General features: G+C 69.8%; 206 protein-coding genes, 1 tRNA gene and 7 pseudogenes (1 of these 214 running past the window's edge). 101 read left to right on the forward strand and 113 right to left on the reverse strand.

Translation table 11 applies throughout. From position 1 onward, the window contains the following. Positions 1–144, reverse strand: a pseudogene (locus CIW48_RS33860) (sugar transporter); the annotation flags it as partial. Positions 145–658: 514 nt separating this feature from the next. On the opposite strand from CIW48_RS33860, the gene CIW48_RS08940 reads away from it, so the two are divergent. Together CIW48_RS08940 and CIW48_RS08945 are read left to right on the forward strand one after the other, a co-directional pair. Then, entirely contained in the window at positions 659–1,297 is a 639-nt protein-coding gene (locus tag CIW48_RS08940) for a hypothetical protein (protein WP_149310490.1), read from the forward strand. Between the two features lie 302 nt (positions 1,298–1,599). Further along, positions 1,600–2,606, forward strand: a pseudogene (locus CIW48_RS08945) (IS110 family transposase). Between the two features lie 308 nt (positions 2,607–2,914). On the opposite strand, the pseudogene CIW48_RS08950 reads toward CIW48_RS08945, so the two are convergent. Beyond that, a pseudogene (locus CIW48_RS08950) lies at positions 2,915–3,406 on the reverse strand (helix-turn-helix domain-containing protein); the annotation flags it as partial. 208 nt (positions 3,407–3,614) lie between these two features. Between CIW48_RS08950 and CIW48_RS08955 the strand changes: the two are divergent. Continuing rightward, positions 3,615–4,614, forward strand: a pseudogene (locus CIW48_RS08955) (IS630 family transposase). Positions 4,615–4,649: 35 nt separating this feature from the next. Here the strand turns inward: CIW48_RS08955 and CIW48_RS08960 are convergent. Further along, positions 4,650–5,765 carry a putative nucleotide-diphospho-sugar transferase gene (locus tag CIW48_RS08960; protein WP_173009227.1) on the reverse strand — a complete coding sequence of 372 codons (1,116 nt, stop codon included), beginning with the start codon at positions 5,763–5,765 and terminating at the stop codon, positions 4,650–4,652. Between the two features lie 613 nt (positions 5,766–6,378). Here CIW48_RS08960 and CIW48_RS08970 point away from each other — a divergent pair. Continuing rightward, positions 6,379–8,478 (forward strand): hypothetical protein, encoded by a 2,100-nt coding sequence (locus CIW48_RS08970; protein WP_149310492.1) that lies wholly within the window; start codon positions 6,379–6,381, stop codon positions 8,476–8,478. A 97-nt stretch (positions 8,479–8,575) separates the two neighbouring features. Here the strand turns inward: CIW48_RS08970 and CIW48_RS34480 are convergent, their stop codons facing one another. The 9 genes from CIW48_RS34480 to CIW48_RS09005 all read right to left on the reverse strand — a co-directional run bounded on the left by CIW48_RS34480 (position 8,576) and on the right by CIW48_RS09005 (position 14,372). After that, positions 8,576–8,710, reverse strand: a complete 135-nt coding sequence (locus tag CIW48_RS34480; protein ID WP_281407337.1) for a hypothetical protein — start codon at positions 8,708–8,710, stop codon at positions 8,576–8,578. Positions 8,711–9,057: 347 nt separating this feature from the next. After that, positions 9,058–9,645 (reverse strand): hypothetical protein, encoded by a 588-nt coding sequence (locus CIW48_RS08975; protein ID WP_149310493.1) that lies wholly within the window; start codon positions 9,643–9,645, stop codon positions 9,058–9,060. Then, the gene (locus tag CIW48_RS08980; protein WP_149310494.1) at positions 9,645–9,992 is read right to left on the reverse strand and encodes a hypothetical protein; all 348 of its coding nucleotides are present in this window, start codon (positions 9,990–9,992) and stop codon (positions 9,645–9,647) included. The genes CIW48_RS08975 and CIW48_RS08980 overlap by 1 nt, the downstream gene beginning before the upstream one ends. A gap of 109 nt (positions 9,993–10,101) precedes the next feature. Further along, entirely contained in the window at positions 10,102–10,608 is a 507-nt protein-coding gene (locus tag CIW48_RS34485) for a 3TM-type holin (RefSeq protein ID WP_149310495.1), read from the reverse strand. Next, a complete protein-coding gene (locus CIW48_RS08990) occupies positions 10,554–11,225 on the reverse strand; it encodes a hypothetical protein (protein WP_246695178.1) in 672 nt (223 codons plus the stop codon). The genes CIW48_RS34485 and CIW48_RS08990 overlap by 55 nt, the downstream gene beginning before the upstream one ends. Positions 11,226–11,439: 214 nt before the next feature. Continuing rightward, positions 11,440–11,598 carry a hypothetical protein gene (locus tag CIW48_RS33190; RefSeq protein WP_173009228.1) on the reverse strand — a complete coding sequence of 53 codons (159 nt, stop codon included), beginning with the start codon at positions 11,596–11,598 and terminating at the stop codon, positions 11,440–11,442. A 65-nt stretch (positions 11,599–11,663) separates the two neighbouring features. After that, positions 11,664–11,891, reverse strand: a complete 228-nt coding sequence (locus CIW48_RS08995) for a hypothetical protein (protein ID WP_149310496.1) — start codon at positions 11,889–11,891, stop codon at positions 11,664–11,666. After that, the gene (locus tag CIW48_RS09000) at positions 11,888–13,837 is read right to left on the reverse strand and encodes a hypothetical protein (RefSeq protein WP_149310497.1); all 1,950 of its coding nucleotides are present in this window, start codon (positions 13,835–13,837) and stop codon (positions 11,888–11,890) included. Before CIW48_RS09000 ends, CIW48_RS08995 begins: the two co-directional genes overlap by 4 nt. 238 nt (positions 13,838–14,075) lie before the next feature. Then, positions 14,076–14,372, reverse strand: a complete 297-nt coding sequence (locus tag CIW48_RS09005; protein WP_149310498.1) for a hypothetical protein — start codon at positions 14,370–14,372, stop codon at positions 14,076–14,078. A 63-nt stretch (positions 14,373–14,435) separates the two neighbouring features. Between CIW48_RS09005 and CIW48_RS09010 the strand changes: the two are divergent. Next, positions 14,436–15,674 (forward strand): annotated as a pseudogene (locus tag CIW48_RS09010) (IS3 family transposase). Positions 15,675–16,682: 1,008 nt separating this feature from the next. Here CIW48_RS09010 and CIW48_RS09015 read toward each other — a convergent pair. The 8 genes from CIW48_RS09015 to pdxY all read right to left on the reverse strand — a co-directional run bounded on the left by CIW48_RS09015 (position 16,683) and on the right by pdxY (position 23,833). Beyond that, complete coding sequence (locus CIW48_RS09015; protein WP_149310499.1) at positions 16,683–16,874, reverse strand: hypothetical protein; 192 nt, start codon at positions 16,872–16,874, stop codon at positions 16,683–16,685. A 203-nt stretch (positions 16,875–17,077) separates the two neighbouring features. Next, on the reverse strand, positions 17,078–17,320 hold the full coding sequence (locus CIW48_RS09020) for a DUF2313 domain-containing protein (RefSeq protein WP_149310500.1): 243 nt from the start codon (positions 17,318–17,320) through the stop codon (positions 17,078–17,080). Between the two features lie 258 nt (positions 17,321–17,578). Beyond that, positions 17,579–17,668 (reverse strand) — tRNA-Ser (locus CIW48_RS09025). A gap of 139 nt (positions 17,669–17,807) precedes the next feature. Further along, a complete protein-coding gene (glgX, locus tag CIW48_RS09030) occupies positions 17,808–20,078 on the reverse strand; it encodes a glycogen debranching protein GlgX (protein WP_149310501.1) in 2,271 nt (756 codons plus the stop codon). A 121-nt stretch (positions 20,079–20,199) separates the two neighbouring features. Next, complete coding sequence (locus CIW48_RS09035) at positions 20,200–21,168, reverse strand: ABC transporter substrate-binding protein (protein ID WP_149310502.1); 969 nt, start codon at positions 21,166–21,168, stop codon at positions 20,200–20,202. A gap of 180 nt (positions 21,169–21,348) precedes the next feature. Continuing rightward, a complete protein-coding gene (locus CIW48_RS09040) occupies positions 21,349–22,059 on the reverse strand; it encodes an NUDIX hydrolase (protein WP_149310503.1) in 711 nt (236 codons plus the stop codon). Then, entirely contained in the window at positions 22,052–22,936 is an 885-nt protein-coding gene (locus CIW48_RS09045; RefSeq protein WP_149310504.1) for a PhzF family phenazine biosynthesis protein, read from the reverse strand. Before CIW48_RS09045 ends, CIW48_RS09040 begins: the two co-directional genes overlap by 8 nt. A gap of 48 nt (positions 22,937–22,984) precedes the next feature. Beyond that, positions 22,985–23,833 carry a pyridoxal kinase PdxY gene (gene pdxY, locus CIW48_RS09050; RefSeq protein ID WP_149310505.1) on the reverse strand — a complete coding sequence of 283 codons (849 nt, stop codon included), beginning with the start codon at positions 23,831–23,833 and terminating at the stop codon, positions 22,985–22,987. Positions 23,834–23,965: 132 nt separating this feature from the next. Here pdxY and CIW48_RS09055 point away from each other — a divergent pair, with 132 nt between their 5' ends. The 4 genes from CIW48_RS09055 (at position 23,966) to CIW48_RS09070 (ending at position 27,614) form a co-directional block, all read left to right on the forward strand. Next, positions 23,966–24,487 carry a DedA family protein gene (locus CIW48_RS09055; protein WP_149310506.1) on the forward strand — a complete coding sequence of 174 codons (522 nt, stop codon included), beginning with the start codon at positions 23,966–23,968 and terminating at the stop codon, positions 24,485–24,487. Positions 24,488–24,521: 34 nt separating this feature from the next. After that, a complete protein-coding gene (locus CIW48_RS09060; protein WP_149310507.1) occupies positions 24,522–25,298 on the forward strand; it encodes a cobalamin-binding protein in 777 nt (258 codons plus the stop codon). A gap of 91 nt (positions 25,299–25,389) precedes the next feature. Then, positions 25,390–25,902 carry an MmcB family DNA repair protein gene (locus CIW48_RS09065; protein ID WP_149310508.1) on the forward strand — a complete coding sequence of 171 codons (513 nt, stop codon included), beginning with the start codon at positions 25,390–25,392 and terminating at the stop codon, positions 25,900–25,902. Positions 25,903–26,009: 107 nt separating this feature from the next. After that, positions 26,010–27,614: a Na+/H+ antiporter gene (locus CIW48_RS09070; RefSeq protein WP_149310509.1), complete on the forward strand. Its 1,605-nt coding sequence runs from the start codon at positions 26,010–26,012 to the stop codon at positions 27,612–27,614. Positions 27,615–27,640: 26 nt separating this feature from the next. On the opposite strand, the gene CIW48_RS09075 is transcribed toward CIW48_RS09070, so the two are convergent. Together CIW48_RS09075 and CIW48_RS09080 are read right to left on the reverse strand one after the other, a co-directional pair. After that, positions 27,641–27,916: a hypothetical protein gene (locus tag CIW48_RS09075; RefSeq protein ID WP_149310510.1), complete on the reverse strand. Its 276-nt coding sequence runs from the start codon at positions 27,914–27,916 to the stop codon at positions 27,641–27,643. 149 nt (positions 27,917–28,065) lie between these two features. Further along, positions 28,066–28,524, reverse strand: a complete 459-nt coding sequence (locus tag CIW48_RS09080; protein ID WP_149310511.1) for a GNAT family N-acetyltransferase — start codon at positions 28,522–28,524, stop codon at positions 28,066–28,068. Positions 28,525–28,670: 146 nt separating this feature from the next. On the opposite strand from CIW48_RS09080, the gene CIW48_RS09085 reads away from it, so the two are divergent. The 3 genes from CIW48_RS09085 to glyS all read left to right on the forward strand — a co-directional run bounded on the left by CIW48_RS09085 (position 28,671) and on the right by glyS (position 32,368). Further along, positions 28,671–29,579 (forward strand): glycine--tRNA ligase subunit alpha, encoded by a 909-nt coding sequence (locus tag CIW48_RS09085; protein ID WP_149310512.1) that lies wholly within the window; start codon positions 28,671–28,673, stop codon positions 29,577–29,579. Between the two features lie 193 nt (positions 29,580–29,772). After that, complete coding sequence (locus CIW48_RS09090; protein WP_149310513.1) at positions 29,773–30,216, forward strand: DUF3828 domain-containing protein; 444 nt, start codon at positions 29,773–29,775, stop codon at positions 30,214–30,216. Between the two features lie 52 nt (positions 30,217–30,268). Continuing rightward, positions 30,269–32,368 (forward strand): glycine--tRNA ligase subunit beta, encoded by a 2,100-nt coding sequence (gene glyS, locus CIW48_RS09095; protein WP_149310514.1) that lies wholly within the window; start codon positions 30,269–30,271, stop codon positions 32,366–32,368. A 180-nt stretch (positions 32,369–32,548) separates the two neighbouring features. On the opposite strand, the gene CIW48_RS09100 is transcribed toward glyS, so the two are convergent. Then, complete coding sequence (locus tag CIW48_RS09100; protein ID WP_149310515.1) at positions 32,549–33,229, reverse strand: aldolase; 681 nt, start codon at positions 33,227–33,229, stop codon at positions 32,549–32,551. After that, complete coding sequence (locus tag CIW48_RS09105; protein ID WP_149310516.1) at positions 33,226–34,233, reverse strand: LacI family DNA-binding transcriptional regulator; 1,008 nt, start codon at positions 34,231–34,233, stop codon at positions 33,226–33,228. Before CIW48_RS09105 ends, CIW48_RS09100 begins: the two co-directional genes overlap by 4 nt. Before the next feature lie 306 nt (positions 34,234–34,539). On the opposite strand from CIW48_RS09105, the gene CIW48_RS09110 reads away from it, so the two are divergent. From CIW48_RS09110 to denD, 5 genes are all read left to right on the forward strand, one after another. Beyond that, positions 34,540–35,862: an MFS transporter gene (locus tag CIW48_RS09110; protein WP_149310517.1), complete on the forward strand. Its 1,323-nt coding sequence runs from the start codon at positions 34,540–34,542 to the stop codon at positions 35,860–35,862. A gap of 154 nt (positions 35,863–36,016) precedes the next feature. Then, entirely contained in the window at positions 36,017–36,931 is a 915-nt protein-coding gene (gene ltnD, locus CIW48_RS09115) for an L-threonate dehydrogenase (RefSeq protein WP_149310518.1), read from the forward strand. A gap of 112 nt (positions 36,932–37,043) precedes the next feature. Next, positions 37,044–37,826 (forward strand): 2-oxo-tetronate isomerase, encoded by a 783-nt coding sequence (otnI, locus tag CIW48_RS09120; RefSeq protein WP_149310519.1) that lies wholly within the window; start codon positions 37,044–37,046, stop codon positions 37,824–37,826. Further along, positions 37,823–39,097 (forward strand): 3-oxo-tetronate kinase, encoded by a 1,275-nt coding sequence (gene otnK, locus CIW48_RS09125; RefSeq protein ID WP_149310520.1) that lies wholly within the window; start codon positions 37,823–37,825, stop codon positions 39,095–39,097. The genes otnI and otnK overlap by 4 nt, the downstream gene beginning before the upstream one ends. A 26-nt stretch (positions 39,098–39,123) precedes the next feature. Beyond that, positions 39,124–40,101 (forward strand): D-erythronate dehydrogenase, encoded by a 978-nt coding sequence (gene denD / locus CIW48_RS09130; protein WP_149310521.1) that lies wholly within the window; start codon positions 39,124–39,126, stop codon positions 40,099–40,101. A gap of 3 nt (positions 40,102–40,104) precedes the next feature. Here denD and CIW48_RS09135 read toward each other — a convergent pair whose 3' ends face one another. Together CIW48_RS09135 and CIW48_RS09140 are read right to left on the reverse strand one after the other, a co-directional pair. Continuing rightward, entirely contained in the window at positions 40,105–40,506 is a 402-nt protein-coding gene (locus CIW48_RS09135) for a type II toxin-antitoxin system VapC family toxin (RefSeq protein WP_149310522.1), read from the reverse strand. Then, positions 40,506–40,742, reverse strand: coding sequence for a type II toxin-antitoxin system VapB family antitoxin (locus CIW48_RS09140; RefSeq protein ID WP_149310523.1), 237 nt, complete (start codon positions 40,740–40,742; stop codon positions 40,506–40,508). Before CIW48_RS09140 ends, CIW48_RS09135 begins: the two co-directional genes overlap by 1 nt. Positions 40,743–40,825: 83 nt before the next feature. Between CIW48_RS09140 and recQ the strand changes: the two genes are divergently transcribed. The 6 genes from recQ (at position 40,826) to grxD (ending at position 47,649) form a co-directional block, all read left to right on the forward strand. Beyond that, positions 40,826–42,667: a DNA helicase RecQ gene (gene recQ / locus CIW48_RS09145; RefSeq protein ID WP_149310524.1), complete on the forward strand. Its 1,842-nt coding sequence runs from the start codon at positions 40,826–40,828 to the stop codon at positions 42,665–42,667. A 295-nt stretch (positions 42,668–42,962) separates the two neighbouring features. After that, complete coding sequence (locus tag CIW48_RS09150) at positions 42,963–44,033, forward strand: hydrolase (RefSeq protein WP_246695179.1); 1,071 nt, start codon at positions 42,963–42,965, stop codon at positions 44,031–44,033. Positions 44,034–44,262: 229 nt separating this feature from the next. Next, positions 44,263–46,488 (forward strand): phosphoribosylformylglycinamidine synthase subunit PurL, encoded by a 2,226-nt coding sequence (purL, locus tag CIW48_RS09155; protein ID WP_149310525.1) that lies wholly within the window; start codon positions 44,263–44,265, stop codon positions 46,486–46,488. Positions 46,489–46,514: 26 nt separating this feature from the next. Then, positions 46,515–46,751 carry a BolA family transcriptional regulator gene (locus CIW48_RS09160; protein WP_149310526.1) on the forward strand — a complete coding sequence of 79 codons (237 nt, stop codon included), beginning with the start codon at positions 46,515–46,517 and terminating at the stop codon, positions 46,749–46,751. Between the two features lie 23 nt (positions 46,752–46,774). Beyond that, on the forward strand, positions 46,775–47,281 hold the full coding sequence (locus tag CIW48_RS09165) for a DUF29 family protein (protein WP_149310527.1): 507 nt from the start codon (positions 46,775–46,777) through the stop codon (positions 47,279–47,281). Positions 47,282–47,310: 29 nt separating this feature from the next. Continuing rightward, a complete protein-coding gene (gene grxD / locus CIW48_RS09170) occupies positions 47,311–47,649 on the forward strand; it encodes a Grx4 family monothiol glutaredoxin (protein WP_010685583.1) in 339 nt (112 codons plus the stop codon). A gap of 71 nt (positions 47,650–47,720) precedes the next feature. Here grxD and CIW48_RS09175 read toward each other — a convergent pair whose 3' ends face one another. Continuing rightward, positions 47,721–48,377 (reverse strand): class I SAM-dependent methyltransferase, encoded by a 657-nt coding sequence (locus CIW48_RS09175; protein WP_149310528.1) that lies wholly within the window; start codon positions 48,375–48,377, stop codon positions 47,721–47,723. Between the two features lie 98 nt (positions 48,378–48,475). Here CIW48_RS09175 and rlmN point away from each other — a divergent pair, with 98 nt between their 5' ends. Further along, a complete protein-coding gene (gene rlmN, locus CIW48_RS09180; protein ID WP_149310529.1) occupies positions 48,476–49,750 on the forward strand; it encodes a 23S rRNA (adenine(2503)-C(2))-methyltransferase RlmN in 1,275 nt (424 codons plus the stop codon). Positions 49,751–49,851: 101 nt separating this feature from the next. Here rlmN and CIW48_RS09185 read toward each other — a convergent pair whose 3' ends face one another. The 4 genes from CIW48_RS09185 to CIW48_RS09200 form a co-directional block, all read right to left on the reverse strand. Continuing rightward, positions 49,852–50,976 (reverse strand): mechanosensitive ion channel domain-containing protein, encoded by a 1,125-nt coding sequence (locus tag CIW48_RS09185; RefSeq protein WP_149310530.1) that lies wholly within the window; start codon positions 50,974–50,976, stop codon positions 49,852–49,854. Positions 50,977–51,103: 127 nt separating this feature from the next. Next, entirely contained in the window at positions 51,104–56,410 is a 5,307-nt protein-coding gene (locus tag CIW48_RS09190; RefSeq protein ID WP_149310531.1) for an alpha-2-macroglobulin, read from the reverse strand. Positions 56,411–56,624: 214 nt separating this feature from the next. Next, entirely contained in the window at positions 56,625–56,924 is a 300-nt protein-coding gene (locus CIW48_RS09195; RefSeq protein ID WP_042673072.1) for an antibiotic biosynthesis monooxygenase family protein, read from the reverse strand. Positions 56,925–56,940: 16 nt separating this feature from the next. Continuing rightward, positions 56,941–57,801 carry a Kdo hydroxylase family protein gene (locus tag CIW48_RS09200; RefSeq protein WP_149310657.1) on the reverse strand — a complete coding sequence of 287 codons (861 nt, stop codon included), beginning with the start codon at positions 57,799–57,801 and terminating at the stop codon, positions 56,941–56,943. Between the two features lie 206 nt (positions 57,802–58,007). Here CIW48_RS09200 and CIW48_RS09205 point away from each other — a divergent pair, with 206 nt between their 5' ends. Then, on the forward strand, positions 58,008–58,457 hold the full coding sequence (locus CIW48_RS09205; protein WP_091783059.1) for an RNA polymerase subunit sigma-70: 450 nt from the start codon (positions 58,008–58,010) through the stop codon (positions 58,455–58,457). 191 nt (positions 58,458–58,648) lie between these two features. Here CIW48_RS09205 and CIW48_RS09210 read toward each other — a convergent pair whose 3' ends face one another. After that, positions 58,649–59,647, reverse strand: coding sequence for a GNAT family N-acyltransferase (locus tag CIW48_RS09210; RefSeq protein WP_149310658.1), 999 nt, complete (start codon positions 59,645–59,647; stop codon positions 58,649–58,651). A 160-nt stretch (positions 59,648–59,807) separates the two neighbouring features. Next, positions 59,808–60,290, reverse strand: a complete 483-nt coding sequence (locus CIW48_RS09215) for an Hsp20 family protein (protein ID WP_149310532.1) — start codon at positions 60,288–60,290, stop codon at positions 59,808–59,810. 205 nt (positions 60,291–60,495) lie between these two features. Here CIW48_RS09215 and CIW48_RS09220 point away from each other — a divergent pair, with 205 nt between their 5' ends. After that, on the forward strand, positions 60,496–61,530 hold the full coding sequence (locus CIW48_RS09220) for an alpha/beta hydrolase (protein WP_149310533.1): 1,035 nt from the start codon (positions 60,496–60,498) through the stop codon (positions 61,528–61,530). Between the two features lie 4 nt (positions 61,531–61,534). On the opposite strand, the gene CIW48_RS09225 is transcribed toward CIW48_RS09220, so the two are convergent. Beyond that, entirely contained in the window at positions 61,535–62,059 is a 525-nt protein-coding gene (locus CIW48_RS09225; protein WP_149310534.1) for a histidine phosphatase family protein, read from the reverse strand. A 211-nt stretch (positions 62,060–62,270) separates the two neighbouring features. Here CIW48_RS09225 and CIW48_RS09230 point away from each other — a divergent pair, with 211 nt between their 5' ends. After that, the gene (locus CIW48_RS09230; protein ID WP_149310535.1) at positions 62,271–63,194 is read left to right on the forward strand and encodes a class I fructose-bisphosphate aldolase; all 924 of its coding nucleotides are present in this window, start codon (positions 62,271–62,273) and stop codon (positions 63,192–63,194) included. A 9-nt stretch (positions 63,195–63,203) separates the two neighbouring features. Here CIW48_RS09230 and CIW48_RS09235 read toward each other — a convergent pair whose 3' ends face one another. From CIW48_RS09235 to CIW48_RS09250, 4 genes are all read right to left on the reverse strand, one after another. After that, the gene (locus tag CIW48_RS09235; RefSeq protein WP_149310536.1) at positions 63,204–64,124 is read right to left on the reverse strand and encodes an NAD-dependent epimerase/dehydratase family protein; all 921 of its coding nucleotides are present in this window, start codon (positions 64,122–64,124) and stop codon (positions 63,204–63,206) included. Further along, on the reverse strand, positions 64,121–65,182 hold the full coding sequence (locus CIW48_RS09240) for a glycosyl transferase (protein ID WP_149310537.1): 1,062 nt from the start codon (positions 65,180–65,182) through the stop codon (positions 64,121–64,123). The genes CIW48_RS09235 and CIW48_RS09240 overlap by 4 nt, the downstream gene beginning before the upstream one ends. Positions 65,183–65,226: 44 nt before the next feature. Then, positions 65,227–66,912, reverse strand: coding sequence for a methyl-accepting chemotaxis protein (locus tag CIW48_RS09245; protein ID WP_149310538.1), 1,686 nt, complete (start codon positions 66,910–66,912; stop codon positions 65,227–65,229). 112 nt (positions 66,913–67,024) lie between these two features. Then, positions 67,025–69,067, reverse strand: a complete 2,043-nt coding sequence (locus tag CIW48_RS09250; RefSeq protein ID WP_149310539.1) for a protein meaA — start codon at positions 69,065–69,067, stop codon at positions 67,025–67,027. A gap of 612 nt (positions 69,068–69,679) precedes the next feature. Here CIW48_RS09250 and ccrA point away from each other — a divergent pair. Together ccrA and CIW48_RS09260 are read left to right on the forward strand one after the other, a co-directional pair. Beyond that, the gene (gene ccrA / locus CIW48_RS09255) at positions 69,680–70,966 is read left to right on the forward strand and encodes a crotonyl-CoA carboxylase/reductase (RefSeq protein WP_043347875.1); all 1,287 of its coding nucleotides are present in this window, start codon (positions 69,680–69,682) and stop codon (positions 70,964–70,966) included. A 173-nt stretch (positions 70,967–71,139) separates the two neighbouring features. Then, positions 71,140–71,439 (forward strand): alkylphosphonate utilization protein, encoded by a 300-nt coding sequence (locus tag CIW48_RS09260; RefSeq protein WP_149310540.1) that lies wholly within the window; start codon positions 71,140–71,142, stop codon positions 71,437–71,439. Between the two features lie 190 nt (positions 71,440–71,629). Here CIW48_RS09260 and CIW48_RS33195 read toward each other — a convergent pair whose 3' ends face one another. Continuing rightward, on the reverse strand, positions 71,630–71,806 hold the full coding sequence (locus tag CIW48_RS33195; RefSeq protein WP_173009229.1) for a hypothetical protein: 177 nt from the start codon (positions 71,804–71,806) through the stop codon (positions 71,630–71,632). 192 nt (positions 71,807–71,998) lie between these two features. Here CIW48_RS33195 and CIW48_RS09265 point away from each other — a divergent pair, with 192 nt between their 5' ends. After that, positions 71,999–73,474 (forward strand): serine protease, encoded by a 1,476-nt coding sequence (locus tag CIW48_RS09265; RefSeq protein ID WP_149310541.1) that lies wholly within the window; start codon positions 71,999–72,001, stop codon positions 73,472–73,474. A gap of 100 nt (positions 73,475–73,574) precedes the next feature. Here the strand turns inward: CIW48_RS09265 and CIW48_RS09270 are convergent, their stop codons facing one another. The 7 genes from CIW48_RS09270 to CIW48_RS09300 all read right to left on the reverse strand — a co-directional run bounded on the left by CIW48_RS09270 (position 73,575) and on the right by CIW48_RS09300 (position 79,484). Beyond that, positions 73,575–73,730 carry a hypothetical protein gene (locus CIW48_RS09270; RefSeq protein ID WP_007563230.1) on the reverse strand — a complete coding sequence of 52 codons (156 nt, stop codon included), beginning with the start codon at positions 73,728–73,730 and terminating at the stop codon, positions 73,575–73,577. A 122-nt stretch (positions 73,731–73,852) separates the two neighbouring features. Then, the gene (locus tag CIW48_RS09275) at positions 73,853–74,902 is read right to left on the reverse strand and encodes a cysteine synthase A (protein ID WP_149310542.1); all 1,050 of its coding nucleotides are present in this window, start codon (positions 74,900–74,902) and stop codon (positions 73,853–73,855) included. A gap of 39 nt (positions 74,903–74,941) precedes the next feature. After that, a complete protein-coding gene (locus CIW48_RS09280; RefSeq protein ID WP_149310659.1) occupies positions 74,942–75,967 on the reverse strand; it encodes a sulfate/molybdate ABC transporter ATP-binding protein in 1,026 nt (341 codons plus the stop codon). Between the two features lie 28 nt (positions 75,968–75,995). After that, a complete protein-coding gene (gene cysW / locus CIW48_RS09285; protein WP_149310543.1) occupies positions 75,996–76,877 on the reverse strand; it encodes a sulfate ABC transporter permease subunit CysW in 882 nt (293 codons plus the stop codon). After that, complete coding sequence (gene cysT / locus CIW48_RS09290) at positions 76,870–77,724, reverse strand: sulfate ABC transporter permease subunit CysT (protein ID WP_149310544.1); 855 nt, start codon at positions 77,722–77,724, stop codon at positions 76,870–76,872. Before cysT ends, cysW begins: the two co-directional genes overlap by 8 nt. A 10-nt stretch (positions 77,725–77,734) precedes the next feature. Beyond that, positions 77,735–78,772, reverse strand: a complete 1,038-nt coding sequence (locus CIW48_RS09295; protein WP_149310545.1) for a sulfate ABC transporter substrate-binding protein — start codon at positions 78,770–78,772, stop codon at positions 77,735–77,737. 526 nt (positions 78,773–79,298) lie between these two features. Then, positions 79,299–79,484: a hypothetical protein gene (locus CIW48_RS09300; RefSeq protein WP_149310546.1), complete on the reverse strand. Its 186-nt coding sequence runs from the start codon at positions 79,482–79,484 to the stop codon at positions 79,299–79,301. Between the two features lie 163 nt (positions 79,485–79,647). On the opposite strand from CIW48_RS09300, the gene CIW48_RS09305 reads away from it, so the two are divergent. The 5 genes from CIW48_RS09305 to fdhE all read left to right on the forward strand — a co-directional run bounded on the left by CIW48_RS09305 (position 79,648) and on the right by fdhE (position 86,044). Continuing rightward, a complete protein-coding gene (locus CIW48_RS09305) occupies positions 79,648–79,989 on the forward strand; it encodes a hypothetical protein (protein WP_149310547.1) in 342 nt (113 codons plus the stop codon). 153 nt (positions 79,990–80,142) lie between these two features. Then, positions 80,143–83,223: a formate dehydrogenase-N subunit alpha gene (fdnG, locus tag CIW48_RS09310; RefSeq protein WP_149310548.1), complete on the forward strand. Its 3,081-nt coding sequence runs from the start codon at positions 80,143–80,145 to the stop codon at positions 83,221–83,223. A 15-nt stretch (positions 83,224–83,238) separates the two neighbouring features. Beyond that, entirely contained in the window at positions 83,239–84,174 is a 936-nt protein-coding gene (gene fdxH, locus CIW48_RS09315; protein WP_149310549.1) for a formate dehydrogenase subunit beta, read from the forward strand. Positions 84,175–84,322: 148 nt separating this feature from the next. Next, positions 84,323–85,045 carry a formate dehydrogenase subunit gamma gene (locus CIW48_RS09320; RefSeq protein ID WP_149310550.1) on the forward strand — a complete coding sequence of 241 codons (723 nt, stop codon included), beginning with the start codon at positions 84,323–84,325 and terminating at the stop codon, positions 85,043–85,045. A gap of 3 nt (positions 85,046–85,048) precedes the next feature. After that, positions 85,049–86,044 carry a formate dehydrogenase accessory protein FdhE gene (gene fdhE / locus CIW48_RS09325; RefSeq protein WP_149310551.1) on the forward strand — a complete coding sequence of 332 codons (996 nt, stop codon included), beginning with the start codon at positions 85,049–85,051 and terminating at the stop codon, positions 86,042–86,044. A gap of 151 nt (positions 86,045–86,195) precedes the next feature. Here the strand turns inward: fdhE and CIW48_RS09330 are convergent, their stop codons facing one another. The 4 genes from CIW48_RS09330 to CIW48_RS09345 form a co-directional block, all read right to left on the reverse strand. Continuing rightward, positions 86,196–86,540 (reverse strand): hypothetical protein, encoded by a 345-nt coding sequence (locus tag CIW48_RS09330; protein ID WP_149310552.1) that lies wholly within the window; start codon positions 86,538–86,540, stop codon positions 86,196–86,198. A 199-nt stretch (positions 86,541–86,739) separates the two neighbouring features. Continuing rightward, complete coding sequence (locus CIW48_RS09335; protein WP_149310553.1) at positions 86,740–87,225, reverse strand: SRPBCC family protein; 486 nt, start codon at positions 87,223–87,225, stop codon at positions 86,740–86,742. A gap of 150 nt (positions 87,226–87,375) precedes the next feature. Beyond that, on the reverse strand, positions 87,376–88,014 hold the full coding sequence (locus CIW48_RS09340; protein WP_149310554.1) for a L,D-transpeptidase: 639 nt from the start codon (positions 88,012–88,014) through the stop codon (positions 87,376–87,378). A gap of 111 nt (positions 88,015–88,125) precedes the next feature. Continuing rightward, positions 88,126–89,112, reverse strand: coding sequence for a nitronate monooxygenase (locus tag CIW48_RS09345; protein WP_149310555.1), 987 nt, complete (start codon positions 89,110–89,112; stop codon positions 88,126–88,128). Between the two features lie 124 nt (positions 89,113–89,236). On the opposite strand from CIW48_RS09345, the gene CIW48_RS09350 reads away from it, so the two are divergent. Further along, on the forward strand, positions 89,237–90,127 hold the full coding sequence (locus tag CIW48_RS09350; protein WP_149310556.1) for a LysR substrate-binding domain-containing protein: 891 nt from the start codon (positions 89,237–89,239) through the stop codon (positions 90,125–90,127). Between the two features lie 100 nt (positions 90,128–90,227). Further along, positions 90,228–91,520: an ArgE/DapE family deacylase gene (locus tag CIW48_RS09355; RefSeq protein WP_149310557.1), complete on the forward strand. Its 1,293-nt coding sequence runs from the start codon at positions 90,228–90,230 to the stop codon at positions 91,518–91,520. Between the two features lie 175 nt (positions 91,521–91,695). On the opposite strand, the gene CIW48_RS09360 is transcribed toward CIW48_RS09355, so the two are convergent. Together CIW48_RS09360 and CIW48_RS09365 are read right to left on the reverse strand one after the other, a co-directional pair. Beyond that, positions 91,696–92,757: an SDR family oxidoreductase gene (locus CIW48_RS09360; RefSeq protein ID WP_149310558.1), complete on the reverse strand. Its 1,062-nt coding sequence runs from the start codon at positions 92,755–92,757 to the stop codon at positions 91,696–91,698. A gap of 100 nt (positions 92,758–92,857) precedes the next feature. Next, complete coding sequence (locus CIW48_RS09365) at positions 92,858–94,192, reverse strand: aspartate aminotransferase family protein (RefSeq protein WP_149310559.1); 1,335 nt, start codon at positions 94,190–94,192, stop codon at positions 92,858–92,860. Between the two features lie 167 nt (positions 94,193–94,359). Between CIW48_RS09365 and CIW48_RS09370 the strand changes: the two genes are divergently transcribed. From CIW48_RS09370 to CIW48_RS09385, 4 genes are all read left to right on the forward strand, one after another. Next, positions 94,360–94,920: a cupin domain-containing protein gene (locus CIW48_RS09370; RefSeq protein ID WP_020092415.1), complete on the forward strand. Its 561-nt coding sequence runs from the start codon at positions 94,360–94,362 to the stop codon at positions 94,918–94,920. A 13-nt stretch (positions 94,921–94,933) separates the two neighbouring features. Next, the gene (locus tag CIW48_RS09375) at positions 94,934–95,569 is read left to right on the forward strand and encodes an alpha/beta fold hydrolase (protein WP_149310560.1); all 636 of its coding nucleotides are present in this window, start codon (positions 94,934–94,936) and stop codon (positions 95,567–95,569) included. 35 nt (positions 95,570–95,604) lie between these two features. Beyond that, the gene (locus CIW48_RS09380) at positions 95,605–96,924 is read left to right on the forward strand and encodes an MFS transporter (protein ID WP_149310561.1); all 1,320 of its coding nucleotides are present in this window, start codon (positions 95,605–95,607) and stop codon (positions 96,922–96,924) included. 68 nt (positions 96,925–96,992) lie between these two features. Continuing rightward, the gene (locus CIW48_RS09385; protein WP_091783137.1) at positions 96,993–97,190 is read left to right on the forward strand and encodes a hypothetical protein; all 198 of its coding nucleotides are present in this window, start codon (positions 96,993–96,995) and stop codon (positions 97,188–97,190) included. Between the two features lie 127 nt (positions 97,191–97,317). Here CIW48_RS09385 and CIW48_RS09390 read toward each other — a convergent pair whose 3' ends face one another. The 3 genes from CIW48_RS09390 to CIW48_RS09400 form a co-directional block, all read right to left on the reverse strand. Next, positions 97,318–98,187, reverse strand: coding sequence for an amidohydrolase family protein (locus tag CIW48_RS09390; protein ID WP_149310562.1), 870 nt, complete (start codon positions 98,185–98,187; stop codon positions 97,318–97,320). Positions 98,188–98,189: 2 nt separating this feature from the next. Next, the gene (locus tag CIW48_RS09395) at positions 98,190–99,494 is read right to left on the reverse strand and encodes an MFS transporter (protein ID WP_149310563.1); all 1,305 of its coding nucleotides are present in this window, start codon (positions 99,492–99,494) and stop codon (positions 98,190–98,192) included. Positions 99,495–99,623: 129 nt separating this feature from the next. Continuing rightward, positions 99,624–100,136 carry a hypothetical protein gene (locus CIW48_RS09400; protein ID WP_091783146.1) on the reverse strand — a complete coding sequence of 171 codons (513 nt, stop codon included), beginning with the start codon at positions 100,134–100,136 and terminating at the stop codon, positions 99,624–99,626. A gap of 213 nt (positions 100,137–100,349) precedes the next feature. On the opposite strand from CIW48_RS09400, the gene CIW48_RS09405 reads away from it, so the two are divergent. Continuing rightward, positions 100,350–101,096 carry a phosphodiester glycosidase family protein gene (locus CIW48_RS09405; RefSeq protein ID WP_149310564.1) on the forward strand — a complete coding sequence of 249 codons (747 nt, stop codon included), beginning with the start codon at positions 100,350–100,352 and terminating at the stop codon, positions 101,094–101,096. 196 nt (positions 101,097–101,292) lie between these two features. Here CIW48_RS09405 and CIW48_RS09410 read toward each other — a convergent pair whose 3' ends face one another. Beyond that, a complete protein-coding gene (locus CIW48_RS09410) occupies positions 101,293–102,411 on the reverse strand; it encodes an NADH:flavin oxidoreductase/NADH oxidase (RefSeq protein WP_149310565.1) in 1,119 nt (372 codons plus the stop codon). Between the two features lie 200 nt (positions 102,412–102,611). Here CIW48_RS09410 and CIW48_RS09415 point away from each other — a divergent pair, with 200 nt between their 5' ends. Then, entirely contained in the window at positions 102,612–103,085 is a 474-nt protein-coding gene (locus CIW48_RS09415) for a hypothetical protein (protein WP_149310566.1), read from the forward strand. A 50-nt stretch (positions 103,086–103,135) separates the two neighbouring features. Here CIW48_RS09415 and CIW48_RS09420 read toward each other — a convergent pair whose 3' ends face one another. Further along, entirely contained in the window at positions 103,136–105,061 is a 1,926-nt protein-coding gene (locus CIW48_RS09420) for a propionyl-CoA synthetase (protein WP_149310567.1), read from the reverse strand. Between the two features lie 203 nt (positions 105,062–105,264). Further along, positions 105,265–105,447 (reverse strand): DUF465 domain-containing protein, encoded by a 183-nt coding sequence (locus tag CIW48_RS09425; RefSeq protein WP_091783161.1) that lies wholly within the window; start codon positions 105,445–105,447, stop codon positions 105,265–105,267. A gap of 131 nt (positions 105,448–105,578) precedes the next feature. Here CIW48_RS09425 and CIW48_RS09430 point away from each other — a divergent pair, with 131 nt between their 5' ends. The 4 genes from CIW48_RS09430 to CIW48_RS09445 all read left to right on the forward strand — a co-directional run bounded on the left by CIW48_RS09430 (position 105,579) and on the right by CIW48_RS09445 (position 108,729). Then, entirely contained in the window at positions 105,579–105,839 is a 261-nt protein-coding gene (locus CIW48_RS09430; RefSeq protein ID WP_173009230.1) for a DUF465 domain-containing protein, read from the forward strand. A gap of 78 nt (positions 105,840–105,917) precedes the next feature. Continuing rightward, positions 105,918–106,415: a 5-(carboxyamino)imidazole ribonucleotide mutase gene (purE, locus tag CIW48_RS09435; RefSeq protein ID WP_091783164.1), complete on the forward strand. Its 498-nt coding sequence runs from the start codon at positions 105,918–105,920 to the stop codon at positions 106,413–106,415. Then, positions 106,412–107,524 carry a 5-(carboxyamino)imidazole ribonucleotide synthase gene (locus CIW48_RS09440; protein ID WP_149310568.1) on the forward strand — a complete coding sequence of 371 codons (1,113 nt, stop codon included), beginning with the start codon at positions 106,412–106,414 and terminating at the stop codon, positions 107,522–107,524. The genes purE and CIW48_RS09440 overlap by 4 nt, the downstream gene beginning before the upstream one ends. A 332-nt stretch (positions 107,525–107,856) precedes the next feature. Next, a complete protein-coding gene (locus CIW48_RS09445; protein ID WP_149310569.1) occupies positions 107,857–108,729 on the forward strand; it encodes a tetratricopeptide repeat protein in 873 nt (290 codons plus the stop codon). A gap of 150 nt (positions 108,730–108,879) precedes the next feature. On the opposite strand, the gene CIW48_RS09455 is transcribed toward CIW48_RS09445, so the two are convergent. The 4 genes from CIW48_RS09455 to CIW48_RS09470 all read right to left on the reverse strand — a co-directional run bounded on the left by CIW48_RS09455 (position 108,880) and on the right by CIW48_RS09470 (position 114,646). Then, positions 108,880–110,034 carry an acyl-CoA dehydrogenase family protein gene (locus CIW48_RS09455; RefSeq protein WP_149310571.1) on the reverse strand — a complete coding sequence of 385 codons (1,155 nt, stop codon included), beginning with the start codon at positions 110,032–110,034 and terminating at the stop codon, positions 108,880–108,882. 139 nt (positions 110,035–110,173) lie between these two features. Continuing rightward, positions 110,174–111,370 carry an acyl-CoA dehydrogenase family protein gene (locus tag CIW48_RS09460; protein WP_149310572.1) on the reverse strand — a complete coding sequence of 399 codons (1,197 nt, stop codon included), beginning with the start codon at positions 111,368–111,370 and terminating at the stop codon, positions 110,174–110,176. A 4-nt stretch (positions 111,371–111,374) separates the two neighbouring features. After that, a complete protein-coding gene (locus CIW48_RS09465; RefSeq protein WP_149310573.1) occupies positions 111,375–112,562 on the reverse strand; it encodes an acetyl-CoA C-acyltransferase in 1,188 nt (395 codons plus the stop codon). Positions 112,563–112,576: 14 nt separating this feature from the next. Continuing rightward, positions 112,577–114,646, reverse strand: a complete 2,070-nt coding sequence (locus CIW48_RS09470; RefSeq protein ID WP_149310574.1) for a 3-hydroxyacyl-CoA dehydrogenase NAD-binding domain-containing protein — start codon at positions 114,644–114,646, stop codon at positions 112,577–112,579. 335 nt (positions 114,647–114,981) lie between these two features. Here CIW48_RS09470 and CIW48_RS09475 point away from each other — a divergent pair, with 335 nt between their 5' ends. The 4 genes from CIW48_RS09475 to CIW48_RS09490 are packed head-to-tail and all read left to right on the forward strand — an operon-like array spanning position 114,982 to position 118,765. After that, positions 114,982–115,998 carry a nitronate monooxygenase family protein gene (locus tag CIW48_RS09475; protein ID WP_149310575.1) on the forward strand — a complete coding sequence of 339 codons (1,017 nt, stop codon included), beginning with the start codon at positions 114,982–114,984 and terminating at the stop codon, positions 115,996–115,998. Next, positions 115,995–116,732, forward strand: coding sequence for an enoyl-CoA hydratase-related protein (locus tag CIW48_RS09480; protein WP_149310576.1), 738 nt, complete (start codon positions 115,995–115,997; stop codon positions 116,730–116,732). Before CIW48_RS09475 ends, CIW48_RS09480 begins: the two co-directional genes overlap by 4 nt. Before the next feature lie 8 nt (positions 116,733–116,740). After that, complete coding sequence (locus CIW48_RS09485) at positions 116,741–117,556, forward strand: IclR family transcriptional regulator (RefSeq protein WP_149310577.1); 816 nt, start codon at positions 116,741–116,743, stop codon at positions 117,554–117,556. Between the two features lie 12 nt (positions 117,557–117,568). Next, positions 117,569–118,765: a CaiB/BaiF CoA-transferase family protein gene (locus tag CIW48_RS09490; protein ID WP_149310578.1), complete on the forward strand. Its 1,197-nt coding sequence runs from the start codon at positions 117,569–117,571 to the stop codon at positions 118,763–118,765. Positions 118,766–118,840: 75 nt separating this feature from the next. Here CIW48_RS09490 and CIW48_RS09495 read toward each other — a convergent pair whose 3' ends face one another. Beyond that, on the reverse strand, positions 118,841–119,218 hold the full coding sequence (locus CIW48_RS09495) for a PH domain-containing protein (RefSeq protein ID WP_149310579.1): 378 nt from the start codon (positions 119,216–119,218) through the stop codon (positions 118,841–118,843). A 141-nt stretch (positions 119,219–119,359) separates the two neighbouring features. Next, positions 119,360–119,814 (reverse strand): annotated as a pseudogene (locus tag CIW48_RS09500) (Rrf2 family transcriptional regulator). A gap of 193 nt (positions 119,815–120,007) precedes the next feature. Between CIW48_RS09500 and CIW48_RS33865 the strand changes: the two are divergent. Together CIW48_RS33865 and CIW48_RS33870 are read left to right on the forward strand one after the other, a co-directional pair. After that, positions 120,008–120,244: pseudogene (locus CIW48_RS33865) on the forward strand (class I SAM-dependent methyltransferase); the annotation flags it as partial. A 244-nt stretch (positions 120,245–120,488) separates the two neighbouring features. After that, on the forward strand, positions 120,489–120,680 hold the full coding sequence (locus CIW48_RS33870) for a hypothetical protein (RefSeq protein WP_246695184.1): 192 nt from the start codon (positions 120,489–120,491) through the stop codon (positions 120,678–120,680). A gap of 28 nt (positions 120,681–120,708) precedes the next feature. Here CIW48_RS33870 and CIW48_RS09510 read toward each other — a convergent pair whose 3' ends face one another. Next, the gene (locus CIW48_RS09510; protein WP_149310580.1) at positions 120,709–121,725 is read right to left on the reverse strand and encodes a GDP-mannose 4,6-dehydratase; all 1,017 of its coding nucleotides are present in this window, start codon (positions 121,723–121,725) and stop codon (positions 120,709–120,711) included. A gap of 26 nt (positions 121,726–121,751) precedes the next feature. Beyond that, on the reverse strand, positions 121,752–122,996 hold the full coding sequence (locus CIW48_RS09515; RefSeq protein WP_149310581.1) for a complex I NDUFA9 subunit family protein: 1,245 nt from the start codon (positions 122,994–122,996) through the stop codon (positions 121,752–121,754). 244 nt (positions 122,997–123,240) lie between these two features. Here CIW48_RS09515 and CIW48_RS09520 point away from each other — a divergent pair, with 244 nt between their 5' ends. Next, complete coding sequence (locus tag CIW48_RS09520; RefSeq protein ID WP_244514041.1) at positions 123,241–123,423, forward strand: hypothetical protein; 183 nt, start codon at positions 123,241–123,243, stop codon at positions 123,421–123,423. 8 nt (positions 123,424–123,431) lie between these two features. Here the strand turns inward: CIW48_RS09520 and CIW48_RS09525 are convergent, their stop codons facing one another. The 3 genes from CIW48_RS09525 to CIW48_RS09535 form a co-directional block, all read right to left on the reverse strand. Beyond that, complete coding sequence (locus CIW48_RS09525; RefSeq protein ID WP_149310582.1) at positions 123,432–124,373, reverse strand: MBL fold metallo-hydrolase; 942 nt, start codon at positions 124,371–124,373, stop codon at positions 123,432–123,434. 205 nt (positions 124,374–124,578) lie between these two features. Next, complete coding sequence (locus CIW48_RS09530) at positions 124,579–125,772, reverse strand: murein L,D-transpeptidase family protein (RefSeq protein WP_149310583.1); 1,194 nt, start codon at positions 125,770–125,772, stop codon at positions 124,579–124,581. Between the two features lie 173 nt (positions 125,773–125,945). Next, entirely contained in the window at positions 125,946–128,531 is a 2,586-nt protein-coding gene (locus tag CIW48_RS09535; RefSeq protein ID WP_149310584.1) for an ABC transporter ATP-binding protein, read from the reverse strand. Between the two features lie 359 nt (positions 128,532–128,890). Between CIW48_RS09535 and CIW48_RS09540 the strand changes: the two genes are divergently transcribed. From CIW48_RS09540 to CIW48_RS09605, 14 genes are all read left to right on the forward strand, one after another. Then, complete coding sequence (locus CIW48_RS09540) at positions 128,891–129,550, forward strand: cytochrome c3 family protein (RefSeq protein WP_091783215.1); 660 nt, start codon at positions 128,891–128,893, stop codon at positions 129,548–129,550. Next, entirely contained in the window at positions 129,547–132,528 is a 2,982-nt protein-coding gene (locus CIW48_RS09545; protein WP_149310585.1) for a TAT-variant-translocated molybdopterin oxidoreductase, read from the forward strand. Before CIW48_RS09540 ends, CIW48_RS09545 begins: the two co-directional genes overlap by 4 nt. Positions 132,529–132,530: 2 nt before the next feature. Beyond that, on the forward strand, positions 132,531–134,528 hold the full coding sequence (locus CIW48_RS09550; protein ID WP_149310586.1) for a quinol:electron acceptor oxidoreductase subunit ActD: 1,998 nt from the start codon (positions 132,531–132,533) through the stop codon (positions 134,526–134,528). After that, positions 134,525–135,079, forward strand: a complete 555-nt coding sequence (locus CIW48_RS09555) for a cytochrome c (protein WP_149310587.1) — start codon at positions 134,525–134,527, stop codon at positions 135,077–135,079. Before CIW48_RS09550 ends, CIW48_RS09555 begins: the two co-directional genes overlap by 4 nt. Continuing rightward, positions 135,076–136,137 (forward strand): hypothetical protein, encoded by a 1,062-nt coding sequence (locus tag CIW48_RS09560; RefSeq protein WP_149310588.1) that lies wholly within the window; start codon positions 135,076–135,078, stop codon positions 136,135–136,137. Before CIW48_RS09555 ends, CIW48_RS09560 begins: the two co-directional genes overlap by 4 nt. Beyond that, a complete protein-coding gene (locus CIW48_RS09565) occupies positions 136,134–136,622 on the forward strand; it encodes a hypothetical protein (protein ID WP_149310589.1) in 489 nt (162 codons plus the stop codon). Before CIW48_RS09560 ends, CIW48_RS09565 begins: the two co-directional genes overlap by 4 nt. Continuing rightward, a complete protein-coding gene (gene coxB, locus CIW48_RS09570) occupies positions 136,619–137,608 on the forward strand; it encodes a cytochrome c oxidase subunit II (protein ID WP_149310590.1) in 990 nt (329 codons plus the stop codon). The genes CIW48_RS09565 and coxB overlap by 4 nt, the downstream gene beginning before the upstream one ends. Next, positions 137,605–139,281: a cbb3-type cytochrome c oxidase subunit I gene (locus tag CIW48_RS09575; RefSeq protein ID WP_149310591.1), complete on the forward strand. Its 1,677-nt coding sequence runs from the start codon at positions 137,605–137,607 to the stop codon at positions 139,279–139,281. The genes coxB and CIW48_RS09575 overlap by 4 nt, the downstream gene beginning before the upstream one ends. Continuing rightward, entirely contained in the window at positions 139,278–139,937 is a 660-nt protein-coding gene (locus CIW48_RS09580) for a cytochrome c oxidase subunit 3 (RefSeq protein ID WP_149310592.1), read from the forward strand. The genes CIW48_RS09575 and CIW48_RS09580 overlap by 4 nt, the downstream gene beginning before the upstream one ends. A gap of 1 nt (position 139,938) precedes the next feature. Beyond that, positions 139,939–140,250 carry an oxidase gene (locus tag CIW48_RS09585; protein ID WP_149310593.1) on the forward strand — a complete coding sequence of 104 codons (312 nt, stop codon included), beginning with the start codon at positions 139,939–139,941 and terminating at the stop codon, positions 140,248–140,250. Positions 140,251–140,328: 78 nt separating this feature from the next. Next, a complete protein-coding gene (locus CIW48_RS09590; RefSeq protein ID WP_091783244.1) occupies positions 140,329–141,114 on the forward strand; it encodes a class II glutamine amidotransferase in 786 nt (261 codons plus the stop codon). Between the two features lie 163 nt (positions 141,115–141,277). Further along, positions 141,278–142,018, forward strand: coding sequence for a NepR family anti-sigma factor (locus CIW48_RS09595; protein WP_091783247.1), 741 nt, complete (start codon positions 141,278–141,280; stop codon positions 142,016–142,018). A gap of 126 nt (positions 142,019–142,144) precedes the next feature. After that, entirely contained in the window at positions 142,145–142,558 is a 414-nt protein-coding gene (locus tag CIW48_RS09600; protein ID WP_149310594.1) for a DUF1236 domain-containing protein, read from the forward strand. Positions 142,559–142,704: 146 nt separating this feature from the next. Continuing rightward, positions 142,705–142,980 carry a hypothetical protein gene (locus CIW48_RS09605; RefSeq protein WP_149310595.1) on the forward strand — a complete coding sequence of 92 codons (276 nt, stop codon included), beginning with the start codon at positions 142,705–142,707 and terminating at the stop codon, positions 142,978–142,980. 4 nt (positions 142,981–142,984) lie between these two features. Here the strand turns inward: CIW48_RS09605 and mscL are convergent, their stop codons facing one another. The 4 genes from mscL to CIW48_RS09625 form a co-directional block, all read right to left on the reverse strand. Continuing rightward, positions 142,985–143,404: a large conductance mechanosensitive channel protein MscL gene (gene mscL / locus CIW48_RS09610; RefSeq protein ID WP_149310596.1), complete on the reverse strand. Its 420-nt coding sequence runs from the start codon at positions 143,402–143,404 to the stop codon at positions 142,985–142,987. Positions 143,405–143,461: 57 nt separating this feature from the next. Then, a complete protein-coding gene (locus CIW48_RS09615; protein WP_149310597.1) occupies positions 143,462–144,346 on the reverse strand; it encodes a phosphatidylcholine/phosphatidylserine synthase in 885 nt (294 codons plus the stop codon). A 7-nt stretch (positions 144,347–144,353) separates the two neighbouring features. Next, positions 144,354–145,064 carry a phosphatidylserine decarboxylase gene (locus tag CIW48_RS09620; RefSeq protein WP_149310598.1) on the reverse strand — a complete coding sequence of 237 codons (711 nt, stop codon included), beginning with the start codon at positions 145,062–145,064 and terminating at the stop codon, positions 144,354–144,356. 956 nt (positions 145,065–146,020) lie between these two features. Then, positions 146,021–147,400 (reverse strand): RsmB/NOP family class I SAM-dependent RNA methyltransferase, encoded by a 1,380-nt coding sequence (locus CIW48_RS09625; RefSeq protein ID WP_173009231.1) that lies wholly within the window; start codon positions 147,398–147,400, stop codon positions 146,021–146,023. A gap of 56 nt (positions 147,401–147,456) precedes the next feature. Between CIW48_RS09625 and CIW48_RS09630 the strand changes: the two genes are divergently transcribed. Beyond that, positions 147,457–147,723 carry a DUF1674 domain-containing protein gene (locus CIW48_RS09630; protein ID WP_149310599.1) on the forward strand — a complete coding sequence of 89 codons (267 nt, stop codon included), beginning with the start codon at positions 147,457–147,459 and terminating at the stop codon, positions 147,721–147,723. Positions 147,724–147,919: 196 nt separating this feature from the next. Here CIW48_RS09630 and CIW48_RS09640 read toward each other — a convergent pair whose 3' ends face one another. After that, positions 147,920–148,930, reverse strand: coding sequence for a 2-keto-3-deoxygluconate permease (locus CIW48_RS09640; RefSeq protein ID WP_149310600.1), 1,011 nt, complete (start codon positions 148,928–148,930; stop codon positions 147,920–147,922). Between the two features lie 239 nt (positions 148,931–149,169). Here CIW48_RS09640 and CIW48_RS09645 point away from each other — a divergent pair, with 239 nt between their 5' ends. Beyond that, positions 149,170–149,478 carry a cupin domain-containing protein gene (locus CIW48_RS09645; RefSeq protein WP_149310601.1) on the forward strand — a complete coding sequence of 103 codons (309 nt, stop codon included), beginning with the start codon at positions 149,170–149,172 and terminating at the stop codon, positions 149,476–149,478. 12 nt (positions 149,479–149,490) lie between these two features. On the opposite strand, the gene CIW48_RS09650 is transcribed toward CIW48_RS09645, so the two are convergent. Both CIW48_RS09650 and bluB read right to left on the reverse strand, forming a co-directional pair. Continuing rightward, positions 149,491–150,000: a L,D-transpeptidase gene (locus CIW48_RS09650; protein WP_091786363.1), complete on the reverse strand. Its 510-nt coding sequence runs from the start codon at positions 149,998–150,000 to the stop codon at positions 149,491–149,493. A gap of 176 nt (positions 150,001–150,176) precedes the next feature. Next, positions 150,177–150,815, reverse strand: a complete 639-nt coding sequence (gene bluB / locus CIW48_RS09655) for a 5,6-dimethylbenzimidazole synthase (protein WP_173009232.1) — start codon at positions 150,813–150,815, stop codon at positions 150,177–150,179. Between the two features lie 346 nt (positions 150,816–151,161). Here bluB and CIW48_RS09660 point away from each other — a divergent pair, with 346 nt between their 5' ends. Then, a complete protein-coding gene (locus tag CIW48_RS09660; protein WP_149310602.1) occupies positions 151,162–151,536 on the forward strand; it encodes a DUF2794 domain-containing protein in 375 nt (124 codons plus the stop codon). Positions 151,537–151,704: 168 nt separating this feature from the next. Here CIW48_RS09660 and CIW48_RS09665 read toward each other — a convergent pair whose 3' ends face one another. The 5 genes from CIW48_RS09665 to CIW48_RS09685 all read right to left on the reverse strand — a co-directional run bounded on the left by CIW48_RS09665 (position 151,705) and on the right by CIW48_RS09685 (position 158,029). Continuing rightward, on the reverse strand, positions 151,705–152,598 hold the full coding sequence (locus tag CIW48_RS09665; RefSeq protein WP_149310603.1) for a dihydrodipicolinate synthase family protein: 894 nt from the start codon (positions 152,596–152,598) through the stop codon (positions 151,705–151,707). Positions 152,599–152,692: 94 nt separating this feature from the next. Further along, positions 152,693–153,463: a Bax inhibitor-1/YccA family protein gene (locus CIW48_RS09670; RefSeq protein WP_091786357.1), complete on the reverse strand. Its 771-nt coding sequence runs from the start codon at positions 153,461–153,463 to the stop codon at positions 152,693–152,695. A 451-nt stretch (positions 153,464–153,914) separates the two neighbouring features. Continuing rightward, a complete protein-coding gene (locus tag CIW48_RS09675) occupies positions 153,915–154,514 on the reverse strand; it encodes a PAS domain-containing protein (protein WP_149310604.1) in 600 nt (199 codons plus the stop codon). Positions 154,515–154,769: 255 nt separating this feature from the next. Then, positions 154,770–157,346 (reverse strand): FtsX-like permease family protein, encoded by a 2,577-nt coding sequence (locus CIW48_RS09680; RefSeq protein ID WP_149310605.1) that lies wholly within the window; start codon positions 157,344–157,346, stop codon positions 154,770–154,772. After that, positions 157,346–158,029 carry an ABC transporter ATP-binding protein gene (locus CIW48_RS09685; protein ID WP_149310662.1) on the reverse strand — a complete coding sequence of 228 codons (684 nt, stop codon included), beginning with the start codon at positions 158,027–158,029 and terminating at the stop codon, positions 157,346–157,348. The genes CIW48_RS09680 and CIW48_RS09685 overlap by 1 nt, the downstream gene beginning before the upstream one ends. Positions 158,030–158,236: 207 nt before the next feature. Between CIW48_RS09685 and CIW48_RS09690 the strand changes: the two genes are divergently transcribed. Beyond that, on the forward strand, positions 158,237–158,836 hold the full coding sequence (locus CIW48_RS09690) for an arylesterase (protein ID WP_149310606.1): 600 nt from the start codon (positions 158,237–158,239) through the stop codon (positions 158,834–158,836). Next, positions 158,836–159,375, forward strand: coding sequence for an RNA 2',3'-cyclic phosphodiesterase (gene thpR / locus CIW48_RS09695; RefSeq protein ID WP_149310607.1), 540 nt, complete (start codon positions 158,836–158,838; stop codon positions 159,373–159,375). Before CIW48_RS09690 ends, thpR begins: the two co-directional genes overlap by 1 nt. Positions 159,376–159,531: 156 nt before the next feature. On the opposite strand, the gene coaA is transcribed toward thpR, so the two are convergent. From coaA to CIW48_RS09710, 3 genes are all read right to left on the reverse strand, one after another. After that, positions 159,532–160,521 (reverse strand): type I pantothenate kinase, encoded by a 990-nt coding sequence (coaA, locus tag CIW48_RS09700; RefSeq protein WP_149310608.1) that lies wholly within the window; start codon positions 160,519–160,521, stop codon positions 159,532–159,534. After that, positions 160,518–160,841 carry a phosphoribosyl-ATP diphosphatase gene (locus CIW48_RS09705; RefSeq protein WP_091786343.1) on the reverse strand — a complete coding sequence of 108 codons (324 nt, stop codon included), beginning with the start codon at positions 160,839–160,841 and terminating at the stop codon, positions 160,518–160,520. The genes coaA and CIW48_RS09705 overlap by 4 nt, the downstream gene beginning before the upstream one ends. A 124-nt stretch (positions 160,842–160,965) precedes the next feature. Further along, entirely contained in the window at positions 160,966–161,913 is a 948-nt protein-coding gene (locus tag CIW48_RS09710; protein WP_149310609.1) for an aspartate carbamoyltransferase catalytic subunit, read from the reverse strand. Between the two features lie 168 nt (positions 161,914–162,081). Between CIW48_RS09710 and CIW48_RS09715 the strand changes: the two genes are divergently transcribed. From CIW48_RS09715 to topA, 3 genes are all read left to right on the forward strand, one after another. Next, complete coding sequence (locus CIW48_RS09715) at positions 162,082–162,945, forward strand: cytochrome b/b6 domain-containing protein (protein ID WP_149310610.1); 864 nt, start codon at positions 162,082–162,084, stop codon at positions 162,943–162,945. Further along, a complete protein-coding gene (locus CIW48_RS09720) occupies positions 162,942–163,874 on the forward strand; it encodes a molybdopterin-dependent oxidoreductase (protein WP_149310611.1) in 933 nt (310 codons plus the stop codon). The genes CIW48_RS09715 and CIW48_RS09720 overlap by 4 nt, the downstream gene beginning before the upstream one ends. A gap of 162 nt (positions 163,875–164,036) precedes the next feature. Further along, positions 164,037–166,721: a type I DNA topoisomerase gene (gene topA, locus CIW48_RS09725; protein ID WP_149310612.1), complete on the forward strand. Its 2,685-nt coding sequence runs from the start codon at positions 164,037–164,039 to the stop codon at positions 166,719–166,721. A gap of 187 nt (positions 166,722–166,908) precedes the next feature. On the opposite strand, the gene CIW48_RS09730 is transcribed toward topA, so the two are convergent. Continuing rightward, entirely contained in the window at positions 166,909–167,097 is a 189-nt protein-coding gene (locus CIW48_RS09730; RefSeq protein ID WP_149310613.1) for a hypothetical protein, read from the reverse strand. A gap of 359 nt (positions 167,098–167,456) precedes the next feature. Here CIW48_RS09730 and parE point away from each other — a divergent pair, with 359 nt between their 5' ends. Next, a complete protein-coding gene (parE, locus tag CIW48_RS09735; protein ID WP_149310614.1) occupies positions 167,457–169,517 on the forward strand; it encodes a DNA topoisomerase IV subunit B in 2,061 nt (686 codons plus the stop codon). A 161-nt stretch (positions 169,518–169,678) separates the two neighbouring features. On the opposite strand, the gene CIW48_RS09740 is transcribed toward parE, so the two are convergent. Beyond that, complete coding sequence (locus CIW48_RS09740; RefSeq protein WP_091786325.1) at positions 169,679–170,173, reverse strand: PRC-barrel domain-containing protein; 495 nt, start codon at positions 170,171–170,173, stop codon at positions 169,679–169,681. 202 nt (positions 170,174–170,375) lie between these two features. Next, positions 170,376–171,242 carry a porin family protein gene (locus tag CIW48_RS09745; RefSeq protein ID WP_091786323.1) on the reverse strand — a complete coding sequence of 289 codons (867 nt, stop codon included), beginning with the start codon at positions 171,240–171,242 and terminating at the stop codon, positions 170,376–170,378. A 438-nt stretch (positions 171,243–171,680) separates the two neighbouring features. Here CIW48_RS09745 and CIW48_RS09750 point away from each other — a divergent pair, with 438 nt between their 5' ends. The 3 genes from CIW48_RS09750 to CIW48_RS09760 all read left to right on the forward strand — a co-directional run bounded on the left by CIW48_RS09750 (position 171,681) and on the right by CIW48_RS09760 (position 174,983). After that, complete coding sequence (locus CIW48_RS09750; protein WP_149310615.1) at positions 171,681–172,058, forward strand: hypothetical protein; 378 nt, start codon at positions 171,681–171,683, stop codon at positions 172,056–172,058. A gap of 220 nt (positions 172,059–172,278) precedes the next feature. Beyond that, complete coding sequence (locus tag CIW48_RS09755) at positions 172,279–173,823, forward strand: DEAD/DEAH box helicase (protein WP_149310616.1); 1,545 nt, start codon at positions 172,279–172,281, stop codon at positions 173,821–173,823. A 101-nt stretch (positions 173,824–173,924) separates the two neighbouring features. Continuing rightward, entirely contained in the window at positions 173,925–174,983 is a 1,059-nt protein-coding gene (locus CIW48_RS09760; RefSeq protein WP_149310617.1) for a GGDEF domain-containing protein, read from the forward strand. Positions 174,984–175,362: 379 nt separating this feature from the next. Here CIW48_RS09760 and CIW48_RS09765 read toward each other — a convergent pair whose 3' ends face one another. Both CIW48_RS09765 and CIW48_RS09770 read right to left on the reverse strand, forming a co-directional pair. Further along, complete coding sequence (locus CIW48_RS09765) at positions 175,363–175,740, reverse strand: iron-sulfur cluster assembly accessory protein (RefSeq protein WP_149310618.1); 378 nt, start codon at positions 175,738–175,740, stop codon at positions 175,363–175,365. Between the two features lie 122 nt (positions 175,741–175,862). Next, positions 175,863–176,846 (reverse strand): threo-3-hydroxy-L-aspartate ammonia-lyase, encoded by a 984-nt coding sequence (locus tag CIW48_RS09770; RefSeq protein ID WP_149310619.1) that lies wholly within the window; start codon positions 176,844–176,846, stop codon positions 175,863–175,865. A 225-nt stretch (positions 176,847–177,071) separates the two neighbouring features. On the opposite strand from CIW48_RS09770, the gene CIW48_RS09775 reads away from it, so the two are divergent. After that, positions 177,072–177,296 carry a hypothetical protein gene (locus CIW48_RS09775; protein WP_149310620.1) on the forward strand — a complete coding sequence of 75 codons (225 nt, stop codon included), beginning with the start codon at positions 177,072–177,074 and terminating at the stop codon, positions 177,294–177,296. A 46-nt stretch (positions 177,297–177,342) separates the two neighbouring features. On the opposite strand, the gene lpdA is transcribed toward CIW48_RS09775, so the two are convergent. The 8 genes from lpdA to CIW48_RS09815 form a co-directional block, all read right to left on the reverse strand. After that, entirely contained in the window at positions 177,343–178,782 is a 1,440-nt protein-coding gene (lpdA, locus tag CIW48_RS09780; RefSeq protein WP_149310621.1) for a dihydrolipoyl dehydrogenase, read from the reverse strand. Beyond that, a complete protein-coding gene (locus CIW48_RS09785) occupies positions 178,783–179,253 on the reverse strand; it encodes a DUF559 domain-containing protein (RefSeq protein ID WP_149310622.1) in 471 nt (156 codons plus the stop codon). Between the two features lie 257 nt (positions 179,254–179,510). Continuing rightward, complete coding sequence (locus tag CIW48_RS09790) at positions 179,511–180,938, reverse strand: pyruvate dehydrogenase complex dihydrolipoamide acetyltransferase (RefSeq protein WP_149310623.1); 1,428 nt, start codon at positions 180,936–180,938, stop codon at positions 179,511–179,513. 4 nt (positions 180,939–180,942) lie between these two features. Beyond that, positions 180,943–181,536 carry a Uma2 family endonuclease gene (locus CIW48_RS09795; RefSeq protein WP_149310624.1) on the reverse strand — a complete coding sequence of 198 codons (594 nt, stop codon included), beginning with the start codon at positions 181,534–181,536 and terminating at the stop codon, positions 180,943–180,945. 15 nt (positions 181,537–181,551) lie between these two features. Continuing rightward, complete coding sequence (locus CIW48_RS09800; RefSeq protein ID WP_149310625.1) at positions 181,552–181,839, reverse strand: DUF5076 domain-containing protein; 288 nt, start codon at positions 181,837–181,839, stop codon at positions 181,552–181,554. Positions 181,840–181,899: 60 nt separating this feature from the next. Next, entirely contained in the window at positions 181,900–183,342 is a 1,443-nt protein-coding gene (locus CIW48_RS09805) for a pyruvate dehydrogenase complex E1 component subunit beta (RefSeq protein WP_149310626.1), read from the reverse strand. Between the two features lie 55 nt (positions 183,343–183,397). After that, positions 183,398–184,375, reverse strand: coding sequence for a pyruvate dehydrogenase (acetyl-transferring) E1 component subunit alpha (gene pdhA / locus CIW48_RS09810; RefSeq protein ID WP_244514122.1), 978 nt, complete (start codon positions 184,373–184,375; stop codon positions 183,398–183,400). 233 nt (positions 184,376–184,608) lie between these two features. Next, positions 184,609–184,920 carry a septum formation initiator family protein gene (locus CIW48_RS09815; protein WP_091786282.1) on the reverse strand — a complete coding sequence of 104 codons (312 nt, stop codon included), beginning with the start codon at positions 184,918–184,920 and terminating at the stop codon, positions 184,609–184,611. 78 nt (positions 184,921–184,998) lie between these two features. Between CIW48_RS09815 and CIW48_RS09820 the strand changes: the two genes are divergently transcribed. After that, positions 184,999–186,234: an adenylate/guanylate cyclase domain-containing protein gene (locus CIW48_RS09820; RefSeq protein WP_149310627.1), complete on the forward strand. Its 1,236-nt coding sequence runs from the start codon at positions 184,999–185,001 to the stop codon at positions 186,232–186,234. Positions 186,235–186,316: 82 nt separating this feature from the next. Here CIW48_RS09820 and CIW48_RS33875 read toward each other — a convergent pair whose 3' ends face one another. Next, on the reverse strand, positions 186,317–186,721 hold the full coding sequence (locus CIW48_RS33875; RefSeq protein WP_246695183.1) for a DUF3574 domain-containing protein: 405 nt from the start codon (positions 186,719–186,721) through the stop codon (positions 186,317–186,319). Further along, positions 186,718–188,007, reverse strand: a complete 1,290-nt coding sequence (eno, locus tag CIW48_RS09830; protein WP_149310629.1) for a phosphopyruvate hydratase — start codon at positions 188,005–188,007, stop codon at positions 186,718–186,720. Before eno ends, CIW48_RS33875 begins: the two co-directional genes overlap by 4 nt. Before the next feature lie 192 nt (positions 188,008–188,199). Between eno and queF the strand changes: the two genes are divergently transcribed. Beyond that, complete coding sequence (gene queF / locus CIW48_RS09835; RefSeq protein WP_091786382.1) at positions 188,200–188,652, forward strand: preQ(1) synthase; 453 nt, start codon at positions 188,200–188,202, stop codon at positions 188,650–188,652. Between the two features lie 85 nt (positions 188,653–188,737). Here the strand turns inward: queF and CIW48_RS09840 are convergent, their stop codons facing one another. Then, entirely contained in the window at positions 188,738–189,076 is a 339-nt protein-coding gene (locus CIW48_RS09840; RefSeq protein ID WP_091786272.1) for a hypothetical protein, read from the reverse strand. 333 nt (positions 189,077–189,409) lie between these two features. Here CIW48_RS09840 and CIW48_RS09845 point away from each other — a divergent pair, with 333 nt between their 5' ends. Next, positions 189,410–190,084: a methyltransferase domain-containing protein gene (locus CIW48_RS09845; protein ID WP_149310630.1), complete on the forward strand. Its 675-nt coding sequence runs from the start codon at positions 189,410–189,412 to the stop codon at positions 190,082–190,084. A gap of 5 nt (positions 190,085–190,089) precedes the next feature. Here CIW48_RS09845 and kdsA read toward each other — a convergent pair whose 3' ends face one another. Continuing rightward, on the reverse strand, positions 190,090–190,944 hold the full coding sequence (gene kdsA, locus CIW48_RS09850) for a 3-deoxy-8-phosphooctulonate synthase (protein ID WP_149310631.1): 855 nt from the start codon (positions 190,942–190,944) through the stop codon (positions 190,090–190,092). 10 nt (positions 190,945–190,954) lie between these two features. Beyond that, a complete protein-coding gene (locus tag CIW48_RS09855; protein WP_246695181.1) occupies positions 190,955–191,446 on the reverse strand; it encodes a hypothetical protein in 492 nt (163 codons plus the stop codon). A 419-nt stretch (positions 191,447–191,865) separates the two neighbouring features. Between CIW48_RS09855 and CIW48_RS09860 the strand changes: the two genes are divergently transcribed. Then, entirely contained in the window at positions 191,866–192,630 is a 765-nt protein-coding gene (locus tag CIW48_RS09860) for an FkbM family methyltransferase (RefSeq protein WP_149310632.1), read from the forward strand. A gap of 154 nt (positions 192,631–192,784) precedes the next feature. After that, positions 192,785–193,789 (forward strand): alpha/beta hydrolase, encoded by a 1,005-nt coding sequence (locus CIW48_RS09865; protein WP_149310633.1) that lies wholly within the window; start codon positions 192,785–192,787, stop codon positions 193,787–193,789. Positions 193,790–193,877: 88 nt separating this feature from the next. Here the strand turns inward: CIW48_RS09865 and CIW48_RS09870 are convergent, their stop codons facing one another. Further along, on the reverse strand, positions 193,878–195,053 hold the full coding sequence (locus CIW48_RS09870; RefSeq protein ID WP_149310634.1) for an amidinotransferase: 1,176 nt from the start codon (positions 195,051–195,053) through the stop codon (positions 193,878–193,880). Between the two features lie 210 nt (positions 195,054–195,263). Here CIW48_RS09870 and CIW48_RS09875 point away from each other — a divergent pair, with 210 nt between their 5' ends. From CIW48_RS09875 to CIW48_RS09900, 6 genes are all read left to right on the forward strand, one after another. Continuing rightward, positions 195,264–196,376 carry a flippase-like domain-containing protein gene (locus tag CIW48_RS09875; RefSeq protein ID WP_149310635.1) on the forward strand — a complete coding sequence of 371 codons (1,113 nt, stop codon included), beginning with the start codon at positions 195,264–195,266 and terminating at the stop codon, positions 196,374–196,376. Further along, positions 196,367–196,990, forward strand: a complete 624-nt coding sequence (locus CIW48_RS09880) for an ABC transporter substrate-binding protein (RefSeq protein ID WP_149310636.1) — start codon at positions 196,367–196,369, stop codon at positions 196,988–196,990. The genes CIW48_RS09875 and CIW48_RS09880 overlap by 10 nt, the downstream gene beginning before the upstream one ends. Before the next feature lie 84 nt (positions 196,991–197,074). Further along, the gene (gene hpnI, locus CIW48_RS09885) at positions 197,075–198,283 is read left to right on the forward strand and encodes a bacteriohopanetetrol glucosamine biosynthesis glycosyltransferase HpnI (protein WP_149310637.1); all 1,209 of its coding nucleotides are present in this window, start codon (positions 197,075–197,077) and stop codon (positions 198,281–198,283) included. Positions 198,284–198,340: 57 nt separating this feature from the next. After that, complete coding sequence (gene hpnJ / locus CIW48_RS09890; RefSeq protein WP_149310638.1) at positions 198,341–199,774, forward strand: hopanoid biosynthesis associated radical SAM protein HpnJ; 1,434 nt, start codon at positions 198,341–198,343, stop codon at positions 199,772–199,774. Between the two features lie 106 nt (positions 199,775–199,880). Next, on the forward strand, positions 199,881–200,723 hold the full coding sequence (hpnK, locus tag CIW48_RS09895; RefSeq protein WP_149310639.1) for a hopanoid biosynthesis-associated protein HpnK: 843 nt from the start codon (positions 199,881–199,883) through the stop codon (positions 200,721–200,723). Positions 200,724–200,755: 32 nt separating this feature from the next. Then, the gene (locus CIW48_RS09900) at positions 200,756–201,631 is read left to right on the forward strand and encodes a helix-turn-helix domain-containing GNAT family N-acetyltransferase (RefSeq protein WP_149310640.1); all 876 of its coding nucleotides are present in this window, start codon (positions 200,756–200,758) and stop codon (positions 201,629–201,631) included. 20 nt (positions 201,632–201,651) lie between these two features. On the opposite strand, the gene CIW48_RS09905 is transcribed toward CIW48_RS09900, so the two are convergent. Beyond that, positions 201,652–204,318, reverse strand: a complete 2,667-nt coding sequence (locus CIW48_RS09905; protein ID WP_149310663.1) for an MMPL family transporter — start codon at positions 204,316–204,318, stop codon at positions 201,652–201,654. Between the two features lie 611 nt (positions 204,319–204,929). Here CIW48_RS09905 and hpnH point away from each other — a divergent pair. Continuing rightward, positions 204,930–206,093, forward strand: a complete 1,164-nt coding sequence (gene hpnH, locus CIW48_RS09910; protein WP_091786234.1) for an adenosyl-hopene transferase HpnH — start codon at positions 204,930–204,932, stop codon at positions 206,091–206,093. A gap of 75 nt (positions 206,094–206,168) precedes the next feature. Here the strand turns inward: hpnH and CIW48_RS09915 are convergent, their stop codons facing one another. Genes CIW48_RS09915 through CIW48_RS09930 form a run of 4 tightly spaced genes read right to left on the reverse strand, consistent with a single transcriptional unit; the run spans position 206,169 to position 208,876 of the window. Beyond that, positions 206,169–206,789, reverse strand: a complete 621-nt coding sequence (locus CIW48_RS09915) for a GNAT family N-acetyltransferase (protein ID WP_149310641.1) — start codon at positions 206,787–206,789, stop codon at positions 206,169–206,171. 34 nt (positions 206,790–206,823) lie between these two features. Next, entirely contained in the window at positions 206,824–207,606 is a 783-nt protein-coding gene (locus CIW48_RS09920) for a hypothetical protein (protein WP_149310642.1), read from the reverse strand. Between the two features lie 23 nt (positions 207,607–207,629). Next, entirely contained in the window at positions 207,630–207,830 is a 201-nt protein-coding gene (locus CIW48_RS09925; RefSeq protein WP_091786227.1) for a hypothetical protein, read from the reverse strand. Continuing rightward, complete coding sequence (locus CIW48_RS09930; RefSeq protein WP_149310643.1) at positions 207,827–208,876, reverse strand: hydantoinase/oxoprolinase family protein; 1,050 nt, start codon at positions 208,874–208,876, stop codon at positions 207,827–207,829. Before CIW48_RS09930 ends, CIW48_RS09925 begins: the two co-directional genes overlap by 4 nt. 9 nt (positions 208,877–208,885) lie before the next feature. Between CIW48_RS09930 and CIW48_RS09935 the strand changes: the two genes are divergently transcribed. Further along, complete coding sequence (locus CIW48_RS09935; protein ID WP_149310644.1) at positions 208,886–209,617, forward strand: HisA/HisF-related TIM barrel protein; 732 nt, start codon at positions 208,886–208,888, stop codon at positions 209,615–209,617. A gap of 70 nt (positions 209,618–209,687) precedes the next feature. Beyond that, positions 209,688–210,290: a 3-isopropylmalate dehydratase small subunit gene (gene leuD / locus CIW48_RS09940; protein WP_149310645.1), complete on the forward strand. Its 603-nt coding sequence runs from the start codon at positions 209,688–209,690 to the stop codon at positions 210,288–210,290. 66 nt (positions 210,291–210,356) lie between these two features. On the opposite strand, the gene CIW48_RS09945 is transcribed toward leuD, so the two are convergent. After that, on the reverse strand, positions 210,357–211,028 hold the full coding sequence (locus CIW48_RS09945) for an O-methyltransferase (RefSeq protein WP_149310646.1): 672 nt from the start codon (positions 211,026–211,028) through the stop codon (positions 210,357–210,359). 94 nt (positions 211,029–211,122) lie between these two features. On the opposite strand from CIW48_RS09945, the gene CIW48_RS09950 reads away from it, so the two are divergent. Then, a complete protein-coding gene (locus CIW48_RS09950) occupies positions 211,123–211,776 on the forward strand; it encodes a TetR family transcriptional regulator (RefSeq protein ID WP_149310647.1) in 654 nt (217 codons plus the stop codon). Positions 211,777–211,831: 55 nt separating this feature from the next. Here the strand turns inward: CIW48_RS09950 and CIW48_RS09955 are convergent, their stop codons facing one another. Continuing rightward, the gene (locus CIW48_RS09955; RefSeq protein WP_149310648.1) at positions 211,832–212,173 is read right to left on the reverse strand and encodes a carboxymuconolactone decarboxylase family protein; all 342 of its coding nucleotides are present in this window, start codon (positions 212,171–212,173) and stop codon (positions 211,832–211,834) included. Positions 212,174–212,344: 171 nt separating this feature from the next. On the opposite strand from CIW48_RS09955, the gene CIW48_RS09960 reads away from it, so the two are divergent. From CIW48_RS09960 to CIW48_RS09970, 3 genes are all read left to right on the forward strand, one after another. Further along, the gene (locus tag CIW48_RS09960; RefSeq protein WP_149310649.1) at positions 212,345–213,556 is read left to right on the forward strand and encodes a lytic murein transglycosylase; all 1,212 of its coding nucleotides are present in this window, start codon (positions 212,345–212,347) and stop codon (positions 213,554–213,556) included. Next, complete coding sequence (locus CIW48_RS09965) at positions 213,553–213,936, forward strand: RidA family protein (RefSeq protein ID WP_149310650.1); 384 nt, start codon at positions 213,553–213,555, stop codon at positions 213,934–213,936. The genes CIW48_RS09960 and CIW48_RS09965 overlap by 4 nt, the downstream gene beginning before the upstream one ends. A 514-nt stretch (positions 213,937–214,450) precedes the next feature. After that, entirely contained in the window at positions 214,451–216,022 is a 1,572-nt protein-coding gene (locus tag CIW48_RS09970) for a methyl-accepting chemotaxis protein (protein WP_246695182.1), read from the forward strand. A gap of 127 nt (positions 216,023–216,149) precedes the next feature. On the opposite strand, the gene rplS is transcribed toward CIW48_RS09970, so the two are convergent. From rplS to argB, 3 genes are all read right to left on the reverse strand, one after another. Then, positions 216,150–216,551, reverse strand: coding sequence for a 50S ribosomal protein L19 (gene rplS, locus CIW48_RS09975; RefSeq protein WP_091786191.1), 402 nt, complete (start codon positions 216,549–216,551; stop codon positions 216,150–216,152). 190 nt (positions 216,552–216,741) lie between these two features. Next, the gene (locus CIW48_RS09980) at positions 216,742–217,491 is read right to left on the reverse strand and encodes a pyrimidine 5'-nucleotidase (protein ID WP_149310664.1); all 750 of its coding nucleotides are present in this window, start codon (positions 217,489–217,491) and stop codon (positions 216,742–216,744) included. A gap of 171 nt (positions 217,492–217,662) precedes the next feature. Next, entirely contained in the window at positions 217,663–218,556 is an 894-nt protein-coding gene (gene argB, locus CIW48_RS09985; protein WP_149310652.1) for an acetylglutamate kinase, read from the reverse strand. A gap of 289 nt (positions 218,557–218,845) precedes the next feature. Between argB and CIW48_RS09990 the strand changes: the two genes are divergently transcribed. Together CIW48_RS09990 and CIW48_RS09995 are read left to right on the forward strand one after the other, a co-directional pair. Beyond that, complete coding sequence (locus tag CIW48_RS09990; protein WP_149310653.1) at positions 218,846–220,189, forward strand: UDP-glucose/GDP-mannose dehydrogenase family protein; 1,344 nt, start codon at positions 218,846–218,848, stop codon at positions 220,187–220,189. Between the two features lie 368 nt (positions 220,190–220,557). Further along, on the forward strand, positions 220,558–223,976 hold the 5' portion of the coding sequence (locus CIW48_RS09995; protein WP_173009233.1) for a type I polyketide synthase. Its footprint extends 4,024 nt past the window's final position; 3,419 of the gene's 7,443 nt are visible here — the first part of the coding sequence; its start codon is at positions 220,558–220,560; its stop codon lies beyond the right edge, outside the window.

The following is a 223,976-nucleotide window of genomic DNA, read 5'->3' on the forward strand; positions in this document are numbered from 1 at the left end:
CTCGTAGCGGGCCAGCAGGCCGCCATCGGCCGTGGCCACCTCAGCCCCGGCCTGGATCGCACTCGCCGTCGGACCCGCCGCGGGCAGGTACGTGCAGCCCGACATCGCCGTGACGGCGAGCAGGACGTGGGGAAGTTTGCGCATCCAGATGTTGCCCATCGGTATTGCCAAGCCCGTGCCTAGCCAAATCTCAGCGGGGCAACCGTTGCCGGTGAGCCACACTCCGGACAGGACGGAGCAGGAGGAGCGTTTATCCTTGGTATGCACAACCTTGTGAGCGGGGTACGGTCGAAACAGATGGCGCCTTAGGGGTGTCACGTAGTTGAGCGACACTCCGTAAAGCCGAGAGCGACGGACGCGACGATGCACGAGGCTTTGAACGGATGTTGCGGTAGTGCTAGCTGCCGAAGTCGACGCTCTGTCCCCGGCACCGGCCGCGGTGGGCCGATGTGGCCAAAACGCATGCACACTATCCGAGCGGAGGCGGCGATAGCAATTTACTCAGCGAGCCAATTATACCAGCATTGGCTTTCGAGTGGCAGAATTGTGAAATCCCTATGATTTATCTATAGGAACGAAATACATCGGTTTGGTCAATTTGCCGCTGGAATGTCTCAACAAATCATCGCTAGGCATAACTATGTTTGATCCTAACAAAGTGAGTGAGTTTGACGCTAAATGGTATGTCTCAAGATATCCAGAGGTTAAAAAGTTTAAGGCCGGGCCGCTCGCGCATTATCAACAATACGGGAAACTGGAAAACAAGCATCCTAACGAATTTATGGAGAAGGTCGTCGCCACGTGTAAGGACTTGGATGCTGAATGGTACAGAAGCAATAATGCCGATGTTGAAAAAAGCGGACTAGACCCCGCCGTGCACTACACGTTATATGGAAAAGCTGAGGGACGACCCCCAAACAGGCAAATCGAGATATGGACAAGCATTATTCCGCCCGATTTTGATGCAGATTGGTATGTATCTCGCTATCGCGATGTGGCGAAATCGAAATTTAGTGCGACCGAGCACTACGCATTCTTTGGAAGGGGCGAAGGTAGGGCTCCCAATGCCGAAGCCGAACTAGCGCTTAAAAACCATAAATACGATCCCTTTGTCAGAGCGTTATTCCTTGCTGTCATGGGAAGGCAGCCAACTTATAGAGAGCTCTTCGAGTACGTCACCCGCCTCGTTAATGGGTCTCATTATCATTATGTAGTCATGAGCATAATAAACGATCCCGAGGCAATCCGCTACCAAGCTAAATGTAGGACTATAATTGAGGCTGCAAACAGCCAGTGACCGAGTGAGGGGAATGCCCAAGCGCAAGAGCCCCGCACGGCGGTGCCGCCGGGGTTCAAACGCAGTCGATTGTCGCTCAGTTTTCGAGCTTGATCTCTGCGGTGAGCACCTTGCCGTCGGGGAGCGCCGTCTTGGGTGTGACTTCTCTCCCGGTGGCGAGCTTGATGACCGGGGTTATCGTCGTGGTGGCCATACCGTTCTCCGCTTCGACCATGTTGCGAGAACAAGAGGCCGGATGATCGTCGGTTCCCCACCTTTGGCGCTTGAAACGACGAAAGGCGCCCCGGCCAGAGGTTAGCACCATCGGCCTGGATCTGGCCAAGAACGTCTTCCAGGCGCACGGCGCGGATGTCGCCGGTGCGCCAGTCTTCCGCAGGAAGCTGCGGCGAGATCAGGTGCTGGCCTTCTTCGCCGCTCAACCCTTTTGCGTCGTCGCTATGGAGGCCTGTCCTAGCGCGCATCACTGGGGCCGGGAGATCGGCAAGCTCGGCCACACAGTGAAGCTGATCGCACCGGCTTACGTGAAGCCATTCGTCAAAAGGCAGAAGAACGATGCGGCCGATGCCGAGGCGATCCGCGAGGCCGCGCAGCGTCCGACCATGCGCTTCGTGGCCGTGAAGAGTGAGGCCAAGCAGGCCTCCGCGGTGATCTTCCGGACCCGTGACGTACTCGTCGGCCAGCGTACCCAGCTCATTAACGCGATCCGTGGTCACCTCGCCGAGTACGGCCAGATCGCCCCGCGGGGGCCAGCCTACATCGAGCGGCTGATCGCGCAGATTGAGGATCCAGCATCGGATCTTCCTCCGGCCGCCCGTGCCAGCCTCGCCGTTCTTGTTGGCACGCTCCGCCATCTGCAGGAGCAGACCGCAGCCCTCGATGCCGAGATCGCCGCGCGCGCGAAGGCCGACGACACGGCCCGGCGGCTGATGAGCTACCGGGCATCGGCCCGCTGATCGCCACCGCCATCGAGGCCTTGGCCCCACCCGTCGAGACGTTCCACTCGGGCCGCGACTTTGCAGCCTGGGTAGGGCTAACACCGGTGCAGCGTTCGACCGGCGGCAAGGGACGCCTAGGTCGCACCTCGCGCATGGGCGAGCGCACGTTGCGCCGCCTGCTGATCATCGCCGCCAGCGCGGTGGTGCGCTGGGCCAAACGCAAAGGCGTGCTGTCCGACTCGTGGCTGGGCCGAATGCTAGCGCGCAAGCCGCCGATGCTGGTGATCGTGGCGGTGGCCAACAAGAACGCGCGCATCGCGTGGGCCCTTCTGACGGAGGGCGGGATCTACCGAGCTCCGGCCGTCACCGCGTAGGCGGGACGGACGCGAGGCTGTCGGAGGGCGTGAGGAGGTCGACGGACAGGTATGGCGCAACGTCGGTGAGACGAAGTTGGGAGAACCAGGCTCAGGGGAAGCGCTTCGAGCGCGCTGTAGTGATGTGGTCCCGACTCTCGCACTCCCATACGGGCCCGCGGCATGTCACCCGCCGCATCAGAGGCCGGACACATGGCAGCACCCGATCACGCGCAACGTTTGTCTGGAGATTTTGCTTGCACCCGAGGAGGCGTCCACACATTTCCCTGCGCCACGGCAATCCGGCAGCGCTCGCCGCGCAGCGCTCAACCGTAGCGCCGGGCCATGTTGGTGGCAGCCGCCGTCTCGTCCAGGAACACGAGTCGGTCCGGGTCGAGCTCGGGCTGTGCCTCGAACCAGGCCTCGCGAGCCGCCCTTACGTCCGCGCGCTCCTGCTCAGCTGCGTGCGTCGCCCCTTTTTCCAGGTGATCCGGTGCCGTTGGAAGAAGCGCGACAGACCACTCGTGCTGGTCTGCACGCCCTGCTCAGCTAGTCGGTCACGGAGCTCGCGCAGGAAAAGACGCGGCTCCTGCTTGGAGATCCTCAGGATCAGCCCGGCATGCGCCTCTATTCGCTTCGAGGTGTGATCGCCGCCCATCGGCTTGGAGGCGAGTTGGCCCTCATGGCGGAAGCGCTCCGACCAGCGGCTGACGCTCGACACGCTGACTCCCAAAGCGAGCTGCGGCACGATGGCAGGAGGCACCCGCTACCACGGCAGCCACGACACGCTCGCGCAGGTCCACAGACAGCGGTGAAGGCATGAGAAATTCCTTCACCTACCAACGCGCTACCCGCAAACCTGTCTCAAGCGGCGCGGGACCGGCTCTAGCTGAAGGTCCCACGCCGGGATTTTAGGCACGAAAAAGCCCGCCGTGGCGCCTGCCGGGCGGCCTCAAGTCGTCTAAAGCTGTGCCCGACCGATCGGCAACATGGTTTGGGGTGAGGCGTTGATGGGCCGAGGAGGCTTCGATGCCGTCAGCCCTGTCGATCGATCTACGCGAGCGCGTTGTCGCCGCGATGGCGGAGGGAGCTTCCCGCCACCGCGCGGCCGCCCGCTTCGGGGTGAGCGCGTCGAGCGCCAGCCGCTGGGCGGGGCGCTTACGGCGGGAGGGCCGGGTCGCGCCGCGGCCACGCGGCGGCGATCAGCGCTCACTGGCCATCGAGGCGCACGCCGGCCTGATCCGCGCGACCTACGAAGCGCAGCCCACGATCTGCCTGCATGAACTGTGCGCCGCCCTGGCCGAGCAAGGCGTGATGACCAGCACGAGCGGCCTGTCACGCTTCTTCGTCCGCCACCGCATCACCCGCAAAAGGGGGCGCTGCATGCGGCCGAGCAAGAGCGGGAGGACGTGAAGGCTGCCCGGGAGGAGTGGTTCGCGAGCCAGGACACCCTCGACCCGGACCGCTTGGTGTTCCTCGACGAGACCGCAGCCGCCACCAACATGACCCGCCGCTACGGGTGGGCGCCGCGCGGCCAGTGCTGCCGGATTGCCGTGCCGCAGGGGCACTACAAGACAACCACCGTGACCGCCGCCCTACGCGCCGCCGAACCTGTGCGCAGTCGATCTGGCCGACGGCGCCACGAACGGCGGCCGCTTTCGAGCCTACGTCTCCCGCACCCTGGCCCCGATGCTGCGGCACGGCGATACGGTCATTCTCGACAACCTCGGGGCTCACAAGGTCGCTGGGATACGCGAGGCGATCGAGGCGGCGGGAGCGCGGCTCCTCTACCTCCCACCCTACTCACCCGACTTCAACCCGATCAGGGGTATCCCCAACCGACCTGTCGGTTGGGGGCCCTCAGCAGATCTTCGCCAAGCTCAAGCGCCTGCTCCGGACCAGGGCAGCCTGCACCGTCGCCGACCTGTGGGCTGCCATCCGGCAGGCGCTTACCCGCTTCACAGCCCAGGAGTGCCGCAACTGCCTCACCGCAGCCGGATACGCAGACGACCTGGCCGTTTCTACATGATCGAGCATCGCTCTAGCTCCAGGGATACTCAATATTTATTGCTCATACCTAGCTAATTTTGCCTTAAGATCCTCGATCTCCATCAACAAGCTGTGAGCATGATGAGTTCGAGTGTCCAGTTCTTTCAGCGCGAAAAGAAGATGCTCGCGAGTATCTGCTAAGGTCGAGTTGTGCCCCGCAACAGGAGGCGAGCGGGGCTCAAGCTGACGAGATCCGTCTTCTAGTGATATGTCCTTAAATGGATTTGTATTTCTATCATAAGATGACCGACGGAAATTCTCTCGTGTCTTATCGGTGATAATTGTGCCGGATGCGAAACGGTCGAAAGCATACGGCGGCGCGACATAGGTGTGTGCATTCAGCCGTCGCAAATTGCTATCGTACCAAGAAATAAGCGCGTTTAGGCCAGCGTCGTCTTCCGGATGATTGTTCGCGCCGTAAGCGGAAAGCTTCGCGGGGTTATTGAGATCGAAGCCGCTGAAATGGCAGAACATTAGCACGCTGTCATTTACAAAGAACTCGCCATTGACACTTTTTACTAATCTGCGGCTCATGTTCCAATACGCATAATTTGCCCCTGGATCGCGGATGATTACGTAGCGCGATGTAAAAGAAGGAACAAGGTCTATGAATTTCTGATCGGCAAACACGCCCTCTTCAATCATTGTCACGCAGTTGTGTTCCAGCATTCTCGCCCACCATCTAACTATGGGTACTGCCGTAGAAGAGTTGCGAATGCCGATGAAGCCCAGATTGAATGTACCGTGGAGTAGGATCGCAACTTCATCAGGCTGATCGGCTGCGGTTACGGGCTCTAAAAAGTGTGGGGTCACGACAAAGTCGGCGCCGTTTTCCATCAGTGCAAAATAACGGTCAAGTGAATTGAATACCGCAATATCGCTATCGAAATAAATTATGCTCTCGTATCCCATTTTAAACAAATGTTCAAAAAAATAAGGTTTAACGGCCGTACATAGATTGAAAGCATTGTATCTAAACAAAAAATGATTTTGATCAGGAAGGCCTAATTCCTCAACATTTAATATGGTGCAATTCTCTGGATACCGGAAGTCAGCTTGTCTATCAACAAGACCCAGTACGAGATCGCATTCCGGATTATTTTTACGCAACGTCTCAAATAGGATCTGCACCCATGGGAGTTTCTGATTAGTTGAAAGGGTGAAAATCGCCCGTCGTAGTATGTTCATTCTAGGCCCACCCAACGGCTGATGCGCCGATTGGTGTCCCTAGCATTTCGGTCATTTTCGACCAACCAGATATCCGCTCCGAACGGGAGAAAATACCCCGTGCAGCGGCTCCGGCGGGGCTCAGAGACGCGAAACCCGCCGCGACTGTAAGCCGGGCAGGCGGGTCGAAAGACGGCGATTTAAGGTGGCCGATACCGGATGCCGGTCAAGGTCACCGATTAAGGCGGGTCGGGCCGGACAAGGCGCTGCGCAGCAGCAGGTCCACATCCTTCCGGAGGGGCCGCACCTCAACGCGCCACATCGAAGCCCTGCGCGCCTGCGCTGTCTGCCGGATCGGAACGCGTTTCGATGCCTATCCGAGCGCGGTGCCGGCGCTGCGGGAGTAGGGGTGCGTGGAGGATAGGCCGGTGCGCTCCCGGCAGGGCGAGAGGCGGTGGTATCTCACGGCATCCAGACGGGAGCTGCTGGCGGCGCTTGGTATGGGAGAGTCCGAGGAGTAGGAAGGGCCATCCACGCCCCGCACCATCCGCCGCTCCTGAAGACGACAGCGCCAAAAATGGAACAAGCCTTGACCGATAAGGGAGCCAACACTCCTGAGACCGCCAGCCCCGATGCGCCCGAATTGTGGTTTTTCGTAACGTGGCACGAAAACGTAACGCGGCTGTCGCGCCTGTGCTCTGTGATTTATCGTGGCACCAACACGCACGTCATCTCCATAGGCGGGATGTCGGAGCCCGAGAACATTTCAGCTCTCTCGGCCTTGTTGAGCCTGGGCAACACCCACTTTCTATATCGGCGTCCGGTTGCCTGGGGCGGCCAAAAACTCTTGTTCCACAACCTCTTGGAGGCGGCCCGGGCGTTCGACGCGCGGGCTGACAAGAATGCATGGCTCCAGGTCATCTGCAACCGCACCTTCCCCCTAGTCGGGCCGAAGGAAATGGCCGAGCGCTTAGCCGTCAACATCTTCGCGAGAGAGCCCAGCCGGTTTCACAAAATTGCGCCCCCTGGATGGCGGGAAGAATGGCCGGATGAAATCGTCCGCGACTTGCCGAGGCTGTATTCCGAAGCCCTTGATGAAATATTTGAGACCGCTAATCCCGAGAAGTTCCTGCGACTCGCGACTTACGAGGCCATCTACAAATCTTCGTATGATCGAGTCACTCCGCAATCGTTCAATTTCTCCGAGCGAGCGGAAGTCATGTCTACTACCGGCACCGACAGCGTCCACCGATACGCCATCTCGCCATTCGGTGTAGATGCTCGGTGGATGAGCTTTGCCCGCCTGGGCGAGTTCGTCGATACCTCAGCGGAGAACGGGTTCACTTACGCGCGCCGCGCCGACACAGTTCAGGTGCAGTGGGCCCACAAGATCATTTCGCAGTACAATTTCCGCATCGGTAGTCCGTTTATAACGGCGTCAAAGCGGTACGTCCACACCCTATTGCACGACGAGAGATGCACTGAACTCATGGCCGTAATGAACCATGGGTTCGGCCCAGAGATGAATGTCTTCGACACAATAGGCATGTCTCATCAGTTCAAGCTAATGTATGAGTACGGCCATCTATACTTCCGGACGCCGACGCACACTGCTACGGATGCGGACATAGAAGTTGCAACAGAGGCATGCGAGAAGGAGGGCGTCTTCTTCCTCAGAAAAACGCTAGCTGCCGGAAGTGCGGAGTTCATCAGGCACTTCACCGCGAAAATTTCTAAGGAATGGGATCACTCAGTCCGTTACTACTCGACATCAGTACCGTCCCCTATCGCTGGAGCGTCCATTCCGACTCTTGATCAGGTCGTCGCCCTGATACCGGACGGCGCCCGAATGGATCTTCGAAGTCTTATGGGGCAGGCTCTGGGGGCGTTCCGCGTCTTTCGGGATGGCCGGGTCATGGATCTGACCGGCGCCTCCTTCGGTGGCTGGCGCATCGAGGATAAGGATTTCGTCCTCGTGTTCCCTTGGGGCGAGAAGATCTACCGCCGCGGCTCCTCAATGCCCGGCAAGCTGCTCCTACCACCGTCCGAGGTGGTCTCCGCGGCCAACAATTGGGGCATCTTCGTCGAGATCGAGCTTGGAGACGAGCCAGCCAGCGCCGAGAGCAGGTGCGTCGACTTCGCCCTCCCCTCTGATCTGCTGTCCGCTGATCGGACATGGATCACGGCCGACTCCGAGCATGCCGTTATGCTTGCGGCCTTGGAGCCGAACGACGATCCTGATTACCCGCCGGCCGTTCAATCCGCGAGGGCGCGCGGGACGTCTCTCGGCAGCCTTGATCTCGGCAGCGTGACATTCGCCGACCGCAAGTGCGCAGTGGTGATGCGAGATGCCGCCCCAGGCGCGCAGGCAGCGACGGTCAACGATCTGCCGATCACGCTGACCGCACGCGACCTGATCGGAGTGTTCCAGATCCAAACGCTGGATGTCGATGCCCCCGTCCACTTCCACGAAAGCGGGCGCCTGCTGGACGAGAGCGGCGAGCATGTGGGTGATTGGCGCGTGCGGGCTGGCGCGGTTTGGATCCTGGGGTTGCCGAGGATCCGTCTCGCCTGCGGCAGGCAGTTTACGCGGACCAATGCGGGCTGGCGCATCTCGGGCTGGGGCTGGAAGGACTTTAAGAATCCAGTCAGCTTCTCGGCAACGCAAGTGGGGTGATCCAAATCGGGGGCGGCTCCCGTGCTGAGCTGGATTGCGGGCATGAAAAAGGCCGCGCCAGCGAACAGGGCGGGCGGCAATCGGCATGAGATCGACTTCAGATCACGTAGACGGTGCCGTTGGTCTTGAAGGCCTTCGGACAATTGCTCCCGTCGACCATCTTCTGAGCCTCGGCGAGCGTTAGGTTCCGATCGGCGGCCACCTCGGCCAGGGTCATCCACTTGCTCTGCATGGTGCACTCCTGCTTTCGCGCTCAACGCGAAGGCCTGGGAATCGTTCATGCGCACGAAAAAGCCCCGCCCGGTGGTACCGGCGGGGCTGAGTGAATCCATGGGAGGAATGGCTGTCGCAAGCGGCGGGCCAGCGGGCACGAAAAAACCGGCGCGGCCGGAGCCGGGCGGTTCAAGGTGGTGGTGCTAAGAACCAGAAGGCCGGTTACACGCGGGGCGGCGCGGGGTTCCGGTCAGCCCGGCGGCGCAGGCGGATCCTTCGGCGCGGTCCGGTTACCGACGATCAGACCGTTCATGAACGCGAGCAGGGCGATCACCACGGTCAGGTCCTGGGTCACGGGCGCGCAGCTCATGGGTTGTGCTCCCGCCGCAGGATCTCGAAGTCCAGCGGCGGCATCACCTGGACGATGGACCAGCCGAGCGCGCGCTGAAGCATGTTGCAGTCCCACGCCAGAACCGAGATCCAGCTCCCTCGACCCGGCACCGCATCGAGGGGAATGATCGGCCCCGTGGTCTCCACGTCGGCGTGGCCTGTCGTTCCCGTGACGGGGCCGTAGGCATCGAATCGGTCCGGCTCATAGTCGTAGCGCCGGCCGTCACCGTTGATGATTGACGAGCGCCGCGTCAGCTCGCACGAGCGCAGCCGCCGCCGGGACGACTGCACCAACAGGCGAGTTCCCTGGTGCACCTGCTTGCCGGGGTTAATGATCTCGCGCGTGCCGGTCTGGACTGGAACTTCGCAGTCGATCACCATCCAGAAGATCCAGCCGACCAGTAGGACGAGCGTGCCGTAGTAGAGCACGTTGAGCACAAGCTGCAGGCGCGCTTGGCGCCGAGATGGGCCGTAGGCGAGTTCGATGGCACGGGCGTAGATCTCGTCCGTGCGGCCCACTTCGAAGAGTATCACGACCTGCGGCGATCCCGTTTTGGGGGGCATCAGTGCGGCACCCCGCCTTTCGACAGGACGAGGCCGACGATGGCCAGCACGATGACGCCGAGGACGGAATTCACCAGCCAGCCGACGTGATCCTTCAGCTTGGACACGTCGTCGACCACGTCCTTCAGCTCGGTCTTGGTGGCGTAGACGTTGCGCAGGTCCTCTCTAATTCCGCGAACGTCGGACTGGACCGCATCGAGCTTCGTCGCCGAGACCGCGACGTCGACCTGCATCTTGGTCCAGGCAGCCTCATCCTGGCTCTTGAGGGCTTCCGGCATCATGTTCTCTTGGTCGTGGAACCGCAGGAAGGCTGGCGGGCGGGTGAGAGGTTCGGGGGCGGCGTCCATGGCGCGGGCATCCGCGCTCAGCGACGAGGCGGCTGCGAATTGGGCACTGCGCCCGGCACACCGGTCGCGCGCTCATAGGTGCGCATCGCGCCCAGTCCGAGCATGCCGATCAGAACCGGCTGATATCGGACACGACGATCGTCGGCGGGGCGGGGAAGGCGATGCCGAGCATGACGCCGAGGATCGCGCCCAGCCACGTGACGACAGGCGCGGCCAGGAACTGGTAGAGGAAAGCCGCCACGCACGCCCAGCCGAGCGCCGGCCGCCACCTCGAGGAGAAGCGGTCGTTGCCCTGCGCCTCGGCGAGGTTGATCGCGTTCTGCTGCTCGTTCTCCGCCTGGAGGGCCGCCGTCAGCGCGGTCTCGCGAGCGGTCAGCGCCTGCTCGATCTCGGCCTGAACCTCGACCTTCTTCTGCGGGTCCGGGATGGTCCGGTCGACGATGACCTTCGCGATCCCGGCGATACTGGGGATGGCCGCGCCGATTCCAGCCCGAGCGCCGGGCCGGCACCGCCCGTCAGGACGCAGCCGATGATGGATCCGATGATGCCGCCGGCCATGGGTCAGATCTCCTTCTTCGGATAGGCGGTGCGCAGCCGCGCGAGGGCGAAGGCCCAGAAGCCAGGCTTCGGCGCGGCCGGCGCAGGAGCAGTATCGGCCGGCGCGGGCGACCCGCTGTTGCGCGGGGCCGGCGCGAACACCGGCGTAACCGGGGCCGCCTCAACCGCTGGCACGGGGGCGATCACGACCGGCGTGACCGGCGCAACGGCGACGACACCGCCCGGGACGTGCCCCGCTGCCTTGAGCGCTCGCAGGAACGCATCGTGGTAGGCGGCAATTGTCTGCGCCTTGTCGGTCCCGTTGATGATCCGGCGGGCGTTGATCGGGTCGCCGAACTTGCCGGGTCCGAAGTAGTCCGCGAGCTTCTTGCCGGTGAACCAGCTCTCGGCCATGCCCAGGAACATGATCGGCGCCGCGATATCGGGCGTCATCGCCATGTCGGGCGCGGCGGTGAGGTCGAGCCCCCGGTCCAGGTAGCCGTGGTTCTGCAGCTCGCCGGTGGCGCGCCGATAGTTCGTCCGGCCCGTGAGCTGCACGTAGCCTCGGCCGGCGAACTTCGCCCTGGCGCCCGGCACGGTGTTGCCCAGGGTCTTGGCCGTCGCCGGGCGCTCGCCCTGCGGGTCGAACATGTGCCGGAAATAGTCCTCGCTGCCCATCTCCTTGATCGGGGGCATGGTGCGGGCGGTCTCATGGAACGCCGTCGCCAGGCAGTAGCGAGTTCCTGACTGCTGAGGTCCGGCGGGCATGCGTCGAGGATCGACGTCATGCCCGAGACCTGCCCCTGGGTCAGGGCCACCGGGCACGGGTTCTTGCGCGCAGCCGCAAAGAACGCGGTGCGGTCGAGGCTCGCGGCCATGGTGGTCTCTCAGGTTGTGGAAGGTGAAGCGCTCAGCGCCGGCGCGCGGGCCGAACGAAGATCCAGACGATGCCAGCGCCCTCGATGAACACCGGCACGGCGTGCGGGCAGCGGCGGGGCCGGGCTTGGACTGCCACGGGCCACAGGAGCGTGCAGACGAGCGCCAGCGCCGCGAGAAGCGTGCGGAGCATGGGTGTTCCTGGAGTGGGGGTGTTAGGCGGCCGGCAGCGGCCGGGTGCCGGATCCTAGAGCGACGTCAGGTTGGATCCTGCGAAGCCTGCACGACATCCGCGACGACCGTACCAGCCAGCGCGGAAACCCGGCTCAGGCTGAGAGCAGCGGCGCGCCGGGCGTCCGCTTCTGCCTGCGCGGCGCGGGCTGCCGCCGTGGCGGCGTTCGCCCGCTCGGCCGCCGCGACCTCGTCGGTCGTGTGAACGACCGAGAACGTGCCATCGTCGTTGCGCTTGAGCGTTGACACGGTCACCCGCCCTTGTCGTTGACGCCGCCCGCGACAACTGCACCGCCCGCGAGACCGAGGTTGGGCGTGCGGACGCGGAAATAGGAGTTGCTTTGCGTCGAGGCTCCGTTCTGCACCGGCGTGGTGTCCCCGAGGAGCCACTGGCAGTTGTTCGGGTCGGTGTCGCCATTCGGGCCGCCGCCGCCGCGCAGGTTCGACACGTCGAAGTTGCGCGTCAGGCCGCCGAGGAGCACGCCCGCTCCATAATCGAGCGGGTCGCCCTTGGTCGTGTCGAAGCCGGCCACGTTGAACCCCCAAGCGGCCGTGTTTTCGAGGGAGCCGCCATCTACCGCGTAGAAACGGGCAGCCGCCCCTTGGTAGGCGGCGAGGATGTTGTTGGCGGCGCGCAATCTGGCCACGGCCATCAGCGAGGACGGTGCGATGTCGATCCCATGCGCGCCGACCAACTGGCCGTTGAACTCGCAGCCCAGGATCGACAGGACGTTGAGGATCGCCTGAGACGCGTCCGTGCGCCGGGCCTCGATGCCCGCCCACATGCTCTCGTCGATATGGCAGCCGAGAAGGCTGAGCTTGATCTGAACCCAGGCCGGCTTGCCGTTGATGATCGCGGGACCGCCCGGGAAGATTGCGATGGGGGTGCGGTTGAACCCACCCATGAAGCCGCCGAGGACTTGAATGTCCTCGCCGGCCGCGTGCCACAGCCCCCACTTCGGCCCGAGCCGCTCCTGGCAGGTGTAGGTCTTGTTGTAGAGAGTGATCGTCCGAGTCTCGGCCGAGATGTTGCCGCCGACGAAGTTCGGGTTGATGACCGTCGTGCAGGCCGGGTGCCCGTGAACCGGATTGTAGAGCGCAGCTAGGACCGCGACGCTCTCCTGGAGCGCCGGGTTGGTTCGGTCCCACAGCCCACCAATCGAGGCCGGGTTCTCGAGGGTGAGCGCGTAGCCGCCCTCCTGCGCGATGAAGAACGTCGGCATGCCCTGCGCGCCGCAGTTACGGATGGCGCCGAACTGCGATCCGTAGGCTCGGACGTGGGCCGCGCTCGCGGTGCTCCCACCCGTGAGCGTCGAGGTATTGGGGACCAATCCCTGGGGCGTCGTGCCCGCCGGGACCTGCCCGAGGAACCGGCCCGGCATGACGAACCAAAGGCCTTCGATCTCAGCCGAGCCCATGCCGGCGGTGGGCGAACCCATCTGGAGGGTATCGCCCATGTAGCCGGGCAGCCGGGTGATGACAGTGCCCTGCCGCCCCGCGGTGCCACGAAACTTGGCGTTGGGCGGCACGATGATCGGGCCATTCTTCGCCAGAATGGGACCGCGCCCCTGTCCGACCGGCAACGCCTCGACGCCGTTGTAGTCGGAGAGCATCTGGTTGAGCAGCGGCTCGTTGGCGGTGGCGCCATCCCGGACCGCCCCGTCGAACATATCGAAGACCGGAAGCTGCCCGCGTGCGATCTTCGCGAGGGCAGGAGCGGGCAGGCTCGAACTGACGCCGATCGCCAGCGGGACCGAGCCAGCGAGCGCCAGCAACCTGCGTCGGGTGAGATCCGAGGTCATGAGCCCCGTTGTAGCGGACCCGGCCTCCGCGTCATCTGGCGAAGAGGGATCGGATGCGCCGAAGGCCCCCATCGCCTCGCGTTGCTTGATCGGGTCCGCTCCGTTCAGGGCCCAAAAAGCTTCCGTGGTGTCGGTCAGTCCGGCAAGAGTGGTGGTGCCCGGCAGACCCTGCTCCGGCGCTGTAACGACGGTCGCGCCGTCACTGCTCAACACCGAGACCGCCTGCGTCGGATCAAGCGCGACGATGACATCCGGATCGGAGGAGACGACGATGTCGGCGCTCAACGGGTGACGCCCTGCGATGATGGTCATCGTGCCGGCCCAGACCTGCTCGGTCGAGCCGTCGGGGCGCGTGCGGACCAGATCGTGGGCGTAGTCGCCGGGCGCGAACTTCCGCATCCGCTCCTGAGTCGCGGTGATCGTGAAGCCGCCACCGCTCCCTGAGGCGACAGAAATGCCCCCGTCCTCGCTGTCGAGTTTCAACAAGACCGTTGGATCAGACGCGAACTAGCGCACCTGCATGGTCAAGCGTGACCCCGTCAGGTCGACGGCCGCTCCGCCCGACGTCTGGTAGACGAAAGACTTCGAGAACGTGACGTTATTCGGCATACTCGGGAAGGTGACCGTGTTCACGGCGTCAGCCTAGGGCTGGCCAGGAAACGGCATCAACTGCCGCGCAGGCGTCATCAATGGTCGCCGCGGCATCGACCGCCTGCTTCCCCGCCAGCCGCGCACCGCGGATCGAGGCGCCGCCTCCGAGGAAAGCCTCGTAGGCCGCCTTCACCGATCGCGCAACGCCGAGCACGTCCTTGGCGGTCTTCGGATCGACGTCGATGCCGATCGTGGCGGCCAGCATCGGATAGTCTGAGGCTGAGACCGTGCCCGTGACGCCAAGGGCGGTCTGCGCTTGTGCGTAGGCCTCCTGGTATTCCATCTGAACCGCACCCCGTTTTGACCGGACGGGCGGCACAGCTCACGAAGGTATAGGCGTTGGCCTATGGGTAAGGCTATGTCATTCGATCCAACCGCCCCGCCGGTGCACGGCGAGATCCTGACCGGCGTTCAGCGCCGCCGGCGCTGGTCCACCACTGAGAAGATCCGGCTCGTCGAGGAGAGCCAGCAGCCCGGCTCGTCCGTATCGTTCGTCGCCCACCGCTACGGCCTCTCGCCCAGCCTGCTGTTCTCGTGGAAGCGGCGCATGCTGGAGGGCGGCCATCAGGCCGTGCACGCCGACGAGGAGGTCGTCGGCACCCCAGCCGCGTGCGCGAGTTGGAGCGGCGCGTACCCGACCTCGAACGCCTGCTGGGCCGTAAGATCATGGAGGTCGAGATCCTGTAGGAGGCGCTCGACCTCGCGCGCACAAAAAAACCGACCTCGCCGCTCAGCTCCTGGGGCGGTTCGACGGGCGGTTCGCGGTGAAGGCGGTCGCCGACACGCTCGGCGTGGCCCGCTCCCACCTGGCCGAGCGCCTGAGCCGGCCCGCTCGACCGCGCGGCCCCTACCGTAAGCCCGAGGATGCGCTCCTGCTGCCGACGATCCGCGCGATCGTCGATGCCCACCCGAGCTACGGCTACCGCCGTGTCACTGCGCTGGTGAACGGGGCACTGCGCTCGCGCGGCGAGGCGAGCATCAACGCCAAGCGGGTGCTGCGCATCCTGCAGGCGAACGGGCTCACCCTCGCGCGGCACACCACCCGCCGTCCCGGCCGCACCCACGACGGCATCGTGGTGGCGCTACGCTCGAACGTGCGCTGGTGCTCGGATCACCTCGAACTGCGCTGCCGGGACGGTGCGATCGTCCGCGTGCTGTTTGCGATCGACGCCTGCGACCGCGAGATCATGGCGTGGTCGGCGACCACGACGGGCGTCTCGGCCGAGATGGTCTGTGACCTGATGATCGCCTGCTGCGAGCGCCGGTTCGACGCGACGAAGACCCCGCACCCGGTCGAGTGGCTGTCCGATAACGGCTCCGCCTACATCGCCAAGGCGACAGCGCAGACGGCCGCCGCGCTCGGCCTACGGCTGCTGTTCACCCCGGTGCGTTCGCCGCAGAGCAACGGCATCGCGGAGGCGTTCGTGAAGACGCTCAAGCGCGACTACGCCCGCCTCGCCATCTTGGCCGACGCCGAGACCGTGATGCGGCTCTGCCGGCTTGGTTCGAGGACTACAACACCATCCACCCGCACTCCGGACTGCGCATGCTCTCGCCCCGAGAGTACCTCAGCCGGACTGCCTAAACCCACCCCGCTGCCTGTCCGGTCAAACAGGGTGCACTCCACCATCGCTTGCCCGGTGCCGGGCGTGATCAGAGACAGGCGCAAGGCCTCGGCCTTGTCGTCGATCCAGCTCTTGAGCACACCGCGGATCGCCGGCAGCATCTGCGCCTCGGTGAACGAGAAGGGCTCCTCGGTCAGTTCGGCAAAGCGGGCGCCCCGGTAGCCGATGCCGGCGACCTCTAGGGACAGTGGTGCGGCTTTTAGGGACAGTGGTGCGGCTTTCAGCCGGTCTAAGGTCATCATGGGCAATCCTGCTCTCTGAGCGATGCAAAGCGGGCGCGAGCGCGAGCGCGGTTAGCGCCCGGCGGCTGTTCAGCCAGAGGTGACGTTTGTGCGGTACTGGATCGGGTCGGTGTTGGGATTGCCCCCGCCCCAATGCTGAGGAACAGGTGCCCCGCGGCGTTCGCACCGAGCCCGATCACCGCGCGCACGTCGAGCGGCAGGCCGCCATTGTTGCCGATCAGCGAGCCGGCGTTCGTACCGTCGACCAGCAGGCTCGCCCCGCGGATGAGGATCGGGGCGCCGTTGTCGGAGCGGATGTGGTCGTCGTAGGTCTTCGAACCCGTCGTGCGGTTCGGCCGGCTGAAGAAGATTTGGTTCGAGCTGAAGCTCGCCTGCAGCCAGAGGCCGGCGCAGAACGTCGTCCCATCGGCGAGCGGTGAGTTGTCGGCCTTCTCCAGGAACCCGATCTGGCGATCCGTGACGGACCAAGCACTACCGTCGCTGTTGGCGACGCCGCCAGTGAAGGCGAGCGCTCCGTAGGTGTTGCGGCGGCGACGAACCGAAGCATTGTTCAGCAGAATGATGGTGGTACCGGCGTTGGCCTGCCGGTCGAGAACCGCGTCGATATCATTGAGCGCCAGCCTGATCCGGTCGGCGGATTGTAAGGCATCACGATCTCCAGGCGCGCGGACGCAACAGATCGGCGAGAGTTTCAGGAAGGCCAGGGATGGTGGGCGAGTCGCCGCGTCAGGCGGCGTAGGAGAAGACGAGCCGGGTGTGCGGCGGCGCGATCGCGTTCACCACGGACTCCAGATCACGCGCCAGCACGAAGCCTTCGAGCGGATCGTAGTCGCACTCACCTTCGTCTATGCGGAACCACGTCTCACCGGCTGCTCCGACGCGGACGATCCAGTATTGCCAGACGGTCTCGTCCGACATCTGGTCGCCAGAGTTCGGATCCGACGGAAAAATGAAGCCTGCGAGGGGGTGCCATCGGCGCCCATCTCGTCGTCGCAAGTGAAGTAAGTCTTTTGGATCGCGTTGCCGATGCACTCTGAAACATCGCACAGGAACTGCGTCGGCTCCTCAATGGTGATGATGTAGCCGAGGCTCTTAGCGAGGCAGACGAAGTAGGCGGGCGACTAGCCTCCGAGGCTGGCGAATTTCGCCCGGACCGCCGCCTGCCGCACCGGTAGACCGCCCTCACCAGTGGCGCACGTCCCTGGCAGACCGAGCTCCCGCTCCCAATCCGGCAGGGTGTAGGTGGTCGCCGACGGGAAGGCTTGCGTCGCCGCGGTCCAGTCGAGACCGAGATGGCCGGCTTTCCACGCTGCGAAGGCCCGCCACACCTTCCTTTGAACGGGCGCGGCCCCTTTCTTTGCCATCGCCGGCCTCGTCAGTCCCCCAGGTGGGTCCGGGCGGGCAGAGCGGCAGGATCTGCGGCAGAAGGCTGTCGGCGGTGGGCTGTGCCTCCTGATCGGCTACCGAGGGTGGCTCGGTCGCCGTCCCGGTTCAGCAGGTAGTCGCCGGACATGCGATCCATGTATGCCGCAAAGGATGCTGGCCGGTATGACGAAACCCGCTTCTATGTGCAAGCGGGGATTGGATTATCGTTTTTTCACAATAAGTTGACGAAGGCAAAGTGGCGGAGGGAGCGGGATTCGAACCCGCGATACCGTTTCCGGTATACACACTTTCCAGGCGTGCGCCTTCAACCACTCGGCCACCCCTCCGTCCGCGAACCGGGCACCCGGGCGCGCACGCGGCGCGCCGGGCGGCCAGTGCCGCGCGGTGCCGTGCTGTTAGCCGGGTGCGCCGTCCGGCGCAAGGCGCAGACGGCCAGGCGATGCGAAAACCGCCCGGCCGCGTCCCTCACCCCTCAGCGCCCTCGAGGTGGAAGCGGACATGCTCCACGTTCGCCCGCTCGAAGGCCTGCATCACGTGCTGGTAGGAGCGCTCCATGGCGTTGTCCTCGACGCCCGGGCTGTCCTCGGGCTTGAGCACGAACATCAGGAGCGAGCGCCCGGTCACGTCGTAGCCGGAACCGAACTTGAAGCTCTCCACGTCCTGGCTGTCGGGCAGGTTGGTGTCGAGGAGCCGCGTCCAGGCCACGCCGCCGATCGATTCCGGCAGCGTGAACGTCACGAGGTCGTGGTAGGCGTTGAACATAATCAGCAGCGTCGCGTCGCCGCCCCGGCGGTGCAGGCCGGTGGCCTGGGCGCGCCCGTCGAGCTGGACCGCGAAGGCCCGGGCCTCCCCGTCCGACCAGTTCTCACCCGCCATCTCGCTGCCATCCGGCCGCAGCCACGTCACGTCTTTGACGCCGAACTCCTCGTCGTACTGGCCGGTGAGGAACCGCCCGCGGCTCAGGATCGGCAGGGCGTTGCGCAGGATGATTAGGCGCTGGGTGAACTCGGCCAGATCCCGCTGCTCGTCGCCGATCGCCCCCCAGTCGAGCCAGGAGACCTCATTGTCCTGGCAATAGGCGTTGTTGTTGCCCTTCTGGGTCCGGGCGAACTCGTCGCCGGCGAGCAGCATCGGCGTGCCGCGGGACAGGAACAGCGTCGCCAGCATATTGCGCATCTGGCGCAGGCGCACCGCCCGGATCTCCGGATCGTCCGTGGGGCCCTCCACCCCGTAATTGTACGAGAGGTTGTGCGAGTGGCCGTCGCGGTTGCCCTCGCCGTTCGCCTCGTTGTGCTTGTCGCTGTACGAGACCGTGTCGTGCAGGGTGAAGCCGTCATGGGCGGTCAGGAAGTTCACCGAGGCCCAGGGCTTGCGCCCGCGCTTGTTGAACTTGTCGGCTGAGCCCGTGATGCGCGCCGCCAGATCCGGCAGCAGGCCGCCATCACCCTTCCAGTAGGCGCGGACGTCGTCGCGGAAGCGGTCGTTCCATTCGGCCCAGCCGGGCGGAAAGCCGCCGACCTGGTAGCCGCCCGGGCCGCAATCCCACGGCTCGGCGATGAGCTTCACGTTGTTGAGCACCGGGTCCTGCCGGCAGGTGTCGAGGAAGCCGCCGCCCTCGTCGAAGCCGTAGGGCTCGCGGCCCAGGATCGTGGCGAGGTCGAAGCGGAACCCGTCCACCTGCATCTCATGCGCCCAGTAGCGCAGGGAGTCGGTGACGAGCTGTAGCACCCGCGGATGCGACAGGTTGAAGGTGTTCCCCGTGCCGGTGTCGTTGATGTAGTAGCGCGGATCGTTCGGCAGCAGCCGGTAGTAGGAGGCGTTGTCGACGCCCTTGAACGACAGGGTCGGCCCCTTCTCGTTGCCCTCGGCGGTGTGGTTGTAGACCACGTCGAGGATCACCTCGAGGCCGGCGCCGTGGAAGCGCGAGACCATCTCCTTGAACTCGGAGAAGGCGAAGTCCGGTACCGCCGCGTAGCGCCGTGCGGGGGTGAAGAACGAGATCGTGTTGTAGCCCCAGTAGTTCACCAGCCCCTTCTGCTCGAGGTAGTCGTCCTGCACGAAGGCATGGACCGGCAGCAGTTCCACAGAGGTGACGCCGAGGCTCTTGATGTAGTCGAGCACGTCCCGATTGCCGAGGCCCGCATAGGTGCCGCGCAGCTTTTCCGGCACCCGCGGGTCGAGCTTGGTCATGCCCTTGACGTGGGTCTCGTAGACGATGGTCTTCTCCCACGGCACCAGCGGCTTGTGGTGCCGCCCCCAGGTGAAGGCGGGATCGATCACCCGCGAGCGGCGGGTGTAGGGTGCGCTGTCGCGCTCGTCGAAGGTCAGGTCGTCGCCCGTCTCCATCTGGTAGCCGAACAGGGCCGGATTCCAGGTGATCGAGCCGACGAGCCCCTTGGCGTAGGGGTCGATCAGCAGCTTGTTGGGATTGAACCGGTGGCCGGCCTTCGGCTCGTAGGGGCCGTGGACCCGATAGCCGTAGATCGTGCCCGGGCGGGCGTCCGGCAGGTAGCCGTGCCAGATTTCATCCGTGTATTCGGGCAGCTCGATCCGCTCGATCTCCTGCTCACCCTGATCGTCGAACAGGCAGAGCTCGACCTTGGTGGCGTGGGCCGAGAACAGGGCGAAGTTGACGCCGAGCCCGTCCCAGGTGGCGCCGAGCGGGTAGGGTTGGCCTTCCTGAATGCGCGAGCGGGTCGCGCGGGCCTGCAATGCGGGACGTCGGGAATCGGACATGAACACTCCGGAACGCGACCCGCCCGGGCACGTGCCGCGACGGGGAGCCTCTGGAGAACGTGCTGCAAACAGCGAAGCTCCCGCATTGCCGCAAAAATCACGGGTGCCTTGCAGCCGCCCCTCAGTTTGAGGCCGCTGCCGTGAAGCTCCGGTCCACGGCCCGCCCGACGTCGAGGGGCCTCGGCAGGACGCCGTACCGCGTCGCCCGGTCCGAGGCCTCCTGAACCTCCTTCACGACGCCGTTGTCGAGCGCGATTGGGCTGGTCCGCTGTGCCGTGTAGGCCGCGCGCAGGACGTCTTCGGGCAGCTTGGTCAGGCTGGCCGTGTTCTGTGCGTAAGCATCGAGATGGTCCAGCGACCAGAGCCGGGCCTTGTTCAGGCGGGTCAGGAAGTCCTGCAGGGCGGCCCGCTTGGTGGCGATGGCGCTGTCCGAAGCGACGATGAAGGTGAGGGTCGGCGTCAGGCCCGCGCCGTCCGCAATCGGGCGCGCCTGATCCTTGAGCGTCGCGAACGAGACGTAGGGCTCCCAGACCGCCCAGGCATCCACCGAGCCGGCCATCAGCGCGACCTTGGCGTCGACCGGGTTGAGTGGCGCGAAGGTAGCCTCGGATGGTGCGATCCCGGCTTTCTCCAGGGTCGCGCTGATCAGGAACTGGCCCCAGCCGCCGCGGGTGCCGGCGAGCCGCTTCCCCTTGAGATCCGCGGCCGATTGGATCGGCGAGTCCTGGCGGACCAAGATGGCCTGCGTCCGGGCGTCAGACCGGGTGCCGCCGATCGCCTTGATCGGTGCCCCGGCCGCGTAGACCGTGAGGAAGGAGAGGTCGCCGGTATAGCCGACATCGAGGGCGCCGGCGTTAAGCGCTTCCAGGATCGGCGCGGCGGCGGGGAATTCCGACCACGCGATCCGATACGGCAGATCCTTCGCGTAGCCGGCAATCTCGAGGAGTGACCGGTTCCCGCCCTTCTGGTCGCCGACCCGCAGGACGATCTCGTCCGCGCGGGCGGCCACCGCCGAGGCCAGCGTCAGTGCGGCGAGCAGCGCCCTGGCGAGCTGGGGAGCGGCGGGGCGCGGGTGCGATCCGATGAGCATGGGGCCTGCCGCGATACGCTGCCCGCCCGATGCGGGGCTGTTCGGTGGAAAGTCGAGTTTATGCTTGCAGCGAAAGCGGTCAATGAAAAGAAAATCTGTATTATCTGCGGCCGATGCGGAGAATGACATCCGATATAGCCGCGCGGAGAGACGAACGTCTTTCTCCGCCTGTCGCACCGATCAGCGGGCGGGCGGAAACGCGTCCGCCAGATAGGCCCGCACGAAGCCCGGCATCCGCGCGTCATCGATGTCGGCGAGGCCCCGCACCACGTGCATCCCGGCGAGTTCCGGCTCGCCCTCACCGCCGAGATGGTCGGCGATGCGGGCGACGAGCCGCTCGGCCGGTTCGGGGAAGCGCACCGGCCGCAGGAAGGCAAGCTGCCCCTCTCCCTCCAGCAGGACCCACGCGGTTTCGGCCCCCTCGGGCAGCGCGAGACCGGTCTCCTCGGCGAGTTCCCGGGCAGCGCTGCCGGTGAGATCGACACGGGCGCCGCGCACGTCGTCCGGGTCCGGGGTGCCGCAGGGGAAGTAGAGCTGGCCGGCATTGGCCGTGTGGGCCCCCATCTCGCCGAGCAGGACGGCGCCGTCCGCCGTCCAGGGCACGATCGCCGCGAAGGCGTTGGCGATGCCGGCCTCGGCGTGGGGCATGTCGCGGTAGTAGGTGAAGGTGGAGTAGCGCGTCGCGAACAGGTCGAGGCGGGCGACCCCATCCGCGACGGCGTGGTCGCAGCACAGCAGGACGGTGCCGTCGAACATGCCCGGGCTGCGTTGCAGCCGGGTCTGCCAATGGGCTGCGATGGCGGCTTCGTGCGCGCGGGGGAAGGCCCAGTCGTGATCCACGAACCGCGCCGCCACGTCCGCGACCCCGGTGATCCGGAAGCCCTCAGACATGCAGGGTCCCGTCCGACAGGATCACGGCGCCGCCGCCGATCTCGACGCCCTGCAGGGCGCCGGCCGCGATGGTGAGCTGGAGCGCGATCGCGCTCGGCCGCCCCATCGCCTCTCCCTGGCGGATCGCGACGTCGTGGGTGCCGTCGCCCAGCGCCTCGAACTGCATCAGCACCCCCGCGAAGGCGGAGGCCGCCGCGCCGGTGGCGGGATCCTCCGGGACGCCGAGATTCGGCGCGAACATGCGGACCCGCCAGCTCCGCCCGGCGCCCTCGGGATCCGGGGTGTAGAGGTAGAGCCCGTCGGCCGGATCGGGCGCCTGGGCCGGGCGGGCCGCGTCGAGGGCGGCGATCGAGGCCACCGGCACGCAGGTGAAGTTCGGTCCCACGCCGTGGCGGCTCGGCGCGTGCCGGCCGGTGCCGATGTCGCCGGGCTCGAGGCCAAGCAGCGGCGCCAGCACCGCCGGCTCCGGGCCGGGCCCGAGATATTCCGGCAGAACCGGGAGCCGGAACCGGGCCCGGCCGCCGCTGCCGTCCGCCCGGGTCTCGACCACGCAGGGGACGATCCCGATCCCCTCCTCCAGGCCGAAGGCCCGGGCATCGCCGCGGGCCGGGTCCTGCAGCGCCAGCAGCACGGCAGTGCCCACCGTCGGGTGCCCGGCGAAGGGCAGCTCCCGGCCGGGCGTGAAGATGCGCAAGGCGGCCCGGTGCCGAGCCTCCGTGGGCGGGAGGACGAAGACCGTCTCCGACAGGTTGAATTCCCGCGCGATGGCCTGCATGGCGGCGGTGTCGAGCCCCTCCGCATCGAGCACCACGGCGAGGGGATTGCCGGCGAGCCTCTGCTCGGTGAACACGTCGAGGGTGACGAAGCGGCGCGCCATCGTGTCGATCCTTGTTGCTCTCTGCGGACTTGGCCGGAGGTCGTGCCCTCAGACCGCCTCGACCGGAAACCGCGCGCTCGGGTTCACGTATTCCTCCTGCGCGGCCACCGTCAGGATCTCCCGGGACCCCGCCTCGGCGGTGCGCTTGAGCAGACCGTAGATCGAGGCCGCCGCCGCACCGAGCGCCGCCTCGGCCGAGCGGGTCCGGGCGTAGTGCACCAGAAACAGGGCCGCGATGCAGTCGCCCGCCCCGTTCACCGCGATGGAGAGCCGCGGGGTGCGGACGCGGAACACCCGCCCCTCCGCGCCCGCGAGCAGATCGATGCTGTCGGCGGGCGTGTCGGCGCAGAGCGCCGAGGTGACGAGGACCACCCGCGGCCCGCGCGCCTGGAGCGCCGCGATCGCGGCTCCGGCCTCCGCCAGGGTGCCGCTCGGCAGGCCGGTGAGGAGGCCGAGCTCGAACTGGTTGGGGGTGAGGATGTCGGCGGCAGGGACCGCGCGCTCGCGCAGGAACGCCTCGATGCCGGGCCGCACGTAGACGCCCTCCTCGACGTCGCCGATCACCGGGTCGCAGCAGTAGAGCGCCCCCGGGTTCGCCGCCCGCACGGCGTCCACCGCCTCCAGGATCGCCGCACCGATTTCGGCCGAGCCCATGTAGCCCGACAACACCGCGTCGCAGGTGGAGAGCACCCCACGCTCGCCGATGCCCTGCACCACCGCGCGGATCATCGCCGCGTCGAAAACGGGGCCGCGCCAGGCCCCGTAACCGGTGTGGTTGGAGAACTGAACTGTATGGACCGGCCAGACTTCGACCCCGAGCCGCTGCATCGGAAACACCGCCGAGGCGTTGCCGACATGGCCGTAGGCGACGTGGGACTGGATCGATAGGACGTTCAACGCAGGACTCGCTCGTCGTCCTGCTACGGTTAGCTGGTTCCGGCGCCGCCTGCACCCCCGTCCCTTGCCGCCCTCCCCCGCGCGCCTCAGATGGGACCGACCCTCCTTGCCCCAGAGCCCCATCCAGAGCCCATGGACCTCGAAGCCCTCCGCACCACGACCCTTGCCTTCGTGGAGGCGCACAAGGCCTGGACACCCGTCATCGCCGGCGGCCTCGCATTCTGCGAATCGATCGCGGTCCTGTCGCTGTTCGTGCCGGCGACCGTCATCCTGGTCGGCATCGGGGCTCTCGTCGGCGGCGCCAACATCCCGTTCTGGCCGGTGGTGATCGCCGCGGCGCTCGGCGCCGCCCTCGGGGACTGGATCTCCTATGAGGCCGGGCGCTGGCTCGGGCCGGAGGCGAAGACCAAGTGGCCGCTGCGGCGCTATCCCGAACTCATGGCCAAGGCCGAGGCCTTCATCGGCCGCTGGGGCATCGCCGCGGTGGCGCTGGGGCGCTTCTTCGGGCCGGCCCGCGCCCTGGTCCCGCTCTTCGCCGGGATCCTCGGCCTGGCGCGGCTGCCGTTCCAGCTGGCCAATGTCGCCTCGGCCCTGGTCTGGGCCTTCGTGCTGCTGGCGCCCGGGGCCGGGCTGCTGACTTGGCTCGACCGATGAAACCGGCTCGACCGCCGGCCCGGCTCGACCGCTGATGCGCCGCTTCCCGCCCGAGCGGATCGTCTGCCTCACCGAGGAGACGGTCGAGACCCTGTACCTCCTGGGTGCGGAGGAGCGGATCGTCGGCGTCTCCGGCTACGCGGTGCGCCCGCCCCAGGTCCGCCGGGAGAAGCCGCGCGTCTCGGCCTTTACCAACGCGGACATCCCGAAGATCTTGGCGCTGGCGCCGGACCTCGTCCTGGCCTTCTCGGACCTCCAGGCCGGCATCGTCGCCGACCTCGCCCGCGCGGGCGTGGCGGTGCACCTGTTCAACCAGCGCGACGTGGCGGGCTGCCTCGCCATGGTGCGGACGCTCGGCGCCCTCGTCGGCCTGCCGGAGCGGGCCGAGACCCTGGCGACGGGTTTCGAGGCGCGGCTGGCCGAGGCCGCCGCAACGGTGCGGGACTGGCCGCCCCCGCGCGTCTACTTCGAGGAGTGGGACGCGCCGATGATCTCCGGCATCGGCTGGGTCTCGGACCTGATCGGCCTCGCGGGTGGCCGGGACGTGTTTCCGGAGTTGAGCCGTCAGCCGGCCGCGAAGGACCGGATCGTCACCGCCGAGCAGGTGATCGCGGCCGCGCCCGACGTGATCCTCGCCTCGTGGTGCGGCAAGCGGGTCAATGTCGAGCGCATCCGGTCCCGGCCCGGCTGGGCGTCGATTCCGGCGGTGCGCGACGGCCGCATCCACGAGATCAAGTCGCCGCTGATTCTGCAGCCCGGCCCGGCCGCGCTCACCGACGGGTTCGACGCGATCCGAGCCTGCCTCGGGTGATCGCCCCGGGGTGATGCCGCGCCGCAGGTGACGGACCGGTCGCGACTTGGCAGGATGTGCCGATTCGGTACAGACGCATCCCCCGAGATTGATGTCCGCTTCCCTCGGCCTTCCCGACACCGCGCCCGCGATCACCGAGGCGCTGCTGCCGACCGACCGGCGGCAATCGCCCACGGCCCTGCGGATCCAGCGCGGCGTGCGCCGGCTGTTCTCCGAGATGGGCTGCGTCACCCTGCCGGAATTCTCCCTCGTCAACGGCCGCCGCGCCGACGTGATCGCCCTCTGCGGCGCCGGCAAGCTCACCATCGTGGAGATCAAGTCGAGCGTGGCGGATTTTCGCGCCGACCGGAAATGGCCGGATTACCGCGACTTCTGCGACCGGTTCTTCTTCGCGATCCCCGAGGACGTCCCGGAAACGCTGATCCCGGAGGAATGTGGCCTGATCGTAGCCGACGCCTACGGAGCCGGGATCCTGCGCGAGCCCCCCGAGCACCCGCTGAGTGGGGCCCGCCGCAAGGCCGTCACGCTCCGCTTCGCCCACAGCGCCGCGCGCATCCTGCACGCTCTGGTCGATCCGGGCGCGGTGCGCGAGGGGGCACTCTAGGTCGCGGCCGGCACCGCAACCCTCGGCTGACCCGGTATTCATCCGACCAGGAAACGTCCTAGAACGGCCGCGCTTGCCGGAGTTCCGGCGCCGAGCCCGGTTCATCGATGACATCCGTCGCCCTGTTCGAATTGATCCTCGGCCTGCTCGGCGCGGCCCTGCTGCTGTCGCTGGCGGCCGGGCGCCTGGGCTTCCCGCCCGCCGCGGCCCTCGTCATTGGCGGCATGGCGCTGGCGGTGGTGCCGGGCTTGCCGGCCTTCGATCTCGATCCGGACCTGATCATGGTCCTGTTCCTGCCGCCGCTCCTGCTCGAATCCGCCTACTTCACCGTCTGGCGCGACTTCCGGGCGAGCCTCGGGCCGATCCTGTCCCTGTCCCTCGGCGCGGTCCTGTTCACGACTCTCGTGGTCGGGCTGGTCGCCCACGCGGTGGTGCCGTCCCTGCCCTGGGCCGCCTGCTTCGCCCTCGGCGCCATCGTCTCGCCGCCGGACGCGGTGGCCGCCAAGGCGGTGCTGGCCCGCGTCGCCCTGCCCCGGCGGATGATCACCGTCCTGGAGGGCGAGAGCCTCGTGAACGACGCCTCGGGCCTCGTGCTCTATCGCTTCGCGGTGGCGGCCGCGCTGACCGGCACCTTCAACGCCTGGGCGGCGGCCGGCAGCTTCGCGTGGCTCGCGGTGGCGGGCGTGGCGGTCGGGATCGCCTGCGGGATGGCTGTGACCGCCGTGATCCGGCGGATGCACGATGCCAACGCCATCACGGTGCTGAGCTTCCTCGCCGCCTACGTCGCCTACCTCGCGGCCGAGGAGATCCACGCCTCCGGCGTGCTGGCTGTGGTCGCCTGTGGCCTGACGTTGGGCGGCCGGGAGCACGACACCTTCGACGCGCATGCCCGTCGCCATTCCGTGGCGGTGTGGGAATTCGTGGTCTTCGTGCTGGAGGCCCTGGTCTTCGTGCTGATCGGGCTGGCGCTCCGCGGCGTGCTGGCGCGGACCGGCGGCCAGCTGGGGTCGCTCTCGGCGGAACTGCCGCTGGCGCTCGCCGTCACGGCGACCTGCGTCGTCGCCCGCCTGCTCTGGGTGTTTCCCGCCGTTTACTTGCGCCGGCTCCTGTCGCCGCGGTTCCGCGCGCAGGAACCGGCCCAGAGCCCGGCTGTGCCGCTGATCGTCGGCTGGGCCGGCATGCGCGGGGTCGTGACCCTGGCGGCCGCTCTGGCGCTGCCGGTGGACTTTCCCGGCCGCGACGCGACCTTGGTGGCAGCCTTTGCGGTGATCCTGTTCACCGTGCTGGTGCAGGGCACGACTCTGGGGCCATTGATCCGCCGGCTCCGCCTCGACCCCGTGGCGCACCTCCCCGACGGCCATCTCGACGCGCCGATGGCTCGCGTGGTGGTAAACGAGGCTGGGCTCACCGCCTTGGAGGGCTTGGTGTTCCCGGAGACCGGGGCGCTGCAGCACCCGCGCCTCGTCGAGGAGTACCGCCGCCGGGTGCGGGCCACGTCCCGGGACCGCGACGAGCGCAAGGCCCTGGAGACCGAGAAGTACGAGCATTTCGCGGCCGCACTGCTCGCCGTGCGGTCAGGCCGCTCGGCGCTGATCGACCTGCACAGGCAGAACCGGATCCACAGTTCGGTGCTGCGGCAGCTGGAGACGGAAATCGATCTGGAGGAACTCCATCTCAAGCGTCTGGCCGGGACCGCGCCGGCCCACGGTTAGGTCACGGCTGGACCGTGGCGCGGCCCTCAATGGGCGGCGCAGCCGTCCGCCGACCGGCCGTAGCCGCTGTAGACGACCCGCACCTTGTGCCGGCAGGTCCCCTCGGACGTTGCGGCCGCCACCGGGGCGACCTCCACGGGCTCGACCCGCAGGGTCGCGGCCACCGGCTGGTCTTCGGAGGTGGCGAGCGCGCGGCTCGCGCTCATCACGAAGGGCGTGGCCGCCAGCGACGAGATTGCGAGCGCGGCGAAGACGGCGATATTCTTGCGGCCGAAGGTGTTGCGGGTGCGAGCATTGAACATGACGGGTCGTCCGACATCTTGTGTTCGGCAGCGCTGAGGTGCCGAGATCCCCTGTTGCGCTGATAACTTGGCCGTCAGCTCGGCGGTTCCGGCTTATTGCCCAAAAACCGCCACGCTTGGGTGTCGCGGCGCACGCGGGACGCCGGCGCTCAGAGGATCCTGCGGTACTGCACGAAGCCCGACTTCTCGGCGATCCGATCGTAAAGCTGCATCGCGTCGGTGTTGGTCTCGTGCGTCAGCCAGTGGACGCGGGAGCAGCCGGCCGCCTTGGCCGCCGCGTAGACGTGCTCGATCAGCCGCCGTCCGATTCCGAGCCCCCGGGCATTGTCTGCCACGAACAGATCCTGGAGGTAGCAATAGTCGCCGACCGTCCAAGCCGAGCGGTGGCGGATGTGGTGGACGAGGCCGACCGCTTCGGCGCCGCGCCAGGCCAGCGCGCCGTCGACCGGCTCGGCGGGGTCGTTGAGGCGCTGCCAGGTGGTATCGGTGACGGCGTTCGACAGGTCGACCTTGTAGAACGCCTGATAGCCCTGCCAGAGCGGCAGCCAGGCATCGCGGTCCCCGGCGCCGATCGGGCGGATCGCAAGGGCGGCCGTGTCAGCGTTCATGATGGTCTCCGGGTGTAGTTGAGTCCGATCGGACCACCATTCGGCTCGAACGCGCAAGCCGCCCCGCCTTGCACCCCTGCCCGCCCGCACCTAAACCGGCCCGCCAGCGGCCCGAGCCGCCGCGCGAGCCCGAGTCTCCGACACCCATGTCCCAGAAAAAATCCTTCCAGGGTCTGATCCTGACGCTTCAGGAATTCTGGGCGGCGCAGGGCTGCGTGATCCTCCAGCCCTACGACATGGAGGTCGGCGCCGGCACGTTCCACCCGGCCACGACCCTGCGGGCTCTGGGCCCGAAGCCCTGGAAGGCGGCCTACGTCCAGCCCTCGCGCCGGCCCAAAGACGGCCGCTACGGCGAGAACCCCAACCGGCTCCAGCATTATTACCAGTTCCAGGTGATCCTGAAGCCGAATCCGCCGAACCTGCAGGAACTCTATCTTGCCTCACTGGCCGCCATCGGCGTCGACCTGAAGCTGCACGACATCCGCTTCGTCGAGGACGATTGGGAGAGCCCGACGCTGGGTGCATGGGGGCTCGGCTGGGAATGCTGGTGCGACGGGATGGAGGTGTCCCAGTTCACCTATTTCCAGCAGGTGGCGGGCTTCGAATGCGCTCCCGTGGCGGGCGAGCTCACCTACGGGCTGGAGCGGCTCGCCATGTACGTCCAGGGCGTCGAGAACGTCTACGATCTCGACTTCAACGGCGCCGAGGGTCCGGACCGGATCACCTACGGCGACGTGTTCCTGCAGGCCGAGCAGGAATATTCCCGCCACAATTTCGAGGCGGCCGACACCGCCATGCTGTTCCGCCAGTTCACCGACGCGGAGGCCGCCTGCCGGTCCTATCTTGCGGCGGGCGCGCCGGAAGCGGAGGGCGAGCGCCACCGCATGGCGCAGCCGGCCTATGATCAGTGCATCAAGGCGAGCCACGTCTTCAACCTGCTCGACGCGCGCGGCGTGATCTCGGTGACGGAGCGCCAGAGCTACATCCTGCGGGTGCGGGATCTCGCCAAGGCCTGCGGCGCGGCGTGGCTGAAGACCGCGGCCGGGGGCGCGTGAGACGCTGCCGCAGGTTTTCCGAGCCGCGACCGTAGCGAAGCGATCCGGCGGGCGCGACAACTCCCGACGTCGCGCTGCCCTGGGTCGCTTCGCTGCGCTCGCGAAGACAGAGCGGAGCCCCTTGCCCGCTCGTGCGTTGCAACCCCCGCCAACCGGCGCGCTTCGGCGCGTCCGCAGACGCGGGAACCTCGTGATGAAGAAGACGATCCTCGCCCTCAGCCTCCTCGGTTTCAGCCTCGCCTCTGCGCTGGCGGCCGATCCAGGCCCGGAGGCCGTGGTCAAGAAGCTCTACGCCGAGCCGCACCCGAATCACTCCGCGGTCTACTCGAAGCGGCTGCAGGGCCTGTTCGACGCCGACGCCAAGCAGGCCAACGGCGCCACCGGCAACCTCGATTTCGACTACCGTCTCAACGGCGAGCCCCTGAAGCCCGACACGGTGAAGAACCTGACCTTCAAGGAGGCCACCGAGGGCAAGGACCAAGCGAAGGTCACGGTGGAGCGCAAGGGCGGCGACGGCTCGAAGGCGATCGTCTACGACCTCGTGCGCGAGGACGGCGGCTGGAAGGTCTCCGACGCCCACGCGATCGGCGACCGCAAGTGGCAGCTCTCAACCATCCTCAAGGGCGAGGCGCGCTGAACCCGGAGCTTCGACCCTCGACAGGTGTGCGGCGCGGCGATATGGCCGCGCCATGCCCGACCTCCTGCTCGAACTCCGCTCGGAAGAGATCCCCGCCCGCATGCAGCGGCGCGCGGCGGAGGATCTCAAGAAGCTCGTCACCGACGCCCTGGTGGAGCGCGGCTTCCTGTACGAGGGCGCCAGGGCGTTCTCGACGCCGCGCCGACTGGCCCTGCACCTCGCCGGCCTGCCCGCCCGGGGCGAGGCTGTCCGGGAGGAGCGTCGCGGCCCGCGGGTCGGCGCGCCCGATGCGGCCGTCCAGGGTTTTCTGAAGGGCGCGGGGCTGACGAGCCTGGATCAGGCCAAGACCGTGACCGATCCGAAGAAGGGCGAGTTCTACCTCGCGGTGATCGAGCGGCCCGGCCGCGAGACGCTGGACGTCCTCGCCGAGATCCTGCCGGAGATCATCCGGACCTTCCCTTGGCCGAAATCCATGCGCTGGGGCGCGGCCTCGGCCGAGCCCGGCGCCCTGCGCTGGGTGCGTCCGCTGCAGTCGATCGTCGCCACTTTCGGGCCAGAGACTGAGACGCCTGAGATCGTGCCGTTCTCAATCGGCGGGATCGCGGCTGGCACGGTGACCTACGGCCACCGCTTCCTGGCGCCGGAGCCGATCGAAGTCCGCCGGTTCGACGACTACATCCAGGCGCTGGAGCGCGCGAAGGTCATCCTCGATCCTGAGCGGCGCAAGGACGTGATCCTGCACGATGCCCGCGACCTCGCCTTTGCCCGCGGCCTCGACCTCGTGGAGGACGAGGGCCTGCTGGAGGAGGTGTCGGGCCTCGTCGAATGGCCAGTGGTTCTGATGGGCTCGTTCGACGACGCCTTCCTCGACATCCCCGCCGAGGCGATCCGGGCCACCATCCGGGCGAACCAAAAGTGCTTCGTGCTGCGCAAGGGCGGCTCGGAGGAACTGGCCCCGGCCTTTATCCTGGTCTCGAACCTCGTGGCCTCGGATGGCGGTCAGGCGATTGCCGCCGGCAACGAGCGGGTGGTGCGGGCGCGCCTCTCGGACGCGAAGTTCTTCTGGGAGACCGACAAGGCGATCCGCCTCGAAGACCGACTGCCGAAGCTTGACGCCATCGTCTTCCACGAGAAGCTCGGCACGCAGGGGGAGCGGATCGACCGCATCGCCGCGCTGGCGAGGGCGCTGGCGCCGCTGGTAGGCGCCGACCCGGCGCTCGCCGAGCGCGCCGCGCGCCTCGCCAAGGCCGACCTCGTCACCGAGATGGTCGGCGAGTTCCCCGAGCTGCAGGGCCTGATGGGGCGCAAGTATGCGGCGCTCCAAGGCGAGCACGACAGCGTCTGCGCGGCCATCGAGGAGCACTACAAGCCGCTCGGTCCCTCCGACCGGGTGCCGAGCGATACGGTCTCGATCGCGGCGGCGCTCGCCGACAAGCTCGACACGCTGGCGGGTTTCTGGGCGATCGACGAGAAGCCGACGGGGAGCAAGGACCCGTTCGCATTGCGCCGGGCGGCCCTGGGCGTGATCCGCCTGATCCTCGATCGCGGCTTGCGCTTGCGCCTGCTCGAGCAGGTCGCTGCGGCGGATCGCGGTCTGGCTGGGCGGGCCGGTGCGGATGCGAGGGATCTCCTCGCCTTCTTCGCCGACCGCCTGAAGGTTTATCTTCGCGATCAGGGGGCCCGCCACGACCTGATCGACGCCGTCTTTGCCCTACCCGGCCAGGACGACCTGCTCATGGTGGTCCGTCGGGTCGAGGCGCTCGCCAAATTTCTGGACACCGAGGACGGGAAGAACCTGCTCGCGGGCTACAAGCGCGCGGCCAACATCCTGCGCATCGAGGAAAAGAAGGACGGCCGCGCCTACGACGCCGCGCCCGATTCAGGCCTCGCCGCCGCGGGCGAGCCCGCCGAGCGGGCGCTCGCCGAGGCCTTGGCAAAGGCGCGGGAGACGGCCTCGGCGGCCATTGCCCGGGAGGACTTCGCCGGGGCCATGCAGGCGCTCTCGACGCTGCGCGCTCCGGTGGACGCGTTCTTCCAGGACGTGACCGTCAACGCGCCCGATCCGAAGCTCCGCGAGAACCGCCTGCTGCTGCTCAACGCGCTGCGCGCCGCGACGCGAGAGGTTGCGGAGTTCGCCAAGATCGAGGGGTGAGGCCGAGCCTTCCCCGCGGATGACCGGCTTCGGAACGGAGCGCGGGTCCCCTCTCCCGTGCGGGAGAGAGGCAGGGTGAGGGGTGCGACCGCTCCGGACAGTTCTCGACCCTCACTCCACCCCTCTCCCGCACGGGAGAGGGGGCGCGTTGCGCCTTGCACGGACCCTTTTGAGGGCCCCTCACCCGTGATCGTGCCCGGCATGATCCTCCAGCTCCGGCAGGGTCAGTCCGAAATGGCTCACCAGATCGGCCACCTGCCCGGGGCTCAGCTGCCGCGGGTTGAGGTTGCGGAGCAACAAATAAAGCTTGGCGGTCTCCTCCAGCTCCTCGGTGGCGAAGACCGCGCCCTCCAGGCTGTCGCCGGCCACCACCGGGCCGTGATTGGCGAGCAGCACCGAGCTGTATTTCCCCGCCAGCCCCCGGATCGCGTCCGCCACGGCCGGGTCGCCCGGGCGGTAATAGGGCACGAGCGCCGTCCCGCCGGTGCGCATCAGGTAGTAGGGCGTCAGCGGCGGCAGCACCTGCCGCGGGTCGATCTCTGGCAGCATCGACACCGCCACCGCGTGGGTCGAGTGCAGGTGGACGATGGCCTTGGCGCTGCTCCGGCTCTCGTAGAGCGCGCTGTGCAGCGGGATCTCCTTGGTGGGCTTGTCGCCCGAGACGAGGCGCCCCTGATCGTCGAGCCGCGAGATCCGCGCCGGGTCGAGGAAGCCGAGTGACGCGTTGGTCGGTGTCACCAGCCAGCCGCCGTTGGCCAGGCGCAGCGAGATGTTGCCGGACGAGCCCGGCGTCAGGCCGCGCTCGAACAGCGAGCGGCCGTAGCGGCAGATCTCCTCGCGCAGCCGGCTCTCGTCGCTCATGCGGTCGCTCCCTCGATCAGCTCGAACCCGAGATCGATTTTTTTCGGGCCATCGCCCATCAGGCAGGCGGCGGCCTGCCGGCCGATCTCGAGACGCGGCGTGCGCACCGTCGACAGGGGCTGGGGCATCGCGGCCGCGAAGTCGAGCCCGTTGAAGCCGAACAGCGCGATCCGCCCCGGAACCGCCAGCCCCGCGGACAGGCAGGCGAAGTAGCCGCCGAGCGCCATGTCGTCGTTGGAGAAGTAGACCGCGTCGAGATCCGAGTGGCGCGCCAGCAGCGCCTCGAGCCCAGCCCGTCCCGAGGCCGGCGAGGACGGCCCCAGCCGGATCCCTTTGCCGTAGAGCGCTAGGCCCGCCTCCCCGAGCGCGGCTTCGAACCCCGCCAGCCGCTTGGCCGCGCGCAGGTCGACCGCGAGATCGTGGCCGAGATAGGCGATCCGGCGGTAGCCGCGCGCGACGAGGTGGCGGGCGCTCGCCGCCCCCACGGCCCGGTTGGAGAAGCCGACCACGGCGTCGATCCCCTCCCCGTCCGTGTCGATCATCTCGACCACACGCACGCCGCTGGCCCTGGCCAGGGCGACCGTCCCGGGATTGTGCTCCAGCCCGGTGAGCAGCAGCGCCGCCGGCCGCCAGGACAAGAGCGCGGCGGCCAGCGCCTCCTCCCGGTCAGGGTCGTAATCGCTGACGCCGATCACGCAGGGGATGCCCGCGGCATCGAGGGCGCCGGTCAGGCCGCGCAGCAGGTCGGGGAAGACCACGTTGGCGAGCGACGGGATCACGACCCCCACGAGCCGGGCGCTCGCCCCCTGTCCCGCGAGGCTGCCGGCGAGGCGATTCGGGACGTAGCCGAGTCGGGCCACCGCCTCCGCCACGCGCTCGCCGGCGCGCTTGGAGTAGGAGCCGTGATTGCGCAGGACCCGCGAGACCGTGCTCTCGCCGACCCCGGCCGCGCGGGCGACGTCGGTGAGGGTGACGAGCCGCCCCGGCGGCTGGATGTCGTCCATAGCCCCGCTCTCCCGGCGCGGTTTTTCGCGCGACGCCCGTCGCACCTCCCATCCACGCCCCTGATCCTGAGGTGACCGCGGAGCGGGCCTCGAAGGAGGGCTCCGGAGTTCGCGGCGCCCCAGGATCAGGGGCGTGGATGGGAAGACCGTCCTCGGCGATCCACGACTGACATAGCCGCCTGCAATATGTCGCACAACCGGATTGGCAGCGCTGCCAAATGGCGATATGGGACCGGCTTAGCGCCGCCCGACGAGCGGCGAAGACGAATGTCCGGCGGCCGTGCGGCCCGGACCAGGGAGTACGCCATGCCGGTCCAAGCCGCCCCGCTCGGGGGCGCCACCGCACACGCGGACGAGAAGTCCTTCGCCGACCGCACCTACGCGAAGGTGTTCTGGCGCCTCGTGCCGTTCCTGATGCTCTGCTACGTGGTGGCGTATCTCGACCGGGTGAATGTCGGCTTCGCCAAGCTCCAGATGTCCCAGGAGCTGAAGTTCTCCGAGACGGTCTACGGCCTCGGCGCCGGGATCTTCTTCCTCGGCTACTTCCTGTTCGAGGTGCCCTCGAACGTGATCCTGCACCGGGTCGGCGCCCGGGTCTGGATCGCCCGGATCATGCTCACCTGGGGGGTGATCTCCGGGGCGTTCCTCTTCGTGAACTCGGAGTGGAGCTTCTACGGGATGCGCTTCCTGCTCGGGCTGGCCGAGGCCGGGTTCTATCCGGGCGTGATCCTCTACACGACCTCGTGGTTCCCGGCCCATCGCCGGGCCCGGGTGATCGCCGTGTTCATGGCGGCGATCCCGATCTCCGGCATCTTCGGCAACCCGCTCTCCGGCTGGATCATGGACGCGTTCAATGGCGCCCACGGCTTGTCCGGCTGGCAGTGGATGTTTTTGATCGAGGCGGTGCCGGCGGTGCTGATCGGCCTCGCGGTGTTCTTCTATCTCGACAACCGCCCCGCCGAGGCCAAGTGGCTGACCGATTCTGAGAAGCAACTCCTGGAGCGCGACATCGCCGCCGACAACCAGGGCAAGGAAGCGAGCCCGCACTCGATCGCCACGGTGTTCCGCAACGGTCGCGTGTGGTTCATGAGCCTGATCTACTTCGCCTTCGTCACCGGCCAGTACGGCCTGACCTTCTGGATGCCGACCATCGTCAAGGCGTCGGGTGTGCAGGGCAATCTCAACATCGGCCTGATCAGCGCGATCCCCTTCGTCTGCGCTGCGATCGTGATGGTCCTGCTGGGTCTCTCCGCTGACCGGATGCGCGAGCGCCGCTGGCATCTGATCATCCCGGCGCTGATCGGCGCCGCTGGCTTTGTGGTCTCGGCCAATGCCGGCTCGACCACGCTCGCCGTCGCGGCGCTCTCGGTGGCGGCGGCCGGCGTGCTGACTTGCTCGCCGCTATTCTGGTCCCTGCCCACGGCGTTCCTCAGCGGCGCGGGCGCCGCGGCCGGCATCGCGCTGATCAACTCGGTGGGCAATCTCGCGGGCTTCGTCAGCCCCTACGTGATCGGGGCGCTGCGCGACGCCACCGGCAGCACCGCCACGGGTCTCTACGCGCTGGCCGCCATGCTGGTGGTCGGCTCCGTCTGCGTGTTCGTCACGCCCGCCCGGATGGTGAACCGCTGACGCGCCACCTCTCCCGTGCGGGAGAGGGTTGGGGTGAGGGTGCGACCTCTCCGGAGGGACCTGATCCCTCACCCTGTCCCTCTCTCGCACTGGAGAGGGACCTGCGCTTCACGCGGCGACGCCGAGACGCCTCCCTTCGTCAGGACCTGCCCCTATGACCACCGACACGCACACACACCGCGCCGCGGTGATCGGCCTAGGCTCCATGGGTTCCGGCATGGCCGGCTCGCTCCTGCGGGCGGGCTTCTCCGTCGCCGCCTGCGACGTGAACCCAGAGGCAGTGGCGCGCTTCGCGGCTGCCGGCGGCCGCGCCGCCGCCAACCCTGCGGAGGCGGCGCGGGACGCCGACGTGGTGGTGAGCGTGGTGGTCAACGCCGCCCAGACCGAGGCGGTGCTGTTCGGCGAGAGCGGCGCCGCCGCCGCGATGCCGGAAGGCGCGGTGTTCGTCTCCTCCGCTACCATGGACCCGGCGGTCGCACGGGCGCTCGCGGCCCGGCTGGAGGCCACGGGCCGCCACTACCTCGATGCCCCGATGAGCGGCGGCGCCGCCCGCGCGGCCGACGGTGGTCTGACGTTCCTGGCCTCGGGCTCGGCTTCGGCCTTCGCCAAGGCGCGGCCCGCCCTCGATGCGATGGCGGGCACGCTCTACGAACTCGGCGACGAAGCCGGCCAGGGGGCGGCCTTCAAGATGATCAACCAGCTGCTCGCTGGCGTCCACATCGCTGCGGCCTGCGAGGCGATTGCGTTCGCGGCCAAGCAGGGCCTGGACCTCCGGCGCGTCTACGAGGTGATTACCAAGTCGGCCGGCAATTCCTGGATGTTCGAGAACCGAGTGCCCCACATCCTCGACGCCGACTACAGCCCGAAGAGCGCGGTCGACATCTTCGTCAAGGATCTCGGCATCGTGCAGGACATGGCCCGGGCGGAGAAGTACCCGGTCCCGGTGGCGGCGGCGGCGCTGCAGATGTTCCTGATGGCTTCCGGCGCCGGCATGGGCCGCGACGACGACGCCTCGGTGGCACGGCTCTACGCGCAGGTCTCGGGGGCGAAGCTGCCGGGACAGGCGTAACGGCCGACGACCTCATCCTCCGCCTCATCCTGAGGTGCTTCGATTGGATTGGATGATGGCCCGCTGAGCGGATCCTACGAGTATCGAGAATCGGGCAGGGAGTCCCAGAAGTATGCCGCGCTTTGCCGCCAACCTGAGCCTGATGTTCAACGAGGTGCCGTTCCTCGAGCGGTTCGACGCCGCGGCCAATGCCGGGTTCGACGCCGTCGAGTTCCTGTTCCCCTACGAGCACCCGCCCGAAACTATCGGCGAGCGGCTCCGGGGCAATGGCCTGACCCAGGCGCTGTTCAACCTGCCGCCGGGGGATTTCGCCAGGGGCGAGCGCGGGATCGCCGCCTTCCCCGCGCGGTTCGACGAGCTGAAGGCGGGGGTCGAGACGGCGCTCCGCTACGCCGAGGCGACGGGCGTCGGCCGGCTCCACCTCATGGCAGGCCTCGCCCCCTGGGACGATCCCAAGGCCATCGAAGCCTACCGCCAGGCGGTCACCTGGACGGCGGAGCGGCTGGCGCCCGCCGGTCTCGATCTCGTCCTGGAGCCGATCAACGGCCGGAACATGCCCGGCTACTTCCTCAACGATTTCGGCCGGGCCGCCGATCTCATCCGCGAGCTGGCCCTGCCGAACCTGAAGCTGCAGTTCGACCTCTACCATTGCCAGATCCTGCACGGCGACGTGACCATGCGGCTGCGCGCCCTGATGCCGATCATCGGTCACGTTCAGACCGCGAGCGTGCCCGAGCGGCACGAGCCCGGAACCGGCGAGATGGCCGACTTCTTCCTGTTCGACGAGCTGGACCGGCTTGGCTACCGCGGCTTCGTCGGCTGCGAGTACATTCCGGCCGCCGACACCGTCGCGGGCCTCGGCTGGCTTGCCGCCTACAAGGAGAGCGCCCGATGAGCCTCGCGTTGGGATGCGTCGCCGACGATTACACGGGCGCTTCGGACCTCGCCAACACGTTGACCAAGGCGGGCCTGCGCACGATCCAGACCATTGGCGTGCCGGCGGATGACCGTGTCCTGCCGGAAGCCGACGCGGTGGTGGTAGCGCTCAAGAGCCGCTCGATTCCGGCTGATCAGGCCGTGGCCCGCTCCCGCGAAGCCGAGGGCTGGCTGCGCGCGCGCGGGGCCGCCCACGTGATGTTCAAGGTCTGCTCGACCTTCGATTCGACGGATGCGGGCAATATTGGCCCAGTCATGGACGCCCTGCGGGCGGAGGCCGGCGAGGCCATCGCGCTCGTCACGCCGGCTTTCCCGGAGACGGGGCGCAGCGTCTACCAGGGCAACCTGTTCGTCGGCGCCGTGCCGCTGAACGAGAGCCCGCTCAAGGACCACCCGCTCAACCCGATGCGCGACGCCAACCTCGTGCGCGTCCTCGGGCGCCAGAGTGCCAGCCCGGTCGGCCTCGTCGATACCGCGACCGTGGCCCGGGGCCCGGAGGCCGTGGCGGCTCGCCTCGATGCGCTGGCAAAGGAAGGCAAAGGGGCCGCGATCGCGGACGCGATCTTCGACAGCGACCTCGAAGTGCTCGGCCGGGCGATCGTCGGCCATAAGTTCTCGGTGGGTGCCTCGGGGCTCGGGCTCGGACTCGCCCGCGCCCTGGTGGCCGACGGGCGCGGAACGACGGATGCCGCCGGGGCGGCCATCGGCGAGCCGGTGGGCGGGACCTCCGCGTGCCTCGCCGGTAGTTGCTCGCAGGCGACGCTCCAGCAGGTCGCCGCCGCGGAGGCAATCATGCCGGTGTTGCGCCTCGATCCGGCGCGGTTGCTGGCGGGCGATGACGTGGTGGAAGAGGCCCTGGCCTTCGCAGAGGAGCGCCTCGGCGCCGGCCCGGTTCTGATTGCTACCTCGGCTCCGCCCGAGGCGGTGCGTGCGCTTCAGGCCGCGCACGGGGTCGATGCCGCCGGCCACGCCATCGAGGCGGCGCTGGCCGCCATCGCCGAGGGCCTCGTCGCCCGCGGGGTGCGCCGGCTCGTGGTGGCCGGCGGCGAGACCTCCGGCGCGGTGGTCGACAGGCTCGGCCTCACCGCGTTCCTGCTCGGGCCTGAGATCGCCGCGGGCATCCCGGTCCTGCGCACCGCAGGACGGCCCGAGCCGATGCTGCTTGCCCTGAAATCCGGCAATTTCGGAGGCGCCGACTTCTTCGGCCGCGCCCTCGACATGATGGCCTGACGCCACAACCCGACGGGAGGTTTTCCATGCACGCCCTGATTCTCGGCGCCGCCGGCATGATCGGCCGCCGCCTCGTGGACGCCCTGGTGAAGGACGGCCGGGTCGGCGGGCAGCCGCTCAGCGCCCTCACCCTGCTCGACGTCGTGCCGCCCACGGTGCCGGAGGGCTTCTCGGCCCCGGTCCGCGCCGAGGCCGCCGACCTCACGGCGCCCGGCGCCGCCGAGGCCGCCATCGCCGAGCGGCCGGGGGTGATCTTCCACCTCGCCGCGGTGGTCTCGGGCGAGGCCGAGGCGAATCTCGAACTCGGCTACCGGGTCAACCTCGACGGCACCCGGCTGCTCCTCGACGCGATCCGGACGGCCAACGCGGCGGATGGCTACCGGCCGAAGCTGGTCTTCACCTCCTCCCTCGCCGTGTTCGGGCCGCCCTTCCCGAAGGTCATCCCGGACGACCACATCCTGCGCCCGGCCTCCTCGTACGGGGTGCAGAAGGCCATGGGCGAACTGATGCTCGCCGACTACGCGCGCCGCGGCTTCCTCTACGGGATCGGCCTGCGCCTGCCGACCATCTGCGTACGGCCGGGCAAGCCCAACAAGGCGGCCTCGGGCTTCTTCTCGGGGATCATCCGCGAGCCGCTGGCCGGTCAGGAGGCGATCCTGCCTGTGCCCGACACCGTCCGGCACTGGTTCGCCAGTCCCGACGCGGCGGTGGGCTTCCTCATCCACGCCGCCGGGCTCGACCTCGCGGCGATCGGCCCGCGGATCAGCCTGACCATGCCGGGCGTCTCGGCGACCGTCGCCGAGGAGATCGAGGCCCTGCGCCGCGCGGCGGGCGACAAGGCGGTGGCGCTGATCCGGCGCGCGCCCGACGCCACCATCGCGCGCATCGTGGGCTCCTGGCCGGAGGCGTTCGAGCCGGAGGCCGCGCTGGCCCTGGGCTTCCGGGCGGACGATTCCTTCGACGCGATCGTGTCGCAGCACGTGGCCGAGTTCCACGGCGGCTGAGGCTCAGCCGAGGGCCGAGCGGATGTCGGTCTGCGGGAAGTCGTCGCCGACGTAGAGCAGCGGCACGCCGTGTACCTGCGCGCAGGCATAGGCGAAGCAGTCGCCGAGGTTCAGGCGCGCCGGGTGGCGGCCCTTGCCGTAGCGGCCGTGGGCCGCGAGGGCCAGGGCGGTCTCGGCCTCGGCGATGGGGACGATTCGCAGACCTGCGACGCGGATGAATTCCGCGACCTCCGCCTCGGCGTCGACCACGGACATCGCCGTCTTGCGGGCCACCGCGATCGCCGTTTCGAAGACGGCGAGGCGCGAGGTAAGGGGGGCCAAAGCTCCGTCGAGGCGGCTCAGCAGGGTAGAACGCTCCGGTTCCGCGGTCAGGATCGCCACCAGGGCCGAGGCGTCGACGAACATCACTCGTCGTTCAGGCTGTCGTAGAACGCCTTGTCGGCCTTGAGGCCCGTGCGCGGCACGGAATCCATCCTGTCGAGGAGGGGCTTCAGCCGTTCCGAGAGGGGCACACGCAGCTCTCGACGCTCGAGCTCGTTCGTGAGCGCGAGTCGCACCGCCTCGGTCTTGCTCACGCCGGCCCGCGATGCCAGCTTCTCGGCCAGCTGATTTACCTCTTCGCTGCGGATGTTGAGCGGCATGGCGGCTCCCGTGTAGACGCGGGAAGGCTAATGTCTACACACACCTGCCGCAAGGGCGGCCAGAACCCCGATCAAGGATCCCGATGACCCGCCTCGACGAGGCCCGCGCCGCGCTGAAAAAGACGTTCGGCTACGAGGATTTCCGACCCGGCCAGGACGAGGTGATCGGCGCGGTGCTCGACGGCGCCGACGTGTTCGCCGTGATGCCCACGGGGTCGGGCAAGTCGATGACCTACCAGCTCCCGGCCCTGGTCGATCCGGGGCTCACCGTAGTGGTCTCGCCCCTGATCGCGCTGATGCACGATCAGGTGCAGCAGATGAGAAGCGTCGGCATCCAGGCCGCGACCCTCAACTCGACGGTGGCGGAATCCGAGTCCCGCGAGACCTGGCGCAGCCTGCGCTCGGGCGACCTGCGGCTGCTGTTCGTCTCCCCCGAGCGCCTGCTGATGGACGGCTGCATCGAGGCCTTGCGCGGGGCCGGCGTCCGGCGACTCGCGGTGGACGAGGCGCACTGCGTCTCGCAATGGGGCCACGATTTCCGGCCCGAGTACCGGGAGATCGCCCGCGCCCGGACGGCGCTGGGCAACGTCCAGACCCTGGCGCTCACCGCCACCGCCGACGCCGCGACCCGCGCCGAGATAGCCGAGCGGCTGTTCCCGCAGGACCGGCCCCCGAAGATCTTCGTCCACTCCTTCGACCGGCCGAACATCCGGCTGACCTTCCAGCCCAAGGACAACCCGGCCCGGCAGATCGAGCGGTTCCTGAAGCACCGGAGAGCGGAGAGCGGGATCATCTACTGCTCGTCGCGCAAGCGCACCGAGCAACTCGCCGAGACCCTCAAGAAGGACGGGTTCGACGCCCTGCCCTACCATGCCGGCCTCGACCAAGCGACGCGGATGGCGAACCAGGACCGGTTCCTGCAGGAGGACGGGGTGGTGATGACTGCCACCATCGCCTTCGGCATGGGCATCAACAAGCCCGACGTGCGCTTCGTCTGCCACGCCGACATGCCGAACAACGTCGAGGGCTATTATCAGGAGATCGGCCGGGCCGGCCGCGACGGGCTGCCCGCCGACACGCTGACCCTCTACGGCCTCGACGACATGGCGCTCCGCCGCCGCCAGATCGACGAAAAGGAGATCTCCGACGACCGCCGCCGGGTCGAGCGGCGCAAGCTCGAGGCGATGATCACCCTGTGCGAGGGCGCCACCTGCCGGCGGCAGTCGCTGCTCGCCTATTTCGGCGAGGCGAGCGGCGCTTGCGGCCGTTGCGACCTGTGCCGCGGCGGCGTCACCCTGGTGGACGGGACGGTCTCGGCCCAGAAGATCCTCTCGGCGATCGTGCGCACCGGCCAGCGCTTCGGCGCGGCCTATATCTGCGACGTGGTCCACGGGAAGGAGAGCGAGCAGATCCGCCGCAACGGCCACGCGAACCTCAAGACCTTCGGGGTCGGATCCGACAAGCCGGTGGCGGCCTGGCGGGCGATCCTGCGCCAGCTCTTCGCCGCCGGCGCCATTGCCGAGAACGCGGACGGCTACGGCGGCCTGTCCATGACCGATAAGGGCGAGGCGATCCTGTTCGGCCGGGAGCCGGTCCAGCTCCGGCCCGATCCGGAGCCGAAGGCCGAATCCCGTGAGCGCCGGCGGCCTGCCTCCCGGGAGGATGGCGAGATCGCCCTCTCGGAGGCCGACGAGGCCCTGTTCCAGCATCTGCGGGGCCTGCGCGCCACCCTCGCCCGGGCCGAGGGGATCGCAGCCTTCATGGTCTTCCCCGACCGGACGCTGATCGAGATGGCTCGCCAGAAGCCCGTCGATCTCTGGGCCTTGCGCACGGTGCACGGGGTCGGCGAGCGCAAGCGCGAGGCCTACGGCGACAAGTTCGTCGCGGCCATCGCTGATTTCCTGGCGCATCCCCCGGCTGCGTGAGCCGCGGGACGAGGGATCTCATCCTCGGCGTATTATGCTGGTTCGTGTAGGCAGATCGCCCCCAACCCAATCGATCGGACACATCATTTCAGTTTCCGCGCCCAACGCCGATGCCACGCTCCAAGATCTTCCGGACGAAGCCACTTCCCGAACTGGCCCATCTCGGTCGCGGAATCTGACCTCCCGCATCGTCTTCTACCTACCCGGCTTCGACCCGCGGGATCCCGAGACCTACTGGGGCCTGTTCCGCCGCGAGGCCCGTCTCACAGCGGCCCGCCGCGGCGCCGAGATCGCTGTGAGCGATCCGGTCCGCTCGGCGGACGGGCTTGAACTCGCCTGGACCGCACAGTCTCGCGGCGTCACCACGCGCTACGTCCTCCTGCGCTGGGAGGACATCGTGCGCGCGCGCTTCCCGCAATGCGGCCGCGCGCGCCTCCGGGGCGTCCCGGTCCTGCTCTGGCGGCTGTGGCGTTCGGGCTACGTAGCCGACCTCTGGCGGGAGGGCTGGCGCTTCTCCACAGTGATCTTCGGCGTCCACGTGATCTATCTGGCGCTCGTTCTCCTCAGTCTGGCGCTGGCGGGGAGCCTCGCGGCCTTGGCGCCCGCCGTCCTGCAGCCCTGGCCCCTTCTGGCGGTGCCGGTGCTCACCTACCCGATCCTCGTTGGGCTGATGCGGGCGACCCGCGGCAAGCCGCTCTACGTCTCCCACCTCGTGGACGACACGGCCTTCACGCACGCCTACGCGGCGGGACAGGCGCCCGAGGTTTCCCCCCGCCTCGACGCCTTCGCGGCCCGCATCCGTGCGGCGGAGGACGAAGCCGACGAGGTTGTCGTGGTCGGGCATTCCTCCTCGAGCTTCCTCGGAATCGAGGTGTTGGACCGTGTGCTCGCCCGTGACCCCCGCTTCGGCCACCGGGGCACCCCGGTCTCGTTCGTGAGCATCGGCAGCGTCATTCCCTGGCTCAGCCTCGACCCGGCCGCCAAAGGCTTCCGTGAAGCGCTCCGGCGCTTCGGGCGTGCACGACAGATCCGCTGGATCGACGTGCGTGCGCCCTGGGACTGGCTGTCCATTCCCGGACAGATTCCGCTTGCCTCCGGCGATCTCGTCACGCCGGACCCGGAGCGCCCGGCCACGCTCGGGGTGATGATCGGCGACCTGATCACGGGCACCGATGTGGGGCGGCGCCAGTGGAACCTGTTCCAGATGCATTTCCAGCTGCTCATGGCGAGCCAGAGCGCGGACGGCTTCGATTATCTCGACGTGATAACCGGCCCCGAGCCTGTGCACGCCCTGGTGTCCCGCTTTCGGGAGAGCGACCTCACCCGGGTGCCCGCTTGCGCCGCCGCCGACGAATCGGCAGTCTGAGCGATCTTCTCCCGGCCAAATCGTGCGCCCGGCCACGTCGGGGCGGGGGATGGGCAACTCCCCGGATGTCTCCTGCGCGGATGGTGGGGCAGCGGCATCGGAATACCTGCGGATGTTGCCAGGGCAGGCGCTTCCGCTCTAGAGCCGGGGCAGCCTGGATCCCCGCCCGGTTCGGGCTCGCCGCGGCCCCGGCCTGCGGCACGGCCCGCTCTCTGCCGAGACCCTTCGCATGTTTCGCAACGACGTTCCGATCACCCCCGAACTCGTGGCCCAGCACGGCCTGACGCCGGATGAGTACGAGCGCTTCCGCGGCCTGATCGGGCGCGACCCGACGCTGACCGAACTCGGCATCGTCTCGGCCATGTGGAACGAGCATTGTTCCTACAAGTCCTCCCGCAAGCACCTGCGCGGGCTGCCGACCTCGGCGCCGTGGGTGATCCAGGGGCCGGGCGAGAACGCGGGCGTCATCGATATCGGCGACGGGCTGGCCTGCGTCTTCAAGATGGAGAGCCACAACCACCCGAGCTACATCGAGCCCTACCAGGGCGCGGCGACGGGCGTGGGCGGGATCCTGCGCGACGTGTTCACCATGGGCGCGCGGCCGATCGCGGCGCTCAACGCCCTGCGCTTCGGCTCCCCCGACCACCCGCGCACGCGCAGCCTCGTCTCGGGCGTCGTCGCTGGCGTCGGCGGCTACGGCAATTCCTTCGGCGTGCCGACCGTCGGCGGCCTGACCGGCTTCCACCGGCGCTACGACGGCAACATCCTGGTCAACGCCATGGCGGTGGGGCTCGCCCGCACCGACGGCATCTTCTACGCGGCCGCCGCCGGCGTCGGGAACCCGATCGTCTATCTCGGCTCCAAGACCGGCCGCGATGGCATCCACGGCGCCACCATGGCGTCGGCGGAGTTCGACGAGGCCTCCGAATCGAAGCGCCCGACCGTGCAGGTCGGCGACCCCTTCGCCGAGAAGCTCCTGCTGGAGGCGTGCCTGGAGCTCATGGCCTCGGGCGCCGTCATCGCCATCCAGGACATGGGTGCCGCCGGGCTGACCTGCTCGGCGGTGGAGATGGGCGCCAAGGGCGACCTCGGCGTCGAACTCGACATCGACAAGGTGCCGGCCCGCGAAGAGGGCATGACCCCTTACGAGATGATGCTCTCGGAGAGCCAGGAGCGCATGCTCATGGTGCTCAAGCCCGGCATGGAGGCCGAGGCGGAGGCCATCTTCGTGAAATGGGGCCTCGACTTCGCGGTGATCGGCCGGACCACCGACACGCTGCGCTTCGTGATCAAGTGGCACGGCGAGACCGTGGCCGACTTGCCGATCAAGGAGCTCGGCGACGAGGCTCCGCTCTACGACCGGCCGCATCTCGCCAACACGCATCAGCCGGTGCTCGCGGCCGCCGAGGTCCCGGCGCCGGCCTCGCTGACCGATGCGCTGAAGCGCCTCGTCGGCTCCCCCGACCTCGCCTCCAAGCGCTGGGTCTTCGAGCAGTATGACCACTTCATCCTGGGCAACACCGTCCAGAAGCCCGGCGGCGACGCTGCGATCGTGCGGGTCGAGGACGGGCCGAAGGGCCTCGTGCTGACCTGCGACGTCACCCCGCGCTACTGCGAGGCCGACCCGATCGAGGGCGGCCGTCAGGCCGTGGCCGAGGCGTGGCGCAACATCACCGCGGTGGGCGGGAAGCCCCTCGCCATCACCGACAACCTGAACTTCGGCAACCCGGAAAAACCCGACGTGATGGGCCAGCTCGTCGGCTGCCTCCAGGGCATCGGCGAGGCCTGCCGGGCGCTCGACTTCCCGGTCGTGTCGGGCAACGTCTCGCTCTACAACGAGACCAACGGCGTCGGCATCCTGCCGACCCCGACGATCGGTGGCGTCGGCGTCCTCGACGACGTGGCGCGCCACGCGACGATCGCCCTCAAGCGCGCGGGCGACGTGCTGGTGCTGATCGGGGCGAGCGAGGGCTGGCTCGGCCAGTCGGCCTACCTGTCGGTGATCGAGAACCGCGAGGAAGGCGCGCCGCCGCCCGTCGACCTCGCCCTGGAGCGCCGCAACGGCGACTTCGTCCGCGGCCTGATTCAGGCCGGCACCGTCGACACGGTCCACGACCTCGCGGATGGCGGTCTCGCCGTCGCGCTCGCCGAGATGGCGATGGCGGGCGGCATCGGCGCGGCGCTCTCCGATGTGCCGGTGGACCTGTCGCCCCACGCCTATCTGTTCGGTGAGGACCAGGGCCGCTACCTGCTGGCGGTGCGGCCGGAGGCGGCCAGCGACCTCCTCGCCGCCGCGGCGGCCCAGGGTGTGGACGCTGCGTCCGTGGGCGTCACCGGCTCCGACCGTTTGACCCTGCCGGGCGGCGAGACCATATCGCTCGCCGAGCTGTCCGCGGCGCACGAGGGCTGGCTGCCCGCCTACATGGCGAGCCAGCCGGCTGCTCCGGCCGCCTGAGCCCCGTTCTGACGAGGAGTTTCCCGATGCCGATGGATGCGGGCGAGATCGAGCGCATGATCCGCGAGGCCCTGCCGGACGCGCAGGTGGAGATTCGCGACCTCGCGGGCGACGGCGACCACTACGCCGCCACCGTCCTGTCGGCGGCCTTCAAGGGCAAGACCCGGGTGGCGCAGCATCAGTTGGTCTACGGCGCCCTCCAGGGCCGGATGGGCGGCGTGCTCCACGCCCTTGCGCTGACCACGGGCGTCCCGCAGGATTAGGCCTTCTTGCGGGAGTTCTCCCGATGGATCGACCGAGTCTCTACGACGACGACATCGTGACCTGGGCCGAGGAGCAGGCGGCGGCCCTGCGCGCGCTCGCCGCCCGCAGCGAGCTCTCGAATGCCGTCGACTGGGAGAACGTGATCGAGGAGATCGAGACCTTGGGCCGGTCGGAGATCCGCGGCGTCGAGAACCTCCTGCTGCAACTCCTCGTGCACGTGCTCAAGTACCTATCTGCGCCTGCGGCGCAATCCACCCGCTCATGGCGTGCCGAGGTGGTGGCGTTCCAGAGCGCGGCGCGACGGAACTACACGCGGGCGATGCGGCAGCGGATCGACTGGCAGACGCTCTGGCGGGACGCGCGGGCGAATGCCGACGTGCAGCTGAAGGTCCATGGCGACACACTCGTCGGTGGCTTGCCGGAGACGTTGCCCTTCGTGCCCGACGAGCTGCTGGCTCCGGACTTCGACATGGACGTCGCGCTCGAACGATTGGCTGCAGCGTTGAAATCCCCCACCGACCATCATTAGATCACGGATCAGGAACAAGGATCGACCCGATGACCGACGCTAACACGACCATCCAGAACGAGATCGCCTCCCAGGACGTGGTGGTGTTCATGAAGGGTACGCCGCAGATGCCGCAATGCGGCTTCTCGGGGCAGGTGGTGCAGATCCTCAACTACCTCGGCGTGCCGTTCAAGGGCGTGAACGTCCTGGCCGACCAGGAGATCCGCGAGGGCATTAAGGCCTTCTCCAACTGGCCGACCATCCCGCAGATCTATGTGAAGGGCGAGTTCGTCGGCGGCTGCGACATCACCCGTGAGATGTTCCAGTCGGGCGAGTTGCAGACCTTCCTGTCCGAGAAGGGCGTGCCGGTGAAGACCGCCGCCGCCTGATTTTTCAGGACTCGCCGGACGGATCGGGGCGCCTGCGGGCGCCCTTTTTCGTGTGCGAGGACGGTGCCGGATCAGCGCGGCTCCCGCGCCACGAACAGGGCGACGCAGCCGACGACTCTGATCTCCACCGACCGGAAGCGCCGGTCGAGCGCCGCACGCAGGTCCGGCAGGGTGTCGGCGGCGTTCGAGAACACCCCCTTGCGGTTGTAGACTCGCATCAGCGCCCGCGCCGCGGCACTGGTCGGCACCCCACCGGACAGGATCGTGGCGCCGAACACCACGCCGTCGTCGGCCAGGCACGGCCGCACCGTGTCGAAGGCCTTCGCCTTCGCGGCGATGTCGCCCGGCAGGCAGTGCAGCAGGTAGGTCATCCCGATCGAGTCGAACGGCGCGATGCCGGCGGCCGGGGCGGCGAGCACGTCGACTCGGTAGGTCTCGGGCCGGTAGCGCGCAATCCGGTCGGCCGCGAAGGCGAGGCTGTCGGCGTTGAGGTCCATCAGGCCGATCCGCGGCGCCGGGGTAGGGAACCGGCAGCGGTCGAGATACCAGCCGGTCCCGACTCCGACATCGAGATGCGCGAGGCCCGCGTGCCGATCGTAGAGGTCCAGGATCCGCGCCGTGGGGCAGCGCCAGATCAGAGGGTTCGACAGGCGCAGCACGACGAGGTCGTAGAGCTGCAACGTCTGCGGATTGTAGATCGCCTGCCCGGCTCGGGTGTCGGTCGCCATGGCTCTCCGTCAGGGCCCCTGTGGGCGGCGCGCATTCGCATTCGCGGCCGCGATCGCCTATATCAGACCCTTTCCAACGTATGGATCGTTAGAACGCCATGGCGACGCCGTCGCTCGACAGCGCCCGCGCGGCCGATGCCGCGATCGAGAAGGCGCCGGATCTCCTCCCCGAGGCGCTGCCCGGCCGCCGCCCGTCGCTGGTCGGCCTGACCCGCGACGCCCTCAAGGCGCAGCTCGTCGGCATGGGCGTGCCCGAGCGCGAGAGCCGGATGCGCGCCGGCCAGGTCTGGCACTGGGTCAATTTCCGCGGGGCGTCCGACTTCGCCGAGATGACCAATGTCGGCAAGGCGCTGAAGGCGCAGCTCGCCGAGCACTTCACGCTGGAGCGGCCCGAGGTGGCAAGCCGGCAGGTCTCCCGGGACGGCACCCGCAAGTGGCTCCTGCGCATGGCGCCGACCAACCGGCAGGAGCACAATCGCGGCGCCGAGATCGAGTGCGTCTACATCCCCGGGCCGGACCGGGGCACGCTCTGCGTCTCGAGTCAGGTCGGCTGCACGCTTACCTGCTCGTTCTGCCACACCGGCACGCAGCGCCTCGTGCGCAACCTCTCGGCGGCCGAGATCGTCCAGCAGCTCGTCACCGCCCGGGACGAGCTTGGCGACTGGCCCGGCCAGATGCCGAGCCGCGGCGCCGGCGGCGCCGGCGAGGTCGGCCGGCTCGTGACCAACATCGTATTCATGGGCATGGGCGAGCCCCTCTACAATCTCGACGCCGTGGTCGACGCGGTCGGCGTGATGTCCGACCAGGAGGGCCTCGGCCTGTCCCGGCGGCGGATCACGGTCTCGACGTCCGGGGTCGTGCCGCAGATCCCGCGGCTGGGCGAGCAGGCCAACGCCATGCTGGCCATCTCGCTGCACGCCGTGCGCGACGACCTGCGGAACGAGCTGGTGCCGCTCAATCGGAAATACCCGATCGCCGAGCTGCTCGCGGCTTGCCGCGCCTATCCCGGCCTGAGCAACGCCCGCCGGATCACCTTCGAGTACGTGATGCTGAAGGGCGTCAACGATTCGGACGCGGACGCGCGGGAGCTGGTGCGCCTGCTCAAGGGCATCCCGGCCAAGATCAACTTGATCCCGTTCAACCCCTGGCCGGGCAGCCGTTACGAGTGCTCGGACTGGGACCGGATCGAGCGCTTCTCCGAGATCGTGTTCAACGCCGGCTACGCCTCGCCGGTGCGCACGCCCCGGGGCCGGGACATCCTGGCGGCCTGCGGTCAGCTCAAGAGCGAGACCGAGAAGCTGCGCGCCCGCGCCCGGATGATGCAGGAAGAGGGTATCGGCGTGGAGAGTTTTTACGCGGGCGCCGACGACTGACAGCCGTCTTTGCGAGCGCAGCGAAGCAATCCAGCCGCGCCACGCGCACCGATGTCGCGCTGCCCTGGGTCGCTTCGCTGCGCTCGCGATGACGGTGTGCCTCACGCCGCGAACCGCCGCGCCTCCGCCCGGCGCAGGGCCGGCTCCTCGGCGCCGACCCATTCCGTGCGGTGCCGCGGCAGGGCCTCCGGGTGCTCGGCCTGGAGCCACGTGATCATCGCCTCCCGGACCACACAGCGCAGGTCCCAGGCCTGGGGCGCGTTGCGAGCGCTGACCAGCATCCGGATCTCGATGGTCGATTCCTTCGCGTCCGAGACCTGGAGGTTCACCACTCGTCCGTCCCACAGGGGCGTGGCCCTGGCGATCTCGACGAGCTTCTCGCGCATCGCCGCCACGGGCGCCCGGTGGTCCACGTAGACGAACACGCTGCCGATCAGCGAGGCGCCGTCGCGGGTCCAGTTCTGGAACGGCTTCTGGATGAAGTAGGTCAGCGGCAGGACCAGCCGGCGCCAGTCCCAGAGGCGGACCACCACGTAGGTGGCGGTGATCTCCTCCACCCAGCCCCATTCGTTCTCGACGATGATCGCGTCCTCGATCCGGATCGGCTGGGTGATGGCGATCTGGATGCCGGCCACGAGGTTCGACAGGACCGGCTGCATGGCCAGCCCGAGGACGAGGCCCGCCGCGCCCGCCGAGGCCAGCAGGCTGACGCCGTACTGGCGCACAGGCTCGAAGGTCATCAGCGCCACCGACAGGGTGACGAGCGCTACCAGCGTCACGCCGGCGCGCTCCAAGATGCGCATCTGCGTGAAGTGCTTGCGCGCCAGGAGATTGTCCTCGGCGTCGAGCTTGAACCGCCGCAGGTAGATCACGGTCGCGATGTGGAGCGCGGTGGCGCAGCACCAGCCGGTCAGCGTCACGAAGGCGACCAGCAGGATCTGGTTGAGGGCGATCCGCACCTCCCACGACAGGTGTACCGTCGTCGAGGCGAGGCTGATCGCCACCACGATCAGGCCGAGGCGGCTCGGGCCGCGGGTGCGCGACACCAGCGAGCGCCAGAACAGGCTCTTGGCCGAAACTGCCCGCTTCATCGCCCGGTAGACGATCCCATGCAGGGGCATCACCACGGCGCAGCAGGCGACGATGAGGATCAGGCTCTCGGCCCACCACGGCAGGTAGGCCAGCGCGCGGGCTGCGGAGCCGGCGAGCGCGTCGAGGTCCGGCATCGGGCATCGCTCCACGGGTTCCGAAGGGGACCTGTGGGAATGGGTGGGCGATCGCGGGGGTTCCGCAGCGCACCATGTGCCTGCCGCAACGCAGCGGCCCGGCCCGGCGGGTTGCGGTCGCCAGCCCCTACTTGGCTGCCCCGACCGTCACGCTGCCCGAGGCGGTCCGTCCGAACCGCGCCGGCCGGTACATGTCCTCCACGGTGGCACCCGGATGGACGTACGTTCCGGGGGAGACCGCCCGCACCGTGTAGGCCACGGTGAAGAAGGCCGACTGGCTCGGGTCGCGGTCGTAGGCCGCGACGAATCGGTCGTCCCGGAACTCGGTGTGGACCGGCTCCACGTCGGACTTGGCGAAGGCGAGCCCCTGGAGCGCGTCGGCGTCCAGAAGCTTCGGGTTGTCGATCTCCAGCCCCGCCGGCAGCGGATCGACCAGCAGGAGCCGCGCCGCTTCCGCCTTGGCCTCTGTGACCTTGAGCACCACCACCAGCCGGTCGTTCTGGCGCAGGCCGCTCGCCGGGTCGACGACGCTGCCGTCGAGGCGGCGGAAGCTGCGCTCGATCGTGTAGCCCTGCTGCGCCGCCGGCTCCGGCACCAGGGGGCTGCCGTTGACGGTCACGGCCACCTGCACGGGGGCCCGGCCGGTATTGGTGAGTTGCACGCCCCGGTCGCCCAGGGCCGCCTCCCGGTATACCCTGGCCAGCATGCCCGTCTGGGACGCACCGTCCAGGGTGAACGAGAGCGCGCCCGCCTCGTTCGACAGGCTCTCGGCGGCGAGCACCATCCAGGCATTCTCCTGCGTGCTCGTCGACCGCTCGGCCTGCTGCTCCTCGCCGAGCACGGCCGCCGCGGGGCCGAGGGCCCCCTGCGCCAGCCCGCTCTCGGCGGCCAGAGTGATCAGCCCGGCCCCGTCGCGCAGGCGGGAGCCGTAATCGGCGCGGTACAGGCCCTTGTCGCGCTCGGCGCGCAGCACCGTGAGCGCCGAGTCCATCGTCTTGGCGGCCCGGCCGCGGTCGCCCAGGAGCGCCAGGGCGGCGGCGAGCTGCGCCCGCCCGAGGGCGGAGGAGAAGTCGCCGATCTTGGTGTCGGCGAGGTAGCGCAGGTCGCCCATCACCGGCCGGCCGTTTCGGGCGAGCACGTAGGCCGCGTAGGCGAGGTCGGCGCCACCGTTGCGCACCTCGGTGGCGTTGGCCACCGCGTTGCGCAGGTAGTCGAGGGCCTGGGCGAAGGCCTTCTGCGGCACGGCGAAGTTGCGCTCGCGGGCGCGGGTCAGGAAGTCGGTCACGTAGGCGTCGAGCCAGAGGTCGCTCGACCCCTGCGCCGACCACAGGCCGAAATCGCCGCTCGAATCCTGGCGGGCGAGCAGGCGCTCGATCGACTCGCGCACCCGATCATCGGCACCGTTGTCGAGGGCGAGCTTCTCCAGTGCCGCGAGCTTGTTGACGTAGAGCAGCGGCATCGCCCGGCTCACCACCTGCTCGGAGCAGCCGTAGGGGTAGCGGTCGAGCGCCCTGAGCAGGGCCGCCACGTCGACCCCCGGCAGGGGCGTGGCCGAGAGCGAGACGCTGCCGGTCCCCGGCTGCAGGTCGGCGAGGAGGTCCGAGGTCAGCGTCAGGTTCGCCCCGGGGGCGAGGCTGCGCACCGAGCGGCGCAGCAGGGCGCCGGTCCCCGGCGAGATCCCCAGGGCGAAGCTCTGGTCCAGGGCGGCCGGAAGGCCAGGTCCCGACAGGGCGAGATCGAGGCGGGCCGTGCCCGGTCCGGCGGCGGTGAGCGGGATCGCGACCTGGCCCTTGGCGCCGGCCTCCAGTCGCAGCGTCTGCCGCAGCGCGCTGGCACCGACCACGACCGGGCCGGTCGGGCTCAGGTCGACCGTGTACTCGCCCGCCTGCCCCTCGACATTGTCGAGGGCCACGAACAGACGCGAGCGGTCACCGGTGTCGAGGAAGCGCGGCAGCGTGACGCTGAGCACGACCGGATCGCGGATGATCACGTCGGCCTGCGCCTGCCCCACCCGGTCGCCGCTCCAGGCGGTGACCATGACGCGGCCTGTGCCGTTGAAGGCCGGGATCGGGAAGGTCACGCTGGCCGCGCCGTCCGGTCCCACCGTGACGACCCCGGAATAGAGGGCGAGCGGCGCCTGGGTCGGTGGGGAATCGGCGAGTTCGCCGCCGCCCGCATCGCCGCCGGAGCGGATCGCCCCGGCCGAGCCCTGCATGCCGTCGATCAGGTAGCCGTAGAGGTCGCGGACCTCCGGCCCGAGCGCCCGCTGGCCGAGGAAGTACTGCGTCGGGTCCGGCGCCGCGTAGCGGGTCAGGTTGAGGATGCCGACATCGACGAGCGCCACGGTGATCCGCGCCGGCTCGCCGGCTCTCAGCCCCGTGAGCTGGACCGGCAGGGTCAGGTCCTGGCGCGGGCGCGCCCGCTCCGGCGCCTTCAGGGCGACACCGAGGCTGCGCCGCTCGCGGTCCACCGAGAACCATGCCAGACCCAGCGCCCGGCCGGGCAGGCGCTTGGCCGCCTGGTCGAGGGGCCGGTAGGCGGTGGCCACCAGGTAGGCGCCGGCACCCCACTCGGCCTTAACCGGGATGCTGACCGTGGTGCCACCCTCCGGCACGCTGACCTCCACCGTCTGGTGCACGCGGTCGCTGACGACCATCAGGCTGGCCTGACCCTTGAACTTCGGGCTGAGCTTGGCCCGCAGCGTATCGCCGGCCGCGTAGGCGGCCTTGTCGAGGGTCAGGTCGAGGAGGTCGGGCGCCTCCGCTGTCTCGGAGCCGCCCCAGCCCACCTCGAAGCCGAGGCTCGCGGTCGCCTCCGGGGCGCCCGCGGCCGAGACCTCCAGCCGGTAGCGGCCGAGGCCGACCGGCGCCTCGATCCGACCCGGGCCGGCGGCCTTGAGGTCGACGGTGCCGCTGGCGATGCGCCGGGCGGACTTCACCGCCTCGAACGACCAGCGCCCGTCCGCCCGGTACCACTGATAGGAAGAGTCGATCCGCGACAGGGTCCAGCTCACGCCCGGCCGGGCGAGGAGCGTCCCGTCGGGGCTCGCGAACACCACGTCGAAGCCCGCGATCCCGCCCTCCTTCAGATCGGCGAAGCCCTTGCGCAGGGCGAGGACCGGGCCGGGAGGGAGGATCGGCAAGGTCAGGCTTCGCGACAGCGCCCGGCCGCCGGGCTCGCCGACCGCCAGGGTGATCTTCGCCTCCAGCGCCCGCGGCGCCGCGACCTGGGGCACCGGCACCGTGACGGTGGCGCCGCCCTGCCCGTTCGTGGTGGCATGGTCCTGCAGTTCCTGGGTCGCCGGCTCCACCGCCTCGTCGTCGAGACCGATGGCGTAATTCTCCAGCCCCTTGATCCCGCTCGTCGCGGCCGACTGCACGGTCACGCTGCCAGACACGTCGAGATCGGCGCCCGGGGCGCCGTAGAGGTAGCGGGCTGCGACGTCGACCTGCGCGGCCTCGCCCCGGTTCAGGGCCGCCTGCCGGGCCTTGAGGGTCACCTCCAGCCGCTCGGGGACGTAATCCTCCACGAGGAAGCTGGTCTCGCCGATCGCGGGTGCCTTCGGGTCCGTGTAGGCGGAGACCCGCCACGTGCCGTGCATCGCCCCCGACAGGAGCGGCAGCGGCAGGGCCCGGCCGCCGAGCCCCTGGTCGGGCACCGAGACGCGCCGGTACTCGACCCCGTCCGGCCGCTTGACCACCAGGGTCAGCGGCAGGTCCGGCACGGCGGCGCCGCGGGGATCGCGCAGCAGGGCGGTGAGCTGGACGGTCTCGCCCGTGCGGTAGACCCCGCGCTCCGGGAACAGGTAGGCGTCGAGGCCGCCGGTCTCGGGGCGTCCCTTCACGCCGCGGTCGGTGAGGTCGAAGGCGCCGAGGTTGAGGTCGAGGAAGCCGTAATCGCCGCCGGCTTGCGCCACCACGAGGCTCGGCGCCAGACCGCCCTCCCCGCGGGCGAGCCCCGGGTCGAAGGCGACGTGCCCCTGCGAATCCGTGGTCCTTGTGCCCAGCACCTCGTTGTTGCGGGCGATCAGCCGGATCTCGGCGCCCGCCATCACCTGCGCGGAGGCCAGCGATCGCAGGACCACGTGGACCCCGTCCCGCCCCTTGGTGGTGGTGAGCCCGAGGTCCGAGACCACGAACCACTGGGTCGCCTGGGTGTCGTACTCCTCGTCGCTGGCCGCCGTGCCGGTGGGGCGGGCCAGCATCACGTAGAGGCCGGGCTCCAGCTTGCCCACGGCCTGCAGCACCGGAAAGGCGGTAACGGCCTCCTGGTTCACCTCCGCCTTGGCGGTGTCGAGGGTGCCCTTCCAGACGCGCTGGCCCTTCTCGGAGGCGATCGTCCGGGCGGTGGACCCGCTGAGCTGGCCCAGGAAATCCTCGGAGCGCAGGGTCGGCAGCAGGCCGCGGTCGCCGATCCGCAGCACCTCGACGTCGAGCTTCGGCGCGTTCACCGAGACCAGGGGCACGCCTGCCTGGCCGGTCCGGGGCAGGACGTAGTTGCGGCCGGTGAAGCGCACCTGAGGGGCGCGGTCGCGGACGTAGATCTCGTAATCGGCGGCCTTGAGCAGGCTCTCGCCGACCGCGGAGGGCAGGCCCTGGCGGACCACGATGGCGTAGCGGCCGCCGTGCTTGAGCCCGTCGACGCAGACCTGGGAGCCCTCCCCTGTCACGGCGCTCGCGCTGCTGCCCGAGACGGCGACGAAGGGCGCGTAGTCGGTCTTCGGCTTGATCGCCTCCGAGAAGGTGAAGCAGGCCCGCGGAGCGGCCGCGTCGGAATCGACCTTGTAGTCGAGGATCCGGAAGCCGTGCTCGGCCCGCAGGGTCTCGTAGGTCTCCCGGACCGGGCCGGTCTCGGCCAGGGCGAGGCTCGCCGCGTAAGCGTCGAGCGCTGGCCGCCAGGATTCCTGCTCGGCCTCCGCGGCGCCCAGCGCCGCAAGCGACGCCGCGGCGTCGGCGGCCGTGCCGGCGCGCTCGTAGGCGCGGTAGGCAGCAGCCGTCACCCGCCCGCGCAGGCGCGACCGGCCCTGGTAGTCGTTGTCCTCGATCGCCCCCAGAGCCGCGGCGGCCCCGCGGGCATAGGCCTGCCAGTTGCGCCCGTCGGCCGGGTCGGCCGCCACCGCGGCGGTGAGCGGCGCCAGCGCCTCGTCGGCCTTGTCGGCGGCGAGCAGGGCCAGCCCGGTGGCGCGGGACTGGCCGGCGGGCCGGAGCGGGCCCCCGGCCTCCGCCTTGAGCGCGGTCTCCAGGCGGACCGCCGCGCTGGCGAGGTCGGGCCGGACGAAGGTCCTGGTGAACGGCGCGGCGACGGCCGTGACCGGCCGGGGCGCGGTGCGGGCCGCAGGTAGGGACTGGGCGAGCGGGGTCTGGGCGAGGGCCGGACCACCCGCGATCCCTCCGAGGAGCGCCAGGGCACCCGCGAGCCGTCCGAGCCGCGCCATCAGCCTGTTCCCCACTAGCCGCAACCCCGATGATTCGCTTCGGGTCCAGTCGCGCGGGAGACTAGCACCGGCGGTCAGGCTCGCAACGCTTCGCGCCGCTGGAGCCTCGTTCGGAGCCGCTCTCCCGGCATCGTCCCTGCCACCACGGCGGGCGGCGACCCGGGACGCGGTACTCGGCGCCGCGAAGCGGCGGCGCGTTCCCTCGAGCCGAGGTTCAGAACGCCTTCAGCACCTGCTCTGCGTGCTCGACGGCGACCGGTCCCGCGAAACAGTGAGAGACCAGGGCGCGGTAATCCTGCCAGGGCTGCGAGCCGGTGAAGTCCTTGGTGTGGGCCTCCAGCGTGTCCCAGTGGATCAGCAGCCGGTAGCGCTGCGGGTGCTCGATAGAGCGCCGGACCTCGAAGTGCCGGCAGCCCTTGGCCTGCTTGAAGATCGCCGAGGCCTCGGCGATGCCCTTCTCGAACTCGGCCTCCAGGCCGGGCTTGATCTCGATCTGCGCGATTTCGAGGATCATCGGTGCGGTTCCTGTCTCAGGTGCGAAGGGCGCGGCCGAGCTGGGCCGCGAGGATGCGTTGGGGGCTCAGGGCCGGGTCGGCCTGGGCGGCGACCGGCAGGTAGGCGGTCTGCTCCAGCATGTAGCGGCCGCCCATGGCGCCGTGCATCACGAGGTCCGAGAAGGTCACCCAGGTCTCGCCCGGGCGGAACTCCACGTCGGCCTGGGGCGCGGACGCCTGGTAGGTCTCGTCCTGCTTGAGGGCGTCGTGCAGGTGCAGCATCAGGTGGTCGTATTCCGAGCGCCGGGCCTTGGTGATGCGCAAAGCCGCGAGCAGGCGCGCCGAGAGCGGCGAGTAGCCCGGCAGCCGCGGCAGGAATTTCTGCGCCATCGACCCGAAATCCTCGCCGACCCGCCAGCGGCGCGGCTCGCCCGCGGGGTTGATGTTGCGGAACACCCGCAGGATCCGCTTCTCGCCGATCGGGTTCGACGGGAAGGCGTCGACGTGCAGGCGCGTGTCGTCGCGCCGCCAGCTCAGCTTGCGCCGGTCGACGTCGAAGGGCCGGTAGGAGGTGCCGGCAAGCGTCACGCGATCGCGATATTCGGGCAGGTACGTTCCGATCAGGTCCCGGGCGAACGCGCGGTAGCGGATCAGGAGCTGGCGCAGGGCCTCCTGCTCCTCCGGCGTGCCGGCCGCGCCGCGCAGCTCCGCAGCCTCACCGCGGATGTTGACGTTCTTGGCCCTGCCGTCCGCGAAGGGCCGCTCGGTGAACCGGCGCTCGAAGTCGCTGAACGGAAACGGCAGGTCCGGGAATAGCAGAACCGCCCCGGCTTCGAGTTCCCGCGCCAGGGAGCCGGGCGTCTCGCCGGGGGCAATTCTGCGGATTGGACTGATCATCGTCTTCGCGCCGGCTGCCGTCACGATGCGGCTCCCTGTAGCGGAGCCGCCGGGGGGAGGCCAGCGCCGCGCATTTCCGGTGGACGACCGGTGTCATCCACCGACTCGGCGGAAGGCGCCGACCCGATCGGCTTGCGCAACCGCTTCGTTCCCGGCACGTTCCTCGGCCAGTACCCGGCCCGAGAGCCCGGCGGAGGATGGCGCCGATGGCGACGTTGAAGGAATTCGAGGAAGCCCTGCGCGAGCACGGCATGAACATGGCGCTGGCGCTCCTGGAGCGCCTGCGCGAGCGCGACCGCGCGACCCGGACGGTGAAGCCCGCCCGGCGGCTGACCGGCCAGAAGATGACGCCGGAACTCGCCCGGGCGATCCTGGACCTGCACGCTACGACCGGAATGACCCAGCAGGAGATCGCCTTCAAGGTCGGGGTCAACCAGGGCCGCGTGAACGAGGTGATCAAGCGCGGCAAGTGGTTGACCGACGACCCGAACGCCCCGGAGGCTGTGGCCCGCGACAAGGCGGTGGCCCGGATGCGCGGCGACCCGAAGCCCAAGAAGGCCGCCGCTGCCCGCCCCGCCTCCGCGCGCGCAAAGGAGCGCAAGGCCGCGCCGCCCAAGGCGCGCAACCAGGGTCAGCTTGCGCTGGGGGATCTGTAGGGACGCGGCCGGTGGGGTTTCGTTCCTCCCAACAATCCCCCTCATCCTGAGGTAACCGCAAAGCGGGCCTCGAAGGAGGGCTTCAGGGATCGCTCTGCCGGCTGGAGACCTCCTTCGAGGCCTCCGCTTCGTTCCGGCACCTCAGGATGAGGTGGTTCGGTTGGATGACAACCTCGGGCCACTCCGGCCCCTCACCCGGCCGGCGCGAAATGCCCCCGGTAGCGCGCGCCGATCACCTCGACCGGCAGCGTGACGAACACGTCCGTCGTGCCGAACTGCCGGTCGATCACCGCGCCGTCGCCGAAGGTGGCGCCGAGGCGCAGGTAGCCCTTGATCAGGGGCGGCAGCGCCTGCAGGGCGGCCTTGGCGTCCACGGCCCCGGGCGGCATCCGGTCCATTGCCACCGCCCGCTCCGGCAGTGCCCGGGCCCGCCAGCCCTCCGGCGCGCGGGCGTGGTGGTGCAGGAAGGCGAGCGGCAGGGCCAGCCGGTCCGGATCGGTGCCCTCCAGGCTCGCGCAGCCGATCAGCGCGTCGATCCGGTGGTGCAGGACGTAGGCGTAGATTCCCTGCCACAGCAGTTCGACGGTCCGCTTGCTCCGGTAGGGCTTGAGCACGCAGGAGCGCCCGAGCTCCAGGAGCCGCCGGTGCCCCTGCGCGGCGAGCAGCGGCGCGAGGTCGTACTCGCCCTCGGAATAGAAGCCGGTATGCCGCTCGGCCACCTCGCCGCGCAGCAGCCGGTAGGTGCCGACAACCTTCGGGCACGGCTCGACGAACGGTTTCTTCCGCCGCGGCGCCGCGTGGTCGAGGACGAGCAGGTGGTCGCAGACCGCATCGTAGCCGTCGACATCGCGGCGGGACAGGGCGGCGAGCCCGGAGGGCACCGCCGACATCTCCTCGTAGAAGACCTTGTAGCGCAGCCGCTGGGCCCGCCGGATCTCGGATTTCCGCGTCGCCAGCCGGACCTCCAGGCTGCCGATGCGGCCGAGGCTGCGCCCTTCGAACGGCTCGGGCAGGCGGATCGCCCGCTCCGCCGAGAGCACGTCGTCGATTCCCCCCGCGCCCTCGACGCCCGACAGCGGGACCGACCGGCGGCGCAGCTTGGCGATCGGCGCGCCGACGCCCCATTGTACGCCCTTGTGCCAGCCGGCTCCGAGCGCGCTGTAGGCTCCGCGGGCGAGATTGGCGACCATGGTCGGGTTCACTCCGGGTGCGCGTCCGTGCACCGTCGGATCCGACAGAGAGCACGAAGGCCACACGCCATTATGACAGCCGACGTGAGAAAGCGCCCCGGCCGGGGCCGGGGCGCTCCAAGGACCTGATGTGGACCTGATTGTTCCGCGCGGGGCGGGATCAGGCGGCCTGCTGGACCGCGTCCTGGCGGACGTCGCCCTCGATCACCGGGGCGCTGGGGCGCGCCGCCGAGGCGATCTCGATGCGACGGGGCTTCTTCGCCTCCGGGACCTCGCGGACGAGGTCGATGTGGAGGAGGCCGTTCTCAAGCGCCGCGCCCGTCACCTGGACGTGGTCGGCGAGCTGGAACCGGCGCTCGAAGGCGCGGGCCGCGATGCCCTGGTGCAGGAATTCCGCCTTGCCCTCGGCCTTGCGCTCGCCCTTCAGCGTGAGCGCGTTCTCCCGCACCTCGATCGACAGGTCGGACTCGGTGAAGCCGGCGACCGCGACGGTAATGCGGTAGGCATTCTCGCCGGTCCGCTCGATGTTGTAGGGCGGGTAGGTCGGGGCCGCCTCGGCGCTCGCGAACTGGTCGAGGGCGGAGAACAGGCGATCGAAGCCGACGGTGGAACGGTACAGGGGAGCGAGATCGAACTGACGCATGACATATCCTCGTCTGAGCAACATGCAATTCCGGTCCGCCCGATGGGCCGGACCCGTCTTTCGTGCCGCCTGACGGCCGGCACAGACGAGATATCGGAGGGGGAAAATCGCGCTTCAAGACCCCGAGCGATGGTGGGAAACCAGATTTTTTCGCTACGGTCGAAAGGTGGATCGGGCGGTGCACGGAGGCGCTGAGGTGAGGCCAGTGAGACGCTTCGACGGTGACACCGGGCGAGAGCCGCCGCTCCTGACCCTTCGGAGCACGCCCGACAACCCGGTCCCGCCGGGCGGCACGCTGATCGCGGTCGGGACGCGCGACGACTGCACCCTGCGGGCGGCCTACTGGCAGACGACGGCGCGCACCTGCCGGGGAACGGTCTGCCTGCTCCAGGGCCGGGCCGAGTTCATCGAGAAGTACTACGAGACGATCCACGAGCTGCGCGCCCGGGGCTTCGCGGTTGTGGCCTTCGACTGGCGCGGCCAGGGTGAATCGGACCGGCGGGTGGACGATCCCCACAAGGGCCACGTCGCCCGGTTCGACGATTACCGCCTCGACCTGCGAGCCGTGACCGAGACGATCCTGGTGCCGCTGATGCCCGAGCCCCATGTCGGCCTCGCGCATTCCATGGGCGGGTGCGTCGCCCTCCTCGCGGCCCTCGACGGCTCGCTGCCATTCCGGCGGCTCGTGGCCCTGGCGCCGATGCTGTCGATCCGGATGATCCGCTGGCCGGCCGGCGCCGCGATCCTGTCGCGGGGTCTGCAGCGGCTCGGCCTCGGGAGCCGCTACATCCCGTTCGGCAAGCCGGTCTCGATCGCCACCAACCCGTACGCGGGCAACCGCCTGTCGCGCGACCCAGTCCGCTACGCCCGCAACGCCGCGGCGGCCCGGCAGGTCGGCGCCGGCGCGGTCGGCGACCCGACGATCGCGTGGCTCGCCGAGGCCTTCCGGGCGATGGCGCGGCTGCGCGACCCGCGGGCGGCGCCGCGGATCACGCTGCCGACCCTGATCGTCGCGGCGGGCGCCGATCCGGTCTGCGGAACCACGGACATCGAGCGCTTCGCCGCCCGGCTGAAGGCCGGCCATATCCTGGTCCTGCCGGATTCCCGGCACGAGATCCTGACCGAGCGCGACGCGATCCGGCAGGATTTCTGGGCCGCTTTCGAGGCCTTCGTACCGGGCTCGCCCCTGCCGACCCACGCGGAGGTCGAGACGCACGCCGTCGCGGTGCCGGTCGACTGAGGCGTCAGCCTCCGAGATCCGGGTCGATGTCCCGCGGGCGCATGAATCGGTCGAGGCGTCCCTGCCCCGGCGCGATCTCCGCCCAGCGGTCGCCGTCGAAATCGATCACCGCGCAGGCCGCCGTCGGGAATTCCAGGGCCAGCCGGTCCCGGGCCGCCCGCGGCCCCGACCCCGCGAGCTCCGCCGCGAGGTCGCCGAGGCCCGGATTGTGGCCGACCACGATCAGCGTGGCGGCTGAATCGGGCGCCTGCCGGATTACCCCGAGGATCCGATTCGCTGGCGCCTCATAGATTTCGGATTGCCAGCGCGTCTCGGGGTTGCCGAGGGCAGCCTCCATCGCCGCCCAGGTCTCGCGGGTCCGCGCGGCGGTGGAGACCAGGGCGAGATCCGGGCACAGGCCCTCGCGGGCGAGGCGGTCGCCCACCGCTGGGGCCGCCCGTTTCCCGCGGTCGTTGAGCGGGCGCTCGTGGTCGGCCACGCCCGGCGGACGGTCGGACTTGGCGTGCCGCAGCAGGATCAGCCTGCGCATGAGCGAACCTCTGACGCGAATCGTGGGCCGGCCTCGGGGCTCCCGGTTCGGGCGCGCGGCCGAACCGGGCGGCGCCCGCTCCCGCCCGGTTAGCCGAATGCGCCGCGTGCGGGAACCTCGGCTTTGCCCTCACCGTTCCGACCGCGAGCCGTCCGCGCACGGCCCGCGGCCGGATCCGCGGCGCGACGGTCTCTGGCCAGGAGGCTGCCCGATGGACCGATCCGCCCGCGTCACCGAGATCCTGTCGTGGTACGGGGCCGACAGCCCCGGGACCCTCACCAACCTCGCCCGGATGCTGGAGCACGGAAAGCTCGGCGGCACCGGCAAGATGCTGATCCTGCCTGTCGACCAGGGCTTCGAGCACGGGCCCGCCCGCAGTTTCGGCCCGAATCCGCCAGCCTACGACCCGCGCTACCATTTCGAGCTGGCTCTGGCAGCGGGGTGTAACGCCTACGCGGCGCCCCTCGGCTTCCTGGAGGCCGGAGCGCGCGACTATGCCGGGCGCATCCCGCTGATCCTGAAGCTCAACGACCACGACCTCCTGGCCGACGAGGAGGATCCCGAGCAGGCGATCACCGGCTCGGTGGCGGACGCCCTGCGGCTCGGCGCCTGCGCCGTCGGCTTCACTATCTACCCGGGCTCCGCCCACCGCAACGCCATGTACGGGCAGATCCGGGAGATCGCCGAGGAGGCCAAGAGTGTCGGCCTCGCCGTGGTGATCTGGTCCTACGCCCGCGGCTCGGCCCTGTCGAAGGAGGGCGAGACCGCCATCGACGTGATCGGCTACGCGGCCCAGATCGCCGCGCAGCTCGGCGCCCACATCATCAAGGTGAAGCTGCCCACCGCCCATATCGAGCAGCCGGCGGCCAGGAAGGTTTACGAGTCGACCGGCATCCCGATCGGCACGGCGGCCGAACGCGTCCGCCACGTGGTGCAATGCGCCTTCAACGGGCGGCGGATCGTGATCTTCTCCGGCGGGGCCCAGGCCGAGGAGGCCACCTTCCTCGACGAGATCCGCGCCATCCAGGCGGGCGGCGGATTCGGCTCGATCGTGGGCCGCAACGCCTTCCAGCGCTCGAAGCCGGACGCCCTGTCGCTGCTCGGCAAGATCACCGACATCTACGCGGGCCGCTGAACGGGGCCGTTAACCGCCGTCGCGAGCCAGCCGGGCGAGCCCGTCGCGTGTCGACCCGGCCGGCTGCCAGCCGAGGGCAGCGAGGCCGTCGGCGCGGGCGACGAGCCCCTCGGCGATGCGGGCGAACTGCGCGTCCCGGCCGGTCATCCGGCAGGCCAGCCGGATGAGCCCGGCCGGGACCGGGACGAGGCCCGGGCCGCGGCCGAGACCCTGGCGCAGCGACGTGATCATCTCGGGCAGGCTGAGCGGGTCCGGGTCGGCCGCGACGAGGGCGCGGTTCAGGGGCCCGGGCGCCGCCAGGACCGCGTCCACGGCGCCCGACAGGCTCTCCAGCGAGATCAGGGAGCGCCGCGCCGCGAGGCCGCCCAACGGCAGCGGATAGGGGCTGCGCGCCAGCCGCAGCAGCGCGTCCATGTTGCCCTTCACCCCCGCCCCGTAGACGAGGACGGGGCGCAGGGCGACCCAGTCGAGGCCGGTCTCGGCGAGCGCCCGCTCGGCCTCCAGCTTGGAGCGGCCGTAGGCGTCGGAGGGCCGGGGCGGATCGCCCTCCCCGATCACGCCCGGCGCGCTCGCCCCCACCTGCGCGCGGATCGAGGACAGGAACACGAAGCGGCGCACCTTCGCGCGCGCCGCGGCCTCCGCGAGCCTGCGCGTCGCCTCGGTGTTGAGCGTCCGGTAATCGTCCTCCGGTGCCCCCGACATGGCATGGGCGAGCCCGGCCGAGTGCACGATCGCGTCGACGCCGCTGAGGGCCGCCGCCATGTTGATCGGGCGAGTCAGGTCGCCGACGACCGCGCTCGCCGCACCCTCCGGCACGGTCGTGGGCCGGCGCAGCAGCACGCGAATCCGGTAGCCGCGCGCGGTGAGGTCGGCGAGCAGGTGGCGACCGATGAACCCGGTCGCCCCGGTGAGCGCGATGAGTCCGGTCACGGCTGGGCGGCACCTTCGGCTGGAGCCGGCGCCGGGGCGCGGGCGAAGCGGCGGAGCAGGGCGGCGACCAGAGCGAGCCCGGCCGCCGACGCGGCGAGCGTGACCGGCCAGGAGGGCCAAAGCAAGGTCGCGGCGGCGAGCGAAGCCAGGGCGAGATTGGCCGCGAACACACGGCCCACCACGCCGGGGACGCTGAGCCCGTTGACGGTCGCCCGCTGGTAGTAGTGCCCGCGATGGGCCTCCCAGACCCGCTCGCCGCGCACCGCCCTCGCGGCGAGGGTCAGGCTGGCATCCGCGAGGTAGACGAGCGGCAGCAGCAGGGCGGCGGCGAGGCCGCCCGCCAGGGCCAGCTGGCACAGCAGCCACGCGGTGACGAGCCCGATCGGCAGCGAGCCGACGTCCCCGAGGAAGAGCTTCGCGACCGGCCGGTTGAAGGGCGCGAAGCCGAGCACCGCGCCCAGGAGGCATGCCGCCACCAGCGTCGGCAGCGGCGGCAGGCGCCCGGCGAGGCCGAGCAGCAGGAGCGCGCCCGCCACCGGGACGATCTCCGTCACCGTCATCCAGTCGAGCCCGTCCATGAAGTTCGTCAGGTTGACGAACCAAAGGCCTGCCAGCAGCGCGAGGCCGCGCTCCAGCCAGAGCGGCAGGGCGGGGAGTAGCCGCCCGTCGAGGTGCCAGATCAGCAGGCCCACCACGATCGCCTGCACGGCGAGCCGCAGGGCGGCTGGCAGCGGCCGGACGTCGTCCACGGCGCCGAGGAGCGCCAGGGCCAGGGCGCCGCTCGCGAGCCAGATCCAGTCCGGCCGGCCGCCGATCTCCGGCGCCGCGATCAGCAGGCCCGAGATCGTCACCAGCGCCGTCACCACGGCGATCCCGCCCCCCTGCGGGGTCGGCACGGTGTGGCTGGAGCGGGCATTCGGCCGGGCCAGGGCATAGCGCTGCAGCAGCGGGCGCAGGCGCAGGATCAGCCCGGCCGAGAGCGCGGCCGCGAGGGGGACCGCGAGGAGGAGGATGGTAGACAGGGCGGACAGGAGGGCGGGCGGGGTGTCGGGCGGCATGGCGCCGTCCTACGCGATCCGCCGCCCGACCGTCAGGGGGCGCGCTACGCCGCCCGCACCGTGGCGAGGAAGCGCGCGACCTCGGCCCCGAGATGCTCGGACTGGCGCGACATCTCGCTCGCGGCCCCGAGCACCTGGGCCGCGGCCGCACCCGTCTCCTCGGCCGACTGGGCGAGGCTCGCGATGGTTCCGGTCACCGCACCGGTGCCGGCCGCCGCCTCGGCGACGTTGCGGACGATCTCCTGGGTCGCCGCGCCCTGCTGCTCCACGGCCGCCGCGATGTTCGAGGCGACGTCGTCGATTTCGCGGATGCGCCGACCGATCCCGTCGATCGCCGACGCGGCCTGCCCGGTGGAGGACTGGATCCGGCCGATCTGACCGGTGATCTCCTCGGTGGCCCGGGCGGTCTGCTCGGCGAGCGCCTTCACCTCGGACGCCACCACCGCGAAGCCGCGTCCCGCGGTGCCGGCCCGGGCGGCCTCGATCGTGGCGTTGAGCGCCAGCAGGTTGGTCTGAGCGGCGATCCCGGAGATCAGCGCTACCACATCGCCGACCTTCGCGGCTGCGGCGCTCAGATCCTGCACCAGCGCCACCGTGTTGGTCGCCTCCGCGACGGCAACCCGCGCGAGTTCCGCCGAGCCGCTGACCTGCCGTCCGATTTCCTGCACGGACGAGCCCAGCTCCTCGGCGGCCGCCGCGACGGTATTGACGTTGGCGGCAGCCTCCCCGGCGGCGACCGCGACGGTGCCGGACTGCCCGGCCGCATCCGCCGCACTGCCGGTCAGGGATCGGGCGGTGGCCTCCAGCTCGGTGGCCGCCGACGACACGCCGCCGACGATGCCGCCGACCGCCTGCTCGAAGGCGTCCGCCATGGCATGGGTCGCCACCCGGCGCTGCGTCTCGGCATCGGCGCGGGCCAGCGCCGTCTCCGCCTCGAGGGCGCGCGAGCGGACGAGGTTATCGCGGAAAACCACGACGGAGCCCGCGAGGTCGCCGATCTCGTCGCGCCGCTCCTGCCCCGGGATCGCCACCTCCGCGTCGCCCGCGGCGAGGCGCTGCGTCACGGCGGCGATCTTCCGGAGGGGCCCGCTGACGCCGCGGGTCACCAGCACGAAGGCTCCGATCGCGATCAGCAGGGCGAGGCCGGCGAGCGCCAGCACGTTCCGCTTGGCGGCGTCGTAGGTCTGCGCGATCAGTGTGCCGCTCGCCTGCGATCCGTCGCTGTTCAGGGCGACGAGCTTCTCCCAGTCGGCCATGATAGCGCCGATGCTCGTCGACATGGTCGTGTTGTAGATCCGCTGCCCGCCGGCGACGTCGCCCGCGGCGGCCTTGGCCACCGCCTCCCGCTGCTGCTCGGCGTAGGTGGCCACGTGCTGCCGGAAGGCCGCGTAGGCCTCGCGCTCGGGCTGGGTCAGCGGCAGGGCCTCGTACCGGGCGTACTGGGCCGCGAGCAGGGCGTCGCGCTTGGCGATCTGATCCGCGACCTCAGCGCGCAATTCGGGCGTGTCGGCGGTGATCAACCGAACGGCGTTGACCCGCTGGCGCATGAAGTTGATGCCGATCCGGCCGAGCGCGTCGGTGGCCGGGATGCGCGTGTCGCGCAGCTGCGCGGCCGCGGATTCGATGCGGCCCAGTTCGGCCAGCGAGAGGCCGCTCGTCGCGGCGATCAGCACCACCAGGGCTGCGAGACACAGGCCGAGCTTGGCCGCGATGGAAATACCGGAGCGCATAGGAATTGGTCCCCGATCCCGTGTCTGGGATCGGGGCCAATGCATGTACGAGAAACGTTAAGGTTGTTTGGATCCCGCCCGGATTACCCCACGTCCGGGCAGGATCGGTCCGCTAGTAGACCTGAGCCTCCGCGCGCGGCTGGTTCGACGGGCCGTCCCGGCGCTCCAGACCCTTCTCCACGACCTTGGCGAGCCCGACCATGATCTGGTCGATGGCGTAGTCCTTCGGCGTGTAGACGGCGCGCACGCCCATGTTCTTGAGGACCAGCTCGTCCTCGGGCGAGATGATGCCACCGACCACCACCGGGATGTGGTCGAGCCCCGCCTCCCGCATCTTGGCGCGGACCTCCCGCACCAGCGGTACGTGGGAACCGGACAGGATCGACAGGCCGACCACGTGGGCGCCGGTCTCCTTGGCCTTTGCGACGATCTCGGCTGGCGTCTGTCGGATGCCGTCGTAGGTGACGTCGAAGCCGACGTCCCGGGCGCGGAGCGCAATCTGCTCGGCGCCGTTGGAATGGCCGTCGAGGCCCGGCTTGCCGACCACGAGCTTCGGGGTCTCGCCGAGCCGCTCGCCGAGATCGGCGATCAGCAGCTTGGCCTCCTCTGCGGCCCCGGCCGAGACCGTCTCCAGCGTCACGCCGGTGGGCGCGCGATACTCTCCGAAGACCGCGCGCAGGCGCTCGCCCCACTCGCCGGTGGTGACGCCGGCCTTTGCGGCTTCGATCGAGGGCGGCATGATGTTGGCGCCGGAGCGCGCCGCCTGCTCCAGGGCGTCGAGGGCCTGGCCCACGGCGTTCTCGTCGCGGCGGCCGCGCCACTCGCGGATCCGGCCCTGCGCCTCCATCTCGACGGTCTCGGAGACGGAGAAGATCGCCCCCTCCCCGGCGGTGAGCGGCGACGGCTCGCCCTGCTGCCACTTGTTCACGCCGACGACGATCTGGTCGCCGGCCTCGATCGCCGAGATCCGCCGGGCATTCGATTCGACCAGCGCGCGCTTGAGCGCGCCGGTCTCCACGGCGGCGACCGCGCCGCCGATCCCGCCGATCCGCTCCAGCTCGGCCCGGGTCTCGACCTTCAGCGCCTCGACCTTGGCCTCGATCACGTGGCTGCCGTCGAAGATGTCGTCGTATTCCAGGAGGTCGGTCTCGAAGGCCAGGATCTGCTGCATCCGCATGGACCATTGCTGGTCCCAGGGCCGCGGCAGACCGAGCGCCTCGTTCCAGGCCGGCAGCTGCACCGCCCGGGCGCGGGCGCGCTTCGAGAGCGTCACCGCCAGCATCTCGATCAGGATGCGGTGGACGTTGTTCTCGGGCTGCTGCTCGGTGAGCCCCAGGGAGTTCACCTGCACGCCGTAGCGGAAGATGCGCTTCTTCGGGTCGTCGATCCCGTAGCGCTCCCGGGCGATCTCGTCCCACAGTTCGGCGAATGCCCGCATCTTGCAGATCTCGGTGACGAACCGCAAACCCGCATTCACGAAGAACGAAATCCGGCCGAACACGTCGGAAAAACTCTCCGCGTCGAATTCCGGATCGTCGCGCACCGTGTCGAGAACCGCGATGGCGATGGCGAGCGCGTAGGACAATTCCTGGACCGGCGTCGCCCCCGCTTCCTGCAGGTGGTAGGAGCAGACGTTCATCGGGTTCCACTTCGGCACGTTCTTGGTCGTGAACAGGATCACGTCCTTGGTGAGCCGGAGGGACGGCGCGGGCGGGAACACGTAGGTGCCGCGCGACAGGTATTCCTTGATGATGTCGTTCTGGGTCGTGCCCTGGAGGGCGGCGATCGGCGCGCCCTGCTCCTCGGCCACCGCGAGATAGAGCGCCAGCAGCCACGGGGCCGTGGCGTTGATGGTCATCGAGGTGTTCATCTGGGCGAGCGGGATGTCCTGGAACAGGGTCCGCATGTCGCCGAGATGCGCGATCGAGACGCCGACCTTGCCGACCTCGCCGCGGGAGAGTTCGTGGTCGGGGTCGTAGCCGGTCTGGGTCGGCAGGTCGAAGGCCACCGACAGGCCGGTCTGGCCCTTGGCGAGGTTGCCCCGATAGAGCTTGTTGGATTCCGCCGCGGTCGAGTGCCCCGCATAGGTGCGGATGATCCAGGGCTTGTCGCGGCTAGACTTGTCGCTCTTGGTCTCGGCGACGCTCGCGCCCATTCCTCGCCTCCGTGTCATCTTTGTATCCGCGCAGGGCGCGGCCTTGCGGCCACCGTAGCGAAGGCTTGGGCACGCGTCATCCGGGACGGAAGTGCAAGAGGCCTTCCGCGGGCGCCCCTGGCCCATGAAAAAACTTGCCCGGCGGAACAGCGCGATTTGAGGGCGTCGCCGCGTAAGGCACCCGCCGAGCCCGGCTCGGCGCCGGCGGGAAGGGTCAGCGGATCGGTCCCGGACAGCATCCTCAAAGCTGGTATAAAGTCTACCCAATCTGTTCTTCGCGGGAACGGCCGCTGGTCTGGCGCGAGACAGCACGCCGGAACAACGACTTAGAGCTGACCAGGCTTGCCGCGCGCGCTTGAGCAGCTCAGGCCTGTGGCCGCGCCGCCGCGGAAGGTCTCGGGACCGGCGCCGGCAAGGCCACCGCCGAATAATACTTGGTCACCCGGAAAGCCGATTTTGAATACGTGGCTGCCTGCCCTGTGCCGGCGCGTTTTTCATGCCGGAAACCATCGGGATTCGACTTTCGGCCCACTTGGACGCCTCCGTCATCACCGCTATAGCGCGATGGAGAACCGCGGCCGTGAGAAACACGCGGGACGAGAGGAGAGCGAGATGGCGGCGAGCGCTGCGATCAGTCCGACGGGCGGGGAGGTCAAGGACCTCTACGAGATGGGTGAAATCCCGCCGCTGGGTCATGTGCCGGCCAAGATGTATGCCTGGGCGATCCGGCGCGAGCGTCACGGGCCCCCGGAACAATCCCACCAGCTCGAAGTGCTGCCGGTCTGGGAGATCGGCGACGACGAGGTGCTGGTCTACGTCATGGCCGCCGGCGTCAACTACAACGGCGTCTGGGCCGGCCTCGGCGAGCCGATCTCGCCCTTCGACGTGCACAAGGGCGAGTACCACATCGCCGGCTCCGACGCCTCCGGCATCGTCTGGAAGGTCGGCGCCAAGGTGAAGCGCTGGAAGGTCGGCGACGAGGTCATCGTCCACTGCAACCAGGATGACGGCGACGACGAGGAGTGCAACGGCGGCGACCCGATGTTCTCGCCGACCCAGCGGATCTGGGGCTACGAGACCGGCGACGGCTCCTTCGCGCAGTTCTGCCGGGTGCAGTCGCGCCAGCTGATGCACCGGCCGAAGCACCTCACTTGGGAGGAGGCGGCCTGCTACACGCTGACACTGGCCACCGCCTACCGGATGCTGTTCGGCCACGCGCCGCACACGGTCCGTCCGGGCCAGAACGTGCTGATCTGGGGCGCCTCGGGCGGTCTCGGCGTGTTCGGCGTGCAGCTCTGCGCGGCGTCGGGCGCGAACGCCATCGCGGTGATCTCGGACGAGTCGAAGCGCGATTACGTGATGAGCCTCGGCGCCAAGGGCGTCATTAACCGCAAGGACTTCGATTGCTGGGGGCAGCTCCCGAAGGTGAACTCGCCTGAGTTCCACGCCTGGACCAAGGAAGCGCGGAAGTTCGGCAAGGCGATCTGGGACATCACCGGCAAGCAGGATGTCGACATCGTGTTCGAGCATCCGGGCGAGGCGACCTTCCCGGTCTCGGCGCTGGTGGTGAAGCGCGGCGGCATGGTGGTGTTCTGCGCGGGCACGACCGGCTTCAACATCACCTTCGACGCCCGCTACGTCTGGATGCGGCAGAAGCGCATCCAGGGCTCGCACTTCGCCCATCTCAAGCAGGCCTCGGCGGCGAACCAGTTCGTGCTGGATCAGCGGATCGACCCGTGCATGAGCGAGGTCTTCCCCTGGGACAAGATCCCCCAGGCCCACACCAAGATGTGGAAGAACCAGCACCCGCCGGGCAACATGGCCTGCCTCGTCAATTCCCCGCGTGCCGGCCTGCGCACGGTCGAGGACGTGATCGAGGCCGGTCCGCTGAAGCGGTAAGGCCGACGCGCCGGGCCGGCTCTGCGCACTCGCGCGGGACCGGCCCGATCGGCTAAGCTCCGGGCGTCCCGCGCCGAATCGGCGACCGGTTCGGTGTGCCGGGACGCGCGGATGACGGGCCTGCGAGATCCTGACAGGACCCGGCCCCGATCCTCATCGGGGGCATGGATTTGATGAACGGCGACGACGAGGCTTACGTCTACGACGAGGCGACGGGCGAATGGGTCCCGCCCGGACGCACAGCCGCCCCCCCTGAGAAGGCTGCGGTCCGCGACGCGGCCGGCAATGTCCTGGCCGACGGCGATTCGGTCACGCTGATCAAGGACCTGAAGGTCAAGGGCGCGAACCAGACCCTGAAGCAGGGCACGGTCATCCGGTCGATCCGGCTCACGGACGACCCGGAGGAGATCGACTGCCGCCACGACACCATCAAGGGTCTCGTCCTGCGCACCGAATTCGTGCGCAAGCGCTGAACGGGCGGCCATGTCGGGACGATCACCGGCTGCCGATGCGGTCCCGATCTCGCCGCCGGACCGCACGCTCCGCGTCGTCGCGGGCGCGGCGACTCAGTGCAGCGCGCGGCGTCGTCGATCGTGGCGCCCAGGGGATGGCTGCGCTCCGATCGCGAAGACGCTTCGCGGCGACGCTGCATCCCGGCACCGGCTACCGCCGGCGCGGCTCGTCCTGCGGCAGGTGGCGGCCGTAGATCTCCTCCTTGTCCGCGCGCTGCTGGATCAGGTCGGCATAGGCCTGCCGCATCTCTGGAGAGACGCTGATGCTCTTGCCCTTGGTGGGCTTGCGCTTGGGCGCCTTCTTGAAGGTGTTGTTCGTGTCGCTCATGCCGGGCCCCGCGTCGAACCGTGGCGGCATCGCGTGGCCGGTCGACCGAGCCGGCGATCCGGCCGCCGCCCAGGCCGGACATCCGCCCTGTAGCGCATCGCCGCCCCGGACGCACGGTGGCCCGGGACGGATTGATCTGGCCTGCCGCTGCGGCCTCTGCCAGGATCGAAACGATGACGGTCGGGGGCGGAGATGGATGTGCGTGACTCGTCGCGGTTTCGGCTTCCGGGCGCGGCGCGCGGCCGCTCCCGGTGCGGGGCCTCGCTCGCGATCCTGATCGCCCTCGGCAGCCTGCCGGTTCAGGCTCAGGACCGGCCGGCGCCGGCCCGACCCGCGCCGAGACCGGCACCGACGGCCGCGACGCCGGCCGATCCCGCCTTCGAGGCCGCGAAGGCGACCTTCGAGGCCCTGCCGGAGGTCGACCGCAAGGCGGTCCAGGACGCCCTGGTCTGGACCGGCGATTTCAACGCCGTGGGGTCGGGAGCCTTCGGGCGCCGGACCTTCGAGGCGCTGAACGCCTACGGCGCCCGGGCCGGCGGCGCCGATCCCCTCGATCCGCGCGGCCGGGCAGCGCTGCTCTCCGCCGGCGCCGCGGCGCGGAATGCGGCGCGCTTCCGGGTCGCGGTCGATCCCGGTACCGGCGCCGTGATGGGGGTTCCCGAGCGCCTGCTGGCGAAGCGCAACGCCCTGCCCTCCGGAACCCGCTGGCAGAGCCAGGACGGCCGGGTGACCCTGGAATCCCGCGCCTTCCCGCCCGGGACCGAGACCCTGGACGCGCTGTTCGAGAAGGCCACCGCGCCGCTACCCGGCCGCAAGGTGACCTACAAGCTGCGACGGCCCGACACCGTGGTGGTTACCGCCGAGACCGGGCCGGGACTGTCCTATATCCGCTACGCCTCGGGACCGGAGGGCGTGCGCGGCTTCCTGCTCGGCTACGACCGCGCCCTGGCACAGGAGGTCGACCGGCTCGTCATCGCCGTGGCGAACGCCTTCGTGCCGTTTCCGGATTCCGCGGCAGCGCCGGCCGCCCAGAGGCCGGCAAATCCGGCGCCTCTGCCGGCGACCCGCGCCGCCGGCACGCCGGCGCCCCATCCGCCGGCCGCAGCCCTGGCGCCGGCGAGCCTCTCGGCCTCATCGGCGGCGGGCGCGGGTCTGGCGGTGGCGCCGGGGCGCGTGCTGACCGCCGTCGCCGTGCTGGAGGGCTGCGCCCTGCCCCGCGTCGGGTCTGCGCCGGCCCGTGTGCTCGCCACCGATCCGGCCGGTCTCGCACTCCTGGATGTGCCCGGGGCTGCTGCCCCGCTCCGGCCCGCAACGCGGACCGAGCCCGTCGGCGCCGAGGAGAGCCTGATCGCCCTCGCGCCGGGCCCGGAGGGGATCCAGGCCGCCCCGGGCGAGGCGCGGGGAGGCGACGTCATAGCGGCACTCCAGCCGGGATCCGGCGGCGCGCCGGTGCTCGACCGGTCGGGTGCTCTCGTCGGGATCGTCGCCCGCTATCCCACGGCACCGCGACGGGTCGCCGGGGTGGTGCCGCCTGCGCGCTTGCCGCTTGTGCCGGTGCGGGCGATCAAGGCCTTCCTGGCCGCCCAGGGCCTTCCCGCGGAGACGCCGCATCCGGGTGTCGGACCCGCCGCGCTCGCGCCCGCCGTGGTGGCGATCACTTGCCGATAGGAGGGCGCGCGCCGGAGATGGCCGCCGCCTTTCGGCTTGGGCCTGCGCGCCCTCCAGGGGCCTGGGCGGACGACGCGTCCGCTCAGGCCGATCCTCCGGCTCAGAGCCGGCCGGTCACCAGCAGGACGATCAGCACGATCAGCAGGATGCCGCCGAGGCCGAAGCCGGGACCGCGATACGCACCGCCGCCGAGGAAGCCGCCGCCGCCGAAGGCCAGGATGATCAGGATGATGAGTAGAATGGTGACGAGGGACATCGGTCGCGTTCTCCGGACGGTCGCGCTGGTGCGAGCGTGACCGTTCAAACGCTGCGACATTCCGTTCCGTTCAACGCCAAGCTACGCTTTTGTGAGGAAAATTCCGGATGCAGCCCCGGCGCTCAGGCGTGCCAGTCCGGCAGCGCCTCCTCCGGCGCGTCGAGCCAAGCCGGCACCGGCAGGTTGCGCTCGGTGAGGAAGGCCGGATTGAACAGCTTGGAGGCGTAGCGCGCCGCCCCGTCGCACAGGATGGTCACGATCGTGTGGCCGGGCCCGAGTTCCCGCGCCAGCCGGATCGCCCCGGCGACGTTGATCCCCGACGAGCCGCCCAGCGACAGCCCCTCCTCGCGCATCAGGCCGAAGACGATGTCGAGGGCCTCCCGGTCCGGGATGCGGAAGGCGTGATCCGGGGTGAAGCCTTCCAGGTTCTTCGTGATCCGGCCCTGGCCGATGCCCTCCGTGATGGAGGAGCCCTCGGCCTTCAGCGTTCCGGTCGTGTAATGTGCGTAGAGGGCCGAGCCCTCCGGATCCGAGAGCGCGATCTTCACCTGCGGGTTGCGTGCGCGCAGGGCCTGGGCGGTGCCGGCCAGCGTGCCGCCGGTTCCGGCCGCGCAGACGAAGCCGTCGACCCGGCCGCCGGTCTGCGCCCAGATCTCCGGGCCGGTGCCGTCGACATGGGCCTGCCGGTTGGCGACGTTGTCGAACTGATCGGCGAAGAAGGCGCCGGCCGGTTCCGTGGCGGCGAGCTTTTCGGCAAGCCGCCGGGCCACGTGGACGTAATTGTTCGGGTTGGCGAATGGCACGGCCGGAACCTCCACCAGCCGGGCGCCGGCGAGCCGCAGGGTCTGCTTCTTCTCCTCGGACTGCGTGACCGGGATGACGATCAGAGTCCGGTAGCCACGCACCGAGGCCACCAGGGCGAGGCCGATGCCGGTATTGCCGGCGGTGCCCTCCACGATGGTGCCGCCCGGCCGGATCAGGCCCTTCCCTTCCGCGTCCCGCACGATGGAGAGCGCGGCCCGGTCCTTGACCGACAGGCCGGGATTGAGAAACTCGGCCTTGCCGTAGATCGCGCAGCCGGTCTCCTCGGAGGCGCGGCGCAGACGGATCAGCGGGGTGCTGCCGATGGCGGCCAGGACGTCGGGAGCGGGTTCGCGACTCGGTGCAATCATGGTCGGGAGCCTAGGATGCGGCGCGGCCGCTGGCGAGCCTCACCCGAACACGTGCCCGCCATTGATCCGCAGCCCCACCGGATGCCCGGCGGCGTAGCGCACGCCGTCAAAATCCTCCACGGCCAGCACCCGCCCCTCGGCATCCGCCACCTCGATCCGCTGGCGGCCCTGTGTCCGGTACGAGCTGCGCACCGTGCCGGACAGGTGCGCCGCCTCCGGCTCGGCGAGCTGCAGCTGCCAGGGCCGCACGTGGAGCTTGACCGGACCGAACAGGCTGGCGGGCGCTATCACCGGCGTCTCCCGGCCCCGGACCAGCACCCGGCCGCCCTCGGCGATCGCCTCCACCTCGACGGAATCGCCCAGGAACTTCATCACGGTGGCGGAGGCCGGGTTCTCCTGCACCTCGTCCGGCGTGCCGACCTGCTCCAGCCGGCCGCGGTCGAGCACCGCGACGCGGTCGGACAGCTCCAGGGCCTCGTCCTGGTCGTGGGTCACGAAGATCGTGGTCTGGCCGGTGCGGTCGTGGATCTCACGCAGCCAGCGGCGCAGGTCCTTGCGGACCTGGGCGTCGAGCGCGCCGAAGGGCTCGTCGAGGAGCAGCACCCGCGGCTCGACGGCGAGCGCCCGGGCGAGCGCCACCCGCTGGCGCTGGCCGCCCGAGAGCTGCGACGGGTAGCGGTCGCCGAAGCCGGAGAGCCGGATCAGGTCGAGCAGGTCGCCGACCCGGCGCTTGATCTCGGCCTTGGCCGGCCGGTCGGCGCGCCGCCGCGCGTTCAGCCCGTAGGCGATGTTGTCGGCCACGCTCATGTGCTTGAACAGGGCGTAGTGCTGGAACACGAAGCCCACGGCCCGCTCCTGCACGGGCAGACTCGTGGCGTCGTCGCCGCCGAACAGAATCCGGCCCCGGTCCGGCGCGTCGAGCCCGGCGATGATCCGCAGCAGCGTCGTCTTGCCCGAGCCCGAGGGGCCCAGAAGCCCGATCAGCTCGCCCGCCCGCACGTCGAGGGACAGGTCGTGCAGCACCGCCGCCGTGTCGAAGGTCTTCGAGACGTTCTCGATCCGGATCGCCGTGGAGGGCCGGTCCACGGGGCCGTCAGTGAGCCCGGCCGCCCGCGAGCTCCCCCGCGAAGCGCCATTCGAGAACGGATTTGAGAACGAGGGTGATGAGGGCAAGGACGGCGAGGAGCGAAGCGACGGCGAATGCGGCGACGAAATTGTACTCATTGTAGAGGATCTCCACGTGAAGTGGGATGGTGTTGGTCAGGCCGCGGATGTGGCCCGACACCACCGACACCGCTCCGAATTCGCCCATCGCCCGGGCATTGCAGAGGAGCACGCTGTAGAGCAGGCCCCAGCGGATATTGGGCAGCGTGACCGTCCGGAACGCGTGCAGGCCCGAGGCGCCGAGGGTCAGCGCCGCCTCCTCCTCGGCGGTGCCCTGCTCCTGCATCAGCGGGATCAGCTCGCGGGCGACGAACGGGAAGGTCACGAACACCGTCGCCAGCACGATGCCCGGCAGCGCGAACAGGATCTGGATGCCGTGATCGATGAGCCAGGAGCCGAACAGCCCCTGGGAGCCGAACAGCAGCACGTAGATCATCCCCGACACCACCGGCGAGACCGAGAAGGGCAGATCGATCAGGGTGATCAGCAGCGACTTGCCGGGGAACTCGAACTTGGCGATCGCCCAGGAGGCGGCCAGCCCGAACACGACGTTGAACGGCACCGCGATCGCCGCCACCGTCAGCGTCAGGCGGATCGCGCTCCAGGCGTCGGGCTCCCGGAACGCGTCCAGGAAGGCGCCGATCCCCTTCGAGAAGGCCTGGGTGAACACCGCGATCAGCGGCAGCACCAGGAACAGCGCCAGGAACGCCACCGCGATGCCGATCAGGACGACACGGGTGGCGGCGCCTTCGGAGGCGACCGGGGCCGGCTTGGCGGACGGCACGATGGCGGGGGAGACACCCTCAGACATAGCCGAACCGCCGCCGTGACCAGGCCTGGATGAGGTTGATGGCGAGCAGCGTCAGGAACGAGATCCCGAGCATGATCGTGGCGATGGCGGCCGCGCCGCCGTAATCGAACTCCGAGAGCTTGATGACGATGAGCAGCGGCGCGATCTCCGACACGTAGGGCAGGTTGCCGGCGATGAAGATGATCGAGCCGTACTCGCCGACGCCCCGGGCGAAGGCGAGCGCGAAGCCGGTGAGCACCGCCGGGATCAGCGGCGGCAGCACCACCCTGGTGAGGGTGACGAGGCGCGTCGCGCCGAGGGTGGCGGAGGCCTCCTCGATCTCCTTGTCGATCTCGGCGATCAGCGGCTGCACGGTCCGCACCGCGAAGGGCAGCCCGATGAACACCATGGCGATAAAGATGCCCACCGGCGTGTAGGCCGCCTGGATGCCGAGCCGCGCGAGCGGGGCGCCCAGCAGCCCGTCCGGGGCATAGAGCGCGGCCAGCGCGATGCCGGCGACCGCGGTCGGCAACGCGAAGGGCAGGTCGACCGCGGCATCGACGAGCTTGCGGCCCGGGAAGCGGTAGCGGGTCAGCACCCAGGCCACGAGGAAGCCGAACAGGGAGGCCACGAGCGCCGCGACGGCCGAGACGCCGAAGCTGATCCGCAGGGCGCTCGCCACCCGCGGATCGGTGGCGACCTCCCAGATGCCCGACAGGCCGAGCCCCGAGGCCTTCACCACCAGCCCGGCCAGCGGCAGCAGGACGATCAGCCCGAGGCAGGTCAGCGTGTAGCCGAAGCTGATCCCGAAGCCCGGGATCACGCTCGGCCGTCGGAAGGTCCGTCGGAGGCGGGGCGTTTCGACCATGGTTCCCGCCTCAGCGGCCGGCCCGGCTCAAACGATCGAACAAGCCGCCGGCGTCGAAGTTCCGCTTCTGGATCTCGTCCCAGGAGCCTTGCAGGTCCTCGATCTTGAACAGCTTGATGTCGGGGAGCTGCGCGAGGTCGGCCTGCGCGGCCGCTTCCCGGCGGATCGGGCGGTAATGGTGCTTGGCGAAGATCGCCTGGGCGCGGTCGGTGTAGAGGAAGTCGAGATAGGCCTGCGCGGACTTCGTCGTTCCCTTGCGCTCGGCATTGGCCGCAACGAGGGCCACCGGCGGCTCGGCATAGATCGAAGTCGGCGGCGAGACGATGTCGAACTTGTCGGCGCCGAATTCCTGGAGGACGAGATAGGCCTCGTTCTCCCAGGTCGGCAGCACGTCGCCGAGTCCGCGCTGCGCGAAGGTCACGGTGGAGCCGCGGGCGCCGGTATCGAGCACCGGCACGTTCTTGTAGATCTGACCGACGAAGGCGTCGGCCTTGGCGGCGTCCTTGTCCTGGCCGTAGGCGTAGCCCCAGGCGGCCAGGAAGTTCCAGCGTCCGCCCGCCGAGGTCTTCGGGTTCGGGGTGATCACCTTCACGTCGGACTTGGTGAGGTCGGCCCAGTCCTTGATGCCCTTCGGGTTGCCCTTGCGGACGAGGAACACCACCGTCGAGGTGTAGGGTGTCGCCTGGTTCGGCAGCTTGCTGCGCCAATCCTCCGGGATCTTGTGGGTGAGCTTGGCGATCGCATCGATGTCGGACGGGATGCCGAGGGTCACCACGTCGGCGTCGACGCCGTCGATCACCGTGCGCGCCTGCGCGCCGGAGCCGCCATGCGAGGCGCGCACGGTGATGACCTCGCCGGTCTTGGCCTTCCACGCCTCCGCGAAGGCGGCGTTGATCTCCCGGTAGAGTTCGCGGGTCGGATCGTATGAGACGTTGAGGAGCGCGGTCTCGGCCACGGCCGGCAGCGCGCAGGCCCACAGGCCTGCGCCGGCCAGAAGGGAGAGACCGATGGCCCGAGCCATCCGCTCCCGACGTGAAGCGTTCTTCATCGCGTCCGATTCCCCGCCTGGCGCCTGCGACCCAGGGACGGCGCGCCCCCAATAACCAGGCCAATCGTTCTTTTTATCGAACGAAGTCAAGCCGAGGCCTCGCGGGAGCGTGATCTCGCCCCGCCGGCAACATCACCGAACGCTCCGATAAGGCAAGCGTCTTCAGAGCATTAGCGGGTCAGAAGGTATGGATCTTCTCCGAAAACGAGGCGTCGGGGAAGAAAATCGGCCGTGCAGCTGGTTTTGTAGAGCGAACGATCTCGTGTGCGTCAGCGCACATCAGAGTGTGCCGTCCGTTGCGCGGGGGCGTGGAGCGCGGACGTCATGCCGCGCCACCTACGTTCGATGCGGGTGGCGCGGGGACGGGCGTCGGGTCAGGGCAGCGGGATCGCGCTTGCGGTGCCGGGCCTCAGTGGGCCGGGGCTAAGCCCGCTCTGCGGGCCAGGATGAGCTTCGCTCCCGTCGCGGCCACCTGTTGGACGCCGCGCAGCGCTGCGATCTGTCCCGCGGCGCGATGCGCGGTCGCTCAGCGCTTCGGCTTGTTGAGCCGGGCGATCAGGGCTTCGAGCCGCGGATCGACGGGTGCCGAGAGGGTGTCCGTGAACAGCGTGCGCAGATGCTGACCGAGATGACGACGGATATTGGGGCTCAGCGGTGCCGCCTCGGTGGCCCGTTCCGTCTCGCAGGCGCGCTCTGGATGCGGCTTCGACATGACGGGAGATCCTCGCACCGGCCTGGATGTACGGTTGCAAGGTTTGGTTAAGGAGCCGTCACCGCCCCGTCTCAACCCGGCGCCGGAGCGGTGTCGCAGGTCGGAACTGGGGCGGCGAAGGGCACGTTGCCGGCGCACCCCCCCTTCACTCCGGAGCCGCCCTGTGTCCCGTTCAATTCCCCTGATGATGTTGGTGGTCCTCGGGACGGCGACGGCCGGCGCGCCCTGCGTCGCGCAGACGAAGCCCGGCGAGATCAAGGGCATCGACGCGATGGGCGACAAGTCGCGCAGCGCCCAGGACGGCTGGAGTCAGGCGCCCGTGCCGCGAGAGCAGTCGGCCGCCAAGGACGCGCCCGATCCCGGCGGCAATTCGATCAAGGAGAACGCCGACCGTCCCGTCCCGTCCGCCAAGCCCGGCGGCACCTCGGGCACCGAGCCGCAGGCCCCCCTGGAGCACCGGACGGCGGGCCCGTCTGGGACTAATCCTGCCAATCCGAGCAAGTAAAAAAGGTGTTTTCATGCAGGATGATGCCGGAGCGCCGAACGTGCAGCTTCGGCTGATACAGTACGACTTGCTGTGTCATGCGACCGCACTTGCCCCGTACACGCTTTTTTGGGACACCCTGGAATTATACCAGATCGCTTTTACGGAGCGGAGATGACGGTCCAGGTCTCGAGGCGTGGCCTGCTCAAGGGGGCCGGTGCCGGCCTCGCGGGCGGCTCGCTGGGTGCGCTCGGATTCGGCGGCCTTGAGCCCGCCATGGCCGCCGCGGTGCGGCCCTTCAAGCTCGCGCAGATGCGCGAGACCCGCAACACGTGCCCGTATTGCTCGGTGGCCTGCGGGGTCATCCTGTACAGTCTCGGCGACCGTTCGAAGAACGCGCGCTCCTCGGTCATGCACATCGAGGGCGACCCGGATCACCCGGTCAACCGCGGCACGCTCTGCCCGAAGGGCTCGGCGCTGCTCGACTTCGTCCACGCCGAGACCCGCACCAAGTACCCGCTCCATCGCGCCCCGGGCTCCTCGGAGTTCAAGCGCGTCTCCTGGGACTTCGCCCTCGACCGGATCGCGACACTCCTGAAGGAGGACCGGGACAGGAACTTCGTGGCCAAGAACGGCGACCTCACGGTCAATCGGTGGACCACGATGGGCTTCCTCGGGGCCTCGGCTACCACCAACGAGACGGCTTGGCTCACCTACAAGACCGTCCGAAGCATGGGGGCCCTGGTCTTCGATAATCAGGCCAGGGTTTGACACGGTCCGTCGGTCGCCAGTTTGGCGCCCTCCTTCGGACGCGGTGCGATGACCAACCTCTGGATGGACATCAAGCACGCGGACGTGATCACCGTGATGGGCGGCAATGCCGCCGAGGCTCACCCCTGCGGCTTCAAGTGGGTCGTCGAGGCGAAGGCCCATAACAACGCCAAGCTGATCGTCGTCGATCCGCGCTTCACCCGCACGGCGTCGGTGGCCGATCTCTACTGCCCGATCCGGCAGGGGACCGACATCGCGTTCCTGTCGGGCGTGGCCAAGTACCTGCTCGACAACGACAAGCTGCAGCACCGCTACGTCTCCGCCTACACCAACGCCGGGTACGTGGTCCGCGAGGGCTACGACTTCAGCGAAGGGCTGTTCACGGGCTACGACGCGGACAAGCGCGACTACGACAAGACCAACTGGGACTACGAGATCGGCCCGGACGGCTACGCCGTGGTCGACGAGACGCTGCAGCATCCGCGCTGCGTGATGCAGCTCCTGAAGAAGCACGTCTCGATCTACACCCCCGAGATGGTCGAGAAGATCTGCGGCTCGCCCAAGGAGACCTTCCTGAAGGTCTGCGAGATGATGGCGACCACGGCTTCTCCCGAGAAGTCGATGGCCTCGCTCTACGCGCTCGGCTGGACGCACCATTCCAAGGGCTCGCAGAACATCCGCTCGATGTGCATCGTGCAGACCCTGCTCGGGAACATCGGCGTGCTCGGCGGCGGCATGCAGGCGCTGCGCGGTCACTCCAACATCCAGGGATTGACCGATATCGGGCTGATGTCGAACCTCATCCCCGGGTACCTGAACATCCCGGTGGAGAAGGAGCCCGACTACGCGAGCTACATCGCCAAGCGGCAGTTCAAGCCGCTGCGTCCGGGACAGACGAGCTACTGGCAGAACTACAACAAGTTCTTCGTCTCGTTCCAGAAGGCGATGTGGGGCGACAACGCCACGAAGGAGAACGACTGGGCGTACGATTACCTGCCCAAGCTCGACGTGCCGACCTACGACGTGCTGCGCGGGTTCGAGCTCGCCAAGCAGGGCAAGATGACCGGCTACGTCATCCAGGGCTTCAACCCCCTGCTGTCGTTCCCGAATCGCGCCAAGATGACGGAAGCCTTCTCCAAGATGAAGTTCATCGTGGTGATGGACCCGCTCAAGACGGAGACGGCCCGCTTCTGGGAGAACCACGGCGAGTACAACGACGTCGATCCGACCCAGATCCAGACCGAGGTGTTCGAACTGCCGACCACCCTGTTCGTGGAGGAGGAAGGCTCGCTGTCGAACTCCAGCCGGTGGCTGCAATGGCACTGGCAGGCGCAGGAGGCGCCGGGCGAGTGCCGCTCGGACATCGAGATCATGTCGGAGATCTTCCTCCGCGTGAAGGCGGCCTACAAGAAGGACGGCGGGGCCTTCCCGGATCCGATCGTCAATCTGAAGTGGGATTACGCGATCGCCGAGTCGCCGACGCCGACCGAGCTCGCCCGCGAGCTCAATGGCTACACGCTGGCGCCGACGCCGGACCTCAACGGGACGATCATCCCGGCGGGCAAGCAGGTCGACGGCTTCGCCCAGCTCAAGGACGACGGGACGACCGCCTGCGGCTGCTGGATCTACTCGGGCTGCTACACCGAGAAGGGCAACATGATGGCCCGCCGGGACAACACCGATCCCGGCGACCGCGGCATCGCGCCCAACTGGGCCTTCGCGTGGCCGGCCAACCGGCGCGTGCTCTACAACCGCGCCTCGTGCGACCCCGAGGGCCGCCCGTGGTCGGAGAAGAAGAAGCTCATCGAGTGGAACGGCAAGCAGTGGATCGGCTTCGACGTGCCGGATTACGGCGTCACCGTCGCCCCCGATAAGGGCGTCGGCCCGTTCATCCTGAACCAGGAGGGCGTCGCCCGCTTGTGGACCCGGGGCCTCATGCGCGACGGGCCGTTCCCTGCGCATTACGAGCCCTTCGAGTCCCCGGTGGCCAACCTCGCCTTCCCGAAGATCAAGGGCGCGCCCGCGTCCCGGATCTTCAAGGACGATCTGGCCGATCTCGGCGACGCGAAGGAGTTCCCCTACGCGGCGACGAGCTACCGCCTGACCGAGCACTTCCACGGCTGGACCAAGCACGCCCGGATCAACGCGATCCTCCAGCCGGAGGCCTTCGTGGAGATCTCGGAGGAGCTCGCCAAGGAGAAGGGCATCGCCAAGGGCGGCTGGGTCCGCGTCTGGTCGAAGCGCGGCTCCCTGAAGGCCAAGGCCGTGGTGACGAAGCGTATCAAGCCGCTGATCTGCGACGGCAAGCCCGTCCACGTCGTCGGCATCCCGCAGCACTGGGGCTTCATGGGCCACACCAAGAAGGGATGGCACCCGAACTCGCTGACGCCCGTCGTGGGCGACGCGAACACCGAGACGCCGGAGTTCAAGGCCTGGCTCGTGAACATCGAGCCGACCACGCCTCCGTCGGACGCGGTCGCGTAAGGGGGAGCGGCAGACATGGCTGACTACAGCTCCCTCGACATCCGCCAGCGCTCCGCCTCCACGGAGACGCCGCCGGAAATCCGCCGCCAAGTGGAAGTCGCCAAGCTCATCGACGTGTCGAAGTGCATCGGCTGCAAGGCCTGCCAGTCGGCCTGCGAGGAGTGGAACGACCTGCGCGACGACATCGGTGTCAACACGGGCACCTACCAGAACCCTCACGATCTCACGCCGAAATCGTGGACCCTGATGCGGTTCACCGAGTATGACAACCCGGAGACCAACAACCTCGAATGGCTGATCCGCAAGGACGGCTGCATGCACTGCACCGAGCCGGGCTGCCTGAAGGCCTGCCCGTCGCCGGGCGCGATCGTGCAGTATTCCAACGGCATCGTCGACTTCATCGAGGAGAACTGCATCGGCTGCGGCTATTGCGTGAAGGGCTGTCCCTTCAACATCCCGCGCATCAGCCAGACCGATCACAAGGCGTACAAGTGCACCCTGTGCTCGGACCGGGTGGCGGTGGGTCAGGCCCCGGCCTGCGCCAAGGCCTGCCCGACCGGCTCGATCATGTTCGGCACCAAGCAGGCGATGATCGAGCAGGCCGAGACCCGTGTCGAGGACCTGAAGTCGCGCGGCTTCGCGCATGCCGGGCTCTACGACCCGGCCGGCGTCGGCGGCACGCACGTCATGTACGTGCTGCACCACGCCGACCAGCCGAGCCTCTACGCGGGCCTGCCGAACGACCCGAAGATCTCGCCGCTCGTCGCCTTCTGGAAGGGCGGCGCCAAGGTGTTCGGGCTCGCCGCCATGGGTTTTGCGGCCGTGGCGGGCTTCTTCCACTACGTCACGGCCGGCCCCAACGAGGTCGTGCCCGAGGAAGAGGAAGAGGCGGTCGAGTACGACGAGGCCAAGCGCCGCGAGACCGGCGGTGGCGAGGCGCGACCGCACTGAGACGCGCCGGTCTCCCTCCTCCGAGGGGGGAGGGAGAGGTGCGCCGACCGTGTTCGGCAGGGTGGAGAGGGCTCGGGCGCCCGACCCTGTTTCGAGTTTTACAGCCGGCCCGCCGTGACGGGCGGCCGCGTCAGGCGAGTGAAGGCCGATGACGATCCAGCGCGATGTCCGGGACGGCGATTCCCGCCCCCTCCACCATGCCAAGTCCGAGGCGCCGGAGGTGATGTACGTCCCGCGCTACACGGGCGTGCAGCGCGTGAATCACTGGATCACCGCGATCCTGTTCACGCTGCTGACGCTGTCCGGGCTGGCGATGTTCACGCCCTACCTGTTCTCCCTCACCGGCCTGTTCGGCGGCGGGCAGGCGACCCGGGCGATCCACCCGTGGTTCGGCGTGGCGCTGGCGGTCAGCTTCTTCTTCCTGTTCGTGCGCTTCTGGAAGCTCAACATCCCCAACAGGGACGATGTCGAATGGACCAAGCACATCGGCGACGTCGTCACCAACCGTGACGACCGCCTGCCGGAACTCGGCAAATACAATGCCGGCCAGAAGGGCGTGTTCTGGGGGCAGACCGCGCTCATCGGCGTGATGCTCGTCACCGGCCTGGTGATCTGGAACACTTATTTCGGCGGCCTCACCTCGATCGAGACCCAGCGCTGGGCGCTCTTGGCCCATTCGCTCGCCGCCGTGATCGCCATCGCGATCATCGTGGTGCACATCTATGCCGGCATCTGGGTGCGCGGCACCGGCCGGGCGATGGTCCGCGGCACGGTGACGGGCGGCTGGGCCTATCGGCATCACCGCAAGTGGTTCCGGCAGATGGCGGGCGGCAAGGCGCGTCACGGCTCGGTCGACAAGCGCGGATCCTGAGCCTTGGCCAATTTCTTCAAGCGTAAACCGGCAACGCCCGCCGCGGACCAAACGACGGCCGTTGCGGCCGAGCCCAAGCCCCGCCGCCGCGACTTCAGCGAGCTGAAGCCCGATCCGGACAAGATCGGGATCTCCGGCTCGGTGCCCTTCGTGCGCCTGCCCGATCCGACGACGCTGTTCGCCGACCGGGCCGCGCGCCTGACGGAGGCGGCGCCGGGCCATCCGCTGGAGGCCTATTTGCGGTTCGTCGCCGAGGTGGCGCGCGTCCAGGCGGCGATCCAGGCGAAGGGCCCGGCCCCGGCGGTGCCGGATCCCGCCGATCTGGCGCTGCGGAGCGAGCACGGCATGCCGCCGCTGTCGCGGCACAGCCTCGAGGCCGGTGCGGGCTTCGACGACGCGCTCCTGGCTCTGCTCGCCGAGCTGGATCTCGGCACCGCGCCCGAGGCGTCGGCCGCGGCGCGGGACGCCCTGCGCGCTGCTTCCCGGGAGGATCGCCTCGACCTCGCTCTGCAGATCTTCGAAGGCGCGCTACCGGTCGACCGGATCGCCGAATGCGTCTTCGTCGCGGCCGCGCTGCAGGTGCGCCTCGCCGAGCAGGCCGCGCGCCTCGACACCAGGATCCTGAAGCCCGTCGCGGACGGCGTCTGCCCGTGCTGCGGCGGCTCGCCGGTGGCGAGCGTCGTCGTCGCCTGGACCCCGGCCGACAAGGCCCGGTATCTCAGCTGCTCGCTCTGCGGCACCTACTGGAACCACGTCCGGATCCGCTGCACCGCCTGCGGCGACGGCGAGGGCGTCAGCTATTACGGGCTCGACGAGGTCTCGAAGGACGTCCAGGTCGAGACCTGCACGACCTGCCACAGCTACATCAAGCACCTGCACCAGCACCGGGCGCCGGCCCTCGACCCGGTGGCGGACGACATCGCGTCCTACGGGCTCGATCTGAAGATCGCCGAGGACGGGTTCCGGCGCGCGGGGCTGAACCTGCTGTTCGTGATCTAGTCGGTTTCCCCATCCCGGTTCAGCGCCGCCACCCGGCATCGCGGGATGCCGGGCGCGGACCCGCGGCGCTTGGAGAGCCGAACGCTTCACCCCGCCGCGCCGATGGTGCCGATTCCGATCATCCCGGATCGGGATCGGCCGCTCTGCCCGCTCAGCGATACCCGTACCGGCTCTTGGCGGCGGCGAGCAGGTGCAGGGCCTCGCCCGATTTGCCGGCCGCGCATTCTCCGGCGGCTTGGGCGAGGTCGGCGTTGAACCGGTCGCCCACCGGCTTGTTGAGATTGCCGGTCGCCACGTCGCTGTCGACGATCGCCTTGGTGCGCGCGATCTCCGGGCCGCAGCCGCTGCCCGTGGGCAGGGCCAGAGGCGCCGGGACGATCGGCGAAGGTTCCATGACCGCGGGCGTGGCGCGCTGCTGGCAGGCGCCCAGCGCCGCGACGGCAAGGGCGGCGAGGCTGAGACGCATCGGAAGACGGGACGCGGGCACGGCGATCATCCTGTTGGGGCGCAGGGGCTGCGCCGCCGAGGTTTTGTGCCGAGCTTGGCAGTGGGTCAATCGCTTCGGTCATACGCCGCAGGGGCGTGGGGCGCGGGACGGCGGAGGCCGGCTCCGTGAAATTCCGCTGTCGTTGGAGGAATTTGGGGCGCGCCGCCCGCGTTGGGCCCGGGCAGCGCGCTCCGAATCGTGACGGCGCCTACTTCGCCTTGTCGGCCAGCGCCTTCAGGCCGGAATCGTAGATGCCCTGGATCGCGTCGGTGGCGACCGTGTCCGGCGCGCCCTTGGCGTTGAAGGTCCCGGTCCAGGTCACCTTCGAGCCGGAGCCGGCCGGGGCGACCGAGAGCGTCGACTTGTAGTCCGAGACCGGCAGCGGGCTCTCCAGGATCGTGTAGGTGTAGCTCATCACCTTGTCGTCGCGGGAGACCTGCTCCTCCTTGATGGTGCCGCCGCCCTTCAGGCTGAGGGTGCGGACCTTCATGCCGTCCTTGTCGGACAGAGCGCATTTCTCGATGGCGGGATGCCAGTCGCCGATGCCGCAGAACTCGCCGATGGTCTGCCAGACCTTGGCCGGCGGGGCGGTGATGTCGGCCGAGCGCGTCACCTCCAGGGCGTAGCCGGGCACGGTGGCCGCGGCGAGCGCCAGGGCGGCAAGGGGAAGGGACCGGCAGAAAGCGAAGGGCATCTTGGGGTGTCTCCGTCCGTCTCAGGTCGCGGCAGGGACCGCGCAGGCTCTGATGGCCGCGCAGGAGCTAGGCCGGCATCCCGTTCTCGGCAATGGGTCGCGTCGTCCGAGCATGACGATCCCGCTCGGACGACGCGGTCCCGGCTCGGGCTACCAGCTGTCCATCGCGTCGGTTTCGACCGGGTAGCCGTAGACCGGCGTCGGTGCGTAGGCGGGCCGGGCGGCCGGGCGATAATAGGCAGGGATCGACCGGCGGCCCATCTGATCGCTGTCCGCCAGCAGATCGTCCGACTCGTAGGGGCCGCGGTTCCGGGCGACGCGCCGACCGCGTTGGCCGCGATCGGCCATCGGGACGTCCGCGCCCTCGATCACCACCCGGGTCCGGCCCATGCCCTGGCTCTTCACGAGGTTGAACAGCGTGGCGGCGTTGCGGACCGAGAGGCGCACGCAGCCATGCGAGGCTGCCCGTCCGAGGCTGCGGACGTGGTTGGTGCCGTGGATGGCGTGGCCCTGGTTCGTGAAGAACATCGCGAAGGGCATCGGCGCATCGTCCCATTCCTTCGAGAAATGCGTGCGCTCCATCCGGAACGGTCGGTAGGAGCCGGACGGGGTGTCGTAGCTCGCGACACCGGTCGAGACGGGCCAGGAATAGCGGGGCTGGCCGTCGACCGCGACTTCCATGCGCTGGGTAGTCTTGTCGACAGCGACGACCACGTCCGCTCTGGCCATGCCCGGGATCGCGGCCCACACGAGAAGGCCGGACAGGACGGAGATCAGACCGATACGCATGAACGACCCCGGCTCGAGACACCGCAACGGTTTGCCGTCACGCTAAACCGTCCGCAGCACCGAGGTTCCGGCCCGCCGCGATCCTGCGTAGTCACGCTTTGTCGAGCGCCGTCACGGCGCCGCCGCGACCGCGCCGGAAGTCCGGCGGATCGCGGCCTCCGCCTCCTCGGCGATGCGCAGAACCAGAGCGCCTGCCCCCGGCAGATCGTCGATCAGACCGACGGCTTCGCCGACCGTGACATTGGCGACATCGTAGTCGCCCGCGGCATCGGCGCCTTCCACGTCCCGTCGGCGCTCGGCGGCGGCCGCGCGCAACGTGTCCTCGCGGCCGTGCCAGGTCTCGATGAAGGCGTTGCGCAGGAGCCGGCCGGTATACGGCGCTGGCCAAGCCCGCTGGCGGGCGATGTCGTAGACCCGCGTGCGGATGGTGTCATCGCCGGTGGCGGCGAGAACCCGCTGCTTCGCGGCCGGGTGGATCAGGGCCTCCTGGGTTGCCCAGAACCGCGTCCCCATCAGGACACCGTCGGCGCCCAGCGCCAGGGCGGCGGCGAGACCGCGCCCGTCCGCAATGCCGCCGGCCGCGAGGAGCAGCGTCTCGGGGCGCTCCCGGGCGACCAGGTCGGCAACCGCCGGCACGAATGCCAGGGTGCCGCGGGCGGTGAGTCCGTGGCCGCCCGCTTCCGTTCCCTGCGCCACCACCACGGCCGCGCCAACCTCCAGGGCGCGCCGGGCCTGGGCCAGGGTGTGCACCTGACAGATCAGGGGTACGGCGGCGGCGTGGATCCGTTCCGCGAACGGGGCCGGATCCGCGAAGGATAGCATCAGGGCGGCGGGCGACCGGGCGAGCGCCGCGTCGAGGAGCGACGGGTCCCGAGCCATGGACCACGTGATGAAGCCGCAGCCGACCCGCTGATTGCCCGCGCGGGCGAATTCCCGGTCGAGCGTCGCGTGGTCGCCGTAGCCGCCGCCGATCAGGCCGAGGCCGCCGGCGGCGCTCACCGCCGCCGCGAGGGCGCCCCCTGAGGCCGGGTCCATGGGCGCCAGGACGATCGGATGGCGCAGCCCGAAGGCGTCGGTCAGTCTGGTCCTCAAGGCCATGGGTCCCCTCCCCGCGGAGCTTTTCGGTCGGACGGTTGCGCGCGCCGCCCGTCCGGGCTTAACCGTCGGCTCGATGCGGAAAAAGTGATTCCTTCAGAAGGAAGGCATCGGAAAAGCAGATGGTATGAACAGCACCGACCTGATGTTCTTCGCGGCCGTGGCCGAAGCCGGCGGCATCGGGCGGGCGGCGGCGCGGCTCAACACCGTCCAGTCCAACGTCACCGGGCGGATCCGCACGCTGGAGCAGGCTCTGCGCGTGCCGCTGTTCCACCGCGGCAGCCGCGGGGTGACCCTGACCCGGGCCGGGGAGCGGCTCCTGCCCTACGCCCTCCAGGTCGGACAGCTGCTCGCGGAGGCGCAGCACGCCCTGCTGGCCGAGGGCGAGCCCCGCGGCCCCCTGCGGATCGGCGCCATGGAGACGACCGCGGCCCTGCGCCTGCCCGGCCCGCTCGCCGACTTCGCCGCGCGCCACCCGGATGTGGATATCGAACTGGAGACCGGGCCGACCGAGCTGCTGATCGCCCGGGTCCTCGACAGGACCCTCGAGGGGGCCTTCGTGGCCGGCCCGGTCACGCAGGCCGAACTCGTCGGAATCCCGGTCTTCGCCGAGGAACTGGTGCTGGTGGCCCATCCGGGCTTCGGTGATCTGGCGGCGCTGCTCGACCGGCTGGCTCGCGTGCGGGAAGCGAAGGTGCTCGTGTTCCGAACCGGCTGCTCATACCGGAGGCGCCTGGAGGACTTTCTGGGTCGTCAGGGCCTCGTGCATGTGCGCCGCATGGAGTTCGGGACTCTCGACGGCATCCTCGGTTGCGTGGCGGCCGGGATGGGCGTGACCCTCGTCCCCCGTGCCGTCGCAGACCCGGCGCACCGCGCCGGCCGCGTCTCGGTCCACGCCCTGCCGGACGGCGACGGGCACGCCCGCACCCTGCTGGTCCATCGCGGCGACGGCCAGCCGAGCGCGGCCTTCGCGCGGTTCGTCGAGCAGATCCGGACGGCCTTCCCGGATTCACCGTAGGATCACCGGTTTCGGCACGGACCATGCCCTCGGCAACCGCCGGTTGACAGCGGCCCGAGCCCGGGCGCTTCCTCCCGGCCGCAGAAGGTTTGGAGTTCCCATGGCCCTCGACCCTACCCTCGCCGCCGAGATCGAAGCTTCCGTGGCGGAGGGCTTTGCCGATCAGGTCGTCCACACGCAGGCTCTGGTTCGGTTCGCCTCCCTGCGCGGGGAGGAGCATGCCTGCCAGGACTACGTCTTCGATCAATTCCGCGCCCGCGGTTACGCCACCGAGCGCTTCGCCATGGACCGCGCCGCCATCGCGGCCCATCCCGGCGGCTCGAAGATTGACGACGCGCTCCATTCGGACGCCCCGATCGTGGTCTGCCACCACCGGCCGAGCACCGAGACCGGCCGCTCGCTGATCCTGCAGGCCCATGTCGACGTGGTGCCGCCGGGCCCGCTCGACCTCTGGACCCACCGGCCCTTCGATCCGGTGATCCAGGGCGACTGGATGTACGGCCGCGGCGCCGGCGATATGAAGGCCGGCCACGCCGCCAACCTGTTCGCCCTCGATGCCTTGGCCCGCCTGGGCCTCCAGCCGGCGGCCTCCGTGACGGTCCAGTCGGTGGTCGAGGAGGAATCCACCGGCAACGGCGCCCTGATGACCCACCTGCGCGGCTACCGGGCCGACGCCGTGCTGATCCCGGAGCCCGAGGACGAGAAGCTCGTGCGCGCCAATACCGGCGTGCTGTGGTTCACCGTCGAGGTGCGGGGCGTGCCGGTCCATGTCCGCGAGATGGGCGCCGGCGCCAACGCCATCGACGCCACCTACCGGGTGATCGGCGCGCTGCGCGAGGTCGAGGCCCGCTGGAACGCCGAGAAGGCGTCGCATCCCCACTTCGAGACCGAGGACCACCCGATCAACCTCAATATCGGCAAGATCGAGGGCGGTGACTGGGCCTCCTCGGTCCCCGCTTGGTGCCGGATCCACTGCCGGGTCGCGCTCTACCCGGGCGTGACCGCCGGGCAGGCCGCCGCCGAGATCGAGGCCGCAGTGGCGTCCTTCTCCCGCACCGACCCGTTCCTGGCGAACAGCCCGCCGCGCGTGGTGTTCAACGGCTTCTTCGCCGAGGGCTACGTGCTGGAGGAAGGCTCAGAGGCCGAGGCCGTGCTCGGCCGCGCACACGAGCGGGCGATCGGGTCACCGCTCCAGAGCTTCATGACGGCGGGCTACCTCGATACCCGGGTGCACGCGCTCTACGACCGGGTGCCGGCGCTCTGCTACGGCCCGACCTCCCAGAGCATCCACGGCTTCGACGAGCGCGTGAGCTTGGCCTCCGTGAAGCGCTGCACCACCGCGATGGCGCTGTTCGTGGCCGAGTGGTGCGGGACCGAGCGCAAGGCCGGGTGACGTCGACCGGCCCGGGCTTAGGGCGGGTCCCCTCTCCCGTGCGGGAGAGGGATAGGGTGAGGGATGCGACCTCACCGGAAAGAGCGGGCCCCTTGCCCCAACCCCCTCCCGCACGGGAGAGGGGGCATGTCGCGCTCCAAAGGCACCGCGGCGCGATATCCCGCTAGCGCCGCCTTTAGGGGATCAGCCGGTCGGCGCGGAGCTGGGCGAACAGGTCGTGGAACGCGTCGTCGGTCGGCTGATAGGCCGTGAAGCCGAGGCGGCGGCTCTTGCTCATGTCGGTGACGACCTCGATCGGCCGGCCGAGATCCGCATCCGTGTGCCAGGCCGAGGCGAGTTTTTCGAGGTTCGGCTCGGCGAGGCCGTAACGCGCCGCGATCCCGGCCCAGGCCGGGCCGTCCTGCGCCATTCGCGGCTCCAGCGGCCGGTGCGTGCCGTCGAACGGCACCGCCTCGACCCCGAACCAGGCGGCGATCCGGCCCCACATCCAGCTCCAGCGGAAGACGTCGCCGTTGACGACGTTGAAGGCCTCGTTGGCGGCCTTCGGCTCGATAGAGGCCCAGAGCAGCTGGCGTGCGAGCAGCCGCGCGTCGGTCATGTCGGTGAGCCCGTTCCACTGCTCGGCCGAGCCCGGGAACAGGAAAGGCCGCCCCAACTCCCGGCACAGGGTGGCGTAGCAGGCGAGCGTCGTGCCCATGTTCATGGCGTTGCCCACCGCCTTGCCGATGATCGTGTGCGGGCGGTGGACGCTCCAACTGAAGCCGTCGCGGGCGGCGGCCGCGAAGACCGCATCCTCCTGGGCGTAGTAGAAATTCTCGATGTCGAGGCGGCCCTGGTCCTCGCGGAAGGGCGTCTGTGGCAGGGTGCCTTTGCCGTAGGCCTCGAACGGGCCGAGATAGTGCTTCAGCCCGGTCACCAGGGCGACGTGGCGGACGCTCCTCTTCGGGCGGAGCGCGTCGAGCAGGTTCTCGACCATCGCCCGGTTGACGCGGATCATCTCGGCTTCCGTGGGCCGCCGCTGCCAGGTCGCGAGGAACACGTGGCTCGGGGCGAGGTCGGCCAGCGCCCGCTCCAGCGAGGCCGGATCCTGCAGGTCGCCGGCCACCGGCTCGACACCGTCCTGCCGCACCGGATGGCGCGCGAGGCCCGCGACCCGCCAGCCCTCCTGATGGAGCAGCGCCGCGGTGGCGCTGCCGACGATCCCGCTGGCGCCGACGATCAAGGCGGTGTTCGACATGGAAAGCCTCATGCCCGGCCGAAACCCGGGTCCGAGGCAGATGGGCGTTGCCGGTGCCGCGACAACCCCGCCGTACGGCGGGGCCGCCGCGAGCGGGCCCTCAGGCGACCCGGTCGATCGCGGCGCCCAGGATGTCGACGATCTCGCCGATCTGGCCGCGCTCGACGATGAGCGGCGGCGACAGCGCGATGATGTCGCCGGTCACCCGGGTGAGCAGGCCGCGCTCGAAGCAGTCCACGAACACCTCGTAGGCGCGCTTGCCCACCGCGTCCGGACGCGGCGCCAGCTCGATGCCGGCAACGAGGCCGATGGTGCGGATGTCGATGACGTTCTTGCGCCCGCGCAGGTCATGCATCGCCGCGGCCCAGTCGTCGGCGATGTCGGCGACGCGGGTGAGGAGCCCCTCCTCCCGGTAGATGTCCAGCGTCGCGATGCCGGCCGCGCAGGCGATCGGGTGCCCGGAGTAGGTGTAGCCGTGGAACAGCTCGATCCCGTCCGGGCCCTGCATCAGCGCGTCGTGGACCGCGCGGCTCGCGAAGACCGCGCCCATCGGCACCGTGCCGTTGGTCAGGCCCTTGGCGCTGGTCACGAGGTCGGGGACGACGCCGAAGAAGTCGGTCGCGAAGGGCGCGCCGAGGCGGCCGAAACCCGAGATCACCTCGTCGAAGATCAGCAGGATGCCGTGCTTGGTGCAGATCTCGCGCAGGCGCTCCAGGTAGCCCTTCGGCGGCACCAGCACGCCCGTGGAGCCGGCCACCGGCTCGACGATGCAGGCCGCGATGGTCTCGGCCCCGTGGAGCGCCACCAGCCGCTCCAGGTCCTCGGCGAGCTCCGCGCCGTGCTCGGGCTGGCCCTTCACGAAGGCGTTGCGCGCGGGATCGTGGGTGTGGCGCAGGTGGTCGGTGCCGTTGAGCTGCGGGAAGACACGGCGGTTCGACACGATGCCGCCGACCGACAGGCCGCCGAAGCCGACGCCGTGATAGCCGCGCTCGCGGCCGATCAGCCGGGTGCGCGTCCCCTGCCCGATCGCCCGCTGGTAGGCGAGCGCAATCTTGAGGGCGGTGTCGACCGATTCGGAGCCGGAATTGGTGAAGAAGACCCGGTCGAGGCGCTTGTCCGGCCCGCCGGGTGCGATCTCCGCCAGGCGCTCGGCGAATTCGAAGGCGATGGGGTGGCCCATCTGGAAGGTCGGCGCGAAGTCGAGCGTCGCGAGCTGGCGCTCCACCGCGGCGGCGATGCCCCGCCGCCCGTGCCCGGCATTGACGCACCAGAGGCCCGCGGTGCCGTCGAGGACCTTGCGGCCGTCGTCGGCGGTGTAATGCATGCCCTCGGCCGACACGAGCAGGCGCGGCGCCGCCTTGAACTGGCGGTTGGCCGTGAACGGCATCCAGAAGGCGTCCATCGCGGGCGCGTTGCGGAGCGGATGGTCGGTCATGGGGCGGTTCTCCGGGGCAGGCGGCGCGGATCGGGCGGCGGGACCAGGGGACACCTTCGCCGATCGGGCAACAAGTCCTTTTCTGGTCGCCGCCAACCCCTTGCAGGATCGGGGCCGCGGGTGGCACCGTTGCGGGATCCGCAACACCTGAAACGGGGCCCCGTCGGATGAGCATCGATGTCGGCGCGCGCCTGCGCTTCGTTCGCGCCCGCCACGGCCTGTCGCAGCGGACGCTCGCCAAGCGGGCCGGGGTGACCAACTCCGCGATCTCGCTGATCGAGGCGAACCGCGTGAACCCGTCGGTGGGCGCCCTGAAGCGCATCCTCGACGGGGTGCCGATCGGCATGGCCGAGTTCTTCGCCCTGGAGCCGGAGCCGGAGCGCAAGGCGTTCTTCGCCGCCGAGGACCTCACCGAGATCGGCCGCCGGGCCGCCAAGGGGGCGATCTCGTACCGGCAGGTCGGCGACAGCCTGTTCGGGCGCAAGCTCCAGATCCTCAAGGAGCGCTACGAGCCCGGCGCCGATACCGGCCGGGTGCCGCTCTCCCACGAGGGCGAGGAGGGCGGCATCGTGCTCTCCGGCCGCCTGGAGGTGACGGTGGATGCCGAGCGCCGGATCCTCGGCCCCGGCGATGCCTACAGCTTCGACAGCCGCCGCCCGCACCGGTTCCGGTGCGTCGGGCCAAACCCGTGCGAGGTGGTGAGCGCCTGTACGCCGCCGAGCTTCTGATCGCCCCGAGCCCATGGCGACCAACAGCGTCGTCCTCCTGCACGGTCTCGGGCGAAAAGCCGCCTCGTTCGCGCGGATGCGGTCGGCCCTGACGGCCGAGGGCTACCGGGTGCTCGCGCTCGATTATCCCTCGACCCGCCATGACCTACCCACCCTGACGGCGACGCTCCGTCCGCAGGTCGCCGTGATCGCCGGCGCGACGGCGGGCGCGCTGCACTTCGTCTGGCACTCGATGGGCGGTCTCCTCGCGCGGAGCCTGATCGCGGATGCGCGGCCGGACAGGCTCGGTCGCCTCGTCATGCTCGGACCGCCCAACCGCGGCAGCGAGATCGCGGACCGGCTGCGGCAGGTCGGGCTCTATCGCCGCCTGCTCGGGCCGGCCGCGCTGTCGCTCGGGACCGCGACGCTGCCGGTCTGGCCCGATCCCGACTACCCGATCGGCGTCATCGCTGGCGCGCGCAGCATCGACCCGGTCGGCTGGCTGATGCTGCCCCGGCCAAATGACGGGCGGGTGAGCGTCGCCCGTACCAAGATCGCGGGCCTGCAGGGGCATCTGGTGCTGCCCGTCAGCCACGCTCTGATGATGAACCATCCGACCGTGATCGCGCAGACGGCGCGGTTCCTTGCGACGGCGACCTTCGCCGCGTAACCGTGAATTCAAAATACCGACGCGCGCGAGGATTGATGGCCGTTACCACCGCAGCCCCGGCCGCCGGGCCCGGACAGAACCAGTCGGCCCGCGCGGCGCTCGCGGCCTTCGTGGGCACCACGATCGAGTGGTACGACTTCTTCATCTACGGCACCGCGGCGGCCCTGGTGTTCGGGCCGCTCTTCTTCACGGCAGAATCGCCCTACATCGCGACGCTCGCGGCCTTCGGCACCTTTGCGGTGGGCTTCCTGGCCCGGCCGCTCGGCGGCCTGATCTTCGGGCATCTCGGCGACCGGTTCGGGCGCAAGCGCGCGCTGGTGGCAACACTGGTGATGATGGGTATCGCCACCTCCTGCATCGGGCTGTTGCCGACCTATGCCTCGGTCGGCCTGTGGGCGCCGGTGATGCTGGTCGTGCTGCGACTGATCCAGGGGCTGGCGGTCGGCGGCGAGTGGGGCGGCGCCGTGCTGATGGCCGCCGAGCACGCGCCGGCCGGGCGCAACACCTTCTTCGCCTCCTTCGCGCAGCTCGGCAGCCCCGCCGGGCAGATCCTGTCGCTGCTGGCCTTCCGGCTCGCCGGCCTCCTCGACAAGGAGAGTTTCCTGACGTGGGGCTGGCGGGTACCGTTCCTCGTCAGCATCCTCCTGCTCGGCGTCGGGCTCGCGATCCGCCTCGGCGTCGCGGAATCGCCGGCCTTCGAGAAGGCCCGCGCCGCGGGCGGGCCGCCGGCGGCGCCCGTGCGCGAGGTGCTGACCACCAGCCTGAAGCCGGTACTGCTGGCAGCGGGCGCCAACACCTTCGCGATCGCCTCGGTCTACCTGTTCAACACCTTCATGATCGCGTTCACCACGCAGTATCTCGGCATCGAGCGGGCGACGATCCTCGACGCCCTGCTCATCGGCGCCGTGGTTCAGCTGGTGATGACGCCGGTGGGCGCCCGGATCGCGGAAGCGATCCGCAACGAGCGGCTGTTCCTGCAGGGGACACTGGTCTGGGCGATGCTGGCCCCCTACCCGCTGTTCTGGCTGGTCGAAACCAAGTCGGTGACCCTGATCGTACTCGGGCTGGCCCTGAACGTGATCGGCACCGCGACCTTCTACGCGGTGATCGCCGGCTACCTTGCCGGGGCGTTTCCGACGCGGATCCGCTATACGGCGATCTCCATTGCCTACCAGTTCTGTGGCGCGCTCGCCGGCGGGCTGACCCCGATCATCGGCACGGTTCTGGCCGAGCGCTTTCAGGGCCATTGGTGGCCGATCGCGGTGTTCGGCACGGCGCTGGCCGGCGTGTCGTTCCTGTGCGTCACGGCGATCGGCGGCTACCGGGCGCGGCAGCGGGGCTTCCTGGACGGGTGACCGGGAACCGATCAAAGGCGCTTGATCCGGGTAACGCCCGATTCAGTCGGGGGTGCTAGGGTCGCGCCATGGAAACGCTGGCCGCCACCGCCGTTCAGATGCTGGGCTCATCCCAGAACCAGCAGATCGGCATCGCCGTCGCCAAGCAGCAGCTCGCGGCCGACAAGGCCGTCGCGGGGCTCGTTGCGGAGAGCGCCCAGAGCGCGGCGAGCGCCGGTCCGCCGGCACCTGCCGGGCAGGGTCTGAGCGTCGATCTGCGGGTCTGACAGGATCTCCGTCGTTCACGCGCAGCGCGGCAATCCAGGCCGCGCAAGGCCTTTCCGGCCTGGAGCGGCATCGGTGGTCGCTGCGCGCGATGAAGCCCTGTGCTCCGGCCTGCGTTGAATCCCGGCTCTATCCAAATCCGTAGAGCCGTCGCGGGTTGTCGACGAACACCATCCGGCGTCTGTCCGCGTCGGGCACCCAGTCGGCCATCAGGTCGAGGAGTTCCGTGGTCCGGGGCGGGCCGTCCCATGCGGCCACGTGTGGCCAGTCCGAGCCCCAGACGCAACGCTCAGGGGCAGCGTCGTTGAGGGCGCGGGCGAAGGGGATCGTGTCGGCGTAGGGCGGCCCGGTGACGGAATCCCGGAAGGCGCCCGAGAGCTTCACCCAATGGCCGTCGGCGACGAGGCCGAGCAGCGCCTGGAAGCCCGGATGGTCCAGGCTCGCCGAGGTCGGCATGTGTCCCATATGGTCGAAGACCAGCGGCACGGGCAGCCGCGACAGGCGGCCGGCGATCGGCGGCAATTCCCGCGCGTCGAGCAGGAACTGCAGATGCCAGCCCATCTCGCGGGCGAGCGCCCCGTAGGACTCGACCTGCTCCAGCCCGACCCCGCCGCCGAACAGCACGTTGAGCCGCAGGCCGACCACCCCGGCCTCCTTCAGGGCGGCGAGGTCCCCCTCGGGCAGTCCGAGCGGAATCACCGCGATACCGCGCAGGCGCTGCCGGTTGGCGCGCAGCGTCTCGATCATCAGACGGTTGTCGGTGCCGTGCACGCTGACCTGGACGAGAACGCCGTTGGCCATGCCGGTCCCGTCGAGCATCGCGAGGTATCGCTCGGCCGGCGCCGCCGGGGGCGTGTAGCTGCGGTCTGCCACCAGCGGATAATCCGGCGGCAAGCCGATGACATGGGCGTGGGTGTCGACCGCGCCGGCCGGTACGGCGTAGCGGGTCGGCCCGCCCGGGTGCGGGTCCGGGGCGGGGCAGTCTCGGATCTCGGGCATGTTCAGGAATCCGCGTGCAGGACCTTGCCGCGCGTCTCGGGCAGCGCGAAGGCCGCCAGGAAGAAGATCCCGTAGGCCACGGCCGCGAAGATCGCGATGGCGGAGGCGAGGCCGGCGCGCTCGGCGAGGTAGCCGACCAGCGCCGGGAACAGGGCGCCGATGCCCCGGCCGAAATTGTAGCAGAACCCCTGCCCCGAGCCGCGCAGGCGGGTCGGGTACAGCTCGGTCAGGAAGGCGCCCATGCCGGAGAAGTAGCCGGAGGCGAAGAAGCCCAGCGGGAAGCCCAGCACCCAGAGCACGCCGTTCGACAGCGGGATCTGCGTGTAGGCGACGACCACCGCGATGGCGCCCAGCGAGAAGATCAGGAACAGCGGCCGGCGCCCGAGCCGGTCCGCGAGCCAGGCGCCCACGAGGTAGCCGGCAAACGAGCCGATGATCAGTGCCGCGAGGTAGCCCGTGGAGGACACGATCGACAGGTGGCGTTCGGTGGTGAGAAAGCGCGGCACCCAGGTGGTGATCGCGTAGTAGCCGCCCTGGCAGCCCGCCGCCGCCATTGAGGCGAGCAGCGTCGTCTTGAGGATCGGCCCCGAAAAGATCTCCCAGATCTGCGGCCGATCACCCGTGGCGGCGGCCCGGGCCCGGGTTTCGGCGGCGACCTTCGGTTCCTCGACGTAGCGGCGCAGGTAGAAGATCAGCAGCGCCGGCAGCGCGCCCACCGCGAACATCCAGCGCCACGCGGTTTCGGGCGGCAGGATCGAGAACAAAACCGCCTGCGACAGGACCGCAAGCCCCCAGCCGATCGCCCAGCCGGACTGAACTGAGCCGACCGCCCGGCCGCGATACTCGGCCCGGATCGTCTCGCCGATCAGAACGGCGCCGGCCGCCCACTCGCCACCGAAGCCGAGCCCCAGGATCGCCCGGGCGACGAGCAACTGCTCGAAGTTCTGCACGAAGGCGCAGAGCAGCGAGAACACGGAGAACCAGAGGATCGTGATCTGCAGGGTCAGCACCCGGCCGATCCGATCGGCGATGAAGCCCGCGAGCCAGCCGCCGAGCGCCGAGGCCAGCAGCGTCACCGTCGCGGCGAGCCCGGCCGTGCCGGAATCGACGTGCCACAGGGCCATGATCGTCCCGATCACCAGCGGGTAGATCATGAAGTCCATGCCGTCGAGGCACCACCCGGCGGCGCAGGCCCAGAAGGTGTGCCGCTCCGGCGGCGTCATCGATCGGTAGAAGGCGGTCAGGCTGGCGTCGCGAATCTCGACCGCATCCACGCCGGTGCGCCCCTGCCCGGTTGCTGTACTCATCACCGCCTCCCGCCGCCCGGTACCAGTATCAGCGTCCCAGGCTGAGCTGTCCAACGTCGGTGCGGTCCGCGCAAGGAAAAGGCCGCCCGCAGGCGGCCTCTCCCCGTCTTTTCGCTGTCGGATCGACGCTCAGTAGCAGCGCTCGACCAGAACCCGGCGGTAGCCATAGGGGGTCCAGCGCACACGCGGGACCGTGTAGCAGCCCCCGCCGTAGCCGTAATCGCCGTAGCCGTAAGCCGCGGGCGCGTAGTAGCCGCCGTAGCCGTAGCCCGGATAGCCATACCCGTAGCCGCCGTAGAGGCTTCCGGCCGCGAGACCCAGGCCGACGCCCAGACCCAGGCCGCCGAGGCCGTAGCCGTAGCCACCGCGATAGCCATAGCCGCGACCGTAGAAGCCGCGGCCGTAGCCGAAGCCACCCGGACGGAAACCGGCGCCGCGGAATCCGCCTCCGAAGCCGCCGTTGCGAAATCCACCGAACCCGCCGCCACGGAAGCCGCCGCCGAAACCACCACCGTGGAATCCGCCGCCGAAGCCGCCGCCGTGGAAGCCGCCGCCGCCGAAGCCGCGCGCGTCCGCGCTGGCCGGCGCCAACACCAGGGCACCCGCCGCCAGCAGGGCCGAGCCGAGCACTGCACCCTTCATCACGTCATCTCCGTAGAAAAACGCCCTCTACGGCTAAGAACGTCCGAATTGGCAAAACGGTCCAGCCCCTGCCCGCGGCGCGCAGCCGCGAGACGCACCGGCTCGGCCCGGCCGCGCTTCGGACACGAAATTCGCCGCTTTCCAGAGCGAGAGGCCCGCTGACAGAGCTTCGCCGTCCCCGACGCGCCGGCTCCGAGCTGCATGGAACGAATGATGATGTTGCGACCGGCTCACGCCCTGTTGATCGCGCTGCTCGCCTCGGCGGCCCCGGCCCGGGCCGCGGCCCCGGCCTCGACGGAGCCGTGCCGGCCGGTGGAGGCGCAGGGCGAGGCCTTCACGGTCTGTACCATCGACCTGCGGCGGCAGCGGCTGCGGCTGTTCTGGCTTCAGGACGACGGCAATCCCTACGGTGCCCTCGGCACGCTCGCCGCGAAGCAGGGGGGCCTCGCCTTCGCGATGAATGCCGGCATGTACGACAAGGACCAGGCGCCGGTCGGCCTCTATATCGAGGACGGGCACGAGCGGAAGCGCGTCTCCACGGCGGACGGGCCGGGCAATTTCCACCTCAAGCCCAACGGGATCTTCTGGGTGAAGGGCGAGCGCGCCGGGGTGATCGACACGGCTCGCTATCTGCGCGCGAAGATCCGCCCGGACTTCGCCACGCAATCCGGGCCGATGCTGGTGGTCGACGGCCAGATCCACCCGAAGATCGCCGCCGACGGGCCGAGCCAGAAGATCCGCAACGGCGTCGGCGTCCCCGGCGACGGGCCCGTCGCCATCTTCGCCATCTCGGAGCGCCCGGTGACCTTCGGGGCCTTCGCGCGGCTGTTCCGCGACGATCTCGGCTGCCGCAACGCCCTGTTCCTCGACGGCTCGGTCTCGAGCCTCTATGCGCCGAATCTCGGCCGCTCCGACATCAGCCGGCCGCTCGGACCGCTGGTCGGGGCTCTGCCGCGCTGAGGGACGGTTCATAGCTTCCGTCGTCATCCCGGGGCCGCCCAGCGGAACCCGGGATCCAGAGCCGCCGAGGCGCCAAGTTTCGGCACCCGAGGTCATTCCGGTTTCCGGGCGCGCCTGCAGCCCCCGGAAGGACGGTGCGGTCAGCCGAGGACGGGGCATCCACAGCGGCTTGTCCGCCGCCCGGACGTCTTCGCCCTTACCGCTGCCCGAAGGCCGTGTCCTTGAAGAGGTCCTTGTACGCTCGCGGCTGCGACCGCCAGTACTGCTTGGGCGCCCGCACCCGGGCTCCGAGTTCGGCGGCCGCGTGCCAGGGCCAGCGCGGATCGTACAACATGGCACGGGCCAGCGAGATCGCGTCGGCTCTGCCCTCCTGCAGGATCGTTTCCGCTTGGCTCGCCTCGGTGATCAGTCCGACCGCGATGGTGGTGAGCCCCGTCTCGGCCTTGATCCGCTCGGCGTAGGGCACCTGATAGCCAGGCCCCAGCGTGATCGCCTGCTTGGGCGAGACGCCGCCCGTGGAGACGTGAATCGCCGGCGAGCCCGCCCGCTTCAAAGCCTGGGCGAGTTCCACGGTCTCGTCGAGATCCCAGCCATCCTCGACCCAGTCGGTGGCCGAGACCCGCAGCCAGACCGGGTTGCCCGCCGGCACGACATCGCGCACCGCATCGTAGATTTCGAGGGGGAAGCGCATGCGGTTCGCGAGGCTGCCGCCGTATGCGTCCGTCCGCTTGTTGGCGATCGGCGACAGGAACTGGTGCAGCAGGTAGCCGTGGGCACCGTGCAGTTCCACGGCCTCGATCCCGAGGCGCGCGGCGCGCTTGGCGGTTGCCACGAACTGCTCCCGGACGCGCTTCAGGTCGGCGGCGTCGAGGGCGTGAGGCGGCACCTCGCCCTCCGCGTGGGCCACCGCCGAGGGCGCTTCGGTGCGCCAGCCGTAAGCGTGCTCCGGCGGGATCTGGTGGCCGCCGGCCCAAGGGGCCTCGCTCGACGCCTTGCGGCCGGCGTGGGCGATCTGGATGCAGACCGGGATCGGCGCGTATTCGCGCACCGCGTCGAGCACGCGGGCCAGGGCCCGCTCACAGGCGTCGTTGTAGAGGCCGAGATCCCAGGCGGTGATCCGCGCTTCCGGGGAGACAGCGGTGGCCTCCAGAGTCAGCAGGCCGGCTCCCGACATGGCGAGCTGCCCGAGATGCATCATGTGCCAGTCGGTCGCTTCGCCGTCCCGTGCCGAATACTGGCACATCGGCGCGACGAGGATGCGGTTCTCGAGCGTGAGCGCGTCGAGCGTCAGCGGTTCGAACAGGCGAGCGGTCATCGGCAACTCCTGGTGGAGAGACCACTCTGGCTGAGGATGGACGCTGCGGCCAGTGCGATGCGTCAGTGCGGTGCGGCAGAGCACCCCTGCGGACGGGGGCTGTTGGAACTTGCCGATGTGACAGGCCGTTTCCTGGCCTGTCGCCGCATCGCGGCAATCGACGCGAACCGCCTGAGGGGGCGAGATCGCCCGAGGTCCAGATGATGCTCACGAAACTTGCCGCCCCATTCGTCCTGGCCGCTGGCTGCGCCGCCCTCGCGGCGTCGGCCCAGGCTCAGCCCGCCGCCTTCGGCGGACCCAAGATGCTGATCCACGGCAATTACTGCGGGCCGGGCAACAACGCGCCCCTTCCGCCGGTCGACGCGCTCGATGCCGCCTGCGCCCGGCATGATGCCTGTACGCCGGACGGCGGCCTCCCCTCGCAGGCCTGCAATCTCCGCCTTCAGCAGGAAGCGACGTTGATCTCGCGTGATCCGCGTCAGCCGCAGGATCTCCGATCGCTCGCCGGCTTCGTGGCCGCCACCGCGATCCTGATCCCGTCCGAGCCGAACGCGCGGCGCGTGCCGGCATCGGTCACCGCGGGCCCGGCTTCGGGCAGCTATGCGCCAGCCGTGACGCAGGCGCCGCCGGCCGTCGATATCGACACGGACGAGGACGGTGCCGACGCCGACTAGGGGGGTCGGGACGACCGATCAGCGTTCCGTCGGCGCGGTTCGGCGGCCTGCTAGGCCGCGCCGATGCCCCGATCCTTCAGGCTCTTGTCGATCTCGTCGAGGGCCGTCGCATCATCGATCGTCGCCGGCATCGTCCAGGGCTCATGATCGGCGATGCGCTTCATGGTGGCGCGCAGGATCTTGCCCGAGCGGGTCTTGGGCAGCCGCGGCACGGTGAGCGCCAGCTTGAAGGCCGCCACCGGGCCGATCTCGTCGCGCACCTTGGCGACGAGTTCCCGCTCGATCGCCTCGGTCGGCCGGGCGACGCCGGCCTTCAGCACCACGAACCCGCAGGGCACCTCTCCCTTCAGGGAATCATGGATGCCGATCACCGCGCATTCCGCCACGTCAGGATGGCTCGCCAGCACCGCCTCCATGCCGCCAGTGGACAGGCGGTGGCCCGCGACGTTGATGATGTCGTCGGTCCGTCCCAGGACGGTGATGTAGCCGTCCGCGTCGATCACCCCGGCATCCGAGGTGTCGTAGTAGCCCGGAAAGGTGGCAAGGTAGCTCGACCGCATGCGCTCGTCCGAGCCCCAGAGGGTCGGCAGGCAGCCGGGCGGCAGGGGCAGGCGGATCGCGATGGTGCCCATGGTCCCCACCGGAACCGGCCTGCCGCCCTCGTCCAGCACCTCGACCCGGTAGCCCGGCATCGGCACGCAGGTGCTGCCGTGCTTCACCGGCAAGAGGCCGAGGCCCATCGGATTGCCGGCGATCGGCCAGCCGGTCTCGGTCTGCCACCAATGGTCGATCACCGGCCGGTTCAGCACGCGCTCGGCCCAGGCGACCGAATCGGGGTCGGCGCGCTCGCCCGCGAGAAACAGGCTGCGGAAGGCCGAGAGGTCGTAATCGGCGATCCGGACGCCGGCGGAATCCTCCTTCTTGATCGCCCGCAGAGCCGTCGGCGCGGTGAACAGGCAGGCGACCCCGTACTCGGCGACGACCCGCCAGAACGCGCCGGCATCCGGCGTGCCCACCGGCTTGCCCTCGTACAGGACCGTGGTGCAGCCGTGCAGCAGGGGAGCGTAGACGATATAGGAATGGCCGACGACCCAGCCGATGTCGGAGGCGCAGAAATAGGTCTCGCCGGGCTGGACGCCGTAGAGGTTCGGCATCGACCACGCGAGGGCGACGAGGTAGCCGCCGGTGTCGCGGACCACGCCCTTCGGCTTCCCGGTCGTGCCGGAGGTGTAGAGGATGTAGAGCGGATCGGTGGCCGCGACCGGCGCGCACGCCGCCCTCCGCCCCGCCGCCTGGGCCGCCGCGACACTCTCGGCCCAGTCGCGATCCCGGCCCGCAACCAGCGTCGCGCCCCCTTGCGGGCGCTGGAGGATGAGGCAGGCCTCCGGCTTGTGGCGGGAGGCTCCGATCGCCGCGTCGAGGAGCGGCTTGTAGGCGACCACCCGGTTCGGCTCGATCCCGCAGGAGGCGGCCAGCACCACCTTCGGTGCCGCGTCCTCGATCCGCACCGCCAGCTCGTTGGCCGCGAAGCCGCCGAACACGACGGAATGGACCGCGCCGAGCCGCGCGCAGGCCAGCATGCCGAACAGCGCCTCGGGCACCATCGGCATGTACAGGATGACCCGGTCGCCCTTGCCGACGCCGAGGTCGGCGAGCACGCCGGCCAGCACCGCCACCTCGTCGCGCAACTCTCCATAGGTGATGCTGCGCTTGGTCCCGGTGACAGGTGAATCGTAACGGATCGCCACCTGGTCCGCCCGTCCCCCGTCGGCGTGGCGGTCCACCGCATTGTGGCACGCGTTCAGGGTGCCGTCGGGGAACCAGCGGCCGTAGGGACCGGTATCCGGCGCGAAGGCCCGCTCCGGCATGCGCGCCCAGTCGAGCGCCTGCGCCGCGCCGAGCCAGAACGCCTCAGGGTCGCGGCGGGCTGATTCGTAGATCTCCGGGTAGCGGCCCGGCAGGCTGGCTCTCGTCATCGGTTCGGCGTTTCCTCGCGGGCCACTCTCCGGCGGCCGGCGCAGGATAGCCCATTCTCGCGCGCACGGGAGAGGAACGGCCTCGCACGATGACGTACACCGCGCCAGCGGCGCATGGCGTGTCACAAGAAAACCGCCGCATCGGGGCTCCCGATACGGCGGCTGTCATCCGGACTTTACTGTCTCTTTGGACGTGGCAGGCGTCAGTGCAACGTGTCGTTGCCCGCCTGGAGCCTATTGATCTCGTCCTTGAGGAGGAGTTTCCGTCGCTTCAGCTCGGCGATGTGAAGGTCGTTCGCCGAAGGCCTGTGGATCGCTTCCTGAATCTCGCGCTCGAGGGCTTCGTGCTTCCGGGCGAGTTGGTTCAGATGCGTCTGCAGCGACATGAGTCGAATCTCCTGTCATCGTTTCGACACACCGAGATTGGCACAGGATGCCGGACCTGTCGAAGCGTTTTCTGCTGCTAAGTCTGATGATTGCTTACCGCGCCGACTTGTCCGGCGCCGGAGCGTAACGCATGCTCTCGGGCAATGAACGGTCTTCGGGTCCTCAGGTGACGATGGCGGACGAGGCAGGTGAGAGTGCGCAGTCGGACCTCCAGGGTGAGCTGGCGCGGCTGCGCGAGGAGCACCGGGATCTCGACGGCGCCATCGAGGCGCTGGAGCGCAGCGTCGCCGGGGATCAGCTCCAGATCCAGCGCCTGAAGAAGCGCAAGCTCACGCTGCGCGACCGGATCTTCCACATCGAGGACGCGCTCACGCCGGACATCATCGCCTGATGCCGGTGGACGTCTTCGGGGCGCGCCTTGCCGCGGGCCCGCACCGCCTGTAAGCGCCCTCTTTTGCCGGGATCAACGATGGTGTCGCCTCCGGTCGCGATCATCATGGGCAGCCAGTCCGACTGGGCGACCATGCGGCATGCCGCCGAGACGCTCGACGCGCTCGGGGTTCCCTATGACGCGCGCATCGTGTCGGCCCACCGCACGCCGGACCGGCTCGTGGCCTTCGCCAAGGGCGCGGTCGCCGCCGGTCTCAAGGTCGTCATCGCCGGAGCGGGCGGCGCCGCGCACCTGCCCGGCATGGCTGCCGCGATGACCCGCCTGCCGGTCTTCGGCGTGCCGGTGGAGTCCAAGGCCCTGTCCGGGCAGGACAGCCTCCTCTCCATCGTCCAGATGCCGGCCGGCATTCCGGTGGGGACCCTCGCGATCGGCCGGGCCGGGGCCATCAACGCGGCCCTGCTCGCCGCCTCCGTCCTGGCGCTTTCCGATCCGGATCTCGCGGAGCGCCTGGAGGCGTGGCGTGCGGCCCAGACCGCCTCGGTGGCCGAACGGCCGGTGACGGAAGCGAACGCGTGACGGACAAGAATCTCGGCCCCGGCTCTACCCTCGGCGTCGTCGGAGGCGGCCAGCTCGGGCGCATGATCGCGCTCGCGGCGGCCGATTACGGCCTCAAGGTGCACGTCTACGCGCCCGACGCGGACAGCCCCGCCTTCGACGTGGCTGCCCGGACCACCTGCGCGGCCTACGACGATCCCGAGGCGCTGGCCGCCTTCGCCCGCAGCGTCGATGTCGTGACCTACGAGTTCGAGAACATCCCGCACGCCACCGCCGACATCCTGGCCCGGCACGCTGCCCTGCACCCGAATGCGCGGGCGCTCTCGACAACGCAGGACCGCCTCTCCGAGAAGGACTTCATCAACGGCCTGGGCATCCCGACGGCGCCGTTCCGGGCGGTGGACACGCCCGACGACCTCGACCGGGCGATCGAGGTGATCGGCCTGCCGGCCGTGCTCAAGACCCGCCGCTTCGGCTACGACGGTAAGGGGCAGCGCATGCTCCGCGAGCGGGCCGAGGGCGACCGCAACGCCCTGTTCGCCGAGTTCGGCGGCGCGCCGCTGATCCTGGAGGGCTTCGTGCCGTTCGAGCGCGAGATCTCGGTGGTGGGCGCGCGCGGGCGCGACGGCAGCTTCGCGGCCTACGACCTCTGCGAGAACGAACACCGCGACCACATCCTGGCGCTGACCCGGGTGCCGGCGCCCGGCGTGTCCGCCGAGACGGGCCGCGATGCCGTCGAGATCGCCCGGCGGATCGCCGACGCCCTCGACTATGTCGGCGTTCTCGCCGTCGAGATGTTCCTCGTCCGCGAGGACGGGGCGGAGCGGCTCGTGGTCAACGAGATCGCGCCGCGGGTCCACAATTCCGGCCACTGGACCAGCGAGGGCGCGCTGACCTCGCAATTCGCCCAGCACGTGCGGGCCGTCTGCGGCTGGCCGCTCGGCGCCCCGGACCGCGTCGGTGGCCTCCCCGTGGAGATGCGCAACTTGATCGGCGCCCAGGCCGACGACTGGCACGCCCTGCTGGCCGAGCCCGGCGCCCATCTGCACCTCTACGGCAAGGGCGAGGCGCGTCCCGGCCGGAAGATGGGGCACGTGACCCGCCTCGGGCCCGTTCCGGCCGGTTCCTGAGGCTTCGAAGGCACACCTGCATCGCCGCATGGCGGTCGGAAGCCCGCCTGCGGCGTCCCGGAACCGTCGAGCCATACCTTCGCCACATCCCGCCGCTTCCACCACAGCGTGGTCGGTTCCGAATGCTGTCGATCGATTCCGCCCGCACCGCCTTCGTCTCCCGGGACGGGCGGGGTCCGGATGGCGACGCGGCGCTTCTTAAGCCGGCCTTCACCGTGATGCGCGACGGTGCCCCGGATTCGGGCGTGCCCGGCGCACGGCGCGGGCTCTTGGACTGTGAGGGGCGAGGCGGGCACGCGCAAGGCGGGCGACGCCTCGGGGAGAGTGGGGCAATGAACGTACGCAACGGGCTGGGACGAAAGACGGCACTGATCGGCGCGGCCTTGGTCTCGGCTGCCGGCCTCGCGGGTTGCGAGACCGTCGGGAGCGCGGCTGGCCCGCGGCAATACGCGGTCCTCGAGAAGGACACCACGGGCGCCACGAACGTCAACATCGCCTCCCTGACCGAGGTCGTGCAGCGCAATCCGAACGACGCGGCCGCCTACAACACCCGCGGCGCCGCCTATGCCCGGGCCGGCCAGTTCAACGATGCCATCGCCGACTTCACGAAGGCGATCCAGCTCGATCCGAACTCTGCCTCCGCCTACAACAACCGCGCCCTGGCGAGCCGCCAGATCGGCCGCGACGGCCCGGCGCTGCAGGACTTCACCAAGGCGATCCAGCTCGATCCGAATTACGGCCCTGCCTATATCGGCCGCGCCAATGTCGAGCGCGCCCAGGGCAACCTCGACCAGGCGCTGAGCGACCTCAACGTCGCGATCCGGCTGATGCCCGAATCGGCGGAGGCCTACCATGCCCGCGGGCTCGTGCGGCAGAAGCAGGGTCAGGACACCCAGGCGATCGCCGATTTCGACGCCGCCATCGATCGCGACCCTTTCAAGTCCGCGCCCTACGCGGCCCGGGGCCAGAGCCTGATCGCCACGAACCAGTACCCGAAGGCGATCGAGGACTACAACGCCGCCCTCAACGTCAACAACAAGGACGCCACCTCCTGGGCCTATCGCGGCCTGGCCTACGAGAAGTCGGGCCAGCGCAAGGAGGCGATGGAGAACTATCAGCGCGCCGCGACGATCGACCCGAACAATTCCGTCGCCCGCGCCGGCCTCGGCCGGGTGCAGGGTGGGGTCGGCTCGCTGTTCAACTGATCGCGGCTATCCCAACACGCCCTCATCCTGAGGCGCCAGCGGGCCTCGAAGGCGGGCTCCAGGGATCGCGCGGCCGGCCGGAGGCCTCCTTCGAGGCCTCCGCGGCGCTCCGGCACCTCAGGATGAGGCGGCGAGTCGGATGAACCGCCCTCAGGCCGCCAGCAGCCCGTTCTCGTCCTGCGTGATCCGGCGCAAGTGGTGGGCGGTGTCGCCGAGCTGGTACTCGATCATGGCGAGCCGCTTGAAGTGGTGGGCGCCGATATACTCGAGCGTCATGCCGATGCCGCCGTGGAGCTGCACCGCCTCCTGGCCGACATAGCGGCAGGCTTTGTTGATCTGCACCTTCACAGCCGACAGGGCCGCGGCCCGCGCCCGCGCATCCGGCGTGTCCACCATCATGGCGGCGTAGAGCGCCATCGAGCGGGCCTGCTCCAGCTGGATCAGCATGTCGACGGCCCGGTGCTGCAGGGCCTGGAACGAGCCGACGCTGACGCCGAACTGCTTGCGGGTCTTGAGGTACTCGACCGTGAGCCTGTGGAGCGCGTCCATGGAGCCGACCGCCTCGGCGGCGAGCGCCGCGATGCCGTGCTCCACCACCCGCTCCAGCAGCGGCAGGCCCTCTTCCGGATCGCCGAGCGCCGCGTCGGCCGGCACGCCGACATCCGAGAAGGACACCTCGGCCGCCCGGCCGCCATCCTGGGTCGGATAAGCCTCGATGGCGACGCCCGCGGCGTCGGTCGGGACGAGGAACAGGCCGATCCCGTGGGTATCGCGCCGCTCGCCCGAGACGCGGGCGGAGACCACCATCAGGCCGGCCGCGTCGGCGTTGGGCACGACGCTCTTCGCCCCGCTCAGCACGTAGCCTTCGCCGGAGCGCCGGGCCGTCGTCGCCACGTCCGCGAGGTCGTAGCGGGACTGGCGCTCGGTGTGGGCGAGGGTCAGGCGCAGGTCGCCGGCGACGAGGCCGGGGACGAGGCGTTCCCTCTGCGCGGCGCTGCCGCCGAGGCGCAGGGCGGTCGAGCCGAGCACGAGGCTCGCCAGCAGCGGCTCGACAACGAGGTTGCGGCCGACCGCTTCCATGATCAGCAGGGTCTCGACCGGGCCGCCGCCGAACCCGCCCTCCTCCTCCGGGAAGGGCAGGCCGGTGACGCCGAGTTCGGAAAAGGCCGCCCAGCCTTCCGCGGGGAAGCCGAGCGGCGCCTTCAGCCGCGCCTGCCGGCTCTCCAGGGACGGGTAGAGGTCGGCGGCCAGCCGCTCGACGCTGTCGCGCAGGAGCGACTGGTCCTCGTTCAGGTCGAAATCCATGGTGGTGTCCTCTGCCCCCTCTCCTCCCCCTTTGTGGGGAGGAGCCGGAGGTGGGTATGGTGCAGAAGGCGCCGCGGCGCTCAATCCTGGGCCACCCCCACCCCTGGCCCCTCCCCGCAGGGGGGAAGGGAAATGCCGCTCACAAACCCAGAATGCCCTTGGCGATGACGTTGTGCTGGATCTCGTTCGAGCCGCCGTAGATCGAGACCTTGCGGTTGTTGAAGTAGCTCGGCGCGGCGGCGTCCACCCAGTCGAAGCCGCCGGGCAGGTTGTTGGCGCCTGCGCCCCGGGCAGGCGCGGCGAGCGCGAAGGGCCCGGCGAGTTCCACCAGCAGCTCCGTCGCCGCCTGCTGGAGCTGCGAGCCGCGGATCTTGAGGAGCGAGGAGGCCGGGTCCGGCTCCGCCGAATCCGCTCGGCTCTGCTTGGCCGCCACCCGCATCTGGGTGATCTCCAGGGCCTTCAGCTCGACCTCGACCTCCGCGACGCGGCCGCGGAAGGCGGGATCGTCCCACATCGTCCCGGAACCCGCCGGCATCTCGCGGGCGAGCCGCTTGATCCGGGCGATCCGCTCCTTGGTGAGCCCGATCCGGGCGATGCCGGTGCGCTCGTTGGCGAGCAGAAATTTCGCGTAGTCCCAGCCCCGGTTCTCCTCGCCCACGAGGTTCTCGACGGGCACGCGCACGGCGTCGAAGAAGACCTCGTTGACCTCGTGCCGGCCTTCCAGGGTCAGGATCGGCCGCACGGTGATCCCCTGCGTCTTCATGTCGATGAGGAGGAAGGAGATGCCGCGCTGCTTCTTGGCCTCGAAGTCGGTGCGGACGAGGCAGAAGATCCAATCGGCGTGCTGCCCGAGCGTCGTCCAGGTCTTCTGGCCGTCCACGACGTAGTGATCGCCGTCGCGCACAGCCTTGGTCTTCAGCGAGGCGAGGTCGGAGCCGGCACCGGGCTCCGAGAAGCCCTGGCACCACCAGTCGTCGAGGTTGGCGGCACGCGGCAGGAAGCGGGCCTTCTGGTCCTGCCGGCCGAACGTCGCCAGCACCGGGCCGAACATGTAGCAGTTGAACTGCTGCGGCAGCGGCACCGCCGCCTGGAACAACTCCTCCGTGTAGATGTAGCGCTGGATCGGGGTCCAATCCCGGCCGCCCCATTCCTGCGGCCAGTGCGGCACGGCCCAGCCCTTGGCATTGAGGATCCGCTGGCTCGTGACGTAATCCTCCTTCGAGAGACTGCGCCCCTCCGAGACTTTCTTCCGGATCTCTGCCGGGATCTCCGTCCGGCAGAAGCTCCGGACTTCGTCGCGGAACGCAATCTCGGCGTCGGTGAAGCGCAGGTCCATCGGCTCAGCTCCGAGCGATCTCGAACAGGCCGGCACAGCCCTGGCCGCCGGCGACGCACATGGTCACCACGGCGTAGCGCGCGCCGCGGCGGCGGCCCTCCAGCAGGGCGTGGCCTACGAGCCGCGCCCCCGACATGCCGAAGGGATGGCCGACCGCGATGGCGCCGCCGTTGACGTTGACTTTGTCCGGGTCAATCCCGAGCCGGTCGCGGCAATAGACCGACTGGGACGCGAAGGCCTCGTTCAGCTCCCACAGGTCGATATCGGACACGCGCAGGCCCTGCCGCTCCAGGAGCCGCGGCACCGCGAAGACCGGGCCGATACCCATCTCGTCCGGCCCACAGCCCGCCGAGGCGAAGCCGCGGAAGGTGCCGAGCGGCGTGAGGCCCCGTCGCGCCGCCTCGTCGGCCGACATCAGCACGCTGGCCGAGGCCCCGTCCGAGAGCTGACTGGCATTGCCCGCCGTGATGAAGGCCCCCTCCCCGCGCACGGGCTTGAGCTTGGCGAGACCCTCCGGGGTCGTGTCGGGCCGGTTGCCCTCGTCCTTGGAAAGCCGGGTCTCGACCTCCCGGGTCTCGCCGGTGGCCTTGTCGGTCACCGCCATGACGGCGCTCATCGGGACAATCTCGTCGTCGAACAGCCCGCGTCCTTGCGCGTCCGCCGTGCGGCGCTGGCTCTCCAGAGCAAAGAGATCCTGCGACTCCCGGGAGATGCCGTAGCGCTCCGCCACGATGTCGGCGGTCTCGATCATCGGCATGTAGATCGCCGGCAGATGCGCCTCCAGCCACGGGTTGCGGGTCAGCTCCCGCTGCACCTTCGGCTGGACGAGGCTGATCGACTCGACGCCGCCCGCCACCGCCACCGGCACGCCGTCGAGGATGATCCGCCGGGCCGCGCTGGCGATCGCCTCCAGGCCCGAGGCGCAGAAGCGCGAGACGGTGACGCCGGCGGACTCCACCGGGATCCCCGCCACCAGAGCCGCGTGCCGGGCGACGTTGCCGCCGGTGGCGTTCTCTGGATAGCCGCAGCCGAGCACCACCTCCTCGACCGCCTCCGGCTCCAGGCGTGCCCGGTCCAGGGCGGCGCGGATCGCGTGGGCGGCGAGGTCGGCGCCGCGCGTGAGGTTCAGCGCCCCGCGATGCGCCTTGCCGATGGGCGTGCGGGCGGTCGAGACGATCACCGCGTCGGTCATAATCCCTCTCTCGCTCAGGCGTTCTTCAGGCCGGCGAAGCCGCCACCCTCGTCGGCGAGCTTCTTGAGGAGCGGTGCCGGCTCCTGGCTGTCGTCGCCGGTCTCGGCCGCGAAGCGCGACAGCGCCGCCGCGACGGCCCTCAGCCCGACCGTGTCGGCCCAGTGCATCGGGCCGCCGCGCCAGGCCGGCCAGTTGTAGCCGTTGATCCAGATCGTATCGATGTCGCCGGGCCGGGCCGCGATGCCCTCCGCGAGGATCCGCGCACCCTCGTTGACCATCGGGTACATCAGCCGCGCGACGATCTCGTCGGCCGTGAAGCTGCGGCGCGCGACGCCGTGCTCGGCGGCGACCCGCGCGATCAGCGCCTCGACCTCGGGATCGCGCGTGCCGGTGCGGCCGCCGTCCGGGTACAGGTAGAAGCCGCGGCCGGTCTTCTGGCCGAACCGGCCCTGCTCGGCGAGCGAGTCGGCGACCGGTGCCCGGCCGCCGAAATCCTTGCGCGAGCGCCAGCCGATATCGAGCCCCGCGAGATCGCTCATGGCGAAGGGGCCCATCCGGAAGCCGAAGCCGGTGACCGCCGCGTCGACCTCGTGGGGCAGCGCGCCCTCCAGCAGCAGCCGCTCGCCGGCCCGGCTGCGGCGCTCCAGCATGCGGTTGCCCACGAAGCCAAAGCAGACGCCGACCGTCACCGGCAGCTTGTTGAGGCGCTTGCCCAGGTCGAGGGCGGTGGCGAGCACGTCCGGGGCGGTCTTCTCGGCGCGGACCACCTCGACGAGGCGCATGACGTTGGCCGGGCTGAAGAAGTGCAGGCCGAGCACGTCCTGCGGGCGGCCCGTCACCGCCGCGATGGCGTTCACGTCGAGGTAGGAGGTGTTGGTCGCCAGGATCGCGCCGGGCTTGGCGATGGAATCGAGCTTCGAGAAGATCTCGCGCTTGACGCCCATATCCTCGAACGCCGCCTCGACGACGATGTCGGTTTCCTTGGCGTGTTCCAGACCGATCGCGCCGCTGATCCGGCCGATCCGCTCGTCGCGCTGGGCCTCGGTGATCGAGCCGCGCTTGGCCGAGCCGGCGTAGAGCCCCTTCACCCGGTCGAGGCCGCGCGCCAGGGCGCCGTCCTCCGTCTCGATCACGGTCACGGGGATGTCGGCATTGGCAAAGCACATCGCGATACCGCCACCCATCGTGCCGGCGCCGATCACCGCCGCGGTCTTGATGGTGCGGCGGGGCGTGTCCTTCGGCAGGCCGGGCACCCGGGCGGCCTCGCGCTCGGCGAAGAAGGCGTAGCGCAAGGCCTTGGAGCGCGGATCCTCCACCAGGGCGCGGAACTCGGCCCGCTCCACAGCCACGGCGGCATCGAAATCCTGATCCAGGCCGGCGCGCACCGCCCGCGCCAGGGCGTGGACGTTGGTGGCCTCGGGATCGCGCTTCACCGCCTCGGCGGCCTGCGCCTCGAACCGCTCCCGGGCCTCCGGCGTGATCTTCTCCGACCGGTCGCGCACCCGCGGCAGTACTCTGCCATCGGCGAGTTCCAGGGCGCGGGTCCGGGCCTCCGCCACGAGGTCGCCGAGCACAACGGCGTCCACGATGCCCAGCGACGCTGCCTTTTCGGCGGAGACCGGCTCACCCGTGAGCATCATCGCGAAGGCGACGTCGGGTCCGATCAGGCGCGGCAGGCGCTGCGTGCCCCCCGCCCCCGGGATGATCCCGAGCTTGATCTCCGGCAGGCCGATCTTGGCGGACGGCGCCGCGACCCGGCCGTGGCAGCCCATCGCCAGTTCCAGTCCGCCGCCGAGCGCCGCGCCGCCGATGGCCGCCACGACAGGCTTCGGGCTCGCATCGAGGCGGTCCAGCACATCGGGCAGGCTCGGCGGATGCTGCGGCTTGCCGAACTCGCTGATGTCGGCCCCGCCGATGAAGACCTTGCCCTCGGCCGCTACCACGATCGCGCGGACCGATTCGTCCGCGATGGCCGCCGTGAGGGCGTCGTCGAGGGCCGCTCGCAGCGCGGCGCCCAGCGCGTTGACCGGCGGATTAGCGAGCGTGAGCACGGCCACACCACCATCGACCTCCTGACGAACCACTCAGGACTCCCTTATATTCTGCAGTGCAGAACAATTGTCTGCATGTTGGCGGAATGGTGGTCTGCCTGCGAGGCATCGTCAAGGACGGATCGGGACCACTGCCGGTATCGAAGTTGCTGTTCTGCGCTGCGGAATGACTTCGTCTTGAGCGTTTGACCGGCGCCCCGGGGCCGTGCCATCAAAACGGCCCCGGGCGAGACTCGGCTGCGGTCCCCGCCAGGGCATCGCAGGCCGGACCGCCTCAGACAGGGGAGGATCACGGTGCGCGGCATCGATCTGGGCCAGCGGCTCGGGAGCGCCTGTCCGGTGCAGGGCCAAGCGGCGGGGAGCGTGCGGTGAGCGACGGTCCCGAACAGATCTCGGGCGGGCGCCTGCCCGAGGCTCTGCGCGGCCGGCTCGCCCTGCCGGTGATCTGCGCGCCGATGTTCATCGTCTCCGGGCCGGAGCTGGTGATCGCCCAGTGCCTTGCCGGTGTGGTCGGCTCGTTTCCGGCGCTGAACGCACGGCCGGCCGACCTGCTGGACCAGTGGCTCACCCGGATCACCCGCACACTGGCCGAGGCCCGGGCGGCGGATCCCGCGCGAAAGATCGCGCCCTTCGCGGTGAACCAGATCGTCCACGCCTCCAACGACCGGCTGGCGCGGGATGTCGAGGCTTGCGTCCGGCACCAAGTGCCGATCATCATCACCTCGCTGCGGGCGCCGGACGCGGTAATCCGCCCGGTCCACGCCTATGGCGGCGTCGTGTTCCACGACGTCACCACCGTGCGCCACGCCGAGAAGGCCCTAGAGGCGGGGGTCGACGGTCTGATCCTGGTCTGTGCCGGCGCGGGCGGGCATGCGGGGACCCTGAGCCCCTTCGCCCTCGTCGGTGAGATCCGGCGGTTCTACGACGGGCCGCTGATCCTGTCGGGGGCGATCACCTCGGGCTCGGCGATCCTGGCGGCCCAGGCCATGGGCGCCGACCTCGCCTATATGGGCACCCGGTTCATCGCCACCCGCGAGGCAAACGCAGTTCCCGCCTACAAGGACATGATCGCCGGCAGCGCGGCGGCCGACATCGTCTACACCCCCTACTTCACGGGCGTCCCAGGCAACTACCTGACGCCCAGCATCCGCGCCGCCGGGCTCGATCCCGACGCGCTGCCCGTCCGCGACAAGACCGCGATGAACTTCGGCAGCGCCAGCGTGAAGGCGTGGCGGGACGTCTGGGGCGCTGGTCAGGGGGTCGGCACCATCGCGGATGCGCCCGCCACCGCTGACCTCGTGGCCCGGCTCGCCCGGGAATACGCGGCGGCTCGGGCGCGGATCGCCGGCCTGTCGGCGGATTTCGCCTGCGAGACCGCCCGGTGAGCATCCGCGTCGCCGATCCGGAGCCCGGGATCCGGCTCGTCACCATCGACCGGCCGGAGCGGCGCAACGCCCTCGACCGGGCGACCTATGCGACCCTGACCGCCGCCTTCGAGACGGCGGGCCGAGACGCGAGCGTGCGCGCCCTGGTGCTCACTGGCGCGGGCGACTGCTTCACCGCCGGCAACGACCTCAAGGATTTCCAGGATGTCGAGACCGGCGGCGCCAGCCCCGGCCTGACTTTCCTCAGAACCCTACGCGCCTGCCCGATTCCGGTCCTGGCGGCCGTGGAGGGCCACGCGGTCGGCATCGGCACGACGCTGCTGCTCCACTGCGACCTCGCCTATGCGGGTGGGGGCGCCCGTTTCCGCCTGCCCTTCACGGCTTTGGGTCTCAGCCCGGAGGGCGGATCGAGCTACCTGCTGCCCCTGGTGGCGGGCGCGAAGCGCGCGGCCGAGTTGCTGATGCTCGGAGAACCCTTCACGGCGGAGGAGGCGGCCGCAGCCGGCCTCGTCAACGCCGCCGTCCCGGCGGGGACAGCGCTGGAGATCGCGCTCGCCAAGGCGCGCGCGCTCGCCGCCCTGCCCCGGACCTCGATCGCCGCCACCAAGCAGGCCCTCCGGCGCGGCTACGACGACAGCGTCGCACGCGCCCTCGACGCGGAGGCGGAGGTCTTCCACGCCCTCCGCCGCGGCCCGGAGGCACAGGCGGCCTTCGCGGCGTTCCTGCGCCGATGAGCGCGCGGATGGAGACGGACGCGACCCTTCTGGCCGAGCCCGACGCTGCCGGGTCCAGCGCGAAGGAGGACCGCCACTTCGTCACGGCGCTGGCCCGGGGGCTGTCGGTGCTGGCCTGTTTCGGGCCAGGGCGCACGAGCCTCGCCAACCACGACATCGCGGAGGCCTGCGGGCTGCCGCGCTCCACCGTGTCGCGGCTCACCTACACGCTGACCAAGCTCGGCTACCTGCAGCACGTGCCCGAACTCGGCCGCTACCGGCTCGGCACCGCCACCATCGCCCTCAGCTCGGCCGCTCTGGGCGGACTCGACGTGCGCGCCATCGCCCGGCCGGCGCTGCGCGCCGTCGCGGAGGCGGCCAACGCCTCTGTGGGACTCGGGGTGCGCGACCGGCTCAGCATGCGCTACGTCGACTGCCAGCGCGGCCCGGCGGCGATCTCGCTCAACCTGGATACCGGCTCGCGCATCTCGCTGGCCCGCAGCGCCATGGGCCGCGCCTACGTGGCGGTCTGCCCGGACCGGGAGCGCGCGGGCATCTACGAGGATCTGAAGGCGCTGGATCCCGTGGCCTGGCCCGCGCTGCGCGCCGGCCTCGACCGGGCGGTGGAGGAGCACCGGGAACTCGGCTGCTGCACCTCGTTCGGCGAGTGGCAGGAGACGGTCTGCGCCATCGCGGTGGGATTCCATCCCGGTGGCGGCCTGCCGCCCATGTCGGTCAATTGCGGCGCCCCCGCCGTCATCACCGACGCGCGCTTCCTCATGGAGGTAGCGCGTCCCAAGCTCATCGAAGCCGTACGCAGCCTCGACGGCGTGATGGGAGCCTGAGGACCTTTCGCGATGGATGCCGTTGCCGACCTGCCCCTGTCCGGGATCCGCGTCCTCGATCTGTCCCGGGTGCTCGCCGGGCCCTGGTGCGCGCAGGTGCTGGGCGATCTCGGCGCCGACGTGATCAAGGTCGAACACCCGGAGCGCGGCGACGACACCCGCGACTGGGGCGTGCCGACGAGCCCCGGCAACACCTCGTATTTCGACAGCGTGAACCGCAACAAGCGCTCGATCGGCGTCGACCTCGCCACGCCGGAGGGGCTGGCGATCGTGAGGGCTCTGGCCCGCGACAGCGACGTGCTGGTGCAGAACTTCAAGACCGGTGGGGCCGAGAAGCTCGGCCTCGGCTACGCGGCGCTCGCGGCGGAGAATCCCGGCCTGATCTACTGCTCGATCGCCGGCTACAGCTCGGACGGCTCGGAGGCCGGCCGGCCGGGCTACGACCTCGTGGTCCAGGGCGAATCCGGCGTGATGGCCCTCAACGGCGAGGCCGGGGGACCGCCCCTCAAGTTCGGGGTCGCGGCGGTCGACCTGTTCACCGGCCAGTTCGCCGCCCAGGCCGTGCTGGCCGCCCTCTACCAGCGGGAGCGGACCGGGCGCGGCAAGGCGGTCGACCTCGCCCTGTTCGATTGCGGCGTGGCGCTGACCTCCTATTACGGCCTGGAGGCGCTCGCCCGGGGGGTCGATCCGCCCCGCTACGGCAACGCCCATCCGTCGATCGTGCCCTACGGCGTGTTCGAGGCTGGCGACGGGCCGGTGGTGATCACGGTCGGCAACAACGGGCAGTACCGCCGCTTCTGCGAGCAGGTGCTGGAGCGTCCGGACTGGGTCGCCGATCCGCGCTTCGCCACCAACCTCGACCGGTCGCGCAACCGCGCCGCCTTCATCCCGGTCCTGGAGGCCGAACTCGCCAAGTGGGAGCGGGCGCCGCTGATCGCGCGGCTCAGGGCGGCGGGCATCCCCTGCGGCGAGGTGATGGGCCTGCGCGAGGCGCTCACCTGTGACCGGGCCCGGGAGGCCGGGCTGGTGGTCGCGGCGCCCGAGAACGCCCACGTCATCGCCCCACCCTACCGGCTCGACGGCCGCCGGCTGCCGGTGCGGCGCATGCCGCCGGGCCTCGGGGATTCGAGCGCCGAGATCCTGGCGGAACAGCTGGAGTATCCGCAAGACGCGCGCGACGCGCTGCGGGCCAAGGGCGTGGTCCGGTAGGAAGGCCGTCGCCGGCCGTCGCGTGCCGTGGGCTGTACGGCGCGGCTCAGGGACAGCCGACATCCGCGCCGCGGGCTAGCGCAGCACGCCCTCGGCGAGGGCCCGCTGGATGCCCCGGACATCCGCACCCTTCTTCAAGGTCCGCTGGATCGGCTCCGCCGCGCCCGAGACCCAGATCTTCAACTCGGCGTCGAGGTCGAACGTGCCGGCGGTCTCGACCGAGAAGCGCACGATCGCGCGGTACGGCACCGACAGGAACTCGACCTTGCTGCCGGTCACGCCCTGGACGTCGATCAGGATGACGCGGCGCTCGGTGAACACGAACACGTCGCGGATGATCTTGAAGGCGAGCCGCGCCGTCTCGCCTTCGATCAGGATGCCGTCGAGCCGGCGCTCCAGGGAGGCCGCGTCGACCGGCGAGCCGTGTCCGAGCAATCCGTCCAGAAGGCCCATGGCCGATCATCTCGTGCTGGTCCGCGTGGATGCGGACCATGCCGCCTGACCGTCGGCACGGCAACCGCCGGGCGCGATCCGACACCCCGCCCCACTCGCGAGCCCGATCGCGCGCAGCAATGCCCGGCGCCGCGCCCGCCGTCACGCGCAGGTCGCGGCGTCCGACGGCCTCTCGGAGCGACACCGTGCGTCGAAGCTCCGCGCGAGCTGGGCGAGGCTGACGGAACCGAGCCGCGCGACCAGGAGGGTCTCGGCCTCGCGCAGTGTGTCCTCGACCGCCGCGTTGACGACCTGCTCGACGGCGCACGCCGGGTTCGCGCGATCGCTGCCGATCGCGAAGATGCGGGGCCGCCGACCGAGCGGTGGACGTCGAGCAGCGAGACCGCGTTCAGGTCCGCCGCGATGGTCCATCCGCCGCCGTGCCCCTTCTCCGATTTCACGTAGCCCGCGGTTCTGAGCCCGGCCATCGTCCGACGGACGACCACGGGGTTCGTCCCGAGCATCCGCCCGATCGCCTCGGACGTCATCGGTCCGTCGTGGCGCGCCATGTGAAGCAGCACATGGAGTGTTCGGGAGAGGCGGCTGTCGGTGCGCACCCTTTGATCCACCACACCCGGCCCGGGATCGGTAACCGTGCCGCATCACGATACTTAAAAAGTTACGTGATGGAGCGGAGCCGAAGCGGTGCGCGAGTTCGAGAACCCAGCTCGGTGGGACAAGGTCGCCGAGCACTACGAGACGACCGCCCACCCGTTCACGGCACGCTTCGCCGAGGCGGCGCTCGCGCGGGTGCCGCTGACCGGGAGCAGCCGCATCCTCGACGTCGCGGCGGGCACCGGTGCCCTCGCGCTGGCCGCGGCGCGGACGGGGGCGCAGGTCCTCGCGGTCGATTTCTCGCCCGGCATGGTCGCGCGCATCGCCGGGGCGGGCCTGCCCAATTTAGCCGCGCGGGTCATGGACGGCCAAGCCCTCGCCCTGCCCGACGGCGGTTTCGACGCGGTGTTCTCGATCTTCGGGGTGATCATGTTCCCCGACTGGCGAAAGGGCCTCGCCGAGATGGCGCGCGTGACGCGGCCTGGGGACGGGGCGTCGTCGCGACGTGGCCGGACCAGGGCGCGGCGACGTTCCTGCTGCTCGGCGAGATCCGCCGTCGGTTGTTCCCCGGGCGCGCGAGCCGGGCGATGCCCGAAGGGGTGCGGGCGCTCGGCGATCCGGCCGGGTTCACCCGGGAACTGGTCGCGGTCGGGTACGAAGCCCCCGGATCTACCGGGTGACCTTCGACTACGTGCTCGACGTCGCCCTGCTCGACGACCCCGACACGGTGTTCGGCCTGTCGCCGGACTGGGCCGACCTGAGCGCGGACGACCGGGCCGCGGTGATCGCGGAGGCGCGGCGCTTGGCGGCCGGTCGACCCGTCCTGCCGATTCCCTCCACCGCCCTGATCGCCGTCGCGGAGCGCTGAGCGCCGCTTCGGCGCGAGATCCCGCGCCTCAGCCGGACGCGGGCGCGCCCGCCAGCCGCGCCCGCGCGTCGTCCAGAACGCGGGTCAGGGCCGCGTCCCACGAGACCCGCGGCTGCCAGCCGGTGGCGGCGTGGAGGCGGCGGGCATCGCCCGCGGCCAGGGGAATCTCGGTCGGCCGCACCCGCTCCGGGGCGACGCGGATCTCGAACGGCACCCGGGCCCTGGCGCGCAGGTCCTCGAGCACGCTGGCGACCGTCCGCGGCTGACCGGAGCTGATGTTGAACACGCTGCCGTCCGCCAGCGATTCCGCCCGGCCGATCAGGTCGGCGTAGGCGCTCGCCACGTCGGCGACGTCGAGGAAGTCGCGGTGGGAGGAGAGATTGCCGACCTCCAGGCAGGGCGGCACGAGGCCGGCCTCGATCCGGGCGATCTGGCCCGCGAAGGAGGCAACGACGAAGCGCTCGTCCTGGCCGGGACCGATATGGTTGAACGGCCGCAGCACGACGAGCTTCACGCCGATCCGGGGCAGCAGGTCGCGGAGCAGCTGCTCGCCCACCCATTTCGACCGGGCGTAGGTGTTGCGCGGGAGGGGCTCGACCGCCTCGCTGAGGGCGTGGCCAGCGAGGAACGCGCTGCCGTAGACCTCGCCGGAACTCACGAAGAAGAAGGTGCAGCCCGGCACCGCCTCCACGGCCGCAACGAGGTTCATCAGGCCGTTGACGTTCACCCGCCACGTCTGGCCTGGGCCGCTCGCGGAATCCGCCACCGAGGCGAGGCCCGCCAGGTGGAGGATCGCGGTCGGCCGGAACCGTGCCACGAAGCCGCCGAGCGCGAGTTCGTCGAGGAGGTCGATCGCCGCGTAGGTGACTCCCTCCGGCAGCCGCGGCGAGCGCCCCCGCCCGATCCCGGCCACGCGATCGCCCGCCCGCGCCGCCGAGTCCGCCAGGAGCGGCAGGACGTGGCCGCCGACGAATCCGGCCGCGCCGGTGACGAGGATGCGCCGCGCGACCGGGCCGCCGGATCCGTGGGGAGAGGGCGCGCTCATGGCGCGATCCGGGCGGGGGCCGTCACCTAGCCTCGGTTCCGGGTTCCCCAGCGCACGCCCATGCTGCCCTGGCCGGCGCCCGGCGAGCTGCCGGCATCGGCGCCGATGGCCGGACCGGAAGCCGTCTTCGGCCGGTGCTGAGAGCCGGCCGCCAGGGGCTTCGATGCCAGCGTGTCGGGCACCTCGGACAGCCGCTCCTCGTCGCGCTCCGTGGCGAACTGCCCCGCCTTGCGGAACGTCCACAGATAGCCCGGTACCACTGCCTCCGCGGCGGTCGGCGTGATCCCGATCCCCTCGAAGGTCCGGCCCTCGGCCTTGGCGGCCTCCGAGACGATGTTGTCGTTCTGGAGCAGGATCACCTGATCCCGCGTCAGCTTCAGCGTGTCGGGCAGTAGCCCGAAAGTCAGGGTATCGGCGATCTCGAGAATGCGGGCCTGGAGTTTGGCCGCGGGCACGGGCAGATCCACGACCGCGCGCTTCCGCCGGATCGTCTTCAGCATGTAGCGGACGAAATGCTCCAGCGTGCCCACCTCCGGGCCGCCGAGTTCATAGACCTTGCCGGGCGCCACGGTGCCGTCGACGGCGCGGGCGATCGCCTCGGCGATATCACCCACGAAAGCCGGCTGGAAGCGCGACTGGCCGCCGGCGAGCGGCAACACCGGAAGCGCCCGTGCAAGGCTGGCGAAGCGGTTGAAGAAGCTGTCGCCGGGCCCGAAGATCAGCGACGGTCGGAACACGACCGCGTCCGGGCAGGCGGCGAAGACCCGCGCCTCGCCCTCCGCCTTGGTGCGCGCATAGACCGATGGAGAGGCCGGATCCGCCCCGATCGCCGAGACGTGGATCATCCGGGCGCCCTGGCGTGCCGCGGCGCGGGCGATCGCGTCCGCGCCGTCGACCTGCAGCCGCGCGAAGCTCTGGGAACCGGTCTCCTGCAGGATGCCGACGAGGTTGATCAGCACGTCCGACCGCTCGGCAGCCCGCGCCACCGAATCCGGGTAGCGCAGGTTGGCCTGCACGGCGACGATCTGATTGACCTTCCCCAGTGGCTGCAGGAACAGCGCGAGGTCCGGCCGTCGCACCGCGACGCGGATCCGGTAGCCGCGCTTGGCCAGCGCACGGACCACGTGCCGACCCAGGAAGCCGGAGCCGCCGTAGATCGTCACGAGCTGATCCTGCGGACGCCGGGGACCCGAGGCCGTAGTGGATGCGGACTGCGTCCCGGGACTCGTGTGCGCCGCCGCGGACGCCGTCGTGTTCTCTTGGCCGCTCATCACCGTGGTCTCGAGCTCCTCGCGCGCCGGGGCGCCGTCAAGCGGCCTACTTAGCCTAACTTCGTTGGGAAGGGAGCCGCCGATTGCGCCGTTGCGCCATTCCGGTGAACAGCGCGGGGCCGATGACCGGGCTGCCGGTCGACGGGACGCTGGAACGGGTGAGCCAGCCGTGCATTCTTCCCCACCATGCGGGCGTGCCGAAGCGCGCGGCTGGGACGCGCCGGGGACTTCGATGATTGTAGGGATGCTGATTTCCGCGGCGATCGCGGTGTTCGGTTTGCTGGTTGCGTTGGGGTTCGTCGGCCACCCGATCGACGCGCAGCTCATCAGCAACTACGGCTGGAGCATCCTGATCATCGGCGTCGCGCTGTTCGTGCTGTTTGCCTGGGCCCGCTACAGCCGGGCTCGCCGGCAGCGCTCCGCCTGAGCGCCGGCTCAGGCGACCTTGATCCGTCGGCGCATCTCCCGCGCCATGGCCGGACGGCCGTTCTGCCGGCCGTTGACCGCCCGAGGCACCCCCACGGTAAGGCACTGGCGCTCGCGCGCGATGAACGCGGTCGGCATCTCGGCCTGCATATCGGCCTCCATATCGCGCAACGCCGTGTCGGAATGGGCCGGATGCAGGTGGATGATCCCGAGCGCCTTGACGCCCGCCATCCGGGCCAGCTCCACGCCCTTCTGCCAAGTCGAGTGCCCCCAGCCCCGGCAGGTCGGATACTCGCCGTCGGTGAACATGCCGTCGTAGACCATCAGGTCGGCGTCGGCGACGAAGGCGGCGAGGTCCGGATCCGGCCAGGGATCGCTGTGCTCGATGTCGCTGATCAGGCACAGGCGCTTGCCGGCATGCTCGAACCGGTAGCCCACGGATCCTTGGGGATGGTTCAGCAGGATCGTGGCGACCCGCGTCCCGTCCGGGAAGGCCAGAGTCTGACCCGCCTCGAAGCCGTGGTGGTGAAAGGTGCAGCACAGCTTGTCGAGCGTAACCGGGAAGAGCGGCGGCGCGAACAGCCGGTCGAGGGTCGGGCCGGCCGACTCACCGCCGAGATTGCCGCAATAGGTGTTGATCACCCGGTCGGAATCGAGAACCGCAGGCTTGAAGAAGGGAAGCCCCGCGGTGTGGTCGAGATGCAGGTGGCTGAACAGGAGGTCGACTTCCTGCGGGAGGTCGGTCCGGTGACCCTGTCCGAGATTGTAGATGCCCGAGCCCGCGTCGACGATGAACATGCGCTGGCCGCACCGCACCTCGATGCACGGCGTGCTGCCGCCGAACTCCGCGTATTGCGGGCCGCTGACGGGCGTCGAGCCGCGGACACCCCAGAAGCGGAGTACGAGGTCCTGGTCGGCCGCCAGGATGGTCGGCTCGGAACTGTTCGACATGGCGATCACGAATCCGCGGACAGTCGGTCCCGATCGGTTATGATCGAAACCCCGTCGCCGTTCCGGGAAGGTAGCTTTGAATACGGCAGGCCGACGGAGCAGGTGTACCGCTCATCCCCTGCCGTATCATGAATTGGTGTGCCGCAGGCGGTCGTGATGTGCGTCCGCGCACACGCACGGGCCGCTGCGCAGGGCGGTCGCATGCTCAGAGGGGCTCCGCGGAGGCCAGGAGGCCGGCCGGCGATCCGGTCGGAATCGGCCTGCCGGCGGCCGATCCTGCGAGTCCCGCGGCCAGCCACGACGGAAGTGCGTCGCTGTAGCGCGTCGCCAGCGGCGCGGCCAGCGCCCCGAACGGGTCGGGGGCGCGTTCGTAGACCGGGACGAAACCCGCCATCTGCCGCGGCGACAGACCCGATTCGGGCGCGGCCCAGGCTGCCCAGACCGTGTCGGGGACCGGGCGATGGGCGCGATGGCCCGGCACGATCACCACTTCCTGCCCAGCGAAGGCCAGGGCTTCCGGCCGGCTGATGTCACCAACCGCTCCGCCCCGGGCCGTGTAGGCCGCCCAGAAGACGTTCTGCCCGCCGTCGGAATAGGTGGTGCGCACGGCGGGCTCACCCGCCTCGGCGAGCGCCGTCATCCGAGCCTCCTCGACTGCCCGGCGGGTGGTGACGGCCGCCTCGACGGCGGGATCGCGCGCGGGCGCGAAGGCGTATCGGCCGGAGACCACCGAGACCTGCAGCTCCTCCCGGCTCGCCTCGAACCGGTCGGAGCCCGCTTTCAGTTCCCGCCAGAAGGCGATGTTGGGGTCGGCCCTGTGGCGGGCCATGTTCTCGGCGGTCATCCGGAACGGATAAGACTGGAACTGGAAGGCCGCCTGACCACCGTTCAGCGCGTCGCGGGCGATGGCGTAGATCTCGCCGACCGTGCCGTTGGTCATGGCGAAGCAACCCATGGACGAGCAGATCCCGTGCACCATCACGGCGGAGCCGGTGCCGCCATGGGCCCGGTCGTAGGCGTTGGGATAGCCGACGTCGAACGAGAGGTAGTAGTGCGAGTTCGGGTTCATCTGGCGCCGGGGCACCGTGTAGAACCCCTCCGGCGTCTGCCGGTCGCCGCTCTTGCGCTTGGGCCCGAGCTGGCCGGACCAGCGGCAGATCGGGAAGGTCTTGATGTAGACGTAGCCCGCGGGCCCCTTCTTCCAGACCTCGATCTCCGATTCCTTCTTGTAGGCCCGGAACAGGACCGGCGAGGCGGCCGTCACGCCCTTCTGCGCCATCAGGGCGAGGGTCGCGGCCGGAATCGGCGCCTCGGCCTTGCCCGCCTGTGCGGCGGCCGGTCCGGCGAGGGCCAGCAGAACGAGGCCGGCGGCGAGAGGAGTCGAGTTCGACAGGGTCATGAACCGTCCGCGCTGGATCGGCCGGGATGGCTGCCGGACGGGCGCGGCCCCCCGCCGTGATGGATTATTGCGGCGGCCGTGAGGCTGCGCGCCCGCTCGGCCCGGCGCCGCCCGGTTCGCTTCGGTGCGATCGCGAGGACGACGGCGCAGCCGGATCGCTGACGGTCTTCCTGTCAGGCCGCCGGCGCGGGCTCCCGCTCGGCGGCCATCGGCATGGGCGCGACCACCGCGCTGTTCTCCACGGCGATCACAGCGTCGAACGGCTCGGCGCCCTCCACGAGACCTGTCTCGGGCAGGCAGACGATGAGGCCGCGCCCGTCCAGCGCCTGCCGCAGCTGGGCGAGGCGCTCGCGGGCGCCCTCGGCCTTCCGCTCATCCATCACGACTGCCACCACGAGGATGTCGGGATCCCGGGCGAGGCAACGGCTCAGCTCGATCGCCACCCGTTCGCGGGCATTGATCGCGCCATCCGCCAGCGCTCCGGTGCTGGGCTGGCTCTCGACCTTGCTGTCGAGGCCGAGACCGTAGACCGAGGCCTCGAGGCCCTCGTCGGCGAGAACCCGGCGCACCAGTTCCCGCACCCTCGGCTCCGCATTGGCCTCGCCGAGGCTGATCCGGCCGAACAGGAGGTTCTCCTCCAGGCTCGCCGCCGGATTGACCCGCGACGGATCGTGGAACTCCACCGCGCCGGCGAGGTGCGGCGGCATCATGCGCGCGAACGACCACCGCGCCTGGACGAGGCGCTCCTGGAACGCCCCGTCGATCAGGCCGAAGCGGTGGCGGGATTCGTTGTAGCGCAGCGCCAGGCCGATCAGCCGCGTGCGGTCGCGCTGGCCCGCCGGTCCCCGGCGCAGGCTCGCCGCGTCGGGCAGGCGCACCACGAGATCCTCGAAATAGCCCCGCTCGGCGGCCTGGAACAGCGAGTAGGCGTCGAACAGTGGATGGTCGTTCGGCAGGTCGGCGAAGATCTCCACCGTGCTGCGGGCCACCGACAGGCCGATCTCGGTGAGCGGGCGAACCAACCCCTCGGCCTCCAGAACGGCCCGCAGGTAGGGGTGACGCGCGAAGCGCAGGGGCGTGAAGGCGCTGCCCACCGGCTCACCGAACAGAATGTTCTCGCCGATGCTCGCCTGGTTGTTGTAGCGGTTCGGATCGAACGGCTCGACGAGGCGCTCGGCGCCCTTGGCGGCCAGCGCCACCCGCATGGTCCGGCGCGCGGCGACGATCGCAGCGGCGAGCCGCGGCTGGGCGGCCGGATCGAGCCGTCCGGTCAGCCCGCGGGCATACACGAAGCCGTCGAGCCCGGTGAGCCGGCTGATGCCGATCAGCGCGATGTCGTCGGGCGCGTTCGCCGGATCGGTGCCGTAGAGCAGGTTCTGCCGGAGAGAGCCCTCCATCAGGATCGCCTCCCCCGACGCGAAGGCGATGCGCCGGGCGCGCTCCGCGGCGTCGAGGTCGCGCAGGTCTGTGCCCGCATAAGTCACGGCTCCGGCGGTCGGCTCGACCTGCCCCGCCAGCACCGCTGCCAGCGCGCGGGCGCCGCTGCCGCGGCTGCCCGTGATCGCCACGTGGCCCGGCATCGTCACGGCTACGTCGACGCCGGTCAGGCGCTCGCCCGTGGCCGGGTCGAAGGCGCCGACACCCTGGGTGGCCAGGATCCCGGACCGGGGCAGCGGCAATGCCGCCGCACCGGTCCGGGCTGCCCGTGCGCGCCGACCCTCGAGGGCCGCGATGATGCGGGCGAGGTCGCGCAGGCGCGCGCGGACCGACCTACGGACCATCCAGAGTCGCGCGCAGATCGCGGCGAGCCAGCCGGCGAGGCCGAAGGCGCCCACGGCCGCCAGGAGCGCGGCCGGATCCACCGGGGCAGCAGGAGGCTGGCCCGGCCCGGAGCGCCAGAGCGCCGTTCCGGCGGCGATGGCCGGCAGGATCACCGCGAGCGCAAGGGCCGGCGCCCTGGCATAGGCCAGTCGCGCCTCGGCCCGACCGACATTGGTTCGCATCACGGCGACGCGGGCCGCGATACGCCTGCGCTCGATCGCCGCCGCCCCGTGGTTGCGCACGGCGGGCAGCCGGCGCACGAGGTCGTTCAGGTTCTCCTCCGCCCGCACGCTTGAGCGCAGGCGCAACTCCTGCCGGTCGCGTGCCCGTTCGAGCACCAATCCGTAGGCGAGGCCGATCGCCGCCAGGCCGATCACCGCGGCCGGGATCAGGCGGGGGGCGGCCAGGGCCGCGAAGCCGAGGGCGAGGATCAGCGCCGCGAGGGTCATCGCCGGCAGGACGATGCCGGCGGCGAGCAGGCGGTCGGCCCGGGCCAGCACCTCGCCGACGATCCGGGCGAGGCTGCGCGCCTCGTCCCGGGCCCCCGCCGGCGCCTCGAGGATCGCCTGCAGCACGCCCTCGCGGACGGCGTCTCCGGCCTTGTTCTGTGCCTTGAAACAAAGGCGCGCCACGCACCAGCCGAGTCCCGCCAGCGCCAGGGCGCAGACGGCGATGCACAGGAAGGCCGTGAGTTCGAGTTCGGCCGGGCGCATCGGGATGCCGGGTGCCAGCACCAGCTCGCGCCCCGGGAGCGCCACCGCCACGCGCAGGAAGGGCAGCACGGGCGCGTCGTCGCGCGGCAGGATGGCGATCAGGTCGCGCAGGCACAGGAGCGCGAGCGCGCTGAGCGGCGCGCCGATCCCGACCGCGAGGGCCGCCGCGGTGGCGTGCTGAGGCCGCGCGGCACGCCACGTCAGGACGAGAGGATCGGATTCCATGCGTCTCCGGACAGGAACGGGCGTCTCAACCGTCGCGGGGAATAGGCGTTCGCGCCGGTCACGGGAAGTGTCGCCGGCATTCATGGTCCCTGCCGCCGGCTTCTGCGACATGTCGGCCTGCTTGTTTCCGGCCGCGACCCTGGTTTGGAAGCGTTCCAGCGTTAAAACCATGGGATGAGGCGCAGCCGAGGCTCGGATTCAGGACGCATGACTACCGTGGACGCCCGAGCCGTATCGCGCAGGCGGCCGGCGCGCCGCACGATTTCGACCGGGACCTAGAGGGTGGGGCGGTTCTTGCGGCGAGAGGCTGAGACAATCGAGCACGATCTCCAGGGTCCCGCCTGGCGTGAGCCGGCCTGATGGCGCAGCTCTTCACCCCCGGCGCCGACGCGCTCTACCGCCTCGCCCTGATGACCGGGGTGGCTTGCCTCGTCGGGCTTCCGGTCTTGGCGGCCGGAATCGTGCGCTCGAACTACGTCACGGGCGTCGGGATCGCGCCGGCCCAGCCGCTGCCGTTCAGCCACAAGCACCATTCCGGCGAACTCGGCATCCAGTGCCGCTACTGCCACACCACGGTCGATCGGGAGGCCACCGCCGGCATCCCGCCGACGCATACCTGCATGACCTGCCACTCGCAGATCTGGACGGGCTCGGACATGCTGAAGCCCGTGCGCGACAGCTACGCGCAGGACAAGCCGCTGGAATGGGTGCGGCTGAACAAGCTGCCGCAATACGTCTACTACAATCACTCCGTCCACGTGACGAAGGGGATCGGCTGCTCGACCTGCCACGGCGACGTCACATCGATGCAGATGACCTACCGGGCTAACGCCTTCGAGATGCAGTTCTGCCTCGATTGCCACCGGGCACCGGAGAAATACGTCCGCACGCCGGATCAGGTCTGGAACATGACCTGGGCGCCGCCGGCCGACCAAGCGACGCTAGGTCCCAAGCTTGTAGCCCAGTACCATATCCGCGGTGGGGAGCGGCTGACCGAATGCGGGATCTGCCACCGATGACCGGCGCTCCCGACATCGCCGCTCTGCGCGCGAAACTCGCCGGCGGCGACGGCCCGCGCTTCTGGCGCAGCCTCGACGCCGTGGCCGACAGCCCCGAGTTCCGCGCCTATCTGGCGGTCGAGTTCCCCTCGGCGTCGCGGCTTGCCGCCGCCCCCGAGCGGCGCGGCTTCCTCAAGTTGATGGCCGCCTCCTTCGCACTGGGCGGCTTGACCGCCTGCGGCGGGGGCGGCGGGCGCGACCACGAGGTGCCCTACGTCAACCAGCCCGAGCGGATCGTGCCGGGGACGGACCTGTCCTACGCGTCCTCGGCTGTGTTCGACGGCTTCGGCAACGGCATCCTGGTCACCACCCGCAATGGCCGGCCCCTCAAGATCGAGGGCAATCCCCAGCATCCCTGGAGCCGCGGCGGCACCGACGTGCTGGCCCAGGCCTCGGTGCTCGGGCTGTACGATCCGTTCCGCTCCCAGGCGGTGCAGCATCTCGGCCGGCCGAGTTCCTGGGCGGCGTTCCGGGCGGATCTGCAGGGGCAGATGCCGGGCTGGCGCGCGAACCGGGGCGAGGGTCTCGCCCTGCTCACCGGCCCTGTGACGTCGCCCGGCGCGGCGGCGCAGATCGCGCGGCTGCGGACCGCCTACCCGGCGCTCCGCTGGTATGCCGGCGCCGGGGCCAGCCGCGACGAGATCTACGAGGGCGCCCGGCGGGCCTATGGACGCGTGCTGGAGACCCATCCCGATTTCAGCCGCGCCCGCACCATCGTGGCGCTCGACGGCGATTTCCTGGACCTTGGCCCCGGCCAGGTCGGCCTGTCCCGACGCTGGATCGAGGCGCGGCGCGCGGCCTATGCGGACGGCCGGCTCCTCACCCTCCATGCGGCGGCGCCGACACCGACGCTGACCAGCGCCAAGGCGGATCACGGGATCGTGGTGCCGGCCGGCCGGCTGGAGGCCTTGGCACGAGACCTGCTCAGTCTGGCCGCAGGTGGCGCGGCCCCCGGGGGCGACGACCCCGTGTCCCGCTGGGCGCGGGATGCGGGCACGGCGCTCAACCAAGCTCGGGGCGCCGGCATCGTCACCGCCGGCCTGAGCGCGGGCCCCGAACTGCATGAGCTCGTCCACCGGCTCAACGGCGCACTCGGCAATACCGGCGCAACCGTGATCCACACGGCGCCCACGGAGGAGACGGGGGCCGGGACCCTTGCCGATCTCGCGGAGGCCATGGATCACGGCGCCGTCAAGGTGCTCGTCGTGCTCGGCACCAATCCGGTCTACGAGGCGCCCGGCGCCCTCGATTTCGCCGCCCGGATGAAGCGCGTGCCGCTCAAGATCCATGCGGGGCTCTACTACGACGAGACCGGCGCGCATGCGGATTGGCACCTGCCCGCCGCCCACCCGCTGGAATCCTGGGGCGACGTCCGGTCCCTCGACGGGACGGTGGGGCTGATCCAGCCGACGGTGGCCCCCCTGTATAATGGCCGTACGCTTGCGGAGATGCTGGCCTTCCTCGCGGGCGGCGAGGGCGGGGAGAGTGGTCAGGACGCCCTCGGCCTCCTCAAGGCGCAGTGGCGGAACGAGACCGAGGACGACACGGCCTTCGAGACTCGCTTCTCCCAGGCCCTGCGCCTGGGCTTCTGGGCGGATAGCGCGCGCCCGGCCGAGACCGTCGCGCTGACGCAGGCAGCGGCAACCGTCCCCGCAGCCGCTCTCTCCTCCGCGACCGCTGCCGACGGGGTCGAGGTGCTGTTTCGCCCCGATTCCACGATCTGGGACGGTACCCATGCCGACCTTGCCTGGCTGCAGGAACTCCCCAAGCCCCTGACCAAGGTGGTCTGGGAGAACGTGGTCGCGGTGAGCCCGGGTCTTGCCGAGCGCGAGGGAATCGCCACGGGCGACATCCTGCGCGTCGAGGCGGAGGGCCGCACCGTCGAGGGCCCGGCCTGGATCCTGCCCGGTCAGGCCGACGACACCGTGACGCTGACCCTGGGCTACGGCCGGGACGTGCCGGACCACCTCGCCCGCGGCCTCGGCTACGCCGCCGCGCCCCTGCGCCCGCCGGGTTCGCCCTGGCGGCTCGCCGACGCCCGGCTGACGAAGACCGGCGAGCGGCGCATGCCGGTCACCACCCAGCACCTCGGCACGATGGAGGGACAGGACCTCGTGCGCGTGCAGGCTGTGGGCGCCCCGCCCGTGGGCGACCCGAAGGGCGCGCCGACGCCCGCCTCGTTCTACCCCCCCCCGGAGAGCCAGGACCGCTGGGTCGCGGCGCAATGGGGCATGGCCATCGATCTCGATGCCTGTATCGGCTGCAACGCCTGCGTCACCGCCTGTCAGGCGGAGAACAACATCCCGGTGGTCGGCCGCGAGGAAGTCGAGAAGGGCCGCTGGATGGGCTGGCTGCGGGTCGACCGCTACTACGCGGGCGACCTCGACGCGCCGAGCACGCATTTCCAGCCGGTGCCCTGCATGCATTGCGAGCAGGCGCCCTGCGAACTGGGTTGTCCGGTGGAGGCGACGCTCCACGACAGCGAGGGCCTGAACCTGCAGGTCTACAACCGCTGCGTCGGGACCCGGACCTGCCAGAGCTATTGCCCCTACAAGGTCCGCCGGTTCAACTATCTCGACTATACCGGCGGCATGACCCCGGTGGAGCAGCAGCAACGCAATCCCGAGGTCACGGTCCGGTCCCGCGGCGTGATGGAGAAGTGCACCTACTGCATCCAGCGCATCACGGCCGCCCGGATCACGTCGGCCAAGGATGCCCACGCGCCGATCCCCGACGGCGCCGTCGAAACCGCCTGCCAGGGTGCCTGCCCGACCCGGGCGATCACCTTCGGCAACGTCGCCGATCCGGGCAGCCAGGTCTCGGCCGCCCGCAGGGATCCGCGGGAATACGCCCTCCTCGGTCACCTGAACACGCGTCCGCGCACCACCTACCTCGCCGAGCTTGCGCCTGCCGCAGACTCGAACGGCCGGGAGGGCTGAGCATGTCCGGTCCCCTGATCCGGCCCGACGCGACCCTCCAGGGGATCGGCGGCGCAGTCGCGGCCATCCCGCTGACGCATCCGGGCAACCGGCGCTGGTGGATCGCCTTCGCGGGCGCGGGGGCACTCCTCGGCCTGTTCGTGCTCACCCTCGGCTATCTGCTGTACGCGGGCCCCGGGATCTGGGCGAACAACAACGCCGTCGTCTGGGCGCTGGACATCGCGAGCTACGATTGGTGGATCGGCGTCGCGTCCGGCAGTCTGCTGGTCTCGGCGATCCTGCTCCTGCTCGGGGCGGAGTGGCGCGGAGCGGTGAACCGCGTCGCCGAGACACTGGCGCTGCTCGCCACCGTGGCGGCCGGGCTCTACCCGATCATCCATCTCGGGCGGCCATGGTTCTTCTTCTGGAACCTGCCCTACCCCAACACCTACAATCTCTGGCCGCAATTCCGTTCGCCGCTGCTCTGGGACGCGATCGACATCGTGTCGTTCCTGGTGATCTGCGTGAGCCTCTGGTTCATCGGGCTGCTGCCGGACCTCGCCACCCTGCGCGACCGCGCGCATCTCGAGGCGATGCGACAGCTGGACGTGAAGGCACCGACCCGCAAACTCGCGCTGCTGCGCGCGCAGGTCTACGGCATCCTCGCCTCGGGCTGGCGCGGCTCGGCGGCCCACTGGCAGATCTGGGTCCAGGCCTACAGGACGGTGGCGCTGCTCGGGGTGCTGCTGGTGGTCTCGGTCCAGACCGGCGCCTCGGTGATGCTGGCGGGCTCGCTGATGCCCGGCTGGCACAGCACGCTTCTGCCGGTGAGCTTCCTGGTGAACGCGGTCTATTCCGGCGTCGGCGTGACGGCCGTGATCGTCATGCTGATCCGCATCGTCTACGGTCTCGATGCCCTGGTGACGACCCGCCACATCGACGTGCTCGGGCGGCTGCTGCTCTGCCTCGGCTGCGCCAGCGCCTATTGCTACGCGGCCGAGTATTTCGACACGTTCCTCAACGGCGACGCCGAGGCCCGCGGCGTCCTGGTCCGCCGCATGACGGGCACCCATGCCCTGGTCTCCTGGACGGCCGTCCTGTGTCTCGTCCTGCCCGCGCAGATCCTGTGGTCGGCGCGCATCCGCACGGCGCCGCTGGCCATCGCGGCGGTGGGTCTCCTCGTGGCCGTCGGCGCCTATGCCGACCACGTCATGGTGCTGGTGGTCACCCTCACGCAGGACTTCCTGCCCTCCTCGAAGCTGCCCTACACGACGGATGTCTGGGGCATCGCCACCTTCGCGGGCTCGGTCGGCCTGTTCCTGACCCTGCTGCTGCTGTTCCTGCGCTACCTGCCGGCCGTATCGATCGTCGAGAGCCGCCGTCTCGCCCTGACGGCGTCGCCGGCCGCGCAGGACGACGCCCGCGCGGTCGCGTCCCGGGCCGCCGCGCGGCCCGAGGAGGATCCGGGCTCCGCGCCCCTGTGGGGCGTGTCCGCCACCTTCGCGAGCCAGGGCGACCTGGCTGCCGCCCTCCAGGCGGTCTCGGGCCTCAGCCCAGATCACGTCCATCTCGACGGGCACGGCCCGGTGCCGATGCCCCGCACCCTGCGAGCGCTGGGTCTGGAGGGACGATCGATCCTGCCTTACGCCCTCGCCGGGGCGTTGCTCGGCGGCATCGGCTTCTTCGCCCTGTGCATTTACGCCACGGCCTACGACTACGTCTTTCTGATCGGTGGGCGCCCACGCCTCTCCTGGCCTTCCTTCGTGGTGCCGAGCGTCTCCTTCGCGATGATGGCGGGCTGCGTGGCGATCCACCTCGCGCTCCTCGTGCTCAACCGCTTGCCCCGCCTGAACCACCCGGCCTTCAACATCCCGGGCTTCCTCCGGGCTTCCGAGGACCGGTTCTTCCTCTCCGCCGAGGCGCGCAGCGACCGGTTCGACGCGGGCCGGATCGAGCGGCGGCTTGCGGCACTGCCGGTCGAGGCCGGGCGCCCCCTCGAGGTCCGGCGGATACCGCGATGAGGCGTTCCGACCTCCGCACCTTGCCGCTCGCCCTTCTCGCCTGTCTGGCCCTCACGCCCCTGGCGGCCTGCGGCGAGGCCGACATGGCCGATCAGGCCCGGGCCAAGACCTGGGACAGGAACCCGTTCTTTCCGCGGGAGATCACCATGCGTCAGCCGGTGGCCGGCACGGTGCCGCGCAGCGATCCGGCCCGTGTGGCGCCGCAGCCGGAGACGATCAGCCGGGCGTTGCTCGACCGGGGTCGGGAGCGCTACGGGGTATTCTGCACGCCCTGCCACGGACAGGACGGGCGCGGCGCCGGCATGATCGTGGCGCGCGGCTTCCCGTCTGCCGGAAATCTCACGGCAGAGCGCCTGCGCAAGGCTTCCGCGGCCGAGATCTACGACGCGATCTCGAACGGCCGGAAGGCGATGTTCGGCATGGGCCAGATGATCCCCTCCGCCGATCGCTGGGCGATCGTCGCCTATGTCCGCGCCCTCCAGATCAGCCAGGACGCCCCAGTGGCGCTTCTGCCCGCCGAGGATCGCGCGCGCCTGGAGGCGATGCCGTGAGGCGCTCCGCCCTGCTCGGTTTCCTCGGTCTCGCCCTCCTGGCCGTCTGCCTAATCGCCGGCGGCTGGCGCGGGGCGATGGGCTCGTATCTCGCCGCTTGGCTGGTCCTCCTCGCCCTCCCGGTCGGCGCCCTGCCGGTGGTCGTCGTGGCCGAGCGCTTCGGCAAGCGGGTCCGTGAGCGCGGGGGCATCGAGATGCTGGCGGGCCTACGCCGGCTGATGGCGCTGATGCCGATCGCGGCCGTGCTGGCGCTGCCGGTTCTGGTGGCCGCGCCCCTGCTCTATCCCTGGGTAACGGCCCCAGCGCGCACCCCGCTCGCCGCCCTGTGGTTCACGGTGCCGTTCTTCGCGATCCGGGTGATCGTCTATCTCGCCGCCTGGACCTGGCTGGCCCTGCGCTTCGCCCGGCCATTCGACGCACCCGGTGAGGGCCGGACCGTGCCGGCGGTGGGGCTGCACGCGGTCATCGGCACGCTGTTCGTCACAGACGTGGTTGCCTCCCTCGACCCGCGGCTCGACTCCACCCTTCTGGGCCTCATAGTGATGACGGCCTGGAGCGGCCTCGCCTTCGCGGCGGCGATCCTCCTCGCCTGGGAGGAGCCCGAGCCCGTCGGCCGCGGCCGCACCGCACCGGGACGCGGCCGGCTGGTGCCCCTCGTCGTACTGCTCGGCCTCTGGGCCTATCTGCACTTCGTGCAGTTCCTGATCGGTTGGTCTGCCAACCTGCCGCCCGAGGTGGCCTGGTACTTCGCCCGCGGCGGCTGGGTCGGGCGGGCGCTGGCGATCGTGGCCGGCGCGGTCGTGGTGCTGGCCGGGCTCGCGACCCTCCGGCCGGGGCGCCCGACCACCCGGATCCTGGCCGGCGCGGCGCTCGCCGTCCACGCCCTAGAGATGTTCTGGCTGATCACCCCGGCGCTGCGCGACCGCTTCGTCCTCCGGCCGAGCGACGCGCTGGCCGCCGGCGGCGTGGCCTGTCTCGCCGTCGCGCTCCGGCCGGTGCTGCGGCCGCGCGCGGACCGGGCGGCCTCCAAGGCCCGTCGCGCCGGGAGGCCGGCATGAGTGCGGACGGACCTTCCGGGCTGATCCCGGCGATCCTGGCCGGGCTGACCCTGCGCGGCAGCGGCCTCCTGAGCGGGCGCCCGCCGCGCCCGGCCGCCAACACCGAGCGTGATCCCGACGATCCCGGGCACGAGACCAGCGACGTCAACGTCCGCAACACCGCGCTGGTGATGGCGGGGCTCGCCCTGACCGCCCTGGCGGTGATCGGCACGATGGTCTGGATGATGGCGACGTTCGCGGCGAGCCAGCGCCGGGCCCTGCCTGCCCTGACGCCCCAGCAGACCATGCCGCTGGTGCCCCCGCCGCCGAACCTACAGGCCGATCCCTACGCCGATCTCGACCGTGAGCGGGCGGCGGCCGAGGCGCACCTGTCCGGCTACGGCTACCGGGACGAGGCCCGCACCCGTGCCCGAATCCCGATCGGTCGCGCCATGGACCTGGTCATCGGCCGATCCCTCGACGCCGCGGAGCCTGGAGACCGATGACGCCGGGCCACGATTCCCTCCAGCTCTGGCCCGCCGCGGTCTCCGCCACCGCGAGCGAGACCGATTGGCTCATCCTGGCCTTCACGGTGCTGACGCTTTTGCTGACCGTTCCGGTCTTCGTGGCGATCACCTACTTCGCCCTGCGCTACCGTGAGGGCTCCGAGGCGGACCGGAGCCCGTCTGGCATCCGCTCCAACCTCATCGAGATCAGCTGGATGCTGATCCCGTTCCTGCTGACCCTGATTTTCTTCGTCTGGGGCGCACGGCTCTACGTCCACTCGAAGAACCCGCCTCCGGACGCCATGGTGGTCGAGGCGATCGGCCGGCAGTGGATGTGGAAGTTCCAGCATCCCACCGGCCAGTCCGAGATCAACAACCTCCACCTCCCGATCGGCCAGCCGATCCGCCTGCACATCATCAGCCAGGACGTGATCCACGCCCTCTACCTGCCGGCGGTGCGCCTGCAGGTGGCGGCCCTGCCCGACCGCTACACCGACCTGTGGTTCAAGGCCGACAAGACCGGCACCTATCACCTCTACTGCTCGGAATATTGCGGCACCGACCATTCGGTGATGGGCGGCGAGGTCACCTTCATGAATCCCGGCGACTATCAAGACTGGCTGACCCATGCCGGCGCGCAGCAGGGCAAGGTCGCGGCGGGCCGGGCCCTCTACGAGGCCTATGGCTGCGCCGGATGCCATGAGCCGGGCTCGCCCGTGAAGGCGCCAAGCCTCGCGGGTCTCTACGGATCCGCGGTGACGCTCGCCGATGGCCGCACCGTGACCGCCGACGAGGCGTGGTTGCGGGAGAAAATCCTGAACCCGAACGGCGACCGGCTCGCCGGAGCGGGCAAGCAGGTCATGCCGAGCTTCGCCGGCCGGATTCCGGCGGACGAACTCGGGACGCTGACCGACTTCCTGAAATCCTATTCGGGTCCGGCTTCCGGCAAGGCCGCGGACGCGACGCCGGCGGGGGCGACACGATGAGCGCATCGGGCACCATCGGCGGCACCGCCCGCCGCGAACCCCACACCCCGGAATCGACGATCGGCCGCAAGGCCGATTACCTGCATGCGGAATCGACTCTGCGCTCGTGGTTCCTCGCGACCGACCACAAGCGCATCGCGATCCTCTACCTCGTCTCGATCACCGGCTTCTTCGTGATCGGCGCCCTGGCGGCGGGCGTGGTCCGGCTGGCGCTCGTCGTGCCGAACGGCGCGATCATGACCAACGACACCTACAACAAGGCCTTCACCATCCACGGCGTGGTGATGGTCTGGTTCTTCCTGATCCCGTCGATCCCCGCGACCTTCGGCAACTTCCTGATCCCCCTCATGATCGGGGCGAAGGACCTCGCCTTCCCGAAGCTCAACCTGACGAGCTGGTACGTGTTCATGGCGGGCGCCCTGTTCACCCTGGTCTCGGTGGTGCTGGGCGGGGTCGATACCGGCTGGACCTTCTACGCCCCGCTCTCCACGGCCTTCTCGAACACCTGGGTGCTGCCGGCGCTGATCGGCGTCACCATCGTGGGCTTCTCGTCGATCCTGACCGGGCTCAACTTCGTGGTCACGATCCACACCATGCGGGCGCCCGGCATGACGTGGTTCAAGCTGCCGATCTTCGTCTGGGCGCACTACGCCACGAGCCTGATCTTCCTGCTGGCGACGCCGGTCATCACCACGGCGCTGATCCTGCTGATCGCGGAGCGCGCCTTCCACATCGGCGTGTTCGATCCGGCCTATGGCGGTGACCCGGTTCTGTTCCAGCACCTGTTCTGGTTCTACTCGCACCCGGCCGTGTACATCATGGTCCTGCCCGGGATGGGGGTCATCTCCGAGATCGTCCCGGCCTTCGCGCAGAAGAAGCTGTTCGGCTACCGGTTCGTCGCCTACGCGTCGATCGGCCTCGCCTCGGTGACCTTCTTCGTCTGGGGCCACCACATGTTCGTCAACGGCCAGAGTGATCTGGCCTCGCTGGTGTTCTCCGCCCTGTCCTTCGCGGTGGCGGTGCCCTCGGCGGTGAAGGTCTATAACTGGACCGCCACGATCCATAAGGGCTCGCTCCGGCTCGACACCCCGATGCTCTACGCGATGGGCTATATCGGCCTGTTCGTGCTCGGCGGGCTGACCGGCCTCTATCTCGCGACGCTCGCGATCAACCAGCACATCCACGCGACCTACTTCGTGGTCGCGCATTTCCACTACATCATGGTCGGCGGCACCGTGCTGGCGTTCCTGGGCGGCCTGCACTTCTGGTGGCCGAAATTCACCGGCCGGATGTACAGCGAGCCCTGGGGCCGGGTCTCGGCGCTGCTGATCTTCCTCGGCTTCAACGTGACCTTCTTCCCGCAGTTCATCCTCGGCTATCTCGGGATGCCGCGGCGCTACGCGACCTACCCGGCCGAGTTCCAGCTCCTCAACGTGCTGTCCTCGGCGGGCGCCACCATCCTGGCGGCGGGCTACATCTTCCCGATGCTCTACCTCGTCTATTCCCTGTGGTTCGGGCGGAAGGCGCCCGCCAACCCGTGGAACGCGAAGGGGCTCGAGTGGGAGACCGCCTCCCCGCCGCCGACGCACAATTTCCTCACGCCCCCGGAGGTCCCGCGCATCCCCTACGATTACCCGATCCAGGCACAGGAATCCCGGGATCAGCACGGATGACCCAGCCCTTGGCAGACGGCGTCGGTGTCGCGCGGGCCGAGCATTTCGAGAGCGTCGCCCAGCAGCGCGAGGCCGCGACGCTCGGCATCTGGGCGTGGCTGATCACCGAGCTGCTGCTGTTCTCGGCCCTGTTCCTGGTGGCGCTGATCACCCGGATCCAGCACCCCGAGGCGACGGTCGCGGCGACCAAGCACCTCAAGTTCTGGATCGGCGCCACCAACACCGTGGTGCTGGTCTGCTCCTCGCTCACCATGTCGATGGCGATCGAATTCTCGCGGATGGGCTGGCAGCGCGCCATGGTGAGGGCGATGCTGGCCACCGCGGCGCTGGGGGGCCTGTTCCTCGTGCTCAAAGGCTACGAGTACTATGCCGACTGGGACGAGCACATGATGCCGTTCTTGAGGAGCCGCCCCTTCGCGCTGGCCGAGACGCCGCCCGCGCGGCTGTTCGTGAACCTCTACTACGTCGCCACGATGCTGCACGCGCTGCACCTGTTCACCGGCATCGCGCTCCTGCTCGGCATCACCTGGATGGCCGCCAAGGCTGGCTTCCTCTCTCGGCACCAGAACTGGATCGAGGTCTACGGCCTCTACTGGCACTTCATCGACCTCGTCTGGATCCTGGCCTTCCCGATCCTCTACGTGGTGAACCGGTAGGATGCGCAATCCCCTGGCCGCCCTGAGCGCCGACGACCGCGCCCTGCTCCGGAAGCGCCTGCGCACGCCCTTGCTCACCTTTCTGGCGCTGCTGGCGCTGCTGGCGGTGAACGTCACGCTGGGGGCCACCCTCCCCTTCGCGCAGGTCTGGATCGTCGAGCTGCTGGTGGTCGCCGTGATGGTGGCGCTGATCCTCCTCGTCTCCATGGAGGTGATCCATGAGCCGCCCCTGATCCGGCTGTTCTCGGCCCTCGGCTTCTTCTGGGTCGTCATCCTGGTCGGCATGACCCTGACGGATTATCTGGCCCGCTGAGCCGCGCGAAAGCCGTTGTTCGAACGGCGGAACACTCCTACACCTCGCCGCTCTCCCGCATGGCCCGGCTGCAAAACGATGTGCGAACTGCTCGGCATGAGCGCCAACGTGCCGACCGACATCCGCTTCTCCTTCGCGGGCCTCGCCCGACGCGGCGGCGACACCGGTCCCCACGCTGACGGCTGGGGCATCAGCTTCTATGATGGGCGCACCTGCCGCAGCTTTCACGAGCCGGAGCCGAGCGCGCGCTCGCAGCTCGCCCGGCTGCTGCGCGACATGCCGATCAAGAGCCGGATCGTGGTCGCGCATGTCCGCAAGGCCAATCGCGGCCGGGTCAGCCTGGAGAACACCCATCCGTTCTCTCGGGAATTGTGGGGCCGCCGCTGGACCTTCGCGCATAACGGCCAGCTCAAGGGCGTGAAGCGTCTGCCGCTCGGCGGCTTCATGCCGATCGGCAGCACAGACAGCGAGCACGCCTTCTGCTGGATGCTGGGACGGCTGCAGGCCCGGTACAAGGCCCTGCCCCGTCCCGAGACCCTCGACCGGGCGGTGGCCGACCTCGCGGGCGAGCTGCACGCGCTCGGCGTGTTCAACATGCTGCTCACCGACAGCCGCACCCTCTACGCCCATTGCGGCAAGCGGCTGTGCTACCTGACCCGCTGCGCCCCCTTCGGGAAGGCCACCCTGATCGACGAGGACTGGCAGGTCGACTTCGCGAAGGAGACCACCGAGCACGATGTGGTGACGGTGATCGCCACCCAGGCGCTGACCCGGGACGAGTGCTGGACCGACCTCGCCCGCGGCGACGTCCTGACCCTGCGGGACGGAGCGATCCGGCTGTTGAGACCGGGCAACTTAGCTTAAGTGTGTTTTGCGCGAGGGTGCATGCGCGCGCCCGATGCGCTAGAACGCCGGTAACAGCGGCGCATCGGCCGGACTTTTCCCCCGGTTCAAGCCGGCAAGCGACCCGCCTCGACCGTCTCAGGACCACCGGTCGAGCCACGACACGTTGACGAGTGCGATACGCATGACCCGCGACGACACCGATACCGTCCTGTCCCAGGAGGACGGGACGCGGGATGGCCGCCCGAACCTGGCCCCCGGCATCCGCACGCATCTCGGAGAGCATCTGCGCACCGTCTACGAGCGGATTGGCGAGGAGTCGCTGCCCTCCCGCTTCGCCGAGCTGATCGAGAAGCTGGAGGCCGCTCTGCGCGCTCGGGGCGAGGCGATCGAGCCGGAGTTCCGCAACGGCCTGCTCGCCGCGGTCCCGTCGCTCCGCGCCTTCGCGCTGTCGCTGACGTCGAACCCTGCCCGCTCCGACGACCTCGTCCAAGACACCCTGCTCAAGGGTTGGCAGCACCGCGCCCGGTTCCAGCCTGGGACCAACCTGAACGCGTGGCTGTTCACGATCCTGCGCAACATCTTTTACTCGGACCACCGCAAGCGGGTCCGCGAGGTCGAGGACCAGGACGGCTCCTACGCGGCCCGGCTCGCCACCGCCCCCCACCAGGGCGACCGGCTCGACGTCGAGGATCTGCAATCGGCACTGGCCAAGCTGCCGCCGGACCAGCGCGAGGCCCTGGTCCTGGTCGGTGCCGAGGGCGTGTCCTACGAGGAGGCCGCGGCGATCATGGGCTGCAAGGTCGGCACCGTGAAGAGCCGCGTCAGCCGCGCCCGCGGCCGGCTCGCGGAACTTCTGGGCTACGACGAGGAGGATCTCGGCTCCGACCGGTTCATCCAGTCGGCGATGCCCAAGGACGCGTGAGAGTTTAGCCGGCCGCGCCGCGGCGCGTCGCAAAAAAAGATGCATCCGATTCCGCGGATCGGGCGTTACCGGCCCGAGCTTCGCTGCGCCCGCGCGGCGAAACACCACGGAACGGAGCAATCCCGTATGACCTTCAAGACCCTTATCGCCGCCTCGGCCCTCGCCCTCTCCCTGCCGCTGGTGGCCCAGGCCCAGGGCACCATCCCGGGCGCCGAGCGCGGTGCGGCCGCGGGTGCCGATGCGGCCGGCCCGATCGGCGGCATCGTCGGCGGCGCGGTCGGTGCGGCCACCGGCACGGTGGGCGGTATCCTCGGCGTCGACATGGCCCCGCGCTTCCGCAGCTACGTCCGCGAGCGCAACGTCCGCTCCTACGATTATGATGGCCGCATCGCCGTCGGCACCACCCTGCCGGCCTCGGGCGTGACCTATTACGACGTGCCGAACGAGTACCGCGTGCAGCCGGGCTACCGCTACACCGTGGTGAATGACCGTCCGGTGCTGGTCGATCGCAGCCACCGCATCGTCGAGGTCATCGACTAAGCTCGGTCGAAGATCATCGTGGGGCCGGTCCAGCACCGGCCCTGCGCCCCCGGAGCCCGCTCCGGGGGCATTTCCACAGCCGCGGCCGTCGGCGCAACGCTTCATTCGTCCGGCCGTTGATAGGCCGTTCGACCCGTGAGGCGACCATGACCGACACTCCCACCGAACCGAATGCCACCCTGCCCGAGCCTGTGCGCGACCATCTCGGCCAGCAGCTGCGCGGAGTCCTGCCGGTGGAGGCCGACAAGCCCCGCTTCCTCGGCGACGATCCCGTGCCGGAGGCGTTCGAGCCGCAGATCCGCCGGCTCGAGACGCGGCTGAAGACCCACGAGGAAGGCACCGGCGCCGTCGGCCAGGCCCTCGATCAGATCCTCGATGCCCTCGGCGTCAAGCCGGAGGATGCCGACAAGCGCGCGGGCTGAGGCGTCAGACGCGCGGCTTCGTCGCCAGGATATCGCGGATCTCCGAGAGCAGCTTCACGTCGGCCGGCACTTCGTCGGGCTTCTTGACCTCCGCGTGCTGAAGCCGGTTCATCGCCCGGATGACCAGGAACAGCACGAAGGCGACGATCACGAAGTTCAGCAACAGGGTCAGGAACTGGCCGTAGCCGAGGACGGCGCCCTGCTTCTTCGCGTCCGCGTAGGGCAGTCCGGCCTGCACCTTCGACGACAGCGGCACGTAGTAGTTCGAGAAATCGAGCCCGCCCGTGACCGCGCCGATCACCGGCATGAAGATGTCCTGGACCGCCGAATTGACGATGGCTCCGAAGGCGGCGCCGATGATCACGCCGACCGCGAGATCGACCACGTTCCCGCGCAGCGCGAATTTCTTGAATTCCTCGAGCATCGCCGAATCCCCTCCGAACGCCGCCAAAGTAGGGGAGAATTCCGCGACCGCCAGCGGCTAGTCCGGCTTGACGGCTGCGGGCCGCGCCTCAGCGGCGATCTCGAGCTGCGCGTCCGCCCCGGCCGCGGACCGCTCCCCGGCCGGGGCTGACAGCGCCGCCTTGAGCCGGCGGCGATACTGCGCGGCGACCACCGGGATGGTCAGCAGGTAGCCGCCGCTCACCGCCACCAGCGCCTCGAACGGGTAGCTGATCAGGATGCCGAAGGCCGCCACGCCGAACAGGAAGATCGGCAGGACAAGGCTGCGGGGCACCCGCTTGCCCATGGTCTTGCCCGAATAGGTCGGGACCGTGGAGACCACCAGCAGGGCGATGCACAGCACGTAGATCAGGACGGCGGGGGCCGCCCAGGTCTCGATGCCGAAGCCGAGGAAGTGCAGGTAGAGCGGCAGCATCGCGGTGAGTGCGCCGGCCGGCGCCGGCATGCCGACAAAGAAGTCCTTCTTCCATTCCGGCCGGTTCGGGTCGTCCAGCATCGCGTTGAAGCGGGCGAGCCGTAACGCCATGGCGATGGCGAAGATCAGCGCCACGATCCAGCCGACCGATTTCAGGTGGAACAGCACGAAACCGTAGAGGATCAGGGCCGGGGCGCAGCCGAAATTCACGAAGTCGGCGAGCGAATCGAGCTCGGCCCCGAAGCGCGACGTGCCCTTGAGCAGCCGCGCCACCCGGCCGTCGATGCCGTCCAGCACGCCGGCCACCACCACGGCGATGACGGCGGGCTCGAACTTGCCCTCGAAGGCGAGCCGGATTGCGGTGAGCCCGAGGCAGAGCGCCATCAGGGTGATCATGTTGGGCGCGATCATCCGGAACGGCACCGGCTTGAACCGGCGCGGCCGCGGCTCGTTCGGATCGGGCGCGAAAGGCGGGAAGAGCTCGTCCATGGCCGCCTCAGATCCGCTTGAACAGCCGCTCCGGGCCGCCGCCGAGATCGGCCAGCACCGTCTCGCCGGCCACGGCCTTCTGGCCGAGCCCGACCAGCACGGTCGCGCCGGCCGGCAGGTACACGTCCACCCGCGAGCCGAAGCGGATCAGGCCGAACCGCTCGCCGACGCCGAGCACGTCGCCCGCCGAGACGAACCCGACGATCCGCCGGGCCACGAGGCCGGCGATCTGCACCACGCCGACCCGCTTCGGCTGGCCGCCATGGGTCGTCTCGATCACCATGCCGTTGCGCTCGTTGTCGTCGCTGGCCTTGTCGAGTTCAGCGTTGAGGAACAGGCCCGGCGTGTAGTGGATCTGGCCGATCCGGCCCGCCACGGGTACCCGGTTCACGTGACAGTCGAACACGTTCATGAACACCGAGACCCGCAGGGTCGGCACCTGCGGCAGGTCGAGTTCGGGCGGCGGCAGCACGGTGGCGATGAGGTTCACGCGCCCGTCGGCGGGCGAGACCACGAGCCCGTCCGCCACCGGGGTGACGCGCTCCGGATCGCGAAAGAAGTAGCAGACCCAGAGAGTCAGGATCAGGAAGATCCAGCCGAAGAACTGGGAGAAGTAGCCCGCCAGCACGGTCAGCACGATGCCGATCAGGATGAAGGGATAGCCCTCCTTGTGGATCGGCACGAGCGTCCGGCGGATCGTCTCGATCAGGTCGGTCATGGGTTCTCTGGACTCGAGAGGGCCGCGGGCGGGGACCACGGGCGGGCGGACGTGTCGGACGGGCGGATGGCAGTCCGCCGGGCCGCCGTCAACTTTCCAGGGGTCGCGGATCGCCGCGGGACGCTGCGCCCGCCCCCGCCGGGTGCCACTCCGTCGGGCATCGATTCGGACACGAGGACCTCCCCCATGCGTCATCGTCCCCGCGCGCCTTTGGCGCCGGGGGCATGGCCCGGGAGATCACGAGGGACGCGGGCGCCGCGGGAACCCTGTGTCGGCCAGTCAATGCGCGGGATCCGATCCCCGCGGCGCCCGCGGCATCGACCGGGCGTGATCCCCGGCCGGTGCCGTCTTTCTCGTCGCGGTGTCTTTCGACGCCCCGGACCTGCGCCTGCCTGCCAAGCGGTCTCAGGCGAGGCGCACGCACCTCCGGAACCCGCTATCAGCGCCGTGGCCTTCCAGCCGTCCCGCCTCGTCGTGGGCGGGTCCGCAGGTCGCTCAGGGTCAGCCCAGAAGCGGGTCGGCGCGGGGGCATTTCCGCACCCGCCGGGCAAAAGCGCCGCCCGGTCTCACGCCCGCCACCGAGACACGCCCCGTACCGGTTCGCCGCCCGGGGCGATGGCGGCTGAGAGCCACCGACGCGGGCACCGCCCTAACCCACGGACCCGCCCGGTCAGCCACCGGACGGGCCCCAAGACGGACGCCGCGGGATCGCTCCCGAAGCGCCGTGGGCAGGTGCGGCCAGGAAGCACAAAATAGGAACATTGTCAAGGCGCGGTCGGCGCGACACGCGCTGTGGCCCGCCACTTCCCGCCGTCATCCCGCGGCCGCGCCGCGTCTCCGAGATCCCGCACCGTCGTCGCCTCTGGATGGCGGGCTCGCCTGCCGCACTCCGGAATGACGGGGCGGAGGGACCGGACCGCCGGTCCGACTCCGGAAAACCCGGACTCCGTGCCCGATCACTCCGCGCGCCGGAGGCGGCTCGCAAAAAAGCCGTCGAGGCCGCCGCGGGCGCCGGGGATCTCCGGCAGGTGGCACGGCAGCGTGCGCAGGTCTCCGTTCCCGTTGATCAGCGCCTCGGCGCCGCCGACCTCTTCGGGCCGGACCGCCACCCGCGTGAACCGGGTGTCGCGGGCCAGGAAGGACCCGACCTGTGCCTCGCCCTCCTCCGGCTCCAGCGAGCAGGTGCAGTAGACGAGCAGCCCACCCGGCCGCACCAGCCCGGCCGCGTGATCGAGGAGCTTGGCCTGAAGCGCGGCGAGCCGCCCGATATCGGCCTCCACCTTGGTCCAGGCCACGTCGGGATGGCGCCGGATCGTCCCGGTGGCCGAGCACGGCGCGTCGAGCAGAACCGCGTCGTGGTCCTGCGGCGCCAGGGCGAGGGCGTCGGCGACCACGATTTCGACCGGGAAACCGAGCCGCGCGACGTTCTCGCGCAGGCGCTCCAGCCGCGGCGCGGATCGGTCGACGCCGGTGACCTGGGCGCCGGTGGCGGCGAGCTGCAGGGTCTTGCCGCCGGGCGCCGCGCAGAGGTCGAGTACGCGGGCGCCTGGCTGCGGCGCCAGGAGCCTGGCCGGCAGCGCCGCGGCGGCGTCCTGGACCCACCACGCACCCTCTTGGAATCCGGGGAGGTCAGGGATGGCCGGGCCGTTCTCCGGCAGCCGCAGGGAGCCGGTCGGCAGCGTCACGGCGCCGAGCCGCGCGGCCCAGTCCGCGGCGTCGCCCCGCGGCGTCAGGTCGATGGCCGCCCCCGCGAGATGGGCGCGGGCGATCGCCGCCGCGCGCTCTGGCCCGTAGGCCGCGATCCAGCGACGGGCGAGCCAGTCCGGCGTGTTGATCGCCAGGGCGTCGGCGTCGGCGGCCAGGATGGCGTCGCGCTCCCGGGCGACCCGGCGCAGCACCGCGTTGACGAGCCCGGCGAGATGGACCGTGCGGGAATCCGCCTTGGCGAGCCGCACGGCGAGGTCGACCGCGGCATGGTCGGGAACGGCGAGGTCGAGGATCTGGGCGGTCGCGGTGGCCAGCAGGGCCGTGAGCTGCGGCTTGGCCGCGGGAAGCCCGCGCTCCAGCCGCGCGGCCAGTGCGGCGCGGATCAGGCCGTAACGCCGGAAGGTCGCCACCGCGATGGCCCGCGCCAGACCGGCATCGGCCGGCGCCAGCGCCTCGGCGCGGATTGCCTGGGCGAGAACGTCGTCGAGAGCGGGGGGGCGCTCCTGGCCGATCAGGGCCGCGACCGCCTGCATCGCCGCCCGGCGCGCGCCCAGTCCCGCAATGTCCGGACCGGTGCCGCCCGGTGCCGCTGCGTTCCGCGTGTTGCGGCCTGTGTCCCGCGATGCCACTTCTGCTCCAGATCCAACGTCCTTCGGACCCACGCCCTCACACCCGAGCGAGCGCGATGCAAGAGCCGACCGCACAAGAGCCGACCGCACAAGAGCCGCACAGACAGGATCCGAACGGCCCGGAGGCCGGCGACGGCACGTTCCCGCCCCGCGCCCTCAGCCCGGCGGCGCAGCGCGCGCTCGCCGAGGCCGCGGAGCGCCGCGCGGCCATCGACGCCCGCGCCGCCGAGATCAGCGCCACGCCCGAACGCCTGGGGCGCGGCGGCCTGGAGCCGGTCCGCTACGACGACTGGGAGGTGAAGGGCCTCGCGGTCGACTTCTGAGGGGCTTGTCCGCGGGGCGCCCGGTCCCGGACGGCCCGATCCTCGCCCTCATCCGGAGGTGCCGCGAAGCGGCCTCGAAGGCGGGCTCCAGGGATCGCGCGGCCGGCCGGAGGCCTCCTTCGAGGCCTGCGCTGCGCTCCGGCGCCTCAGGATGGGGGTCAATGGAACGGGCCGCCGGCCGGGTTCTGCCGCGCCCCTATTCGGCCGGGACCGCCAGGGGCGTCCCGACCTCGGCCTCGGTCCGGGCCTCCGCGAGACCCGCCCCGAAGCGCCGGTACCAGAGCCCGGTCAGGATCGGCACCAGGATCGAGGTGACGATGATGCAGATCGTCACCAGCACGGTGGCGGTCTGCGCCGACGGGGCGAATTGCGGGGCGACGGCGGCGATCGCCAGCGGGTTGGCGGCGGCGGCCCCGGCGGTGGAGGAGGCCGCAAGCCCCGCCGTGCCGGTCCCGCCGCCGATCGCCCGGTCGGCCAGGATCAGCGGGATGCCGGTCAGGACGATCACCGCCAGCGCCAGCACGATGCCGAGCCCCGCAAGCGGCGAGAGCAGGTTGTTGAGATCGACCGTGTTCCCGAGTGCGAAGGCGAAGAACGGGATCATCAGCTGGCCGCCCGGCGCGAACAGGGCCCGGAGCTTGGGGTCGAGGTTGCCGAGGGCGAATCCAACCAGGAAGGGCAGCACCGCGCCCAGGAAGATCTGCGGCTCGAAATGCGCCGCCCCGGAGGCGCCGAGGATGATCATGCTCATCAGCGGGCCGGATTCGATCGATGTCAGGATGAAGGCGCCCGCCTCCTCGCGGCTGCCGTAGGTCTGCATCAGCGAGGCGTAGAGGCCGCCATTGGTCATATCCATGGCGCAGACGATCGCCAGGATCGACAGGCCGGCGAAGAAGCCGGTCTGGATCCCTTCGGGCGGGATGAACAGCGCGGCCACCAGCACGATCGCCCAGGCGGCGACGAGCTTGGTTGCCACCAGCGTGCCGGACTTGCGCAGAACCGTCCCGGTCGCCTTCAGGCTGACCGAGGCGCCCATGCAGAAGAACCAGACCGCCAGGATCGGGATCACGCCGGTCATGATCCCCTGCGTGAAGCCCTTGAAATAGGCCGGCGCCCCCGGCGCGAAGGTCCTGCACAGGGCCCCGAGCAGGAGCGGCACCAGCATCAGGCCGCCGGGAATCCTGTCGATCGCCGCCTTGATCTGCATGGCGCGTACCCTCCCGATCCGGGTCGTCCGCCGACGCGTCGGACCCGGGCGGGGTCGCGGGCGCCGTGCCGGCCCGCGCCTCTGTCGGGCGTCTCTCGGACCGGTGCGTCATCCTGTCGGGGCGCGGCACGGGCCGTCAAGCGGCACGCATGCGCGGGGCTTGCCGAACGCGTCGCGCTGTCGGGCGCGGAACGTCGAACGCCCGCGCCCGTTGGCGAGGTTCACCGGCGGAGGCGAGCATGGCGACGACGATATCGGCCCGGAGCGCGGTCGCGGGACCGCACGGCGAGATCAACCTCGCCCGCGGCGCGCGGCTCGGTATGCGGATGTGGCGGGCCGAGGAGCCCAACGCCGACAAGCCCATGACCACCGCGGCGCACGAGACGGTCGGCTACGTCATCAGCGGCCGGGCCGAGCTCGTCCTGGACGGCGAGACCGTGCCGCTCGCCCCGGGCGATTCCTACTGCGTGCCGGCCGGCGCCGCGCACACCTACCGGATCCTGGAGACCTTCACGGCCGTCGAGGCGACCGCGCCGCCGGCCGCGTGAGGCCCGCGGGCCTCAGTGGGTCATGTAGACCTGCGTGCCGACATCGACCCGCGCGTAGAGGTCGACCACGTCCTGGTTGTACATCCGGATGCAGCCATAGGACGCGTAGGTCCCCACCGAACTGGGCCGGTTGGTGCCGTGGATCGCGTACTCGCCGCCCGCGAGCGTCATCGCCGCCGCGCCCATGGGGTTGTGCGGCGAGCCGCCCGCGATGAGGTTCGGCAGGCGCGGGTTGTCGCGCTTCACCTCCGCCGGAGGGGACCAGGCCGGGGCGACGTATTTGCCGTCGATCGGCTTGGTGCCGAACCACTGCTTTCCGGGCCGGCCCACCGCCACGGGGTAGCGGATCGCCGTGCCGTCGCCGTTGACCAGATAGAGCTTGCGCTGCGACACGCTGATCACGACCGAGCCGGGCGCGACGCCGTTCTCGAAGGGCACGATTTCGCGCGCCTGCGCCGTCTGGAAACAACCGGCCAGCATCGCGCCGGCCAAACCGAATAGAGCCGCTACCCGACCCGACATTACCGCGATCCTCGACAAGCAAGAGTTGACGCGGGCAAGTAATCCCCGGCCCAGCTTACCGTTCCGAGAAAAGCTATGGTTGATGCGCCGTCATGGCTCGGTTCTGCGGGGCACGGTAAAAGAGCAACCACAATTGACGGTGTACGGGCCGTTGTCGGGCCTGCCGCGATGGCCGCTCAGCGCTCGTAGAGTTCGCTGCCGCGCCGGTCCTCCGGCTGCCAGCCGTGGCGCTCCAGCTCCGGGTCGAGGTGCTCCTCCACCGGGTAGCCGACGCAGAGATAGGCCACGAGCCGCCACGTTCCCGGGACGGCCAGGATCGCCGTGACCGCGTCGGGCTCCAGGATCGAGACCCAGCCGACGCCGAGGCCGCGAGCCCGGGCGGCGAGCCAGAAGCACTGAACCGCCCCCACCACCGAGTAGGCCAGGGTTTCCGGCATGCTGGCCCGCCCGAGGCCGAGGCCGGTCTCAGTGGCCGCGTCGCAGAAGGCCGCCAGATGCACCGGCGCTTCTCGCAGGCCGGCGAGCTTCAGCCCGCGATACTGCGCGGCGCGGGCCGCCTCGTAGCCCGCGGCCGCGGCGGCGTTGCAGCCGGCGAAATTCTCCGCGACCGCGCAGCGCCGCGCCGGATCCGCGACGCGCACGAACCGCCAGGGCCGGCTGTTGCCGACCGAGGGGGCCCGGTGGGCCGCCGCGAGGCAGGCGCGCAGGGCGGCCTCGTCGACCGGGTCCGTCCTGAAGCGGCGCACGTCGCGGCGCCACGCGAACAGCGTGTCGAGGTCGTGCAGGAAGGCGGCGTCGAAGGCGGGCGGGCCCATGATGCGGCTGGCATAGCCGCTTCTTCGGCCGAACGGGAAACAGAAAAAAGGCCGCCCGGAGGGGCGGCCTGAAGTCTTGGGTCTCGAAACCTCGGAGTGCCGGATCCTGGGATCCCGAACGGCGGCCGATGGCTGGGGAGCTGGGTGTCGGGCGCCGGCCGGGCAGAACCCGGCGAGGTTCGACATCTGTTGTCGCGCTGCAACGCGGCCTGCAAAAGGCGTGAATTGGGCCAAATCGTGTTTTTTGTCGCTTGGCCGTGTCTCGTGCGACACGGTGATGGTCACCCTTGCGGGCCGCTCCGGCGAAGCCCATCATCCGGCAAAGGGACGATGCGCGGGAGCGATGATGACCGAGAGGACGAGCGCCGGGCCGAGGCCCGACGAGGCGGTAGGCCATGTCATCCCCTTCCCTGCCCGCGCGGCCCCTCCGCAGATCGCCTTCAACCGGGACGAACTGCGCACGATCTTCAATCTCTACGGCCGGCAGGTCGCAGCGGGCGAATGGCGCGACTACGCCCTCGATTTCCGCCGCGACAAGGCGGTGTTCTCGATCTACCGCCGCGCCTCCGAGATGCCGCTCTACCGGATCGAGAAGGATCCGAAGCTCGCCCGCCGCCAGGGGGCCTACGCGGTCATCGCGGCGAGCGGCCAGATCCTGAAGCGCGGTTCGGAACTCGTCCGGGTGATCGCCGTGCTGGAGCCGGCGCCGAAGGCGGTCTGACCGCGCCCACGCGCGATGCCCTGTGTGACGCTCCATCCCGTCATCCCGAGGCGCCGCAGGCGCGCCCGGGATCCAGAGCCGCCGACGCGCCATCGCTCGGCACCGAAAGCGGTCTGGATTCCGGGCCCGCGCCGCGCAGCCCCGGAGTGATGGCCGCGAGGCGCTCGCTCAGGACAGGGACAGGCGCCGGACGGTCCCGGCGATCTCGGCCACCACCTCCGGCGCCAGCGGGCGGATCGGCCGCGGCGGCTCGGCGCGGCACAGGCCCATGAGTTCGGCCAGGGCGTAGACCACCCGAAGGCTGGAATAAGTCCGGAACAGCGTCCAGAGGGGCTCCAGCTCCGCGTTGAGGGCGCGGGCCCGCTCCGTCTCGCCCGCCACGACGGCCCGGACGATCGCCAGGCAGGTCCGCGGAAACAAGCCGCCCGCAACGCTGAACCACGCCGCGCCGCCGGCGATCAGCGACTCGGTCACGTTCCAATCGCCGCTGAAGCCGATCGGGAACCCCGCCGGAACGGCCGCGCGCAGGGCCGCCACACCCGAGCCGGCGGCCGCCGGCTCCGGCGCGGCGCATTTGGCCGCCACGATCCCGGGATGGCAGGCGATCCGGCCGATCAGCGCCGGCGTGAAGCGGAAATGCGTGGTCGCGGGGTTGTCGTAGAGGACGAGCGGCAAGCTGCCCTCCTCCGCCACCGCCGCGAAATGCGCCTCGACCTCGGCCTCGGTGAGCGGCGTGTAGGAGACGGGGGCGAGCAGCCCGGCATCCGCGCCGGCCGCCCGCGCGTCCTGCGCTAGGCGGACGGCGTCGTCGGTTCGCAGGGCGCCGATCCCGACGAGGAGCGGCACCCGCCCGCCCACGGCCTCGGCGGCGATCGCGACCGCCCGGCGCCGCTCGTCCCGGCTCAGATACGCGTAGGTTCCGGTGCTGCCGAGCAGGCCGATCGAATCGACGCCGGCGGCCGCGAGCGGCTCCAGCAACCGGCGCAGACCATCGGAATCGACCCGGCCGTCGGCGTCGCTCGGGGTGATCGGGAAGGCGGAGAGACCGGAAATCGCGGGCATGGTCGCAGCCTAGCGAATCCGGCTGCCGCGGCCAGGCAAAAAAACCCCGGCGGTTTCCCGCCGGGGTCTCCTCGGTCCCGGTTTTCAGGCTGGCTTAGCGGCGGTCGCCGATCAGGCTCAGCAGGAACTGGAACATGTTGATGAAGTCGAGATAGAGCGTCAGGGCGCCGTTCACCGACATCTTGGCCGCCATCTCGCCGTCGAAGCCGCCGTAGAGATACATCTCCTTGAGCTTCTGCGTGTCGTAGGCGGTCAGCCCCGCGAAGATCAGCACGCCCAGCACCGAGATGGCGAACTGGAGGGCCGACGAGGCGAAGAAGATGTTCACCAGCGACGCGAGGATGATGCCGATCAGGCCCATCATCAGGAACGAGCCCATGCCCGAGAGGCTGCGCCGGGTGGTGTAGCCCCAGAGGCTGAGCGAGCCGAAGGCCGCCGCCGTGATGAAGAACACCTGCACCACGCTGCCCCCGGTGAACACCAGGAGAAGCGAGGACATCGACGCGCCCATCACCGCCGCGAAGGCCCAGAACATCGTCCGCGCGGAGGAGGCCGACATCCGGTCCATCCGCATGGAGAAGACGAAGATGAACGCCAGCGGGGCGAGCATCAGGACCCACTTGAGCGGGCTGAGATAGAGGGTCTGACCGAAGGGGGTCAGGATCGGGCGGGTGCCCTGATAGGCCGCCACGGAGGCCATGTTCAGGCCGAGCGCGACGAGACCGGAGATGCCGAGCCCGACGACCATGTTGTTGTAGACGCCGAGCATGAAGGTGCGCAGACCCTGGTCGACTTCGACCTGGGTGCCGGCGTAGCCGGTCGGCTGCTGGGCGCCGTACCGGAAGGGGCTATTCTCGAATGCCATGGGAGTTTCCTTGCGGAGGCTCTCTCAGCGTGGTGTTCGGGCGAGGCCCACGCAGGACCTCTGGCGCCAGGCTGGCGCCTCGGTCAGGAATATGTTGCGCCTTCCGCTCCGACACAAGTCCCCGGCCACGGTTGCCGCGCAGGTTTTGCATGTCCGGAGGATGTATTTTTGTCCATCCGGGCAGGGATTAAAATGCATTCCGCGCCGGGGGCGGGCCGTTCGACTGACGGTTGCCGGGATGCAGCCGCTTCGATGACCGCGCGCGAAGTCTTAACAGCTTCCTTATGCCCCGCACGAACGCGCACCCGCCGCTTTTTCCCAGGCCGGCCCGGTCATGAGCGGCGGGCTCGTGCTTGTGCGAGGTGGGAAAAATCCTCTGACATCGGGCGTCCGGCCCATGGGATCCCGGCCTTCCGCGACGGGGCGCGGCGGCTGAGCTGCGGCTGGCCGCTCAGTGGATGGTTCCACGCATCGCCCTGTGGGCGAGCGCGCGGCCCAGGCCCAGGAGCATCAGCTCGGCGGCGGCACGCACCTCCGCGGGCATGTCGTCGGTGATCGTCTCCTTGAGCGCGATCGCGAGGTCGGCCGCACGCTCCAGGGGATCGCCGCCCGCCAGAGGCTTGCCGAGCACGTAGCGATCGCCGCCGTCGCGGATCTCCGTGATGTCCATCAGGATGCCATGCGAGCGCAGCGGCTGGCCGTCTTGGTCCCGATGGGTCCGGCCGCGGCTCAGGAGCCAGCGCACGGCGCCGTCCGCCTTGAACACGCGGTACTCGGCCAGCACCAGACCGCCGGACCAGACGGCCCGCAGCATGTGGTCCATCAGCCACGTCATGTCGTCCGGATGCACCGCAGCCAGAGCCATCGGCCCGCTGATCGGACGGTCGGCGAGTTCAGGGTTGCCGGTCAGCAACCGGGCCGCGCCCGCATCGTAGACGACGACGCCACCGACATGATCCCACTCCCAGGCGCCGACAACGCAAGAGGCTTCGAGAGCCGCACGGAGACGGTCCACGTCCTCCGCGTAGCCATCGATGACGTTGATGCGCATGGCGGATGGTCCTCCCGGCTCGTCGAAAATTTGAATATCGTTCTCCGTACCGACATCGCGGAAGAATGACAAAGAGTTCACTTGCGAATAGCCGTGCAGGCACGCGCTCTTTGTCAGGGCTGGGGAATTATCCTCCGGATCGAGAGGTTCGACGAACCGACATCGATGAGAGCGCGCTCGAATCTCTGCGCAGGATTGAGCGGTTGACAGCTGACTCGTCATCTGCGCGCGAATTCAATAAGTTGGCGGCGTCCCTCAGATCTGCCGCAGATACGGGGCGGGCTTCTGCCCCAGGATCCGCCACGTGCCGACGAGGCCCAGCAGGATCGCCAGGGCCACCGCGGCCACGGCCGCGACCAGCGCGCCCGACAGGTCGAGGCGGAAGTCGAGGTGCATGACCTTGGCGACGATCACCCAGCCGGCGAGCGATCCGGCGATGAGGCCGAACAGGGCCGTGGCGAGGCCCAGGGCAGCGTATTCGAGGGCGTAGGCGGTGAGCAGCCGCGCGCGGCTCGCGCCCAGGACCTTGAGCACCACGGCGTCGTAGAGCCGCGCCCGGTGGCCGGCCGCGATGGCGCCGGCCAGGACGAACAGGCTCGCCAGCACCGCCACCGCGCTCGCCCCGCGAATCGCCATGACAAGGCGACCGACGAGGTCGCCGATCGCGTCCAGCGCGTCCTTGACGCGCACGGCGCTCACCGATGGGAAGGTCTTGGCGACATCCCGGAGGATGTGGTTCTCGGTGGCCGCGTCGGTGCCGCCGGGGAGCGTCAGCGTGGCGAGGTCGGAATGCGGCGCGCCCCGGAAGGTGCCGGGCGAGAACACCATCACGAAGTTGATGCCGAGGTTGCGCCACTCCACCCGGCGCAGGTTGAAGATCGTCGCGGTGAGGTCGCGGCCGAGGACGTTGACGGTGACTGTGTCGCCGAGCTTGAGGCCGAGCTGGCGGGCGAGGTCGGCCTCGAAGGAGACCAGCGGCTTCGCGCCCTGCTCGGGGCTCCACCACGCGCCCTCGGTGAGGCTGGAGCCGTCCGGAACCGTGTCGGCGTAGGTGATGCCCCGGTCGCCGTCGAGCACCCAGGCGGCATCCTCCGGTGGCCGGATCTTGCTCGCCGGCACGCCGTTCAGGGCGACGATCCGGCCGCGCATCATCGGCACGTCCTCGACCTTGCCGTTCGGGGCCGAGCGCGCCAGGAACTCGCGGAACTGGGCGGCGTCCCGCGAGGGAATATCCAGGAAGAAGAGATTCGGCGCCCGCGCCGGCAGGGTCGCGCTGATGGTGCGGCGGACATTGGCGTCGATCAGGCTCAGCGTCACGAGGAGCGTCACGCCGAGGCCGAGCGACAGGACGATGGCCGGCGTCAGCGCGCCGGGCCGGTGCAGGTTGGCGAGTGCCATCCGGGGCGCCGGCCAGCGCGGGTGCGGCAGGCGCCGGGCAAGCGCCATCAGGCCGAGCGCCACGAGATGCAGCAGGCCGAACGCGATGGCGGCGGCCGCGATGAAGATCAGCGCCACCCGCCGGTCGAAGGCGGTGGCCACCGACAGCCCGACCAGAGCCGCGAGGCTCAGGCCCAGCCAGATCCGGTAGCGCCAGCGCGGGCGCACCCGGGCCGGGTCGACCGTGTCGCGGAACAGGCCGGAGACGGGCACGTCGTGGGCGCGGCCGAGCGGCGTGATCGCGAACGCGAAGGCGGTGATCAGCCCGTAGGCAGCGGCGAGCGCGAGTTCCCCCGGGGCGAGCGTCGGGTTGAGCGGCAGCGGCAGGTCGGCGGAGAACAGGGCTTCGAGGAGGAAGGGCAGGCTCGCGCCGATCGCGAGGCCGATGAGGGTGCCCAGCCCGGCGATCAGCATCACCTGCGTCAGGTAGAGGGCGACCACCTGCGAGCCCGGCGCGCCGACGCTCTTGAGGGTCGCGATCGAGGGCCGCTTGCGCTCCACGAAGGCGTGGACGGCGTTGCCGACTCCGACGCCGCCGACGATCAGCGCGGTGAGCCCCACCAGGGTCAGGAACTGCGTGAAGCGCTCGATGCTCTTGGAAAAGCGCGGATCGGCATTGGTGCGCGAGCGGATCTCCCAGCCGGCCTCCGGAGTCGCGGCGCGGATCCGGGCCTGCGCCGCGTCGAGATCGGCATCCGGCGCGCCGGGCGGCAGGATGAGGCGGTAGCTCCAGCGGTTGAGGCTGCCGGGCTGAACGAGGCCGGTGGCCCGGAGCGTCGGCTCGGCGATCATCAGCCGGGGCCCGAAGCCGATGCCGCCGGCGATCTTGTCGGGCTCCGACACGATCGTGCCGCGGATCGCCACATCGTGCCCGGCGAGCGCGATCCGGTCGCCGACCTTGACGTCGAGGCGGGTGAGCAGGGCCGGGTCGGCGAGCGCCCCCGGCACCCCGTCCCGCTCCGCCAGCAGATCGGCGAGGCGGCCCGGCGGGTCGGTGTCGATCTCGCCCGCGGCCGGGTAGGTGGCCGGATCGACCGCCTTCAGCTCGACCAGGGCCGCATCGCCGCTCGGCGCCACCGCCATGGCCCGCAGGGAGGCGACGCTATCGAGCCGCCCTTCCCGCGCCAGGGCCTGCTTCTCCGCGTCGGTCGCCTCGCGGTTGATCAGGTTGTAGGCGAGGTCGCCCCCGAGGATCCGGCGGCCCTCGCGGCCGAGCCCGTCCGAGAGCGAGCGCGAGATCGAAGCCACCCCCGCGATGGCCATGACGCCCAGCGCGATGCAGGCGAGGAACACCGAGAAGCCGGTGAGGCCGGCGCGCAGCTCACGCCAAGCGAGGCGCAGGGTGAGCGGGATGCGCCGGGGCGCGGGGTCGGGGCGGGTGATCGTGCCGTGCATCAGGCGGTCACCGCCTCCTCGATCCGCCCCGAGCGCAGGCGCACGGTGCGGTCGCACAGGCGCGCGAGGCCGTTATCGTGGGTGACGAGGACCAGCGTGGCGCCGCGGTCGCGCTTCAGCCGGAACAGCAGGTCGACGATCTGGCGGCCGGTGGCCTCGTCGAGGTTGCCGGTGGGCTCGTCGGCCACCAGGATCGCCGGATCGGGGGCGACCGCGCGGGCGATGGCGACGCGCTGCTGCTCGCCGCCGGAGAGCTGCGCCGGGTAATGGTGCAGCCGGTGCCCGAGACCGACCGCCTCCAGCTCGGCGCGGGCCCGGTCCAGGGCGCCGGGCCGGTCGGCGAGTTCGAGCGGCAGGGCCACGTTCTCGAGGGCCGTCATGGTCGGTACGAGGTGGAAGGCCTGGAACACGATGCCGATCCGCCGGCCCCGGAACCGGGCGAGCGCGTCCTCGTCGAGGCGGACGAGGTCGGTCTCCTCGATGACGACGCCTCCGGAATCGGGCCGCTCCAGCCCGGCCATGACCATCAGCAGCGTCGACTTGCCGGAGCCCGAGGGGCCGACGAGGCCCACCGCCTCGCCGCGGCCGACGCTGAGCGAGATGCCGCGCAGGACGTGGACGCGGGCGGCGCCGCGTCCGAGGCTGAGATCGATGTTCGACAGCGCGATCGCGGGCTCGCGCAGCACCTTGCCTTGGCTCACCGGCGAGCCGATCTGTGGGCGATGACGAGCATGGCGCGCGAGGTCCTCGGTTGGCTGCGATCTTGGCTGTACGGGCCGCGGCTGCACCGCGATATGGGTTTTGCATTGGGGCCACGCCATGACGAAGGCGGTGTGTTCCGGCGCACGGCCCTGTTTGCCGCAGCGCTAGCGTTCCTGATGGTCCCTTTCATGACAGATGGGCAGGCCGCCTCGGGCGGCCCGATCAAGCTCGTCGCCCTCGGCGACAGCCTGACCGCCGGCTACCGCCTGCCGGCCGACGCGGCCTTGCCGTCCGTGCTTGAGCGCCTGCTCAAGGCCAAGGGCGCGGACGTGACGGTGGCCAATGCCGGCGTCTCCGGCGACACCGCCACCGGCGGCCTCGACCGGGTCGATTGGTCGGTGCCGGACGGGACCGCCGGCGTGATCCTCGAACTCGGCGCCAACGACATGCTGCGTGGCACCGACCCGAAGGTCACCGAGGGCGCGCTGTCGGCGATCATCGAGCGGCTCAAGGCGCGCGGCATCCCGATCCTGCTGGCCGGCATGCAGGCCGCCCCCAATCTCGGGCCGGACTACAAGGCCCGGTTCGACGCGATCTACCCGGCCCTCGCCGAGCGCTACGGCCTGACCCTCTACCCGTTCTTCCTCGACGGAATCATCGGCGACCGGGCGCAGCACCTCGATGACGGGATCCACCCCAACCGGCAGGGCGTCGAGACGATCGCGTCCCGCATGCTCCCGACGGTGGAGACCTTTGTGGGGGGCCTCCGGCAGAGGGCGTCGCGGTAGTGCCGCGCCTGTTCACCGGGCTCGCCGTGCCGCAAGCGGTCGCCGGCGCGCTCAGGGCCTGGCAGGGCGGCCTCCCGGGTGCCCGCTGGATCGAGCCCGGCGACTTCCACGTGACCCTGCGCTTCCTCGGCGACGTCGAGGCGCCCGTGGCCGACGACGTGGTCGAAGCCTTGTCCGAGATGCGGGCGCGCCCGGCCCTCACGGTGACGCTCGACGGCCTCGGCCTGTTCGGCGGCGACAAGCCGCGGGCGCTCTACGCGTCGGTGGTAGCGGCTCCGGCGCTGATGGATCTCCAGGCCGAGCAGGAGCGGCTCGTGCGCCGGGCCGGGTTGGAGCCGGAACGGCGAAAATTCACTCCGCACGTCACACTGGCCCGGCTGCGGCGCGACGCCACGCCGGAGGCGACGGCGATGTACCTGTCGCAGGCCCCGGTCTTCGTGCCGCTGTCGTTCGATGTCGGCCGGGTGACGTTGTTCTCGGCGCGGGAATCGACCGGTGGTGGGCCGTATGTGGCGGAGGCGGAATTTCCGTTTGCCTAAGCAGCCTGCTCCCATCCGCCCCCTTATCCTGAGGTGCCGGAGCGAAGCGGAGGCCTCGAAGGAGACCTCCGGCCAGACCTGCGATCCCTGGAGCCCTCCTTCGCGGCCCGCTTCGCGGTCGCCTCAGGATGAGGGGGCGGCTTGGAGTGCCGCGACCTACAACCGCCGCAACGCCACGCTCTCGATCCGGTGGCTCGCGCCCTTGGTGAGGATCAGGCTCGCCCGCTGGCGCGTGGGGACGATGTTTTCGCGCAGGTTCGGCAGGTTGATCGTCGTCCAGAGCCGGTCGGCGATGTCGAGCGCCTCGGTCTCGGGAATCCCGGCATATTTCCGGAAGTAGGAGCGCGGGTCGCGGAACGCCGTCTGCCGCAGCTTCATGAAGCGTGTGACGTACCAGCGATGCAGGTCGTCCTCGTGGCCGTCGAGATAGATCGAGAAGTCGAAGAAATCGGACACGAACGGGATCGCGGTGCCGTCGCGCGGCAGGCGGGCGGGCTGGAGCACGTTCAGGCCCTCGACGATCAGGATGTCGGGGCTCTCGACCACCCGCTCCTCCCCGGGCACCCGGTCGTAGACGAGGTGCGAGTAGAGCGGCGCGGTCACGCGCTTGTGTCCGGCCTTCACGTCGTGGAGGAAGCGCAGCAGCGCGGCGGTGTCGTAGCTCTCGGGAAACCCTTTCCGCTCCATCAGCCCGTTGGCGGCGAGTTCGGCGTTGGGCAGCAGGAACCCGTCGGTGGTGACGAGGTCGACCTTCGGGGTGTTGGGCCAGCGCGCCAGCAGCGCGGTCAGGATTCGGGCCGTGGTGGATTTGCCCACCGCCACCGATCCGGCGAGCCCGATGATGTAGGGGGCCTTGGTCTCGCGCTCGGCCATCAGGAAGCGCTGCGTCGCCTTGAACAGTCCCTGGGTCGCCGCGACGTAGAGGGCGAGCAGCCGCGACAGCGGCAGGTAGATCGCCACCACCTCTTCCACCGAGATCGGGTCGTTGATCGATTGCAGCCGCTCGAGATCTTCCTGATTGAGGGTGAGCGGCGTGTCGGCGCGCAGTTGTGCCCATTCCTCGCGGCTGAAGCGGCGATACGGCGAGAGCCGGTCCGACGCGTCGAGGATCGCCTCGACCGAGCCCGGCAGCGCGGCCGCGTTCACGCGTGGCGCCTCGCGGCCTTCTCGGCGATGCCGCTCTGGGCAGTGCGGCGCTCCAGCTCGGCCATGACGGCGTCGAGTTCCACCCCCCCGGCCCGAAGCAGCACGATGAGATGGTAGAGCACGTCGGCGGCCTCATTCCGCAGGCCGGTCTTGTCGCCCTGCACGGCCGCGATTGCGGCCTCCACCGCCTCCTCGCCGAGCTTCTTGGCCGCCTTGGCGGGGCCTTCGGACAGGAGCTTGGCCGTGTAGGAAGTGGCGGGATCGGTCCCGGCACGGCTCGCCACGAGGGCGGCAAGGTCGGCGAGCGTGTAGGCGGTCATGAAGCGATCTGCATGTTACGACGGCCCTTCATACGGATCAGGACCGGATTTCGGCAGGAAACTGCGCCACGGCCAGCCCGCGGGCAAGCGGGGCGGGTGAAGGCCGTCCGGCTTTGTCCGGGGCTCACTCGTTCGGCAGGTGCCGGGCCAGCGCCTCCAGCACGGCCATGCGCACGGCGACGCCCATCTCGACCTGCTCGCGAATCAGCGACTGCGCCCCGTCGGCGATGTCCGAGGCGATCTCGACGCCGCGGTTCATCGGCCCCGGATGCAACACCAGGGCGTCGGGCTTGGCCAGCGCCAGCTTCTCGCCGTCGAGGCCAAAATAGCGGAAATACTCCTTCACGGAGGGCACGAACGAGCCGTTCATGCGCTCGCGCTGGAGGCGCAGCATCATCACGATGTCGCAGCCGGCGAGGCCCTTGCGCATGTCCGTGAAGGTCTCGACGCCGAAGCGCTCGATCCCGGCGGGCAGCAGCGTCGAGGGCGCGATCAGGCGCACCCGCGCGCCCATCGCCTGAAGCAGGATGATGTTGGAGCGCGCCACCCGCGAGTGCAGGACGTCGCCGCAGATCGCCACCTGCAGGCCCTCGATCCGCCCCTTGTTGCGGCGGATGGTGAGCGCGTCGAGGAGCGCCTGGGTCGGGTGCTCGTGGGCGCCGTCGCCGGCATTGACCACCGCGCAATCGACCTTGCGGGCCAGGAGATGCACCGCGCCGGCCGATTCGTGACGGACCACGATGATGTCGGGCCGCATGGCGTTGAGCGTCGCGGCGGTGTCGATCAGGGTCTCGCCCTTCTTCACCGAGGACGAGGCGACCGACATGTTCATCACGTCGGCGCCGAGCCGCTTGCCGGCGAGCTCGAAGGACGATTGCGTCCGCGTCGAGGGCTCGAAGAACAGGTTGATCTGCGTGCGGCCCCGCAGGGTCGTGCGCTTCTTCTCCACCTGTCGCGAGATGTCGACGGCGGATTCGGCGGCGTCGAGCAGAGCCTCGATGTCGGGCCGGGTCAGGCCCTCGATGCCGAGGAGGTGCCGGTGCGGGAAGGCCGGGGGCGCGGGCGTCGTCATGATGAGGCCCGGGTGTAGGTGCGGCGCGCCCTCCCGGCAAGGCGGGGGGGCGCCTGCGGCCTTTTTTCCGGCGGATGGTAACCGACGCGAACCGCGCCGCGTATCTGCCCCAACGGTCGGGATTCGGACGATTCCCGGCGCCGCGCCGCATGACCGGGATCCCGACGCTTGGCCGCCTCCCCTGCCCTCGAAGCCCCCGAGACGGTCGACCGCCAGGGCCGCCGTTGGTTCTACCGCCACCCGCTGGTGATCCGGCTGGCGCACTGGGTCAACGCCGCCGTGCTGCTGGTGCTGCTGATGAGCGGCCTGCAGATCTTCAACGCCCATCCGGCCCTCTACTGGGGCGCGGTCTCCACCTTCGACGATCCGGCGCTGGCCATCACCAGCGAGCAGGGTCGCGACGGCAGGAGCCGCGGGGTGGTGACGGTCGGCACGCACAGCCTCGACACGACCGGGGTGCTCGGCCTGTCCCGCGCCGAGGGCGGCACCGAGGTGGAGCGGGCCTTCCCGGCCTGGGCGACCCTGCCGGCCGACCAGGACCTCGCCACGGGCCGGCGCTGGCATTTCCTGTTCGCGTGGCTTCTGGTGATCAATGGCGCGGTCTACCTGCTGTACGGCCTGTTCAGCGGCCAGCTCCGGCGGCGCCTGATCCCGGACGGCGACCAGATCCGCGACTTCGGCGGCTCCGTGAAGGAGCACCTGCTCCTGCGCTTCCCCGAGGGCACGGAGGCCAAGCGCTACAACGTCATCCAGAAGCTCACCTACCTCGTGGTGGTCCTGGGCCTCCTGCCCGCGATGGTGCTGGCCGGCCTCGCCATGTCGCCCGGGATGGACGCGGCCTGGCCCTGGCTGACCGAGCTGTTCGGCGGCCGGCAATCGGCGCGCAGCGTCCACTTCATCGCCGCCGGCCTGATCGTGGTGTTCGTGGTGGTCCACGTGCTGCTCGTGCTGGTCTCCGGCCTCGTCAACAACATGCGCGGCATGATCACCGGCTGGTTCAGCCTCGGCCGTGACCGGGAGCACGCCCGATGATCCTCCAACGCCGCAAGCTCCTCACCGGCGGCGCCGGCCTGATGGGCACCGCCCTGCTCGGCGGCTGCGACCGCTTCGCCGGGACCGAGACGGGCCGGCGCACCCTCCAGGTCGGCGAGGACGCCAACCTGTATGTCCAGCGCCTGCTGATGTCGCCCGCCACCCTGGCGCGGGAATTCCCGGCCGCGATGATCTCGCCGTGGTTCAAGCCGAACGGCACCATCGATCCGCCAGACCGCGCCTATCGGGCGCTCGCGGCGCAAAAATTCGCCGCCTTCAGGCTCACGGTCGACGGGCTGGTCGAGACCCCGCTGTCGCTCAGCCTCGCGGACCTGCGCGCCCTGCCGTCGCGGACGCAGATCACCCGTCACGATTGCGTGGAGGGCTGGAGCTGCATCGGGCAATGGGCCGGGGTGCCGCTCGCCGAGGTGCTGAAGCGGGCCGGGCTCAAGCCGCAGGCGCGCTACGCAGTGTTCCACTGCGCCGACACGCTCGAATATGCCGGCAGCCAGGACGGGGCCTTCCTGAGGCCCGGCCACCCGGGCGCGGTGCGCGAGGCCTACGTCCAGCTCGCCGCCGCCGAGGATTGGGGCGGCGCGCCCACAGCCACCGACGCGCCCAAGGACGATTGGGGCCAGGGCAACGCCGATTCGGAGCCCGAGGATAAGCGCACACCGATCCGCTACTACGAGAGCATCGACCTCTACGACGCCGTCAACCCGCAGACGATCCTGGCCTACGACCTCAACGGCAAGCCGTTGCCGGTCTCCAACGGCGCGCCTTTGCGCCTGCGGGTGGAGCGGCAGCTCGGCTACAAGCAGGCCAAGTACGTGATGCGGGTCGAGCTGGTGGAGTCGCTCGCCGGGATCGGCCAGGGCGGCGGCGGCTACTGGGAGGATCGCGGCTACGAGTGGTATGCGGGGATCTGAGGCGCCGGCTCGGCCGAACACCCCCGCCATTTGACATCCCGCCGCCCGTGACCCACTTGTCCCCGGCGCGCGGCCCCGGCCCGACGGCGGGCATACGTCCCACGCGAATCTCGAACAGAATTCGTCCGTCGCGCCCAGGCTCCGTCAGGGGCAGAGGTCTGAATGAAAGTCGTCGTCGTCGAGTCGCCGGCCAAAGCCAAGACGATCAATAAGTATCTCGGCCGCGACTATGAAGTCATCGCCTCCTTCGGGCATATCCGCGACCTGCCGCCCAAGGACGGCTCTGTGGATCCCGAGCAGGACTTCCACATGGTCTGGGAGCTGGCCGACCGCGGGGCGAGTCGGGTCTCCGAGATCGCCAAGGCGGTCAAGGGCGCCGACAAGCTGATCCTCGCCACCGACCCGGATCGTGAGGGCGAGGCGATCTCCTGGCACGTCTTGGAGGCGCTGACCGCCCGCAAGGCGCTCAAGGGCATACCGGTCGAGCGCGTCACCTTCAACGCCATCACCAAGTCCTCGGTCGAGGCGGCGATGCGCAAGCCCCGGGAGATCGACCAGGCCCTGGTCGACGCCTACCTGGCGCGCCGGGCGCTCGATTACCTCGTGGGCTTCAACCTCTCGCCGGTCCTGTGGCGCAAGCTGCCGGGCGCCCGCTCGGCGGGGCGCGTGCAATCCGTGGCTTTGCGCCTCGTGGTCGAGCGCGAGATGGAGATCGAGCGGTTCAAGCCGCGCGAGTACTGGACGCTCATCGCCACGCTGACGACCGCCGACGGCGCGACCTTCGAGGCCCGCCTCGTCGGCGCCGACGGCAAGCGCATCCAGCGCCTCGACGTCGGCACCGGCGATGAGGCCGCGGCCTTCAGGCGCGACCTCGAACTCGCGACCTTCCAGGTGGCGAGCGTCGAGGCCAAGCCCGCCAAGCGCCACCCGCAGCCACCCTTCACGACCTCGACGCTGCAGCAGGAGGCCTCGCGCAAGCTCGGCATGGCGCCGGCCCAGACCATGCGGGTCGCCCAGCGCCTCTACGAGGGCGTCGACATCGGCGGCGAGACCGTCGGCATCATCACCTACATGCGGACCGACGGCGTCGACATGGCGCCGGAGGCGATCCAGGACGCCCGCCGGGTGATCGGCAAGGAGTTCGGCGACCGCTACGTGCCGGACGTGCCGCGCAAGTACAGCGTCAAGGCCAAGAACGCCCAGGAGGCCCACGAGGCGGTGCGGCCGACCGACATGGGCCGCCTGCCCAAGATGGTCGCGCGGCACCTGGAGCCCGAGCAGGCCAAGCTCTACGACCTGATCTGGACCCGCACCATGGCGAGCCAGATGGAATCGGCCGAGCTGGAGCGGACCACCGTGGACGTCACCGCGACGGTCGGGCCGCGCCAGATCGACCTGCGCGCCACCGGCCAGGTGGTGAAGTTCGACGGCTTCCTGACCCTCTACCAGGAGGGCAAGGACGACGAGGAGGACGAGGAGAGCCGCCGCCTGCCGCCCATGAAGGCCGGCGACCCGCTCACCCGCGAGCGCATCAGCGCGACCCAGCACTTCACCGAGCCGCCGCCGCGCTATTCCGAGGCGAGCCTCGTGAAGCGCATGGAGGAGCTCGGAATCGGCCGGCCCTCGACCTACGCGGCGGTCCTCCAGACGCTGCGGGATCGCGAATACGTCAAGATCGAGAAGAAGCGGCTGCAACCGGAGGACAAGGGGCGGCTCGTCACGGGCTTCCTGGAGAGCTTCTTCCGGCGCTACGTCGAGTACGATTTCACCGCCGGCCTGGAGGAGCAGCTCGACCGCGTCTCCAACGCCGAGATCGACTGGCGGGCGGTGCTGCGCGACTTCTGGCGCGATTTCTCCGCCGCCATCGCCGAGACCAAGGAACTGCGCGTCACCGACGTGCTGGAGGCCCTGAACGGCCTTCTCGGCCCGCACATCTTCCCCGACAAGGGCGACGGCTCGAACCCGCGGACCTGCCCGACCTGCGGCTCCGGCCAGCTGTCGCTGAAGCTCGGCAAGTTCGGCGCCTTCATCGGCTGTTCGAACTATCCGGAGTGCAAGTATACCCGCCAGCTCTCGGCCTCGGGCGTCGACGGCGAGGGGGACGGTTCCTCGGCCGAGGGCGGCCAGCCGGGCGTCCGGGTGTTGGGCAACGATCCGGCGACCGGCCTGCCGGTGACGCTCCGCGACGGCCGGTTCGGGCCGTTCCTGCAACTCGGCGAGGCCTCCACCGAGAAGGACGCCGCGAAGCCGAAGCGCTCGTCGCTGCCGAAGGGGCTCAGCCCCTCGGATGTGGATCTGGAGAAGGCGCTGGCGCTGCTGGCGCTGCCCCGCGAGGTGGCCCGCCACCCCGAGACCGGCGAGCCGATCCTGGCCAATCTCGGCCGGTTCGGGCCCTACGTGCAGCACGGGAAGACCTACGCCAATCTCGGCAAGGACGACGACGTGCTGGAGATCGGCGGCAACCGCGCCATCGACCTGATCGTCGCCAAGGAGCAGGGCGGCGGACGCGGCCGTGCGGCCGCAGATCCCGGCCGCCCGCTCGGCACGGATGCGGCGAGCGGGCGCGACCTCGTGGTCAAGGCCGGCAAGTATGGGCCCTACGTCACCGACGGCGAGGTCAACGCCACGCTGCCGAAGACCATGACCGCCGAGGCGCTGACCTTGGACGAGGCGATCGCCCTGGTGAACGCCAAGCGCGCGGCGGGCGGCGGCAAGCCGGCGAAGCGGGGTGCGGTCCGGAAGACGTCCGCGCGCAAGGCCACCGGCGACAAGCCGGCCGCCAAGAAGACAGCGACGAAGAAGCCCGCGGCCAAGAAGGCCGCGGCGAAGAAGTCGAGTTCTGGCTGAAGGGGCTCGCTGTCTGCGGTCCGGAGCGGGGCGACGCGGGGATCCCCAGCGCACCCCTCATCCTGCCGGCCCCGCTGCGCTCCAGCACCTCATGATGAGGGCGCGGGTTCGCGATGGGGCTGACGGCCGAGCGCGCTTCGGGCGGCCTGAAGCGTCTCGCGGAACCGGCCTCGGATCGGAGCGCGGCTCAGACCAGGTAGGTGATCGTCGCGGCCACAGCCGTCGCAAAAGTCGCCAGCGCGATGGTGGTCGCATTCATCAGGATGCGGGCGGGCGGCACGCCGGCCGGGTCGTCATCGCAGCCGAAGGCGGCGCCGGCCGCGTGCTCGAAGCGGATCAACGTCAGGCGGCGGGCCTCAATCGCGGCGTCGCTCATGGATTGCGGCTCCCTCACCACGGTCAAGATTTGTCTCCGCCACCAACGTCGATCGTCCCGTTCTGTTCCGGCGGCCGCCTAGGGAAGCCGGGCGAGCAGGCCACGAGAAAGCCTTAACTCATTGTTGTGCAACGTGGTGATGACGGGCGGCCCGGTCCTCTTGGGTGTCGGTGCGGCTCCGGCCCTCGCTCGCGGCAGCGCAGCATGCGATGATGCGCGCGCCTCGCCCGAGGGCGAACGGCTTTGATGTTTACGTTTTGTTCCGCTATGATGCGGGGATGAAGGCGCATGCTCCACGACCCAAGACACGTCTGCGCGATTCCGAGCCGGCCGACGCGCCGCGCGCGCGGAGGCCGCGCGTGAGCGATCCGGCGCGCGACCTGTTCGGGCCGGGCAGCAAGGGCCCGGCCCCCCGGCCGCCCGAGCCGCGGCGACGCCTGGACGCCTCGGCCTCGGTGGCGACGCTCGCGGCCGCCGAGCCGGAGGGCGGCTACACCGCCTCCGACATCGAGGTGCTGGAGGGGCTGGAGCCGGTCCGGCGCCGCCCCGGCATGTATATCGGCGGCACCGACGAGCGGGCGCTGCACCACCTCTTCGCCGAGGTGATCGACAACTCGATGGACGAGGCGGTGGCAGGCCATGCCAGCTTCATCGAGGTGGAGCTGGAGGAATCGGGCGCCCTCGTGGTCACCGATAACGGCCGCGGCATCCCGGTCGACCCGCACCCGAAATTCCCCGGCAAGTCGGCGCTCGAGGTCATCATGACCACGCTGCATGCCGGCGGTAAGTTCGACTCGAAGGTCTACGAGACCTCGGGCGGCCTGCACGGCGTCGGCATCTCGGTGGTGAACGCGCTCTCCGACCTGCTTGAGGTCGAGGTGGCCCGCAACCAGACGCTCTACCGCCAGACCTTCTCGCGGGGTCACGCGCAAGGCGCGCTGGAGCTGGTCGGCCGTGTGCAGAACCGGCGCGGCACCCGAGTCCGCTTCCACCCGGACGCCCAGATCTTCAGCTCGCTGAAGTTCGACCCGCGCCGCCTGTTCAAGATGGCCCGCTCGAAGGCCTACCTGTTCGGCGGCGTCGAGATCCGCTGGCGCTGCGCTCCCACCCTCCTGGAGGGGCTCGAGGACGTGCCGGCAGAGGCGGTCCACCGCTTCCCCGACGGCCTGCGCGACTATCTCGCCCGGGACATCGACGGCAAGGAACTCGTCACCGAAGCGATGTTCTCCGGCAAGATCACGAAGCCGGGCTCGCACGGGTCGCTCGAATGGGCGGTGGCCTGGATGGTCGCCGAGGACGGGATCTCGCATTCCTACTGCAACACGATCCCGACGCCTGAGGGCGGCACCCACGAGGCGGGCTTAAGGGTCGCGCTGCTCCGGGGCCTGCGCGAGCACGCCGAGCGGGTGAACCAAGCCAAACGCATGACGGCGGTGACCACCGACGACGTCATGGCGACCTGCGCGTCGATGCTCTCGGTCTTCATCCGTGAACCGGAGTTCCAGGGGCAGACCAAGGACAAGCTCGCCACCGTGGAGGCGCAGCGCATCGTCGAGACCTCGGTGCGCGACGCCTTCGACCACTGGCTCGCCGCCTCCCCGGCCCAGGCCAACAAGCTGCTCGACTGGGTGATCGACCGGGCCGAGGAGCGACTGCGGCGCCGCCAGGAGAAGGAGGTCGCCCGCAAGAGCGCCACCCGCAAGCTCCGCCTGCCCGGCAAGCTCGCCGATTGCTCGGCGGCGGGTACCGCGGGCTCGGAGATCTTCATCGTCGAGGGCGACTCGGCCGGCGGCTCGGCCAAGCAGGCCCGCGACCGGGCGACGCAGGCGATCCTTCCGTTGCGCGGCAAGATCCTCAACGTCGCCTCGGCCTCGCGCGACAAGCTCGGCGCCAACCAGCTGATCTCCGACCTGACACTGGCGCTCGGCTGCGGCACCGGAACGGCCTTCCGCGAGACGGATCTCCGCTACGACAAGGTGATCATCATGACGGACGCCGACGTGGACGGCGCCCACATCGCGTCGCTGCTGATCACGTTCTTCTACCGGCAGATGCCGAAGCTCATCGACCGCGGGCATCTCTACCTGGCGATCCCGCCGCTCTACCGGCTCCAGCAGGGCTCGAAGGTGGCGTATGCCCGGGACGACGCGGATCGTGAGCGGATCATCAAGACGGTGTTCAAGGGCGGCAAGGTCGAGATCGGCCGGTTCAAGGGCCTCGGCGAGATGATGCCGGCCCAGCTCAAGGAGACCACCATGGACCCGAAGAAGCGCACGCTGCTGCGCGTCGCGGTTCTGGACGAGGCCCGGGAATCCACCGGCGACACGGTCGAGCGCCTGATGGGCAACAAGCCCGAGGCGCGCTTCGCCTTCATCAGCGAGCGCGCGGCCTTCGCCGAGGGGGCGGATCTCGACATCTGACGCTTTTGCGCCGACGCGGCCCATGCTGCGTCGGCCGGCGGGGCCGCGCCGTCCTTGCGAGCGGAGCGAACCGATCCGGAACGGCGCGACCTTGGTGAACCGGGCGCCGCGAGGTTGCTTCGCTTCGCCCGCAAAGAGGGGCGCCGGGCTTCGGTCGCGGCTTATCGAGGCGCCGGGATCACCTTGGCCGGGTCGAAGGGCTTGGCCGCCGCCACCGTGTCCTTGCTCATGTTCAGGACCGCCGAGAACCGATCACCGCCGGGCCGCAGCACCAGGGCGCCGGGTTCCACGGCGATGAGCTTGCTGCCGAGCCCGAGGAAGCCGCCGACATCGATCACCACGGCCCTGAGCATTCCGCCATCGGTGATCAGGAGGTCGTCGATCTTGCCGACGCTGTCCCCCGCGGCGTTGCGCACCGTTACGCCGATCATCTTCGTGGTCAGGAAGGCGACGGGCTTGAGCCCCTGACGCTTGGCGGCGTCCTCGGCACTCGCCGCCTCCATCAGCCGGCCGACCCCCGTGCCGTCCGTCGCGGTGCCGGGCCCGGTGCCCGGCAGGACCGTATCCTTGCCGATCACGGTGGCGTCCTGCGCGGCCGCAGCTGTCCCCGCCAGAGAGAGGGCGGCGAGCGACAGGAGAAGGATTCGGCTTTTCATGGCTGATCGCTCCGCTGCGCCGGATCCCTTCACGGGATGCCTGTGGGCGCCGCGGTCTCAATCGCGGGTGGCACGCGCGGTTCCAGCCGTCCCTGTCGCACCTGGAGCGCCCGGCAGGCCGCCCGAAACGCGGAAGGGCCCAGCCTTGCGGCCGAGCCCTTCCGTTGCGCGGAGCCGGTCAAGCCGGCTCCGGCTCTCGATCTTAGTACGAGCCGAACTTGTAGTTCAGGCCGGCGCGGACGACGGCGAACTCGGTCTTGGCGGCGGCGCCGTTGAGGTAGGCGGTGCCGTTCGGGGCCAGGAGGGTCGGGTAGAACACGCCGCCCGCGGCGTTCTTCTGGCGGTCGAGGCTGACGTACAGGCCTTCGACCTTCAGCGTCACGGCCGAGGAGCGGAAGAAGTTCAGGAACGAGTCGGTGGGCAGGGCGTACTCGACGCCACCGCCGGCGGCCCAGCCGGTGCGGAAGCTGTCGCGGAAGCGGTTGCCGGCGAAGTTCTGGTCGTCCTGGCCCGAGCCGTAGGCGAAGCCGCCGGTGCCGTACACGAGGGTGCGGTCGAAGGCGTAGCCGAGGCGGCCGCGGACGGTGCCGAAGTAGTCGAGGCCGTTGCCGCTGGTGGCGACGAAGGCGCGCGGGGCCGCGAAGGCGAAGCCGGGGACACCGCCGAAGGCGTAGTTCTGGGTGGCGTTGGCGCGGCGGGCGAAGTCGACGTACTGGGCGTCAGCCTCGAAGCCGATCACGACGCCCGAGCCCGGCGTGAACTGATAGTTGTAGCCGATCTGGGCGCCGCCCGAGAAGCCGTCGTTGTTGCTGCGGTTGTTGACGCTGACGACGCCGGCCGTGCCGGGCGAGTTGATCAGCGAGCCACCCGGCAGGGCGTAGTTGCTGGTGTTGCGGCTGCTGGCGTCGAAGCCGTAGCCGGCGTTCACACCGACGTAGAAGCCGGTCCAGGTGAACACCGGCACCGGCGTGAACACCGGCGGCGGCGCAGCGCGGCGCGGCAGGTCGGCAGCGGACGCCGTGACGGTCAGGCCTGCGAGGACGGTGGATGCGAGGAGGAGCTTCTTCATGGTGGTGTCGGTCCTGGGGTTAGCTTGAGCCGGCAGCCTTCTAGGCGCTCTCGGATGGCGGGTCTGTCGCTTTCCTGCAACAAGCATCCTCAGATTAGGGACATCCCGTCAACGAAAGATGAAGACTAGCGGACCCAATCCCAAAGCACCCGGCTCGATCGTGCGCCTCGACAGGGCGGGGACAGCTGGAAAGTCTCGGAAGACTAGCTGCGTTGCGCGGTGTGCATATTCCAGGGTGCCGTCGCGGCCCGGATGACATCGACCGAGGTCTCTGGAGAGGCGGGCGATGGCGGGCGTTTTATTCCGGCACAACTTTGGCGAAGGGACGACTCTGTCGTAAGCGGATGGTTAACCATGTCCCCCGACTGTCCTGGGTTGCACGGGGCCTGTTGCGCCGCGCACCGGGTCCGGCCTGGCGCCCAGCGGAGAACGCCCCTCATGCAAAGCCGCGACGACCGGAGCCGAACGACTTTCGGCAAGCGCCGGCTCCTGAAGGCCGCTCCCGGGCTCCAGGCTGAACCCTCCATCGAGAGAACGGGCGGTGCCCGGCCGCGCCGGCCCGCCGGCCCCCTGCCCTGGGCGCTGCGGGTGGCAGGTCTGGTCGGGATCCTTGCGGTGACCGCCGCCTCCCAGCTCGCGCGGCTGAACCGGTCCGACGACAGGCCGGTTGTCACCGCCCTCGCGGCCGCAGCGCATCCGGCCGAGTCCGGGACCGCCGATCCCGAGACGACCGGGGCCCTCGCGTCGGTGCCCTCCGCCCGGTCCACCCGCCTGGACCCCTGCCGCGCGCCCGAGGCCGACCGTCTTCGACCCTGATCGGCGCCGGGTTGCGCGCTCGATCCCTTGTGCGTGGCCGTGCGCTGCCGCCACCGCGAGGCGATTGCGAGATTGACAAGTCGCGCCAAGGCCCTAACTGACAGGGACGATGCGCCCCGCGGCCCCGGGAGCATCCGAGCGCCCCACGCGAGCCTTCCCCAGCCGTTGCCGCGACGGTGTCCTTCGCGCCGGCCGGGCGCGCAACGGTTCCTGAACGCAAATGCCTTTTTCCGACCTGGGACTGAGTGAGAAAGTCCTTAACGCCGTCGAAGCGGCGGGTTACACCGAGCCGACGCCGATCCAGGCGCAGGCCATCCCCCACGTCCTGGCGCGTCGCGATGTCCTCGGCATCGCCCAGACCGGCACCGGCAAGACGGCGGCGTTCACGCTGCCGATGCTGACGCTGCTGGAGAACGGCCGCGCACGGGCCCGGATGCCGCGCACTCTGATCCTGGAGCCGACGCGCGAGCTGGCCGCCCAGGTGGTCGAGAATTTCGACCGCTACGGCACCAACCACAAGCTCAATGTCGCGCTGATCATCGGTGGCGTGTCCTTTGCCGACCAGGACGCCAAGCTGACGCGCGGCACCGACGTGCTGATCGCGACGCCGGGCCGCCTCCTCGACCATTTCGAGCGCGGCAAGCTGCTGCTCACCGGTGTGGAGCTGCTGGTCATCGACGAGGCCGATCGCATGCTCGACATGGGGTTCATCCCCGATATCGAGCGGATCGCCAAGATGGTGCCGTTCACCCGGCAGACCCTGTTCTTCTCCGCCACCATGCCGCCGGAGATCGAGCGGCTGGCGGACATGTTCCTGCACAACCCGCAGCGGGTCGAGGTGGCGCGGCCCGCCTCCACGGCCACCACGATCACGCAGCGCCTCGTCGCGACCGGTGCCGAGGGGCACGCCAAGCGCGAGCGCCTGCGCAGCCTGATCCGCGGCGAGGACGAGTTGAAGAACGGGATCATCTTCTGCAACCGCAAGCGCGACGTCGCGCTGCTGCAGAAGTCCCTGGTCAGCCACGGCTTCGACGCGGCGGCGCTCCACGGCGACATGGACCAGCGCGCCCGCACGACGGCCCTCGACGCGTTCCGCAACGGCGAGACCGCCCTGCTGGTCGCCAGTGACGTGGCGGCACGCGGCCTCGACATCCCTGCCGTCAGCCACGTCTTCAATTTCGACGTGCCGCATCACCCCGAGGATTACGTCCACCGGATCGGCCGCACGGGCCGCGCCGGCAGGAGCGGCACGGCCTACACGCTGGTCGCCCCAGAGGATACACGTTCCCTCGGTGCCATCGAGGCGCTGATCGGCCAGCCGATTCCCTGGCTGGACGGCGACCTGACGACGGTGGCCGAATCGTCCGGCGACACCGGCACGCGTCATCGCGGCCGGTCGGGCGAGGGCCGCCGCGGCGCGCGTTCCGCGAAGGCTGGTTGCCGGAGCGGCGGCGAGAAGAGCGGCTTCGACAAGGGGGGCGTCGAGAAGAGCGCCCGGAGCACCGGCGAGGCCGAGGAGGTCCGCGAGCGTCCGGCCCGCACACGCGGTGGCCGCGCCGCGCCGCGTGCGGACGACCGTCCCGAAAGCCGCCCTGAGAGCCGGCCCGAGCCGCGCGCCGCACTGCGTTCGACCGCCCGCGGCGGCGAGTCCGCGCGCGAGGAACGTGGACGCCGGATCGACGCGGATGGGGACACGCCCGTGGGCCTCGGATCCCACGTTCCGGCATTCCTGCTTCGACCAGTCTTGGCGAAGAAGGATAAGTAACAAAGGTCTCGTCGGGCTTAACTGTCCGGCTACCAGGCTGCCGTATATCAAGTCAGGGCTGCGGCGCATGCGCGTCGGTCGCCCCGGACCACGGGATACGGATGAGCCAGGAGACCTATTCGGACCGCGATCGCAGCTTCGCGTTGGCGAAGCGCAGCCATGATCTGATTCGCGACTACGGACCGTCCGCCACGCCGCGCGCCTACGCCGTCTGGTACGCCTACGTCTCGGGCGAGCTTCCGCTCCTTGCCGATGCGGTGAAGCGTCTGACCACCCAGAACGGCTGCCTGACCGAGAGCGACATCGACGACCTGCACGAGACCTATCTCGACGGGCGTCACCTCGCGAGCACCACCGACGATGTCAGCCGCGTGGTTCTGAGCGAGATCGCGGCCGTCACCGAGATCCTGGATCTGTCCCTGGGTTCGACGGCGCAGTACAGCGAGTCCCTCCGCGGCGTCGCTCAGGACCTGTCTCAGGGCCTCCCGAGCCGGGCGCGGTTCGCCGAGATCGTCGCGACGCTGGTCGCCACGACCCGGGAGGTTGCCGCCAACAATCGGATCCTCGAGGCCCGCATGCGCGAGACGCGCAGCGAGATCGAGACCCTGCGCGAGAAGCTCGAGGCGACCCGCCGCGAGAGCCTGACCGACGCCCTGACCGGGCTGGCGAACCGCAAGCATTTCGAGGAGACGCTGAAGGCCTCCATGGAGGCGGCGCGGGCGCGCACCACGCCCATGAGCCTGATCATCCTCGACATCGACTTCTTCAAGCGCTTCAACGACCTGTACGGTCATCTCACCGGCGACCAGGTCCTGCGGCTCGTGGCGATCGTGATGCGCGAGAATGCCGGGAAGCAGGCGCAGCTCGCGCGGTTCGGCGGCGAGGAATTCGGCATCATCCTCCCCGGTGTCGACCGGGTCGCGGCCAAGCAGGTGGCGGAGACGGTTCGCGCCAGCGTGATGGGCCGCGAGCTGGTCAAGCGCTCGACCGGCGAGTCGCTCGGCAAGGTCACCATCTCGCTGGGGGTCGCAGTGCTACGCCCGGGCGACACGCCGGCCTCGCTGATGGAACGGGCCGACCTGTGCATGTTCGCGGCCAAGCGCGCGGGCCGGAACCGCTTGCTGGACGACGCCGCCGAGTCGCTGTCGCAGGTGGCCTAGAGCTGCCCCCGGCGCGAGTCGCGTCGAGTGCCCGATGGCCCGTCCGCAGGGCCGCCGCGCAGCGGCTTCACCCCGACTTTCCAGGGGGCTGCAGGCGAGACCGGAACCTGGAACCACTTGTCGATGGAAGATCGTGCCGCGTCGGCGGGTCTCGATTCCAGGCTTCGCTGCGCGGACCCGGACAGGCGGCGCGGATGATCGGTCGTCGAACCTCGAAACAGAGACGCGCTTTCCGACCCGCGGAGCCCTCGGGCGTCCGCCGGTCCGGACACCGCGCCGCTTCTCGGATCCTCGACGAGCGCGAGACCTGCGAAGCTGCACGCTTGCACCGACAGGAGGCGTGCGCCGCCTCCCGTCGCCTCGGCCTCTCCTTCGCCCCTCAGGCCTGCGCGGACAGGCGGTCCGCCGAGACCGGCGTGATCGCCACGGACTCGCCGCAGCCGCAGGCCGAGGTCTGGTTCGGGTTGTTGAACACGAACTGCGACGCCAGCTTGTTGGTGGTGAAATCCATCTCGGTGCCGAGCAGGAACAGGACCGCCTTCGGATCGACGAAGACCCGGACGCCGCGATCCTCCACCACGTCCTCGCCGGGCTTGACCGCCTCGGCATATTCCATCGTGTAGGACATGCCGGCGCAGCCGCCGTTGCGGACGCCGACCCGCAGGCCCGCGATCGGCCGGTCGGCCTCCGCCATGATCGCCTTAATCCGATCGGCGGCGCGATCGGTCAGCGAGAGAACCTTGAACCCAGTCGACATCGTCACCCTCCCGCCCAGCCGGGTTCAAGGCCCGGGGACGCGCATTCTGACATCCACAAGATAAGCATTGGGTTGCGGCCGGTCCACCGCGCCCGGGTCACACCGGCCCCGCAATCGCGGCCTCAGGTCGCCGCGCCGGTGAGCCGCGCGAAGGTGGCGAGATCGACATTTCCGCCGCTGATGACCACGCCGACGCGCTTGTCCCGGACATCCACGAGCCCGTTCAGCACTGCCGCCGCCGCGAGGCAGCCGGTCGGTTCGACCACGAGCTTCATCCGGCTCGCGAAGAACCGCATGGTCTCGATGAGCTGCGCGTCGGTGACGGTGAGGATGTCGGTGACCCGCGCGCGGATGATCGCGAAGGTGAGATCGCCGAGCGCCGTCGATTGGGCGCCGTCGGCGATGGTGCGGGGGACCGGGATCGTGACGATCCGGCCTTCACGGAACGACCGCTGGCCGTCGTCGCCCGCCTCCGGTTCGACGCCGATCACCCGGCAGCCCGGCGCCAGCTCCGCGGCGGCCAGAGCGCAGCCCGCGAGCTGGCCGCCGCCGCCGAGGCAGGCCACCAGCACGTCGAGGGGTCCGGCCGTCTCGATCAGTTCCAGCGCCAGCGTCCCCTGGCCGGCGATGACGTCGCGATGGTTGAAGGGTGGGATCAGCGTCAGACCGCGGGCCTGCGCGATCTCCCGGCCGAGGGCCTCCCGATCCTGGGTGTAGCGATCGTACAGGACGACGTCGGCGCCGTAGCCCCGGGTGGCGGCGATCTTCGCCGCCGGCGCGTCGCCCGGCATGATGATCGTGGCGGGGGCGCCGAGCAGCCGGCTCGCGAGGGCGATCGCCTGCGCATGATTGCCCGATGAGAAGGTAATCACCCCGCGGGCGCGGGCTGCCTCCGGCAGGGCGCTGATCGCGTTGTAGGCCCCGCGGAACTTGAAGGCGCCGGCCCGCTGCAGGTTCTCCGCCTTGAAGAACAGCTTTCCGCCGGTCATCGAGTCGGCGGTGCGCGAGGTCAGGACCGGCGTGCGGTGCGCGGCGCCCGCGATGCGCTCGGCGGCGCGCGCCACGTCGGCGAAGGTGGGAAGTCCGTCCGTGTCCTCGTCCCGCATCGCAGTCGCACCGTCCCTGTCCGCCGCCCCGCTACCCATAGGGCCGATTGCCTCCGGGCGCATCCCACCCGAGCCGCCCTTCCGAAGCGGAGCCATTCGGCGCTTCACGGATTGTCCCACCGGGGCAAACGTCGCCGGAGCGCTGGGGGGCGTGATCGGGATGCTGATGGGATCGACGGACAGGCCGGGGGATCGGGTCCGCCGGCATGCGCCGGGCCGGACCGGATGAGCGCCTGGATTCGAGACCGCCCCTCTGGCGACGGGGTGACCGAGGTCACGTTCCGGGGCCGAGGTCTGGCGCTCCGGTCCGGCACGCGGCTGATCTTGCTCGTCTGCCCGCTCTGCTCGCAGCGCAATGCGCGACGCGGGGCCGAGCGGGGCATCTGCGAATGGTGCGCCTACGTGCCGTCGCCGGAGGAGGCGGAGCCGGTGGAGGCAGGGCGGGGGTAGGCCGGGTGCCGCCGACCGGCTGTGGCCGGGCGGCGCGACCCTGTCCTTATGTGTGGATCACCTTGCCGTAGGCGTCGAGCACGCTCTCGTGCATCATCTCGCTGAGCGTCGGGTGCGGGAACACCGTGTGCATCAGCTCCTCCTCGGTGCTCTCCAGGTTCATCGCCACCACGTAGCCCTGGATCAGCTCGGTCACCTCGGCGCCGACCATGTGGGCGCCGAGCAGCTGGCCGGTCTTGGCGTCGAACACGGTCTTGATCAGCCCGTCCGGCTCGCCGAGCGCGATCGCCTTGCCGTTGCCCGCGAAGGGGAACCGGCCGACCTTCACGGCAAACCCCTGCTCCTTGGCCTTGGCCTCGGTGAGCCCGACGCTGGCGATCTGCGGCTGGCAGTAGGTGCAGCCCGGGATCTTGGCCTTGTCCATCGGGTGGGTGTGCAGGCCCTTGATGGTCTCGATGCAGATGACGCCCTCGTGCTCGGCCTTGTGGGCGAGCATCGGCGGGCCGGCGACGTCGCCGATCGCGTAGAGGCCGGGCACGTTGGTGCGGCCGAGGCCGTCGGTCACCACGATGCCGCGGTCGATCTTCACCCCGAGCTTCTCCAGGCCGATATTCTCGATGTTGCCGACCACGCCGACCGCCGAGATCAGTTTTTCCGCGGTGATCTGCTGGGTCTTGCCGTCGCCGCCCTCGATGGTCGCGGTGACGGAGTTGGCGCCCTTCTCGACCTTCGTAACCTTGGCGCCGGTGAGGATCTTGATCCCCTGCTTCTCGAAGCGCTTGCGGGCGAGTCCGGCGATCTCGGCATCCTCCACAGGCAGGATCTGCGGCAGCAGCTCCACCACGGTCACCTCGGCGCCCATGGTGCGGTAGAACGAGGCGAACTCGATGCCGATGGCGCCCGAGCCCATCACCAGCAGGCTCTTGGGCATCGTCTCGGGGACCATGGCCTCGTAGTAGGTCCAGATCAGCTTCTTGTCGGGCTCGATCCCGGGGATCGCCCGCGGCCGGGCGCCGGTCGCCACGATGATGTGCTTGGCCTGGTAGGTGCCCGCTCCCTTGGCGCCCTTCGGCGGCTCGGCGCGCTTGGTCTCCTTCACGGTGACCTGGCCGGGCTGGTTGCCCTTCGCGACGCTGTCGACCGCCGCCTCGCCCCAGATCACGTCGACCTTGTTCTTCTTGAGCAGCATGCCGACGCCGCCGTTGAGCCGGGCCGAGACGCCGCGGGAGCGCTTCACGATGGCGGCGGTGTCGAACCCGACTTTTTCCGCGGTCAGGCCGTAATCGCCGGGATGCTGGAAGTAGTGGAAGATCTCGGCTGATCGGAGCAGGGCCTTGGTGGGGATGCAGCCCCAGTTCAGGCAGATGCCGCCGAGATGCTCGCGATCGACCACGGCGGTCTTGAAGCCGAGCTGCGCCGCGCGGATCGCCGTGACGTAGCCGCCGGGCCCGGCGCCGATGATGAGGACGTCGTAGGTATCGGACATTTACCTCTCCGCGAACGCCCCTCCCCGTTGTGGGGAGGGGGCTGGGGGTGGGGGTGGCTCCGCCTGGCCGGCTGAATCCGGAAGAGGCGCGTCGGATGCGGCAAGGGCCGCGTGGATCGTATCGAGGACGGTGTCGATCTCCCGCAGGACCATGCGGTTCGGGAAACGCAGGACGCGGAAACCTTCGGATTGGAGATAGGCATCGCGGAGGGTGTTGTAGGCCGTGCCAGACTCGAAGCCGTGCTGCTCGCCATCGACCTCAATGATGAGGCGGGCCGACAGGCAGCAGAAATCGGCTACGTAGGGGCCGAAAGCGACTTGCCGGCGGAAATGCGAGCCTTCCACCGGTAGGCGGTGACGCAGGTGCCACCAGAGGCGCTTTTCAGGTTCGGTCAGCGAGCGCCGCAATGTCTTAGCATTCACGGCAGCTCGTGGGGACGCTGCTCTCCGAGGCTGCTGGTCCCAGGGCATAGCGCGGCGTGTCAATCGAACGTGGCTGATGGAATCATGCTCACCGTGAGCATGGTGTACGGTTCATCGTACCAAGAGCGTGTGTTCTGACCGATGCCCGTCACGTTCCCCCACCTCGACATTCGCTGACGCGCTTTCCCCTCCCCCTAGTGGGGAGGGGTCAGGGGTGGGGGTGATGCAAGATTGAGTGCAAAGGTGCCTTCTGCACCACCCCCACCTCCAACTCCTCCCCACAAGGGGGAGGAGAGAAGCCCTGCTCACACCAGCATGCCCATCGGGTTCTCGATCAGCCCCTTGAAGGCCGAGATCAGCTCCGCGCCGAGCGCTCCGTCCAGCACCCGGTGGTCGCACGATAGGGTGCAGGTCATCACCTGGACCACCGCCGGCGCCCCGTCCTTCACGACGACGCGCTTCTCACCCGCGCCGACCGCCAGGATGCTGGATTGCGGCGGGTTGATCACCGCGGTGAAGTGCTTGATCCCGAACATGCCGAGGTTCGACACCGAGGTGACGCCGCCCTGGTATTCCTCGGGCTTCAGCTTCTTGGCGCGGGCGCGCGCCGCGAAATCCTTCATCTCGTTGGAGATGGTCGAGAGCGTCTTCTCGTCCGCCCGGCGGATCACTGGGGTGAACAAGCCGCCGTCGATCGCCACCGCGACGCCGACCTCGGCGTGCTTGAAGCGCAGGATCCGGTCCTCGGCCCAGACCGCGTTCGCGGCCGGAACGCGGGTGAGCGCGAGGCCCATCGCCTTGATGACGAAGTCGTTCACCGAGAGCTTGAAGGCGGGCTTGCCGTCCTTGTCCTTGCCGGCGGAGCCGTTCAGCGTCTCGCGCAGCTTCATCAGCGCGTCGAGCTCGCAATCCACCGTCAGGTAGAAGTGCGGGGCGACCTGCATCGCCTCGGTGAGGCGCTTGGCGATGGTCTTGCGCATGCCGTCGAGGGGCACCTCCTCGTAGGCGTCCTTGGCGAAGAAGCCCTTGACCTGATCGGTGGTAAGCCCGGCCGGCGCGCCGCCCGCGGGGGCGGCCTTCGGCCCGGGGGCAGCGGCCTTCGGCGCCTCGGCGGCGGGCTGCGCGGCGGCGGGCGCCTTGGTGGCGCCGGAGGCCTTCGCGGCCTGGACGTCGCGGGCGATGATGCGGCCGTGCGGCCCGCTGCCCTGGACGGCGCCGAGATCGACGCCCTCCTGCTTGGCGATCCGCCGGGCGAGCGGCGAGGCGAAGACCCGGCCACCCGATCCAGCCTGCGCGCCGCCTTGCGGTGCACCGCTCGGCTGCGCGCCCTCCGGCGCGGCGTTCACCCGCTCGTACGACATGTGGCCGCCGCCGGGCGTGGTGTTCTGGTCGGCCGCCGAGGCGCCGGCCGCGGGCTTGGATTCGGCCTTGGCCTCGCCGTTGGAGGCCGCCTTCGGCGCGCCGCCGGCCTGCACGCTCGACGGGTCCTCGCCCTCGGCGGCGATGATGGCGATCAGGTCGTTGACCGGCACGTCCGCGGTGCCCTCGGGCACGAGGATCTTGGCGAGCACGCCCTCGTCGATCGCCTCCACCTCCATGGTGGCCTTGTCGGTCTCGATCTCGGCCAGCACGTCGCCGGACTTGATCGGATCGCCCTCCTTCTTCAGCCACTTGGCGAGGTTGCCCTTCTCCATGGTGGGCGACAGCGCGGGCATCAGCACGTTGATCGGCATGGCATCAGGTCTCGGGCTGGGCCGGGGCGGCCGGATCGTCGAAGGGGAAGAGGTCGTCGAGAGGGAACGGCACGGCGTCGAAGGGCGGCAGCGCCACGGTTTCGCCGCGCTGGATCGTGGCGAGGAGCACCCAGCGCCCGTCCGCGAGGGCGAAGCCTTCGAGCACGCCCGCGGCCGGATCGAGCAGCCAGAGGTGGCTGACCCCAGCCTCGCCGTAGATGCTGCGTTTGCGGCCCCGGTCGAGGCGGATGGTGGACGGCGAGAGGATCTCGCAGACCCAGTCCGGCGCGATCTCGAGGTAGGCCGCTTCCAAATCCGTCGGCGCCCGCTCCCGGCGCCAAGCCGCCAGATCAGGCACCACGACATGGGTACCCGAGTGGAGTTCCGGCTCGACCATGAAGATCCAACCGCCAGGGCCGCCGCGCCCATAGCGGAACGGCGTGCCCAGCAAGGTGGACAGGTCGGAGGCGGCCATCGCGTGCCGGGGCCTCGGCCGCGGATGCGTCTCCAGCACGCCGTCGATGATCTCGGCGACGAGATGCTCCGGGACCGCCTCCAGATCCGCGTAGGTCGCCTGCCGGAGAACCGCCTCAGCCATGGTCGGACGCCATCGCTAGTTGAGGCCGCCGGGGTCGAGCCCCTCGGCCTCCCACCCGGCGCGGATGCGCTCGAGCGCCTCCTCCTCCGACAGGTCGGTCTCCAGCGCGTAGGCGCGGGCGGCCTGCCGGGCGAGGTCGACCAGCAGCCGGCCCCAGGTCGCCGGATCGTCGAAGGAGCGGCGCAGCGCCACGCTCACCGCGCCGTCGACCACCGCCGCGCGCAGCACCTCGATGCCGCCCTGCTCCAGAGCGTCGGGCGGGATCGCGAGTTCGGCGAAGTCGCTGCTGGAATCCTGGCTCATGGCGCGCCGGCTGTTCCTCGATCCTGGCCGGGGCGGGCGACGGCGTCGCCCGCGCGCCCGTCACTTGTAGCAGACGCTCTTGGCGGCCTCGACGACCTCGGCGACCGTCGGCAGCGCCAGCTTCTCGAGGTTGGCCGCGTAGGGCATCGGCACGTCCTTGCCGGTGATGCGCAGGACCGGGGCGTCGAGGAAATCGAAGGCGTCGACCATCAGGCGAGCGACGATCTCGGCGCCGATTCCGGATTGTGGGAAGCCCTCCTCCACGGTGATGCAGCGGCCGGTCTTCTTGACCGATTGCACCACCGTCTCGCTGTCCATCGGGCGGATCGTGCGCAGGTCGATCACCTCGGCCTCGATGCCCTGCTCGGCCAGCGCCTGCGCGGCCTTGAGAGCGTAGGTCATGCCGATTGCGAAGGACACGATGGTCACGTCGCTGCCGGTGCGGTGGATCTTCGCCTTGCCGATCGGCAGCACGAAGTCGTCGAGCTTCGGCACCGGGAAGGACTGCCCGTACAGGATCTCGTTCTCGAGGAAGATCACCGGGTTCGGGTCGCGGATCGCCGCCTTGAGCAGGCCCTTGGCATCGGACGCCGTGTAGGGCGCGATCACCTTCAGGCCCGGCACGTTGGAGTACCACGCCGAGTAGTCGTGGCTGTGCTGGGCGGCGACGCGGGCGGCCGCGCCGTTGGGCCCGCGGAACACGATCGGGCAGCCGAGCTGGCCGCCGGACATGTACAGGGTCTTGGCCGCCGAGTTGATGATGTGGTCGATCGCCTGCATGGCGAAGTTGAAGGTCATGAACTCGACGATCGGCTTCAAGCCGGCGAGCGCCGCGCCCACGCCGATGCCCGCGAAGCCGTGCTCGGTGATCGGGGTGTCGACCACGCGCTTGGGCCCGAATTCCTGCAGCAGGTTCTGGGTGACCTTGTAGGCGCCCTGATACTCGGCGACCTCCTCGCCCATGACGAAGACGTCGCCGTCGCGGCGCATCTCCTCCGCCATGGCGTCGCGCAGGGCCTCGCGGACGGTCTGGGTGACCATCGGCGTGTCGGCCGGGAATTCCTCCATCACCGGCTCTTGCGCCTTGTTGGTGATGACGGCCGGCGCCGCCGGCGCCTTCGGGGCGTCGTCGCCGGACTTCGCGGCGGGGGCGGCCTTCTCGGCCATGCCCTCGGCCTGCATGTCGGGCGTCGGTGCCGGATGGCCGCCCGCGCCGTTGGGCTTGGCGCCGCCGCCGGACTGGACGGTCGACGGATCCTCGCCCTCGCCTGCGATGACGGCGATCGGCGTGTTGACCGCGACGCCCTCGGTGCCTTCGGCGATCAGGATCTTGGCGAGCACGCCCTCGTCGATCGCCTCCACCTCCATGGTGGCCTTGTCGGTCTCGATCTCGGCCAGCACGTCGCCGGACTTGATCGGGTCGCCCTCCTTCTTGAGCCACTTGGCGAGCTTGCCCTCCTCCATGGTGGGCGAGAGGGCGGGCATCAGGATGTCGGTCGCCATGCTCAGCTCTGCGGTCGTTTATGCGTTAGGGGGCGGCCAGCGGTATCGTCCGCGCTCAGGCGTGCGCGTCCAGAAGGATGTCGGTCCACAGCTCGGACGGATCCGGCTCGGGATCGTTGGTGGCGAACTCGGCCGAGGCGTTGACCGTCTCGCGGACCTTCGCGTCGGTGGCCTTCAGCTCGGCCTCGGGCACGCCGTGCAGCTCGAGCAAGCGCTTGCGCACCATCTCGATCGGGTCGTGCTCGTCGCGCATCTTCGAGACTTCGTCCTTGGTCCGGTACTTGGCCGGATCGGACATGGAATGGCCGCGATAGCGGTAGGTCTGCATCTCCAGGATGTACGGGCCCTGGCCGGTGCGGGCATGCTCGATCGCCCGGGTTGCGGCCTCGCGCACCGTGCGCACGTCCATGCCGTCGACCTGCTCGCCCGGGATGCCGAAGGAGAGGCCGCGCTTCGAGAAGTCGGTCTGCGCAGAGGCCCGCGCCACCGAGGTGCCCATGGCGTAGCGGTTGTTCTCGATCACGTAGACCACCGGCAGCTTCCAGAGCGCCGCCATGTTGAAGCTCTCGTAGACCTGGCCCTGGTTGGCGGCGCCGTCGCCCATATAGGTCAGGCTGACCTTGCCGTTCTCCCGGTAATGGTCGGCGAAGGCGAGCCCGGTGCCGAGGGAGACCTGGGCGCCGACGATGCCGTGGCCGCCGAAGAACTGCTTCTCGCGGCTGAACATGTGCATCGAGCCACCCTTGCCGCGGGAGTAGCCGCCGCGGCGGCCAGTCAGCTCGGCCATGACGCCCTTCGGGTCCATGCCGCAGGCTAGCATGTGGCCGTGGTCACGGTAGCCGGTGATGACCTGATCGCCCTCGACCGAGGCCATCTGCATGCCGATGACTACAGCTTCCTGGCCGATATAGAGGTGGCAGAAGCCGCCGATCAGGCCCATGCCGTAGAGCTGGCCGGCCTTCTCCTCGAAGCGCCGGATCAGCAGCATCTCGTGATAGGCGTGGAGGTCTTCGTCGCGGGTGAATTGCGGCATGTTCGGCGCCGGCTTGTGCGCCTCGGCGGCCTGTGGGCTCGCGGCCTGCGACTGGGAGGACGAAGCGTCCTTGGCAGGCTCCTTGGCGGCGTCCATCGGCGCTCTCCCCGTGATTCCACGCGACTTCGTGGGGGTGTAGGACAGCGACGAGGGGAAAGCGAGGGCTGCCGCTCTGACAGGAAGCCGCTCTTGTCAGAGCACTTTCGGGACTGACGAAGTGGGTCCGGCAGCGATCAGGGCGTGATGATCACGACGTCGTTGGCCTGGACACGGCCCAGCACCACCCGCGCACGCTCCTCCAGAAGATCGCGGTCGATCTGGTCGCTCTTGAGCAGGGCGACCCGGTGCTCCCAGATAGCGCGCTCGGCCTTCACGGCGGCGAGTTCCTGGGTGAGACCGTAGGCGCGGATCTTCAGCGCCTTCTTGGCTTCGAGGCCGCGGTTGCCGCTTTCCGCCTGCCACACGAAATACCCGACGACGAGCGCCGACAGGGTCCAGAGACCCAGCGGCAACACGACCATTCTGACTCGGCGGCGCACGACCATGGCGCGACCCTCGCGCGGAAAGGTTAACGGATCTTTTCGGCCGCGACGGCCGGCACCAACAGAGGGCGAGCCTGAGGGATGGACCTGACGCATCTGGGGCGCTGGATCGCCGAGCACGCCACGGCGACCGACGACCACGACATCCTGCTCTCCGGCTTCTGCGAGGCGCTGGTCGAGGCCGGGATCCCGGTCTGGCGGGTCAGCGTCATGGCCCCGGCGCTCGACCCGACCCTGCGCGGCGTCAGCCTCAACTGGCACGCCGGCGAAGGGATGTCCTTCGTGGCCAATGCCCACGGTGCCGACGAGGAGAGCGACTGGCTCCTGAGCCCCGTCTACGCGCTGGTCGAGAAGGGCGAGACCTTCGGCCGCTGGCGTCTCGACGCGCCCGAACTGGAAGCGGAGTTTCCGGTCCTGCAGGCCCTCGGGGCGCAGGGCGGGGTCGACTACGTGCTCAATATCGTCGAATTCGCGCCCGGCACCGCGCTTCGTGGCATTGCGGTCTCGTTCTGTAGCCGCGCCGCCGCAGGCTTCACCGAGGCGCAGCTATCGGCCATTGCCGGCGTCCTGCCGTTCCTGACGCTGGCCTTCGCCAAGATCGGCCTGGCCCACACATTCCGCGAAGTGTCGGCCACCTATCTCGGCCGTTCCACCGCCGAGCGGGTGCTCGACGGTCAAATCCGGCGCGGCGAAGGGCGGGCCGTGCCGGCGGCCATCCTGCTGACGGACCTGCGCGGCTTCACGGCGCTGGCCGACCGGGTGGATCCGGCCGACATGGTCGCGTGGCTCAACGAGCATTTCGACGCCCTCGGCGACCCGGTGGCGCGGCACGGCGGCGAGATCCTGAAATTCCTGGGCGACGGCTTCCTGGCGGTCTTCCCGGTCCCCGACGCCGGAACCCTCCCCTGCCCGGTCTGCGGCGCCGCCCTGAACGCCGCGACCGAGGGGCTCGCCGCCAACGCGGCGCTCAATGCCGGGCGCCGTGCGGCGGGATTGCCCGAACTCGCCGCCGAATGCGTCGTTCATTTCGGGACAGTGATCTACGGCAATGTCGGGATCGAGCGGCGGCTCGACTTCACCATCATCGGGCGCGCGGTCAACGAGGCCAGCCGGATCGAGAGCCAGTGCGCGGATCTCGGTCACGAACTCTTGGTGTCGGACTCCTTCGCCGAGCGATGCGCGCGGCGGCTGGAGCCGGTCGGGACGATCGAGCTGCGCGGTCTGTCACGACCGATGCGGGTCTGGACCGTGCCGGCGGAGCCGTCCCATGACGCGTCTGCCGGAGGCGGTGAGAGTCCTTTATCCGGGGTCGGCTGAGGAGCAGCCGGATCCGCCCCGTCCCTCCCCTGCCTCGGGGACGGAGAGTCTGTGGCCGCTGGGGCCTGTCCTGCGGTCGCCCTCAGAACAGCGCGCAGCTCCGCTGCAGCACCAGCCCGACCGCGCCCTGCGCGAACCGGCTCCGATACGCCTCCTGGATGGCGCGCAGGGCCACGACCGCCTCGGGCGTCGGTTCGGTGACGATCAGGACGATGCGGGCGGCCTCGTGGACGATCCGTCCGTCTGGTCCGCGCCACTGGCCCCGGCCCGCGAACATGGTCAGCCCGTCCGGGAAGCGCGGGGTGATCCGCTCGGCCAGGAACCGGTCGAAGGCCTTTTCCGAGACGCGGCCGCCGTCCGGCCGCGACAGACCGAACAGCAGCTGCGCGCTGAGCGTCGGGCGGGCGCCGTCGCAGAACTGGTCCGCGCCGGCGGGGCCGGCCGCTCCGACACCGAGCAGGCCGGCAAGCAGGATCCGCCGGATCAGCGGCGGGCGAGCTGCTTGAGCGCCGCGGGGCCGGCGTAGAGGGCCTGCGGGCCCAGGCCCTCCTCGATGCGGATCAGCTGGTTGTACTTGGCCAGTCTGTCCGAGCGGGCGAGCGAGCCGGTCTTGATCTGCCCGCAATTGGTGGCGACCGCGAGATCCGCGATGGTCGAATCCTCGGTCTCGCCCGAGCGGTGCGACATCACCGCGGTGTAGCCGGCACGCTGGGCCATATCGACCGCCGCCAGGGTCTCGGTGAGCGAGCCGATCTGGTTGACCTTGATCAGGATCGAGTTGGCCGTGCCCTCCGTGATGCCGCGGGACAGGCGCTCGACATTGGTGACGAACAGGTCATCGCCGACGAGCTGGCAGCGATCGCCGATCTTGTCGGTCAGGAGCTTCCATCCGGCCCAGTCGTCCTCCGACATGCCGTCCTCGATCGACACGATCGGGTAGGTGGCGACGAGCTGCGCGAGGTAGTCGACCTGCGCCTCGATGGTGCGGGTCTTGCCCTCGCCCTCATACACGTAGGCGCCGTCTTTGAAGAACTCGGTGGCGGCACAGTCGAGGGCGAGCGCCATGTCCTGGCCGGGCTTGAAGCCTGCGGCGCTGATCGCGTCCATCACGAAATCGAGGGCGGCCTCGGCCGACGGCAGGTTCGGGGCGAAGCCGCCCTCGTCGCCGACATTGGTGTTGTGCCCGGCCTTCTTGAGCTTGCTCTTGAGCGTGTGGAACACCTCGGAGCCCATGCGCACGGCCTCGGCGATCGAGTCCGCGCCCACCGGCATGATCATGAATTCCTGGAAGTCGATCGGGTTGTCGGCGTGCGCGCCGCCGTTGATGATGTTCATCATCGGAACCGGCAGGACCCGGCCCTGCACGCCGCCGACATAGCGGTAGAGCGGCAGGCCCGAGGCTTCCGCCGCGGCCTTGGCCACCGCCAGCGACACGCCCAGGATCGCGTTGGCGCCGAGGCGCGCCTTGTTGGGCGTCCCGTCGAGCTCGATCATCGCCTCGTCGACCGCGACCTGATCCTCGGCCTCCATGCCGCCGATCGCGTCGAGGATCTCGGTCTGGGCCGCCTCGACCGCCTTCAGCACGCCCTTGCCGAGGAAACGGCTCTTGTCGCCGTCGCGCAGCTCCACCGCCTCGTGGGCGCCGGTGGAGGCGCCCGACGGCACCGCGGCGCGGCCGAAGGAGCCGTCCTCCAGGATGACGTCGACCTCGACCGTGGGGTTGCCGCGGCTGTCGAGAATCTCGCGGGCGCTGATATTGGTGATCGCGGTCATGGAACGTCCTCTCGCGGGGCCGCGGGTCGGCGGCCGTACCCAAATCAGGGGTGCGGCGCATCGCGGCGGCTTATCCGTCAAGCCGCGGCCGGCGGCAAGCGCCGGAGCGGGCCGAGCGGCGTCCGATCCTCCGGAGAAAGCGCCGCGGATCAAACGGATGCATGCGGCGGCGACGCGCTTTATATGCGGGCCATGACGGATACGAACGACCTCCAGCTCGGCCAGCCGACGCCCTTCCCCACCTCCCCCGAGGAGGCACGGCTCGACCGGGTCCCGAACCCCCACGCGGATACCGACTACGTCGCCCGGTTCACCGCGCCCGAATTCACCTCGATCTGTCCGGTGACCGGGCAGCCGGATTTCGCGATCCTGGTGATCGACTACGTGCCCGGCGCGTGGCTGGTGGAGTCGAAGTCGCTGAAGCTCTACCTCGGTTCCTTCCGGAACCACGGCGCGTTCCACGAGGATTGCACGGTGGCGATCGGCAAGCGGCTTCGCGACCTGCTGGAGCCGCGCTACCTGCGCATCGGCGGCTTCTGGTATCCCCGCGGCGGCATCCCGATCGACGTGTTCTGGCAGGCGGGCGAACTGCCGAAGAACGCCTGGCTCCCGGATCCCGGCGTGCCGCCCTATCGCGGACGGTGAGCGGGCCCTGTTTCGACGGCGGAGCGCGCACAAAAAAGGCGACCGGCTCGCGCCGGTCGCCCCCGATCCGTTTGGATCTCCGATCTTAGTAGCCGTAGCCGTAGTAGCCGTAGCCCGGGGCGGCGTAGCCGTAGCCGCCATAGACCGGAGCGTAGCCGTAGCCGTAGGACGGGGCGTAGCCGTAGCCGCCACCGTAGTAGCTGTCGCGGGCCGCGCCGGCGGCGATCGCACCGGCGGCGAGGCCGGCAATGCCCAGGCCGATGGCGGCGCCGGTGCCGATGCCGCGACGGCCGCGGTAGTAGCCGTGACCGTAACCGCCGTAGCCACCGTGGTAGCCGTAGGGACGCGCCTCGGCGCCGGTGGTCGCAGCGACGCTGCCGATGGCCATGGCGGCAGCAGTGGCGATGATACCGATCTTGCGCATAGTGTTCCTTCTCGATCCTCGATCGAACATGCCCAATAACGTGGCCGCACCCAGACAGTTCCAGATTTCGCCCCGTCCATGCGTGCGGATCCGCACGCGGTCGGGATTATGAACCGCCGTTCATCGCGCCCGTCTTTATCACGGCCTGCAGTCAAGCTTGCGCATCTGCGTGCGGACGGTATCCCAACTCTTGAGAAGAGCCAGTCCGACCGGCGGAGTGACTATACAGGGCGGGATTTCAGTCCTGGCGTCAGGACGACCGTCCGATCCCGGAGGCGGAAAACCATGTCTCCTCGGATCGGTCATGCTACGGCTCGGCTCGGAGGACCGACGATGGATGCGCTGACCCTGATTCGCGACAGTTTCGCGCCGCTAGCCGGCAAGCGGATCCTCGATATCGGCTGCGGGCCCGGGACGCTCGCGCGGAGGCTGGTCGACGCGGGGGCAGAGGTCACCGGGATCGATCCCGGCGCGGCCGCGCTCGCCAGGGCCCGGGACGCCGTGCCGGAGGCCCGCTTCGAATCCGCAACCGGGGAGGCCCTGCCCTTCCCCGATGCCAGCTTCCAGGGCGCCGTGATGCTGAACGCCCTTCACCATGTACCCGACCCGGCGGCCGCCCTTGCTGAGGCGGCTCGCGTTTTGGTCCCGGGCGGTCGCCTGGTCGTCGTGGAGCCTTTGGCCGAGGGCAGCTTCTTCGATGCCCTGCGGCCGATCGAGGACGAGACCGCGGTCCGGGCCGCCGCCCAGGATGCCATCGCGTCCGCCCTCGCCCGCGGCGCTTACGCGTGCTGCCGCGACGTGACCGTCGCGCGGCATGAGCGCTTCGAGTCCCTCGACGCTTTTCTCGCCCGCGTCAGTGCCGTGGACCCGGCCCGCGAGGCCACCATCCGGGAACGGCGTCCCGTCGTGGAGGAAGCCTTCCTCAAGGCGGCCGCGCGCGAAGCCGACGGGCCGTTTCGCCTCGTCCAGCCCCTGCGGATCCACGTGCTGGAGCCGGCAGCGGCCTGAACCCGTCAGGCGGTCCGGCGCTTGGCGAGGCTGTCGAAGGCGAGGAGTTCCTCGATCAGCGCCGGCATGTCCTTCAGCGCCACCATGTTCGGGCCGTCGGAGGGCGCCCTGTCCGGATCGGGATGGGTCTCGATGAACACCCCCGCCACGCCCACTGCCACGGCGGCGCGGGCGAGGACGGCGACGAATTCCCGCTGGCCGCCGGAACTCGATCCCTGTCCGCCGGGCTGCTGGACCGAGTGGGTGGCATCGAACACCACCGGCGCGCCCTGCGTGACCTGCGCCATGATCGGCAGGCTGCGCATGTCCGAGACGAGTGTGTTGTAGCCGAAGGAAGCGCCGCGCTCGGTGACGATGACGTTGGGATTGCCGGCCCCGGTCACCTTGGCGGCGACATGCTTCATGTCCCACGGGGCCAGGAACTGCCCCTTCTTGATGTTGACCGCCCGGCCGGTCGCGGCGGCGGCCAGCAGCAGGTCGGTCTGGCGGCACAGGAAGGCGGGGATCTGGAGCACGTCCACCGCCTCGGCGGCGCGGGCGCATTGCTCGGCGGCATGCACATCGGTCAGCACCGGCAGCCCGAGCGACTCGCGGATTTCGGCGAAAACCGGGAGCGCCTCATCGAGGCCGATGCCGCGTGCGGCGCCGCCCGACGTGCGGTTCGCCTTGTCGAACGAGGTCTTGAACACGAGGCCCAGGCCGAGGCCCGCGGCCATCTCCTTGAGCGCGGCCGCGATCTCGAGGGCGTGATTGCGCCCTTCGAGCTGACACGGGCCGGCGATCAGCGTCAGCGGCAGGTGGTTGGCGAAGCGCACGCCACCAACTTGGACAACGGGGCCGGGTGTCTCGATCTTCGACATGCTGGCCGGTCTAGCCCGCGCGGCGGATCGGCGAAAGCCCGGGCCGGCGGGCCACCCGGCAGACCGTGAGGTAATCCTGCAGGCTGCCGGTCCGGGGGCCGGTCTCGCACAGCATCACGATCGATCCGGTGCCGCCCCGGCGCGGGGCCTGCGTCAGAAGGCTGGACTGGTGGAGATTGAGCGCGAGGACCTCGGCCGAAACGGCATCGGCGCCGGCCAGCGCCTGCGCTGCGCGGCCCATCAGGATGAAGTAGGCCGGGGTCGGCTCCCGATCGACGGATGCCACGGTGAGCCGGGCGGGGGCGCGGCAATCGAGGCTCATCCGCTCGGCGTCCTGCGCCCGGAACACGGCGATAGGACCCGTCCGACCGGCCAGGGAGGCGCCCGTGGCGCGGATCACCTGCGCGGTCAGGACGTCGCAGGCATCGGCCGCGCATGCCACCCCGGCGGGAAGGCAGGCCAGGATCGCCAGCAGGAGGGTTGATCGCGGGAGCCGAGTCATTGCCGATCATCGAATCCTGTGCAGAGGCGTAGCCGCATGGCGTTGAAGAGATAGCTCCATAGCGGATGGATGCCAATAGAAAATTCATAAATATTTGCTCTATAAAAGCAGATCTCAGATTTTCTAAGATATATTTGGTCAATTTTGCCGCGACCACGATTTTTAACGAACGTATAGTGTCCCATTTTTCAGTTTTAAATCACTCTGTCATCATCGTCTGGATTGATTCGGCGCGTGAGCGGCGGCATTTTTTGCTGAGAAAAGCTTCGTTATCTTGAACGAGTGTTGGGTCAAAGAGATTATAGATCGAAATCATATGTCGAAGAGATACTGATTTTCGAGGTCGTTATTGGATGAGCGAGTGGGCGGCTGCGGCATCTCAGATGTCGACAGCAGGTGGACTGAGCGGGGATACGATCGTGGAAACGCAGTTCCTGAAAGTGTTCAAATCGATCCTGGACGTGAGAGAGTCCCTGGATGCATCCATTCGGGACATCAAGGGTGTCCTCAATCCGGGCCGGGATGGCCATGGCGACCAGGTCGATTTCCTGATCTATGCGGCCCGGAGGGCGGCGCTCTCGAACGCGCAGCTGCTGCAGGATTTGTGGGTCCTGTACGAGCTTGGGCAGAAGCGGAACGGCTACTTCGTGGAGCTGGGAGCCTGTGACGGTTCGACCCTGAGTAATACGCTGCTGCTGGAGGAGGTCTTCGGCTGGCAGGGCGCCGTCGCGGAACCGGCCCGCATCTGGCACGACAAGCTTCGCGCGAAGCGGACGTGCTTCATCACGGATCGCTGCGTCTACACGGAGGACGGGGCGAAGCTCCCGTTCAACGAAACGCCTGAGGCGGAGTTCTCGACCCTCGATGCCTTGTCGTATGCCGACCTTCATGCGGGCCGTCGCCGAAGTGGCGTTCGGTACGACGTCGAGACCGTGACGCTTCGGAGCTTCCTCCGTGCAGCCGACGCGCCAAGGCAGATCGAGTATCTGAGCATCGATACGGAAGGCAGCGAATACGATATTCTAAGGGATTTCGACTTTGCCGAATACGATATCAGGTTGCTGACCGTCGAGCATAACTATACCGATCGACGCAACGACATTTGCGATCTGATGCAGCGGAACCGGTATCGTCGAAAGTTCGAGGCTTTTTCCATGTTCGACGATTGGTATGTGAAGGGCTGATTCGGCCGCTCCGGCGAGCCGGTATTCGGAGATCGGGGATCGAAGGACGGCTCGCACCGCCGGGGCGGCGCATGGACAGGGCGGCCTGAATGCACGATCTGGGCGTGCGGCGCGGCGCCTCGCGCCGCGCACAGATCAGGCTCCGACGCTGCCGATGCTCAGAACCGTCCTCACTTCCCTCCTGCTGATCCTCGCACAGCCCGGCGGTGTTCAGGCCGAGCCGCTGCCGAGCTACGGCCCGGAGCTCGAAGGCTTCGCCTACCCGTTCCCGGTGGAGCGCTTCACCGTCACGTCACAGCGCCAGCCGCTGCAGATGGCTTATCTCGATATCCGTCCGGCGACGCCGAACGGTCGCACCGCCGTGCTGCTGCACGGCAAGAATTTCTGCGCCGCCACCTGGGAGAGCCAGATCCGTGCCCTCAGCGCGGCCGGATATCGCGTGGTCGCGCCGGACCAGATCGGCTTCTGCAAGTCGAGCAAGCCGGCAGCCTACCAGTTCACCTTCCGGCAACTCGCCGAGAACACCCACGCCTTGCTGGCCAAGCTCGGGGTCGAGCGCCCCATCCTGGTCGGCCATTCCACGGGGGGCATGCTGGCCGCCCATTACGCCCTGCTCTATCCCGCAGCGGTGGAACAGCTCGTGCTGGTCAACCCGATCGGCCTGGAGGATTGGGCCGCCAAGGGCGTGCCGCCCACCTCGATCGAGCAATGGTATCAGCGCGAGCTGAAGGTGACGGCGGAATCGATCCGCGCCTACGAGAAGGCGACCTACTACGCCGGCGCCTGGGAGCCGCGCTACGAGCCCTGGGTGGCGATGCTGGCAGGACTCAATAACGGCCCCGGCAAGGAGGCGGTCGCCTGGGATTCGGCGCTCCTCTACGACATGATCCTGACCCAGCCGGTGGTCTACCGCTTCCCGCAGATCGCGGTACCGACCCTGCTGCTGATCGGCCAGAAGGATACCACGGCGATCGGAAAGGATCTGGCGCCGCCGGAGATGCGGGGGCACCTCGGAAACTACCCCGCGCTCGGCAGGGCGGCGGCGAAGGCCATCCCGGGTGCGCGGCTCGTGGAGTTTCCGGATCTCGGCCACGCACCGCAGATGTCCGACCCGGAGGGGTTCAACAAGGCTCTGATCGAAGGCATCGCGGCGCGGTGAGCGTCACGGTCCCGTAAATCGCACCGCCGCCCGTCATTCCGGGCGCCGCAGGCGAGCCCGGAATGACGGGTGGTCGGGTCGGTTGGTCCTAGAAGTACGACTTCAGCACGCCGCGGCGGCGGACGTCGAGGGTCGCGCAATGGAACGAGCCGCCGAAGGGGCCGTAGCTGAGGAACGGCGCCGGGATCGGATCGAAGCCCCAATCCTTGAGCGCCTTGATCAGCGTCGGCTGGCTCTGGTCGACGACGATCTTCTTCTCGGTGATCGCCAGAACGTTGATCGAGGTCCAGGGCGAGCACATCGAGATCTTGCTCATGAAGCCCTCGACCGGGTCGGGGCGCGGCGCGACCAGCACGTCCCACTTCTTGAGCACGGCCGGCAGCTTCTCGACGTCGACGTAATCCGGGTTCACCAGCACCTTGCCGGGGGCGAGGGGCATGAACGACGAGTCGATATGCATCGGCTGCGGGCAGCGGCTCTCGATCTCGTGGATCCGGAAGCCCGGGCCGAGGTGGCGGCGCAGCCACTCGATGCCCATCAGGTTCGTGACGTTCGAGCGGGTGACGAACAGGTCGCGGCCGCAGCGGACGAAGTCGGCGGCGTCGAAGACCGGCTCGAACTCGTTGACCGTGAACTGCATGGGCTCGCCGGCCTTCAGGTTCGGCACCCGATAATCGTAATTGTAGAGGTCGTCGGTAAGCTGCGGGCGCGGGGCCGAAGTCCAGCGGGCGCCGGCGCGGAAATACTCCTTGAACAGCGACCGGTAGGCGTCGCCCTCGAAGTAGCGCGAGCGCCAGCACATCGGGCTCTCGATGATCTCGTCGCCGATGACGAGGTACGGGTCGCGCGGGCAGGCGACGCAGAAGCCCCGGGAGGACCAGCGCGGCGCCTTGAACTTCTTGGAGAAATCCACCGCGTCGGGGCGACGGACCTTCACGCCCTCGCCGGCCAGGATGGTGATGAAGTTGTCGAGCTCGGCCTGGGCGAGCTTCTTCATGAACTTCGGATACTTCCAGCCGCTCGCCAGCCGGTAGAACGGCTGCGCGGCGCGCGGCAGGTTGAAGATCACGGTCAGGTGGTGGGTCGGGATCGTGGCGCCGTCCAGCGAGCCGACGATCACCTCTTCCAGCGGATCCCACTCGTTCCAGGCCATCACCGGCGACTGGGGCGCGGGCACGCCCGGACCGGTCCCGCCCGGGAATCCGCCCGCATGCGTGTCGTCGGTCACGGCCTCAGCGGCCGTGATCGGTGATTCGCGCTCCATGACGTGTGCCCCTTCTGCGACGTGCCGCGGCCTTCTGCGCGGGCTTCCCAGCCCTTCCGCCGCTTTGGCCCTCGGTGTGTCAAACGGGTGATAGACACCGCTAATCCCTGCTGCAACGTGGCAGAAACGTTCCTGGCCCGGCGGACCTATTTCTGCCGCGACCGTGACCGATTTCCCGCATCAAGCCTTTTGCGAGCTTGAAAGACGACAATGAAGCGCCTGACGACTCTGGCCTCGATTGCCGGTCTGTGCACAGTCGTCGGCCTGTTCATGTCCTCCGGACTGGAGGACGTGTCGGCCGCCGTCGTGAGCGCCGGCTGGGGCGCCGCCCTGGTGGTGCTGGCCCGGATCGTGGCCGTCGCGTGGGCGGGGCTCGGCTGGTACGTCGTGTTCCCGGCCGGCGCGACCAAGCTCGCCGACTGCATCACGCTCCGGTTCGTGCGCGAGGGCATCAACACGCTGCTGCCCGTGGCCACCGTCGGCGGCGACTTCGTCGGCGCGCGCCTTCTGTCGAAGCGCAACGTCCCGGGGGCGCTCGCGGGCGCCAGCATGTTCGTCGATCTGATGACCCAGGCGCTGACGCAGCTCCTGTTCACGGTGATCGGTCTCGCCCTGCTGGTCCTGATCTCCGGCGACGGCCCGATCGCCCACACGGTCGAGGGCGGCCTGGCCCTGGCGGTGCCGGCGCTCGGCGCGTTCTACCTGATCCAGCGGCGGGCCGGTCACCGCCTGATCCAGGGGCTGCTCAGCCGCTTCGCCTCCGGGCGCGAATGGCGGGCCTTCGGCGCCATCGATCAGCTCTACGACAGCCTGCGCCGCCTCTACGGCAACCACGGCCGCTTCGTGCTGGCCCTGGTGGTCCACCTGGCCGGATGGGTGATCGGAACGCTCGAGGTCTATGTCTGCCTGCGCTTCATGGGCTACCCCATCGATTTCGCGCAGGCGCTGATGATCGAGAGCCTCGCCCAGGCGGTGCGCGGTGCGGCCTTCGCGGTGCCGGGCGCGCTCGGTGCGCAGGAAGGCGGCCTGATCGCCCTGTGCGGCCTGTTCAACATTCCGGTCGAGGCGGCGCTCGCCCTCTCCCTGGTCAAGCGCTTCGCCGATCTCGGCGTCGGGCTCCCGAGCCTCCTGCTCTGGCACCGGATCGAGGCCCGTCTCCGCGCCGAGGCGCCGGAGGAGGAGCGCGAGCCGGAGCCGGAGGCGGGACGCAAGGCCAAGAAGATGATCGCGCAGCCCGCGACCCTCGGACCGTTCTACAGCTACGCCCCGCCGCGCATGGGGGCGCGACTCGGCGACGGCGAGGAGTTGAAGAAGTGCGCCTGACCCGACGGCTCGCGGCCGCCCTCATTGCCGCTCCCTTGGCCCTGTCTTGGCTCGTCCCGGTTTCCTCTTGGGCCGCGGACGATCCCGCTGTTCAGACCGTGCGCGATCTCTACGCCGCCTTCGCGGCCGCGCTGAAGGACGGGCCCGGCCCGCTGCCGGCACGTGTCGAGGCCGTCGGGCCGGCCCTCGAAAAGGCGTTCGATTTCCCCGCCATGACCCGCATCGCTGTGGGTGCGAAATGGTCTGGCTTCACGCCGGAGCAGCAGGCGGCGGTGATCGACGCCTTCAAGCGCAGCCTGACCGTCACCTACGCCAACCGGCTGGCCCGCGCCGCCGGCGGCAAATTCGACGTGACCCCGAAGGTCGAGGAGCGGGGCGCCCAGCGCGTGGTGCCGACCCGCGTCACCGCCGCGGACGGCGACGATTCCGCCGTGGACTTCGTCGTCAACGGCGACAACCGCATCCAGGACGTCCTGCTCAACGGCGATGTGAGCGAGATCGCCGCGCAGCGGAACGCCCTGTCGGCGCCTCTGAAGGCCGGTGGCGCCGACGGCGTCGTGAAGTTCCTCCGCCAGCGGGCCGACGGCATGCTCGCGGCGAAGCCGACACCGTGAGCGGCGCCGCCAGCGCCGACCTGAACCGGCCGCTCGCGGCCATCGCCGCCTGAGGCGGCCGGACGACCGCACGGACCCGACCGGATGGATGTCTCCTCGCTGGCGTTGCTCAGCCTCTCGTGGTTCTCGCTGCTCTGCCTGATCCTGGCGGCGGCGGGCTGCGTCTACGGTCTGGCCGCCGCCTATTGCGCCGGCCGCTATGCGGCCCGCCGCCCGCCGGTGCTCGCCGCCAGCGCGGCCCGGCCCTCCGTGACCGTGCTCAAGCCACTCTGCGGCCTCGAACCGAATCTCTACGAAAATCTCGAGACCGTGCTGCGCCAGGATTATGCCGGGCCGGTCCAGGTTCTGTTCGGTGTCCAGAGGACCACGGATCCGGCGATCGGCGTGGTGGAGCGCCTGCAGCAGGCCTATCCCGAGGCGCGCATCGACCTCGTGATCGACGGCCGCCAGCACGGCTCGAACCGCAAGGTCTCGAACCTGATCAACATGGCCGAGGCCATCGCGTACGACGTGGTGGTGCTGGCCGACAGCGACATGGTGGTGGGCCCCGACTACCTGGAGCGCCTCGTCGCGGAGCTCTCGCAGGACGGCATCACCGGCGTCACCTGCCTGTATCACGGCGTCCCGGCCTTCCGGGGCCTCTACGACCAGCTGTCGACGCTGGCGATCGACACCCAGTTCCTGCCCAACGTCGTGATGGGCCTGAGCCTCGGTCTGGCAAAGCCCTGCTTCGGTTCCACCGTGGCCCTCACCCGGGCGAGCCTCGAGGCGGTGGGGGGCTTCCGCACCTTCCGCAACGACCTGGCGGACGATTACGCCATCGGCGCCGCCCTGCGCGGCCTCGGCGGCCGCGTGGCGATTCCGAGCTTCACCATCGGCCATACCAGCGTCGATACCGATCTCTCCGGCCTGTGGCGGCACGAGCTGCGCTGGAACCGCACGATCCGCGCCGTCGATCCGGCAGGGTATGCGGGCTCGATCGTCACCCACGCCTTCCCCCTCGCCCTGCTCGGCGCCCTGCTGCCGGGCGCCGGCACCGGCGCGCTCTGGGTCGCTGCCGCCGCGCTGGCGAGCCGCGTCCTGCTCTGCCGGCAGCTGGAGCGGGCCTTCGGCCTCGCCCCGCACCCCTACGGACTGTTGCCGATCCGCGACATCCTCTCCTTCCTGAACTTCTCCTGGGCCTTCGTGTCGGGGGCGGTGACATGGAAAGGTCACGATTATCACGTGGTTGCGGATGGCACCCTGATCCCGGACGCCGAACTCGGCCGCGATGCCGGCGCGCCGCTCCGCTGAACCCGGCTTCCTCGTCCCTCCGCCCTCCCCCGGCATTGCCCTGAGGCCTTGAACCCCATGCGCACGCTCTTCCTCCAGGCCCCCACCTTCGACGGTTTCGACGGCGGTGCCGGCTCCCGTTACCAGGCCAAACGCGAGATCAAGTCGTTCTGGTACCCGACGTGGCTGGCCCAGCCGGCCGCCCTGGTGCCGAACTCGAAGCTGATCGACGCGCCGCCGCACAACATCAAGCTCCCCGAGATCGTGGCGCAGGCCAACGACTTCGACCTCGTCGTGCTCCACACCTCGGTGCCGTCGTTCAAGTCCGACGTGAAGACGATCGAGGCGCTCAAGGCCGCCAATCCGAAGCTGATCGCCGGCCTGATCGGCGCCAAGGTCGCGGTCGACGCAGCAGGCGCGATGGCCCAGGCCCCGGTGGTCGATTTCTGCGCCCGCAACGAGTTCGACTTCACCGTCAAGGAAGTCGCCGACGGCGTGCCGATGGCGCAGATCAAGGGTCTGTCCTATCGCGACGCCAACGGTGTCGTGGTCCACAACGAGGACCGCGAGATCATGACCGACATGGACCAGCTGCCCTTCGTCACCAGCGTCTACAAGCGCGACCTGGAGATGGAGAAGTACTTCATCGGGTACCTGAAGCACCCTTACATCTCGTTCTACTCGGGCCGGGGCTGCAAGAGCCGCTGCACCTTCTGCCTCTGGCCGCAGACGGTCGGCGGCCACACCTACCGCACCCGCTCGGTCGCCCACGTGATCGAGGAGATCAAGTACTGCCTGAAGGAGTTCCCGCAGACCAAGGAGTTCTTCTTCGACGACGACACCTTCACCGACAATCTGCCGCGCGCGGAGGAGATCGCCCGCGAGCTGGGCAAGCTCGGCGTTACGTGGTCGTGCAACGCCAAGGCGAACGTGCCGCGCGAGACCCTGAAGGTGCTCAAGGAGAACGGCCTGCGCCTGCTATTGGTCGGCTACGAATCCGGCAACCAGACCATCCTGCACAACATCAAGAAGGGCATGCGGGTCGAGGTCGCCGAGAAGTTCACCAAGGATTGCCACGAGCTGGGCATCGCCATCCACGGCACCTTCATCCTCGGCCTGCCGGGCGAGACCAAGGAGACGATCCAGGAGACGATCGCCTTCGCCAAGCGGATCAACCCGCACACGATCCAGGTCTCGCTGGCGGCGCCCTACCCGGGCACCTTCCTGTACAAGCAGGCAGTGGAGAACGGCTGGCTCGACATCGAGAACGCCGAGCTCGTCGACGAGAACGGCGTGCAGGTCGCGCCGCTGCACTACCCGCACCTCTCGCACACCGAGATCTTCACCTCGGTCGAGGAATTCTACAAGAAGTTCTACTTCCGGGCGCCGAAGATCGCCTCGATCGTCAGCGAGATGGTGCGCTCGCCCGACATGATGAAGCGCCGCCTGCGCGAGGGCGTCGAGTTCTACCGCTTTCTCAAGGAGCGCCAGGGCACCGCGAAGGCGGCGTAAGTCAGGGGTCTGGGGCCCACGGCCCCGGCGGGGAGCGCGGGGCAGAGCCCCGCCCCTTCTCCCAGGGCTCCGCCCTGGACCCGTCGACACCCGTTACGAGGTTTGCGTGAAGCGTCTGGTCGTCACCGCGGATGATTTCGGGCTGAGCCCCGAGGTCAACGAGGCCGTCGAGCAGGCGCATCGCGACGGGATCCTCACCGCCGCGAGCCTGATGGTCTCAGCGCCGGCTGCCGCCGACGCGGTGGCGCGGGCGAAGCGGACGCCGTCCCTGCGGGTCGGGCTGCACCTCGTCCTCGTGGAGGCGTGGCCGACGCTCCCTTCGGCGCAGCTCCCCGACCTGACCGATGCGGCCGGCCTGATGCGGGCCGATATGGGCCGGCTGGGTCTCGATTTCGCCCGCAAGCCCGCCGCACGCCGACAACTCGCCGCCGAGATCCGGGCGCAGTTCGAGGCTTACCGGGCGACCGGCCTGCCGCTGGACCATGTCAATGCTCACAAGCACTTCCACGTCCACCCGCTGATCGCGGGCGCGGTTCTGCACATCGGCCGCGACTTCGGGATGCGCGCCCTGCGGGTGCCGCGGGAGCCGCGGGAGATCCTGCGGCGCGCCGAACCCGGCGCCCGCCCGCGGCCAGCCCTCGACATCGCCCCTTGGGCGGCCTTGCTCGCCGTGCGCGCCCGGCAGGCCGGGCTGCTAATCCCGGACCGCACCCTCGGCCTCGCATGGTCCGGCGCCATGACGCCGACCCGCGTCGCGGCGCTGCTGGCCGAGCTTCCGGACGGCCTGACCGAACTCTACACCCATCCGGCCACCTCTGGCGGCTTCCCCGGCGAGGCGCCGGGCTACCGCTACGCCGACGAGCGTGACGCGCTGATCGCCCCCAAGACTCTGGCGACGGCCGAGGCCTCGGGCGCGATCCGCGGCGGCTTCTCCGACTTCCGCGATTGACCGAAGTCGATATCTGACTTTAGTCAGATATCATGACGTCCGCCGACATCGCCCGCATCCGCCGTTTCGCCCGCGCCGTCACCGCGGAGGTTGGGGCGCTCGACTCCTCGTTCCTCGGCCGGGGCCGTCCCTTGGGCGCCGCCCGCGTCCTGAACGCCATCGGTGCCGGACGCGCGGAGGTCGGCGAGATCCGCACCTATCTCGGCCTCGATTCCGGGCTGATGAGCCGTCTGCTGCGGAATCTGGAGGATGAGGGTCTGGTCGCGACGGCGCCGCATCCCGCGGACGCCCGGCGCCGGATCGCGTCCCTGACCGAGGCGGGCGAGCGGGAATACGAGGCCTACGAGGCGCTGTCGGATGCCCGCGCCGTCGCGCTGCTGGAGCGCGCGCCGCAACCCGACGCCCTTCTGCGCGCCATGGATCGGGTCGCCCTCGCCCTTGGCCGCGACGCCATCACGATCGTCGAGGCCGATCCGGCCGGTTCGGCGGCCCGCGCCTGCCTCGCGGCCTATTACACCGAGTTGGCCACCCGATTCGCCGGCGGGTTCGATGTCGCGCTGTCGTGCGATCCGGAAGCCGGCGATCTGGTGCGGCCGCGCGGCGCTTTCCTGCTCGCCGTTGCCGACGGGCCGCCGGTCGGATGCGTCGGGCTCAAGGGCCGCGGCGGTCCGGCGGCGGAGATCAAGCGCCTCTGGATCGATCCCGCAGCCCGTGGCCTGGGCCTCGCCAAGCGCCTGATGCACGAGGCCCAGCGCGTCGCCCGCGACCTCGGCGTCCGGACGCTGCGGCTCGACACAAACAGCGCCCTCCCGGAGGCCTTGAAGCTCTACCGAACCTTGGGCTGGGTGGAGATCGACCGCTTCAACGACGATCCCTACCCGGACCATTTCTTCGAGAAGGCTCTCTGACGGCCCCGAGGCGCCGGCCTCTACTTGGCCGGCACCGGATCCTTCCGCGCGACGCTCTTCCGCAATGCGGCGGCAGCGGCCTTCTCGGGCTCCGGTCGGTCCTCGTCGGGCTGGTCCGGCGGCTCGCCGAGGGTTGCCGGCACGACGAAGAACGCCGCCACCAGGGTGAAGAACAGCGACAGCGCCAGCAGCTTGCCCATGCTCGCCGTGCCCGGATGGCTCGACAGGACCAGCGATCCGAAGGCGCTGCCGGTGGTGAGCGCCGAGAAGAAGATCGCCCGGGTCAGGCTCGACGCGAGCATGTCGGTCACGCCTGCCCGCCAGGCGATCACGTAGTAGATGTGGAACGCCACGCCGACCGCGAGCATGAGCGGCAGGGCGATGATGTTGGCGAAGTTCAGCGGCATGCCGACGATGCGCATCGCCATCAACGTCCAGAGGGTCGCGATCACCAGCGGGCCGAGCGTCATCGCCACGTCCCACGGCTTGCGCAGGGCAACCGACAGGATGACGAAGATCAGCACGAAGGCTGTCACCGCCGCCTGCACGAAGGCGCCGAGGATCGTGTAGCTTGACTGCGTCGTGGCCACGGGCGCGCCGGTGGCGTGCGGGGCGACCTTCAGGACCTCGTCCGAGAAGCGGCGCAGCACCGTGTCGTCGTTCGAGTCGCCCTTGGGATGGACCTCGATGCGCGCCCGGCCGTCCGCCGCCACCCAGTCGGCCTTGAGCTGCGGCGGCAGGTTCTCCAGCGTGATCTTCTCGGGATGCAGCAGGTCGCGCAGCCGCGCCAGCAGCGGCACGAGATCCTTGGTCAGCGCCACCGAGGCGGCCTCGCGCAGCGGCACCGGGCCGGCCGCGAGCTTGTCGAGGGTGCCGGCGAGCTGCTTGGCCTCCTGAGCGCCCTTCGCGTCGCCCTTGGTGTCGGCGGCGACGCCGTTGAGCGCCGTCGCGGCATCCTTGAGCGCCTTGACGTTCTCGGCATCCGTCGGCGGGGGCGGCCGGCGGCCGGGATTGAGCACCGGGTCGAGGAGCTGGGCCGTATCGGCGATTTGGGCCAGCTTCTTGTCCTGGTCGCGCGGCACGAAGGTGTCGATGCTGTTGACCGAGGCGGTGACTGGAAGGGCCAGAAGTGTCTTCGACAAGGCCGGGACCGCGTCGACGCTCGGTGCCAGCACGTCGATGAAGTTCGGGCTGGTCTCGGGATTCTTGATCAGGTCCAGGTAGGTCGCGATGGACTGCGTCTTGGCGCTGCGCAGATGCATCGGGTTCGAGTCGAACGGCAGGTGCCAGAGCAGCGGCGCACCGGCCAGGGTCACGAGTCCGACGCCGATCAGGATCGGCTTGCGGTGCCGGATGATCCACGGGTCGACCCCGACGAGCCACTCGGTCTGGACCGCCGCCTTCTCGCCCGCTGGCTTGAAAACCGCGATCAGCGCCGGCAGCAGGATCAGGGAGAACAGGAAGGCCACGACCATGCCGACGCCGGCGATCAGGCCCAGCTCCGACACGCCCCGGAACGCCGTGGGCAGGAAGGCGAAGAAGCCGGCAACCAGCGACACGGCGGCGAGCGTCAGCGACCAGCCGACCCCCCGGGCCGCGGCGCGGATCGCGCTCTCGAGGGTCGGCTGCTCGTACCGGTCTGCCCGGTAGCGGACCGAGAACTGGATGCCGAAATCGATGCCGAGCCCGACGAACAGGGCCGCGAACGCCACCGAGATCGGGTTCAGCTCCTTGACCATGACGAGGCCCAGCGCGGCCGTCACCACGAGGCCGGCGAAGGTGGTGATGATCACCGCGCCGACGAGCTTGCCCGAGCGCAGGGCCAGCCACAGGAACAGCACGATCGCGCCCACGATGATGCTGTTGTTGAGGCCGGCATCCTCCGACAGCGTCGCGAACTCTTCGTCCGCCACCGCCACCGTGCCGGTCAGGCGCATCCGCAGGCCGTTCTGCGCGTCGATCCCAAGATCCTTGGCGACGTTGCGGATCAGCTTGGTCGCCTGGTAGCCGGGCTCCAGGGCGTTGAAGTCGAGGACCGGCTGGATCACCACGAACTTCATCTTGTCGGTGACGCTGGTCTCACCCCCCGACAGCAGATCCTGCCACGACATCCGCGCCGGCTGGCCCGCCAGCACCTTCTGCAGGGTGGCGTCGATCTGCCCCATGGGCTTCTCGAGATCCTCGAGCTTGGCGTCGCCGGTCTTCACGCCGCGCGCGCCCAGCGTCAGCACCCGCATCACGCCCCGCAGGGACGGATCGGCGGCGAGCGGCCCGAGCAGCCCCTGTTGCTGGGTCAGCGCTTCGAGAGTCTTGTCGAGGTCCGCCTGAGACATCAGCAGCAGGCCGTTCTTGTTGAAGAACGGGCCGCCATCCGGCCGGTAGACGGTCTCGATCAGGTTCTTGTGCGCCGTGAGCGCCTTGGCGAGGTTGGCAGCCGCCTCCTCGGTCACTTCGGGCGTCTCGCCGTTGATCACCGCAACGATCGTGTTGCTGCGCTGCGGGAACGCCTTCTCGTAGTTGATCTCGTCCTGCCGCCACGGCTCCTTCGGGTCGATCAGCCGCTCGACATCGGTATTGATTCGGAACAGGTGCGCCGCGACCCCGAGGCTCGCGACCGTGACGAACGCCGTCAGGGCGATCACGATCCACCGATACCGCACCGAGAACGCGACGAGACTTTCGATCACGAGCACCCTGCCTGTTCGCATCCGACGCGCCCCGTGCGCGACCGGCTCCTGCCCCCTGTCCGGTCCAGACCCGAGCCACCGGCACAAGCCGGCCCCGGGCTCCGCCGGTTGATCGCTCCGCGATCTGGTCGGCTGCGCATCGGGTTCCAGGAACGCCGTACCGACCGCGCCGTCCGCGGCCGGGACCCGACGCCAACCGATGACGCGGTCCGCGGCCGGGTCACGCGCCGCGGGCCAGGACTTGCATCCCGGCCACGAGGCTCAGTAAAGAGGGCGATGCCAGATTGCAACGCGGCCGCCATGGCGCGCATCCCGCGCTTGTCCGTGTGCGCTAGCGCACAGCGATCCTGGCGCGGCCGCCAGAATCCTGGGATTCCGGTCGTATTGCCGACGCAATGCACGTGCTGTCCTCAACGATCAGGCGCCTTCGCCCGTGGACACCACCGAGGCAGTCCATGTGGCGCCGATGCGTCAGGAGCAGAATAAGATGTCATGACCTCGCCGAAACGGGGTCGTTTCAGATTAGTTCCAAGCTAGATCGCTGGAATTCGAGATTTTTTCGCGTTAAGCACCCCGACGCCCCGGGGCCGACGAAGTAAGGAGCCGCAATCTTGGGTATCCCCCTCCGGTACGTCGCGAAGATCGGCGGCTACATCCTGAAGCAGCACCTCACGGGCCGCAAGCGTTACCCGCTTGTGATGATGATGGAGCCGCTGTTCCGCTGTAACCTGGCCTGCGCCGGCTGCGGCAAGATCGACTACCCGGACGAGATCCTGAACAAGCGCCTTCCGGTCGCCGACGCGCTCGAATCGGTGCGTGAGTGCGGTGCCCCGGTGGTGGTGATCGCCGGTGGCGAGCCGCTCCTGCACAAGGACCTGCCTCAGATCGTCGAGGGCATCATCGCCCAGAAGAAGTTCGCGATCGTCTGCACGAACGCGCTGCTTCTCGAGAAGAAGATCAAGGAGTACAAGCCGAGCCCGTACTTCACGTGGTCGATCCATCTCGACGGCGACAAGGAGATGCACGATCAGTCGGTGTGCCAGCGCGGCGTCTACGATAAGGCCGTGGCGGCAATCGCGAAGGCCAAGGAGATGGGCTTCCGCGTCACCATCAACTGCACCTTCTTCAACAATTCCCAGCCGGAGAAGATCGCCGACTTCTTCGACAGCGTGACCCGGATGGGCATCGACGGCATCACCGTCTCCCCCGGCTACGCCTACGAGCGCGCCCCCGACCAGAAGCACTTCCTGAACCGGAAGGCGACGAAGGAGCTGTTCCGCGGCGTGTTCCGGCACGGCAAGGAGAAGGGCCGCGAGAAATGGACCTTCCAGCAGTCGGGCCTGTTCCTCGACTTCCTGGCCGGCAACCAGACCTACCACTGCACCCCGTGGGGCAACCCGACCCGCACCGTGTTCGGCTGGCAGAAGCCCTGCTACCTGCTCGGTGAGGGCTATGCGGCGACCTTCAAGGAGCTGATGGAGACCACCGACTGGGATTCCTACGGCACCGGCAATTACGAGAAGTGCGCCGACTGCATGGTCCATTCGGGCTACGAGGCCTCCTCGGTTGTCGATTCGGTCCGCAAGCCCTGGAAGCCGCTGGTGCACGCGATCCGCGGCATCAAGACCGACGGCACGATGGCCCCCGAGGTCAGCCTCGAGAACCAGCGCCCGGCCGAGTTCGTGTTCTCGCGCAACGTCGCGCAGAAGCTGTCCGAGATCAAAGCGGCCGGCGTCGACACGAAGCAGGAAGCCCGCAAGCGCACCGCTGCCTGATCGCGCGCGACCATCGAGACGAGACCCGCGGCCGCGAGGCCGCGGGTCTCGTCGTTTTCCGATGCCCGCGGCGCGTCAGCCGAGCAGCGGCACGTGCGGGGCGCAGCCTCGCGGCAGGGTCCCGTCGAGCCGTGGATCGGGCGCGACCTCGACATGGACGGCAAAGGGGACGAAGCCCGAACGCCGGTAGAAGGCGAGCGCGCCGGGATGGTCCAGGGTGCAGGTATGCACCCAGAACCGCGCGATCGGGCGCGCCCAGGCACGGCCGATCGCCGTGTTCATCAGCGTGCGGCCGATCCCGGTTCCGACCGCGTCCCCGGTCAGTCCGAGGAAGACCAGCTCGCAGGTGTTGGGCTGGCGGAAATCCAGTTCCAGCATGCCGACGTTCCGCCCGTCCTGGCGGAGCGCGAAAACCTCGACATCCCCGTCGGCCAGGATCGCGGCCAGCGCCCCGTCCGCCAGGGTGAGCCGCGAGAACCAGAGCCAGTCGGCACCGACCTCCCGGTACAGGCTCCGGTATGTCTCCGGATCGGCGCGCTCTAGCGGCGCGAGGGCCAGCCCGGGCGGGAACGGCCGTCCGGGACGCGCGGGCGGCGGGCGGAGCATCTCCAGGCTGGTGACGATGGTGGCGAGATGGCCCGGCGGCACCGCCGCGTAGCCCGGGGCGAGGGTTGGGATTCCCGTATCCGGCAGCATGCGTCTCCTCCGCGGTCGCGTCGGCGCGTCCCGATCACACCGCCCGCGGACGGCGCCGCGCGATCAGCCAGGGCAGGACGCAGGCCGCCGACACTGCGATGGACACGGCGTAGGCCGCGGCCGGGTCGATCCGCCCGAGCAGCAGGTGCACGCAGACATAGAAGGCCAGAACGCCGAACGCGCCCTGAGCGCTGCCGCGCACCACGTCGAGCGCGGCGCCGATCCCGTCCTGCGCCCGGGCGAAGACGATGAGTGGCCAGGAGATGATCGGGATCGGTGCCAGCACACCGCTCAGGCCGGAGCCGAGATACGGCGCGAGCGTCGAGACCACCAGGACGAGGGCGGTGGCGGCCGCGAGCCGGGCCGGCATGTCCCAACGCGGCGGGCGCGACCGGCGCCGCGGTGCCTCGGCTCCGGCGGTCGGCCGGCACCGGGCGACCACCAGGGCCATCGCCGGCAGGTCGATCGCCGTGGCCAGCCACAGGTTCGGCTGGATCACACCGTGCAGCAGCGCGCCGGCGAGGACGAAGGCTGCCAGGGCGAGGAAGACGGGCGCGAGGATGCCCGTCCGCGGCGCGGAGACGACGTAGGCGAGGTAGCTGACCGTGACCGCGCCGAGCCCCTCCACAGAGCCGATCGCCGCGTCGGCAGCGAAGCGCTCGCCCTGCTCGGCGGCGAGGTAGATCGAGATTGGCGCCGAGGTGAGGGGCAGGCCCGAGAGCAGGCCGCCCACGAGGCTGCCCCACCGGCGCGCAGCGGCTGACACGGCCCACATCAGGGCCGGCGTCACGATGATCTTGGCGGCGATCAGGCCCATGGCGACACCGGCGGCAGGCGCTGTCAGGCTGCCTCGGGCGGCCCGTCATCCTCCGGATCGGCGGGCGAGTTGAGGATGTCCTCCAGCTCGTCGACCAGCCGGTCGACCTGATCCTCGGTGGCGAGCACCTTCAGCACCTCCCCGGTCTCCGTCTCCACGGCCAGCTCGATATGCGGCCCGACCCGGGCGGTCAGGATCCGGGCCAGGATCTTGATTGCACTCATGCGACTGCCTCCTCCGCGGCGATGAGGCCGACCGCCACCGCCGGCCCACAGGTCGAGATCCCGTCGCCGGCGCCGCCGATCCGGTCCGCCAGCAGCGCCACCAGCGGCGTCGAGGGCCGGCCGAGACGCTCGGCGAGGCGGGCGCCCACGAAGGCGCCGGCGCCGCACAGGACGAGGGGCGCGTCCGCGCCGAGATCGGGCCGGCTCAGGAGGTCCGCCGCAGCGTCGTGCAGCAGGCGCAGCTGCGCCTCGGCGAAGTGGGCTGCCAGGGCCGCCCAGGCGGAGGCGGTCGCCTCCGTTCGGTCCCGTCCGACGATCCGGGCGAGCCGGGTCTCGCTCTCGACGACCGTCTTGCCCTTGCGGTCGCCGCTCGGCTGCTGGTCGGCGCCTTCGGGGAGCAGGCCGAGGATGCGGTAGACGTCCGCCATATGGGCGAAGGTCTCGGTCATCAGCCGGGTCCGGCGACCCGCGAAGGGGGCGTGGTCGGAGAGCGCGATCACCGGCGTGCGCACCGCACCGGTATAGACGAGTTCGCCGGTCTCCAGCCGCTCGGCGTCGCTGTAGCCGGTCGCGGCCGGCCGCCCACCTACGATGGGAATCAGGTCGGCGGTGGTCGAGCCGATATCGATCAGGAGCGCGTCTCGGACGCGCCGGCCGGCGACCGCCGCGGTGGCGTGCCAGTTGGCCGAGGCTACGTCCGCCGCGTGGGACGCGGCCGCCTCCGGGGCGACGAAGCCGGAGCGGCCGGCGTAGATCCGCACAGTCCCGGCGAGGTGAGACCCGGCCCACCCGCCGAGCGCTGCGACGCCGTCGCGCCGGTCGGCGAAGCAGTCGGTCAGCTCGCCCGTCATGGTCACGGCGTGGAGCGCCGCGCCGCGGGCCCAGTCGGGGGCAGCCTCCAGCGCCCGGTCGAGGGCCGGCAGGCCCTGCCAGAGCGGGCACGGCACCTGGGCGGCGGCCACGACCCGGCCGTCCTCCACCAGGGCGACCTTGACGTGGACCCCGCCGAGGTCCCACCCGATCGTCATTGGGTTTGATGAGCGCATGGGATCGCGATGAGCGCCTCGATGGACCACAGGATCGGGCGCCCCGGCTTCGCGGTGATCCCGGTGCTCGATCTCCGGGGCGGCCGCGTGGTGCGGGCGCGCCGGGGCGAGCGCTCCTCCTATGCCCCGATCGAGACGCCCTTGGCAAAGGGCTCCGCACCCGATGCTGTGGCCCGCGGGCTGGTCGAGGCGTGGCCCGCCGCGATCCTCTACGTCGCCGATCTCGACGCGATCATCGATCGCGCCGCGCCTGATCTCCGCGCCCTGGAGGCGATCGCCCGCGCCTGCCCGGGGATCGCCCTGTGGGTCGATGCCGGCTTCGCCGACCCGGCGGGCATCGCGGCGTTCCTGGCGGCCGGACTCGGGCGACCAGTGATCGGCAGCGAGAGCCAGGCGGATGCCGGCCTCGTGACGCGGCTCGGCGACCGGGCGGTGTTCTCCCTCGACACGCGCGGCGCGGAGCGGCTCGGCCCGGCGGCGCTCCACGACGATCCCGCGCTCTGGCCCCCGGAGGTGATCGCCATGACGCTGACGCAAGTCGGGGCCGGGGCCGGCCCGGACCTCGCGGCCCTGGGGGCCCTGCGCGCGCGGGCGCCGGATCGCCGCCTCTACGCGGCGGGCGGCGTGCGCGGCCCGGACGACCTGCGGGCGCTCCGGGCGGCCGGGATCGCCGGAGCGCTGGTCGCCTCGGCCCTCCACGACGGCGCCCTGTCCCGGGCGACGGCGCCCGACCTCGCGTGATGCTTCCGGCCCGGGCCGGCGGCTGCTAAACCGCTGCCCCAGCGAGACCACCGAGACGAGCTGCCAGACGATGGAAAAGTTCACGACCCTGGAGGGCGTTGCGGCGCCCTTGCGGACGATCAACGTCGATACCGACCGGATCATCCCGGCGAAGTACCTGAAGACGATCCGGCGCACCGGGCTGGGCAAGAGCCTGTTCGCCGAGATGCGCTACCGCGAGGACGGCTCCGAGAACCCTGACTTCATCCTCAACAAGCCCGCCTACCGGAACACCAAGATCCTGGTCTGCGGCGATAATTTCGGCTGCGGCTCGTCCCGGGAGCACGCGCCCTGGGCGCTGGCCGATTTCGGCATCCGCTGCGTGATCTCCACGAGCTTCGCCGACATCTTCTTCAACAACTGCGCCAAGAACGGCATCCTGGCGATCGTCGTGTCGCCCGAGGATCTGGAGAAGCTGTTCGAGGACGCCGAGCGCGGCGCGAACGCCACCCTGTCGGTCGATCTGGCCGCGCAGACCATCCGAGGGCCGGACGGCGGCACCCTGCATTTCGACATCGACGAGGGCCGCAAGCACAACCTGCTGAACGGGCTCGACGAGATCGGCCTGACGCTGGCGCGCGCTGCGTCCATCGACGCTTACGAGCAGAAGCTCGCCCAGCGGGAATGGGCCTGAGCATCTCGACGGCGGTCGCGTCGCGCTGAGGCGACCGCCGGTCCGGCCTGGATACCGGGCCCTGCCTCATCCGAGCCGCATCGACAGCTCGACATCCTCGGCGAACGGCACCGACAGGTAGCCACGGCTCGGCGCGCGCACCCGGGCCAGATAATCCGGGCTGTATTCCGCGTTGTCGGCGACCACCAGGGCACCCGGTCTGAGGCGGCTCTCCACGAGGCTCAGAACGTCCGGATAAAGACCCTTCGCTCCGTCAAGGAGCAGCAGGTCGACCGAGTCGGGCAGGTCGAGGCCGAGGGTCTGCAGGGCGTCGCCCTCGCGGAACTCGACGAGATCCGCCAGCCCGGCCGCCATCAGGTTCGCCCGCGCTCGCACCACCTTGGACGGCTCGAACTCGCAGGTGATGAGCCGGCCGCCGCCGTTGTCGCGCAGGGCCGCGGCGAGGTGCAGGGTCGAGAGGCCGAAGGAGGTGCCGAACTCGACGATCGTCCGCGCTCGGCAGCTCCGGGCGAGCATGTAGAGCAGCCGGCCGGTCTCTCGCGAGACCGCGAGCGGCATGTCCTTGAGCCGGCTGTAGAAGTCTCGGTAGCCGGTGCGGCTGCCCATGAGGCGCGTCCGCTCTTCGGCCGAAAGATCGCCGATGGTGCTCAAGGGTGAGGATGCCTCCGCCTGCACGAAGAGACTGTCCAACAGCGACGCGATGCGCGGTTCGGTGAGTTTAGAAGCTGAGAGTGACATGGCGTGTTGCTTTCCGTCTTGCGTGTTCAACTGAACACGACGCAGAATACCGGCGCCCCCTGCCCGCGCCTATTCGCGTTCCGAGCACCACCCCATGCCTGATCGGCCAAGTCTCGGGATTTCCAGGCGAAAGCAGCCCCGACAGGCCCGCTCCAGCGACCTTGTCGCGGCTATTCTGGAGGCGGCCACTCAGGTTCTGGCGGAGGTCGGCGCGGAGCGCTTCACGACGGCGCGAGTCGCCGAGCGCGCCGGCGTCAGCATCGGCTCGCTCTACCAGTACTTTCCCAACAAGGCGGCGGTCCTGTTCCAGTTGCAGAGCGACGAGTGGCGGGACACGACCGCCCTGCTGGCCGGGATCCTGACGGATCCCGAGACGGCGCCCGGCGAGCGTCTGCGCCGCGCCGTCCACGCTTTCGTGCGCTCGGAATGCGCCGAGGCCGCGATGCGCCGGGCCCTCGACGAAGCCGCCCCGGCCTACCGCGACGCGCCCGAGGCCGCGGAGCCGCAGCTGATCGGCACGCAGGCGTTCCGCGATTTTCTCCGCGCGGCGCTTCCGGCGGTTCCCGAGGCGGAGCTGCAGGTCGCGGGCGAGATCATCGCGATGACGCTCGGCGAGGTCGGCGAGCGCATCTCGGAGGCGGTCCGGACGGAAGCGGCTGTGGAGGTCCTCGCGGGCGCCCTGGCCGACATGCTCTGCGCCTATCTGGACCGCCTGGGAGGCGGAGACCGGGCTGACGCGCCGTCCTGATGACAAGCCCCCGGCCCCGCTGGAGGTTCCGGGGCGCGGCCCCGGGTCGGCCGGTTCAGCCGGACTCGCCGGTGAACGCCTCGAAGGCGCGGGCGGTGTAGACCAGGGCGGCGCCGGCGTTCAGCGCCACCGCGACGCCCAGCGCCTCCACGACCTCCTCCTTGCTCGCGCCGGCCTTGCGGGCGGCGTGGGAATGCACGGCGATGCAGCCGTCGCACCGCGTCGTGACCGCGACCGCGAGGGCGATCAGCTCGCGGGTCTTGGCGTCCAGCTTGCGCTCGGTTGGGGCCGCCGCGGCGAGCTGGTCATGGGCCTTGAGGAGGTCCGGGCTCACAGCACCGATACGCCCGAGCGTGCTGACGAGTTCGGCGCCGTACTGATTCCAATCCTTCATCATGCGTCCCGTCTCCCGACTCCACGGGCCGGCCGCTGGTGGGCCGGCTCCGGATCAACCTATCGATTGGTAGGCAAATGGGTCAAGGCGCGGCGGCTTTCCTCATCGTTCGTTAACCCACATGTCGCCTGAATCCGGGCCCAGACTCCGTTCCCCATCGTGAGGATCGTCAGCATGCCGAAGCACCCGACGGGACCGAGGACGCGCGCGCTCGGGCTGCTCGCCGGCATCGCGGTCCTGCCCTTGGCGAGCCTGCCGGCGCTGGCCGATTTCGACAGCTGCCTCGCCGGCATCCAGTCCCAGGCGGCGGCCGCGGGCGTCTCGGCGCAGACCTTCCGATCCGCCACGAGCGGCATCAGCTACGACGACAAGGTGATCGAGCTGTCCCAGGCGCAGCCGGAGTTCAAGACGCCGATCTGGGACTACATGGCGGCGCTGGTCGACGACGAGCGGGTCGAGGACGGGCGCGCGGCCATGCGCCAGAACGCGGCGGCGCTCGCCCAGGCCGAGTCGCGCTACGGTGTCGACCGCTACACGATCGCGGCGGTCTGGGGGGTCGAATCGAATTTCGGCAAGAATCTCGGCAAGATGCCGCTGGTGCAGTCCCTGGCGACGCTGGCCTGCTCGAACAACCGCCGCCGCGACTTCTTCCGCGGCGAGCTGATCGCCACGCTCCGGATCATCGAGCGCGGCGACATCGCGCCGGAGCGCCTGACCGGCTCCTGGGCGGGCGCCTTCGGCCAGACCCAGTTCATGCCGACCACCTATCACCGGCTCGCGGTCGACGGCGACGGCGACGGCCGGCGTGACGTGGTCGATTCCGTGGCCGACGCCGTCGGCTCCACCGCCAACTTCCTGCACGTCGCCAAATGGCAGAACGGCCAGGTCTGGGGCTACGAGGTGAAGCTGCCGCGCAGCTTCAGCGTCGCCGCTGCCGGCCGCAAGAACAAGAAGCCCGTCGCCCACTGGGCCTCGCTGGGTGTGACCCGCGTGGACGGGCGTCCGCTCTCGGGCGAGGGCCCGGCCGGGATCATCGCGCCCGCCGGCATCGACGGCCCGGCCTTCCTGGTCACCCGGAACTTCGACGCGATCTACTCGTACAACGCCGCCGAATCTTACGGCCTCGCCATCGCGGTCCTGTCCGACCGGTTGCGCGGCAAGGCCGGCGTCCAGGCCGCCTGGCCGACCGACGACCCGCCCCTGTCCCGGGCCGAGCGCCGCGACCTCCAGACCCGGCTGGCCGCCCGCGGCTACGATGTCGGCGAGCCGGATGGTAAGGTCGGCCAGAAGACCCGCGATGCCATCAAGGACGTGGAACGCCGGCTTGGGATGACGCCGACCGGCCGTCCCGGCGGCAAGGTGCTGGAGGCGCTGCGCGGCGGATGAGCCGGCGGCTGATCACGTCGGGCTCGCCGTTCGAGCGCGATTACGGCTACTCCCGGGCAGTGGTCGACGGGAACACCGTCTACCTGTCCGGGACAACCGGCTACGACTACGCCACGATGACGATGCCGGAGGGAGCCGCCGCGCAGGCCGAGGCTTGCTGGCGCACGATCCGGTCGGTGCTCGCCGAGGCCGGAACCGGCCTCGGCGGCGTCCTGCGCGCCACCTACTACGTTACCGACCGGGATGATGCCGAGGCCGTGCTGGCGGTCTGCGGGCGGGTACTGGCCGATATACGGCCGGCCGCCACGATCGTGGTCGTAGCGGGCCTTCTGCGCCCCGAGATGCGCGTCGAGATCGAGGTTACGGCGCGGATCGGGTAGCGGCGCCCCGAACCCGCGAGCGCTGGCGATGAAAGCGGATACCCTGACTGGTATTCCGCCGAGCTGGCCTCCCCTTTGGTTCACCGGGTCGAACGTCCCCACCGGATCCAAGTCACGGCCGAGCCTGCGCCGGACGCCGCGGCCGATCATGCCGATCCGCTCGTGCGCTGCGGGTGATCGTCGACCGCATGATCTCAAGTTTTGTTTCCCGAGATGCTAGCCCGCCATTGCTCCTGGCGCGCCTTCGAAGAGCGTCGCATCGGTGATTTTTCTGTAGATCTGGTGAATTCAACTTGTAGGTCTCGGTCGAGATCATGTCATTATGTTGACAAGACCGTTCGGATTTATCAGATCTCGTCCCCGCATCGCTAACGTTGGCGGTCTTCGGGAATGTATTATGGGCATTAAATTTTGGAATAAGAGCATATCGCGCCGTATCATGGCGCAAATTTCACTCACCGCACTGATTGTCGCGCTCGTCGGAGCTGCTGGATTGCGATTGTATTACCAAGAAATGCTGTCCGAACGAATGCGGTCCCTGCGCGCGATCACGGAGCTGTTCATCACTTGCGCGCAGAACCTCGAGACTCGGGTGGCGAGCGGCGCCCTGACGCGGGATGCCGCCCTGGCGGAGCTTGCCGAGACGGCCATGGCCATGCGCTTCGACGAGGGGACCAACTACGTCGCCATCTACGCGATGGACGGAACGGTCCTGGCGGTTCCCGACCGCAGGCTTGTCGGCAGCAATCAGATGGAGACCCGGGTCAACGGTGTTCGCGTGGCCGGGACACTGATCGATCTGCTGAAGACCTCCGATACGGCCATCACGACATATCAATATCCCCGGCCGGGGCTCGAGGGATTGTACACGAAGACGACGCGCGCCGTCAGGTTCGCGCCCTGGAACATCATGATTGCGGCGGGGACCTATACCGACGACATCAAGGCGGCCTTCTTCTCCCTCGCTTTGGCGGCAATCGGGCTGCTCCTCGGGGCGGGCGGCCTCGGAGTCGCGGGCTCGGTCCTGATCGGGCGGAGCATCACGCGTCCCCTCGGCCGTCTCGGCCGCCGGATGCAGGCCCTCGCCAACGGAGATGGTGCGGGCCCGATACCGGGTCTCGAGCGGACGGACGAGATCGGTCAGATGGCTCGAACCGTTGAGGTCTTCCGCCAGGGGCTGATTGCCAAGGCTGAGATGGACCGGGTGGCTGCGCGGGATGCGGCGGCCAAGGCCCGACAGGCGCAGATCCTCGACGACCTGACCCGGGCGTTCGAGGCCCAGGCCGGGGCCCTGATGACGGGCGTCTCGGCGGCCGCCACCGAGATGCAGGCGACTGCCGAGGCGATGGCGCGGACGGCGGCGCGCACGCAGATGCGGGCCGCGCGTGTCGCGGGGGGCTCACAGGAGACCACCGGGAGTGTGCAGAGCGTCGCTGTCGCCACCGAGGAGATGTCGCTCACCATCCAGGAGATTTCCGGACGGATGGCGCAATCCTCGGCCAAGACCGCGCAGGCGGCGGCCGAGGCGCAACGCACGGACGCCCTCGTGGGCGACCTCGCGGACGGAGCCGAGCAGATCGGTGCCGTCGCCAGCATGATCGCCGACATCGCCCGTCAGACCAACCTTCTGGCCCTCAACGCCACGATCGAGGCGGCCCGGGCCGGTGAGGCGGGCCGGGGCTTCGCCGTCGTGGCCGCCGAGGTCAGGGCGCTGGCCGAGCAGACCGCAACCGCCACCGATAAGATCGCAGCCCGGATCGGTGCGGTCCAGGCTTCGACCCGGCAGGCCGTGGAAGCGATCCAGGGGATCGGTCACACCATGGGAGAGGTCAGCACGCTTGCCGCCACCGTCGCGGCCGCGATCGAGCAGCAGGGCGCGACCACCGAGGAGATCGTGCGCAGCGTCGCGCGGGCCGCTTCGGGTGCCGAGGCGGTCACCGGCAGCATCGCCGACGTGTCGCACTGCGCCGAGGAGACGGGCGGGGCGGCCGAGCGCGTTCTGGGCGCCGCGGCCGAGATGTCGCGTACGTCCGAGCAGCTCTCCGCCGAGATCCATCGGTTCCTCGACGGGATCCGGGCCGCCTGAGCAGATGATGGCGGCCGCCGCGAAGGCCTGAGCGCGGCGGTGGATGGCCAAGAAAAAACCGGCCCGGCTGAGCCGGACCGGTCTGAAACTGCGTGGTCGCTCCGGCCTGCGGGGCGATCCGGACGGATCACTCGGCGGCAGCGGGCGCCGCGGCCGGGGTGTCCTTGGTCTTGTAGCGGTCGGTGCGCTCGACGATGCGGGCCGACTTCCCGCGGCGGTCGCGCAGGTAATACAGCTTGGCGCGGCGCACCTTGCCGCGGCGGGCCACCTTGATCGAATCGATCATCGGCGAATGTACCGGGAAGACGCGCTCCACGCCCTCGCCGTAGGAGATCTTGCGGACCGTGAAGCTCTCGTTGAGGCCGCCGCCCGAGCGGGCGATGCAGACGCCCTCGTAGGCCTGGACGCGGGTGCGCTCGCCTTCCTTCACGCGGACGTTGACGATGAGTGTATCGCCCGGCTCGAAATCCGGGATGGTCTTGGCGAGGCGCGCGACTTCCTCGCGCTCCAGCTGCTCGATGATGTTCATGGCATAGCTCCGGCCGTCGCGCCGTCCCGCCCCTCATGGGCGATCGGCGCCAGGATTTCGGCGATCCTGTTGTGAGTTGGCCGGCTCTCTACAGGATCGCCGCCGGCTTGTCGATTGGGTTGCAAATCCAACGCGGCGCGGCCCGTATCCGCGGATGTTCCGGGGTCTGCCATGAGCGGTGGGCTTCGCGTCAGCGGCGCTCCTCGGACCCGCACCCCGCCTCGGGCAGAACGCAGGCGGACAGGAAGGCCGCGAGATCGTCCGTGATGTGGTCGATATGCGGCTCGCGCACCGCCTCCTGCTCGAAGGCCTCGCGGTAGGGATCGGTGATCTTGGGCACCACCAGCACGGTCGCCATGCCGAGGTCGTGCGGCACCGCGAGATTGCGGGCGATGTCCTCGAACAGCACGGCGCGGGTCGGCTCCACCCCGTGGGCCAGCAGGAACCGCTCGTAGGTCGAGCGCTCGGGCTTCGGCACGAAGTCGGCGGCCGCGATGTCGAACACGTCCTCGAAATGGTCGAGGATGCCGAGCTTGGCGGCGACGTTCTCAGCGTGGCGGCGCGAGCCGTTGGTCAGGATCAGCTTGCGGCCCGGAAGCCGCTCGATCGCGTCGCCCAGATCCTTGTCGAGCTTGATCGACGAATGGTCAATGTCGTGTGCGAAATCGAGGAAGTCGTGCGGATCGACCTGCTCCTCTTGCATCAGCGCCGACAGCGTCGTGCCGTAACGGTGATAGAAGTATTTCTGCAGAGCCCGGGCGGAGATCCCGTCGAGTCCGTAGAGCTGCATCACGTAGAGGGTGATACGCTCGTCCACCTTCGGCCAGACCTGCGCGTCGCTCGGATAGAGCGTGTTGTCGAGGTCGAACACCCAGGTGTCGACGTCGGCGAACCCGCGGGACGCGGCGGTGGTAAACTGAGCCTTGTCGGGGTGATGCACCGGCATCCCTTTGTCGTCGTGGTCCCCTAGGGCTGAGTCTGGACCTGAAAGGTCAAGCTCGCAAGGCTGGCTTGCGCCGGCCTGGACGGGAGCACGACAATGCGCGAGCGGGGCGGAAGTTGCCGTCCCGGTCGCCGATGGATGCCGCCGGCTCGCCCGGCGGACGGGCGCTCAGCCGCGCCGGATCAACGTGCCCGCGCCGTAATCGGTAAACAGCTCGAGGAGCACCGCGTGGTTGACCTTGCCGTCGAGGATGACGACCGCCTCGACGCCGCGCTCGATCGCGTACATGCAGGTTTCGATCTTGGGGATCATCCCGCCCGTGATGGTGCCGTCGGCGATCAGACGCCGGCAATCCTCCACGGTGAGTTCGGGGATCAGTTTCTTGTCCTTGTCGAGCACGCCCGGCACGTCGGTGAGCAGCAGCAGGCGCTTGGCGCGGAGCGCCCCGGCGATCGCTCCCGCGAATGTGTCGGCATTGACGTTGTAGGTCTGGCCGTCCGCCCCGTAGGCCACGGGGGCGAGGACGGGGATCAGCTCGGCCTTCAGCACCGCGTCGAGGACGCCGCGCTCGACGTGATCCGGCTCGCCGACGAGGCCCAGATCCACGGTCTGCTCCACGTGGCTCTCGGGGTCGAAGACAGTCTTCATCGCTCGCTTGGCGCGGACCATGTTGCCGTCCTTGCCGCACAGGCCGACGGCCCGGCCGCCCTCGGCAGAGATCCAGCCCACGATCTGCTTGTTGATCAGGCCCGCCAGGACCATCTCGACCACCTCGACGGTGGCCTCATCGGTGACGCGCAGGCCGCCGCGGAACTCGGACTGGATGCCGAGCCGGTCGAGCATCTTGCCGATCTGCGGCCCGCCGCCGTGCACGACGATCGGCTTCAACCCGGACTGCTCCAAGAGGACGATGTCCTCGGCGAAGTCCTCGGCCGCGGCCCGGTCGCCCATGGCGTGGCCGCCATACTTGATGACGACGATCTCCTGGTCATAGCGCTGCATGTGAGGCAGCGCCTGGGCCAGGACCTCGGCACGCACATGCACGTTGGGCAATTCGGTCATCGCGGTCCTTCGCCGATCCGTGGGTCGGGTCCTCGGGGCGGATTTGTGCCTCCCCGTCGGGCGGTGGCGCTTCTACAGGAAGCCGCTCGCGCTGCGAAGCCGCCCCGCGCGTTCGCAGACGGGCAGCAGCGCGGCTCGGCGCTTGCTGTCAAACGCCGGTCATCCTTCGCGGGTGTTGCATTCCCATGACAGACTGGAGCAGATCCAGGCTGACCCGGCTTGCATCCTCGGACAGCCGGGATCATGTTGCATCGCAGCAAGCCCCTGGGCGAGCTGCCGGGAGGGCCCGATGCGGATTGCGATGATTGGGGCCGGATATGTCGGCCTGGTCTCCGGAGCGTGCCTCGCCGATTTCGGCCACAGCGTCGTCTGCATCGACCGTGAGCCCGACAAGATCGCCAGCCTGAACGCCGGTCGGATGCCGATCTACGAGCCGGGTCTCGAGGTGCTGGTGGCCGAGAACGTGCGCCAGGGCCGGCTCGCCTTCCGCGCGAGCATGCAGGAGGCCGTGGCCGAGGCGGACGCGGTGTTCATCGCGGTGGGTACGCCGTCCCGCCGCGGCGACGGCTTCGCCGACCTGAGCTTCGTCTACGCGGCCGCCCGGGAGATCGCCGGGGCGCTGTCGGGCTTCACCGTCGTGGTGACCAAGTCGACCGTGCCGGTGGGCACCGGCGACGAGGTCGAGCGCATCATCCGCGAGGCCAACCCCGAGGCCGAGTTCGCGGTTGCCTCAAATCCCGAATTCCTGCGCGAGGGCGCGGCCATCGCCGATTTCAAGCGGCCCGACCGCATCGTCGTCGGGACCGAGGAGGCCCGGGCGGAGGCGGTGATGCGCGAGGTCTACCGGCCGCTCTACCTGAACCAGGCGCCGATCATGGTCACGTCGCGGCGCACCGCCGAGCTGACCAAATACGCGGCGAACGCGTTTCTGGCGGCGAAGATCACCTTCATCAACGAGATCGCGGACCTGTGCGAGGCAGTCGGCGCGGATGTGCAGGCGGTGGCGCGGGGGATCGGTCTGGACAACCGGATCGGGTCGAAGTTCCTGCATGCCGGCCCGGGCTATGGCGGCTCGTGCTTTCCCAAGGACACCCTGGCGCTGGTCAAGACCGCCCAGGATGCTGGCACGCCGCTGCGGCTCGTCGAGACGGTCGTGGCGGTCAACGACCAGCGCAAGCGCGCCATGGCCCGCAAGGTGATCAAGGCCTGCGGCGGCTCGGTGCGGGGCCGGACGGTGGCGCTGCTCGGCCTGACCTTCAAGCCCAACACCGACGACATGCGCGACGCGCCCTCCCTGGCGATCGCGGCCGGCCTGCAGGATGCCGGCGCGACGGTCCGCGCCTACGATCCCGAAGGGATGGAGCAGGCGCGAATTCTGATGCCGGCTGTGGATTACGCCGAGAACGCCTATGCCTGCGCGGAAGGCGCCGACGCCCTGGTGATCGTCACCGAGTGGAACGCCTTCCGGGCGCTGGACCTCGACCGGCTGCGTCAGGCCATGTCGTCCGGCGGATCGGCCCCGGTGCTGATCGACCTGCGCAACATCTACGACCCCGCGAGCGCGGCGCGCCACGGTTTCACCTATTGCGGGATCGGACGAACCGCAGAGAGCGTCGCACGGAACGGGTCTTGATCCACACCGTGACGGCCGCGGGGACCGAATTTCTGTGTGGGATCTGCGCCGGACCACGAAGATTTCTTCCGGAATCATCCGCGATGCCGCTAGACGGGCCGCCTCCGCCGAGACGCAACTGTGGCTTTCTCGTGATCGAGTTCGCGTCTCGACAGCCGGTCCAGCGGTTCAATCTTGGCGTTTTGACCGCAGGAATTGGATAAGCTTCTGATGAATACATGTCACAGCCTCCGGCAATTTCGCCGCGTAGGGATGACCTAGCGTTGGGGCTGGTTGGACACCGCAATGGTGCCACAGTAAGGGGTGAGAGGGTACTCACTCGTCGAGAGCCGAGCCGACTTCCGATAACGAGCGTGTGCGAACCGAACGTGACACAACGTACAGACATTGCGATCGTCGGACGCGCATGCCGACTGCCCGGGGCCCCCAGCGTCGACGGGCTGTGGCAACTCCTGTCCGAAGGACGCTGCGCCGTCAGCAAGGTTCCGGCAGACCGCTTCTCCCTGGAGCGGTTCGCGCATCCGCGCGCCCATGAGCGCGGCAAGAGCTACACCTGGGCCGCCGGTGTCATCGACGACGTGTGGTCTTTCGACCCGGCGGTGTTCGGCATCTCGCCGCGCGAGGCCGAGCAGATGGATCCGCAGCAGCGGATGCTGCTGGAGCTGACCTGGGAAGCCCTTGAGGATGCAGGCCTGCGCCCCTCGAACGTGGCCGGCAGCAATATCGGCGTCTTCGTTGGCGCCTCCTCGCTCGATTACGGCAACCTGCGCATCCTCGACGCGCCATCCGGCGATGCCTACGCCGCCACCGGCAACACGCTCTCGATCATCTCGAACCGCATCTCCTACATCTTCGACCTGAAGGGCCCGAGCTTCACGGTCGACACGGCCTGCTCGTCCTCGCTTGTCGCCTTCGACAACGCCGTGCAGGCGATCCGGTCGGGCCGCGTGGATACCGCCGTCGTCGCCGGCGTCAACGTGCTGGCGAGCCCGTTCAACTTCATCTGCTTCTCCACCGCGCAGATGCTCTCGCGCACCGGGCTGTGCCAAGCGTTCTCCAAGAACGCCGACGGCTACGTGCGCTCGGAGGGCGGCGTGGTGTTCGTGCTGCAATCGGCCGAGGCCGCGCGGCGCAACGGCGCCACCGTGCGCGCCGTGGTGGCCGCCTCGGGGATCAACTCCGACGGGCGCACCACCGGCATTTCGCTCCCCTCCGGCTACGCCCAGGGCGCCCTGCTGGAGAAGGTCTATCGCGAGGCCGAGATCCGGCTCGACGACCTCGCCTTCATGGAGGCGCACGGCACCGGCACGCCGGTCGGCGACCCGATCGAGGCCTCGGCCATCGGCTCGAAGCTCGGCCGCGGCCGGCAGGCGCCGCTGCCGATCGGCTCGATCAAGACCAATATCGGCCACACCGAGCCGGTCTCGGGCCTCGCCGGCCTGATGAAGGCGACGCTGGCGCTGGAGCACGACCTCGTGCCGCCGTCGCTGCACGCGGCCGAACTGAATCCCGAGATTCCCTTCGGCGAACTCAACCTGCACGTCGTCCGGGAGGCCATGCCGATCAGCCGCGGTTCGCGCGAGCGCTTCGCGGGCGTGAACTCCTTCGGCTTCGGCGGCACCAACGCCCATGTCGTCATCACCGACGCGCCCGCCTGGGCGAAGCCTTCCGCAGCGGCGCCGGAGCCCCAGGCTCAGGTGCTTCTGCTCTCGGCCCAGAGCCGGGCGGCGCTGAACGAACTCGCCCTCGACTACGCTGAGCGCCTCGAGGCCGCGCCCGAACAGGCCGCCACCATGGCGGCGGCGGTCGCGCATCGCCGCGAGCGCATGCCGGCCCGCCTCGCGGTCGCGCTGGACGGCAAGGCCGATGTGGTCGCCGCCCTGCGCGCCGTCGGCGAGGGCGAGGACACGCAGGATGCCTTCACCGGTACCGCGGTCGACCGGGTCGCCGAGGTGGCCTTCGTCTATTCCGGCAACGGCAGCCAGTGGGCCGGCATGGGCCGTGAGGCCTATGAGGAGAACCCTGCCTTCCGCGCCGCCTTCGACCGGATCGACACCCTGTTCCAGGGCTATTCGGATTGGTCGCTGAAGGACGCCCTCTACGCCGACGACCTAGATGAGCGCCTCGTTCTCACCAGCGTCTCGCAGCCGCTGATCTTCGCCATCGAGAGCGCGTCCACGGCCGCGCTCAAGGCGAAGGGCCTGATCCCATCCTACGTCCTCGGCCACAGCGTCGGCGAGATCGCGGCCGCCGAGGCTGCCGGCATCCTCAGCCTGGAGGATGCGGTCCGGGTCATCTACTACCGCAGCCACCATCAGGAGACGACGCACGGCCAGGGCACCATGGCGGTGCTGCTGATGCCGTCCGAGGAGGTCGAGGCCTTCCTCAAGGATTATCCGACCCTCGACATCGCCGCCTACAACAGCCCGAAGGCCGTCACGGTCGCGGGCCCCGTCGCCGATATCGACGCCGCCCTGAAGGCCCTGTCGCGCAAGCGCCGCCGCGGGCGCAAGCTCGATCTCGCCTACGCCTTCCACGGCAGGCTGATGGACCCGACCGAGAAGCCGCTGCTGCGCGACCTCGCCGGGCTCAAGGCCAAAGCCGGCGCCACCGCGATGGTCTCCACCGTCACCGGCTCGGTGCTGGACGGCAGCCATTTCGGCGCCTCCTACTGGTGGCGCAACATCCGCGAGCCGGTGCGCTTCTGCGAGGCCGTGCAGGACGCCACCCGCCGCGGCGCCCGCGTCTTCGTCGAGGTCGGCCCGCGCGCGACCCTGATGTCGCATGTCGGCGACGCGGTCGAGCCGCTTGGCATCGAGACCGCCACGGTCGGGGTGATGCACCGCAAGGCTTCCGGCGGCGACCCGATCGCCAAGGCGGTCAGTGCCGCCCTCGTGCAGGGCGCGCAGGTCGACGAGACCCTGCTGTTCGGTGACGCGCCGAAGGGCGAGGTGCGCCTGCCGACCTATCCGTGGCAGCGTCGCCCGTTCCGGCTGGCCGACACCACCGAGGGCGTCGGCGCAATGAGCCCCCGCCCCTACCACCCGTTGATCGGCTCGCGCACGACCTTCGACGGGCTGGAGTGGAACGGTTTCGTCGATCCGGTCACCGTGCCCGAGCTGGAGGATCACAAGGTCGACGGCCAGGTGATCATGCCCGGCGCTGGCTTCGTCGAGATGGCGCTGGCCTGCGTCCGCGAAGCCCTGCGCGACGACGAGGTCGTGCTCGCCGATTTCGAGATCGTGGCGCCGATGGTGTTCACGGAGGACGCCCTGCGCGAGGTCGCGGTGCGGCTGTCGGGCTCCGGCAACGGCATCCAGGTGCTGAGCCGTCCGCGCCTGACGCAGACCCCCTGGCAGCTCCATGCCCAGGCCAAGATCGTCGAGGGTACCTTCTCGGCCCCGAAGATGCCCGACCTCGACGGGTTCAGCTTCGACACGGCCGGCGATCACGTGCTCACCGGCGACGCGCTCTACGCCAAGGCCCTCGCCTCCGGTCTCGCCTTCGGTCCGAGCTTCCGGCAAGTGGCGATGAGCGCCCGGCTGGACGACGTCACCATCGTCTCCGACTTGGCTCCGGCCGAGCCCGACACCCGCTACGGCCTGGTGCCGAACCGGCTCGATGCCTGCTTCCACGGGCTGATCCTGCTCTTCGCCGACCTTCTCGGCGAGAACGGCGGCAAGGCCTACATCCCGGTGCGCTTCGGCGAGGTCCGGCTGCTGCGCCCCGGCGCGGTGATCGCCCGTTCGATCATCCGCACCCGCCGCTGCAACGAGCGCTCGATCCT

The organism is Methylobacterium sp. P1-11, from assembly GCF_008329595.1.
Taxonomy (GTDB): domain Bacteria; phylum Pseudomonadota; class Alphaproteobacteria; order Rhizobiales; family Beijerinckiaceae; genus Methylobacterium.

What these genes read in the sequence shown, in the direction of transcription:
- CIW48_RS09085 (WP_149310512.1), top strand. Translation starts at nt 28,671, where the DNA reads ATGTCCCAGAAAAAATCCTTCCAGGGTCTGATCCTGACGCTTCAGGAA.
- CIW48_RS09805 (WP_149310626.1), bottom strand. Translation starts at nt 183,342, where the DNA reads ATGGCGACCGACATCCTGATGCCCGCCCTCTCGCCCACCATGGAGGAG.
- CIW48_RS09205 (WP_091783059.1), top strand. Translation starts at nt 58,008, where the DNA reads ATGGCGACGTTGAAGGAATTCGAGGAAGCCCTGCGCGAGCACGGCATG.
- CIW48_RS09845 (WP_149310630.1), top strand. Translation starts at nt 189,410, where the DNA reads ATGGATGCGCTGACCCTGATTCGCGACAGTTTCGCGCCGCTAGCCGGC.
- CIW48_RS09990 (WP_149310653.1), top strand. Translation starts at nt 218,846, where the DNA reads ATGCGGATTGCGATGATTGGGGCCGGATATGTCGGCCTGGTCTCCGGA.
- CIW48_RS09795 (WP_149310624.1), bottom strand. Translation starts at nt 181,536, where the DNA reads ATGGCTGAGGCGGTTCTCCGGCAGGCGACCTACGCGGATCTGGAGGCG.
- CIW48_RS09915 (WP_149310641.1), bottom strand. Translation starts at nt 206,789, where the DNA reads ATGCTGCCGGATACGGGAATCCCAACCCTCGCCCCGGGCTACGCGGCG.
- hpnI (WP_149310637.1), top strand. Translation starts at nt 197,075, where the DNA reads ATGGATGTCTCCTCGCTGGCGTTGCTCAGCCTCTCGTGGTTCTCGCTG.
- CIW48_RS09410 (WP_149310565.1), bottom strand. Translation starts at nt 102,411, where the DNA reads ATGACCGCTCGCCTGTTCGAACCGCTGACGCTCGACGCGCTCACGCTC.
- CIW48_RS09765 (WP_149310618.1), bottom strand. Translation starts at nt 175,740, where the DNA reads ATGTCGACTGGGTTCAAGGTTCTCTCGCTGACCGATCGCGCCGCCGAT.
- CIW48_RS09390 (WP_149310562.1), bottom strand. Translation starts at nt 98,187, where the DNA reads ATGCCCGAGATCCGAGACTGCCCCGCCCCGGACCCGCACCCGGGCGGG.
- ccrA (WP_043347875.1), top strand. Translation starts at nt 69,680, where the DNA reads ATGGCGGCGAGCGCTGCGATCAGTCCGACGGGCGGGGAGGTCAAGGAC.
- CIW48_RS09250 (WP_149310539.1), bottom strand. Translation starts at nt 69,067, where the DNA reads ATGGGCGCGAGCGTCGCCGAGACCAAGAGCGACAAGTCTAGCCGCGAC.
- CIW48_RS09060 (WP_149310507.1), top strand. Translation starts at nt 24,522, where the DNA reads ATGCGCCGCTTCCCGCCCGAGCGGATCGTCTGCCTCACCGAGGAGACG.
- CIW48_RS09465 (WP_149310573.1), bottom strand. Translation starts at nt 112,562, where the DNA reads ATGACCGACGCGGTGATCGTCTCGACCGCCCGCACGCCCATCGGCAAG.
- CIW48_RS09790 (WP_149310623.1), bottom strand. Translation starts at nt 180,938, where the DNA reads ATGCCGATCAACGTGCTGATGCCCGCGCTGTCGCCCACCATGGAGAAG.
- CIW48_RS09420 (WP_149310567.1), bottom strand. Translation starts at nt 105,061, where the DNA reads ATGACGAGAGCCAGCCTGCCGGGCCGCTACCCGGAGATCTACGAATCA.
- CIW48_RS09380 (WP_149310561.1), top strand. Translation starts at nt 95,605, where the DNA reads ATGGCCGTTACCACCGCAGCCCCGGCCGCCGGGCCCGGACAGAACCAG.
- CIW48_RS09775 (WP_149310620.1), top strand. Translation starts at nt 177,072, where the DNA reads ATGAGCGCCTGGATTCGAGACCGCCCCTCTGGCGACGGGGTGACCGAG.
- CIW48_RS09680 (WP_149310605.1), bottom strand. Translation starts at nt 157,346, where the DNA reads ATGCACGGCACGATCACCCGCCCCGACCCCGCGCCCCGGCGCATCCCG.
- CIW48_RS09065 (WP_149310508.1), top strand. Translation starts at nt 25,390, where the DNA reads ATGTCCGCTTCCCTCGGCCTTCCCGACACCGCGCCCGCGATCACCGAG.
- purL (WP_149310525.1), top strand. Translation starts at nt 44,263, where the DNA reads ATGTTTCGCAACGACGTTCCGATCACCCCCGAACTCGTGGCCCAGCAC.
- CIW48_RS09770 (WP_149310619.1), bottom strand. Translation starts at nt 176,846, where the DNA reads ATGCGGGACGAGGACACGGACGGACTTCCCACCTTCGCCGACGTGGCG.
- CIW48_RS09970 (WP_246695182.1), top strand. Translation starts at nt 214,451, where the DNA reads ATGCTGTCCGAACGAATGCGGTCCCTGCGCGCGATCACGGAGCTGTTC.
- CIW48_RS09245 (WP_149310538.1), bottom strand. Translation starts at nt 66,912, where the DNA reads ATGCGCTCCGGTATTTCCATCGCGGCCAAGCTCGGCCTGTGTCTCGCA.
- CIW48_RS09645 (WP_149310601.1), top strand. Translation starts at nt 149,170, where the DNA reads ATGGCGACGACGATATCGGCCCGGAGCGCGGTCGCGGGACCGCACGGC.
- CIW48_RS09800 (WP_149310625.1), bottom strand. Translation starts at nt 181,839, where the DNA reads ATGAGCCAGGATTCCAGCAGCGACTTCGCCGAACTCGCGATCCCGCCC.
- CIW48_RS09675 (WP_149310604.1), bottom strand. Translation starts at nt 154,514, where the DNA reads ATGCGCATCAACGTCATCGATGGCTACGCGGAGGACGTGGACCGTCTC.
- CIW48_RS09960 (WP_149310649.1), top strand. Translation starts at nt 212,345, where the DNA reads ATGCCGAAGCACCCGACGGGACCGAGGACGCGCGCGCTCGGGCTGCTC.
- CIW48_RS09525 (WP_149310582.1), bottom strand. Translation starts at nt 124,373, where the DNA reads ATGTCGAACAGTTCCGAGCCGACCATCCTGGCGGCCGACCAGGACCTC.
- CIW48_RS09650 (WP_091786363.1), bottom strand. Translation starts at nt 150,000, where the DNA reads ATGTCGGGTCGGGTAGCGGCTCTATTCGGTTTGGCCGGCGCGATGCTG.
- CIW48_RS09750 (WP_149310615.1), top strand. Translation starts at nt 171,681, where the DNA reads ATGCAAAGCCGCGACGACCGGAGCCGAACGACTTTCGGCAAGCGCCGG.
- CIW48_RS09090 (WP_149310513.1), top strand. Translation starts at nt 29,773, where the DNA reads ATGAAGAAGACGATCCTCGCCCTCAGCCTCCTCGGTTTCAGCCTCGCC.
- denD (WP_149310521.1), top strand. Translation starts at nt 39,124, where the DNA reads ATGCACGCCCTGATTCTCGGCGCCGCCGGCATGATCGGCCGCCGCCTC.
- CIW48_RS09670 (WP_091786357.1), bottom strand. Translation starts at nt 153,463, where the DNA reads ATGGCATTCGAGAATAGCCCCTTCCGGTACGGCGCCCAGCAGCCGACC.
- CIW48_RS09935 (WP_149310644.1), top strand. Translation starts at nt 208,886, where the DNA reads ATGAGCGCCTCGATGGACCACAGGATCGGGCGCCCCGGCTTCGCGGTG.
- CIW48_RS09495 (WP_149310579.1), bottom strand. Translation starts at nt 119,218, where the DNA reads ATGGGCCTTCTGGACGGATTGCTCGGACACGGCTCGCCGGTCGACGCG.
- cysW (WP_149310543.1), bottom strand. Translation starts at nt 76,877, where the DNA reads ATGTCTGAGGGTGTCTCCCCCGCCATCGTGCCGTCCGCCAAGCCGGCC.
- CIW48_RS09190 (WP_149310531.1), bottom strand. Translation starts at nt 56,410, where the DNA reads ATGGCGCGGCTCGGACGGCTCGCGGGTGCCCTGGCGCTCCTCGGAGGG.
- CIW48_RS09195 (WP_042673072.1), bottom strand. Translation starts at nt 56,924, where the DNA reads ATGATCCTCGAAATCGCGCAGATCGAGATCAAGCCCGGCCTGGAGGCC.
- recQ (WP_149310524.1), top strand. Translation starts at nt 40,826, where the DNA reads ATGACCCGCCTCGACGAGGCCCGCGCCGCGCTGAAAAAGACGTTCGGC.
- kdsA (WP_149310631.1), bottom strand. Translation starts at nt 190,944, where the DNA reads ATGTCGAAGATCGAGACACCCGGCCCCGTTGTCCAAGTTGGTGGCGTG.
- CIW48_RS09630 (WP_149310599.1), top strand. Translation starts at nt 147,457, where the DNA reads ATGCAAGAGCCGACCGCACAAGAGCCGACCGCACAAGAGCCGCACAGA.
- CIW48_RS09925 (WP_091786227.1), bottom strand. Translation starts at nt 207,830, where the DNA reads ATGAGTGCAATCAAGATCCTGGCCCGGATCCTGACCGCCCGGGTCGGG.
- bluB (WP_173009232.1), bottom strand. Translation starts at nt 150,815, where the DNA reads ATGGGCCCGCCCGCCTTCGACGCCGCCTTCCTGCACGACCTCGACACG.
- CIW48_RS09275 (WP_149310542.1), bottom strand. Translation starts at nt 74,902, where the DNA reads ATGATTGCACCGAGTCGCGAACCCGCTCCCGACGTCCTGGCCGCCATC.
- CIW48_RS09405 (WP_149310564.1), top strand. Translation starts at nt 100,350, where the DNA reads ATGATGTTGCGACCGGCTCACGCCCTGTTGATCGCGCTGCTCGCCTCG.
- cysT (WP_149310544.1), bottom strand. Translation starts at nt 77,724, where the DNA reads ATGGTCGAAACGCCCCGCCTCCGACGGACCTTCCGACGGCCGAGCGTG.
- CIW48_RS09385 (WP_091783137.1), top strand. Translation starts at nt 96,993, where the DNA reads ATGGAAACGCTGGCCGCCACCGCCGTTCAGATGCTGGGCTCATCCCAG.
- CIW48_RS09345 (WP_149310555.1), bottom strand. Translation starts at nt 89,112, where the DNA reads ATGGCCTTGAGGACCAGACTGACCGACGCCTTCGGGCTGCGCCATCCG.
- CIW48_RS09200 (WP_149310657.1), bottom strand. Translation starts at nt 57,801, where the DNA reads ATGATCAGTCCAATCCGCAGAATTGCCCCCGGCGAGACGCCCGGCTCC.
- CIW48_RS09240 (WP_149310537.1), bottom strand. Translation starts at nt 65,182, where the DNA reads ATGCCGCCCGACACCCCGCCCGCCCTCCTGTCCGCCCTGTCTACCATC.
- topA (WP_149310612.1), top strand. Translation starts at nt 164,037, where the DNA reads ATGAAAGTCGTCGTCGTCGAGTCGCCGGCCAAAGCCAAGACGATCAAT.
- CIW48_RS09955 (WP_149310648.1), bottom strand. Translation starts at nt 212,173, where the DNA reads ATGATGAAGGATTGGAATCAGTACGGCGCCGAACTCGTCAGCACGCTC.
- CIW48_RS09075 (WP_149310510.1), bottom strand. Translation starts at nt 27,916, where the DNA reads ATGTTCAATGCTCGCACCCGCAACACCTTCGGCCGCAAGAATATCGCC.
- CIW48_RS09375 (WP_149310560.1), top strand. Translation starts at nt 94,934, where the DNA reads ATGGCGACCAACAGCGTCGTCCTCCTGCACGGTCTCGGGCGAAAAGCC.
- CIW48_RS09455 (WP_149310571.1), bottom strand. Translation starts at nt 110,034, where the DNA reads ATGGATTTCGACCTGAACGAGGACCAGTCGCTCCTGCGCGACAGCGTC.
- CIW48_RS09555 (WP_149310587.1), top strand. Translation starts at nt 134,525, where the DNA reads ATGAGGCGTTCCGACCTCCGCACCTTGCCGCTCGCCCTTCTCGCCTGT.
- CIW48_RS09035 (WP_149310502.1), bottom strand. Translation starts at nt 21,168, where the DNA reads ATGCTCATCGGATCGCACCCGCGCCCCGCCGCTCCCCAGCTCGCCAGG.
- CIW48_RS09875 (WP_149310635.1), top strand. Translation starts at nt 195,264, where the DNA reads ATGAAGCGCCTGACGACTCTGGCCTCGATTGCCGGTCTGTGCACAGTC.
- CIW48_RS09215 (WP_149310532.1), bottom strand. Translation starts at nt 60,290, where the DNA reads ATGCGTCAGTTCGATCTCGCTCCCCTGTACCGTTCCACCGTCGGCTTC.
- CIW48_RS09015 (WP_149310499.1), bottom strand. Translation starts at nt 16,874, where the DNA reads ATGTCGGACGAGACCGTCTGGCAATACTGGATCGTCCGCGTCGGAGCA.
- rplS (WP_091786191.1), bottom strand. Translation starts at nt 216,551, where the DNA reads ATGAACATCATCGAGCAGCTGGAGCGCGAGGAAGTCGCGCGCCTCGCC.
- CIW48_RS09210 (WP_149310658.1), bottom strand. Translation starts at nt 59,647, where the DNA reads ATGGTCGCCAATCTCGCCCGCGGAGCCTACAGCGCGCTCGGAGCCGGC.
- CIW48_RS09295 (WP_149310545.1), bottom strand. Translation starts at nt 78,772, where the DNA reads ATGAAGAACGCTTCACGTCGGGAGCGGATGGCTCGGGCCATCGGTCTC.
- CIW48_RS09855 (WP_246695181.1), bottom strand. Translation starts at nt 191,446, where the DNA reads ATGACTCGGCTCCCGCGATCAACCCTCCTGCTGGCGATCCTGGCCTGC.
- CIW48_RS09350 (WP_149310556.1), top strand. Translation starts at nt 89,237, where the DNA reads ATGAACAGCACCGACCTGATGTTCTTCGCGGCCGTGGCCGAAGCCGGC.
- CIW48_RS09230 (WP_149310535.1), top strand. Translation starts at nt 62,271, where the DNA reads ATGGACCGATCCGCCCGCGTCACCGAGATCCTGTCGTGGTACGGGGCC.
- CIW48_RS09320 (WP_149310550.1), top strand. Translation starts at nt 84,323, where the DNA reads ATGACGATCCAGCGCGATGTCCGGGACGGCGATTCCCGCCCCCTCCAC.
- CIW48_RS09820 (WP_149310627.1), top strand. Translation starts at nt 184,999, where the DNA reads ATGGACCTGACGCATCTGGGGCGCTGGATCGCCGAGCACGCCACGGCG.
- CIW48_RS09615 (WP_149310597.1), bottom strand. Translation starts at nt 144,346, where the DNA reads ATGGACGAGCTCTTCCCGCCTTTCGCGCCCGATCCGAACGAGCCGCGG.
- CIW48_RS09510 (WP_149310580.1), bottom strand. Translation starts at nt 121,725, where the DNA reads ATGAGCGCGCCCTCTCCCCACGGATCCGGCGGCCCGGTCGCGCGGCGC.
- CIW48_RS09865 (WP_149310633.1), top strand. Translation starts at nt 192,785, where the DNA reads ATGCTCAGAACCGTCCTCACTTCCCTCCTGCTGATCCTCGCACAGCCC.
- CIW48_RS09070 (WP_149310509.1), top strand. Translation starts at nt 26,010, where the DNA reads ATGACATCCGTCGCCCTGTTCGAATTGATCCTCGGCCTGCTCGGCGCG.
- lpdA (WP_149310621.1), bottom strand. Translation starts at nt 178,782, where the DNA reads ATGTCCGATACCTACGACGTCCTCATCATCGGCGCCGGGCCCGGCGGC.
- CIW48_RS09720 (WP_149310611.1), top strand. Translation starts at nt 162,942, where the DNA reads ATGATCCTCCAACGCCGCAAGCTCCTCACCGGCGGCGCCGGCCTGATG.
- CIW48_RS09920 (WP_149310642.1), bottom strand. Translation starts at nt 207,606, where the DNA reads ATGGGCCTGATCGCCGCCAAGATCATCGTGACGCCGGCCCTGATGTGG.
- CIW48_RS09490 (WP_149310578.1), top strand. Translation starts at nt 117,569, where the DNA reads ATGGATGCCGTTGCCGACCTGCCCCTGTCCGGGATCCGCGTCCTCGAT.
- CIW48_RS09485 (WP_149310577.1), top strand. Translation starts at nt 116,741, where the DNA reads ATGGAGACGGACGCGACCCTTCTGGCCGAGCCCGACGCTGCCGGGTCC.
- CIW48_RS09400 (WP_091783146.1), bottom strand. Translation starts at nt 100,136, where the DNA reads ATGAAGGGTGCAGTGCTCGGCTCGGCCCTGCTGGCGGCGGGTGCCCTG.
- CIW48_RS09950 (WP_149310647.1), top strand. Translation starts at nt 211,123, where the DNA reads ATGCCTGATCGGCCAAGTCTCGGGATTTCCAGGCGAAAGCAGCCCCGA.
- CIW48_RS09575 (WP_149310591.1), top strand. Translation starts at nt 137,605, where the DNA reads ATGAGCGCATCGGGCACCATCGGCGGCACCGCCCGCCGCGAACCCCAC.
- CIW48_RS09430 (WP_173009230.1), top strand. Translation starts at nt 105,579, where the DNA reads ATGCTCTCGGGCAATGAACGGTCTTCGGGTCCTCAGGTGACGATGGCG.
- CIW48_RS09545 (WP_149310585.1), top strand. Translation starts at nt 129,547, where the DNA reads ATGACCGGCGCTCCCGACATCGCCGCTCTGCGCGCGAAACTCGCCGGC.
- CIW48_RS09355 (WP_149310557.1), top strand. Translation starts at nt 90,228, where the DNA reads ATGGCCCTCGACCCTACCCTCGCCGCCGAGATCGAAGCTTCCGTGGCG.
- CIW48_RS08970 (WP_149310492.1), top strand. Translation starts at nt 6,379, where the DNA reads ATGGAACAAGCCTTGACCGATAAGGGAGCCAACACTCCTGAGACCGCC.
- CIW48_RS09055 (WP_149310506.1), top strand. Translation starts at nt 23,966, where the DNA reads ATGGACCTCGAAGCCCTCCGCACCACGACCCTTGCCTTCGTGGAGGCG.
- CIW48_RS09335 (WP_149310553.1), bottom strand. Translation starts at nt 87,225, where the DNA reads ATGCCCTTCGCTTTCTGCCGGTCCCTTCCCCTTGCCGCCCTGGCGCTC.
- CIW48_RS09740 (WP_091786325.1), bottom strand. Translation starts at nt 170,173, where the DNA reads ATGAAAAGCCGAATCCTTCTCCTGTCGCTCGCCGCCCTCTCTCTGGCG.
- rlmN (WP_149310529.1), top strand. Translation starts at nt 48,476, where the DNA reads ATGGCGACGCCGTCGCTCGACAGCGCCCGCGCGGCCGATGCCGCGATC.
- CIW48_RS34480 (WP_281407337.1), bottom strand. Translation starts at nt 8,710, where the DNA reads ATGCAGAGCAAGTGGATGACCCTGGCCGAGGTGGCCGCCGATCGGAAC.
- CIW48_RS09530 (WP_149310583.1), bottom strand. Translation starts at nt 125,772, where the DNA reads ATGACCCTGTCGAACTCGACTCCTCTCGCCGCCGGCCTCGTTCTGCTG.
- CIW48_RS09605 (WP_149310595.1), top strand. Translation starts at nt 142,705, where the DNA reads ATGACCGACACTCCCACCGAACCGAATGCCACCCTGCCCGAGCCTGTG.
- CIW48_RS09460 (WP_149310572.1), bottom strand. Translation starts at nt 111,370, where the DNA reads ATGGACCTGCGCTTCACCGACGCCGAGATTGCGTTCCGCGACGAAGTC.
- CIW48_RS09005 (WP_149310498.1), bottom strand. Translation starts at nt 14,372, where the DNA reads ATGGAATACCAGGAGGCCTACGCACAAGCGCAGACCGCCCTTGGCGTC.
- CIW48_RS09590 (WP_091783244.1), top strand. Translation starts at nt 140,329, where the DNA reads ATGTGCGAACTGCTCGGCATGAGCGCCAACGTGCCGACCGACATCCGC.
- CIW48_RS09365 (WP_149310559.1), bottom strand. Translation starts at nt 94,192, where the DNA reads ATGACCGACCATCCGCTCCGCAACGCGCCCGCGATGGACGCCTTCTGG.
- CIW48_RS33190 (WP_173009228.1), bottom strand. Translation starts at nt 11,598, where the DNA reads ATGCTCCGCACGCTTCTCGCGGCGCTGGCGCTCGTCTGCACGCTCCTG.
- grxD (WP_010685583.1), top strand. Translation starts at nt 47,311, where the DNA reads ATGACCGACGCTAACACGACCATCCAGAACGAGATCGCCTCCCAGGAC.
- CIW48_RS09370 (WP_020092415.1), top strand. Translation starts at nt 94,360, where the DNA reads ATGAGCATCGATGTCGGCGCGCGCCTGCGCTTCGTTCGCGCCCGCCAC.
- eno (WP_149310629.1), bottom strand. Translation starts at nt 188,007, where the DNA reads ATGACCGCGATCACCAATATCAGCGCCCGCGAGATTCTCGACAGCCGC.
- CIW48_RS09565 (WP_149310589.1), top strand. Translation starts at nt 136,134, where the DNA reads ATGAGTGCGGACGGACCTTCCGGGCTGATCCCGGCGATCCTGGCCGGG.
- CIW48_RS08980 (WP_149310494.1), bottom strand. Translation starts at nt 9,992, where the DNA reads ATGGACGCCGCCCCCGAACCTCTCACCCGCCCGCCAGCCTTCCTGCGG.
- CIW48_RS09140 (WP_149310523.1), bottom strand. Translation starts at nt 40,742, where the DNA reads ATGCCGCTCAACATCCGCAGCGAAGAGGTAAATCAGCTGGCCGAGAAG.
- CIW48_RS09640 (WP_149310600.1), bottom strand. Translation starts at nt 148,930, where the DNA reads ATGCAGATCAAGGCGGCGATCGACAGGATTCCCGGCGGCCTGATGCTG.
- glgX (WP_149310501.1), bottom strand. Translation starts at nt 20,078, where the DNA reads ATGTCCGATTCCCGACGTCCCGCATTGCAGGCCCGCGCGACCCGCTCG.
- coxB (WP_149310590.1), top strand. Translation starts at nt 136,619, where the DNA reads ATGACGCCGGGCCACGATTCCCTCCAGCTCTGGCCCGCCGCGGTCTCC.
- CIW48_RS09330 (WP_149310552.1), bottom strand. Translation starts at nt 86,540, where the DNA reads ATGATCGCCGTGCCCGCGTCCCGTCTTCCGATGCGTCTCAGCCTCGCC.
- CIW48_RS09340 (WP_149310554.1), bottom strand. Translation starts at nt 88,014, where the DNA reads ATGCGTATCGGTCTGATCTCCGTCCTGTCCGGCCTTCTCGTGTGGGCC.
- CIW48_RS09520 (WP_244514041.1), top strand. Translation starts at nt 123,241, where the DNA reads ATGCTGATTTCCGCGGCGATCGCGGTGTTCGGTTTGCTGGTTGCGTTG.
- pdhA (WP_244514122.1), bottom strand. Translation starts at nt 184,375, where the DNA reads ATGCCGCAATTCACCCGCGACGAAGACCTCCACGCCTATCACGAGATG.
- CIW48_RS09620 (WP_149310598.1), bottom strand. Translation starts at nt 145,064, where the DNA reads ATGACCGACCTGATCGAGACGATCCGCCGGACGCTCGTGCCGATCCAC.
- CIW48_RS09040 (WP_149310503.1), bottom strand. Translation starts at nt 22,059, where the DNA reads ATGTCTGAGGGCTTCCGGATCACCGGGGTCGCGGACGTGGCGGCGCGG.
- CIW48_RS09300 (WP_149310546.1), bottom strand. Translation starts at nt 79,484, where the DNA reads ATGTCGAAGCCGCATCCAGAGCGCGCCTGCGAGACGGAACGGGCCACC.
- mscL (WP_149310596.1), bottom strand. Translation starts at nt 143,404, where the DNA reads ATGCTCGAGGAATTCAAGAAATTCGCGCTGCGCGGGAACGTGGTCGAT.
- CIW48_RS09110 (WP_149310517.1), top strand. Translation starts at nt 34,540, where the DNA reads ATGCCGGTCCAAGCCGCCCCGCTCGGGGGCGCCACCGCACACGCGGAC.
- CIW48_RS09360 (WP_149310558.1), bottom strand. Translation starts at nt 92,757, where the DNA reads ATGTCGAACACCGCCTTGATCGTCGGCGCCAGCGGGATCGTCGGCAGC.
- leuD (WP_149310645.1), top strand. Translation starts at nt 209,688, where the DNA reads ATGGAAAAGTTCACGACCCTGGAGGGCGTTGCGGCGCCCTTGCGGACG.
- CIW48_RS09900 (WP_149310640.1), top strand. Translation starts at nt 200,756, where the DNA reads ATGACGTCCGCCGACATCGCCCGCATCCGCCGTTTCGCCCGCGCCGTC.
- CIW48_RS09165 (WP_149310527.1), top strand. Translation starts at nt 46,775, where the DNA reads ATGGATCGACCGAGTCTCTACGACGACGACATCGTGACCTGGGCCGAG.
- CIW48_RS09690 (WP_149310606.1), top strand. Translation starts at nt 158,237, where the DNA reads ATGACAGATGGGCAGGCCGCCTCGGGCGGCCCGATCAAGCTCGTCGCC.
- CIW48_RS09665 (WP_149310603.1), bottom strand. Translation starts at nt 152,598, where the DNA reads ATGCCCGCGATTTCCGGTCTCTCCGCCTTCCCGATCACCCCGAGCGAC.
- CIW48_RS09580 (WP_149310592.1), top strand. Translation starts at nt 139,278, where the DNA reads ATGACCCAGCCCTTGGCAGACGGCGTCGGTGTCGCGCGGGCCGAGCAT.
- CIW48_RS09660 (WP_149310602.1), top strand. Translation starts at nt 151,162, where the DNA reads ATGACCGAGAGGACGAGCGCCGGGCCGAGGCCCGACGAGGCGGTAGGC.
- CIW48_RS09185 (WP_149310530.1), bottom strand. Translation starts at nt 50,976, where the DNA reads ATGCCGGACCTCGACGCGCTCGCCGGCTCCGCAGCCCGCGCGCTGGCC.
- CIW48_RS09020 (WP_149310500.1), bottom strand. Translation starts at nt 17,320, where the DNA reads ATGGCAAAGAAAGGGGCCGCGCCCGTTCAAAGGAAGGTGTGGCGGGCC.
- CIW48_RS09105 (WP_149310516.1), bottom strand. Translation starts at nt 34,233, where the DNA reads ATGGACGACATCCAGCCGCCGGGGCGGCTCGTCACCCTCACCGACGTC.
- otnK (WP_149310520.1), top strand. Translation starts at nt 37,823, where the DNA reads ATGAGCCTCGCGTTGGGATGCGTCGCCGACGATTACACGGGCGCTTCG.
- CIW48_RS09045 (WP_149310504.1), bottom strand. Translation starts at nt 22,936, where the DNA reads ATGGCGCGCCGCTTCGTCACCCTCGACGTGTTCACCGAGCAGAGGCTC.
- CIW48_RS09550 (WP_149310586.1), top strand. Translation starts at nt 132,531, where the DNA reads ATGTCCGGTCCCCTGATCCGGCCCGACGCGACCCTCCAGGGGATCGGC.
- CIW48_RS09080 (WP_149310511.1), bottom strand. Translation starts at nt 28,524, where the DNA reads ATGAACGCTGACACGGCCGCCCTTGCGATCCGCCCGATCGGCGCCGGG.
- CIW48_RS09930 (WP_149310643.1), bottom strand. Translation starts at nt 208,876, where the DNA reads ATGCGCTCATCAAACCCAATGACGATCGGGTGGGACCTCGGCGGGGTC.
- CIW48_RS09175 (WP_149310528.1), bottom strand. Translation starts at nt 48,377, where the DNA reads ATGGCGACCGACACCCGAGCCGGGCAGGCGATCTACAATCCGCAGACG.
- CIW48_RS09595 (WP_091783247.1), top strand. Translation starts at nt 141,278, where the DNA reads ATGACCCGCGACGACACCGATACCGTCCTGTCCCAGGAGGACGGGACG.
- argB (WP_149310652.1), bottom strand. Translation starts at nt 218,556, where the DNA reads ATGACCGAATTGCCCAACGTGCATGTGCGTGCCGAGGTCCTGGCCCAG.
- CIW48_RS09270 (WP_007563230.1), bottom strand. Translation starts at nt 73,730, where the DNA reads ATGTCCCTCGTCACCATTCTACTCATCATCCTGATCATCCTGGCCTTC.
- CIW48_RS09425 (WP_091783161.1), bottom strand. Translation starts at nt 105,447, where the DNA reads ATGTCGCTGCAGACGCATCTGAACCAACTCGCCCGGAAGCACGAAGCC.
- queF (WP_091786382.1), top strand. Translation starts at nt 188,200, where the DNA reads ATGACGGATACGAACGACCTCCAGCTCGGCCAGCCGACGCCCTTCCCC.
- CIW48_RS09445 (WP_149310569.1), top strand. Translation starts at nt 107,857, where the DNA reads ATGAACGTACGCAACGGGCTGGGACGAAAGACGGCACTGATCGGCGCG.
- CIW48_RS09840 (WP_091786272.1), bottom strand. Translation starts at nt 189,076, where the DNA reads ATGCGCAAGATCGGTATCATCGCCACTGCTGCCGCCATGGCCATCGGC.
- ltnD (WP_149310518.1), top strand. Translation starts at nt 36,017, where the DNA reads ATGACCACCGACACGCACACACACCGCGCCGCGGTGATCGGCCTAGGC.
- CIW48_RS09755 (WP_149310616.1), top strand. Translation starts at nt 172,279, where the DNA reads ATGCCTTTTTCCGACCTGGGACTGAGTGAGAAAGTCCTTAACGCCGTC.
- purE (WP_091783164.1), top strand. Translation starts at nt 105,918, where the DNA reads ATGGTGTCGCCTCCGGTCGCGATCATCATGGGCAGCCAGTCCGACTGG.
- CIW48_RS09730 (WP_149310613.1), bottom strand. Translation starts at nt 167,097, where the DNA reads ATGAGCGACGCCGCGATTGAGGCCCGCCGCCTGACGTTGATCCGCTTC.
- CIW48_RS09535 (WP_149310584.1), bottom strand. Translation starts at nt 128,531, where the DNA reads ATGGAATCCGATCCTCTCGTCCTGACGTGGCGTGCCGCGCGGCCTCAG.
- CIW48_RS09585 (WP_149310593.1), top strand. Translation starts at nt 139,939, where the DNA reads ATGCGCAATCCCCTGGCCGCCCTGAGCGCCGACGACCGCGCCCTGCTC.
- CIW48_RS09265 (WP_149310541.1), top strand. Translation starts at nt 71,999, where the DNA reads ATGGATGTGCGTGACTCGTCGCGGTTTCGGCTTCCGGGCGCGGCGCGC.
- CIW48_RS09760 (WP_149310617.1), top strand. Translation starts at nt 173,925, where the DNA reads ATGAGCCAGGAGACCTATTCGGACCGCGATCGCAGCTTCGCGTTGGCG.
- CIW48_RS09135 (WP_149310522.1), bottom strand. Translation starts at nt 40,506, where the DNA reads ATGTTCGTCGACGCCTCGGCCCTGGTGGCGATCCTGACCGCGGAACCG.
- CIW48_RS09160 (WP_149310526.1), top strand. Translation starts at nt 46,515, where the DNA reads ATGCCGATGGATGCGGGCGAGATCGAGCGCATGATCCGCGAGGCCCTG.
- CIW48_RS08975 (WP_149310493.1), bottom strand. Translation starts at nt 9,645, where the DNA reads ATGCCCCCCAAAACGGGATCGCCGCAGGTCGTGATACTCTTCGAAGTG.
- CIW48_RS09600 (WP_149310594.1), top strand. Translation starts at nt 142,145, where the DNA reads ATGACCTTCAAGACCCTTATCGCCGCCTCGGCCCTCGCCCTCTCCCTG.
- glyS (WP_149310514.1), top strand. Translation starts at nt 30,269, where the DNA reads ATGCCCGACCTCCTGCTCGAACTCCGCTCGGAAGAGATCCCCGCCCGC.
- CIW48_RS09785 (WP_149310622.1), bottom strand. Translation starts at nt 179,253, where the DNA reads ATGCCCTGGGACCAGCAGCCTCGGAGAGCAGCGTCCCCACGAGCTGCC.
- otnI (WP_149310519.1), top strand. Translation starts at nt 37,044, where the DNA reads ATGCCGCGCTTTGCCGCCAACCTGAGCCTGATGTTCAACGAGGTGCCG.
- CIW48_RS09540 (WP_091783215.1), top strand. Translation starts at nt 128,891, where the DNA reads ATGGCGCAGCTCTTCACCCCCGGCGCCGACGCGCTCTACCGCCTCGCC.
- CIW48_RS33195 (WP_173009229.1), bottom strand. Translation starts at nt 71,806, where the DNA reads ATGAGCGACACGAACAACACCTTCAAGAAGGCGCCCAAGCGCAAGCCC.
- CIW48_RS09745 (WP_091786323.1), bottom strand. Translation starts at nt 171,242, where the DNA reads ATGAAGAAGCTCCTCCTCGCATCCACCGTCCTCGCAGGCCTGACCGTC.
- CIW48_RS09225 (WP_149310534.1), bottom strand. Translation starts at nt 62,059, where the DNA reads ATGCGCAGGCTGATCCTGCTGCGGCACGCCAAGTCCGACCGTCCGCCG.
- CIW48_RS09100 (WP_149310515.1), bottom strand. Translation starts at nt 33,229, where the DNA reads ATGAGCGACGAGAGCCGGCTGCGCGAGGAGATCTGCCGCTACGGCCGC.
- CIW48_RS09870 (WP_149310634.1), bottom strand. Translation starts at nt 195,053, where the DNA reads ATGGAGCGCGAATCACCGATCACGGCCGCTGAGGCCGTGACCGACGAC.
- fdxH (WP_149310549.1), top strand. Translation starts at nt 83,239, where the DNA reads ATGGCTGACTACAGCTCCCTCGACATCCGCCAGCGCTCCGCCTCCACG.
- hpnJ (WP_149310638.1), top strand. Translation starts at nt 198,341, where the DNA reads ATGCGCACGCTCTTCCTCCAGGCCCCCACCTTCGACGGTTTCGACGGC.
- CIW48_RS09705 (WP_091786343.1), bottom strand. Translation starts at nt 160,841, where the DNA reads ATGACCGCCTACACGCTCGCCGACCTTGCCGCCCTCGTGGCGAGCCGT.
- CIW48_RS09965 (WP_149310650.1), top strand. Translation starts at nt 213,553, where the DNA reads ATGAGCCGGCGGCTGATCACGTCGGGCTCGCCGTTCGAGCGCGATTAC.
- CIW48_RS09515 (WP_149310581.1), bottom strand. Translation starts at nt 122,996, where the DNA reads ATGAGCGGCCAAGAGAACACGACGGCGTCCGCGGCGGCGCACACGAGT.
- CIW48_RS09945 (WP_149310646.1), bottom strand. Translation starts at nt 211,028, where the DNA reads ATGTCACTCTCAGCTTCTAAACTCACCGAACCGCGCATCGCGTCGCTG.
- CIW48_RS09000 (WP_149310497.1), bottom strand. Translation starts at nt 13,837, where the DNA reads ATGCGGAAGTTCGCGCCCGGCGACTACGCCCACGATCTGGTCCGCACG.
- CIW48_RS09415 (WP_149310566.1), top strand. Translation starts at nt 102,612, where the DNA reads ATGATGCTCACGAAACTTGCCGCCCCATTCGTCCTGGCCGCTGGCTGC.
- CIW48_RS09395 (WP_149310563.1), bottom strand. Translation starts at nt 99,494, where the DNA reads ATGAGTACAGCAACCGGGCAGGGGCGCACCGGCGTGGATGCGGTCGAG.
- CIW48_RS09815 (WP_091786282.1), bottom strand. Translation starts at nt 184,920, where the DNA reads ATGGTCGTGCGCCGCCGAGTCAGAATGGTCGTGTTGCCGCTGGGTCTC.
- CIW48_RS09260 (WP_149310540.1), top strand. Translation starts at nt 71,140, where the DNA reads ATGAACGGCGACGACGAGGCTTACGTCTACGACGAGGCGACGGGCGAA.
- CIW48_RS09710 (WP_149310609.1), bottom strand. Translation starts at nt 161,913, where the DNA reads ATGACGACGCCCGCGCCCCCGGCCTTCCCGCACCGGCACCTCCTCGGC.
- CIW48_RS08990 (WP_246695178.1), bottom strand. Translation starts at nt 11,225, where the DNA reads ATGCCCCCGATCAAGGAGATGGGCAGCGAGGACTATTTCCGGCACATG.